Here is a 196,450-nt window from a genome sequence, read left to right as displayed (position 1 = left end):
TATAAGTTTAAGACAGTCAGTTTGACTGTCTTTTTTCATATGTAAAAAAGATTATTATCATTCAAAATGTTTTGTTATAATAGCTAGTTGATTTAAAATGTCTAAAATGATACTGTTTTTACAGAACATGTAGTAGACGATAAACATTTACAGAGATGAAATTTGTACAAAATATTAAAAATAAAAGGGAGAAGAACAAGTGAAGAATATTGTAGTGGTTGGAAGTTTGAACCTGGACACAGTTATAGAGGTTCCTCAAATGCCAAAAGCGGGGGAAACACTTGCCGGAACGAGTGTAACTCAGATCCCGGGAGGAAAAGGAGCGAATCAGGCGTACGCAGTTGGTAAGCTTCTTGGAAAAGTTAAAATGATTGGTGCAGTGGGAGATGACGCTCCAGGGAAAGTTCTTGTCAATAATCTGAAAAGTGTCGGAGTGGATGTTTCCGGTATATCAGAGATTAAAGGAGGGACAACAGGACAGGCATTTATAGCGGTAGAAGATAGTGGGGAGAATTCCATTATCATTATCGCAGGTACGAACGCAGATGTAACAAAAGAACTAATTCAGAAGAATGAGGATGTAATTCAAAAGGCAGATATTATTATTATGCAGTTGGAGATACCTCTGGAGACTGTGAGATATGTAAAAGAAATGGCAATAAAGCTTGGCAAGACGGTTATTTTGGATCCAGCTCCGGCAGTTCCTGATCTTCCGGATAGTTTCTGGAAAGGAATTGATTATATTAAGCCGAATGAAACAGAGCTTTCTATATTGGTAGGCAGGCCGCTTGAGGGGATAGAGGCAATTCAGGAAGGCGCCTGTTCTATGTTAAAAAAGGGTGTAAAAAATGTATTGGTTACACTTGGGAGCGAAGGGTGCTTGTTTGTGGCAGAAGGAACGGAAGAGTATTATCCGGCATGTAAGGTAGAGGCAGTAGATACAACTGCAGCAGGAGACTGTTTTACTGCAGCATTTGCTTTGGCGCTAAGTCAGGGAAAAACCTGTGGAGAGGCTATTGTGTTCGGACAAAAGGTGGCATCTATTGCAGTAACCAGAAAGGGAGCTCAGACTTCTATTCCATCACCAGAAGAAATTATGGAGTAAGAGAGAAAAAGGGTTACAGTATTTGGGAAAGCTATTACTAAATGCTGTGACCCTTTTTATGTTAATGTGTAAGAAATGTATTTTCATGACGCGTCAGTAATAAGTGAAATAATTAACGAAAAAATAAAATTTCTTACACATAATTTAAATTTAGCAATAATACATATTGACAATATGAAAAAATATTTTATAATATAATTAAAACAGCATAAAAAGTGGAAGAAAAATAAGGATAAATTAGCGAATATAGACATAAAAATCCATCCATATGTGATATTCGGAAATTTGCCTTAAAAATTTTTTTCACAAAATGCTGAAATAAAATTTCATTTAAAGGAGGAACTATTAATGAAAAAGAGAACAATCATGAAGAAAATGCTTTCAGTTGGTCTGGTTGGCGCAATGGTACTTTCATTAGCAGCTTGTGGATCTAGCAGCAGCGGAGATTCAGAAGAAGCTAGTGGAGACAGCGGAGATGGCGTTACACTTGAATTCCAACAGTGGTGGGGCGTAGAGCTTCCGGATGGAGCACTTCAGGAGATCTGTGATGACTTCACAGAGGAAACAGGAATCAACATTGAACTTCTGAGCAATCCTTATGCAGATACTAAGACTCAGATCGCGGCTGGTGCAGCAGCAGGAACAATGGCTGATGTAGTTGGTCTTGATGGATCTTGGGTATATGATTTTGCAAAACAGGAGTCTATCGCAAACTTGACAGATTTGATGACAGATGCAGGCTATGATGACAGCCAGTTATCAGATCAGATTCAGGTAGATGGAAGTACATACATGATTCCAGTTGTTAACTTTGCATATCCATTATATGTAAATATGGACATCCTTGAGGAAGCTGGGGTTTCTGAGGTTCCAACAACATGGTCAGAGTTCTTGGATGCATGTGATAAGATCGTATCTAATACAGATGCAACTGCATTTGCAATTCCATTATCTTCTGAAGCTCCTAACGGTATTCAGAATCAGTTCATGACATGGCTGTGGGCATCAGGCGGAGCTATGTTAGAAGATGGAAAACCGAACCTTGAAGGTAATGAAAATCTTGAGAAAGTTGTTGATTTCGTAAAAGAAATGAAAGACAACGGATACCTCTCTGATGGTGCTGAAGCTATGAAAGAGCAGGATATGGTTAACGAGTTCGAGAACGGACGTCTTGCATTCATGGTAGATGCAATTGCTCACTTGACACTGATCAAAGAAGAAAGTCCAGACCTTAACTTTGACTATGCTAAGATGCCTGTAATGGATGGTTATGAAGGCGAAAGCGGAATGGACGTTGCTAACTGGGGTATCGGTATTGCAGAAAACTGCGAGAACAAAGAAGAAGCATGGCAGTTTGTAGAATATCTTATGAGCCCAGAAGTAAATGCTAAATTAGCTCAGCTTGCAAACGCTTTCCCAGGAAATGCAACTGCAGAGCCTGATTATTCTGAAAACGATGAATTATTCCTGAAAGCATACGATAACTTCCAGACAGGTTATGCTATCAACGAATTCACAGGTGCTCCTACATCTGAAGATTTGATGAGAAGCTTCAATGAGCAGCTTGTATTATATCTGGATGGAGATATAGCATCTGCAGCAGATATGTTGAGTGCAGCACAGGAAAGCTGGGCACCTGCTTTTGAATAAAAATCGGACAGAACTATAAGGTAAAGAGTTAAAGAATATAGGCTGCGCGTATATTCGCGCAGCCTATATTTCTCAAAAAATGAAGGAGGTGGGATGATTGGCAAAGGGGAATAAAGTAATGACAAGGCCGGCAGGAAGCAAAAAGGATGTTTTGAGGAAACAGGCAACACCATATTTATATCTTTTACCAACAGTTGCATTAATGATTGTTCTGCTGGTTGTACCTATTATCATGGTTATCGGATATTCCTTCTTCGATAATGTGATTGTTAATAAGAATCCTGTTTTTGTTGGATTGCAGAACTATAAAGCAGTACTGACGGACCCAACATTCCTGGTCGCAATAAGGAATACGCTTTTCTTTGTTATCGTCAGCATTGTAGCACATCTTTTAATTGGTATGTTATTTGCAATGGTATTGAATACAAGATACCTTGGTGTTAGAGTAAAAGGTATTTTCCGAGTAATCTATGCTTTGCCATGGATGTTTACAGCATCTGTTATCGCAATTCTCTGGAGAATGATGTTAGATCCGAATGGTGTAATCAACTATCTTATTACATCTATGCACATAGTTGATAAAAACGTATCGTTCCTGGCAACGAGAGATATTGCGCTTAAAGCGGTTACAGTGATTAATATTTGGTCGGGATATCCTTTCTATATGATTAGTATTTTGGCAGGATTACAGGGAATTTCAGGAGATTTATATGAGGCATCCGCATTGGATGGCGCGAATGCTATTCAGACATTTTTCAGAATTACAATTCCTCAACTAAAACCAATTCTTGTCAGTCTTCTGATGTTAGATTTTGTTTGGACATTGCAGCAATTTGCTTTGATTTGGATGACTACAGGAGGCGGACCGGTCAATGCAACCGAGACAATTAGTACATATATATACAAACAGGGCTTTACGAAATATCAGTATTCAATGGCATCGTCTGCAGCCGTAATTCTTCTTATTGTATGTACGATTATTGGAATCTTCTATGTCAGACAACAAAGATCGGAGGATTAAAGTATGATAGGAAAGAAAAAAATTTCAGTTCAGATTTTAGTTATCATAGTATTGATCATTGGTACTTTGTGGGCGGTTTTTCCGATTGTCTGGATGTTCTTGAACTCATTTAAGCCTAATGCGGAGATTTTTGCGTGGCCGCCGACATGGATTTCTGAAAATTTTAGTTTGGATGCTTATAAAGCAATCTTTACAAACCCGGAACAGGTAAGGTTTTTTATTAATAGTTACATTATAGCTGGACTGGTAGTAGTGATTACTCTTATTATTGGAATTATGGCATCTTATGCATTTAGCCGTTTTGACTTTAGAGGAAAGGGTGTTATCAATACAGTTATTGTTGCTGTACAGGCTGTACCGCCGATTACTTTGCTGATTCCGTATTTGAGCTTGATCGTAAGTTTAAAATTATACAACACATATGCAGCACTTGTTCTGACATATTTGGTATTTACGCTTCCATATTGTATTTTAATGACAACAGGATATCTGAATACTCTTCCAAAAGAATTGGATGAAGCTGTTATGATCGATGGCGGTTCTCGTTGGAAGGCGTTATGGAAGATTTTGGTTCCTACAGCTGTTCCTGGTCTGGTATCAGTAGGAATGTATACGTTCATGCAGGCATGGAATGAATATTTGTTTGCTCTGGCATTGACAAAGACGAATGAAATGCGTACGGTTCCGGTAGGTATCAATTTATTGATGGGACAGCATTCATATGAATGGAATCAGATGATGGCAATGAGTGTACTTGGATCATTACCGATACTTGTATTATTCTTATTCTTCCAGAGATACTTTATCGCTGGTATGACGGCAGGATCAGTAAAGAGTTAAGACAGATGATATTAGGAGGATTTCAATAGTGATGAATGTATTACAGATTGAACAAAAATACAGGCAGGCATATGAGACAATGGATGAGACAGTGGAAAAGCGCGTGTCTGAGAAGCGTTATACAGCAATGGGCTATACCAGCAACTTAGATATTTTGTGCGATTTTCAGGTTGAAAGATTGAATGAATTGCTTGCAGAATACCTTCCAGATGGCGATCTTTCACAGATGGAGGTTCCGGAAAAGGTTCACACTATGGAAGAATTGCTCCAGACAATCGTGTATTATTGTACCCGAGGAATAGGCGGAGAAGCAGACATAGAGAATACAAAACTCTTGGAAGAGTGTTTTTCTGCACAGTATGGAATGGGCGGAACGGCAGTTCAGGCTGCTTTGGCACTTGCTCAGGTGGGGTGTCCGTCTGTTGTGCATCTTACAGATGACTCCAAAGAGGTATGTAAGTTGTTAGAGTCTCCATATGTTTATACAGTTTCTGAAACGGGAGAATTGGTACATACGGATGGAATTGTCCAGACTCAGGATCAGGAAATACACTGTATTATACAGTTTAAAAAAGGCGATATAATTTGTCTGGGCGATCAAGAAGCAGAGATTCCTTGCTCGAACCGATTGATTTTAACAAAGATTACGGTGAATGAATATGTTCCGTTTTATAAACCTTATTTTAAATGGGTTGAAGAAAATGCAGAACATGTAAGCAGTAATGTATTGTCCAGCTTTAATGCGCTTTTAGATCCGGAAGTTTTGAAGGAACATTTGGATTTTGCAGGACAGCATGTCATGAAATATCGAGAAAATAATCCGGAAGGCATAGTATTCTTTGAAGATGCACACTTCCATGATATTTCAGTGAGAAAGCTTTGTTTGGAGACGGTATGCTCTTGTGTGGATATTGTCAGCCTGAATGAAGAAGAACTGAAATATACATTAAAAGAAATGTATGATTTTGATGTAGATATTAGTGATATTATTTCCTGTGTTGAAGGTGCAAAATTTATTCGGGAAAAATTTGGTATTCGTAAGGGTATTATCATTCATACTAAAGATTATTCTATGTATGTAGGTGAAAAACTGAAAGCAGATATTGAGAAAGGGCTGATGTATGGAAATATGTTGGCTACTGCGAAGGCACAGAACGGAAGCTATGGTACGAAGGAACAGATTGGAGAAGTTCTTACCTTTGAACTGAGCCCGAAGGGGATCGAGAATTACAGTAAAGTCATAGAAAGCAAATATGCGGATGAAGTAACATTAGTACCGTCTAAATATATTGATAAACCTAAATATACCATTGGATTGGGTGATTCATTCTTAGGCGGTGTACAAATGTGTTTCTAAAAAATATTTTATAGAAAAAAGTGATAATGTATAGTATTATATTTCTAGAGGAGGACTAAATTATGTTAATGAATATGAAAGACATCTTGGCAGTAGCAAAAGAGAACAAATTTGCGATTCCGGCATTTAATATTTCCGATTACTCAATGTTTTTGGGAATTATGGATGTTTGCGAGGAAACTAATTCACCGGTTATCATTGAGATTCATCCAGATGAATTAAGCTTTACTGGACCAGAAATGGTTTTAGCTATTAAGGAAAGAGCATATAAGTCACCAGTGCCAGTATGTATTCATCTGGATCACTGCAGTGATTTTGGAACAATCATTTATGCGATCCAGTCAGGATTTACATCTGTAATGTTTGATGGTGCAGAGCTTCCTTTTGAAGAAAATATTGCAGGTGCTAAGAAAGTAGTAGAAGCAGCACATCCTGCAAATGTATCTGTTGAGGCAGAACTTGGAACTATCGGATCTACTGATCCGGCAGATTTCGAAGGCGGAACAGCAAAAATCATTTACACAAATCCAGACGATGCAGCAAAATTCGTTGCAGAGACAGGCGTAGATACACTTGCTGTTGCAATTGGAACATGTCATGGTTTATATCCAGCAGGAATGAAACCAGAACTTAAACTGGATATCTTGAAAGAAATTGAAGCAAAAGTGGATATTCCATTGGTTCTTCATGGTGGATCGAACAATCCGGACAAAGAAATTGGAGAATCTGTAACACTTGGAATCAATAAGATTAATATTTCTTCTGATATCAAGGTTGCATATTTCCAGAAAATGAGAGAAGTATTAAAAGATGAAGGGGTAAGAGAGCCAAATGTAATTGAGCCTCAATGTATGGAAGCTATGAAAGAGTGTGCAAAACATAAATTAGAACTCTTCCAGACAATTGGAAAAGCTTCTTTATACTAAGCCTTTTGGGCTCTCCCTTCAAGGAAAGGTGTCAAAGTGAAAAAAGAGAGTATGCTGAATAAGGGGGTTCTCGAGGTAATAAAAGAGAACTATAACTGCATTTTTTCAGCCGAAAAAAAAGTAGCGGATTTTGTCTTAAAAAATCCACAAAAGACGGTGGATTCTAATGTGTCTGAACTGGCAAAGCAAAGTGGTGTGAGTGATGCAACGGTTGTAAGGATGTGTCACCATATAGGATATACTGGATTTTATGAATTCCGTATTACGCTGGCGAAGGATCTGGGAAGACAGCAGTATGAGACGGTTAATCGCGTACAGACGCATGATGAAGTGGAAAAGCAATTTCGGGAATATGCGGAGAATATTATCGCAATAGGGCGAAGGATAGATGCCGATGTCATGTGGAATTGCGTGAATCTATTGAAGTCATGTAAGCAGGCGCATCTTCTGGCCGTAGGAAATACATGTCCATTAACTCAGTATATGGGATTCCGTCTTGGAAGATTAGGAATTAAAAGCACATATAATGTTGCCGCAGAATATTTTTTGAATAATGTAAATTTGGCTGATTCAGATGATATATTGGTTGCAATTTCTCAATCAGGTACATCCAAGCAAGTGATTCAGGGATTGGAGCTTGGAAAGGAAAAAGGATTAAAAGCGATTGCGATTACTGCTTATGCAAATTCACCAGTAGCGAATCTTGCAGATTACGTACTGATTTCGGCAGGAACAGAAGAACCTTTTAATTATTATAAAGGTTTTGCGCATTTGAATGAAACTGCAGTCATAGATGCTCTTTTGAACTTTGTCACAAATGCGGAACTAATTAAAAAGAAGCAGGCTGATAGGCCTGAGATTATATTATCAGAATACAAGGTGTAAAAGTGATAATGTAGAACAGCGGGGCTCTTTTGAATGCTTCATGCATGAAAGTGTCTTGCTGTTCGTTTTTTATAGTAAATTTTAAAAAGAATAAAATGTTTGGAGGAAATAATATGAAACGTTCAAGAATTAATCAGGTTATTAAAGACATGGAGCAGTTGATCAATGAGCACAGATTTGAGATCCCTCCATTTGCAAAGTGGACAGCAGAAGAATGGAACAGCATAGGACATGAATATGATGAGATCCGTGACAATAAACTGGGGTGGGACATTACCGATTATGGACTTGGCAAGTTCGATGAAGTTGGATTTGCGCTTCTTACGATTCGTAACGGCAATCAGAAGATGCCTGAGAAGTATCCGAAAACATACGCAGAGAAGCTTTTGATGTTATATGAAGGACAGACAGCGCCGTTGCATTATCATGTGTCCAAGATGGAGGACATCATCAATCGTGGTGGAAATGATATCTACATTACTGTATACAATGGAACACCGGAGATGGAAAAACTGGATACAGATGTTGAGATCTATAAAGATGGTAAAAAAGAAACTGTTCCTGCAGGAACAAAGGTACTTCTGAAACCAGGCGAGAGTATTACGATCACACCTTATCTGTTCCATGATTTTGTGGTTCCGCAGACCGGTGGATCCGTTCTTCTCGGTGAAGTATCTATGTGCAATGACGATGAGAATGATAACTTCTTCTATGAGAGAATGGGAAGATTTCCGACGATCGAAGAAGATGAGCCGGCATATCGTCTGCTGTGTACCGAATATCCGGATGCAGAATAGTGGGAGGAATGAACGTGAATTATGAGATTAGTAATCGATGCATGACGGTTAAGATAGCTGCTACCGGTGCAGAGATGCAGTCTGTCTCAAAAGATGGCGTTGAGTATCTCTGGAGTGGAGATCAGAAATACTGGCCGGAAAGAGCTCCGATTCTGTTCCCTTTTGTAGGAAGATTTACAGAAGGAAAGTACACTCTTAATGGAAAAGAATACTGCATGGGGATTCACGGATTCGCAAGAAGCCTTCCGTATCGGGTAGTAGAGCATGACCGAGAAAGAATCGTTATGGAACTGGAGGATACAGAAGAAACATATGAGTCCTATCCGTATCATTTTGTTTTGCGCGTGAGTTATGAACTAGATGAAAATCAGATTAAGATAGGATATCAGGTTCGGAACAATTCAGATAAGATGATGTATTTTGGAATCGGCGGACATCCCGGATTCAAGGTACCGCTGGAAGATGGCCTGGAATTTTCAGATTATTATCTGGAGTTTTCGGGAAAAGGTTGCCCGGACAGGGTTGGTCATACAGAAACTTGTTTCCTGAATGGAATCAATAAAGAATTTCCATTAGAAGATGGGCAGAAGATAAGAATGAGACATGATATGTTCGATGATGATGCTATTGTTCTTCAGAATATGCCGGGGGAAGTGACATTAAAATCGGACAAAGGAACAAGAAGTGTTACGGTATCTTATCCTAAGATGTCTTATCTAGGATTCTGGCATGCGCCGAAAACCGAAGCGCCCTATATTTGTATTGAACCATGGACTTCCCTTCCATCCAGACAAGATGTGGTAGAAGAGTTCAGCAATAAGAGTGATCTGGTACGTCTGGGAACTGGTGAGACTTATTGCAATCAGTGGAGTATAACAATCCGTTAATGATCTGCAGATATATTGATATGCCCTTTAAGTTGTCGTAGTGCTTAAAGGGCGTATCTCTCCAATTTTAGAGTTGAAATAAATATTTGTAAAAAATAAAAAAGCCCTTGCAAAATAGATTGCGGAGTGTTATAAAAGATATAGAGCACACGGCTGTTAACCATGGGGTTGTTGGTTCGAGCCCAACTCGGAGAGTTGGATATTGACCTATAGGTTTTTTGTTGTAAAGGATTATTTTAGGAGGTTTATTATGAGATTATTAGCAGATACAGCAAATATAAAGGAATTAGAAATTCTAAAAAATAAAAATCTTATCGAGGGAGTTACAACGAATCCTTCGATTATTTCAAAAGAAGGAAAAGATGGTATAAAAATACTTAAAGCGATCACAGAATTACTCCCTGATATGCCAGTATTTGGTCAGGTTGTTGGGGAAACAGTTGAAGATATGGTCGCAGATGGGAAGCGTATTAATTCTGCAGGAGATAATATGGTCGTAAAGATTCCTGCTAATTACCATGGAGTAGAAGCAATTGCAAGGTTAAGTGAGCTGGGAATTAAAACATGTGCAACTGCGATATTGACTGCCGCAGAAGCCGTTCTGTGTGCACAGGCCGGAGCCACATATGTTGCGCCATACACAGGACAAAATGATATCATAGGGTATAAAGGTGTCGATACACTTTCGCAAATATCAACGGTATATAAAAAATTAAATATAGATACAAAGATTTTAGCTGCATCTATAGAAAAATCACAGGAAATTGTCGACTACTTTATGGCAGGAGCAGATTGCCTTACACTTCCATATCATGTTTTTGAAGATACCTTTACTTCACCGAATCCATTAACAGAGCATTATATCAATAATTTTAAGCGAGACTGGATGAATGCAGAATGCTTTTTTGAATAATAATAGATAAAAATGACGGGCGCTTGGTGAGCGCCCGTATTCTCAAAAATATTGAAAATATGGTAATAAAAATTCTTGCAAAATAGATTGGGGAGAGTTATACTAGAAAAGTAGTAATCCTCGATAGCTCAATGGTAGAGCACACGGCTGTTAACCGTGGGGTTGTTGGTTCGAGCCCAACTCGGGGAGTTTTTTATAATCCGTAGGCAGATGCTTACGGATTTTTTGTATTACAAGGCGCAGAGATTTTTAGTACAATCTCTGCGCTTTTTTCGATATGCTGGTTTATTTGATATGAAATATTTAACTCAAATATTACAAAGATTTTTACAAAAGAGAAATAAGATTTTACATTGTTACAGTATATTTTTTCTGAATCTATTATTACAAGGAGGATGAAAAAGATAATGAGAAAAAAGAAAAGAATTGCCAGCGTATTGATTGCCCTGGCTCTTATTGTCACAGCAGGCTTATCCTTTCCGGGGCAATCTGGAGCTGTTCGTGCAGAAGAGGATACAGACAATATCACAATTGTAGATGCCAATACGCAGTGGCAGTACAGAGATGACAATCAGGCACCGGCTGATGGCTGGAAGACCAGCGAGACGGTGACGGAAACATGGAAGACGGCGGCAGGCAGTTTTGGTGCCAAGAATGGTGTGATTGCGGACTTTGGTGGCGGCTGTACTCCTAAGACTTTGTTAAACCAATACATTGAGGGAACTTCGAATGATATTCCAGTCTACTATTTCCGCAAAACATTTGATCTGGAAGATCCGACAATCGTACAGTCCGTCACGGGAAGTCTTCTTTATGATGATGCTGTAACCGTTTACATTAATGGAGTAAGGATTGCAGGATATGATGATGGTTCCTTTGATGAAAATGGATATGGAGGCTCAAATGCAAGTGCTCCGAAGACAGGAGAAATTAATTTCACAGAGATTGCGGCTTTGAATCTGAAAGGAACAGGAAATGTGGTGTCTGTAGAACTTCACAACGGAAGACCATCGAGTTCTGATGTTTATCTTGATTTTCAGTCTCTGACATTTGGTACAGCAGTGCCGGAGAAAGAAGTCAAATATATCTCTCTGAATATTGGAAGTGACGAAACACAGAGAAATATTACCTGGATGGCAAGCTCTGATAAAGAGGCATATGTGCAGGTGGCGACAAAACCAGAGGGATGGGTCGAAGGGAATGAATTCCCGGCAGATGCAGTAAGCTATACAGCTACACAAACTGATAGTGCAGTAAACGGTCTTAAGAGTTGCAAGGCTACCATGACAGATTTGAAAGAAAACACAACCTATCTGTATAGAGTAGGAAATGATGAAAAGTGGTCTGACACTTACTCATTTACCACACAGGCATTGGGACAGGATCAGGAATTCAGTTTCTTGTTTGCAGGAGATCCGCAGATCGGAGCAAGTGGCAATTCAGCAGCTGATACTACAAACTGGCAGAATACCATGAGCAGATCATTGCAGGCATTTCCGCAGACGAGTTTCCTGTTAAGTGCAGGAGATCAGGTGAATTCCAGAGATAGCGATACTGAATATGAAGGATTCCTCTCTCCGGATGCAATGCGCTTGATTCCACTGGCAACCAATGTGGGCAATCATGACAATGGTTCTGAGAGATATACATCTTATTACAATATACAGGATGGAAAAGCATTCAATCCGATGACGGGTGTCAGCGCACAGGACTATGAAGGAAATGATATTACAGAGCTTGTACATGTAACCGTTTATAATGCAGATACAGGTGAGCAAGTACAGTATGTAGACACATCCAAGACTGGAAATTATCGTATTGTATATGATGTGACAGATACATATGGAAAGACGGCTAGTGCGGAACAGCTTGTAGAAGTTGTTAAGAATACTGATGAAAATCCAGGTCAGAATCCAGATGAAAACCCAAGTGAAAATCCAGATGAGAACCCAGGACAGATTTCGGGTACGGGTTCAGGGAATGGACAGACAGACAACAATGGAAAGGGAAATGGTTTGGCAACGGCAGGAACCAGTCAGTCATCTAAGGAAACAACTGTGAAGACCGGCGACGAGGCACCGCTTGTGTTATTTGGCGTGTTTATGCTGTTAGCAGCAGGAGCAGCCGTAGTTGTTCTTCGCAGACGCAGTATTCGATAAAATACAAAGAAAGCAGGAAACAAGAAGTGAACGGGCAGAAGATATTACAGGGAAAGATACAGAATAAAAAAGCGGATCTATTGGTCATTACCATGATGACAGTTATTGTCATCATGACACTGGTGCTGAACCGATGGTTCCCAGTGGAATATATTATGTATACTTCTGAGTCTTCTACTTACGAACGAGGAGTTGTGACCCGGATTCTGGCAGAAGAGTTAAGTCAGGAGGAAGGAAGCAACAGGTATCGTGGTGTACAGACCTTAAAAGTTGTCATGAAGAGCGGAAGCCTTAAAGGACAGGAGATTGAAGTTAAGAATGAATTGAGCGCAACTCATAACATTGCCACAGGTGTGGGACAAAGATTGATTATCAAGGTGGATGCTTCAGAAGGTCTGGAACCATATTATACCGTATTTAATTATGACAGGACGGTGGGTATTTCCATGATATTGGTAATGTTTGCCGTGTTTATGATCTTGGTCGGAGGAAGAAAAGGAGTAAAGAGTATGATTGGTCTTTGCTTTGCACTTTTCCTGATTATTGATTTTCTGTTACCGGCTGTTTATCATGGATGGTCACCTATCGGGATGGGAATCATCTGTGCATTCTTAATTGCAGTATTTTCTATGTTATTGCTCAACGGATTTAGTGAGAAGACATTTACCGCAATTACAGCGACTATGGCAGGAGTTATATTAGCAGCTGTTTTCTATTATATATTTTCTGGGATTCTGCATCTGAGTGGATTTAATCTGGAGGAAGCAGAGGAATTGATTATTGTTCAGGGTGCAACGGGTCTTAAGGTTGGACAGACCTTATTTACCGGAATTCTGATTGCATCGTTGGGAGCGGTGATGGACATGACCATGTCAGTAGCTTCAGCTTTGTTTGAAATGAAGGAAATTCATCCGGAAATGTATATGACAGAAGTATTCCGTTCAGGAATTTCTATCGGACAGGATATGATAGGAACTATGTGTGAGACTTTAATTTTGGCATTTGCCGGAAGTAGCATTACGGCACTTCTGGTAATGATTGCATATGGAGCACAGTTTAATCAGATCTTAAGCTCTGATTATGTGGCGATTGAATTGATACACAGCTTAACGGGAAGTATGGCGGTTATCCTTTCGGTTCCGATCACAGCAGGTCTTTCTGCATTTTTTACTTGTAACAGGCAACACTGCAAGTAAATAAAAATTTTATTGCTAAATGGCAATTTTTGTGTTACATTTAATACACTCTTTGCACTGCATATAGATCTACAGTACAAACTGAGCAGACCGTGACAGGATGTCATGGAGTCGGGTCGCAGAAATTGCCGGGCATCTGAAGTAAGTTGCCACTGGCAGATTCCGTAAGCTGCCGGTGGCAGTTTTCGTAAGTGACAGTGGAAGTAACATCCACGGGACAGTAGTTGCTAATACTGATTCGTGGGTGTTGTTTATTCTTTTTTTGTGAAGCATATCATAAAAATCCCCACAATATATTTAGTGCCATAGAGCTATCTTACGTTTGGGAGGTAACTAATATGGAAGAAAACAGAATAACGAATGATGAATTCCAAAAGGTCGCAAACAGGGTCTCGATGGTGTCGATCGTAGGGAATATTGCGCTTGCGCTAGGAAAGCTTCTTGCAGGAATTATCGCTCATTCCAATGCGATGATCAGTGATGCGGTTCATTCGGCTTCGGATGTGTTCAGCACGATTGTTGTGATTATTGGAATTCGGCTTGCGTCGAAAGAATCCGATAAAAACCATCCTTATGGCCATGAACGGCTGGAATGTGTGGCGGCGATTGTCTTAGCGATGGTTCTCTTTATTACCGGACTTGGCATAGGGATGGAAGCATTGAAAAACATTTTGTCTGGTAACTATAATGAATTGCAGATTCCGGGAATGCTGGCGCTGATTGCGGCAATTGTATCCATTGTCAGTAAGGAAGCTATGTTCTGGTACACGAAGATTAATGCCAGAAGAATCGATTCCAGTGCACTGATGGCAGATGCATGGCATCACCGTTCGGATGCATTTTCTTCTGTTGGAGCATTGATCGGTATCGCAGGAGCAAGGCTGGGATTCCCAATCATGGATTCTATTGCCAGTCTGGTTATCTTTGTATTTATCATAAAAGCAGCATATGACATTTTCAGGGATGCAGTGGATAAGATGGTGGATCATTCTTGTGATGACGAGACGGAAAAGCAGATATCTGACTGCGTGATGGAGAATGAAGCAGTAGAAGGAATCGACTTGCTCCAGACACGTATATTTGGAAATAAAATATATGTGGATATTGAGATTGCGCTGGATGGTTCTTTGCCATTACAAAAGGCGCATGATATAGCGGAAGAAGTTCACCATGATATAGAACGAAAATTTCCGAAGATCAAGCATATCATGGTCCATGTTAATCCTATGAAAATCTGAGGTAGAAAGAAAAGAGGCGAAGAGATTTGTGCGGGAATATCTCTTCGCTTCTTTTACAGGGTATCATATATCCAGAGGAAACGACTGGTAGAAGCTTCCTCTGGCGGAGGGTAGACCTAAACTAAAACAGTCCGGCAAGAATCTCAGCGCATTTCTCGATGCCGAGGACGCCACTATCCAATGCAATGTGATAATTCTGCATAGCGCCCCACTTCTGATCTGTATAGAACTGATAGTAAGAAGCGCGTCGTTTATCCTTGTCTTTCAGACGTTTTTCAGGAGAAACTTCACGTTCGCCGTATTGCTCAACGATTCGTTCGGCACGTTTGGCAATGCTTGCGTGAATAAATACGTTCAGACAGTCGGCCTCGTCTCTTAAAATATAATCTGCACAACGTCCTACGATGACGCAAGGTCCCTCTTCTGCCAGTTTCAAAATGACTTTTCGCTGAATTGCCCACAAGTCATCTTGTGTGGAATGTCCGTAAAAATCTCGGTCAGAGAAAGCATTGGCAAACCAGCCACCGTGGGAAGAATATTCGCCGCGTTCTGCGATATATTCTTTTGCAAATCCACTTTCTTCGGCGATTTTTTCAATAAGTTCATGATCATAACAAGGGATTCCTAATTGTTCGGCTACTTTTCTTCCGATGGTTCTTCCGCCGCTGCCGAATTGACGGCTGATAGTAATGACTCTGTTTTTCATTTTACCGTCTCCTTTTCTTGTGCGATTTTCTTATTAAGTGTTTTATATGTGTATACAATTACAATCAGAGAAATGATGAATGTAAGGATATCGGATACCGGCATAGAATACAGGACTCCGTCCAGACCAAAGAAAAGCGGAAGTATTAATGCAAAACCTACACCGAATACAACTTCACGGACCAAAGACAGCATGGTGGAAGTCATAGCTTTTCCCATGGACTGCAGGTAGATGAAAGTTGCTTTGTTGACAGTGGCAAGGGTCATCATACAAAGGTAGGTTCGGAATGCTTTTACTGCAAAATCGGTATAGTAGATGCTTTCGTTGGATGCTCCGAAGATACCGATTAATTGTCTTGGGAAGCATATGACAATAACGGTAGCGACGGCACCAGCGATGGCTTCAGCAATCAGCAGATGAGAGAAAAGGCTCTTGGCACGGTCATCTCGTTTGGCGCCGATGTTGTAGCCTACGATAGGGATACAGCCGGCTGCCATACCTACTGCAATTGAGATAACGATCTGGAAGAATTTCATAACAATTCCTACAACTGCCATTGGAATCTGAGCATACTCAGCCTGACCGAAGATTTCGTCCATTGCCCCATATTTTTGAATCATATTGTTTACTGCAGCCATGGAAGCAACCAGCGAGATCTGAGATAAGAAACTACAGATTCCTAGTGGAAGATATTTTTTACAGAGTTTTCTGTGGATACGAAAACTGTTTTTCTTAAGTTGAATTGCTTTCATATGGCACAGATACCAGATGGCAAGAATAGCAGTCAGAATCTGCCCTGTGATGGTTGCCACTGCAGCACCCATCATTCCCCATTTGAAGATAAAGATGAATATTGGGTCCAGGATAATGTTGGCGCATGCACCTGCCAGTGTAGAAATCATAGCGAATTTGGGACTTCCATCGGAACGAATAATAGGATTCATGGCCTGACCGAACATATAGAACGGAATACCTACCGTAATCCAGAAGAAGTATTCCCTGGCCTGGCTGAAAGTTTCTTCATTGACACGTCCACCGAACATGGTCAGGATCGGTTCCCGAAAGATAAGATATACAGCAGTCAGGATGACACTACAGATGATACATAGGATAACGGCGCTGCCGATGCTTCTGTGGGCGTCCTCCTTTTTGCCGGCACCCAGACTGATACTGACGAAAGCACAGCATCCATCACCGATCATGACTGCAATAGCCAGAGACACGACCGTCAGTGGGAATACGACTGTATTTGCCGCATTACCATAAGATCCCAGATAGCTTGCATTGGCGATAAAAATCTGGTCGACAATGTTGTAAAGTGCTGCTACCAGCAGCGAGATAATACAGGGTACAGAATATTTGCGCATCAATACCCCGATTGGTTCTGTTTCCAAAAAACGATTTGATTTTTGGTCCATGATATTTTCCTCCTTCATATGTTAATTATTTTGTGAGAGACATCTCTGGAAAAATAAAAAGTGTGGCCAAAGAGCTGGATTTATGCCCAGGGCCACACGCTTCACATAAAAATAAAGAGCGTGTAGCATTCAACCGGATTTACGCAGTTTTGCTACACGCTGTACCATGTATCATAACAGTTTTTTTGGATGATGTCAAAGGGGTTTTTGGGGAATTTATGAAGTAGATCAAACTGTCAGATTGGTACATTTTTAGGGTTGAGACGGAAAAACCAGCGTGATACTATATTGATAGAAAAGATTGAAAAAATGATAAGACAAGGGTAAATTTACAATGTCAAAGTTTTCAGATGATAAGAATATAAGAATAAATGATCGTATAAAAACTAAGGTAATCATAAGCGGTATACTGATTGGAATTAGCATTATTTTGAGTCTGACTGCGAGAATGTGCCAAGACTTTGCCCAGTGGTACAGCACGCATATCTATCCAGTATGGGTGGAGACAGTTGGCCGTGCGATGGGGTATTTCCCATTTTCTGTATCGGAAGTACTACTTTATCTTATGATTCTTATTTTCCTGGTGTCTTGTACACAGCTTCTGATTCGAATAATTCGGAAGAAATTGAGAAAAGAAGAAGGATATAGATGGTTGTGTAATGTTTTCTTAGCGGTAGGAGTCTTGTTTTTCTTATATGTGGTGAATTGCGGAGTGAATTATCATAAGGATTCGTTTGCGGAAACTTCTGAGATTCAGGCAGATGAATATTCAATTGAAGAGTTGAAGGAAGTATGTGTATGGCTGACAGAACAAGTAAATCAATATAGCAATGCGGTAGAACGGAATCAAGAAGGAACCATGGAGCTGGAGGTGTCGACAGAGGAACAGGCAGTGACTGCTATGCAAAAATTAGGCGAGATATATCCAGAGTTAAAAGGATATTATCCAAAGCCAAAAGGATTGCTCAATTCTTGGATACTTTCTATACAGAACCTGAGCGGGGTATATTCTCCGTTTACCATAGAAGCCAATTACAATCAGGCAATGACTGATTATAACATTCCGTTTACCATCTGTCACGAACTGTCGCACTTACGAGGATTTATGCAAGAGCAAGAGGCCAACTTCATCGCATTTCTTGCCTGCCGCGAGTCTGAGGAAGCAACATTCCAATATAGCGGAAATATGCTGGGGTGGATTCATTGCATGAATGTATTGTATAAAGTTGACTACGATGCGTGGGAAGAAGTGCGCGGTGAGTTAAGCGCGGAGGCAGAGACAGATCTGCAGGCGAATCACGAATTCTGGGCAAGGTATGACGGGACAGTCGCAGAAGTATCTAATAAAGTGAACGATACATATTTAAAGGCAAACGGACAAAAAGATGGAGTGGAAAGTTATAATCGAATGGTAGATCTGATTGTGGCATATAAAAGGGACAGGGTAAATTAGGGACGGAGGTTTTTTTATTTTTCTCCGTCCCCAATTTTGCGTAGTGCCTCGGCGAAGGCGTTGTTGATGGGTTCGTCTTTTTGTTTTTTTAGATATTTTTGTACATCTTTTTTGGAGACACCGGCACCTTCTTTTTCTCTTCTGGCTTTGAATGCGGAGAGTTTTTCTTTGTATCCGCATTGGCATACGAAGGTTTCGTCTTCGCCTTTTTTTATTAGCTCCATCTTTTTGTGGCAGTTTGGGCAGCGGGCATTGCTTAGACGTGCAATGGTTTCGCGATAACCGCATTCTCGATCCTGGCATACCAGAAGGCGAGCGTTTTTGCCGTTGACTGCCAGCATTCGTTTGCCGCAGCGTGGGCATTTGGTATTGGTAAGGTTGTCGTGTCGGAAGGTTCCGTCAGCGTTTTTGATTTCTTGAATGAGTTCTTGTGTATAATCGATAATTTCACGAAGGAATATATCTGCTTTGTGATTCCCTTTGGAGATCTGTGAGAGTTCCATTTCCCATTGGGCAGTAAGCTCTGGCTTTTTTAGATCCTTTGGGACAAGTTCCAGAAGTTGTTTTCCTTTGGAGGTAATCAGAATCTCCGTTCCTTTTTTCTCGATATAGAAGGAGTGAAATAGTTTTTCGATAATATCAGCTCTTGTGGCGACGGTTCCCAGACCGCCGGTCTCCCCCAATGTTTTTCGTGCTTTTGCATCTTGGGAATCCATGTATTTTACTGGATTTTCCATAGCGCTTAGCAGGGTTGCTTCGGTAAATCTTGCTGGTGGTTTTGTCTTTCCGGTTGTAAGAGAAACCGTCACAATTGGAAACTTCATGCCTTTTTCCAGAGCAGGAAGCGGTTGTTCGGATACATATGTGGCGGCATCATTTTCCTCATCCGCGTCATCAATATTATCCGCTTCATAGATGGCTTTCCAGCCTGGAGATAGAACAATCTTTCCTTTTGCAATAAAATTTTGTCCGGCAGCAGAAGCTTTCATTGTGGTCTGCTCATACTCAAAGGCCGGGGATAGAACACTGATAAAGCGGCGCACAACTAGATCATAGATTTTGCGTTCTTCATTGCTCATGTGATCAAGCTGCACATATTCTTCCGTCGGTATAATTGCGTGATGATCACTGACCTTTTTGTCGTCTACAAAAGATTTACTGGTTCTAATCGGACCTCTCAGAAGTTCAGGAATGTATTTCTTATAAGGTCCAGTGTTACACGCTTTCAGCCGCTCTTTAATGGTCGGGACAATATCGGTTCCGATGTAGCGGGAATCGGTTCGAGGATAAGTGAGTACTTTGTGATGTTCATACAGACGCTGCATAATATTCAAGGTTTCTTTGGCAGAGAAACCAAAGCGTTTGTTAGCATCACGCTGTAATTCTGTCAGGTCATAGAGACCTGGGGAAAATGTTTTTTTAGCGGATTTTTGAACATCGGTGATGGTCAACATCTGTCTGGTCAGTCTGGCAGTGATATCAGTCATAACATCCTTTTGGAAAGAACGAAGACTTCCGGTCTTGGCGTTCTGCCAGGTCCATGTGACCGGGGAGTTGTACTGGCTGGAGTTGGTAGTACATTTTATCCCATAGTAGTCTTCGGGTTTGAAAGAACGAATCTCAGCTTCGCGGCGGGCAATAATCGCGAGGGTTGGAGTCTGAACGCGTCCGCAAGACAACTGTGCATTATATTTGCACGTAAGGGCGCGAGTAGCGTTAATTCCAACCAGCCAGTCTGCTTCAGCACGGCTTTTGGCAGCATAATACAGTGCATTATATTGACGGCCATCTTTTAAGTGGGCAAATCCCTCGCGGATAGCCTTATCAGTCACAGAAGAAATCCAGAGCCGTTTGATTGGTTTGTGACATCCTGCTTTATCAAGAATCCAACGTGCAACCAATTCCCCTTCGCGCCCGGCGTCAGTAGCGATGATAATCTCAGACACATCCTTTCGGAAAAGTTGAGATTTGACGTTGTGGTATTGCTTGGATGTCTGCTTGATCACAACCAGTTCCCATTTTTCTGGAAGCATTGGAAGGTAGGAAATATTCCATTCCTTGAATTTCTTATCGTATTCTTCTGGATCTGCCAATGTGACAAGATGCCCTAAAGCCCAGGTGACGATGTATTTCTCACCTTCAATTGCGCCGGCAATACTTTTCTTACAGTTCAAAACGCGGGCAATGTCACGGGCGACAGACGGCTTCTCAGCCAGAACTAATGATTTCATAAATGTTTGCTCCTTATATAAAAAGTAATAATAATCTTAGATACCTATTCAACATATCGGATTTAGACGGGTTTGTCAACGGATGGAAGGGCTCAAAACATGATGAAAAAAAGGCTCTCCGTGGAGAAAAATGTATAGGAAAAAGAAAATTAGAAAAAAAAGAAAAAATACTTGAAAAATATGAATAACTATGTTAATATAAACATCGATCGCGCTTGAGGAAAGCGTAATATGGCTCCGTGGTCAAGCGGTTAAGACATCGCCCTTTCACGGCGGTAACACGGGTTCGATTCCCGTCGGAGTCATTCGAGCGAAAGCTCATTCATATTATAGTGTATGGCGCCATAGCCAAGTGGTAAGGCAAAGGTCTGCAACACCTCTATCACCAGTTCAAATCTGGTTGGCGCCTTTCAAAAAACAATCCTTGAAAAAGGATTGTTTTTTTGTGCTTAATTTTTAATTTGGGACGGGGGTTTTTTCATTTTCCTCCGTCCCAAATTAAAATATCCCTGTCCCAAATTAAATTTGCCGTGTCCCTAATGCCTGGCTGATTCGTTCGCGAGCTTCTTTGGCTTCGTGATGATTTAATCCGCTGGTGCTGATCCCGGTAACAATATTGCCTTGCCGTACGATCCCGGGGAAGTAGAAGTCACAAGATTCTTTTTTATGTGCGGTATTTACCGGTATTTTTCGTGCTTTACAGTCTGCCGCGATCTGATCGTTACAAGAGCTGCTGTTTGTTGCGGCGAGTACAATGTCTGCGCCTTCTGTCAGATTGGTGTGATATACATCCTGGATCCATTGGATGCGCCGGCTCTCACTCAATATTCGCAGTTTGTCTGTGATTTCTGGTGCTACGACGCAGATGTCGGCAGCAAAATCAAGAAGTGTCTCGATTCTTCTCTGGGCAATCTTGCCGCCCCCTATCACGAGGATTCTTTTCTCGGACAGGTCTACAAAAAGTGGAAAATATAAAGGTGATGATTTCTCCATGGAAGGCATCCTTTCTGTATAAACATTTTCTTTCATCATATCATGGATAATGAGGGTGTGACAGAATTATTTTCTGGAGCTTTCGGCGATGACCGATGCAGACAAAAACCCCTTGAAGCATATCTGCTTCAAGGGGTTTTCCTTTTAAAAATCTAGAGATAAAGTCGAAACAACAAAAATCGGGGTTTTCATTTGTGTTCCAAAAACAATATATCACAAGAAAATATTTTTTTGTATAGTCTATAAATACATAATTATGACAAAAAATTGTGGCTTAAGCACAAATGCAATGGTATAATATCCATGCGAAGTGTAGAGGAGGAGGAAAATGGCTGTTGAATTAGAGAACTTATATGCAGAGATTGATCCGGAATATGGTGTTGCATTGCTTACGAAGAGTTGCTTTCATAAAATGATTGGCTGGATACATATGGTGGAAGATATGGATTTTGTACCTATGCTGCACGGCGATGAACTGGTCTTTAATTCAGGGCTGAATTATGTTTCGGAGGAATGGCTGAAGAGGTATATAGAAGCACTGAATAAAGAGTGCGCCGGCGGATTGATGATTGCGATTCGTGAGGGGAAAAAGATATCACAAAAGATTGTTGATTATTGCAATGAACTGGAATTCCCGTTGTTTTCGGCAACATGGGAGACTCCATATATTGATATCATGCGTATTTTTTCCGTAATTTTATTGAAGAACGAGCAGAGAGACACGAATTTAAGCACTGCATTGCGAAATGCAATCTTTTTCCCGGACAATGAAGAACTGTATGTAAATTATTTTGAGGGAAATGGATTCTATCGCAATTTGACCTATAATGTTATTGTGTTAAGCTGTAATGTGTACAATACAGAACGTGGCAATGAACGTTTGAATCAGATTAAGAAGGAATTACATTATACCTTGGAGAGAAGAATTATATATGAAGAGAATAATCGTCTTATTATTCTTGCGACGGGGTATTCTGAAAGGAAATTATTGGATATTTTTCAAAAAATATGCGAGAAAGATGATAATGTATATGTTGGCATAGGAACAATGGTAAATAGCATCAAAGAGATCCATAAGTCTTATGAACGAGCGAGAACAGCATATGAATTGACAAAGGCTCCGATTGACAAGAATATATTATGTTACAAAGAGCTTGGAATATATAAGATCCTTTCTGATATAAAAGAGGAAGAGATCTATCCTGAGTTTGTAAAAGAAACATTAGGGAAATTAATGGACTATGATGAAGAGAATGGCACGGATTATGTAGAGATTCTGGAAGCATATTTTAAGAACGAGTGTAATATTGTCGAGACATCAAAGGCGTTATATTGCCATAAGAATACCATGGCTTATAAGATCAACAAGATTAAAGAAGTATTGGGATATGATATTACTTCTAATGAAAACAGAATGAAAATTATGGTATCATTCTATATTATGAGATCCAGAATTGGATATCGGTAAGAATTATCAGATGAAATGAGGAATCACATGGAGATGAGTAAGGGAAAAGTATGGCTGGTCGGAGCAGGTCCTGGAGAGATTGGATTATTGACTCAGAAAGCCATAACGGTCATAGAACAGGCAGATTTTATTGCATATGATGCGCTGATTGGAGAGGAGATACTGTGTATGCTTCCAGAGGATGCAGAAAAGGTGTCCGTAGGGAAGCGTTCAGGCAAGCACTCGGTATCACAGGAAAAGACGAATCAGATCCTTCTGGAGGAAGCGTTAAAGGGAAAAAAGGTGGTCCGCTTAAAAGGCGGAGATCCGTTTGTGTTCGGACGGGGCGGAGAAGAGTTAGAGTTATTGGTGCAATATGGAATACCGTTTGAAGTGGTTCCGGGAGTGACTTCGGCGGTGGCAGTGCCTGCCTATGCAGGAATTCCGGTGACGCACCGCGATTATACTTCTTCTTTTCATGTGATTACGGGGCATCCGAGAAGAGATGGAAAGGATCGTATAGATTATGGTGCGCTGGTGCGTATGGATGCGACATTGGTATTTCTTATGAGCGTTGGCACGATGGGAATGATTATGGAGAATCTGGTAAAAGCAGGAATGGATCCAAAGATGCCGGCGGCAGTCCTGGAAAGAGGGACGCAATACCGACAGCGCAAGGTAATCTCAACGGTTGACTGCCTGGAGAGAGACTCCAAAGATGCCAATATTCAAGCTCCGGCAGTCATTGTCGTAGGGAGAGTATGTACATTATCGGAGCTGTTCGCATGGTACGAGAAGCGTGAACTTGCACAGATGCAGATTATTGTGACCAGATCCAGGAAAAAAGCAAGTAAGCTGACTGCACAATTAAGAGAATCGGGTGCAGAGGTGTTGGAACTGCCCATGATCGATACGACCGCTATTGCACTGGAACAGATTCGGTTGGATGAGTTGTTTGACGAACCGGCTGGAAGAGAATTGTGGCTTACATTTACAAGTCCAGTAGGAGTAGAAACTTTTTTCAGTGTTACGTTACCAAGTCTTGGGAAAGATATTCGAGGCGTGCTGCGAAAAGGAGCGGATGTAAGATTTGCTGCGGTTGGGGAAGCAACAGCAAAAGAATTGGAAAAATACGGATGGATGACGGATGTGGTGCCAGAAGTATATAATGGAAGGGAACTTGGCAAAGCACTTGTAAGAACTGCAAGAAAGGATGCGAAAGTCTATCTGCTTCACGCAAGGCAAGGTTCTGAGGAATTAAAAGAAGAATTGAAAAGAGCAGATCTTGCATATGAAGATATTGCGATTTATGAAACGATATGCAGACAGGACAGCCCTTGGGCCGATATGGTAAAGGATAAGATTAACCAGGGACTGATCGACTGGGTTACATTTACGAGTGCATCAACCGTCCGGGGGTTCGTTCAGACGATGGGTGGAATGGATTTTTGCAAAGTTCCTGCTCTGTGTATTGGAGAACAGACTGCGACAGAAGCACGAAAATACCATATGAAGATTGAGATATCGGACAGGGCAACCATTGCAAGTATGGTAGAAAAGTTGAAAGAACTTCGCGCGAAGCAGGAGGTATAGTTGATGAAGAGAATATTGGGAGTTCTGCTGTCTGCCACCATGATTCTGGTGATGGCAGCAGGATGCAAAGATCAAAGAGCGGAGAATGTCTCTGGCAAGAGCGGACAGGAGATCGTCGTCGGTACAAACAGTGAAAGCGGTGGCCTGGATCCGGCGGGGATGATTGCAGATACTTATCTGGCATATTCCGTATCTGCGTTGGACGAACTTTTGACGTATGATGAGAATGGAGAGATTGAATATCGTGCTGCAGAATCCTATGAGGTGAATGACGATAAGACAGAGTGGATTTTTCACTTGAGAGAAGATGCAAAATGGTCAGATGGAACACCGGTCACTTCGGCGGACTTTCGCAACACCATTGAACGTTCTCTGGATCCTGCCAGTGGAAATGGATATTCAAACTATCTGTTCCCGATTGAGAATGCCGAAGCAATCTATAATAGGGAAGCAGATATGAGTACACTCGGAGTAGAGACACCGGATGATACGACGTTGATCTTCCATCTGTCTACACCGTGCGTGTATTTCCTGGATTTACTGCGCCTTCCGGTATATACTCCGTCGTGTGTGGCTTATGCGGATGCAGTTGGAAGCGGGTGGGATACCGACCCGGCGACGAGTGTATCCAATGGACCGTTTTATCTGACAGAATATGTGTCACAACAGTATTTTGTGTTGGAGAAGAATCCATATTACTGGGATGCAGACAATATAGCATTGGATAAGATTACCTATAAGTTCTTCGATAATAAGCAGTCGATGGCAGCAGCTTACGCGACTGGAGAAGTGGATGTGGCGTTGTCATTACTGGGGACGGTGATGGATGAATATGAAGGACAAGATGATCTTGTGGTGACGGATGCAATTGCCACACGATATATATATATGAATATAGAGAAAGTAGAAGTGCTACAGGATGTTCGTGTGCGAGAGGCATTGAACCTTGGAATTGACCGACAAGAACTTTGCCAGGCGGTGGGAAAGGATACAGAGCCCACGGTAAATTTTGTCGCAAAATATATGGTAGATAAATCAACGGGAGAATATTTTGTAGATGGTGCGCAGGCTCCTTTTGAAGAGAATCTAAAGAGGGCAAAGGAGCTGCTTGCAGAAGCGGGTTATCCGAATGGAGAAGGGTTTCCTGTTCTTACTTATAATTATCCGACTCTGGAAATGGATATGGACACCGCACAGGTCCTGCAGCAGCAACTGAAAGAAAATCTGGGAATTACGATAGAATTGAATGCACAAGAACTTCAGGTGAATTATTCGGAACGAAGGGCAGGAAACTTCGAATTATGCCGTATGAATTGGACGGCTGATTTCGCTGATCCGAATACGTATTTATCTATGTTGCTTTCAAACAGCACTTATAATTGTAGTGGAATCAGGGATGAGGTATATGACGCGTTGGTAGAAGCATCTGACACAGAGACAGATCCGGCAAAGAGAAGCGAACTTATGCATGAAGCAGAACAGTATGCGATTGGGGAACAGTTCTATATTATTCCGCTCTATTCTATGCATCATGTGAATCTGATCCGGCCGAATATTACGGGAATCACACAGATCCCGGCAACGGGGACACTGGATCTTAGAGGTGCATCGGTTCAATAAAGGATGGGAGGAAAGAATGCGGTATGAAGAAAGCAATCTTGGTCGTCAGCTTTGGAACGAGTTATAAAGAGAATCTGGAGCGGACAATTGGAGGAATAGAGAATTATCTAAGAGGAGAGTTTAAAAATTATAGATTGTACAGAGCATTTACCAGCCAGAGGATTATCCGAAAACTATGGGAAGAGAACCAAATTGCAATTCCGACGCTGGAAGAGGCAATTACGCAGATGCGAGAAGATGGAATGGAACATATTGTTGTACAGCCGACGTATGTGGTCCATGGCTTGGAATATGAGAGACTAAAAAGTGCATTGGAAGGTTACCGGGATTTTTTTCAGACCTTAAAATTAGGAGAACCACTCTTAAATCAGGTAGAGGATTATAAGGCGTGTGTTCATTCTGTGATAGAAGATTGGCAGATGAATAAAGAAGAAGTAATCGTGCTTGCCGGTCATGGGACACAAGGACATGCACAGGCTGCTTATACTATGCTGGAATACGCTTTTCATTCTATGGGTTATTCCAATGTGCTGGTCGGAACCGTTGAAGGGTATCCGAGTGTATCTGACGTGATGCAGAAGCTTGGAATGTTGGAGCCAAGGCCGCTTCGGATCATACCATTTATGATTGTCAGTGGCGAACATGTTCATCATGATCTGGCAGGTGATGAGCATTCCTGGCTGGTCAGATTCCAGAATATGGGATTCCCGTCTCGAGTAGTAAAGAAAGGACTGGGAGAGCTGAAGGGGATACAGAGACTATTTGCAGAACATGTAAGAGAGGCGATGGAATCATGAAGAGAATCGTAAGGATTGGAAGCAGGGAAAGCAGACTTGCAGTGTGGCAGGCAGAATATGTTGCGCAATTGATCGAACATGCACATCCTGAGATTCAAGTACAGATTATTACAATGAAGACGACAGGAGATAAGATTCTGGATCGCAGTCTGGATCAGATTGGTGGGAAAGGCTTGTTTGTAAAAGAACTGGATCTTGCGCTTCTGGAAAAACGGACAGATCTATCCGTGCACAGTTTAAAAGACATGCCTGTTGAAATCCCGGAACAACTCCCGATTCTTGCTTTTTCCAGGCGAGAGGATCCGCGGGATGCGATTCTTTTTCGCAAAGGTGTGAAGCCAGAAGACATTACGGTAATCGGAACTTCCAGCCACCGAAGACGGATTCAGCTGGAACGCCTGTACCCAAAATGTGCATTTACCGGAATGCGGGGAAATGTACAGACCCGCGTGCGTAAGTTGGAAGAAGGACAGTGTGATGCAACCATACTTGCAATGGCTGGGCTAAAACGCCTTGGAATGGAATCTGTGGCGGGAAGAATACTTGCAACGGATGAGTTAATACCGGCAGCAGGGCAGGGAATTCTGGCGGTACAGGGAAGAGTTGGTGAAGATTATAGTTATCTGGATTGCGTGATGGATGAAAAAGCGAAAGTGGCTGCTCTTTCAGAAAGAGCATTTGTGTGTATGCTGGGTGGAGGCTGCAGCGCTCCAACAGCGGCTTATGCACAGATAGAAGGAGAAGAAGTTATTCTGAACGGTCTGTACTATGACGAAGAAGCGAAAGATTATATCACAGGGAAGAAGCGAGGGCCAGTGGAGGAAGCTGAGAATATCGCAAGAACTTTGGCGGCAGAACTGAAAGCGAGGTTTAGAGAACGTGGCTAAGTATGTGGCAAAACGGCTGGTGACAGGAGCGGCGGCATTATTGTTTCTTACATTTCTTACTTTTGTGATGGCGCATAAGATGCCGGGAAATCCTTTTGATACGGGAAATGTATCGGAGCAAGTTCTTCAGACGATAGAAGAGGAATATGGGCTTGGAGAGCCTCTGCAGGTGCAGTTTGCTTTCTATATGAAGAACCTGTTGCGAGGAGACCTTGGCATGTCCATCAAGAAACCAGGAGTAACGGTAAATTCTGTGATTGCAAGAAGTCTTCCTGTGACGGCGAAGGTAGGAATACTGGCTTTTCTGTCGAGTCTGATTCTTGGAACTCTCTTAGGAATCTGGCACCTGATGACCAAAAGAAAGCTTGTAAAAAAAGTGATTTTGTTTATCGAGAGTGTAGGGATTAGTGTGCCAAACTTTGTATATGCCTTATTATTCATGCTCATCTTTGGTGTATATTTGAAATGGTTTCCAATTGCCGGGATCACGACGCCAATGAATTATGTATTGCCGGTGGCCGCACTTGCCGTGTATCCAACATGTGTGATTTCGCGGATGTTCTACAGCGCAGTGCAAAAAGAATATACACAGGAATATGTTATGTTTTTGAAGGCAAAAGGACTGAAAGAATCAGCAATCCTGATGAGGCATATGTGGCGGCCGGCTCTTACACAGTTGTTGACTTATCTTGGACAATTGCTGGTGTATCTTGTGACGGGCTGTTTTGTGGTAGAGAGTATCTTCACTATTCCCGGTCTTGGAAGAGAATTCGTTATGTCTATCAATAACCGTGATTATACGGTGATTATGGGACTTACGGTTTTTGCAGGGGCGATTGTGATTCTTGCGCAACTTGTGCTGGATGTAGTACAGATGTATCTCGACCCTAGAATTCGGTTTGGAACGGAGCAGAACAGATGAAACAAGTAATGGCAAATAGAAAATTTATCATATATCTGGGAATCTTAGGTGTATTCGTGGCAGCAGCGATAGTTGTTCCTAGCCTTTCCCCGTATTCGTATGATGCACAGGACGTGGTGAGTCAAAATCTTGGTGTGTCGGCGGCACATTTATTCGGGACGGATAAGTTCGGAAGAGATCTTTTTACCCGTGTATGCTATGGGTTGCGGATTAGTCTTACGGTTGGATTCGTCAGTGCATGTGTCTGCTTTGTCATAGGTGTTGTGGTTGGTGCAGTGTCTGGACTTGCCAACTTGGTTGTTGACAGCATTTTGTTGGAACTGATGAATATCATCAGTGCAATTCCGTCTATGCTCTATGTGATTCTGATACTTCTGGTATTGGATGCAAGTATTGGAAGTGTGATACTGGGAATCTGTGTGGCAGGGTGGGTTGATCTTGCGAAAATGGTAAGAGTAGAGACAAGACGGCTTCGGCAGATGGATTACTGTCTGGCAGCGGAGATGATGGGAGTTCCGATGTGGAGAATCATTTTTAAATATATTTTGCCAAATGAGAGAGGGCTTTTGATTGTGCAGACGATATTGCTGATTCCCAAAGCGATATTTACAGAGGCATTTTTAAGCTTTCTTGGGATTGGAATTGCAGCGCCCAGAGCAAGTCTCGGAACACTGATTCAGGATGCAAGGTCGTTGATTACTCAATATCCGACTCAGATATTATTCCCGGTTCTGGTACTTGCGGCATTGATTGTATGTTTGCAAAGCATTGGTTATGCACTGGAGCAACAGGGAGTGAATGGTGCTCAAAGGATACCGGAAGAGATATAGGAGGATACCGCATGGGAAAATTGCTTGTGGTCGATCATCTGACCATAACATATACGCGAAGACAGCAAGAAGTGGTAAAAGATTGTTCTTTTGAGCTTGAAAGCCAGGAAATCCTGGGAATCGTGGGAGAATCTGGATCGGGAAAATCAACGATGGCAATGGCTATCCTCGGGTTTCTCAAGAAAGGAGCCGTTATTTCAAGCGGACAGATTCGGTATTGTGGAGAAGATATCACACCGCCTCTGACTGATGTGAAAAGAAGAAAACTACGCGGTGGTGAGATCGCGGTCATCATGCAAAATGCGATGTCATGCCTGGATCCATTGATGAAGATTGGCAGGCAGATTATGGAAAGTCTAAGACTACATACGGATTGTACCCGACAGGAGGCGAAAGAAAAAGCAGAAGAATTGTTGGATATGGTGGGAATCCGAGATGTAAGTGCATGTATGAATCGGTATCCGTTTGAATGTTCGGGAGGGATGCAACAGCGTATCTGTATTGCAATCGCTCTGGCTGGGAATCCGAAAGTATTGATTGCTGATGAGCCGACGACTGCGTTAGATGTGACGGTGCAGGCACAGATATTGAATTTGCTGAGAAGACTGTCAAAAGATCTGGGGATTGCCGTGATTATGATCAGCCATGATCTGGGAGTGGTCGGTGCTCTGTGTAATCGCTTGTTGGTCATGCGCGAAGGAAGCATCGTCGAACAAGGAAGGGTAAGTGATATACTCTATCACAGCAGTGAAACATATACAAAAATGCTGATTCAGACAAGAAAGAATCTTGAACAGATTCCACAGGCCGCATCCGAAGCAGATAAGAAGGATATTCTGTTACATGCAAAGAATGTATGTAAAGAATTTCGACAAAAGAAAGTACTGCATTCGATAACGATAGCAATACAAAAAAATCAGAGCTATGGCCTGGTAGGAGAGAGTGGTTGCGGGAAAAGTACATTTGCGCGTGTCCTGGCGGGATTGTACAGACCTGAACAAGGAGAGGTGTATTGGAAAGGTAGGGAAATGAACTGGAAGTCAAGAAAGCAGCGTATAGATTATCGAAAAAAGATTCAGATGATCTTCCAGAATCCGTACCAGGCCCTGAATCCGACAATGACCGTCTATGAGAATCTGCAAGAAGCATTGATGGCGGCAGGAATTTCTGATGAAAAAGAAATCGCAGAACAACTCAGGCGTATACTGGATGAAGTGGGATTGGAAGAACAAAGAAAACAGGATTATCCACAACAATTGTCGGGAGGGCAGCTTCAGAGAGTCATGATTGCAAGAGCACTTTTGATGAATCCGGAATTTTTAATCTGTGACGAACCATTTTCCGGTCTCGATATACAGACACAGGAACAATTGGTCCATCTACTATGTAAGATGAAAGAAAAAGAACAACTCTCGATGCTGTTTATTGGTCATGATCTGTCGATCGTCGGTCACATCAGCGATATGCTGGGCGTTATCTATGATGGATGGCTGGTAGAAGAAGGACCATCCGGCGAATTGATGGAAGAACCATGGCATCCATATACAAAGGCTCTGTTTATGGCCGCAGACAGAGTGAGGCTTAATGGAAGTGAAAAGAAAAGACCATTTGTAATAGAAGAAGTAACAGAGCAAGGCGGAAAGGCTGGATGTCCGTACGTGGGAACGTGCAAATATGCAAAGAAAAGATGCTTCGCCGAGAAACCAGAAATATACGAATATCAAGGACATAAGGTAAGATGCTTCCTCTATGCAGAAGAGATGAACCAAGTCCGTGATGCCGGGTACACCATGAGGACACAGATCTAATTGGGGACGGGGGTTTTTTCATTTTCCTCCGTCCCAGATTAAAATGACCGTGTCCCTTTTTCAATTTACCCTGTCCCTAACAAAGATTGGCGTGTTATAATAGACAATAAGTTTATGTAATATATAGGAGGCTGAGGCTATGGATATCAATCGTATAAAGCGGAATAAGATGTTGGGAGAAAAGATTATCAAGGGTTTAGAGTCTAGGAATATGGAAGGGTATTATGCCGAAAATGCAGAAGAGGCATTGGCGAAAGCTTTGGAATGGATCCCGGAGGGCAGCAGTGTTGCATGGGGCGGCTCTATGTCCATTGGGGAGATTGGGCTGAAGCAGGCAATCTGTGAAGGTAATTACCAGGCGTATAACAGAGATGCGGCGAAGTCACCGGAGGAGAAGAGAAAGATTGAGCTGATTACATACGATTGTGATTTCTTTCTTGCAAGCAGTAATGCGATTACAGAAGATGGTGTGTTGGTAAATGTAGACGGTATGGCCAACAGGGTATCTGCAATCGCCAACGGTCCAAGAAATGTTATTATGATCGTGGGAATGAATAAGGTGGTAAAGGATGTAGACAATGCGCTTTCCAGAGCAAGAAATGAAGCTGCACCTATTAATGCACAGAGATTTCAGCTGGATACACCGTGCGCTAAGACAGGGGCATGTTTTGACTGTAAATCTCCAGATACGATATGCTGTCAGATCTTGATTACCAGATATTCTAAGGTTCCAAAGAGGATTAAGGTTATCCTGGTTAATGATGAACTTGGATTTTAAAAATGTTTTGAAATAAATAATTGACTTACTTCTTGGCATTTGATATACTATATAAGTACCGAAAACAAGGCGCCATAGCCAAGTGGTAAGGCAAAGGTCTGCAACACCTCTATCACCAGTTCAAATCTGGTTGGCGCCTCTTAAAAAATAGAACCGCAATTCTTTAGTGATAAAGAATTGCGGTTTTTCTATTCCGCGATTAAGTTTTCTGCAATGTGCCGCGCCACATAGACGCCGCTGGCAGACGCGTGGGAGAGGGAATGTGTTACACCGCTTCCATCACCTATGATATATAAGCCTTTGTACTTGCTTTCCAGGTTTTCATCGATCTCTACTTCCATATTATAGAACTTCACTTCTACGCCGTAGAGCAGAGTGTCATCGTTGGCAGTACCGGGCGCAATCTTATCCAGCGCATAGATCATCTCGATGATACCATCCAGAATACGTTTGGGCAGCACGAGACTTAAGTCTCCCGGAGTGGCAGCAAGAGTAGGAGTTACCAGTCCTTCACGAATTCGTGTGACGGTACTTCTGCGGCCTCTGACCAGATCCCCAAAGCGTTGGACGATCACACCGCCGCCCAGCATGTTTGAGAGTCGGGCGATACTTTCTCCATATCCATTGCTGTCCTTGAATGGCTCGGAAAAATGCTTTGCAACCAGAAGTGCAAAGTTGGTGTTGTCGGTCTGGTGTTCCGGATCTTCGTAACTGTGACCGTTGACGGTTACGATACCGTTGGTATTTTCATTTACAACGATACCATAAGGATTCATACAGAAGGTACGGACATTGTCTTCGAATTTTTCCGTACGGTAGACGATCTTGCTCTCATAGAGTTCATCCGTCAGATGTGAGAAGATGACGGCCGGAAGTTCTACGCGGACTCCAATATCCACACGGTTAGAGTGGGTAGGAATGTCCAGCTCATTGCAGATATTTTCCATCCATTTGCTTCCACTTCTTCCTACCGAGATAATGCAGTTCTTGCAGGTGGCTGTTCCATCTTTGTAGGAAATGCGGTAACCATTGTCAAGGCATTCTACATGTTCGACCGGTGTGTGGAAATAAAAATCCACCTTGTCTTTTAATTCATTGTATAGATTCTCAAGAACAATATAGTTGATATCTGTCCCAAGGTGACGTACGGAAGCATCCAGAAGTTTTAGTTTGTTCTGAATACAGATCTTCTTAAAATTAGTTCCGGCAGTAGAATACATCTTCGTACCTTCTCCACCATGGGAAAGATTAATCTTGTCTACATACTCCATCAAGTCAAGAGCCTTCTCCTTGCCAAGATACTGATAGAGCGTTCCGCCGAAATCGTTCGTAATATTGTATTTTCCATCGGAAAATGCGCCGGCTCCGCCGAAACCATTCATAATGGCACAAGTCTTGCATTTGATGCAGGATTTTACCTTGTCACCGTCAATTGGGCAATGTCGTTCCTGAAGAGGAAAGCCGGCCTCGAAGACGGCAATCTTAAGATCTCCGGCTCTTTGGGTAAGCTCATAGGCAGAAAAAATTCCTCCAGGGCCTGCGCCGATAATGATTACGTCATAATTCATAGTTATCACTCCTTGTTGCTTATTATAAACATTTTTTGTGTGGTAATGTATGACGAAAAAAGAACTCGCTATTCTCTGGTGAAAGAATACGAGTTCTTATGCAGTCACTTCTCTTTTTTATTATATCGTTAAATGAAAAGGAATGTCAATGGGTATATATCATAGAGAATATCAATAAATGCTTTTTGAATATGATAAAAAGCAATTGGAATAAAAAAGAGGGACTGGCTATACTAAAAGTAGTGTATAAAAGGAGGTAATAAGAATGTCTATTACAGCGGAAACCGCGAAAGCGCATGCTAAGGATCCTGCAGTATTATGCTGTAGAGCAGAGGCAGGTATTACAATTGAGCCGGCGAACCTGGAAGATCCGGCAATCTTTGATGAATTAGTTGATTCAGGCTTACTGAACCTTGATGGATGCCTGACAATTGAACAGGTATTGGGGGCAAAACTGACTAAGACGAGTGATTCTTTATGTCCATTGACTGCAGATAATGTAGATGGGATTAAAGAAGTAACAGAAGAAGAGCCGGAGGAAGAAGCAGCAGAGGAAGCAGAGGAAGTTCCAGCTGTCGAAATGAATGTACAGGGAGCTGTGACTACGATTAAGAGCGGAAAAGTAATTATTTCTATCAAAGAAGGGAAAGACATCCATCTTGAACTTCCAATATAGGAAAGCTTGCAGGTAGAGATAAGGCAGAGGAGTTTTAATATTCCTCTGCCTTTATTTTTTTCAGCGTTTTGTCAACAAATACTTTTGCGTGTTCCAGGTCAAGACTGTCTGGGTGTGTCAGCGCTTCGTCAAAGTTACGGATATACAGGTCGATTTGTTTAGAATTATCAGCAGTCTGCATAGCTTCATATTTCTGGCGTACCTTCTGAGGCATCTTGCCCTGACAGATAAATGCGCCCAGATAATCATTGTCTGATTCAATCCAGGCATTGACACTGTGCTCAATGGCTTTGTAGTATTCGGGAGAATCTCCCATACCGCAGGTGGCAAAGAGAGCAATCTGCTTGCCACTTAAGTCGTTGAGAAAGTCGCTGATTGCCATGCTGCAGGTTCCCCGGTGTACACAGAAACCTACAAAATAGATGTTGGCCTCAGGAATCGTCTTATTCGTGTTAATGTCGATCAGGTCTTTGGAGTTGCCTGGAAGACGGGAAAATATGGAGGCCGCAATCTTCTTCGTGTTTCCAGACTCGCTTTCGTATAATACCAAATACTCTAACAAAATATCATTCCTTTCTTACATATAGCCGTGTGGCATTCCGCCGCCACCGCCACAACACAGCCCGCTACCGCCACAGCAAAGGTTACATACCAGATTGGCAATGCACAGTTTCATGCAGAAGCTGCTTCCGGTGTTAAATGTGGTCTGGTAAGGATCTTGTTGCTGTTGATACCAGCTTCCGCCGCTTTCGAAACGGTTGACCAGCATCTGGTATTGGAAATTATCGGGGTCCATTCGCAGGGCTTCTTTGGCGTGTTGCAGAGCAATTACATTGTTACCGACTCCTGAATTGGCCAGCGCGCTGTAATAATACCATTGAGCGTTACGTGATGAGATACCATTCAGAAGATTCAGAGCCTCTTGATAATGTCCACTGTTGATGAAATTCGCGGCAGCTTTCATATGAAGATCTTCTTCGCTGTTAGAAGACTGAGGGCCTGTCTGACGATATTGTCCACTGAATCCACGGAAAGGACCGTAGTCACCAAAGTCACCAAAGCCACCGCTATATCCGCCGTTATATCCTCCGGCAGATCCCGACCTGCCCGTGTAGGATGTATCAGAAGTTCCATACTCCCGTTCATGCATGATCTGCTGATAGGCTTGCTGAACCTCTTTGAATTTGGCTTCTGCCTGGTCTTTATTCGGGTTGTTGATATTGGCGTCGGGATGATATTTTCTGCTCAGGCTTCGATAAGCCTTTTTTATTTCTTCGTCAGAGGCGTCCCTTGATACGCCTAAGACTGCATAAGGATCGGTCATGTTTCTTAATCTCCTGTGTTCGAATTCTTAGTGTCAGGATGTCGGTTATCTTGTGTATTTTTACGCTTTTCTGTTACTTCTGTATAACGGCACCAAACGCCGGAATAGAGAATATTGCGTAGGATGTCAACATACAGAAGAATAGGTAATTTTTCAAATTCTCTGGAGCATTCTGCCATCATAAGAGTTAATAGTTTCTTACAATCTTCGGCAAAGTTACAATCAGACTGATAGGAAGAGATGAACGGATTATAGCAGCCGGACTTGATATCCTTTTCTACATCTTCATAAGCATCCATCAGATAGATGAACTTGCCAAGGAAGAAACCAATCTTGCGAAGAGAACCTTCCCATTCATCCTGCCGGACAGCAAAGAGTTCCGCCATAATATCTCCAAAAAGTCCTGCCATATGATCAATGTTCTGTTCGTTCTCCTCTTCCAGAAGTGATAACCGTCTTAGATTAGAAGCGATTCTTACTGCTTTTTCCGGATATTTTTTCTGAATCTTTTGCATGTCAGATGCCAACAGATGGGCACCGATAAATCCTTTTTTCTTGCGTTCGTCTTCCCAGTCATCCTTACATTTGTAGTAGGAAAGAATCAGATTGACGGCAGCAGCATACTCGGTAAATTCATTGGTCCTCGCGAGATGCTTTTCCAATGGGTGAGCAATGCAGTTGACGACTTCTTCTTTGGTCTTGGGCTCATAGAGCCCGGTAAGCAGAATAATAAGAAATGTCATGTCGTAAGATAAAGTCACCTGACCTTTTATACCATAGCATTCTTTTAGACATTTGCATAGCCCGCAATAGTAAGAGTGGTAGATATCATAGTCTTTAAATTTCATCTCTGCTTTATTAATTGCAATATATCCGAACATAAGAAATCCTCGTTAACTCTTTTTGATAAATCTAGTGTTGCATTTTGGACAGCGAATCTCGATTCGGCCTTTGCCTCTTGGAACGCGAATTTTCTGTCGGCAGGTAGGGCATTTATAGATATGGTGCGTCTTGCGTTGTAATAACAGATTTTTCTGACGGTAGAAAAAGGTACGAATCTTATAAGACTTGTTCAGATACCATTGGTTTTCGGAAGAACGTTTATAGATATTTCTGGAAAACATACGGAAATACAGATATATGATACCTATCCACGATAAATAAGACAGGATGAGACTATCGGTCCATCCTGCCAGAAGCATCACAATAATACTTATGGCCAGTACAAATTTTCCAAGTGAATCTACGCCATTGCGTCCATACATAAAGCGTATCAGTTTTTCTTTCAAATCAATCAACCTCCTAAATATATATTTATCATACGCGGTACGATAGTAAAGTCAATAAACTGCCGATTAAAAATATATAAAGTTTTTAGACTTGTAAGCCCTATTTGAGTGAGGTTGTGTTATACTGTTGGGGAAATGAATGGAAAATAGGGGGGTGTATCTATGAATGAATTAACCCAGTTGATTAAAGAAGATATGAAACCTGCACTTGGTGTTACGGAACCGGGGGCGATTGCTTTTGCAGTTGCATCGGCGAAGTCTTATGTACAGGGAGAAGTGAAGCGTGTTCATGTGGCATTGAATTCTGGAATGTATAAGAACGCATATACTTGTGGAATTCCTAATTCTAATAGATATGGCAATCTATATGCAGCAGCGTTAGGAGCTGTGGCAGCCGATGCGAAGAAAGGACTGGAATCGCTGGCGGATATCACACCGAAGGATGACGAGGCAGCTGCACAGATGGTAGCTGATGGCAAGGTCACGGTAGTGTTGGATCACATTGGTTCAGAGATTACCATTGATGCTACGGTAGAGACGGCGAAGGATTGCTGTACAGTTTACATCAAGGACAGCCACACGCATATTGTGCGGATCGAGAAGAATGGTGAGGTTATCTGCCTGGCAGAAGATACACAAGACGAGAATGATATAGTGAAAGAAAATGTACCAATGATTCATCAGTATTCATTAGAAGAGATTCTGGAATATATTCGTCAGGTGCCACAGGAAGAGATAGCTTTTATCCAAGAGGCATTTGCAATGAATCTGGAACTCCTGGAAGAAGGGATGCAGTCAGAACGAACTACGATTACACGACAGCTTCTGCGGGAAAATGGCAATCAAAAGATATCAACGGATGTACTTAAGACGGCGCAGCTTCTGTGTAACGGGGCTATTGAAGCCCGCGTGCTCGGACTTAGCCGGCCGGCCATGAGTATTACCGGAAGCGGTGCCCATGGAATTATTGCAACGATGCCGCTCTATGCTTATAAGGAGGTCTGCGGTCTGACCGAAGATGTCCTGCTTAGGGCGACGGCACTTAGTTATCTGATTACCATGTATATCAAAGAGTATTCTGGAAAATTGTCTGCGTTCTGTGGCTGTGGAATTGCGGCGGGAACGGGTATGGCCTGTGGACTTGCGTATATGCAGGGAGGAGATGAAGCGGTAATTACACGAGTGATCCAGAATATGGCGAGTGGACTTACCGGTATGATCTGTGATGGTGGTAATCATGGATGTGCCATGAAGGGAGTCGTTGCAGTAGATGCCGCATTTCGGGCTGTCTCTATGGCACTGCGGGGAGTATGTATTGAAAATATTCATGGCATCAATGGGAAGACACCTGAAGATACGATGCGCCATATGGGAATGATCGCATCCCCAGGAATGGTGCAGACGGAGAAGACTATTGTAGAGATTATGGAGCAAAAGTAATGAGTAGGAAGAAGTATCACAGAGGAAGAAAAAAGAGAAAGAAAAAGGGAAGTATTCTTTCTAATATTGTGCTGGTAATCGCCATTGTTGTATTGTGTGTGTCCGTATTCCAGCTGTTCAAGATTGGCAAGGGATATTATGACGGCAGAAGTGAGTATGATAAGATCAGAGACTTGGCAGTTGAGACAGGAAAAGGAGAGGATGAACAAGAGGAATTCAAAGTGAATTTTGATGAACTGCTTGCAATCAATCCAGATACCATAGGATGGATACGTTTTTCACCGGAGCCTTCCCAGATCAGTTATCCCATCGTACAGGGAGATGATAACAGCACGTATTTGAAGAAAACATTTTCTGCAAATGAGAATACCCTGGGCGCTATCTTTTTGAATGTAGATAATCAGGCGGATTTTTCGGACAGAAACTCGATCATCTATGGACATCGTATGAAGGATGGCTCAATGTTCCGACATCTGCAGGACTATGAAGAAAAGTCATTCTGGGAGGCGAATCCCTATTTTTACATCTATACACCGGATGGAAGAGAGATCACATATCACATCTATTCTGTTGGTGTGGTAGAAGATACATCGGATACTTATCTGACGGTGTTTAATACGGATGAGGAGTATCAGACATTCCTTACTATGACAAAGGAAGTGGCAGCATATGATACGGGAGTTGAAGTGACGACAGAAGATACAATCGTGACATTGTCAACCTGCACCAGTGCCAGTGACAATCATCGATTTGTGGTTCGTGGAGTAAAAGAAGAGGAGAGATCAGTAGAATGATGAATGACAGATATATATATGAAGTTGGGGATATTGTTACGATGAAAAAGCAGCATCCATGTGGCAGTAAAGAGTGGGAGATCCTCCGGGTAGGAGCAGATTTTCGACTGAAATGTATGGGATGTGGGCATCAGATTATGATTGCGCGAAAATTAGTAGAAAAAAATACAAAAGATTTGAAGAAAAAGGCTTGAAACAAGCACCGGAATATGGTATCATTGTAAACCGTGATACAATAAAACTGTCGACTGAAAGCGGCAGAAATCCTTGCTCCCACATAAGTTGAGCGGGGGCCAAAAGACCAGAAGGAGGTGCAAGACGACATGAACAAATATGAATTAGCTGTTGTTGTCAGTGCAAAAATCGAAGATGACGAGAGAGCACAGGTTATCGAAAAAGTAAAAGCATTAGTTGAACGTTTCGGTGGTCAGATCTCAGACGTCGATGAATGGGGTAAGAAGAGATTAGCTTACGAAATTCAGAAGATGAAAGAAGCATACTACTATTTCATCCACTTCGAATCTGATGCTACGACTCCAGGCGAAATCGAACAGAGAATTCGCATCATGGATAACGTTATCAGATATTTATGCGTTAGACAGGAAGCATAAGCAGGAAGTAGAGGTAATTATATGAATAAAGTAATTTTGATGGGACGCTTGACAAGAGATCCTGAAGTGAGATATTCACAGGGAGAGAATCCTTTAGCAATCGCAAGATATACACTGGCTGTTGATCGTAGATTCAGACGTGATGGAGAGGCGACCGCTGATTTCATCAATTGTGTTGCATTTGGAAGACAGGCAGAACATGCTGAGAGATATTACCGTCAGGGATTACGTGTTACAATCTGTGGACGTATTCAGACCGGAAGTTATACCAATAAAGATGGCGTGAAAGTCTACACAACAGAGGTTGTAGTAGAAGAGCAGGAATTTGCTGAGAGCAAGGCTGCAAGCGATGCGAATATCGGAAGTTTTCGTTCGGCTCCCACACCGGCACCAGCACCAGCATCTGATGCAGGCGACGGCTTCATGAATATTCCGGATGGAATAGACGAAGAATTACCGTTTAACTAGGCATTGAACACTTAGTGAGGCGAAGCTGGACTTAGTGTGAAAGCCGTTCTTTTTCTTTGGCAAAGTTCTGTCAAGCTTGGGAAAAAGAACTTCATTATGTAGTGTAAGGAGGAAACCAACATGGCTTACGATAAAGGAAATCGTCCAGAAGGCGGCTTCAAGAGAAGAGGCGGCGGACGCAGAAGAAAAAAAGTTTGTGTATTCTGTGGAAAAGAGAATAACGAGATCGATTACAAGGATGTAGCAAAATTAAGAAAGTACATCTCTGAAAGAGGAAAAATTCTTCCAAGAAGAATTACAGGAAACTGTGCGAAGCACCAGAGAGCTCTTACAGTGGCAATCAAGAGAGCACGTCACATTGCTTTGATGCCATACGTACAGGACTAATTTTGTTAGCGTAGTTGCATAATATGATAATAAGCCTTCAAGTACTGAAATTTAGTATTTGAAGGCTTTTTTTGTTGGAGAATTTTTATTTGTTATAATTCTTGAATGCAGGAATCTCGATGACTTTGCCGCCCTCCATTGCGGATTGGTGGGCGCAGATTCCAAGGCCGGTCCAATATGCGCCCAGAATATCATCTACGATTGGCTTGCGGTCTTCGATAATGGATCTGACGAATTCGTGAACCATATGTGGGTGGGAACCGCCATGCCCTCCGCCCTGTTTGAAAGAGAGGTGCATATTCTCATCATTATATATAGTTTCAGCCGTGAAACCAGCAATCTCTTTCGGAAGTCGATATCCATAATCTGGTACCTTAATCCGCTGCTCGATGATCTCGCTGCCGCGGTTGAATCTTTCCGGATCGGAATCCAGATCAATCATATCTTGCTGTAATTCACCGGTCCGGCTAAAGAGTACCGGATCTTCATTGGCCGTTTGCTGCCATTCGAAGCTCTTGTTCTCGCCATATACACGAAAGCATTCAGAATAGCTTCTGGCAACACCATATAAAAAGCGTTCCAGTTCAATCGTCACATCGCTGTCTTCCAGAGATACCATTGCGGATTCAAATGCAAACGGACATCCGTATCGTTCTTTCAGGATGTTTCTGACTCTGCCGGAACCTTTGGCATATACATGACTTGGATATTTTCTCAAAAGCATCAGGCACGGGCCGATGGCATGGGTCGGGTGCATAAGCGGCGGATATCCTTCCCAGTAGGATGGCCAGCCTTCCATGTCCTGATAATGTGCACAGCTCATATACTGGATTTTCCCCAACTCTCCCTTTTGGTACATATCCTGCACATAGAAGAATTCTCTTCCAAAGACGGTAGTCTCCAAGAACATATACTTTTTTCCGGATTTTTTTCTGGCTTCAATAACTGCATATAATTCATCCAGAGACATCCCCATTGGAATGGTACATCCGCAGTGCTTTCCTGCATTCAGAACACGAATGGATAATTCGGCATGTGTAGCGGGCGGTGTAACGATGTGGATGGCATCCACTTCTGGATCATCCAGCATAGGCTGGATATCGGTAAAGCATTCTTCTTCGCAAAAGCCGAATTTTTCCTGTGCAATTTTTAATAACCTTTCGTCTATATCCGCAATGACGACAGATTCTACATCGGGATGTTTCTTATAGATTGCGACAAATTCCATGCCGAAGCTTACGCCCACGACACCGATTTTTAATTTCTTTTTCATGACGATACTCCTTTTAGATTTTTTTAAATACTTCTGTTATTGTTTTATAATATCTGGCATCTGAGCCGGTGCTTTTTTTGAAAGGCCGCGGCGTCTGGCAAGTTCTTTCTGGACTTCGGGCATCCGCCTGTCTAACTTATAGAATTGCATTAGCACAATAATGGCAAGACATAATGCGATGGGAACCCAGATAAAACTTATCTGAATGCTCCTAAGAGCAGATGCTGTCTGTTTCTGGTTGGCAACGTATCCGCCGGCTTTGAGCAGATGCCCAAGAAGGGAGCTGCTGGCGCCCATGGCAATATTGGACAGGAAACCGGAGCAGGCAGTGATCATGCCTGCGATGCTCTGTCCGCTGGTGTATTCACAGTAATCAATGACATCTGGGCATATAGTGAAAAATGTAGCCTGAATCAGATACATGCCGCATCCTGTTGCCACAAGACCGCACATCAGAATTGGGGTAGTACTTTGAGCAAACCAGATAGTCAGAGTGCCAAGGATATAGATGACGGCCCCTGTGATGACAGCGTTGCGTTTCCCAATCTTTCCTGTGATATATGGAAGAAGTAGTAACACGGGCAGTCCGGAGAAAGTGCCCAGGATTCCAATTGTCGGAATCAATTCAATCTTCTCCAGGTTATAGGTAAAGTAATAGATGACAGAGGTACTTCGAATGTTAAACATGGAGAAGTACAAAAGTCCGAATAAAAACATGACCAGACACTGTGAGTTCAATGACTGGAAATCCTTCTTCACAGAGGACTTCTTCCCTTTGGCGGCAGGCTGAATCTTTTCTTCCGTATTTTTAAATGTAACAAAAAACAGAAAGACTGCAATTGTTGCATATATGGTAATAGTAGACAGATATCCTCGTCCCGGATCATCATTTCCCAAATGTCGGACTAACGGGGTGGTAAATGTTGTGATGATCGTAGCGGCAATCATGGAAAATATCATTCGTGTGGTAACCAGAACGGTGCGCTCTTTCGAATCTGATGTCAGAGTCGGTAGAATCGAAGAGAGAGGGATATTTACGATTGCATAGATAAAGCTTAGGATGACATAGGATACGAATGCATATACAATCTTCCAGTTTCCCTGAAGCGGGGGCGCATAGAAGACGGCAATCGTGATAAGCCCAAGCGGAATGGCGCCAAACAAGAAAAACGGGCGGTTCCGTCCCCATCGTGTGTTGGTGCGGTCCACGATCAGACCTGCCAGAATATCCATAAACCCTTCCGTAATTCTTGTAGCGAACATCATGGTTCCGGCAACAGCGGCACTGATGCCAGATACATCTGTGTAGAATATCATCAGATAAGACGCCACCATTGAGAAGATTAGAGTGCAGGCAAGGTCGGCCACTCCATAACCAATTCTTAATCTCCATTTTCCCATTCTATATACCTCCTGCTATTGAACTGTTATAATATACATGTCTGACTGATTCTATTGTATCAGACAGGTGCTGGAGTGTATTCCCCTATGTTGCTTAAAAGTTGTCAAATTTTGCTTTTGAAAATAAAAAAAGCCTCATAAAATTAACATTTATGGGCTTTTTGGTATTGCTTAGGTGTTATATGGTATATCTTTTTGAAGGATTCGATGAATGATTTTACGTTCGGAAAACCATTGTTAAAGGCGATTTCCGTGATGGTTTGATCGGTATTTAATAATTCATCTCTTGCCTTCTGGACCCGATGAAGAGTCAGGCATTCGTAGAAATTAATTCCGGTGAATTGTTTGAATTTCCTCGAAAAATACGCAGGTGACATATTTACGTGGTGAGCAATCTCTGCAAGCGAGATCTGACGGGAATAATTTTCTTCAATATATATAATGGATTCTTGTATCTGTTCAATCTTCCTGGCAAGGTCGTAATCCTGATAACAAGGATTGGTTTCCAGACAGTGCTCCAATAAAAGAGACCCGAGCTCCAACAGCAAGGCATATATCTTCATCTCGCAATAAGGAATTGTCGACTGGTGCAAGTCGGCGATTTTCAGAATTAGCTCTCGAAGCTTAGGCTTGATCCATTCGCGGTTATCCAGGGAGAATTGATATTGAGGAAAATCTGGGCAGTATCGGAGAAAGAAGTCGTAATCCCATTGGATCGTGATTAATTTTATAAAACCAGAATCCTCCAGAATATCACCGTAATGAATTTTTTTGCTGTTAATGATATTGATGTCGTTGGGTGATAGAATACTCTGTCTTCCATCTACGATAGAAATAGATGTCCCGGCCTGAACGAGATTCAATTCGATGTCTTTGTGCCAATGAGGAGGTACGCGGGATGTGTCGCCGGCCAGGGTCTGTAGTATAATTTTGGCGGGGAGATTGTCCTGGTGAACAATCTCCTCCATCTTAATGTTTTGAACCATAATGGGATAAACTCCCTTCGTGTGAATTCTTGTTTAACGCCACAGAATCTCACAAGGTTCGAGAGTGATGGTCTCGCAATTGCCCTCTCCATCATAAAACTTTGTAGTCTGTGTCTCGTTTGAATTATTAAGTATAGCATATTTTCCACTTTCTGGGTAGGCATTTACCTCACAATTCAGATTATCTGCATACCATACGTGGAAAGTATCTTCTTTATGAGCGGCATAATACATAGCGCGCATGAGAAGACGTGTGTTTTCGTAACTGTAAGGAAGTCCTGCAATATATACTCCGCGCCCCTTGCCGTAGGTGTTGGCCGCAAGGTGTACCTCATGATTGGAGTATTCGATAATCTCTGTGCGGTCAGACAATGCGTAGATATCATGCTTGCTTTCGCCAAAATCATAATCTGCAGTTCGGTCTTCAATGATGAAGTGATGATCTTGTGCCTGCGTAAAATATTTATCCGTAGACAGGGTGTATCCCAGTTCCTTGTCTACACCGAGAATGTCTGCAAGCTGGAAGTAACGTCCGCCGTGATGTACAGCAGTTGGATCGCCGATTCCGATAAAACCGCCGCCTTCATAGACCCATTTACGAATGGCGGTGACAAGCTTCTCATCCAGCCATTCTTCGCCGCCGGAGAATGCGGTCATAGCATCACCAGCGTTGATGATGACGTCTACGTCGGAAGGAACTCCATTTTCACGAATATCATCAAAGCTTAAGAAAACCACATCTACTGCGGCTCCGCTCAGGGATTCTAATACGCCAAAGTAAGAATAGGTCTGTTTGTACCAGAGGGCGTGGGCTACCATATAAGTCTGCCAGGAACGAAGCTTACCCCAGGAATTCAGGATAGCGACTTTCAGACCGCAATAAGGCGTCTTGCCCTTGACGTTGTCATAGATCAGACGAAATTCATCGGTAACTTTTTCGATATAATCTACAAATTTCGGGAACTTATATGCCAGGCTTAAGTAACCGCCGTAGCCGATGCGGTCTACCGGATTACGCATCAATGCACGTCTTGCACTGAGCCAGTTGTCGATGGCTTCGACACAAGGGTCATTTCCTTCATAGAAGGTATCCGGGAAGAAATAAGGAAGGAAACGTCCTTCTGTATATTTGACGCCTGGAATATCAGAAATCAGACGCAATGTTGCACCACCGCCGACACTGCCTACCACTGCATCCAAACCAATGTCCTCAAAATAAGGACCATAAGGTTCTGTTCCAATCCAGTTGTCACCAAGGAACATCATAGCCTCCCGGCCGGCTTCATGAGTGATGTCTACCAGTTCCTTTGCTTTTCTGGCAACAAAACGCTGGATGAAATCCATATAATCGCGGTAAGCTTTCGTTGGAACGCGGAATGTAGAGTTGTAGTAACCATTGTCCACGATATCTTCCGGTCTTAAAGCATAGCCATATTCCTGTTCGAATTCTTCCAGAGCCTTGATGGATACAGTCGCACCATAGCCGAACCAGTCTACAAACTTTTCTTTTGCCTGTGCGTTGAATACCAATGTAAAGTGATAGAAGAACGTAGTAAATCGCACGACATCGGTGTCCGGGTTGTCGATTAACCACTGCTTCAGATAATCCTTGGCAAAAGCTCCAGAATTGACCTGGCGTACATCAAATGGAATCTCATGCGGCTTATCCCCCCAGTTGTTGGTGATGTGGTTGTACATCTGCGTCGGATCCCAGATGGCATATACGAAAAAGGATACCGTATATTCATGGAATGGAATGGCATTGTTGATGGTGACCAGATCGTTTTTCTCATCAATGGTCCAGCAGTCTACAGGTACAACTTCTCCCGTAGTACGGTCAATGATCTCCCACCATTTCTTAGGATCGTGAATATAATCTGCGATTACTTGTTCGCGATAATAACCGTCCAGAAAATCAATCGTAACAGAAGAATCTGTTGCCAGATTGTGTTTCGACATCAGAAGCATCTGCTGGCATTCATCCATATGTTTTTCTGCAAATTCATTGTGTCCTCTTGCGACAAAATAAGTCGTATAGATCTTAGCATCCAAAGACTTGATCTCATCGTCAAGCTTTGTGCCGTCACTGTCACGGAGTGCATCGGCTCCCCAGCGTTCCAGCATCTCCTTCGTTTCGTTCAAAAAATTAGATTCACTTGGTAAAGTGACCCTTCCCTTTGTTTTAGACATAATACCCTCCTATTGGGGACAGGGTGATTTTAATTTGGGACGGGGGAAAATGAGTTTTCCCCCGTCCCCTCCCCATCCCTGCTGATATAAGATGAGTATATGAAATAACCCTTTAGTTTTCAATAGCACGATTGTTGACTTTTTTTGCACATTCGGGTCTTTGCATTTGCACAATCTTGTTTTCATATTCTTTTTTTGATAGATTAATTTTAGGAGTACAGCGTGTGGTGAGCAACAATATTTTATAAAAGGAGTGGCAAGGATATTGTCTATGGAGGTTAGTGTAATCAGAAGTGCCAAGGAACTGGAGCGGGTGGAACCTTTTCGTGTGGAATATCTTCTGTGGGGAACGAAGAAGATTCCTGATACGTACGGATATCTTGGATTTGTGCCAGGGGAAGGCTTTTATCTGAAGATGGTGTGTGAAGAGGTGGATCCGCTTCGTACTTATACGAATGCATTGGATCCTGTGTATCGGGACAGTGCGCTGGAAGCGTTCTTTGAATTTGAAGCGGCTAAGGAAAGAATGGTGCCACCGATTTACTTGAATTTTGAAGTGAATGCGAATGGCGCTTTGCTGGCAGCATACGGAACCAGGCGTACATACCGGACATACTTTGCGAAAGAAGAGATGGATTCTTTTGATTGCAAGGCGCAGATCGATGCAGATAAGTGGAGTATGAGTCTTCGTATTCCGATTGGAATATTGGAGAAGATCTATGGACCATTGGAATTGAAAGTAGGCAGCGAATTTACTTGCAACTTTTATAAGATATCAGAAGCGAAGGAAATGGAACACTATGCTTCGTGTTTTCCGATTCTGTCGGAGATTCCCAGTTTTCATATGCCGGAATTTTTTGGGACGGCAAAGATTGTGGATTCACGAAAAAGATAGGAATTGGGTAATAATTTAAGGGTAGAAATATGTTGAGGAGGAAAAGATTATGCAAATCTACAAAGCAACCGATTACAAGGATATGAGCAGAAAGGCAGCAAACATTATCTCTGCACAGGTAATCATGAAACCAAACTGTGTATTGGGACTGGCAACAGGTTCCACACCGATTGGGACCTACCAGCAGTTAATTGAGTGGTACAAAAAGGGCGATCTGGATTTCTCTGATGTGACAACAGTGAATCTGGACGAATATAAGGGACTTCCAAGAACGAATGACCAGAGCTATTATTACTTTATGCACCAGAATCTGTTTGATCAGGTCAATATCAATCCTGAGAATACACATCTTCCAAATGGAATGGAGCCAAACAGTGAAAAAGAGTGTGCCAGATATGAGAGTCTGATTCATTCTCTTGGTGGAGTGGATCTTCAGCTCCTTGGACTGGGACATAATGGACATATCGGATTCAATGAGCCGGGAGAGGCATTTGAGAAGGAGACTCATTGTGTTGATCTTCAGGAGAGAACCATCGAGGCAAACAAGCGCTTCTTTGCTTCTGCAGATGATGTTCCGAAGCAGGCTTATACTATGGGAATCAAAACGATCATGCAGGCAAAGAAGATCCTGGTAATTGTAAGCGGCGAGGATAAGGCAGATATCGTGGCAAAGGCATTCTTTGGACCGGTGACACCGGCTGTTCCGGCATCCATCCTTCAGATGCATAATGATGTGACTTTGGTGGGCGATGAGGTAGCGCTTTCTAAGATTCCGCGGTAGTGTACAGCTGAAATTCTAAAATAATATAGAATAAAAATGAGGACGATGGTGTCCTCATTTTTGTTCTAAAAGTAAATTTCTCTATGGTTCGAAACTTCCGTCGGCCATTGCTTTGATTGAAGAAGCATATTCGGAAGGTGTCATTCCCGTTACTTTTTTGAATTGTCTGGAAAAATAGTGTATCGAAGAATATCCAAGCTGCTCGGAGATCTGCGTAAAGTTCATCCGGTTAGTCCGGATCATTTCCTTGGCAGCATTGACCTTCATGAGAGAAAAATATTCTATAATACCGAGGTTACAGCGCTCTTTAAAGATCTTCTGGAGCTGGGAACGTCCGATAAGATTGTCCTTGCATATCTGTTCGATGGTAACCGGGGCGTTGATGTGATTCTCCAGATAATCAACTACACGATTGAAAATCTCGGTGTCACTCTTCTGCTTGGTGCTCTTAGGAGTCTCGATTCGTGCCGGCCGCTTCCTAAGGACAATCGGGTTAGAATACCTTCGGATCAGGTGAATCAGGAAATACTCCAGATACAGACAGATAAGTTGTTCTGCCCCGAACATTTCCGGTTCCTTTTGTGGCATATTCTGAAGATAAGGGTCATCCAGACGGCAGTCAAAACAGTGTCTTGCTTCGATAATAATGTCTGCAAGAAGATTGCGTTCCATCTCGTCGATTCGAAGAATCCGCTTTTTAAAGAAACGCATGGCTTCATCATCGCACTGGAAAGAGATGACTACAAGATTAGGCGCAATTGTTCCGGTTGCCTGTACATTGTGGAATTCGTTGGGCTGGTGAAAAGCAACATCTCCCTTCTTTAATATAGTAAATGTCTTGCCTGCAGTTACGCCGACTTCACCTTTGTCAACACAGATGAATTCCCAGAAGTTATGGGATTCTCCTTCAAAAGAAAAATCGCTCATGTACTCAAAATAGTGAATACTGTATATCTTGTTGATTGTAATAGAGTTTTTCAGAACCGTTCCTCTGTAGCCCAAGTGACCTCTCCCCCTTTTTGTCAATTTTGCTAATTCTAAAACAACGATTTTGTGTATTCTTAACAATATAATACCCCATTTTTTGTGAAAAATCAAAACAAAAATGCAGATAGTGCAAATTAAGAACAATATAGGATAAAGATATTTGTGCAATATTGTAATACAATACATACAAGCCAAAAAACAAACTTTATAGGAGGTAAAGTGTATGAAAAAGAAAATTGTAAGCATACTGTTGTGCGTGGCAATGGTAGCAACAATGGCTGTAGGCTGCGGAAGCAAATCAGATAGTGACAGCGGCGACAGCAAAGGTGGAGACAAACTTGTATACTGGTCTATGTGGAGCGAAGATGAACCACAGGCAAAAGTTATCAAAGATGCAATTGCCAAGTATACAGAAGACACAGGTGTTGAAGTTGATGTTCAGTTCAAGGGACGTACCGGACAGCGTGAAGGACTTCAGCCGGCACTGGATGCAAAACAGCAGATCGATGTATTTGATGAGGATGTTAACCGTGTAAATGGTTCTTGGGGAAAATACTTATTAGATCTGGAAGATCTGGCAGCAGATTACGAAGCAGAGCATGGCAATGAGACACTGTTCGCAATCGCACGTAACGCATATGGACAGACACATGATGGAGATGATACTTTACACTCTATCCCATATCAGCCATCAATCTTCGGTTTCTTCTACAACAAGACATTGTTCAACGAAGCTGGAATTGAAGCTGCACCTACAACATGGGAAGAACTGGATGCTGCTTGTGCAAAATTAAAAGATGCTGGTATCACACCAATCACTGCTGATGATGCATATATGACATCTTTCATCGGATATCATTTTGCAAGATACATCGGACAGGATGGAGTAAAATCTCTGGTTATGGGCGAAGAAGTGAATGGTGAAGCTGTAACATGGGATGATGACAGAGTTCTTGCAGCAGTAGAAAGCTTTGCTGATTTTGCAGACAAAGGATACTTCTCAGAGAATATCGCAACAAACAAATACCCAGCAGGACAGAATCAAGAATTTGCTCCTGGTGAAGCTGCAATCGTTATCTGCGGCTCCTGGCTTCCAAACGAAGCAAAAGCTTCTGTAGCAGAAGATCTTGAGTGGGGATACTTCAACTATCCATCCGTAGAAGGCGGAACAGACGACAATACAGCTAACAACATTGCAAATCAGGTATTCGCTATTAACAAAGATTCTAAGATGGCTGATCAGGCATTTGAACTGATTACATACATCACAACAGGTGATTTCGACAAGAAGATGACAGAAGAAGCTCTGTGTATCCCAACAGATAAGGCTAACAGTGATGCATGGCCGACAGAGCTTGCAGAAGTAAAAGGTGGCTTTGATGCTACAACAACATACTATGACTGGGCAGCTGGTGTTGAGAATAACAACGACCTTACACCTGTACTTCAGGAGAATACTCTGAAACTTGCTGGTGGAGAGATTGATGCAGCTGGATTTGTAAAAGCTATGAAAGAGGCAGCTGGTCAATAATATCTGGTAACTACCTTGCCAGATCAGGCGGGGATTTGAATATGGCGGCAGGGCGGTATACAACGCTGCCGCCATATTTTGTAAAGAAAAAGGAGGCATAATCAATGAAGAAGAATAAGAAAATGATCGTTGGTTTTCTTGCACCTGCAGTCATCATCTTCCTCGTTGTATTTCTGTATCCGATCATGCGTACGATTATGATGAGTCTGTACAAGATTGAATCTGTTACGGATGCTACAGAGTATTGGACGTTTGTAGGATTACAGAATTACCAAAAACTGTTCACGACAGCAATATTTAAAACAGCAATGTTTAACATCTTTAAGATCTGGGCAATCGGAGGAGCACTTGTGTTGGCGGTATCTCTGCTTTTCGCAGTAATCCTTACGAGTGGAATCCACGGAAAGAAGTTCTTCCGAGCTGTGATCTATCTTCCGAACATTGTCAGTGCAGTAGCACTTGCAACCATGTGGATTCAATATGTATACAGTTCTAAATTCGGTCTTTTGAAAACATTCCTGGATGCGATCGGCCTGCATAAACTGGCTAATACACCATGGCTGGATACCAATCATAAATTCTGGGCATTACTGTTCGCATATTGCTTTGGTATGATTGGATATCATATGTTGATCTGGATGAGTGGAATTGAAAGAATCAGTCCAGATCTGTATGAAGCGGCAACGATTGACGGAGCAAATAAGATTCATCAGTTCCGTTATATGACGGTTCCGTTATTAAAGGGAGTATTTAAAACAAATATTACTATGTGGTCTGTAAGTTCAGCAGCATTCTTCGTATGGTCACAGTTGTTCTCAACGGTTACTGCAGACAAAGCGACCATCGTTCCTGTTCAGTACATGTACATGCACACATTCGGAGCCGGAAATGCGGTAACTGAGCGTAATGCAGGCTATGGTGCGGCAATTGGTATCATCCTTTGTCTGTGCGTGGTAATCATATTTACAATCTGTAATAAACTGATCAAAGATGATGATCTGGAATTCTAGAAAGGAGGAGCAATTATGGCGAAAGCAAAAGAAAGAAAAGTAAGAGATAAAATAAATTGGAAAAAAGAATTGAAGCTGGCTCCTGGATATATTATCATCATCTTGTGGATCATCTTTACGTTTATGCTTTTGGGGTGGATTCTGGCAGCAAGCTTGTCTACAACATCTGATATATTTGCAGGTAATGCTTTGAAGTTCCCAACAGGACTGCATTTTGAAAACTATGTGCAGGCGTGGGGCTCTGGTGGTGTTGCAACATTCTTTATGAACTCGTTGTTATATTCCCTGGTATCCTGTGCGCTCTTGATTTTAATCTGTGCGCCGGCAGCATATGTACTGGCAAGATTTACGTTCTTGGGAAATAAAATCATTCAGACGAGTTTTGTATCTGCAATGGGAATCCCGATTACCATGATCGTATTGCCACTGTTTAGTGTAGTAGCCAACCTGGGAATTTTGAATAATGTTGCAGCTAGCAAGGTAACACTGATCTTCCTGTATATCGGAATTAATATCCCATATACTACGATTTTCCTGTTGACATTCTTTGCCAATCTGTCACGTACATATGAAGAGGCAGCGGCAATAGATGGATGTCCTCCGGCAAAGACCTTCTGGAAGATTATGTTCCCGATGGCTCAGTCTGGAATCGTGACCGTGACAATTTTCAACTTTATTAATATCTGGAATGAATACTTCTTGTCATTGATCTTCGCAAATAACGATGCGCTGCGTCCGGTAGCCGTAGGTCTGTACGGAATGCTGCAATCTATGCAGTACACAGGAAACTGGGCAGGTATGTTTGCGGCAGTTATCATAGTATTCCTTCCGACATTTATCTTATATATCTTCTTGTCAGAAAAGATCATCGGTGGTGTTACCGGAGGTATTAAAGGTTAGGCGTTTGATTGTTGAAGCACAAATAAATGATAGAACTTGGAGGGATAACGATGAACAAACCAGTATTAGTCATTATGGCGGCAGGAATGGGAAGCCGCTATGGCGGATTAAAGCAAATTGACCCAGTAGATGAAGAAGGACATATTATCATGGACTTTTCCATGTACGATGCAAAACAGGCAGGATTTGAGAAAGTAATCTTCATTATTAAGAGGGAAAATGAAGCAGACTTTAGAGAAGCGGTGGGGGACCGTATGTCAAAATACATGGAAGTTTCTTATGCATTCCAGGAACTTCAGAATATCCCGGAAGGGTATGAAGTGCCAGAAGGACGTGTGAAGCCGTGGGGAACTGCACACGCTGTACTTAGCTGTATTGATCAGATTGACGGACCATTTGCAGTAATCAATGCAGACGATTATTATGGGCAGGAAGCATTCCGATTGATTTATGATTATCTGGCTGCTCATCAGGATGATGACAAATATCGTTATACGATGGTAGGATATCAGCTTGGCAATACTGTGACTGACAATGGGCATGTTGCACGCGGCGTCTGTGATATGAATGAGAACGGAGAACTGGTCGCTATTCACGAAAGAACAAGAATCGAAAAGCGCGAAGGCGGCATTGCATATACAGAAGACGATGGGAAGACATGGACCGAAGTGCCGGCGGATACGACAGTATCTATGAATATGTGGGGATTTACTAAGAGTATATTGAAAGAAATCAAAGATGGATTCCCGGCATTTCTGGAGGAAGGCCTGAAGACTAATCCGATGAAATGTGAATATTTTCTGCCGACAGTCGTAAGTAATCTGCTGGAAGCAGATCAGGCAACGGTAGCAGTGCTGAAGTCAGCAGACAAATGGTATGGCGTTACGTATAAAGAGGATAAACCGGTCGTTGTTGCTGCAATTAAGAAGATGAAAGAAGATGGTCTCTATCCAGAGCATCTGTGGGAGGAAGCATAATGGCTTTGTTGACACAAAAGCAAAAAGATGAAGCAATCGCGAATTTCCAATTTGAGGGAATTTTGATAGAAGAAGGCCCCTATGGAAGTGGACATATCAATGATACATTTCTGCTGAAATTTGAGATAGCGGAGATGGGATGCATCAATGTCATTCTTCAGAGAATGAATAAAGATGTATTTTCGAATCCAGTAGAACTGATGGAAAACATCATGGGAGTCACATCGTATCTTCGTAAGAAGATTATTGAAAATGGAGGGGATCCTGAGCGTGAGACACTGAATGTGATTCCGGCGGTAGATGGAAAACCATATTATCTGGATTCGCAAGGGGATTACTGGCGCTCTTATAAATTTATTACAGATGCTACCAGTTATGACCAGGTAGAAAAACCAGAGCATTTTTATCAGAGTGCTGTAGCATTTGGTAATTTTCAAAGACTTTTGGCAGACTATCCGGCTGAGACACTTCATGAGACGATCAAAGGTTTTCATAATACCAAGGCCAGGTTTGCAGTGTTCAAAAAAGCGGTAGAAGAGGATGTAATGGGAAGAGCATCGCAGGTTCAAAAAGAGATTCAGTTCGTATTGGATCGGGAGAATATTGCGGATTATTTCACAGATCTTCTGGAAAAAGGAGAGCTTCCGCTTCGAGTTACGCATAACGATACAAAATTGAATAACATTATGATTGACAATAAGACGGGAAGAGGAATCTGTGTCATTGACCTGGATACAGTTATGCCGGGGCTGGCAATGAATGATTTTGGGGACTCTATCCGTTTTGGAGCAAGTACCGCAGCAGAAGATGAGCGGGATCTGGATAAAGTATCCTGCAGCATGGAGTTGTTTGATCTGTATGCGAAGGGATTTATCGAAGGCTGTGCGGGAAAACTGACTGCCAGAGAGATTGAACTGATGCCGATGGGCGCAAAGTCTATGACCTTTGAGTGTGGAATGCGTTTTCTTACGGATTATCTTCAGGGGGATAATTATTTTAAGATTCACCGCGAGGGACAGAATCTTGACCGATGCAGGACACAGTTCAAGCTGGTCGAAGATATGGAACAGAAATGGGATACCATGCAGGAAATTGTAAAAAAATATAGTAACTGCTAGGAGGCAAAAGCGATGGCAAAGATATTGATTACAGGCGGAGCGGGATATATTGGAAGTCATACGGCACTGGAACTTCTGAACGAAGGCTATGAGGTCGTGGTTTACGATAATCTCTGCAATTCTTCCAGAGAATCTTTGAGAAGAGTGGAAGAACTGACTGGAAAAGAAATCCGCTTTTATGAAGGTGATGTGCTGGATGCAAAAGCTCTGGAAGAGATGTTCGAAACAGAAAAGGTGGATGCGGTCATCCATTGTGCGGCATTGAAAGCGGTTGGGGAATCCGTCAGAAAGCCGTTGGAATACTACAATAATAATATTACGGGAACTTTGACCTTGATGGAGGTAATGGATAAAGTCGGTGTTAAAAATATTGTGTTTAGTTCATCTGCGACGGTCTATGGAAGTCCAGAGCAGATTCCGATTACAGAAGAATGTCCAAAGGGACAGTGTACCAATCCTTATGGATGGACAAAGTCTATGATGGAACAGATCATGACGGATCTTCAGAAAGCACATCCTGAGTGGAATGTCATCCTGTTACGCTATTTTAACCCGGTAGGTGCACACAAGAGTGGACGAATCGGAGAAGATCCGAAGGGAATACCGAATAACCTGATGCCATATATCTCACAGGTCGCAGTTGGAAAACTGGAAAAATTAGGAGTATTTGGAGATGATTACGATACACCGGACGGAACCGGAGTGCGTGATTATATTCATGTGGTAGATCTTGCAATCGGCCATGTCAAAGCAATCAAGTATATCTTTACGAATCCAGGGCTTGATATTATCAACCTGGGAACCGGAACGGGATACTCTGTATTGGATATGGTGAAGGCATTTGGTAAGGCCTGTGGAAAAGAGATACCGTATGAGATCAAACCAAGAAGAGAAGGCGATATTGCCATGTGTTATGCGGCACCAGATAAAGCGGCAAAAGTTCTGGGATGGAAGGCAGAACGCGGACTGGAAGAGATGTGCGAGGACACCTGGAGATGGCAGTCACAGAATCCAAATGGTTACAACAGTTAGGGAGACTGAGGAAAACAGAAGATAAAAGTGTATAGGGGACAGGTTCTGGAAAGAGCCTGTCCCTAACTAATGTCTTCCTTTTTATAAAAGAAAGTGGTATAATGTCTCCATACGTTGAGTTCTTGGTAATTATTGAGGAAATGGTTATGTTGGAAAAGAAAGAAAAAGAAAAAATTCAGTTAAAGGGGCAGTTGAAATTATATATTCAATGGCCTGCAATCATGGCGATTCTTTTGGTGATCATGAATATCTGGGTCGCAGTGATCGATCGACGTGTCGGGTTATTGATGTGCGCCTTTGTCCTGATCTATATTATCATGGTAGGAATCCTGTATATTTACAGCAAATCGATTATCATGAAGGATCTGGTTGAATTTGCTGCTCAATATGGAATCGTGCAGAACACACTTTTGAAGGAGCTTGCTGTGCCGTATGCCATTCTTTTGGATGATGGAAAGGCAATCTGGATGAATGATCAGTTTGAGAAAGTGCTGGGAGAGAAGCTGAAAGGTGAAGCGTATATCAGCCGCTATATGCCGGAGCTGAATAAGAGTATTTTCCCGAAAAAGGTCAACGACAAAGTGGAGATGGATGTCTATTACGGAGATCGTGAGTATAAAGCAGAACTTCGTAAGGTGTCTGTGGAGGGATTCAGCGATACCGAACAATTGCTGCAGATGCCAGAGGAGAAAGAATATTTTATTGCAGTATATCTGCAGGATGTTACGGAACTTAATGCATCAATCAAGGCGAATGAAGAGCAGCGTTTGATTGCCGGGCTGATCTACATTGATAATTATGATGAGGTCATTAACAGCGTGGAGGAAGTCAGACAGTCTCTGTTGATTGCATTGGTAGACAGGAAGATTAATCAGTATATTGCGAAGGTTAATGGAATCGTTCGCAAGATGGAGAATGATAAGTATTTTATCGTGATTCAGAAGCAATATTTTAAGCAGCTTGAGGCAGATAAGTTTTCGCTGTTGGAAGATGTCAAATCTGTCAATATCGGAAATGGAATACCGGCTACGCTGAGTATTGGTCTGGGGCTTAGCAAGGATTCCTATTCACAGAGTTACAACTATGCGCGTGTAGCGATCGATCTGGCACTTGCACGTGGCGGTGATCAGGCGGTCATCAAGGATTGCCATGGTATTACTTATTATGGAGGAAAGCGGGAGCAGACATCCAAGAATACACGGGTGAAAGCCAGAGTGAAGGCAGAGGCGCTTCGTGAATTTATGACGGTTAAGGATAAGATCTTTGTAATGGGACATAAGCTGACGGATGTGGATGCATTTGGGGCAGCTATGGGAATCTGTCGTGCGGCAGCAGCCTTGGAGAAGAAGGCGTATATCGTCATTAACGAAGTGTCTGCATCATTACGTCCATTGTATGAAAGCTATGAGAAAGATCCGAATTATCCGGATGATTTATTCTTGAAGTCTTCACAGGCGATTGATATGGCAGATGAGAATTCCATGGTCGTAGTTGTGGATACGAACCGTCCTCAGATGACAGAGTGTGAGGAACTGCTGAAAAAGACAAAGACCATTGTGGTACTTGACCATCACAGACAGAGCAGCGATAATATTGATAATGCATTGTTGTCATATATTGAGCCTTATGCTTCTTCTGCCTGTGAGATGGTATCAGAAGTATTGCAGTATATTGTGGATGATATTAAGATTCCAAAACTTGAGGCCAGCAGCCTTTATGCTGGAATTATGATTGATACCAATAATTTTGTGAATCGTACAGGTGTCCGGACATTTGAAGCGGCAGCATTCTTGAGAAGATGTGGTGCGGATATCACATTGGTTCGTAAGATGTTCCGGGATGATATGGAATCTTATCGTGCGAAAGCTGAGATTATCAGCAGTGCGAAGGTTTACCGTGAAAAATTCGCAATCGCAAGAGGGGAGAATCTTCATATTGAGAGTCCGACGATCATTGGGGCACAGGCGGCCAATGAACTGTTGGATATTAATGAGATTAAGGCTTCGTTTGTGCTGACAGAATACAATGGAAGAATTTATATCAGTGCACGTTCCATTGATGAAGTCAATGTCCAGATAATCATGGAACGTCTCGGCGGAGGCGGCCATATGAATGCGTCAGGCGCACAGTTCAATCACACAGATATGGATGAAGCGGTTGCTTGTCTGACGCAGGTGATTGATGAGATGATAGAAGGAGGAGATATCTAGAATGAAAGTAATATTGACAGAAGACGTAAAATCTCTTGGAAAAAAAGGTGAGATTGTTGAAGTGAGCGATGGATACGCAAGAAACTTTATCTTGAAGAAAAAGAAAGGCGTAGAGGCGAACAGCAAGAATCTGAATGATCTGAAGTTAAAGAAAGCAAATGAAGATAAGATTGCTCAGGAACAGTATGAAGCTGCCGTAGAATTAGGCAAGAAGATTGAAGCTGGTCAGATTGAAGTGTCTATCAAGACTGGCGAAGGCGGTAAGGCATTTGGTTCTATTGCGTCAAAAGAGATTGCAACAGAGGTGAAGGCTCAGATGGGACTGGATGTTGATAAGAAAAAAGTACAGTTAAAAGATGCAATTAAGACTTTGGGTACCCATACAGTGCCGGTGAAACTGCATCCGAAGGTTACTGTGGATCTGAAAGTAATCGTAACGGAAGAGGCTTAGGAGGAAGCAGGCATGGAAGAGGCTCTCATTAAAAGAGTGATGCCCCACAGTGTTGAAGCGGAACAATCGGTCGTAGGTGCGATGCTGATGGATCGGGATGCCATTACGACTGCGTCAGAGATTATCAGTGGAAATGATTTCTACCAAAGTGCATACGGAGTGATCTTTGATGCGATGGTGGAATTGTTTAATGAAGGAAAGCCCGTAGATCTGATTACGCTCCAGGAAAGGTTGAAGGAAAAGGATGTCCCGGCCGAGATTGCAAGTCTGGAGTTCGTAAGAGATCTGGTGACAGCGGTCCCTACTTCTGCGAATGTAAAATACTATGCACAGATTGTGGCTGATAAGTCTGTGATGAGAAAGCTGATCAAGCTGAATGAAGAGATTGCGAACATCTGTTATGCGGGGAAGGAATCTCTGGAAGAAGTGCTGGAAAAAACGGAGAAATCCGTGTTCGAATTATTGCAAAAGCGAAATACCAGTGATTTTGTGCCGATTAAGCAAGTGGTACTGAATGCGCTGGAACGAATTGAGAAGGCTTCGAAGACGAAAGGAACAGTAACTGGAATTCCGACAGGATTTATCGACCTGGATTATAAGCTGTCAGGATTGCAGCCATCCGATCTGATTCTGGTTGCGGCCCGTCCATCTATGGGTAAGACTGCATTTGTCTTGAATATTGCACAGTATATTGCATTTAAGAAAGATAAGAGTGTGGCAATCTTCAGTTTGGAGATGTCAAAAGAACAGTTGGTGAACCGACTGTTTTCGCTGGAATCGCAAGTGGATGCGCAGGCAATCCGAAGCGGTAATATGAAAGATTCTGATTGGGAGAAATTAATTGAAGGAGCCGGGATTATCGGACAGTCTCATCTGATTATTGATGATACCCCTGGAATCTCTATATCTGAATTGCGTTCTAAGTGTAGAAAATACAAATTAGAACAGGGGCTGGATGTAGTTATTATCGACTATCTGCAGTTGATGACCGGAAGTGTTGGAAAGAGTTCTGAGTCCAGACAACAGGAGATCTCGGAGATCTCACGTTCATTAAAAGGACTGGCGAGAGAGCTGAATGTTCCGGTAATTGCATTGTCGCAGCTTAGCCGTGCAGTAGAGAGCCGTCCGGATAAGCGACCGATGCTTTCGGATTTACGTGAGTCTGGTGCGATCGAACAGGATGCCGACGTGGTAATGTTCATTTATCGTGATGAGTACTATAATAAAGACTCCGAATTTAAGAAACAGGCTGAGATTATTATCGCAAAACAAAGAAACGGCCCGATAGGGACCGTTAATCTGGCTTGGCTCGGCGAATACACGAAGTTCGCGAACTTAAGCAGGAAGGAATAATTTCCTGAGTTTTTTTACGGGACCAGCTTCCGCCGCAGATTTCCGAAAGGATTGTTGCTGGCGGATCAGCTGGTCCAGTTTTTTGAATTCTTCTTCTTCCTGGCGTTCCTTGGCATCCAGAAGAAAAGACATTTCCTTACTGATCATAGACAGAAGAACTTCATTGTTATTCTCAAGCATCCTCTTGATCTGTAATTGCTCTCTTGTGCGGCGGATGTCTGGAATCAGTGCTTTCAGTTCAGAAAATGGAACACCCTGCTCATATAGTTCTTTGATACAGCCGTAGAGTTTGGCATCATCTTTCGTCTCCCTTTTTAATTGTTCTAACGCGTTACTACCCATAAGCTTATACCCCCTTATCATATTCTCCTTCTGGGCGACTATATCATAGCATGGATTATCTGCGAAACAAGTAAAAAGCTGTCATCTATGAAAAAAAGACATTGCATATATCAAAACATGCAATGCCTTTTTGAATTCTTGTTCTCATATGAATCCGGTGATTAGCCTTCAGAAATAGCTCCAACTGGACATTGAGCTGCACATGCGCCACAATCAACACAAGCGTCAGCATCGATTTCATAATGATCTGCTCCCTGAGCAATAGCTCCAACTGGACACTGAGCTTCGCAAGATCCACAGCTTACACATTCATCACTAATTACGTGTGCCATAATATGTACCTCCTTTTTTGATATAAATAGACATAAATCCAAATTTAGTCTACCCATATCATAATACAAAAGGGGAAAATATACAAGAGGGGACGGGGGTTTTTTCGTTTTCCTCCGTCCCAGATTCGATTTTCCCTGTCCCCAATTCAAATTACCCTGTCCCTTGTCAATTTTTTGTAAAAAATTAAGAAAATTTTCAACAATTTTTCACGTTTTTGGTGTATAGTGGTTTTTGTTAGACTGAACAGATGCTTTTTGAGTGAGTTTTGAATAATGATTAACAGGAGGGAATAGGTCATGAAAAAAAGTAGTAGTGTCTTAGCGGTTATGCTATGTGTGGCGATGCTGGCATGTGCATGTGCTGCTCCCGAGAGTAGTGAGAATAAGGAACCAGAATCTTCTGATAATAAGCAGCAGGTGGAAGAGAAGGAATACCAGGGGAAGCTGGATCAGATAGAGCCATCTGCATATGATAATGTGGAGGGACTTCATCTGGAAGCAGGTTCCTATATTTCAATTATCGGGAAAGCTGAGGAAGGGCAGTACTGGAACGAAGTAAAAAGAGGTGTTGACCAGGCAGCGGCTGATATCAATGACTATCTGGGTTATGAAGGCAAGGATAAAGTGAAGGTTACTTACAGCGCTCCGGAGACGGAAGATAATGTGGATGAACAGGTGAATATCCTTGATGAAGAGCTTGCAAGATATCCGATCGCGGTGGGAATCTCCATTACAGATGCAAATGCATGTGAGGTGCAGTTTGATCTGGCTGCTGAGAATGATATTCCGGTTGTGGCATATGATTCTGGAAGTGCTTATCAGGGACTGATGGCAACCGTATCTACGGATAATGCGGCGGCGGCTCGTGAAGCAGCAACGAAACTTGCGAAATTGATTGGTGATTCAGGAGAAATTATCCTGTTTGTAAATGATTCCAAATCCAAGACTTCGTTGGATCGTGAAAATGCATTTAGAGAAGAGATTCAGAATAATCATCCTAATATTACAATTGTAGAATCGTATCATCTGGATCAGTTAGAAGACATGCAGAAAATAGTTGCAGATGAAATCAATGCGGGAACATATCAGATAGACGAAGAGAGTGCGGAAGCGGAGTCGGATGTACAGATTGCGCCGGCGGATATCACAGAAGAAGATGTGATAGATTATGTTCTGGCAAAGCATCCAGACATCAAGGGCTGTTTTGCATCGAATGCGCCGACAGTGAAAAAGGCAATTGCCGGACTTGAACGAGCAGAAGCAGATGATGTCATGGTCGTTGGGTTTGATGCAGACGAAGAAGAGAAGAAAGCCTTGTCTGATGGAAGGATTGAAGGATTGATTGTCCAGAATCCATTTGGAATGGGATATGCTACTGTAGTGGCTGCGGCAAGAGCAGCACTGGATATGGGAAATGAAGCCTTTGTTAATACTGGATACACATGGGTGACCGCGGATAACTTAGAAGATGAAAGTATCCAGAAGATGTTATATTAAGATATATAAGAAATAAAATGACAGGCAGTGGAAAAACCATTGCCTGTCTTCTTTTTGCAAATCTTTCGATTCAGAGAATTATTATTTAATCGTTTTCTTTGTGGCTGTCGTCATTGGATGCCGGTTCCGGCAGATACAAGTGGACACTCTCGATTCGATTTTTATCCAGCGTCTCTACAACCATACGAATTCCTTCTTCTGTTGTAATGCTATCCCCCTTCTCGGGAAGGCGGTCCAGATATTCAATGATGAATCCTCCAAGAGAATCATATTCTTCAGAACTTAAGTTAAGATCCAGACGATCATTCAGGTCATCCAGATTGATAGAACCTTCTACGATATATTCGCGGTCGCTGATTTCCTGAATAAAATCCTCTTCGTTTTCATCGTATTCATCATGAATCTCACCGACAATCTCTTCTAATATGTCTTCCAGGGTAATAAGTCCGGCTGTTTCGCCATATTCATCCAATACAATTGCAATGTTGAATGAAGCCTGGCGCATCTCTACAAGAAGTTCTGAGATGCTTTTATATTCGTAAGTAAAATATGCTTCTCTAAGTATATCACGGATGTTGAATTCCTTTGTGTTGTCATATAACAACAAGTCCTTCATATTAATAGTACCAACAACATTATCTGTGGTGTCTTCAAAAATAGGAAGACGTGTAAATTTATCTTCACGGAAGATTTCAATCAGCTCCGTATAAGTACTGTTGATATCAGCAAATGTCACATGGACACGGGGAACCATAACGTCTTTTGCCCTGGCATCCCCCAGGTCGAATACGTTATTGATCATCTCCCTTTCATCGGATTCAATTACTCCGTCTTCATGGCTTACATCTACGATGGTCCGCAGTTCATTTTCTGTCATGGCGGTATTCTTTGCCTTCGGATCTATGCGGAGCAGTAATAAAACGCCGGTAGATAATCCGTTGATCACGAAAATCAAAGGCGTCATGATCTTCATAAAGAAATGGATGACCGGTGCATAGAGCAATGACATTTTCTCAGAATGAATGGTTGCCATGGTCTTCGGGGTTATCTCACCGAATAAAAGAATCAATACGGTTAATATTCCGCTGGCAATTGCTACCATGGAACCGCCAAAGCTGTAAGCAAGACTGGTGGTCAAGGACGCTGCTGACAGATTGACGATGTTGTTGCCAATTAATATGGCACTGAGCATCTTGCCGGAATCATCGGTAACTTTTAAGACCGATTTTGCACGTTTATTTCCTTCGTCAGCCAGACTGCGGATCCGGATCTTATTCACCGTTGTCAAGGCTGTTTCTGCCGATGAAAAGAAAGCAGATAATATCAATAAAATAATTAGAATAATGAGTTGTGTGACGTCACTCGAGTCCAATTGAAAAGTTCACTCCTTTTTGATTAAAATTAATATGGCAATAATATAACGCATTTATGAGGATTTTGCAAGTGTACGTTGAATTTATGGGTTATTTAGTGTATGATGTACGGAGAAATCAAGTAGTGTGTATGGAGAAGAATATGAATCAGATTTTATATAATGAATTGTTGAAAATAATGAGTGAAGAACAGGTTAAAACAGAAGAACCTATGAAGAATCATACGACATTCCGTGTGGGAGGACCGGCTGAATTTTTTGTGATGCCAAGGACAGCCGAAGAAGTAAAGAAAGTGATCGACTTGTGTCGGAGAGAATCATTTCCTTATTATATTATTGGAAATGGCAGCAATCTCCTGGTATCTGACCAGGGATATCGAGGTGTTGTTCTTCAGATTTATAAGGAGATGAGCTACATTGAGGTTGAGGAAAATGTTGTTGTGGCTCAGGCGGGAGCTTTGTTGTCTGCAATTGCGAATAAGGCCTTGGAAAATGGACTTACAGGATTCGAATTTGCAGCAGGGATCCCTGGAACTCTGGGCGGCGCCTGTGTAATGAATGCGGGAGCATATGGTGGCGAGATGAAGGATGTCCTGGAGGAAGTCACGGTCTTGACGGAAGAAGGAGAAGTGCTTACTATTCCAAAGGAGAATCTGGAATTAGGCTATCGTACCAGTATTATTGCCAGGAAGGGCTATACTGTGCTGGAGGCAAGAATACAGCTTCGGGGAGGCGAAAAAGAAGCAATTAAGTCCTTGATGGAAGAGCTGAAGGACAAGAGAGTCAGCAAGCAGCCGTTAGAATATCCAAGTGCCGGAAGTACATTTAAGCGTCCGGAAGGATATTTTGCAGGAAAGCTGATACAGGATGCAGGCCTTAGAGGTTTCTCTGTGGGCGGTGCACAAGTGTCGGAGAAGCATTGTGGATTTGTGATTAACAGAGAGAATGCAACAGCAGCTGATGTAGCAGAATTAATGCGACAGGTATCTGCCAGAGTGGAAGAAGAATTTGGAGTAAAATTAGAGCCGGAAGTGAAGAGACTAGGAGAATTCTAAGATGAGATGTGTAATTGTAACAGGAATGTCAGGAGCGGGAAAAAGTACAGCTCTTAAAATGTTGGAAGATGTAGGATATTTTTGCGTAGATAATCTGCCGGTACCTTTGATCCCGAAGATGGCAGATCTGTTACGAGTGCCTGGAACAGAGATCAATAAGGCGGCTCTGGGTGTGGATATCCGAAGTGGACAGAGCTTTGAAGAACTGGAAAAAGTACTGGAAGAATTGGATAGTACTGGAATGCAGTATGAGATTCTGTTCTTGGAATCCAGTGACGATGTCCTGATCAAACGATACAAAGAGACCAGGCGGTTCCATCCGTTGGCGGGAAATGAAGGGCGCGTTGATCAGGGAATCCGTATGGAGAGGCAGCGTATTCGATTTTTACGTAAGAGAGCGGATTATTTGATAGATACAAGCCATATGTTGACGAGAGAGTTAAAGGCAGAATTAAATAAGATATTTGTGCAAAATAAAGAATATAAGAATCTTTATATCTCTGTGCTCTCTTTTGGCTTCAAATATGGAATTCCGGCAGACGCAGATCTGGTGTTTGATGTGCGTTTCTTGCCGAACCCATATTATATAGAAGAATTACGTCCTAAGAGCGGAAATGACAAAGAAGTAAGAGATTATGTAATGCAGAATGAGAAGGCAAAGGTATTCCTGGAGAAGTTGTCAGATATGGTGGAATTCCTGATCCCGAATTATATTTTGGAAGGGAAAACGCAGCTGGTAATAGGGATTGGATGTACCGGAGGGAAGCATCGCTCGGTTACACTTGCCAATGAACTGTTTTGGGTATTAAGTAAGAATGAGAATTATGGAGTTCGTATTGAACATCGGGATATAGGAAAGGATGCAATTACCAAGGCAAGATAGGAGTAAGAGATGTCATTTTCAGGAAAGATAAGAGAAGAGCTGCTGCAGCATTATGCGAAGGCCAGACACTGTAATCTCGCGGAATTATCGGCAATTGTGCATATGACAGGAGCATTTTCACAAGACAAGAAAGGCATATGTGTCATGAAACTTCATACGGAAAATCTTGGAGTTGCAAGAAAATGCTTTACATTATTGGAAAAAACATTTAATATAAGAACTGATATCGCAATTCGTAGGAATATGAGCAAAGGAAGCTGTAATTATTATATTTTCGCCAAAGGTGAAGAATTGTTGGCTGTGAAGAATACGATCGTGCAGGCGGTATGCTGCAAGAGGGCATATATCCGTGGCGCGTTTATCGCGTCAGGTTCGATGAGCGATCCGAGTAAATCCTATCATTTCGAAATTGTCTGCAATACACAGGATCAGGCGGAACATCTGAAGAACATGATAAATAGTTTCGATATGGAAGCAAAGATCGTCAGCAGAAAGAAGACCTACGTTGTGTATCTAAAAGAAGGTTCGCAGATCGTTGATATTCTGAATGTTATGGAAGCGCATGTCGCATTGATGGAACTTGAGAATGTCCGGATTATGAAGGAAATGCGTAATTCTGTAAATCGTAAGGTGAACTGCGAGACAGCTAATATTAACAAAACCGTATCTGCCGCTGTCAGGCAGATAGAGGATATCAAATATATACAAGATACCGTTGGTTTTGAAAAGTTGCCCGAAGGGTTGAAAGACGTTGCCCTTACACGTCTTGCATATCGGGATGCAACTTTGAAGGAACTGGGGGAACTCCTGGAGACACCGTTAGGGAAATCCGGGGTAAATCACCGGCTCAGGAAATTAAGTGAAATAGCAGAAAAGTTAAGGGAACAATAGGGAGGAGCTTTTTTATGATCAAGAAACCTGTTACTATTCAAAACAATATGGATATGGAAGATCGTCCGATTGCACACTTGGTTCAGGAAGCAAGTCAATATGCAAGTCAGGTATACATTGAAATTGATAATAAAAAGATCAATGCCAAGAGTATCATGGGAATGATGAGCTTAAGACTGCAGAAGGGTGAGAATATTACGGTGGTAGCAGAGGGAAAAGACGAAGCAGAAGCCGCGGCAGGTGTAGAAAACTTTTTGGTTGCGAACAACTAAATAATACATAATCAGCAAAAGGCAGAGGGCATGGAATCAACATGTCCTTTTGTTTATCTTATGATAAAAGGAGGAGATATGTATGAAACGGTTATTATTTATTTATAATCCTCATGCAGGAAAGGAACTTTTAAAACCACAGTTGTCGGATATCATTGACATATTTGTAAAAGCGGGTTATGAAGTAACTGCATATCCAACCCAGTCATACCGGGATGCTTATAAAAAAGTACTGAAGTACAATGCGAAAGATTATGATCTGGTCGTGTGTAGCGGCGGTGACGGAACGATTGACGAAGTTGTGAGCGGAATGATGAAAAGGAAAGAGAGAACTCCGGTCGGATATATTCCGACCGGGACAACCAATGACTTCGCAAATAGTCTGCATATCCCGAAGGGACTCTTGAAGGCGGCAGACAATGCGGTAAACGGTGTTGTATTTCCCTGTGATGTGGGTCGGTTTAATGATGATACGTTTGTATACGTTGCGGCATTTGGAATTTTTACCAGTGTTTCCTACGAGACCAAGCAGGAGATGAAAAATATCCTGGGGCATCTGGCTTACGTTTTGGAAGGAACGAAACAGTTGTTCAATGTGCCTTCCTATCGGATCAAAGTGATACATGATGATGAGGTTATTGAAGATGAGTTTATCCTGGGTATGGTGACAAATTCCCGTTCGGTAGGAGGGTTCCGTAATATGATTGGCAGACAGATAGCGTTTGATGACGGCCTGTTTGAAGTGACCCTGATCAAACGCCCGAAGAATCCGATTGAATTGCAGGAGATTATAGCTGCACTTCTGATTGAACAGATAGATACCAAACATATGTATACATTTAAAACGGGACATATTACGTTTGAGTCTATTGAGGAAATCCCATGGACATTAGATGGAGAATTTGGCGGTGAGCATGATGAAGTTGTGATAGACAATCTGAATAAACAGCTTATGATAATGGTGCCGGAGACCCATGTCGAAGAATTGATGGAAGATCCGGAAGAAAAATAACATATTTTGAAAAAAGTGCTTGCCTATTTGGCAATTGTTTGCTATAATAGGCAAGTACGAAACAGAAAGATGTTCGAAATATGGCTCCGTGGTCAAGCGGTCAAGACGCTAGCCTCTCACGCTGGAATCAGGGGTTCGATTCCCCTCGGAGTCACTTAACCAATTCGCTGAATGCCTTGAAATACAGGCACTCAGCGGATTTTTTTGTATCATCATATAGAAAACATAACCAGAATGGTAATTGGAAGGAGAGATGACGATGAAATATTATGAGATTCCTCACACGAATATGCGACAATCAGCAGTCATACAAGGCTGCATGCGCTTTAAAGGAATGAGCAGTATGGAAGTTGAGCGAATAGTGAATCTTTGTCTGGAGAACGGAATCAACAGTTTTGATCATGCCGATGTGTATGGCACTGCTGGAATGCGCGGTGAATGTGAGCAATTGTTTGGACAAGTGCTTAAGGAGAATCCGGGACTACGTGATAAAGTATATATTCAGAGTAAATGTGGCATCTGTAAGAGCGAACAGGATTATTACGACTTTTCAAAGGAACACATTCTGGAGGCTGTGGATGGAATATTGGCAAGATTACAGACGGGATATCTGGATGTTCTGCTTCTCCATCGCCCGGATACTTTGATGGAACCAGAAGAAGTTGCGGATGCTTTTGAAACTCTACATAAGGCAGGCAAGGTTCGATACTTTGGAGTCTCGAATATGAATCCGGGACAGGTGGAACTCCTTGAACGTGCGGTGGATGCTCCACTGGTGTTTAATCAGCTCCAGCTGAGTATTGCTCACTGCCCGATGATAGATACCGGACTAAGTGTGAATAACCGGATTCCACAGGCTGTCGATTATGAAGGCGGCATCCTGGAATATTCCCGGCTGAAAGCAATGACGATTCAGGCGTGGTCGCCGTTCCAGAAAGGTCTGTTTGAAGGACCATTCCTCACAGACCGGGAGACTTATGGAGAATTAAATGCTTATATAGATCAGCTTGCTGAAAAATATAATGTGAAGAATACAGCGATTGCTGTGGCGTGGATTCTGAGACATCCGGCACATATGCAGGTGATTCTGGGAACAACGAACGAGAAAAGGATAGCAGATGCATGTCAGGGAGCAGATATTATACTTACAAGAGAAGAATGGTATACGCTGTATGCAAAAGCAGGAAAGAGAATTCTGTAATTGCCATAATCTGAGAGTGCATTACCTTTCTCCTTGTTTTTTTTCCTTTTATGAGATATAATGAAACAAGCGAATATAATTGCCATGCAGATGTAATGTTACATGGCCAAGGAATTGGAGGAATAATATATGTTAGTATCAGCAAAAGAGATGCTTGACAAAGCAGTAGCAGGCCACTATGCAGTGGGACAATTCAACATTAACAATCTTGAGTGGACAAAAGCAATCCTTCTTACAGCAGAAGAATGCAAGTCACCAGTTATCTTAGGTGTATCTGAAGGTGCAGGAAAATATATGACAGGCTTCAAGACTGTATCAGCTATGGTATCTGCAATGATCGAAGAACTTGGAATCACAGTTCCAGTTGCATTACACCTTGACCATGGTACTTATGACGGATGTTATAAATGTATCGAAGCAGGATTCTCTTCTATCATGTTTGATGGTTCTAAATACCCAATCGAAGAGAACGTTGCAAAGACAAAAGAGTTAATCGCAGTATGTAAAGAAAAGGGTCTGTCTCTGGAAGCTGAAGTAGGTGCGATTGGTGGAGAAGAAGATGGAGTGATCGGTCAGGGCGAATGTGCTGATCCTAATGAATGTAAGATGATCGCTGATCTTGGTGTAGACATGCTCGCAGCAGGAATCGGTAACATCCATGGAAAATATCCAGAGAACTGGGCTGGATTAAGCTTTGAAACTCTGGATGCAATCCAGAAGCTTACAGGAGATATGCCATTAGTACTTCACGGTGGTACAGGAATTCCAGAAGATATGATTAAGAAAGCTATCGACCTTGGAGTTGCTAAGATCAATGTTAATACAGAATGCCAGTTATCTTTCGCAGATGCTACACGTAAATATATCGAAGCAGGAAAAGATCTGGAAGGAAAGGGATATGACCCTCGTAAGTTATTAAAACCAGGTGTAGACGCAATCATGCAGACCGTAAAAGAGAAGATGGAATTATTTGGCTCCGTTGGTAAGGCTGAATAATTTGATAAAATTTTCACTTGCCTTTTTCGACCGATTGAGTTATACTAACAGGCATAGAAAGAACAAAGGCGTTCCAGAGTTATCTGGAGTGCCTTTTTTTCTGACTTTTATGCAAGAGAGTTTCTCTGGTACATAAAACCCCGCAGCATTAGCTTAAAATTAAAGATTAAGAAAGGAAACGCAAAGATATGAGTGAAGCAATTAATGTAGCTGATATTTTTGGCGAAGACGTATTCAATGACACTGTCATGCAGGAACGTTTGCCAAAAAAAGTTTACAAAGATCTGAAGAAAACAATTGAGGAAGGTAAAGAGTTAGACCTTGCAACAGCAGATGTCATTGCGCATGAGATGAAGGAATGGGCAATTGAAAAGGGTGCTACTCATTATACCCACTGGTTCCAGCCTCTTACAGGAGTAACTGCTGAGAAGCATGATTCATTTATCTCTGCACCTCTTCCGAGTGGAAAGGTATTGATGAGTTTCTCTGGAAAAGAATTGATCAAAGGAGAACCAGATGCATCTTCATTCCCATCAGGAGGTCTTCGTGCAACATTCGAAGCAAGAGGATATACAGCATGGGATTGTACATCACCAGCATTTGTAAGACATGACGCAGCCGGAGCTACGCTTTGCATTCCTACTGCATTCTGTTCATATAAAGGAGAAGCGCTGGATCAGAAGACACCACTGCTTCGTTCTATGCAGGCAATCAGTGAACAGTCTATCAGACTGCTTCGTCTCTTTGGAAATACAACCTCCAAGAAGGTGACACCTTCCGTTGGACCTGAGCAGGAATATTTCCTTGTAGATGCTGAGAAATTCCTTCAAAGAAAGGATTTGATCTACACAGGACGTACATTATTCGGTGCAATGCCACCAAAAGGTCAGGAATTGGATGATCACTATTTTGGAACCATTCGTCAGAGAATTGCAGGTTTCATGAAAGATGTCAATGAAGAACTGTGGAAAGTCGGTGTATCTGCTAAAACACAGCATAATGAAGTTGCTCCTGCACAGCATGAGTTAGCTCCAATCTATGCAGAAGCTAATGTAGCGGTTGACCATAACCATTTGGTAATGCAGACTCTTAAGAGAGTTGCATGCCAGCACGGTATGAAGTGTCTGCTTCATGAGAAACCATTCGCAGGTGTCAATGGTTCTGGTAAGCATAATAACTGGTCTCTTACAACGGATGACGGTAAGAACCTGTTGGATCCAGGAAAAACTCCTCACGAAAATATCCAGTTCTTACTTGTACTTACCTGTATCCTGAAAGCAGTTGATGAACATGCAGATCTGCTCCGTGAGTCAGCAGCCGATCCGGGTAATGATCACAGACTTGGAGCAAATGAGGCACCTCCGGCAATTATTTCAATCTTCCTTGGAGAGCAGTTAGAGGATGTATTGGAACAGCTGATCAGTACAGGCGCAGCTACACACAGTCTGAAAGGCGGCAAACTGGAGACAGGAGTAAGCACACTGCCAGATCTTGCCAAAGACGCTACAGACCGTAACAGAACGTCACCATTTGCGTTTACTGGAAATAAATTCGAATTCCGTATGGTAGGTTCCCGTGATTCTATCGCAGGACCAAACGTTGTACTGAATACAATTGTTGCAGAAGCATTTGCAGAGGCATGTGATGTGCTGGAGAATGCAGATGACTTCCAGACAGCAGTTCATGATCTGATCAAACAATATGCAACTGAGCATCAGCGTATTGTCTTCAATGGCAATGGTTACTCTGATGAGTGGGTTGCAGAAGCCGAGAGACGCGGACTTCCGAATATTAAGTCTATGGTAGAAGCTATTCCTGCTCTGACAGCAGAAAAATCTGTATCCATGTTCGAGAAGTTCAAGGTATTTACGAAAGCTGAATTGGAATCTCGTGCAGAAATCAAGTTTGAGAACTACTCAAAGGCAATCAATATTGAAGCGCGTACGATGATCGATATGGCAAGTAAGCAGATTGTTCCTGCAGTTATTAAGTATACAAAATCTCTGGCAGATACAGTTGTTGTAGTGAAGGAAGCTGGCGCAGATGCATCTGTTCAGGCTGAATTGCTGGGAGAAATCTCTGCATTACTTACAGAGACAAAGAAAGCATTAGAAGAGCTTATTGTAATCACTGATAAAGCAGCTGCAATGGAAGAAGGCGAAGAGCAGGCAAGATACTATCATTTCGATGTTGTTCCTGCTATGGAAGCGCTTCGTGCACCAGTTGATAAACTGGAGATGATCGTAGATAAAGAAGCATGGCCAATGCCATCTTACGGCGATCTTATGTTTGAAGTATAGGATTTTAATAAAGTCATAAGAAAAATTTTAGAACCTTGGACTTGGAATAGAAACAGGTATGTGATATTCTAAGTGCAAGGTTTTATTATTGAAAATATACCGTAAGGCACAGATATATGTAAGAATAGATGCAGGAGGCTTTCATGACAAAAAGTGAATTTTTGGAAAAATTAAGACATGCGTTGGCAAATGATCTGAGCGGTCCGATTGTGCAGGATAATGTCAGATATTACGATAGTTATATCAGTGATGAAGTAAGAAAAGGACGAAGGGAAGAAGACGTGATCGCGGAGTTGGGAGACCCGTGGGCGATTGCCAAGACAATTATTGAATCTGTTGAGATACAGGGTAATACACAGGATGAATATGGATATGAACCATATAATCAAAGATATGAACAGGAACAACAGAAGGCTGGCGGCCATGTACATGTATTTGGCTTTGATACCTGGTGGAAAAAATTGCTTCTGATATTGGGAATTGTAGGAATCATTATGGTAGTCGTTGCCGTGATCGGCGGTCTTATAAGCCTTCTTGCTCCGATTTTGATTCCGTTGTTGATCATTATGTTCGTGATAAGAGTGCTGGGGAATAGGCGACAATAGATATATAGGATAAATAAAAGACCGATGGGGGAGCCATCGGTCTTTTGAGGGGAGTATAAATAATTAATAAGGGGTTGTAGAAAGTATTCTTTCTACATTGTTAAGTATAATATAGGGTGGTTCAAAAAGCAAGTTAAAAATTAAAAAAAACTTAATATATTTGCAAGAGCATTTTTGTGAAAAAGATACATAAAATCTGAGAGCGTGGACATAATAACCTCGTAACCAAAAAGATTAGGAGGAATTAACATGGCTAAGAATTATAGTTCATCTAACAACAGTCAGAATACATCTGACAGAAATGCATCTGACAAGAACACATCTAACAGAAACGCATCTGATAAGAATGCATCTAACAGAAATGCATCTACACAGAGTACAACTTCAAAGAACAAGAATGCGAACAGCACAAACTTCGGTGATAAATACTAATCTGATCTGACAGAATAGAAACTGAAGAACGAAAGCACCGTCTGTGGAAAATGATTACCGCAGGCGGTGTTTTTTGTATAAAAATATTTCCGATTTTAACAGGATAACAGAAAGTTTTCGGTGTGAGTTGACAAGTGCTATAGAAAGAAAGTAAGATGGAAAAGTAAATAGACAGAATTGGAGAACAGAGAGATTATTATATGAAGAAAGTTGAATTGATCGCGCCCTGTCATTTTGGATTGGAAGCGGTATTAAAAAGAGAAATTCTTGATCTGGGATATGAGATCTCAGAAGTCGAAGACGGAAGGGTCACTTTCTATGGGGATGCGGACGCAGTCTGCCGTGCTAATATATTTTTGCGTACAGCGGAGAGAATATTGTGGAAAGTCGGGAGCTTCACGGCGGTGACGTTTGATGAGCTGTTCGAAAAGACGAAGAGTCTTCCCTGGGAAGATTATATTCCGAAAGATGGAAAGTTCTGGGTTGCGAAGGCTGCTTCTGTGAAGAGTAAGCTTTTCAGCCCTTCTGATATACAGTCGATTATGAAAAAGGCTATGGTAAGGCGGCTGCAGGAGCATTATCATATGGAATGGTTCCCGGAAGATGGGGCATCCTATCCGGTGAGGGTATTTTTGATGAAAGATGTGGTTACTATTGGAATTGACACATCAGGAATATCCCTCCATAAGCGTGGATATCGTGAAGTTTCAGGAAAAGCACCGATTACGGAGACGTTAGCAGCGGCATTGATCATGCTGACACCATGGAGGAAAGACCGGATTCTGGTAGATCCATTCTGCGGAAGCGGAACATTTCCGATTGAAGCGGCTATGATGGCGGCAAATATTGCGCCAGGAATGAACCGGTCTTTCACGGCGGAAGAATGGACGAATCTGATTCCGAGGAAGTTATGGTACGATGCAGTCAATGAGGCCAATGACTTGATTGATGACGAGGTTGATGTGGATATTCAGGGATATGATCTGGATGGTTCAGTTGTTAAGATAGCCAGAAGAAATGCAGAAGAAGCAGGCGTTGGACATCTGATTCATTTTCAGGAAAGAGACGTCAAAGACTTAAGCCATCCGAAGAAGTATGGATTTATCATTACGAATCCACCTTATGGAGAGCGTCTGGAAGACAAGAAAGACTTGCCGCAATTATACAGAGCATTTGGCGACAGTTTCAAACGACTGGATTCCTGGTCTGCATACATGATTACTTCTTATGAAGAAGCAGAGAGGTATTTTGGAAGAAAGGCGGATAAGAACCGTAAGATTTATAATGGCATGTTAAAAACATACTTTTACCAGTTCCTGGGGCCAAAACCGCCCAGACGGCCCAGAGAACAACAGGAGAAATAATAAAGGGGAGGAAACAGATGGAAAAGATTATATTTGCAACAGGCAATGCACATAAGATGATAGAGATTCGTATGATTCTCGAAGATCTGGGAATGGGGATTCTGTCCCAGAAGGAAGCGGGAATTACGGCAGATGTGGTAGAGGATGGAAAGACATTTGAGGAAAACGCCTTGATAAAAGCGACCAAAATAGCAGAAGCAGCGGCGAATATGCCGAAATACAAAAATGCGGTGGTTCTGGCAGATGATTCAGGCCTGGAAATTGATTATCTGAACAAAGAGCCGGGAATCTATTCAGCAAGATATATGGGAGAAGATACTTCTTACGATATCAAGAATCAGAACCTTATTGACCGATTAGATGGCGTGCCGGATGAAAAAAGAACTGCCAGATTCGTCTGTGCCATTGCGGCTGCGTTCCCGGATGGAAGCAGTGAAGTGGTCAGAGGAACGATGGAAGGAATCATCGGGTATGAGATTGCGGGGGAAAATGGGTTCGGATATGATCCGATATTCTATCTTCCGGAGTATGGATGTACCAGTGCGCAGCTTGCACCGGAGAAGAAGAATGAACTCAGTCACAGAGGAGAAGGCTTAAGAAAGATGAGAAAGATTCTGGAGAAAAAACTGGAATCCAGAGAAAGATAAGATTGCGAGGATACTTATGAAGGTAGTGATTGTAAGCGATACACACGGTTCGCACAGGAATCTGGAAAAGGTACTGGAGGAAGAAAAGCCAATGGATATGTTGATTCATCTCGGAGATGTCGAGGGTGGAGAAGATTATATCACAGCGTTGGCAGACTGCCCTACACATATTGTAAGAGGAAATAATGACTTCTTTTCCGATCTTCCGGGTGAAGAAGAGTTTATGATGGGTGGTTATCATATGTTTATTTCCCATGGACATTATTACTATGTCTCTATGGGAGAAGAACGATTAAAAGAAGAAGCAAGAGCACGAGGAGCGGATATTGTGATGTATGGTCATACACACAAACCGACATTGACTCGAGAAGAAGATCTTATTACATTGAATCCGGGAAGCATTGCGTATCCAAGGCAAGAAGGTCGCAGGCCCAGTTATATGGTGATGGAAATTGGGGGCGGAGACAGGATAGAATTCTCATTACGATATCTGTAAAAAGTGCGTTGTAAAAAGTACTGTAAAAAAGTGAAAAAAGTTGTTGACAAGCTGAGAGCCTTGCTATATAATAACTATTGTGTCACGGAGATGAAGACATAAATGACACGAAAATAAAATATCGGGGTGTGGCTCAGCTTGGCTAGAGCGCCTGGTTTGGGACCAGGAGGTCGCAGGTTCGAATCCTGTCACCCCGATAGACTTTGCGGGTGTAGTTCAATGGTAGAACACCAGCCTTCCAAGCTGGATACGTGGGTTCGATTCCCATCACCCGCTTTCTTAAAGCCATAAGGGATTTAAGAAGTATAGTTCTAAGGAGCTAGTCTTATGAGTCTGTAGCTCAGCTGGATAGAGCAACGGCCTTCTAAGCCGTAGGTCGAGGGTTCGAATCCCCCCAGGCTCGTTAGAACCACAAAAATTGAATAAGGTGGTACTTAGTTGGACATCAATAGTTCGATAAGTAATATATATGGTGGGTATGGTGCAGTTGGTTAGCGCGCCAGATTGTGGTTCTGGATATCAAGGGTTCGAGTCCCTTTACCCACCTTTTTTCTTTTTATTGGGCTATCGCCAAGCGGTAAGGCACAGGACTTTGACTCCTGCATTCGTTGGTTCGAATCCAACTAGCCCAGTTATTATGGGCGTGTAGCTCAGGTGGTAGAGCACTTGACTTTTAATCAAGTTGTCCGGGGTTCGAATCCCCGCACGCTCACTAAAAAAGGGATCAGAATGCTGGTCCCTTTTGATATCATTTATATGGATTATGCGGATGTGGCGGAACTGGCAGACGCGCTAGACTTAGGATCTAGTGGGAGACCGTGCAGGTTCGATTCCTGTCATCCGCAGTGAAAGTCTCAGCCTTTCGATTTCAGGGGGTTGGGGCTTTTTTTGTCCGTATAGACATCTTTTTACAGGGATAGTATTGACCTTCAAGGAACTTGATACTTTACAATTGCTATAAGAAATAAAGAAAGAGGAGGGATCGATATGAAATATGATAAAGAAATAGATGAGATTAGAAAGGCTATAGTGGAAGAAATAGACTTAGAATTTTATGATAGAAAAGATAGTGTCAATCAATTCTGCGTTTCGATAATTTCTGGCAATCCTGTTCCGGAAGATCATTTATTACTGGTTAGTTTTGACAAAAGGACCCTGGGCATACCTCCAATGTCAGGAACTTTCCGGTCAACAGGAGTAAGCCAGGAATATTATGGGAAAGTAACGGTTTATTATTGTAAGAAGAAGAGGGGATTATTTGGAAAAGAAACGATAAAAGTAGATAATTTCTATAAGAAGATATATAGTAAAGAAGATTGGAATTCTCATATAGAGAAAATACATTTGGCAGATATTGTGTGGAAATAAATTATTTCAGGAAATATATTGACCTTCAGGGAACTTGATACCCTACAATCGCATCATATAAGAACGAAAGGAAGGGATTCGTATGAAGATTAAGGAAGTAGAACAAAGGGTGGGGATTACCAGAGCGAACATCCGTTATTATGAAGAGGAAGGCCTTTTGAATCCAGTCAGAAATCGGGAGAACAATTACCGTGAGTATTCAGAAGAGGATGTAAAGAATCTGGAACGAATCAAAGTCTTGAGGGCGCTGGGAATTCCGATATCGGATGTTAAGATGTTGAATGCGGGGGCCCTTTCGCTGGATGAGGTTATGGAGAAGCGCCTGGAGCGGATCAGTGAGGAAGAGAAGAATCTGCGAGAGATTGAAAAGGTGTGCAGAACAATCCGACAGCTGGATATTTCCTTTGAAGAAGTGGATGAACAGATATTGGGTGAGGAAAAGGATATCTGGGAAGAGCAGTTTGAGAAGATCTGGAAAGAAGATATTACCAAGGAGATACTGACGCTGGGACAGCTGAACAAGAATCTGACATGGATGCTTGTGTGGGGATATTTCATGAATGCAGTTATTGCACTGTTATTTGGGGATTTCTTTTTGAGATATGAAGGAATGTCATGGAGTAAGAGAATTGCAGCGATAAAAAGTAATCCGGGAGAGATCTTGAATCGCCAGACCTTGTTCTTTGACCAGTGGAAATGGCTGATTCTGGCGGTAATTGTCTGTTTGATATGCTATATTGGTATGTATTTTACCGCAAATGTCAAAGCTCTGACGGTATTCTTCCACTTGGAGGCTTTGGTTCTGACACCGTTTATTGCGGGAATATCATTGGCTGTACGCAGTGTGTTTAGTACAGAAGAAGTGAAGAATCAGACCATAAGTGGAATGTATCTTGCGATTTTCTGGCTGGCGATGGTGCTATATGTACTTCTGCTCTTCCTGTTATCAGGGAAAAAACAAGCATTTTTCTCAAAAGCAAGATATGTTCTGGGGATGGCCGTTGTGTATGCAATCATCCTGACTGTGTTGGCAGGAATTCTAAGTGACCTGTGGATACCGGCAGCGGTGATGTCATTTATATTTACGATATATATTGGACTTAGCTGGTTCCATGTAATCGGAGATGCTCCGAAGAGCGGAGGAGGCCGGTATTATGCAATCGTAAGTGCAACGAAGATGATGAATATCGCCGGTGCGGCATTTACAATGCAGGGCAAGTCAAGAGGAACAACGATCTTAAGATAATCAGAGAATCTGGATAAAAGAGCTCGCGTGCGGGCTCTTTTTATTAAGGCTATTTTATGTGTGTCCGGAAAACCATATGTTGCAACAAAAGAAAAAACCGATTATAATGTGAAGTATGTGTATATTAATAATAGGAGAATATATTGGAAAATACAGTTGGAAAAGGAGCGTAAGCAGATATGCTGGAAGTAAAAAATCTGACATTCAAGGTGAATGAAAATGGAATAGAGAGAAGCATCGTCAAGGGTATCAGTTTTGATGTTAAAGATGGTGAGATGCTTGTCATTACTGGACCGAATGGTGGTGGAAAATCAACACTTGCCAAGGTGTTGATGGGAATTGAACAGGCAGATGAAGGCCAGATCATACTGGACGGAGAGGATATTACTTCTTATGATATTAATCATCGCGCCAATGCGGGAATTGGTTTCGCATTCCAGCAGCCGCCAAGATTCAAGGGTATGACGGTGGATAAGTTATTGTCTCTGGCGGCAGGACATAAGCTGTCAGAGCCGGAATGCTGTGCATTGCTAAGCAGTGTCGGGCTGTGTGCACAGGAATATCTGAAAAGAGAAGTAGATGCAACTCTTTCCGGCGGAGAGATGAAACGCCTGGAGATTGCGACTGTGCTTGCAAAGCAGCATAAGTTATGTATCTTTGATGAGCCGGAGGCGGGGATTGATCTCTGGAGTTTTTCTATGTTGATTCAGCAGTTTGAAAAGATTCACAGTAAAAAGGAAGAAAGCCTGATCCTTATCTCTCATCAGGAGCGTATTATCCAGATGGCAGACCGGATTATGGTAATTGAGGATGGCAATATTGGCGCAATCGGACCAAAAGATGAGATTCTTCCGACATTGTTGGATAAGGGTGACAGCTGCGCCTGCATGAACTGCTAAGAGAGAGGAGTGTTAGAGATGGCCACATTAGATGAGATTACAAAAAAGATATTAGAGCAGATCGATGGATCTGGTTTCCAGCAAAAAGGAGCTTTTAATTTGCGCCATAATGGAGTTGCTCTTTGTCACGGAGACAGCGAGCATATTAAGATTAAGAAAAAGGAAGAAAAGTCAGGAATTGACATCTATATTGACGGAGAGACTAGAGGAGAGCAGGTACATATCCCGGTCGTGGTAGATGCTTCCGGTATGACAGATGTAGTATATAATGATTTCTATGTTGCAGAAGGTGCGGATGTAACGATTGTAGCCGGCTGCGGAATTCACAACAGTGGCTGTAACGAAAGCCGTCATGATGGAATCCACTCTTTCCATGTGGGAAAGGGTGCGAATGTCCGTTATGAGGAGAAGCATTATGGGGAAGGGGAAGGCACAGGTGCCAGAGTGCTGAATCCAGTCACAAAGATTTATCTGGAAGAGGATGCTGTATTTACACTGGATACAGCACAGATTAAAGGTGTAGATTCTACAGTTCGTGAGACGGATGTTGAGATGGGAGCAAATTCCAAGTTATATGTGATTGAAAAATTAATGACGCATGACAGTCAGACTGCAGAATCCAATATGGAAGTGCAGATGAATGGAGAGGGAAGCTCCGCGCAGATTATCTCCAGATCTGTTGCAAAAGGCGAGTCTAAGCAGGTATTTCACCCGAAGGCGGTAGGGAATGCCAAGTGCCATGCTCATGTACAGTGTGATTCCATCATCATGGATCATGCAGAAGTAAGCTCCATTCCGGAGATCAATGCAAGACATCTGGATGCGGCAATTATCCATGAAGCGGCAATCGGAAGAATTAATGATGAACAACTTGTGAAACTGCGTACATTGGGTATGACGGAGGAGGAAGCAGAATCCATTATTATTGAAAATTTCCTGAATTAGGAGATGTGCAGAGAAAGGACATCAGATGAAGATTAAAAAAAGACTGAAAGTATGGAAAAAAGCAATGCATATGGAACTAAGAGAGCACAGAAGCTCATTTGTTGTGTATGTGGTTCTTCGTATGCTGGTAATATTGATGATGGTGCTTCAGATATTTAATAAGAATTATGAAAATGTATTCTTGTGTATTCTGACATTATTACTGCTTTTTGTTCCAAGCTTTATACAGATTAATCTGAAAATAGAACTGCCTACTGCATTGGAAATTACGATATTAATCTTTATATTTGCAGCAGAAATCCTTGGAGAGATCCAAGCTTATTATATCAGGTTTCCGTTCTGGGATACCGCGCTGCATACGATCAACGGATTCCTGGCAGCGGCAATTGGGTTCGCACTGGTAGATATCCTGAACCGAAGTAAAAAATTCTCAATACAATTATCGCCAGTGTTCGTGGCAATTGTAGCATTCTGCTTTTCCATGACGATCGGCGTGTTGTGGGAATTCTTTGAATGTAGTATGGATCTTTTCTTTGGATTGGACATGCAGAAAGATACGATCGTACATAGTATTCACTCTGTGATGTTGGATCCGGCGGGAGCAAACACCCCAGTTGAAATTGACAATATCACGGATGTGGTAGTCAATGGACAGAGTCTGGGCCTTGGCGGTTATCTGGATATCGGACTTCTGGATACTATGAAAGATCTGTTCGTTAACTTTATTGGCGCAGTTGTATTTTCCACGATTGGTTATTTTTATGTGAAGAATCGTGGAAAGGGCAGATTCGCGAAACGCTTCATCCCCCGGCTCAAGTCTCAGGATGCTGATTTCCTGAAGCAGGTAGAGACGGAAGACGAAGAGTATGAAAAAAATCGCTTATCGGATCAGGAATTTCCGAATCAGACAGCTGATAATGCCAGCGGCGCAAAGCGGAAGTAATGTTGTGTGTAAAGTACCATATACCGCAAGTGCGCCTTGCACTCCCTGGAGTGGATTCAGAGATGTCGGAACGAATCCGTGAAATAAGTAAGCCAGGTAAGAACCTACGAAGATAAATACAAAAGAGAACAGGCCTCGTCCTGTATCCTGACAGCGGCCCTTGCGGCCGCTTTTTTTACTGCCAAATAACACCATCAGAAAAGTGATAACCTCAAAAAGCAGTAAGAATAACGCAATCCCCGCATAAGCGCCTAAGATATAATTTTTGTCTGTAATAGCATGGAAAATATCTCCGTAGGCACTGTAATTATTCCAGAAATTTACAGTCAGTGTATATGTGATTATCGCGATTAAAATTAAAGTTGCTCCGCGAAGCAAAAGATTAACGGCTTTATAGATTATTTTTCCACCGGTTTTAGCAGCTTTTCCTGCAGGGGAGAGCAGATTCGGTACTCTGCGGCGCTTTTTGCGCTTCTTCTTATCTTCTTCAGAAGAGTTTTCCTCCTCATCTTCATATTTATCATAATCATAATTTTCTTCCAGATAGTCAATGTCATCATCGTCATCTAATTCTGAGAGATTCGACAGAACATCCCTGTAATCGTCATCTTCATCTTCAAAAAAGTTTAGGTCGGGGAAATCTTCCTGATATATGACTTCGAAATCATCACCAAAAAAATCCTCGGTATCTTTCCTTACTGTGTTACCATTTATACTCATATACTCAAACCCTCCTTAAACGATTTCTTATTGTAGTATGTTTAGTCAAAAGTCTCAAGGGATATCACAAAAAGTTCACGAAGACATAAGGTTTTCTTTAGAATTGTAGAAAAGAAAAAAACCGAAAACAGTGAAGTTTTCGGTTTTTTTATAAAAATAATAGATGCGGAGAAAGGGACTTGAACCCTCACAGGATTGCTCCCACTAGAACCTGAATCTAGCGCGTCTGCCATTCCGCCATCTCCGCTAACAAAAGATATTCTATCACATAAAACATCATTTGGCAAATACTTTTTGTGTTTTTTTGAAAAAAATTGGCAGAACTATTTTCGAACTTCAATTCCGTTGACTTCCAGGTGGTCATCGATTGCAATGACCAGGCACATCCGGCCATCAATCTCGCGGGTCTCTACCAGGTCGGAGCGCTCTGGATTGACTTTTACGACCACGTCGGGTGTCTCAATCTGGAAGGTCTTGACACTGGCGATGTTGGATGCGAGTAAGGTGTTCTTGTCACCGACCATCTCCTGGAATTCTTCGTCGAAGGATTCCAGCTTTTCTTCTGGAACACCGCTTCTGGTGAGCAGATTCTTAACATCTGGTTTGGACAGTTCCAGAGGATCTGGGTTTTCTTTGCTTCCTTCCAGCATCTCGTTGAGATTGTCGTGGATGTTGCGAACGACTTCATAATCGCATTCATCACCTAGTGTATCACTGATGATAGTCTGGAAGGTGGTCTTCTGATCGCCGGCGGTCAGAGGAATGGTGCTCCCCAGTACATTGCTGATCAGTTCTGGCTGGAGATCTTCTGGTTTCTTGGTATAATAAAGGATATTATGTACATCACTGGCACGATCCTGGAAGGCCGGGAACAGGAAGCCCTTAACTGGGGCTTCTACGATCCAGTCACGGATGCGGTCTTCGATATTATTGGTCAATGCGTTGTAGGTAAGACCTGCTTTTGTGAGGTTGACCGGACAGATGCTGCACAGAATATGTTCGTAGACTGTATCAGAGGCATCGAACATCTCGGAACCATCGGTGGATTTGCCGGGAACATCGTAGACTGCATGAATCAGAATGATGTAATAATTCTCAGCGTAGATATAATTTTCAATAATCTTATCATAGAATTCTTCTACCAGAAGGTCGTCTTCCAGCTTACTGTCACGCAGCTTAAGAAGGAATTCCTGTGTACCTCCGCCTAGCTCCTGCTCCAGTGGGAATTCCATATTAATGAGATTTTTCCCAAGGGTTCCGGACAAGGTATGTTTAAAAATATCAAAGTATTTGAAAGCTTCTTCTTCTGGAAGGGATAAGAAAGCTTTTTTTAGTTCGACTTTTTTCTCTTTCTCATGGTCCACATAGCAGCCACAGATTCGCGTGATTGCGCAGTTTTCCGGGGTGAATTGCTTGCGGATTTCCAGTACTTCTTTCTTATTCATAAGTTACACTCTCCCTTATATACAGACTGTACCCAATCTTAGCATATTCGAGGAAAATTTACAAGATTACGCGAGTGGGGAAATTGGTCGTTGTAAACCATAGAAATCCCAAGTATAATAAAAGTAGATATATGTCAAAATAAGAAAAAGAGAGGGAAAAGAAATGGGAAGTATATTTGACATTTTGGGACCGGTAATGGTAGGTCCGTCCAGTTCTCACACAGCAGGAGCAGCGAGGATTGGCCTGATTGCCAGACAGCTTTTCGGAAGGCAGCCCAAGAAGGCTACCGTATATCTGCATGGATCGTTTGCCGCTACGGGGAAAGGGCATGGAACGGACCGGGCACTGATTGCAGGCTTGTTGGGAATGAAGCCTGACGATATGAGGATTCCAAATAGCTTTGAGATTGCAAGAGAAGAAGGCATGGAATTTACCATCGAGAATAAGGATATTAAAGAAGCACATCCGAATACTGCTCAGATTATTATGGAAGCAGAAGGTGTGAATACCATGAAGATTCAGGCATATTCTATCGGTGGTGGAAGAATCCGTGTATGTAAGCTGGATGGAATCGATGTGAACTTCAGTGGAGAGAGTAATACGCTGATCATTCGCAATGTGGACGAGCCGGGACGAATTAAGGAAGTTGCATCGGCATTAAGCAATGCAGAGATTAATATCGCAACGATGCAGGTGTTCCGTGATAAGCGTGGTGGTTTTGCTGTTATGGTAGTTGAGACGGATCAGGTTGTACCAAAAGAGGCAATCGATGATCTGGAGAGCAAGCAGGGAATTATCCGTGTGAAGTTCCTGAATGCAAATGGAGAGACGGAATAGGGAAAGAAAGGATTAGAAAGCGTATGTCATATCAATCTATGGAAGAGGCGCGCGTTAGATGCGAAAAGGAAGGAATTGAATTCTGGAAAGCGGTTCAGTTAGAAGATGCAGAAGAAAGAGGCGTTACGGAAGAAGATTCCTGGAAACAAATGAAACACATGTGGCAGGCAATGCTGGATGGGCTGGATGCCTATGAACCGGATGAATTGTCCAGAAGCCGCATGGTTGGAAGAGAAGGTGGGCTTATGGATGCCTACCGTGAAAAAGGGGATACCCTGTGTGGCGATTACATGGCAAAGGTAATGTCCAATGCTTTGAAGATGGGTTGCAATAATGCATGTATGAAGCGAATCGTTGCAGCACCGACTGCAGGAGCCTGCGGTGTACTTCCGGCTGTTCTTGTTACTTATTATCGGGAATATGATGTTCCGGAAGAGAAGATGATCGAAGCTATGTATGTGGCAGCGGGTGTGGGACAGATTATTGCAAATCGAGCATATCTGGCAGGCGCTTCCGGAGGATGTCAGGCTGAGATTGGCTCTGGTTCGGGAATGGCCGCAGCGGCTATCTGTTATGTAAAAGGCGGCAACACAGAGCAACAGGGACATGCCTGTGCAATGGCGCTGAAGAACCTGATGGGTCTGGTATGTGATCCGGTAGGCGGTCTGGTAGAGGTTCCATGTGTGAAGAGAAATGTCGGCGGTGCGGTCAATGCCATGGCGGCAGCAGACATGGCTCTGGCAGGTATCGAGAGCCAGATTCCGGTGGATCAGGTCATTGACGCTATGAAAGAAGTAGGAGATAAGATGGATGTAAGTCTCCGCGAAACTGGAGTCGGCGGAGTCGCAGGAAGTCCGAAGGCAGTAGAAGTTGTGGAACGACTGAATATGTAGAGCCTGAGGAAATATACTGGGAAGAGAATATTTGACAGAAATTAGAGAAAGGCTCATGGACCTTTTGGGAACATGAGCATTTCTCGTCGTATTATTTGAATGAAGAGAAGCCTTCCGTAGTTTCTCTTCGGCACAGGATCGGAGTGATTACTTTATGGACTGGTTCGCCAATCGGTGCAGGTTTTCTTTTCTTTCTTTCTTTGATCTGCCCGTCTAATAGTTTCACTGCTTCAAAGGCGATCTTATCGATCTGCTGACCGACTGTACTGATTGGAATAATCGCCTCCCGGGAGATCGGAGAATTATCGAAGCCGACAAGGAGATAATCTTCCGGCAGAGTTCCGTATCTGCGAAAAAGAAGATTCAGAAAACCATTGGCGTGCGTATCATTGGAGATAAATACTCCTTTTTTCTTCCCGGCGTAGTCGCGCTCCAGTTCATCGATGATTTCCATGAGATATTGTTGGTCTTGTTCATATTGGTTGCCAAGATCCCTGATATAGATGCGGTGTTCCAGTCCTTTCTGTTCACAGATGTCAAGAAATCCCTGAATTCGTCGGTAAGCAGGGATCGACTCTGGAGTTGGAGAATTGACATGGATCAGGACATCACAATCATGCTTAGCCAGCAGACTGGTAGCCTGAATAGCCCCCATGTAGTTGTCCGTGTTAATACTGCTGATATATTGATTCTCACGCTCAATGGATACGAGTGGAATCTGTAAGTCGGCCAGTTCCTTAGAAGGAATGGTGTGGCTTAGGACAATTAGGCCCTCAATTTTGTAGGCGAGAAGCTCTTGGATATATTTTCGCTCGGCTTCTTCCGATTCGTTTCCAACAAAAACCAGAAACTTATAACCAAATGTTTCATAAGTAGACAGAATCTGATTGAGCATCTCTGAATAGTAGTTGAGATATAGGTTGGGAATAATGATACCAATGAACTCAGTATTCCCGTTTGCAAGAATCTTGGCTACTTTATTTTCCTTGTAATTTAATTTAACAAGCGCATCTGAGATAATCTGTTGATTTTCCAGAGTCAGAGAGTCTGGATTGTTGAAATATCTGGAGATGGTCGTCTTGGAAAAATGTGTGTATTTTGCAATGTCATCAAATGTTACATTCTTTTTTGGTGCCATAAAACCGCTTCCTGTCCTTTGAAAATCTAATAATATCAGTATAGCAAAATCGAAAAAAAAGAGCAATGAGTAAGCGGTAAAGTAACCGGTTATGTGAAGAGTGTACAATGAAAGAAGACAGGAATCGTGGATATTTAACAAAAATTTTAGAAAGATATTTTTCACCATTGACGACTCTATGGTGTGGTGTTATTATGAAACTACAAAGTAACCGGTTACTTTACCGGTTATTTATGCAAAGAAACTAAGAAATATAAGAATTCTAGGAGGAATAGTCATGAGAAAGAATCTTATTACAAGAGTCATTGCATTCGGGCTAGTGACAGCGTTGATGACAACAACACTGACCGGATGCAGATTCGGATTCGCCAGTGATCCGGATGACCCGAATGAGGTGGAGGAAGAAGAACCGATTGATATGTCGGTGGATACGTTTACGTATGATGCTTCTTTGGAAGGAACGGAGATTACGCTGTTGAATACGAAAGCCGAGATTCAGGAAGCATTAGAGAAGATGGGAGAAGTCTTCGAAGAAAAGTCTGGTGTGCATGTAGAAGTAATGCCGGTTACGGATGGAGATTCTCCGTATACGAAGGTGGTAAGCATGTATAATGCAGGAAGTGCTCCGACACTGGCAATTCTGGACACCACAGATGTAATTGCACTGGCGGAAGAGAAGGCGGCAGATCTGACGAACGAGCCGTGGGTCGCTGAAGCTGAAGATTATGTGACAAGAGTCAATGATAAGATCTATAGCTTCCCGTTGTGTATTGAGGGACGTGGATTGATCTACAACAAAGCAATCATAGAAGATGCACTGGGCGAGGCATTCGATCCAGATTCCATTACAACGCTGGACGAATTTGAGGAGTTGTTGGATAGACTGGTCGAGGGTGGAATTGAAAAGCCGGTATCTCTTGCAAAGGAAGACTGGTCGCTGGGTGCTCACCACCTGCAATATATCTATGAGACTTATGACGGAACCTCTGAGGGGGCGCAGGAATGTATTGAACAGATCAAGGATGGAGAGATCAATCTGACCAAATATGACCGCATGGCAGAATTCCTGGATATGTTCGATGTACTGAAGAAATACAATGTAGCAAAAGGTGATCCGCTGGGAGCAGATTACGATGAGATGGCAATCGATCTGGTGGATGGCAAGACGGCTATCTGGCTCAATGGAAACTGGGCATGGCCGAATATGGAAGAAGCAGGAGCAGAAGAAGACGACGAATATGGATTTCTTCCGTATTTTATGAACAATGATGAAGATGACTTTGTAAATCAGAAGATTCAGGCTTCTCCGTCAAAGCAGGTGATGGTGGATGGACAGCAGGCGTCTGAGACGGAGCAGGCTGCAGCTAAGGAATTCCTGAACTGGATTGTATACAGTGAGATCGGGCAGCAGATGCTGGTGAAGACCTGTAGTATTATTCCGGCATTCCAGAATAATCCGTATGAGCCAAGTGACCCGCTGGCACGTGATATCTATGAGAAGGTTCACAATGACAGAGCATTCAATGCAGCGGCAATCGTACCGAATGACCATTGGTCTGTGCTGGGAGCTGCAATGCAGAAATATCTGGCTGGCAGAAGTGACAGGGAAGAATTTATCGAGTCTGTTGAAGACTATTGGGATGAACAGGAATAGAAGAGAGGGATAAGAGATGAGATCAAAAAATAATGGAAAAGATTTCTGTATGTTTGCATTGCCGGGAATGTTCTGCTTCTTTGCAGTCGTAATGGTTCCGTTTATCTATGGTATCTATCTGACTTTGACGGACTGGAATGGCGTGTCAAGCGAAAAGCATTTTATCGGACTTAAGAACTTTGCAGGTGTTATGAAGGATACACAGTTCTGGACATCACTGCTTCTGACATTCAAGTATGTGATTCTGGTAGTTGTGCTGGTCAATGTGATCGCATTTGCAATTGCATATTTATTGACAAGAGGAATCAAAGGACAGAACTTCTTCCGTGCAGGATTCTTCACACCGAACTTGATTGGTGGTATTGTATTAGGTTACATATGGCAGTTCGTATTTTCCAGAGTATTCGTAAGTATCGGAGAGACCACAGGCTGGAAATTGTTCGAGGTATCCTGGCTGTCAGACCCAACGAAAGCATTTGCGGCACTGGTATTGGTATCGGTATGGCAGCTGTCCGGCTATATGATCCTGATCTATGTGGCTGGCTTTATGGGACTGAATGAAGATGTTATGGAAGCAGCAAGCATTGATGGAGCATCCGGATGGGTCAAGATGAAGAATATTGTTATGCCGCTGATGATGTCGTCTGTGACGATCTGCCTGTTCCTGACATTGTCCCGCGCATTCATGGTATATGATCTGAACTTATCATTAACTGCCGGTGCACCATACGGAACGACAGAGATGGCAGCGATGCATGTATATGAAAAGGCATTTACATCCAGACAGTTTGGTGTCGGCCAGGCAGAGGCATTGATCTTATTTATCATTGTAGCATGTATTAGTGGTATTCAGGTATATCTGACAAAGAAACAGGAGGTAGAAGCATAATGAGCCGTACAACAATTGGTGGAAATAAGAAAAGAGTAACCAACATTCTCGCAATGACAGGCCTGATCATTATCTTTATTGCTTATATGTTCCCCTTTCTTATGGTGGTGATCAATTCGCTGAAACAGAAGCGAGATATCATTAAGAGCCCATTTTCATGGCTTTTTACAATCAAGGGATTGTCTTTTGATAACTTTGTCAAAGCGTTTACACAGATGGATTTCCTGAATGCATTCAAGAATTCGCTGATCGTAACGGCTTCCGCAACGGTGCTGGTAACTCTGCTGGCAGCAATGCTTGCATATTATATTGTTCGACACAATAATGGAATCTCTAAGATTACATTTGCACTGATGGTGGCATCCATGATTATCCCATTCCAGGCATTGATGATTCCATTGGTAAGTATCTATGGAGGTACACTGAACGTTCTGAATCACAGAATTACTTTGATCTTCCTGCATACAGGATTCTCCATGGCGATGTCCGTGTTTATGTTCCATGGATTTATCAAAGGAAATGTTCCGATTGCACTGGAAGAAGCAGCCTATATCGATGGCTGTACACACTCTCAGACATTTTTTAAGATTGTGCTGCCGCTGTTGAAGCCGATCATCTCAACAATGGTAATCTTGAATTCACTGGCGTTCTGGAACGACTTCCTGCTTCCGTCACTGGTATTGACAGATAAGAAATTATTGACATTGCCGTTGTCTACTTATAGTTTCTATGGAACCTATTCTGCAGACTATGGTACAATTATGGCTGGATTGTTACTGTGCGTAATTCCGATTCTGATTCTGTATGTAGCGCTTCAGAAGCAGATTATCGGTGGTGTAGTTGCGGGTGCAGTAAAATAGAATTGACAGAATAAAGGACTGAATAAATATGACAAAACAAGAATTGCATTTAAGAGCTCCGGGTAACTGGATCAATGATCCGAATGGATTCATCTATTCTAAAGGCAGATATCATCTGTTCTATCAATTTTTTCCGTATGCTCCGGTATGGGGGACCATGCACTGGGGGCATGCGGTGAGCGATGACCTGATTCATTGGGAGCATCTGGGTGTAGCATTATTTCCGACGAAGGATTATGACCAGAATGGTGTCTTTTCGGGAAGCGCGCTTGAGAAAGACGGAGAGATGTACCTGTATTATTCGGCAGTAAAATATCTGGAATCAGACCGTGAGAATATTCATATGGCGAAGGATAACCGCTTTGAAACCAGCCAGGCGATGGTGATCTCGAAGGATGGGATACATTTTGACAACTGGAAAAATAAAAAGCAGATTATTCCGGTGAACCAGAATGAAGATCAGGCACATCCGACGCATACCAGAGACCCAAAGGTGTGGAAAGATGGCGATACCTATTACATGGTACTTGGAAGCACTTATCGGGAAGAGGTTGGAAGAGCAGTCTTTTATACGAGCCATGACGGCATCAACTGGAAGTTTAAAAATCAGGTTCAGGATAAACGCTTTGGCAGGATTCTGGAATGCCCGGATATATTCGAGGTAGATGGAGTGCATGTGTTTGAAGGATCTGCCATGTATATAGCAGATGGGTCCTGTGGTTATGAGAACCATGCAATCTGTGCTACGGCAGAATTCGACCGGGAACAGTGCAATCTTCGATTGACTGGAGAAGTACAGTATGTAGACTATGGAATGGATCTCTATGCACCACAGACGAATCTGGATCACGAAGGCCGAAGAGTCATGATTGCCTGGATGCGTATGCCGCAGCCGGTTACAGAGGCTGAAGGAATTAAATGGAATGGTATGATGTGTCTGCCACGTGTGGTTGAAGTGGAGAACGGGCATGTCTGTTACAGGGTGCACCCTGAAGTAAGGAAGTATTTTAACGAAGTGGCAGCATCTTCACAAGAGTGGAATCCGTTGGAGCCATTTTGCATAAAAGTATGTCTGGAAGAAGGAGAGAAGCTCAACATTGGTGGTTATCAGATTCAAAGGTGTGACAGGCGTATTCTGACGGATCGGAGTAAAGTCTTTGCAGATCTGAAAGAGTATGCATTGACAGCAAAGAGTCCAAAAGTTTCTGGTGAATGTAGGCTGGAGATCTTCGTGGATAGGAATCTGGTTGAAATATATATCAACGATGGGGAATATGTTATCAGCCAGGTAGTATATGGCCTGACAGACATTATAGAAGTAGAAACCGATAAAAATAATATTACATATCTGCGCCATAATTCTGACAGATAAGGAGTCACTATGGTGTTAGATATGATGGAACGAAATGTAAGCAGGAAATAAAATGGAAGATAAAGATTATAAACGAAGAATGCAGCTCCATGGACAGGAGCTATATGAAAAATACATGTCGTTGTACCAGGATGACCGTAGCTATGAAGAGTTGTTTCTATCGATGGAGTCATTTTTTAAAAACAGATCCCCAGAATTGAAGGAACTGGATAGCAAAAGAGAAAAGAATCCGTTTTGGTTCAGAGATAAAAATATGCTGGGAATGACCATGTATCCGAATCTATTTGCAGGTAATCTGAAGGGACTGATCCAGAACCTGGATTATCTGTCAGAGCAGAAGATTACATATCTGCATCTGATGCCGCTTTTGAAGATGCCACATCCGTATAACGACGGAGGATATGCAATAGAAGACTTTCGAACGGTTGACCCGGAGATTGGTACGAATGAGGACCTGGAAGAACTTACAAAAGCATTGCGGGAGAGGGGAATCAGTCTTTGTCTTGACTTTGTCATGAATCATACGGCGGATACACATGAGTGGGCAATGCGCGCCAAGGCAGGAGAATGGGAATATATGCAACGTTATCAGTGTTATGACAACTATGATATTCCATCAAGATTCGAGCAGACGATGCCTCAGGTATTTCCGACTACGGCACCGGGGAATTTTACCTGGTGTGAAGAGATGCGAAGATTTGTACTGACTACATTTTACCCATATCAGTGGGATCTGAATTACCACAATCCAAAAGTGTTTAATGAGATGGTGGGAAATATCCTGTATCTGGCGAATATGGGTGTGGAGATCTTTCGAATCGATGCAGTCCCGTATATCTGGAAAGAACTTGGAACAAACTGCAGGAATCTGCCACAGGTGCATACCATTGTGCGGATGATTCGAATGATTCTGGAGATTGTATGTCCGGGAGTTATCCTAAAAGGTGAGGTCGTTATGGCGCCGAAAGAGTTGCCGGTATACTTCGGTACGAAGGAAGAACCGGAATGCCATATGCTGTATGGAGTATCCAGTATGGTCAATCTGTGGGCGGCCCTGGCTACACAGGACACCAGACTTTTGAAACATCAGATGGATGTCATTCACAGTCTCCCTGATAATTGTTATTTCGTCAATTATCTGCGCTGTCATGATGATATCGGATGGGGACTGGATGAAGAACAGGAAAGAAATCTCCAGATTGATCCATTAAGACATAAGGAGTATCTGTACCGGTTCTTCGAAGGGACGTTCCCAGATAGTTTTGCAAGAGGTGAACTGTATAATTATGATCCGATTAGCCTAGATGCCAGAAGTTGTGGGACAACTGCAAGTCTGTGCGGAATCGAAAAGGGCGGATTCGAAGGGGATGACTGGCAGAAAGAGCAAGGCATTCAGAGGGTCTTGATGATGCATGCAGCATGTATGAGCCTGAAGGGATTTATGATGCTCTCATCCGGAGATGAGATTGGCCAGGTCAACGATTATGGATATAAGAATAATCCGGATGTTGCCGCAGACAGTCGTTATCTGCATAGAAGCCCTTTTAACTGGGAGAATGCAGAACTTCGCAGGAAAAAGGGAACTGTCCAGAATGAGATCTGGAGAGGGCTTAAGAAGATGGAGCAGATACGAAGACAGAATCCATGCTTTCGCAATGAAGCTAATGTGACAACGTGGGATACCTGTCAGATGTCGGTATTTGCCATACGGAGAACTTTCAAAGAAAAAGAACTGATCTGTATTGCCAATTTTTCAGGGGAAGGTAAGATGGCATGTCTTCCGACTCTTGATGCACAGTATGAAGACCTCTTTCGTAAAGAAAGAGTGAGCATGCAGTCAGTATGGATGGCACCTTACCAGTATCGCTGGTGTGTCAGAAAAAGTGAATAAAGGGAAGTAGCTATCTAGGTTTTTTTGTGCGTTCGTATTCTTTTAAAGCGTCAATTGCCTGGCGTGATAATGGAATCAATGCAATCATATTAAAGATGGTCATCATCCCGATTCCAACATCTCCCAGATCCCAGACGAAGGTGTATGCAGCCAGTCCGCCGATGAACAGCATGATCAGTGCAAGGACTTTATACAATGTCTGTGACAGCCAGTTATCGCCAAACAGGTAGGCAACATTTGATCTGGCATAGAACAGTACACCGATAAAAGTCGAGAAACTGAAGAGCCACAGAGTGGCAGCAATGAATATCACTCCGAATTCTCCAAGATGATAGCGCATTGCCTCCTGAAGAAGATCCATGCCCACAAGCCCTTCGGTGAGTGCGGATGGAGTCAGAAGCATGATCATTGCGGAACAGCTGCAGATAACGATGGTGTCGATAAAGACACCGAATGCCTGCAAGAGTCCTTCCTTGACAGGATGGTTGATATCAGCAGCGGCGGCCGCGCATGGCGCTGATCCAGAACCTGCTTCATTGGAGAACAGTCCGCGCTTTACACCGTTCATCAACACAGCACCGAAACCTCCGGCTGCGACTTGACGCAATCCGAATGCTTCTGAGAATATCTGCTGGAAAACGGAAGGAAGCAGGGTTATATTTTTTGCGATAATAAATATCGTAACGAAGAAATAGAGCCCTGCCATAATCGGTACGATAATATCCAGCACTTTTACGGTCGCGTTTTTGCGAAGTACAATAATTGCGGCAATAAGGACGAGTAGAATCGTCGTATAGAGTGGTGGAATATGAAAGGCATTTTCAAACGCCGAAGAAACGGAATTCCCAATGACCTGGCTGATGCCACACCAGCAGATCAGACCAGAGATTGCGAATAAAATGGCGATAACAGAATGCCTGCGGGTGCTGTCTTTTTTGATAAATAAATGGTGGATATAGTAGGCAGGACCACCGCGATATCCGCCATATAAGGGATCCTTTTCTTTGTAAAGCTGTGCCAGGGTCGCCTCAACGAATGCTGTAGAGGAACCCAGAAGAGCTGTCACCCACATCCAGAAGACGGCACCGGCGCCACCTGCGGATATTGCAGCTACCACACCGACCAGATTCCCCATACCGACACGGGTCGCAGTGGAGATAATCAATGCCTGCAGTCCAGAGATGGAATCCTTCTGAGAAGATGCCTTTTTTTCAATTGTAACTTTCATCATATCCGGGAAAAGGCGGACAGGAAGAAACCGGGTCCGGATGGTAAAGTAGATGCCGGATGGAATCAATATCAGTACTAACAGGGAAATCCCCACGGAACTGCCGCCGGGTAATGGAATGGTAATGAGATCGCCCCATAAAAGTTGATAGATGGAATGGAAGATGGTCATTGCCATAATAGGTCTCCTTTGTTAATAATATAATAAAATGTATAAGAAATAGTGCCCAGCTTATAGCTGGGCGCTATGATTATGAATCAAAATCTGATATCGCTGTTAAAGTCTTGCATTGTTCTCGCGCATAAATTTGTATTCTGCAACAGAACGATCAAAGCCTTCGATATGTACATAAAGCCATTCAACGACCTTTTCCTGAACCTTTGCTACAAAAGCTGGAGATGGACCTTCCTCTTCCTGAAGCATATCCTGAAGATCAGCGATCGTCTGCTTGAAAGCGTCATGCTGAGCTTTATGCTTATCGTAGCCTGGATATTCAATCTCTCTCTGAAGTGCTTCCTCTGCGGAGAAATGATATTCTGTATATTCTTCCAAGAAGTCCAGAGTCTTTACTGCGACTAATTTATCATTGCTCTGTTCGCAACTTTTCAGAACGTCATTAATCTTAGAGATCAGTTCTTTGTGCTGAGAATCGATCATCTCATTACCGGTTATTAGGTTGTCACTAAATTCTGCATACATAATGCACGCCTCCTGTCTAATCATTTGATAAAATTATAACATGATAAGGAACAATTAACAACGCTATCAGAAAGAAAAACCAAATTTATATTTTTATCAACATTTCATCCAGTGTTGTCCTCTGGTCAGAGGTGAAAGGATGTGCTAAGATAATACATAAGACGAAGGAGGAGAATTATGGATACTGTCAGATTAGGAAGAACGAATATTGTGGTAAATAAGAATGGATTTGGGGCGCTGCCGATTCAGCGGATCAGTAAGGAAGATGCAGCGAAGATTTTGCAAAAAGCGTATGAGAACGGAGTGCGGCTGTTTGACACCGCTCGGATGTATACCGACAGTGAAGAGAAGATTGGGTATGCACTGTCGGATGTGCGGAAAGATATCTTTATTACGACCAAAACAATGGCTAAGGATGCGGAAGGCTTCTGGAAGGATCTTGAGGAATCTTTGAAACAGCTGCAGACTGATTATATAGATGTATATCAGTTTCATAATCCGGCATTCTGTCCGAAACCGGGTGGAGAAGATGGGTTATATGATGCAATGCTGGAAGCGAAAAAGCAGGGAAAGATCCGATTCATCGGAATTACGAACCATCGTCTTGCGGTGGCCCAGGAAGCAATAGACAGTGGGCTCTATGACACATTGCAGTTTCCGTTCAGCTATCTGAGTTCAGAACAGGAACTGAATCTTGTAGAGCAGTGTAAAGAGAAGGATATGGGATTTCTGGCGATGAAAGCTCTGGCTGGAGGGCTGATCAATCATTCAGAGATGGCTTATGCATATATGAATCAATATGATAACGTCCTTCCAATCTGGGGAATCCAGAGAGAACGTGAATTGGATGAGTTCTTATCCTACCAGGACAATCCACCGAAGATGGAAGGAGAGATTGCAGAGAGGATTGCAAGAGATAAGCAGGAGCTGCAGGGGGAATTCTGCCGGGGCTGCGGATATTGTATGCCATGTCCGGCAGGAATCGAGATCAATAACTGTGCAAGAATGTCACTTCTTCTTCGGCGCGCGCCATCGGCTGCATATCTGGGAGAGGAGACACAGGAGAAGATGAAGAAGATTGAAGGGTGTCTGGAGTGTGGACAGTGCAAGTCCAAATGCCCGTATGGACTGAATACACCGGAACTTCTGAAGAAGAATTACAAAGATTATCAGGAGGTTCTGGCCGGAAAGGCAATCTAAAGTACGAAAGAGGTAGGCTATGAAAAAGGGAAGATCGGTTCTTATTGTGTGTGCTTTCCTTATGACTCTGATCAGCTTTTGCACCATGACAGGAAAGGCGGCTGAATCAAGTACATATTCGCATGCAGTTGGAGCCAGTGTGGTCTCATCGGCAATAGATATGGTTGTTCATGAACCGGAACCAAGATTAAAGAAGGAATTAGAAGATAAAACGGAGGCAATTGAAGCAGAAGGTTATAATGTCAGCTTCTGGATGTATGATCTGAACAGTGGTCAGGGTTTTAGTTATCGCGAGACAAAGACCTATTATTCTGCCAGCACCATCAAAGGGCCTTATATAGTCTGTCTGGCACAGGAAGTGCCGTCTTGCCTGGATGAGCAGCGCTCTGTGATAGAGGAGACCATTCATATATCCAGTAATGATGGATATAAAGTGCTGTGGAATACTTATGGAAAAGAAGTGTTTCAAAAATGGATGGAAAAAGCCGGGTGTAGTGATATAGAGTTCATCGATAAGTGGGCAGATATCACAGCGAGAGAATTGGGACTTTTGTGGGTGCAAATGTATGATTACTTTATGAGTGATACGGAAGATTCCCGGTGGCTTGCATCTGTTTTTACAGATACTTTGAATTCATGTATCTATGACACATTAGGAGATACGTATACGGTATATTCCAAGGCAGGCTGGATCAATTCCAGTGATTATTATATGGTACAGAATGATGCGGGAATTGTGATGGCAGATGAACATCCATATGTAATGGTCGTATTGAGTAATGCATGTGAGCGTATAGACTTGTTGGATCCATTGATCGATACATTGGATGATATACATACATATATGGTAAATGATTGAGGAGGTTATATGAGTATTCTGAATGTGGAACATTTATCGCACGGTTTTGGTAATCGTGCGATTTTTGAAGATGTCTCTTTCCGCTTGTTAAAGGGAGAGCACATCGGTCTGGTTGGAGCAAATGGCGAGGGGAAATCTACCTTTATGAACATTATCACCGGGAAGCTTATGCCGGATGAAGGCAAGATTGAATGGGCGAAGAACGTGAAGGTCGGGTATCTGGATCAGCACGCAGTCCTTACAGAAGGCATGACCATAGGATCCGTTCTCAGAAGTGCCTTTGATTCTTTGTTCGATATGGAAGCGCGGATGAATGAGATCTGTGATAAGATGGGAGATGCAGATGAACAGCAGATGGAAGCCTATATGGAGGAACTGGGAGTCATTCAGGATCTGCTCACTAATCGGGACTTCTATCTGATAGATTCGAAAGTAGAAGAAGTTGCAAGAGCGCTGGGACTTCTGGAACTCGGACTGGAGCGGGATGTAACTGATCTTTCAGGCGGGCAGCGAACCAAAGTTCTTCTGGGCAAATTACTTCTTGAAAAGCCAGATATCTTATTGTTGGATGAGCCCACCAATTATCTGGATGTGGAACATATCACCTGGTTGAAGCGATATCTGCAGGACTATGAGAACGCATTTATTCTGATATCTCATGATATTCCTTTTTTGAACAGCGTCATTAATCTCATCTACCATATGGATAATCTGCAGCTTACACGTTATGTAGGAGATTATGATAAATTTCAGGAAGTCTACGCAATGAAGAAAGCACAGCTTGAGGCAGCCTATAACCGTCAGCAGAAAGAGATTGCGGAGCTTAAAGACTTTGTGGCAAGAAATAAGGCACGTGTCGCGACCAGAAATATGGCAATGTCCCGTCAGAAAAAGCTGGATAAGATGGACATCATTGAACTTGCAGCCGAGAAGCCGAAACCAGAATTCAACTTTAAGGTCGCAAGGACGCCGGGCAGATATATCTTCACAACCAAAGACCTGGTGATTGGATATGATGATCCCCTGTCTTCACCTCTGAATCTGGAGATGGAAAGAGGAAGTAAGATTGTATTGACCGGTGCAAATGGAATCGGAAAGACCACGCTTCTTAAGAGTATTCTGGGACTGATCGATCCGCTTGAAGGTTCGGTAGAGCAGGGAGATTATCTGGAAATCGGATACTTCGAGCAGGAGATGCCGCCGGATATCGAGACTACTTGTCTGGAAGAGATCTGGAACGAATTCCCAGGATTCACCCAATACGAAGCACGTTCTGCCCTTGCAAAATGTGGTCTGACCACGAATCATATCGAAAGTAAAGTAAAGGTGCTTTCAGGAGGCGAACAGGCGAAGGTTCGGCTGTGTAGGCTGATCAACCGCCCGTCCAATATTCTGGTGTTGGATGAGCCGACGAATCATCTGGACGTAATGGCAAAAGATGAGCTGAAAAGAGCACTGATTGATTATAAAGGAAGTATTCTTATGGTGTGCCACGAACCAGAATTTTATGATGGAATTGCGACAGACGTATGGGATTGTACGAAATGGACCACGAGACTGGTATAAATATGTTCAAAACTTACGAGGAGGAAGAGAAGATGAAGTTAGGAACCATTGGATGTGGACTTATCGCAAATGCAATTCTTGGAGGAATTGTGAATAACAAATTGATTAATCCGGCTGAGATTCTGGTGTCGGATATCTATCTGCCAAGCCTTGAAAAGATCAAGGATACTTTGGGAGTTAATATTACACAGGATAATAAAGAAGCAGCAAAAGCAGATATTGTATTGATTGCAATTCATCCAAGATTCTGTCCGGATGTGTTCGATGAAATTGCCGAGACTGTCCAGGAAAATGGAACCATCGTATGGTCTGTGGCAGCAGGTGTTACACTGGATGAGATTCAGTCACACATCGGCGCTGATCAGAAGATTGTTCGTACTATGCCGAATACCTGTGCTACGGTTGGTGCAGCGGTAACCGCAGTAGCGCCGAACGATAACGTTACAGAAGAAGAGGTGGAAGAACTTACAAGATTGATCGGAGGATTCGGGGCAGCAGAACGGATGCCAGAGAGACTGCTGAATGGAATTATTCCGGTTACAGGTTCATCTCCGGCGATGATCTTTATGTTGATAGACGCAATGGCAAATGGAGCCGCAAGAGAAGGATTTCCATGGGATCAGGCAATCCGTCTGAGTGCACAGGCTGTAAAAGGAAGTGCGGAGATGGTCCTGAAGTCAGGAAAGCATCCGGCAGAGCTGCAGAATCAAGTATGTACCCCTGGAGGAATTACGATTGAGATGGTCAAGAAGTTGGAAGAATGCGGCTTCCGCAATGCAGTAATGGAGGCAATGGGAGCCTGCACAGAAAATCTGGATGATAGAAAAGGAGAATGAGAAATGAAGGTTGGAATATTAGGCGCAGGCGGTATTGCTCGCAAGATGGCACTTACATTGAACGGTATGGAAGGGGCTGATGCATATGCAGTTGCTTCCCGGAATCTGCAGAAGGCGCAAAGATTTGCAGAGGATGAGCATGTTGAGAAAGCCTATGGCTCTTATGAGGAGATGCTGGCTGATGAGAACGTAGATCTGGTTTATATCGCGACCCCACATTCTCATCATCTGGAACATGCAAAATTATGTATTACCTATGGAAAGCCGGTATTGTGTGAAAAAGCGTTTACTGCAAATGCGAAACAGGCAAGAGAGCTTCTTGATTATGCAAAAGAAAAGCACGTATTTATCACAGAGGCGATCTGGACCCGCTATATGCCGTCTCGAAAGATTATCACAGATATTCTGGAAGGTGGAGAACTTGGAGAACTACAAATGCTGAGTGCGAATCTGGGGTATGAACTGTCTGGAGTAGAACGTCTGATCAAGCCGGAACTTGCCGGCGGAGCACTGCTGGATGTGGGTGTATATCCAATCAATTTCGCCAGTATGTTCTTTGGAAATGATATCGAGAAAATCACTTCAACTTGTGTAAAAATAGATTCCGGCATGGATGCAGAAGATGCGATGATCTTCAGTTACAAAGATGGACGTATTGCAACATTGCACGCAGGAATGATGGCCGCAACAGAGCAGTACGGCATCATCTACGGCACCAAGGGCTATCTGATCGCATATAATATCAATAATATTGACAAGATCGAAGTGTTTACAAAGGACAGAACATTAGTCCGCACCATAGAAGTACCAAAGCAGATCACCGGATACGAGTATGAAGTCGAGGCCTGCAAGAGAGCGTTGGAAGCTGGACAATTGGAATGTGAAGAAATGCCACACAGCGAGACCGTGAAGATTATGGAACAGATGGATGCACTTCGAGAAGACTGGGGAGTACGGTATCCATTTGAGTAGAGAGGGCAATCAATGAATTATTATATTAGTGACCTGCATCTATTCTGCTGTAGTCAGATTGACAATGGCGGGAGAAATTACGATGGAAGGCCATATCAATCATTAGAGGAGATGCATATGGATTATGAACCAAGGAGTCTGAAGGAAATATTAGAGTGGGGCGAGTCTGAATAAAACTGCCATACTCTGTACTAAGTTACCAAAAGGTCAGAGACGGGAGGTAGAAAGATGGCATATGAAAAGCTGTTAAATGAGATATACGCAGCAGTTTCATTAAAGTATCTGTGGGCAGAATATAAGCCTGTCTTCATCAAAAGTGAATCTCCGGACTGGATCAATGAGACCATGGACTTTGGACTGGAAGTCAGTCAGGCACTCATGCCAGACGATGGAAAGACAGAATCCTTCATTGAACAATATCTGGGATGCCGGAAAGAAGAACTCCCAGAATCGGCAATCGAACGGTACGGAGATCGGCTGTACTTTTACAACGGAAGATTCTGGGCTGTGTTACCCGATCCGGAACTAGAGCAGGATTATCTGAAAAAAGCAGAGTATCGATTCGACAGGAAGTTGGAAAAACTAAATGCCAACTACAAGAACAAACGCTATAATGGATTGTATCTGTTCTTACATCCGACAGACGAGACAACGATTGATGCACAATCTCTATTCGAATACATGGAACAACGCCAGAAAAATGAAAAAGTACAATTCGACTGGGTATTCCTGAATTGCAGCAAAGTGATATATGTGTGCAATTATATCGCAGGTACATTGGAACCCATCGTACTGCCCGAGAATGCAGAGAATTTCCTGAATACAGAAGCAGAATATCTCAGGTATCTGAAGGAATGGGGCGAAGGAGTGGCGTTGGATGAAGCAGAGGAATAGATAACGCGATAGTTGAATTATAGTTGAAGGTAGAGAGATTGTAATGACCGGGGAGGGGATATTTATTGAATCATTATGAAATCGAAGTTAAACTGCCGGTTAATAATCTAGAAGAAATAAAAGAAAATGGTGGAACTGGGACTTTCTATGAAGGATACGGTGAGAACATCTTATCTGAGCATGTTGGCGGGAAGTCTTGATGAAGCTCTCGCTACGAGAGAAAATAAATGATTATAGGCAAATTGAAAAAGCAATAGGGAAATTGAGGTGACTCCAATGAATAAAATTAAGATTATAAAGAAAAATAATGATTATTCTTCGGAATACGACATTGGTGACATTTTTACTATCGAGGGTACCTGGTATGGCGGTGTTCATATCACAGGCAAAACCGGTGTTCCGGTCTCTCTTGACAAGGACGAATATGAGGAATTAGAGTCAGAACCGATTGCCTCAGAACCTGAAGAGGAACAGCCGGCAGAGGTAATGAACGGGGATATCCGTGTGGGTGATATCGTGCAGCATTTTAAGCGTGAGTGGGTATCTGCGGATACTTCGGAGTATCTGTATAAGGTGCTTGCGTTTGCGTCACATACAGAGACAGGCGAGAGACTAGTGATTTATCAGGCGTTGTATGCACCATTTAAGGTGTGTGCCAGACCGTATGCGATGTTCATGAGTGAAGTGGACAGACAGAAGTATCCAGATGTGAAGCAGAAGTATCGGTTTGAGAAGGTGGAAGATTAACGATGGATAAGAAGAGTGAGAAGATTGTGTGATGGTGAGAAAAGGAATCTGGAAGATTTGTTTGAACGTTTATCCCAGTCGAAGTTTCGCAGTGGGTTTCATCTAAAAGAAAAGGATAAGAAATATGTGCTTGATAAAGGCGGTGACAAGATTCGGGAGCATGCCAAGGACTTTGTCAGTCAGCGTCTGGCGCCAGCGGTGATTCCTAATGATGGTAAACAAACACCGATGAAAGGCCATCCGATTTTCATTGCGCAGCATGCTACGGCTTGCTGCTGCAGAGGCTGTCTGGAGAAATGGCATCATTTTCCCAGAGGAAAGGAACTTACCGAAGAGCAGCAGGATTATGTGGTAGATGTGCTGATGGAATGGGTCGGTCGTCAGATGGAGGGGTACGAAGTCTCTGAAATAGAGATGGAAGAAAAGTATGAACAGATGACACTGCCGTTTTTATAATTAGGAGGAAAAGAAAGATGTATAAGAACATTGAGAAGCAAGTAAAGTTAGCATTAAAGGATCAGGTAGAGTATTTGGAGGGGCAGGTTGTCAGCAAGACGCTTGTTCAGAACAATTCTGTCAGCATGACTTTATTTTCCTTTGACAAAGGGGAAGAGATTTCCACTCATTCTTCCGGTGGAGATGCAATGGTGACGGTGCTTGAAGGAAAAGGTCGCTTTACGGTGGCGGATGATGTGTTCTACCTTGAGGAGGGCGATACACTAATCATGCCAAAGGGAATCCCGCATGCGGTTTATGGAGAAGAACGATTTAAAATGCAATTAATCGTGTCATTTTAATTTGGGAATCTATCCTATTGATTGAACTAATGGGGCAGGCAATATGAAGTTAGAGTATACCGTGATCAGGAGCAATAGAAGAACGATAGGATTGGAAGTAAAACCAGATGGGCAGGTGATTGTCCGTGTACCCATAAGACTTCCTGATTCAGAAATTTGTAAGTTTGTGCATAAGCATGAAGAATGGATTCAGAAGCACCAGGAGATTGCCAGACAAAGATTAGAAGAACGACCGCCGGTTGAGAAGCTTACCATGCAAGAGATTCAGGAACTTGCGGATCAGGCAGTGAAAGTGATTCCACAGAGGGTGGCATATTATGCGCCAAAGATAGGTGTCGATTATGGGAGAATCACAATCCGTAATCAAAAGACCAGGTGGGGAAGCTGCAGCGCGAATGGGAATCTGAATTTCAACTGTCTTCTGATGCTGACGCCGTCGGAAGTCATTGATAGTGTTGTGGTTCATGAGCTTTGCCATCGAAAAGAGATGAATCATTCAGACAGATTCTATGCAGAGGTGCTTCGGGTATTCCCAGATTATTGGAAATGGAACAGGTGGCTGAAGGAGAATGGCGGTCAGCTGATGCAGAGATGCGTATGAAAATTGATATTACTGGAAAAGAAGTTTCACGTATAAATTTTGTTGATGGAAGGAGAATCCCTTTTTAATCTGATTGGTCGATTTTCAAGTATAGGTATCTCTACTTTATTTGCCGGAAAGCTTCCGAATGGATATGATAGGTTCAGTTTTATACAGCTGTTGACATACGGTGGCAGGCGGGGAGGATTGAGTATCGCTCTGTTCAGAAAATTGACAAGAAAATATCAACACTTTAAAGTGTTGAAGTTTTGGGGCGGTGGTGTTATACTAGATACAGTCTCCAGAGGAGATGATCATCAAAGGAGTTTGACTATATGATTCATGTATTATTCATCTGCCATGGAAACATATGCCGTTCCCCGATGGCGGAGTTCGTCTTTCGTGACATGGTAGAGAAACGTGGCTTGGGTGACCAGTTTCATATCGCCTCTGCTGCTACAAGTTCAGAAGAGCTTGGCAATCCGGTTCACTATGGAACGGTGAATAAATTAAAACAATATGGAATCAGTACCTCAGGGAAATATTCCGTGAAGCTTCAGAAGAAGGATTATCAGAAGTATGACTATCTGATTGGGATGGAATACCGTAATATTCGTAACATAGACAGGATCATTGGTTCCGACCCGGAGCACAAGGTATGCAAGCTTCTGGACTTCTCAGAGAATCCAAGAGATATCGCAGACCCCTGGTATACCGGGAATTTTGACCGGACATACGATGACATTGTAGAAGGATGCGAAGGTTTCCTGAATGATCTGATTGGAAAAGGACTTGTGTCAGAGCAGATAAGGTGAAAACAGGAGGAGATAGAGAGATGTCAATGAGATTGAACCATGAATTACCGCTGCCGGATGTGTTGAAGGCTCAGTACCCGGTACCGGAAGAGGTAACGAAGATTAAGAAGATACGAGATGATGAGATCCGTAAGATATTTACCGGAGAATCTGATAAGTTTGTTGTACTGGTAGGACCTTGTTCTGCAGACAATGAAGAGTCGGTGTGTGAATATGTCAATCGTCTAAAAAAGGTTGCAGATAAAGTATCCGATAAATTAATGATTATTCCGAGAGTATATACGAATAAACCGCGTACCACGGGAGATGGGTACAAAGGAATGCTGCACCAGCCTGACCCGGAGAAGGAGCCGGATCTGTTGGCTGGTATCGTGGCAATCCGCAAGATGCATATCCGTGTTATGGAAGAGACGGGGCTTTCTTCTGCAGATGAGATGCTGTATCCAGAGAATAGAAGTTACTTGGATGATGTATTGTCTTATGAGGCAGTCGGTGCCCGTTCCGTTGAGAATCAGCAGCACCGTCTGACAGCCAGCGGCATGGACATTCCGGTGGGAATGAAGAATCCGACCAGTGGAGACCTGGCAGTGATGTTGAATTCCGTAACTGCAGCACAGCATCCACATCGTTTTATTTATCGCGGAAATGATGTGACCACCAGCGGAAATGAACTGGCGCACACGATTTTAAGAGGCGGCGTTGACAAATACGGCACAACCATCCCGAATTATCACTATGAAGACCTTGCACGTCTGGCAGATATGTATGCAAAGAAGGATTTGAAAAATCCGGCGGTCATCGTAGATGTGAACCATTCAAACTCAGGGAAGAAGTTCAAGGAGCAGATCCGGATTACCAGTGAAGTCCTTCACAGCAGAAATTATAATCCGGAACTTAAGAAACTGGTCAAGGGGATTATGATTGAGAGCTATCTGGTGGAAGGCAGACAGGATATCTGTGACAATCTGACTTATGGGCAATCTATCACAGATCCGTGCCTTGGATGGGAAGATACGGAACGATTGATCTACGATATCGCGGAGAAATGCTAATCACAGAGGATAGAGAAGTGAAGTTGGCATATAAGAATAGAAGATAAGATATGACGTGTATAATATGAAAAGATATGTCAGAAATCGATAGCAAATGTTGATTTCTGACATATCTTTTTATAGAAAAATAATACTTTGAATATCAAAGTACTTGACAAATACGCTTACCAGATATATACTTTGAAAGTCAAAATAATTTAAAGTCAAAATAAATCAGAGGAATGCATATGACAGGAATAATATGTGGGACGGGGTCATACGCACCGTCGTATACAATGGATAACAACGATATTGCGAAGCTGGTGGAGACCAGTGATGAATGGATTCAGGAAAGAACGGGTGTGGTAAGAAGACACATCATTCAGGGAGAAACAACGGTTTCTATGGCCTGTGAAGCGGCGAAACGTGCGTTGGATAATGCAGAAGTAACGCCAGAAGAGATAGATCTGATTCTGGTATCGACCATCTCTTCGAATGTGATTCTTCCCTGTGTTGCATGTGAAGTGCAGAAGGAACTCGGGGCAATGAATGCCACCTGCTTTGACTTGAGTGCGGCGTGTACGGGGTTTGTGTTGGCTTATAATACCGCAGCAGCATATCTTGCCGGGGGAATATATAAGACGGCATTGATTATCGGAAGTGAGAGCCTTTCAAATCTGACCAATTGGAAGGACAGAGGAACCTGTATCTTATTTGGAGACGGTGCTGGAGCTGCAGTGTTGAAGGCAGAAGATCAGAAGTTTTATCTGCCAGTCACTCATTCCGATGGATTAAAGGGAGTGGCACTTACTTGTAAGAGCAGACATGACTGTAATGGTCTGACTTCAGAGATAGCTGCAGAGTCCCTGGTGGATGAAGCACATTTTATGCAAATGGATGGGCAGGCGGTCTTTAAGTTTGCGGTAAAAAAAGTACCGGAAGTCATTCGCGAAGCATTGAAAAGAAATGAGATGACTCAGAAAGAAATTGACTGGTATATCTTACATCAGGCGAACCGAAGGATTGTAGAAGCCGTGGCAAAGCGCCTGGAGGAACCAATCGAAAAGTTTCCGATGAATCTGCAGGAGTATGGCAATACTTCATCGGCAAGTATTCCGATTCTGTTGGATGAAATGAACCGTACCGGTAAGCTGAAGGCTGGACAGAAGATCATGATGGCAGGATTCGGTGCAGGACTTACCTGGGGATCGACGATCATTGAGTGGCATTCTTAGAAGAGGAATGGCATCATAGCGATGATAAAGCGGAGATAAACTGGCAAGTTCCAGTTTATATAGATATCATATTATAAGATGCAGAAAATGCCAGTGGCTACTTTTCTGCAAAGAACAAATCAAGAAAAGGAGATTAATTGTATGTTGGAAACAATCAAAAAATTAGTGGCAGAAAATCTGGGAGTAGACGAAGCTGATATTACAGAAGAGTCTTCATTTAAAGAAGATCTTGGAGCAGATTCTCTGGATCTGTTTGAATTGGTAATGGCTTTGGAGGATGAGTATGGAATTGAGATCCCAACAGAAGATCTGGAACAGATTGCAACTGTAGGGGATGTTATGGAATATATCAACGAACACAAAGAATAATAGAAGTGGGGTTTTAATATGCAGACAGAAGTAACCAGATTATTAGGAATCGAATATCCAATTATTCAGGGAGGTATGGCATGGGTCGCAGAATATCATCTGGCGGCAGCCGTATCGGAAGCAGGAGGACTTGGCTTAATTGGAGCTGCCAGTGCTCCGGCAGAATGGGTAAGAGAGCAGGTACAGGAAGCGAAGAAGTTAACGGATAAGCCTTTTGGCGTCAACATTATGCTTATGAGTCCTTATGCAGACGAAGTGGCACAGGTAATCGTAGAAGAGGGCGTTAAAGTTGTGACTACCGGAGCTGGTAATCCTGAGAAATATATGAAGATGTGGAAAGAGGCAGGAGTAAAGGTGATTCCTGTGGTTGCTTCTGTTGCGTTGGCAAAGCGTATGGAGCGTTGTGGTGCCGATGCGGTAGTGGCAGAAGGATGTGAGGCAGGAGGACATATCGGAGAGAATACGACTATGGTCCTGGTTCCGCAGATCGTGGATGCGGTAAATATTCCGGTCATTGCAGCTGGTGGTATCGCTGATGGAAGAGGAATCGCAGCAGCATTTATGCTGGGTGCGAAGGGAGTTCAGATGGGAACTCACTTTGTCGTGACAGATGAATCACAGGTTCACGAGAATTATAAAGAGAGGATTATCAAGGCGAAGGATATCGATTCCAGGGTAACTGGAAGAACCACAGGACATCCGGTCCGTGCCCTTCGCAACGACATGACGAAGAAGTATCTGGAATTGGAAAATAAAGGAGCAAGCTTTGAAGAACTGGAGCAGCTGACACTGGGCGGACTTCGAAGAGCTGTAGTAGATGGAGATGTGGAGAACGGAAGTGTCATGGCAGGACAGATTGCCGGTATGGTAAAAGAAAGAATGTCTTGTGAGGAATTGATTACTAAGTTGGTAAGCGAGACAGATGCAATGATAAAAGGAGCAGGTTTTTATGAGTAAGATTGCATTTATCTATCCAGGACAGGGTGCCCAGAAAGCTGGAATGGGTGCAGATTTTTATGAGAAGAGCGAGATTGCAAGAGAGATCTTTGATCAGGCAAGTGATGCGTTGAATCTGGATATGAAGGCACTTTGCTTTGAAGAAAATGAGAAGCTTGACATTACAGAATATACACAGGCAGCGCTGGTTACCACTTGCCTTGCGATGACCAGAGTTGTGGAAAAGAGAGGACTTACACCGGATTGCACCGCAGGCTTAAGCCTGGGAGAGTATTGTGCAATCGCTGTAGCAGGCGGGATGAAGGATCTGAATGCCATCCGCCTGGTGCGTAAGCGAGGAATCCTGATGCAGAATACTGTCCCTGCTGGGGTGGGAGCAATGTGTGCGGTCATGGCAATGGATGCAGAAGAGATTGAACGTGTCATTGAAGACATAGACGGAGTGACCATTGCCAATTATAACTGCCCGGGACAGATTGTAATTACAGGCAAGAAAGAAGCCGTTGAAGAAGCGGCAGAACGATTGAAAGAGGCAGGGGCGAAACGTACCGTCATGTTGAATGTCAGCGGTCCGTTTCATTCACCCCTTCTGGTTCCTGCAGGAGAAGAACTTGCAAAAGAACTGGAGCGCACAGAAGTGTATCCGCTGAAAGTGCCATATGTGACCAATGTGACTGCTTCCAGAGTAGAAGATATTACACTGACCAAAGCACTTTTGGCAGAGCAGGTAAGTTCTCCGGTACGCTGGATGCAGAGTATGGAGGCTATGATAGAAGATGGCGTCGATACATTTGTAGAGATTGGACCGGGAAGAACACTGGCAGGCTTTATGAAAAAGATTAACCGTAATGTGAAAGTTTACAATATCGCGTCCTGGGATGACGTTGAAAAAGTAGTAGGTGAATTATGTTAGAAAATGGATTGGAAAAGAAGGTTGCTGTTGTAACGGGCGCTTCCCGTGGAATTGGCAAGGCAATCGCAGAGAAGCTTGCATCTCTGGGAGCTATGGTCATCGTAAATTATAACGGTTCCAGAGAAAGGGCCGAAGAAGTGAAAGCCGAAATTGAGGCAGCACAGGGAAAGGCAGAAATCTGCCAGTGTGACGTGTCTGATTATGAGGCATGTGAGACATTTATCCAAAATGTGATCAAAGAATATGGTCATCTGGATATTCTGGTTAATAACGCAGGAATTACTCGTGATGGTCTCTTGATGAAGATGTCAGAAGAAGATTTTGATCAAGTGATAAATACGAATCTGAAAGGCGCATTTAACACCATTCGTTTTGCCAGCCGCCAGATGTTGAAGCAGAGAAGCGGACGAATTATCAATCTATCTTCGGTTGTCGGTGTGGCAGGAAATGCCGGTCAGGCAAATTATGCGGCATCTAAGGCCGGTGTGATCGGCCTTACAAAGGCAGCAGCAAAAGAGCTGGCATCTCGTGGAGTTACGGTCAATGCGATTGCTCCGGGATTTATTGAGACAGATATGACACAAGTATTGCCGGAAAAAGTGAAAGAAGCATCTGTTGCGCAGATTCCGTTAGGAAAGTTTGGAAAACCAGAACAGGTAGCGGCAGCAGCTGCATTTCTTGCATCAGAAGATGCGGCATATATCACCGGACAGGTGCTACACGTAGACGGTGGCATGGTAATGTAGCAGTCAACAGTTAGCTAGAATGTTGTGTTTCAGGATAGAAGGAGACAGAGAGTATGAAGAGAAGAGTTGTAGTGACTGGGCTTGGAGCTGTGACACCAATCGGAAATACGGTGGAAGAGTTCTGGACAGGTATCAAAGAAGGAAAAGTGGGAATTGGGGAGATTACCAAATTCGATACGACCGATTATAAAGTGAAACTGGCAGCAGAAGTCAAAGGATTTGTGGCAAAAGAGCGTATGGATTTCAAAGCTGCAAAGCGTATGGAATTATTCTCCCAGTATGCAGTCGCAGCCGCAAAGGAGGCTTATGAAGATTCCGGCCTGGAGATTGAGAAGGAAGACCCGTTTTGCGCGGGTGTGATCGTTGGTTCTGGTATCGGAAGCCTGCAGACGGTAGAGCGCGAGTATGAGAAGATATTGACTAAGGGACCGGGAAGAGTGAATCCTCTGATGGTGCCGTTGATGATATCCAACATGGCAGCCGGAAATATTTCTATTCAGTTAGGGTTCCGAGGAAAATGCACGAATGTCGTGACTGCATGTGCGTCTGGAACAAACTGTATCGGGGATGCATTCCGTGCCATTCAGTATGGGGATGCGGATGTGATGTTGGCAGGAGGAACAGAGAGTTGTATCTGCCCGACAGGAGTTGCTGGATTCACTAGCCTGACTGCATTATCAACCTCTCAGAATCCGATGCGCGCATCCATTCCATTTGACAAAGACAGAGATGGATTTGTCCTTGGTGAAGGTGCTGGCGTAGTCATGCTGGAAGAACTGGAACATGCGAAAGCAAGAGGGGCCAAGATCTATGCAGAAGTTGCCGGCTACGGTGCAACAGGAGATGCTTACCATATCACATCCCCTGCAGAAGACGGCAGCGGTGCAGCAAAAGCAATGATGTTGGCAATGGAAGAAGGCGGAATTGAACCATCTCAGGTGGATTACATCAATGCACACGGAACCAGTACGCACCACAACGACCTGTTCGAGACCAGAGCCATCAAAGTGGCGTTGGGAGATGCGGCAAAGGACGTAGTCATCAACTCTACCAAATCTATGATTGGGCATCTGCTCGGTGCAGCCGGCGGTGCCGAATTTATCACCTGTGTCAAATCCATCCAGGATGGATTCATTCACCAGACTGTAGGCACGGAAGTTGCTGACGAAGAATGCGACCTGAATTACGCAATCGGCGCTCCAGTCGAAAAAGACGTGAATTACGTGTTGACCAACTCCCTGGGATTTGGCGGGCATAATGCAACCCTTCTGCTGAAAAAATATGAGGGGTAACAAAGCTGACGAAGAGAATCATAGCTTGTGAAGCATAACATAGTAGGTCGATAGAATCCAAATTGGCGAAAAGCCATAGGTGGAGGGAAGCATAATTGAAGAAGAAAAGCATAGAAAGAGATAGAAAGGGCCTGAGATTTATGGAATTGGAAAACCTTATTCAACTCATAGAAGCTGTATCTGCGTCCGAATTAACCGGATTAAAATACGAAGAAAACGGAATGAAACTGCATATGACTAAGAAAAAAGATCAGGTACAGGTCATATCCGCGCCAATGACGATTCCGGCAGCAGCCATCAGTACGGGAGAAGCTGCAAACGTAACAACTACCATGATGGCAACCGATCCTGCAACCCTGGCAGCCACTATGACAGCAGTCGGTAATCCATCTGGTGTTTCCGAAGAAAACACTGGAAACACAACAGCTGCGACAGAGACAACACCACAAGGAAAAATTGTAGAATCTCCACTGGTAGGAACCTTCTATGCAGCACCGGCAGAAGACGCAGCACCATTCGTAGCTGTAGGAGACAGCGTCAAAAAAGGCCAGACATTGGCAATCATAGAAGCAATGAAATTAATGAACGAAATCGAAAGCGAATACGACGGAATCATAGAAGAAATCCTCGTCAAAAACGGCCAGCCAGTCGAATATGGCCAGCCAATTTTCAAAATTCGTTAATTTGGGTACAGGGCAAAAGTCAAATAGGTACACCACATTTTTTAATTAGGGACGTAGTATACTTCAATTTTACTACGTCCCCAGGAGGTAGTATGAAGCATTTGGATATTAATCAGATCAAGGAAATTATCCCGCATCGTCATCCGTTTTTATTATTGGATTATATTGAGGATTATGAGCCGGGGCAGTATGCGGTTGGTTATAAATGTGTATCTTACCGTGAGGAGTTTTTTGCGGGGCATTTTCCGCAGGAGCCGGTGATGCCGGGGGTTCTGACGGTGGAAGCATTGGCACAGGCTGGTGCGGTTGCAATCTTGAGTATGGAAGAGAACAAGGGCAAGATCGCGTATTTTGGCGGAATTAATAAGTGTAAGTTCAAAGGGAAGATTGTCCCTGGGGACAAGGTGCGTCTGGAGACGAGAATTATTAAGCAGAAGGGGCCCGTCGGTGTTGGTGAGGCGATTGCCAGTGTGGACGGCAAGATGGTTGTCAGTGCGGAACTGACATTTATGATTGGATAGTCGAGGTGGACAGCATGATCAAGAAAGTATTAATTGCTAACCGAGGTGAGATTGCAGTGCGCATTATCCGTGCCTGCAGAGAGATGGGAATCGAGACGGTGGCGGTGTATTCGGAGGCGGATAGAGAAGCCTTGCATACGAAACTGGCGGATGAGGCGGTCTGTATCGGGCCTGCTCCATCCAGCGAGAGTTATCTGAGCATGGATCGAATCTTAAGTGCTACGATCGTGACGGGGGCAGATGCCATCCACCCGGGCTTTGGTTTCTTATCAGAGAACAGCAAGTTCGCAGAATTGTGTGAACAGTGCAATATAACGTTTATCGGACCGGGTTCACAGGTCATCGCAAAACTTGGCAACAAGCAGGAAGCAAGAAATACCATGGTAGCAGCAGGTGTCCCAGTGATTCCGGGCAGTACAGAACCAATCTATGATGCCCAGACAGGAGCTCGAATCGCAGCTAAGATCGGCTATCCAGTCATCGTCAAAGCGGCTCTTGGCGGCGGTGGAAAAGGAATGCGAGTTGCGAATACACCGGAAGAATTCGAGCAGAGTTTCCAGACAGCACAGAAGGAAACGCAGATGGCCTTTGGCGATAACACCATGTATATCGAACATTTTGTACAGCATCCGAGGCATATTGAGTTCCAGATCCTGGCAGACAGTTATGGAAATGTGATTCATCTGGGTGAGCGTGACTGTTCGATTCAGCGTAATCATCAGAAGATGATCGAAGAATCACCATCCATAGCCCTGACCGAAGAATTACGGACCAGGATGGGCGAGGCGGCAGTAAAGGCGGCAAAAGCAGCTAATTATGTCAATGCGGGAACCATAGAATTCTTGCTGGAGAAGAATGGAAATTTTTACTTTATGGAAATGAATACACGAATTCAGGTAGAGCATCCGGTGACGGAATGGGTGACGGGAATTGATCTGATCAAAGAGCAGATCCGTATCGCGTCCGGCAAAAAATTATCTTATACACAGGATGAAGTCCACCTGAGCGGTCATGCGATTGAATGCCGAATTAATGCAGAGAATCCCGAGAAAGGATTTCGCCCTTCCCCAGGGACTATCACGGATATGTATCTGCCGGGAGGAAAGGGAATCCGTATTGATTCTGCTATATATAGCGGATACACCATTCCGCCGTATTATGATTCCATGGTAGCGAAGCTGATCGTATGGGCGAAGAATCGTAATGAAGCAATCCGCAAGATGCAGTGTGCATTAGGAGAAGTGATTATTGAAGGAATCGATACCAACGTGGATTATCAGTATGAGATATTGAATCATCCGGATTATCTTGCCGGCAATATAGATATTGAGTTTATCGAAAAGATGTAAAGGTGACGTTCTATGAAGTTAGATAACATGTTTAAGAAGACCAGATTACATTCAGGAAGGAAAAATTATATTGATCTGGGCGCATCAAGACCAGAAGTTCCAGAAGGACTTTTGCGTAAATGTAATAAATGTGGCGGAGCAATCATTACGGAAGATGTGAAAAACGGTTATTATATCTGTCCAAAATGTGGAGGATATTTCCGTGTACATGCATATCATAGGGTTGAAATGATTGCGGATGAGGGAACCTTTGAAGAATGGGATCAGGGACTTACCACTCGCAATCCGTTGAATTATAAAGGCTATGAAGAGAAGTTGGAAGGTCTGAAGGAAAAGACAGGGCTGGAAGAAGCTGTGGTTACAGGGAAAATAAGCATCAACGGAACAGAGACGGCTGTTGGTGTCTGTGATGGACGGTTTCTGATGGCCAGTATGGGTGAAGTTGTGGGCGAGAAGATTGCAAGAATGGTAGAGCGTGCCACCCAGGAGAAGCTACCGGTAATCTTATTCGCATGTTCTGGTGGTGCCAGAATGCAGGAAGGAATCGTATCCCTGATGCAGATGGCGAAGACTTCTGCAGCGTTAAAGCGTCACAGTGATGCCGGCCTTCTGTATATCAGTGTGCTGACGGATCCGACGACTGGTGGCGTGACCGCAAGTTTTGCGATGCTCGGAGATGTGATTCTGGCAGAGCCGAAAGCATTGATCGGATTTGCGGGTCCAAGAGTGATTGAACAGACAATTGGACAGAAGCTTCCGAAAGGATTTCAGCGTTCAGAATTTCTTCTGGAGCATGGATTTATTGATGCCATTGTGGAACGTCCACAGTTGAAGGAAACTTTGTCTCAGATTCTGAAGCTGCATGAAAAAGAGGATGCATCGAATCCTGAGAAGATGAAGTCGAATCTGGCAGAGAACAAATCGCAGGATATGAATGAAATTGGCAAAATGAAGACAGATGAGGATCTTCCGCTTCATAATCATCTGGCGGGAGCATGGGATCGTGTCTTACTCTCCCGAATGAATGATCGCCCGGTAGGAAGCGACTATATTCAGGCATTATTTACAGACTTTGTTGAATTTCACGGGGATCGTTATTATGGGGATGATAAGGCAATCATCGGTGGTGTGGCAAGATTCCATGGCATCCCGGTTACCGTGATTGCGCAGGCGAAAGGAACCAATACGAAGGAAAATATCGAGCGAAACTTCGGGATGCCTTCACCAGAAGGATATCGCAAAGCATTGAGACTGATGAAACAGGCTGAAAAGTTCCAACGTCCAGTTATCTGCTTTGTGGATACCCCGGGAGCTTTCTGTGGACTGGAGGCAGAAGAGCGGGGACAGGGAGAGGCTATTGCAAGAAATCTCTATGAAATGTCCAGCTTAAAGGTTCCAGTCTTGTCTATGATTATTGGAGAAGGTGGAAGCGGTGGCGCGTTAGCTATGGCTGTGGCAGATGAAGTATGGATGTTAGAGAATTCTATTTATTCTATTCTGTCGCCGGAAGGATTTGCAAGTATTCTGTGGAAAGACAGTACGAAAGCAAAAGAAGCGGCTGAGGTCATGCGCCTGACGGCAGAAGATCTGTATCACATGGGAATTGTAGAAAAGGTATTCCCAGAACCGCCACATTTTACCGTGCAGAATTTGAAGCAGATGACACAGATGTTAGCAAGAGAAATGGAACGATTCTTGCGAGATTACGGGGATTTGACTCAGGAAGAGTTATCTGCACATCGGTATAACAGATTTCGTAAGATGTAGGAGAATGCATATGAATATCAATTCATTGAGATTGGGACAAAAAGAAGTAAAAGTTCCGATTATACAAGGCGGCATGGGTGTAGGTATCAGTCTGGGAGGCCTTGCAGGAGCGGTTGCAAAGGCGGGCGGCATAGGAATCATCTCTGCCGCCCAGATTGGCTTTCAGGAACCAGATTTTGATACCAATACAAAGGCAGCGAATCTAAGAGCCATTAGAAAAGAATATCAGAAAGCAAGAGAGATTGCGTCGGAAGGAATCATAGGATTCAATATAATGGTGGCAATGCAGGACTATGAAGATTATGTCAGAGAAGCTATCGATGCGGGGGCAGACTTGATTGTCTCCGGGGCAGGTCTTCCAACGGATCTTCCGAAGATTGCAGATGGCACGGATGTGAAACTGGCACCTATCGTATCCACAGATAAGTCTGCGAAAGTGATATTGAAGTACTGGGATAAGAAATATCATCGTATGCCGGATCTTCTGGTAATTGAAGGACCGAAAGCCGGTGGTCATCTTGGGTTTACGAAAGATCAGCTGGAGGAATATCAGTCAGAGGCATATGATCAGGAGATACGGACAATTCTTGACACAGTTCGGTCATATGAAGCGAAGTATTCCCGCAAGATACCAGTCGCGTTAGCAGGAGGAATTGCAGACCGCAGGCAGGCAGAACATGCATTTTCACTTGGAGTAGATGCAATCCAGGTGGCGACCAGGTTTGTGACAACGGAAGAATGTGATGCAGATATCCGTTATAAAGAAGCATATCTAAAGGCAAAAGAAGAGGATATTGTGATTGTAAAAAGTCCGGTAGGAATGCCGGGACGTGCAATCCGAAATCCATTTATGGAAAAGGTCATGGCAGGTGAGCAGATTCCTCACAGTCCTTGTCACCACTGCCTTCACAGGTGTAGACCGAATGAGATTCCATACTGTATCACGGACGCATTGATTCATGCGGCCAAGGGAGAAGTAGAAGATGCGCTGTTATTCTGTGGTGCTTATGCATATCGGGCGGATTGTCTGGAAACGGTGCAAGAAGTTATTGATTCCCTGCTGCCGGAAATAGTATAATACATGATAAGGGATATAAGTCCCGAGTTGGAAAGAATAGCCGAGCGAAGGGGTAGCGGGTAATGGAAGATGCATATATGACAATTAATCATGTTCTGGTCAAGCTGATCAACGAGATCTGGGAATTGGAAGAAAAGGCCATTATAACCGATGAGTTCAAAGATCTTACGAATAATGATATGCATGTGATTGAGGCAATTGGACTGGGAGAAGGAAAAAATATGTCTTCCATTGCCAGACAGTTGAATATTACCGTGGGTTCTCTTACGACAGCGATGAATAGTCTTGTAAACAAGAAATATGTTGAGCGTCACAGAAGCGAAGAAGACCGCAGAGTCGTATTTGTGAAGCTGACGTCTAAGGGAATAAAAGCATACCATCATCATGAGGACTATCACCGACAGATGACGCAGGCAATTCTGGACAAATTAGATAAGAAGGAATTGCCGGTACTGATGAAGACTCTGGATGCATTGTCGGATTTCTTTGCCGGATACAGTGAGAAGAAGGAGCCATAATTTATGATAAAAGGTGTAATCTTTGATATGGATGGTCTGATGTTTGACACAGAGCGACTGTCCTTTCGATTCTGGAAACAGGCAGGAGAGAAGATTGGGTATGAGATTCCCGAAGAGATGGTGGAAGGATTTCGCGGAAGAAATCGTGCATCGATCGGGAAGGAGATTCTGGATATCTATGGTTCGGAATTTGACTTTGATCTTTTTGAAAAATATAAGACACAGGCGCAAATTCAATATATGGAAGAAAATGGAGTCCCGATAAAACCGGGACTTTTGGTGCTTTTGGAATATTTGAAAGAGAAGCAGATTAAGATGGCGGTAGCGACATCTACCAACCAGGAACTGGCAGATTGGATGCTGGAGATGGCACAGGTATCTGCTTATTTTGATACATTTGTTTACGGAAACAGAGTCGAAAGGAGCAAACCGAATCCAGATATTTTCTTGAAAGCGGCAGAAGAACTGCATCTTCCTATGGAAGAATGCCTGGTTCTGGAGGATAGTATTGCCGGGGTGGAGGCTGGAAAGAGAGCGGGTGGATATATCATCCACATTCCGGATATTATCGTTGTACCTGAAGAAGTGAAGGTAGGAATTACTGCTGAGATGGAGAGTCTGGAGGAAGTGATCTCTTGGATAGAACATGCAAACCAGTCAGTATAGGAGGAAGCGCAATGTATGAAGAGGAAGTAAGGAAACTGCAGGACATTATTGATGACAGCCAGAATATTGTATTTTTTGGCGGAGCGGGAGTATCTACAGAAAGTAATATTCCGGATTTTCGAAGTGCGGATGGATTGTATCAGCAACAATATAAATATTCGCCGGAACAGATCGTCAGCCATAGCTTTTTTGTGCGAAATACGGAAGCATTCTATGAATTCTACAAAAGTAAGATGATGTTCCTGGATGCGAAACCGAATCCGGCACACAAGAAGCTGGCGGAATTGGAAGCGGCGGGAAAGTTATCGGCAGTGATCACGCAGAATATTGACGGGCTTCATCAGGCGGCGGGAAGCAAGAATGTACTGGAACTTCATGGAAGTATCCATCGCAATTACTGTCAGCGGTGTCATCAGTTTTATGATGCGGATTATGTAAAGAATGCAGAAGGGATTCCGAAGTGTTCTTGTGGCGGTGTGATCAAGCCAGATGTGGTATTGTACGAAGAAGGATTGGATTCTTCCATTATTGAAAAGAGCATTCATGCGATCAGTATGGCGGATACACTGATCATTGGCGGAACTTCACTGGTGGTATATCCGGCTGCCGGATTCATCGATTATTTTCGCGGAAAACATCTGGTCGTGATTAATAAGAGTGCTACAGCCAGAGAGGTTGGAGCAGAGCTTACGATTGCTGCTCCGATCGGTCAGATTATGGTTCAGATTGTCTGCTAGGAGGATGAGCATGGTGTTATACGGGAAGGAAACGAAGAAGGCGTGTGAGAATTTTGCATTGGGGACAGAGCGAACCCGCCTTCCGTTAATCTATGCAATGCTGGATGTCAAAAAAGCTGCGGCCATGTCTCACAAGGAACTGGGACTGATGGAAGGATGGAAAGCAGATGCCATCATGGCGGCATGCGACAATCTGAAGCAGGAAAAGTATCAGGAAAATTTCTGCATTCATCCACTTCAGGGTGGTGCAGGAACTTCTACGAATATGAATGTGTGTGAGACGGTGGCAGGCTGTGCGCTGGTATCTCTGGGAAAGGATGCCACAGATTATGATGTGATTCATCCACTGGATGATGTGAATAAAGGACAATCTACCAATGATGTCTATCCAACCGCTCTTCGTATTGCAGCAATCCGGCTGGTGCGTAAGTTAAGCGATGAGGTCAGCCGACTGCAGGAGAGCCTGCAGAAGAAGGAACTGGAATACAAAGATATTCTGAAACTGGGACGGACGGAGCTTATGGATGCCCTGCCGCTTACCATGGGAGAAGAATTCGGCGCATATGCCCAGGCCATTGGAAGAGATCGCTGGCGCATCTATAAAGTCGAAGAGAGACTTCGACAGGTCAATCTCGGTGGAACAGCCATCGGACTTGGGGATAACGCGGATCGGAAATATATGTATCTGGTGATTGAACATCTACGTGAAATGACGGGAATCGGGCTTGCGAAAGCAGAATATCCTGTAGATCTGACCCAGAATAACGATGTCTTTGTGGAAGTCTCGGGCTTACTGAAGGCACTTGCTGTGAACCTTATGAAGATTGCCGGAGATCTGCGCTGGATGAATTCTGGTCCTAAGGGAGGTCTGGGAGAGTTGATTCTGGAAGAAGTGCAGGCAGGGAGTACTATCATGCCGGGCAAAGTGAATCCAGTCATCCCAGAGATGGTGACCCAGGTAGCCATGAAGGTCATGGCAAATGATCAGGCGATTGCATATGCCGCTGCAAATGGCAACTTTGAGCTGAATGCATTTCTGCCATTGATCGCAGATAGCCTGTTGGAAAGTCTGGAACTTTTGATTCGAGCATCGGAGATCCTCCGCAAGAAATGTATTGATACGCTGCGGGTCAATAAAGAAGGGTGTAGAAAGCATCTGGAAGGATCGCTGGCAGATGTGACGCATATGTCTGTGAAAATCGGATACGATCAGGCGGCGGAGATTGCAAAGTCCCAGGAATTCCATGAGAATGCAGAGAGATAAGTACAGGAATGGAAAAGGTTCCATAGAATAAGCAGTAAAATAAAAACAGACAGGGATATATGAAAAAAGATGTATCCGCTGTCTGTTTTGATTTTATAGAAAGGATTCAGATGTTATGAGATCTATAAAAAGGGAAAAATCTCGATGCTTCGTTCCAGGATGCCTTGCATGTATGCGATGGCGGTTCCATAGTTGGTCATAGGAATTCCGGCATCTTCCGCACATTTGATACGATATTTCATCTCTCGCTCATTCAGTGTACAGCCGCCGCAATGCACGATGAGTTTATATTTGCCAAGTTCCAATGGAAATTCGGTACCGCTGGTAAATTCAAAGTTCAGATGCTTCCCTGTGTGATTCTGAATCCACCGCGGTAATTTGACGGTGCCGATGTCGTCGCACTGGCGATGATGGGTGCATCCCTCAGATATCAGAATCGTGTCGCCATCTTCTAGGGTATCCAAAGTTCTGGCTCCATTTACGACAGTCTTCAGATTGCCCTTGTATCTGGCAAATAAGATGGAAAAGGAAGTTAACGGAATATCGCGGGGAGTATCGGCGGATACCTTGGCGAACACCTGGCTGTCCGTAATGACAAGTGAGGGCTTTTTGCCCAGAGAGTCAAGAGTTTCCCGCAATTCATGTTCTTTTACTACAATAGCGGTAGCGTCAGCTTCCAGAATATCACGGATTGTCTGCTGCTGAGGCAGGATAAGACGACCCTTTGGAGCCGCTTTATCAATCGGAACCACCAGGACAACAAAGTCTGAAGGATGAATCAAGTCTCCCACAATCCGTAACTTATTGTCTTCTGTCGGTGCAAGAGCAGCAATCAGTTCTTTTAATTCATGGATATTCGTTTTATCAGCTGCACTCACCCAGATTACATGATCTGACGATAACGAAGCAGGAATATTTTGAGCAGAGAAAGTTCTGTCCTCTATAAGATCCGCCTTATTCATAACCACTACATAAGGAATCTGCTTGTCCTTGATTCGATCAAGAATAGCACAATCCTCACCGGTCATACCAATCGTACCGTCCACGACCAATACAGCAATATCCGTCTTATTCAATACCTGATAAGCCTTCTGAATACGAAGTGCACCAAGCTCACCCTCATCATCAAGCCCCGGTGTATCAATCATAACCACCGGACCCAGAGGAAGAAGCTCCATCGCCTTTAATACAGGGTCCGTAGTAGTACCCTTCACATCCGATACAATCGCAAGACTTTGCCCCGTCAGTGCATTGATCACACTAGATTTACCCGCATTCCTTCGGCCAAAAATACCGATATGAACACGCTCCGCAGATGGTGTATTATTCAAACTCATATATAAACCTCCTTAGGTGGGGACGGGGGTTTTTTCAATTTCCTCCGTCCCAGATTAAAATATCCCTGTCCCAAATTCATTTTACCGTGTCCCTAATTGTTCAACGAGTCGCCTCTGGAGGTGACGACGTGGTATCCGATGGATTCCATGCGTCGTTCCATGCAGTGGCGGCATTCGGCGGCTTCGTCTCCGGTACAGATTTTATTGTCGTACAGTAGATAATCTTTGCGGACGCTGGTTGGTGAGAGATTAGGCATGACGACATTTGCGCCTGCCTGGATTCCCATCTCGCGGCCTCGGGGATGGATGGTTCCTAATGCGGTGGTGGCTGGCAGCAGTACTTTAGGGATCATCAGTCGGATCAGGCCCAGCATGAATAAGGTCAGTTCCAGTGTTCCGGCCGGTTCGTTGGCAAATGTTGTGTCATGGTGTGGAATAAATGGACCGATTCCGACCATATGTGGGTTCAGATCATGGATAAACAGCATATCTTCTGCAAGGTGTTCGGAGGTCTGATATGGTGACCCCACCATGAAGCCGGTTCCTACCTGGTAGCCGATTTCCTTCAGATCCCACAGGCATTGTTGCCTTGCCTTAGCGCTTAAACATGCGGGATGAAGCCGGGAATAGTGCTCTTCGTTATAGGTTTCATGTCTTAGGAGATATCGGTCTGCGCCCGCATCGAAGAAACGCTGATAGCTTTCGCGAGATTTTTCACCAATCGAGAGTGTAATCGCGCAATCTGGATAAAGGGTCTTTATCTTGCGAATGAGATGAACCATCTTATCATCGGTATAAAATCCATCTTCACCACCCTGCAGGACAAATGTTCGAAATCCCAGAGAATATCCAGACTGACAACAGGATAGAATCTCTTCTTCTGTCAGACGATAACGGTTTGCGTTGAGATTGCTCTTACGGATGCCGCAGTACAGGCAGTCATTGCGGCAATAGTTAGTAAATTCAATCAGCCCGCGGACATAGACATCATGCCCATAGTATTGATGCCGTTCTTCGCGGGCAAGTGAAAATAAGTATTCCGCAAGTTCTGGTGTTCGTCCGGCAATCAGAGTAGTCCATTCTGCATGGGACAGGTTGCGTTCGCGATGTAATTTGTCAATCAATTGTTGCAATTCTTTGTCTTCTTTCATAAATTTTTCACTCTTAACCTCTTTATTTTCAAAGAAAAAACCTGACACCTCAGGCGTCAGGTTCTAAAGGACAGCATAGTGTACTGTCCATATGTTTTTCTTGAATCTGTGCGCCTTCTCACGCAGAGTAATTCTTTGTGATTAGTACGTGTTAATGAAATTATAACACACTGGCAAATGTCAGACAATAAAAGATAATGTTTTCACGAACGGAAAGTGTGTTATACTGGAACTATGCGAAAATGAATCGATGTATTGAGGAGAATGAAATTAAAATGGAAATAGAACAGGTGACGCATGATTTTGCTCCGGTTTTTGATGAACATTCCAGAATTCTCATGCTGGGGACCATGCCGTCTCCCAAATCCCGGGAGATAGGCTTCTACTATGGACATCCCAGGAATCGTTTCTGGAAGGTCGTATCTGATGTGTGCGAAGAACCGCTGCCGGAGACGAAAGAAGAAAAGATTGCATTTGCACTGAGAAATAAGATCGCAGTTTGGGACGTGCTGGCGGGATGTGAGATCCGTGGCGCGGAAGACAGCAGCATCCGCAATCCGGTCCCTAATGATATGAATAAAGTAATAAAGCAGGCAAAGATTCAGGCCATCTTCACGACCGGAACAAAGGCAGCGCAGTTGTATCGGCGGTATTGCTATCCGAGCACCAAAATGGAGGCAATCGCACTTCCGTCTACAAGCCCGGCAAATTGCCGGATGTCTTACGAAGAACTATACGAAGCATATGCGGTGATCCGAAAATATATTTTGTAAAAGATGTATGATTAAAGATCATGCAGATGAATGGGAGGTAATGCAGGCTATGATGACAAGAGAAGAAAGAGTCAGCCATCTGATTGAATATTTGAAAGGTGAAAATCAAGGATATGCATCTTTGCAGGAGCCTGTTAATTATGAAGGAAAGAGGCGGCTGTTGAGAAGCCTTATGAATGTGCGCTTTCCAGGAGAAGCCGGTGACGATTTTCTTGTGCTGCAGGACGAATTGCTGCAAGAAGAGAATCAGGAAAAAGGGATTGTAACAATAGAAGAGATCCCTGCAATTCAAAGTGTTTATCCTTGTACTGACATGAAAAATGCAGAGAAGATCTCACTCTGGAAGGGCGATATCACAAGACTTGCCGCAGATGCCGTTGTAAATGCAGCCAACAGCCAGATGCTTGGCTGCTTCGTGCCATGCCACGGGTGCATCGATAATGCGATACACTCAGCAGCAGGAATTCAACTTCGTAACGAATGCGCAGAACTTATGGAAGCACAAGGGCACGAAGAAGCGACCGGCAAAGCCAAGATTACAGGCGGATACAATCTGCCCGCCAGATACGTCATTCATACTGTCGGACCAATCGTAGGTATGGAAGTGACGGAAAAGCAAAAAGAAGAATTAAAATCCTGCTACTTAAGCTGCCTGAAACTGGCAGAAAAGGAAGGACTAACATCCATTGCATTCTGCTGCATCTCGACAGGAGAATTCCATTTCCCCAACAAACTTGCGGCCCAGATTGCCGTCGAGACCGTAGACAGATACCTTACCAAGTCCAGGATAGAACGCGTAATATTCAACGTATTTAAAGAGGAAGATTTTAATATATATAAGAAACTATTTCGTTAAGGGGGACGGGGGTTTTTTCAATTTACCCCGTCCCAACCTGTTCAGAAAGGACTCAAGATGGAGAATTTGATCTTTAGTTTAAATGCAACGGTTCCGGTATTCTTGATGATGGTACTGGGATTGATTTTTAAGAAAATTGGTTGGATTGATGATGTGTTTGCTGCGAAGATGAATAAGTTTGTCTTTACTGTGCCATTGCCGGTGCTGGTGTTCAGTGATCTGGCAACGGTGGATTTTAGTCAGGTGTGGGATGTGAAGTTTGTGCTGTTCTGCTTTGTTGTGACGCTTCTTAGTATTGCAATTTCGGCGCTGATTTCATTCCTGTGGAAGGATCGTTCCATCCAGGGTGAGTTCATCCAGGCATCCTATCGCAGCAGTGCAGCGCTTCTTGGAATTGCTTTTATTCAAAATATCTATGGAACATCTGGGATGGCACCGCTGATGATCATTGGCAGTGTGCCGCTGTATAATATCATGGCAGTGGTAGTGTTGTCTGTATTCCGCCCAGGACAGAATGGTATGGACAGAAGAGTGATAAAAAAGACGCTGAAAGGTATCGTGACCAACCCGATTATTATAGGAATTGCGGCGGGACTTTTGTGGTCTGCTCTTCAGATTCCAATACCACATATTATGGAAAAGACGGTGACAAGTATTGCCGGAGTAGCAACGCCGATGGGTCTGATGGCAATGGGTGCGACTTTCGATATTAAAAAAGCCTTTGCAAAGGTAAAACCTACTGCTATAGCTGCATTGATTAAACTGGTAGGATTTTGCGCAATCTTCCTGCCACTTGCAGTACAATTCGGTTTTCGGCAGGAAGAATTGGTGGCGATTCTCGTGATGCTGGGGTCCGCGACAACGGTAAGCAGCTTTGTCATGGCCAAGAATATGGGGCACGAAGGAGTACTGTCCTCCAGCGTAGTAATGCTGACCACATTATTCAGTGCATTTACATTGACAGGATGGCTGTACGTATTGAGGAGCATGTCGTTAATTTAGGGACGTAGTAAAGTGAAAGAATACCCCGGGGTAAAGTGCAACTTTACCCCGGGGTATTCTTTCACTTTACTACGTCCCTATTTGACAAAAATTCAATAAACTTATCCGCAGCCGGTGCTGATTATCGCAAGTTACGATGAAAATGGTGTTCCGGATGCGATGAATGCGGCGTGGGGAGGTATCAGTGAATCGAATGAGATATCGATGTGTTTATCAGTGGGACATAAAACGGTTAAGAATATCTTGTCTCGACAGGCATTTACCGTAAGTATGGCAGATGCTGCCCATGTTGTGGAATGTGATTATGTTGGAATTGAATCTGGCAATCAAGTGGCAAATAAGATGGAAAAAGCAGGGTTTACCGTTGAAAAAAGTGAACGAGTGGATGCGCCGATTATTAATGAACTGGCTGTTTGCCTGGAGTGTAAGCTTAAAAGCTATGATCCGGAAACTTGCCGTATGGTTGGGGAAATCATCAATGTGAGTGTGGATGAATCTGTGATGACAGACGGGAAAGTAGATGTAGACAAAGTTGCACCGATTACCTTTGACCCATTTAATAATGCGTACCATGTTCTGGGAGTAAAAGTTGGCAATGCTTTTGCGGATGGAGCGAAGCTTAAGTAACAATTAAGAGGGTTCCGACACTCTTAAGGATTTCTGAAAATTTTTTAAACTTCTTGACAAACGTTACTTTGATGGCTATGATAGTCATTAGTTCAATTTAAGAAATAAAGGCATTGAAGAAGAGGAGTATGCATGATTGCCCTGACAGAGAGAGCAGCCCACTGGTTGAGAGGCGCTTAAGGAAGTAGGATGCAGAAGGTAGCTTTGGAGCCGGATGGCTGAACTATTGCGACAATGACCGCGGATATTCGTGAGAGTGATCACAGGATCAAGTGAGGATCAGGTAGAATATTAGGCCATCCCGGAGTCGTTCCCGTTATAGAATATGATGAGATATATAGAAGGTATTTCTACTATATAAATAAAGGTGGTACCGCGATGACAGTCGCCCTTTACGTTTTGTAGAGGGCGTTTTTTTTCGCCCTTAAATGTGAAAATAATGTGAACTTATTTATGAGGTGAGGAGGAAATTATGAGCCAGAAGCTTGAGACGACTTACAATCCGAAAGAGATTGAGCCAAAATTGTATGAAAAATGGTGTGAGAACAAGTATTTTCACGCTGAAGTAGACAGAAGCCGTAAACCATTTACAACTGTTATGCCGCCGCCGAATATCACCGGTAAGCTGCACATGGGCCATGCGCTCGACAATACTTTACAGGATATCCTGATTCGTTATAAGAGAATGCAGGGCTACAACACATTGTGGGTGCCGGGAACTGACCATGCCGCAATCTCTACAGAGGTTAAGGTAACGAACCAGTTGAAAGAAGAAGGTATTGATAAGAAAGAACTGGGACGTGAGAAGTTCTTGGAGAGAACCTGGCAGTGGAAGGAAGAATACGCAGGAACCATCGAAGGACAGCTGAAGAAGCTGGGTGTCTCCTGTGATTGGGACAGAGAGCGTTTCACGATGGACGAAGGATGTTCCAAGGCGGTAGAAGAAGTATTTATTAAGTTATATGAAGAAGGATATATCTACAGAGGATCCAGAATCATCAACTGGTGTCCAGTATGTAAGACCTCCCTTTCTGATGCGGAAGTGGAACATGAAGAACAGGATGGATTCTTCTGGCATATTAAGTACCCAATCGTTGGTACCGATGATTTCCTGGAGATTGCTACTACACGTCCTGAGACCATGCTTGGTGATACTGCGATCGCAGTACATCCGGATGATGAGAGATATAAAGATATCGTTGGCAAGAAAGCCATACTTCCGCTGGTGAATCGTGAGATTCCAATCGTTGCGGATTATTATGTTGATAAAGAATTCGGAACAGGTGCAGTTAAGATTACACCGGCACACGACCCGAACGACTTTGAAGTTGGAAAACGCCACAATCTGGAAGAGATCAATGTTCTGAATGATGATGCTACAATTAACGAAAAAGGCGGCAAGTATGCCGGAATGGATCGTTATGAGGCAAGAAAAGCTATGGTAAAAGATCTGGAAGAGCAGGGATATCTGGTAAAGGTTGTTCCACATTCTCATAATGTAGGAACTCACGACAGATGTCACACAACCGTTGAGCCAATGGTAAAACAGCAGTGGTTCGTAAGAATGGAAGAGTTGGCAAAACCAGCTATCGAAGCTGTAAAGAACGGTGACCTGAAGTTTGTACCAGAGCGTTTTGATAAAATATATCTGCACTGGCTGGAGAATATCCGCGATTGGTGTATATCCAGACAGATCTGGTGGGGACACAGAATTCCTGCATATTACTGTGACGAGTGTGGTGAGATCGTAGTTTCCAGGGGCATGCCGGAAAAATGTCCGAAGTGCGGATGTACACATTTCACACAGGATGAAGATACACTGGATACCTGGTTCAGTTCTGCATTATGGCCGTTCTCTACTCTGGGATGGCCGGATCAGACGGAAGACCTGGATTATTTCTATCCGACAGATGTTCTGGTAACTGGATACGATATTATCTTCTTCTGGGTAATCCGTATGGTGTTCTCTGGATATGCACACACTGGAAAATCACCATTCCATACCGTATTCATCCACGGTCTGGTAAGAGACTCTCAGGGACGTAAGATGAGTAAATCTCTTGGAAATGGTATTGACCCACTGGAGATTATTGATCAGTACGGTGCTGATGCATTGCGTATGACATTGATCACGGGAAATGCACCTGGTAATGATATGCGTTTTTATAATGAAAGGGTGGAAGCCAGCCGTAATTTTGCGAATAAGGTATGGAATGCGTCTCGTTTTATCCTGATGAATATTGAAGGCAAAGAGATCACTGAGCCGGTAGATATCACACTTCGTCCAGCTGACTGCTGGATTCTGTCCAGATGTAATAATCTGGTAAAAGATGTAACGGAGAATATGGATAAGTTCGAGCTTGGAATCGCACTTCAGAAAGTATATGATTTCATCTGGGATGAGTTCTGTGACTGGTACATTGAGCTGGCAAAATACCGTATTTATCATGCGGATGAAGATGCACAGAGTGCAAATGATGCAATGTGGACATTACGGGAAGTACTGAAGAAGTCATTGAAACTGCTGCATCCGTTCATGCCTTTCGTGACAGAGGAAATATATGGAAAGGTTTGTCCGGAAGAAGAGTCACTGATGTTATCCGACTGGCCGGTATATGATGAAAAGCTTAATTTTGCAGATGCAGAGAATATTGCGGAACATCTCAAAGCAATCGTCAAAGGTGTCCGTAATGTTCGTGCAGAGATGAATGTACCGAATTCCAGAAAAACAAAAGTATATATTGTATGTGAGGACGAGATGCTCTGTAAGGGACTTGAGTCCCTGAAACAGTCTGCGGTTATGATGGTAGCAGCAAATGATTTTGTTATTCAGCACGATAAGACTGGAATTGCAGAGGATGCAGTATCCATCGTAGTACCAGATGCAACCGCATATGTACCGTTAGAAGAGTTGATTGATTTCGAACAGGAAATCGAGCGTCTGACGAAGGAAGAGGCACGTCTGACGAAAGAAATCGCTCGTGCGTCTGGAATGTTGAATAATGAAAAATTCGTAAGCAAAGCACCAGCGGCAAAGGTGCAGGAAGAAAGAGACAAACTTGAGACATACAAACAGATGATGGAACAAGTAAAAGAACGGCTGGAAGGATTAAAAGCAAAACAGTCATAAGGGGATATTATGAAGAAAATTCATTTTAAGAAGCCTGATGTGAAAGGGGCAATTCATAAACTGAAGAATCTGAAAAAGGAAGATGTGAGGGAATATTGGAAAGCAAAAAAGGAGCGGCGTGCACGTATTATAGAGGAGCGGCGCAACAGTGCTTTTGCTAAAAAAATGAAGCCAGTCTATCGTTTTATGAATCGATTTTCACTGGTATTTCACGCATTACTTGCGTGCATCATTAATTTCGCGATCGAAGCGATTTCCAGACATTCTGCCGCGGAAGCGTGGGGATATATGACAGGGACACCGGTGGTGTTCCTGTACAATGCATTTATGATATTTATAACATTTTCTGTGGTATATCTGTTCAAACGCCGGGTGTTTGTACGTATTATCATCAGTGTCCTGTGGATGGTGCTGGGAATTGCCAACGGATATATGCTTATGAAGCGAGTTACGCCTTTTAATGCACAGGATCTTAAAATGGCAAAGGATGCGACTGCGCTGATCAATAATTATTTCAATGGGTTTGAATTGATTATTCTGGCTGTCGGAATTGTGGCAGTCATTATCTGGATCATATCCATGTGGAAACGCGGCGGACAGTATGAAGGCAAGCTTCACCGTGTATGGGCGCTGATTGGGATCATTATCTGCGCAGTATCTTATGGAGTCATCTCAGATCTGGCTGTGGAAAAGAGGGTAGTATCAACTTATTTTGGAAACATCGCCTTTGCGTATGAAGATTACGGTCTTCCATACTGCTTTATGGCCAGTCTGTTCAATACAGGAATTAATGAGCCAAATGATTATAACGAAGAGACCATTGCAGAGATCAGCAATAACGGCGAGATTACAAAGAGTGAGACAGGATTGTCGGATGAAGAAAAGCCGAATATTATCTTTATTCAGTTAGAGTCGTATTTTGATGTGGATGAGGCAGAATTCTTTACAACATCTCAGGATCCATGCCCGAATCTGCATGAGATGTATAATAATTATTCATCTGGTTATTTCAAAGTACCTTCTGTAGGTGCCGGTACGGCGAATACGGAGTTTGAAGTGCTGACGGGTATGAATATGAGATATTTTGGACCAGGTGAATACCCATATAAGACGGTATTAAAGAATCAGACATGTGAGAGTGCCGCGACAGCATTGGCGGCATTAGGCTATGGAACTCACGGACTTCATAATAATGGAGGAAACTTCTATAGCCGTGCGAAGGTGTATAATAATATCGGGTTTGATACATTTACCAGTAAGGAATTTATGAATATCTTACAGACTACGGAAAATGGATGGGCTAAGGATGATATTCTGATTCAACATATTCTGGAAGCGATGGATACCACTGAGCAGCAGGATTTTGTGTTTGGTGTCAGTGTACAGGGACATGGGGATTATCCAGAAGAGAAGGTCCTGGAGAATCCGACGATTACCATAGAAGGAATTGAAGATGAAGGCCTGAAAAATAAATGGGAATACTATGTAAATCAGGTCTATGAGATGGATCAGTTTGCAGGCAATCTGGTCAAAGCAATCGAAGAGCGTGGAGAACCGACGGTTATTGTATTCTATGGAGATCATCTTCCGACGATGGGATTAAAAGCTGAAGATCTAAAAGGACGTTACCTGTATAACACGAATTATGTGATCTGGGATAATATTGGTCTGGAGAAAGTGGATCGTAACATTGCGTCTTACCAGATTATGGCGGATGTATTTGAGCGTCTGGATATTCATTCCGGTACCGTGTTCAATTATCATCAGGAAAGAAGACAGACCAAGAATTATCTGGCAGATCTGGAACTTCTGCAATATGATATCTTATATGGCAATCAGTACGTGTATGACGGAGAAGAACCGATTACAAAAGGACATATGGTCATGGGTGTCCGGGATGTGACGCTGACGAATATTGTGCCACATCTAAAGAGCGGTTACAGCCTGTACGGCGAGAACTTTACAAAGTCAAGTAAGGTATATGTCAATGGAGAAAAGCAGAAGAGTTCATTCTTGAACAATACGCGAATTGATATCTCAGATATTGAATTGCAAGACGGCGATGTGATCGTAGTTCAGCAGATGGGATCAAGCAATACATTGTTCCGCAAGTCGGATGAATATATTTATCAAGATGGTGAATTAAAGGTTCAGGAAGGAACTGCGACCGATAAGACAAGATCCTGGGTTGAGCAGGCAGAAGAGGAAGAAGAGTAAGATGATAAAAGAGTCATTCACATATGAGGAAGCGACTGCTTATATCGAAGAAATACCAAAATTTACGCAAAAGCACACGCAGGAACATACCAGAGAATTCTTGCGAAGACTTGGTGATCCGGGTATGGACCGGAAGATTATTCATGTGGCAGGGACCAACGGGAAAGGTTCTGTGTGTGCGTATTTGCAGGCAATCTTAATGGCAGAGGGGAAAAGAACAGGATTCTTTACTTCCCCTCATCTTGTATCTGTCAACGAGCGGATACAAGTAGACCATACACAGATAGATAATGAGACGTTTCTTCGGGTATTTCTGCAGGTGCTGGAAGTCGTAAGACAGATGGAAGAAGAGGGAATTGCACATCCCTCTTATTTTGAATTTTTACTGGGGATGGGTATGAAAGCATTTGCCGGTACGGATGTGGAATACATTATTTTGGAGACTGGTCTGGGTGGCAGGCTGGATGCGACGAATTCCATCCCACAGCCTGCACTTTCTATTATTACGTCGATCAGTCTTGATCACACGGCAATTCTGGGAGATACGATTGAAGAAATTGCAGCTGAAAAGGCTGGAATTATCAAGCGTGGAGTCCCGATCTTCTATGACGGGAGCAATCCAAAAGCTACTGAGGTCATCCGTCAGACAGCCCGTAAGCAGGGGGCTCCTTGTAGAGAAATATCGAAAAATGCGTTCGAAATCCAAGAAGTTACCCGGAAACATATTGCATTTTCACGGGCGAATGCGTATGATAAAGATGTTATCTATCAGGTGCCGATCTGTGGATGCTATCAGGCAATGAATGCAGAGATTGCACTGGAAGCAGCGGAATATCTGTTGCAAGGAGAAGTTATCCATGAAGACCGGTGGCAGAAGGCACTTGCTTCGATTCACTGGGAAGGCAGAATGGAGCAGGCGGCACCGCATCTTGTGATTGATGGTGCCCACAATCCCGGAGCAATCGAGGCATTTGTAGAGAGTATGAAAGCACTTGGCGCGGATGAAGGAGAAGGTCCGGTGATTCTGTTCTCTGCAGTGAGTGACAAGAAGTATGAGCAGATGATTGCTTATCTGTGTGAGAATCTCAATGCGAAAGCCTATGTGATTACGGAGATTGAAGACGCGAGAAAGGTCCCAGCAGAAGAACTGGGACAGGTGTTTAGGAGATATACGACGAAGCCGGTTATCTGTGAAGTGGATATAGTGGATGCACTTAAGGCGGCAGAGAAGCAGAGGGGTGAACACGGTGATGTCTATTGCCTGGGTTCCCTGTACCTTGCGGGAATGGTAAAGAAGCTGTTGGAAGGAGGCGGTTACCATGCTAAATTTTGAAGAAGAGTTAAAGAAGTTCCAGCCGAGTCTGGAAGTAGAGGATATAGAGGACGCTGTCTATCAGGAAGATCTGACAGACATGACGGATATTTTACGAGAGATGATTGAACAAACCAAGTAGTTGAAGGGGTACGAGGGTAGTATATGGATTATACAACAAAATTGTCTTACCAGTCCATGTACTGGTATAATGATGGATTGAAGAAAGCGAAGATTCGAGATTTGTCCGGTGCAATTGCATCTTTGAAGAAGAGTTTACAGTATAATAGAGGGAATATTGCATCCAGGAATCTGCTGGGGCTTGTGTATTATGGGCGAGGAGATATTGTAGAAGCGTTGGTAGAGTGGGTCTTGAGTAAGAATTTTCAGTCTCATGAGAACATTGCTAATTACTATATTCAGAAAGTCCGGGAGTCTCAGGAAGAACTGGAGATGATCAACCAGGCGATCCGTAGATATAATCAGGCTTTGCTCTACTGTCAGCAGAATGGTGAGGACCTGGCGATCATTCAGCTGAAAAAGGCTGTGGCTGCCCATCCGACGTTCGTAAAAGCGCATCAGCTTCTGGCGTTGCTCTATATCAAGACGGAACAATATGGAGAAGCAAGGCAATCCATCCGTGCCGCTCATAAGCTGGATACGACGAATGAGATTACCCTGCGATACATGCATGAATTGAATCAGATCCGTAAGGCAAGGACGGTGAAGATCAAGGAAAAAGACAAGAAGGAAAAGCATACTGTTACCTACAATATTGGTAATGAGACTATTATTCAACCGGTATCTTCCAGTTATAAGGATAATGCCGGGCTGCACAGTGTTGCGAATATTGCACTGGGTGTATTGGTAGGCGTGGCTGTGATGTGGTTTTTAATCATGCCGGCGATGAACGCTTCCCGGCAGGAAAAGGTGAATCAGCAGACGGTGGAATTCAGTGATAAGATTGCCACTCAGGAGGCGCAGATCAGCGCACTGAAAAAAGAACTGGAAGAATACCGCTCTACCAGTGAAGAGACGCAGAACGCGCAGGCCACGGCAGAATCCACGCAGAGCAGTTATGAGATTGTGATGTCGATTGCAGCCCATTACCGGGCAGGGGATATGAGTGATGCCGCTATGCTGGAGGAGCTTCTGAAGGTGAATGCAGATTCGCTGGGGACAGTTGGAAGGGATAAGTTTGAAGAGATTACATCGGAGTTATATCCAAGAATGTGTTCGAATCTATTTGCAACATCCCAGCAGAATTATGAAGTTGCCAATTATGATACGGCAATTACCAATCTGGAACAGGTCATGCAGATGGATGCAGGCTATAATGACGGGGCAGCAATGCTTTTGTTGGCACAGTCCTATGAGAAGAAGGGTGACCAGGATCAGGCGAATATGAAGTATCAGAAGATTATCGAAGATTATCCGGATACAGATGCGGCAAGGGCGGCTCAGGAAGCTCTGGATGCGCAGAATTCCGGTGGTAATGCAGACGGTACAGAAGAATAGGGAGTTTTATATACAAAAGAAAAGGATATGCATAATAATATGTGCATGTCCTTTTTTCTGTTCTTTTTTACGTATAGAACAGCTTTGAGGAAGGAGACGAATATGAAGTATCAGGTACAGGAGAATTGTCTGACGGTGTTCCTGCCCCGAGAATTGGATCACCACAATGCCGAAGAGATCAGGAAGGAATCCGATCACTTAATTGAACACAATCATATCCGGTATGTCATCTTTGATTTTGCGGAGACGAATTTTATGGACAGTTCCGGAATCGGTGTGATCATGGGGCGTTATAAACGAATCTATATGCTGGGAGGAGAGGTGTGTGCAGTGCATGCCAATGAAAGAATGAAGAAGATATTGACGATGTCAGGAGTAACCAAAATTATGCAGATATATGAGGAGGATAAGTAGATGGAACATACCAATGAGATGCAGTTAATCTTTGACAGCCGCTCATCCAACGAATCATTTGCCAGAGTGGCAGTGGCGGCATTTATGACAGCGCTGAATCCGACGGTGGAAGAAGTATCCGATGTGAAGACGGCGGTCTCTGAGGCAGTGACCAATGCAATCATTCATGGATATGAAAATGAGGTACATAACATCTGTATCCGTTGCCGTACTGAGGATAAGACGCTTTATCTGGAGATATCGGATGAAGGAAAAGGAATTGAGGATGTGCAGCAGGCGATGGAGCCGATGTTCACAACAAAACCAGAGCTGGATCGTTCTGGAATGGGGTTCTCTTTTATGGAGGCCTTCATGGATCATCTGGAAGTCGTATCTGCTCCTGGGAAGGGGACGACGGTCAAGATGGAAAAAACAATTGGAAAAGGACGGAGATTATGGACCACACAATCGCTTTGATTCAGAGATCTCACGAAGGGGATGAAGAAGCAAGAGCACGATTAGTGGAGGAAAATGCAGGTCTTGTCTGGTGTATTGTGAAGCGGTTCTATAATCGGGGTGTCGAGGCAGAGGATCTCTTCCAGGTGGGGAATATCGGACTTTTAAAAGCAATTGATAAGTTTGATCTGACTTACGATGTTAAGTTCTCCACCTATGCGGTGCCAATGATCTCGGGGGAGATCAAACGATTCTTAAGGGATGACGGTATGATCAAGGTCAGTCGCTCTCTGAAGGAACTGGCGTACAAGGCATATATTTGTCAGGAAAAACTGCAGGAACAATGGGGGAGGGATCCGACGGTCACAGAGATTGCAGAGCAGCTTGGCGTGGAGAGAGAAGAACTTACCATGGCGCTGGATGCCAACAGCGATATTGAATCCCTGCACAAACCGATTTTCCAGAAAGAAGGGCAGGAGATCCGTCTAATGGACAAGCTGCCTGAAAAAGAAGGGAACGAAGACCGGATTCTGGATCACATGCTGTTACAACAGCTGCTGGCCTATCTGGACAAAGAAGAACGACAACTGATCTATCTGCGCTATTTTGCCAATCAGACGCAATCCCAGGTCGGAAAGACATTGGGAATCTCGCAGGTTCAGGTGTCGCGAATGGAAAAGAAAATATTGAAAAATCTGCGGGAACGAATATAACAGGCATACCATGTATATTTTTTTCTGAAATCATCCATACTAATCTGCAAAAAGAATGAAGAGGTGGATCGTATGGATGAGGCAAGGAAAAAGCTCAGGGTATGCCTGATCTGCGTTGTGGCAGTGGCAGTCATTGTTGGGTGCATCTATTATTTTGGAAGTGTAAGAGAACAGAATAATGTCAGTGAAGGGACGCTGGTCCGTCTGGAGGAAGAGATTGTGGAGGACGGAAGATAGAGATGGCGGGCAGTAATGAGACAGTATACATTAAGGCAGACCGGGATGTGGAGGTGAGCAACCCAGATGTTACGTTGGGAGATGTGCTGACCATGGAATGTTCGAATCCACATATTGTACCCAAACTAAACACTATAAAATTGCTAAAATTTCATCACACGGATAACAAGAATCAGAATCGGGTTGCAGTCTCTGTCTTAAAGGTGATTGAGTGTATCCACAAGGAATATCCCAATATCAATGTGGAGAATATGGGAGAGACTGATTTTATTGTTACCTATGAAGTGCAAAAAGATTCTGGAGGTATCTGGCATTATGCGAAGATTACGGCAGTGGTGATCATTAGCTTTATTGGGGCGGCATTTTCTATTATGGCATTTAACAATGATGTAGACACCACCAAGATGTTCGCACAGATCTACCAATTACTGACGGGTAAGACTTCTGATGGATTTACGATACTCGAGCTTACTTATTGTATCGGACTGATTATAGGAATATTGACGTTCTTCAATCATTTTGGGAAGAAAAAGTTTACCGTTGATCCAACACCTATGGAAGTAGAGATGCGGCTATACGAAAACGATATTCAGACCACCCTGATTGAGAATTACTCCAGAAAGGAGAAAGAACTGGATGTGGGCAGCACAGATCATACTGGCCGTCATCGGTCTTAGCTCCGGGTTAGTGGTGGCAGGAGGACTCTTCTCATTTATCAGTGGTCTCGGCGTCATCTCTGACTTTGCCGACCGGACACACACCGGAGAACACATTCTTCTCTACGAGACCAGCGTAGCTCTTGGCGGAATCCTGGGGAATATCTTCTTCATATACCATATCGCCATCCCACATGGAGAATGGATGGTGCCAGTCTTCGGTCTGTTTGGCGGAATCTTCGTGGGGTGCTGGGCCATGGCATTGGCAGAAATCCTCAACGTATTCCCCATCTTTATCCGACGAGTCAGGCTGGTCAGAGGAATACAATACCTTATACTGGGGATGGCAATTGGCAAAGGAATCGGGGCGTTCGTATTCTTCGCAGAAAGATGGTAGGTGGGGACGGGGGTATTTTCATTTTCCCCCGTCCCAGATGAAAATATCCCTGTCCCTTTTTGGGTTTGCCCTGTCCCCATTTAAATAGATGAAAATATGATAGTGAAATGATATGGAGGTAAGTAATTGTGGACAAGAAAAAGCAGCAACAAGCATATGAAAATTATGTAAAGCAAAAGACGCCGGTGCACAATCTCCCTGCAAATATGGCAAAAGCATTTGTGGTAGGAGGTGTTATCTGTGTAATTGGACAGGCGATCTTAAATTATTGTGAGAAGATGGGACTTGGCAAGGATATCAGCGGTGGCTGGACTTCTATGATTCTGGTACTGCTCAGTGTGGTTTTGACGGGATTTAATATTTACCCAAGTATCGCAAAATGGGGTGGCGCCGGTGCTTTGGTTCCGATTACTGGATTCGCCAACTCAGTGGCAGCTCCGGCTATTGAGTATAAAAAAGAAGGACAGGTCATGGGAGTCGGCTGTAAAATATTTACCATTGCAGGACCAGTTATCTTGTATGGAATCTTTACAAGTTGGCTTTTGGGACTGGGATATTGGATATTGAAAATCAGTGGTATTGTATAGCCTGACTTGGAAAAATGGATAGATTGTCAATAAGAAAGTGAGAATAATGTATGGAAAAGGGATTACAAAGTATTGCATTTGAGCAGTCGCCGTTTCTTATTACCAGTGCATCTGTGGTAGGGAAGAAGGAAGGCGAAGGGCCTCTGGGAAATATGTTTGATCTGATAGAGACAGAGGATTTATTTGGAGAAGATAATTGGGAATCGGCAGAAAGTGCTATGCAGAAGGAGGCTTGTCTTTTGGCACTTGAAAAAGCACATTTGCTGCCAGAAGACATCCGGTATCTTTTCGGGGGAGATCTTTTGAGGCAGGGAGTAGCGACTTCGATGGGTGTGGAAGAATTGGAGATTCCAATGTTCGGACTTTTCGGAGCATGTTCGACTTCGGGAGAAGCACTGGCGTTGGCGTCTATGAGTGTGGCAGCAGGATATGGAGAATATATGATGGCAGTGACATCCAGCCACTTCGCCAGTGCAGAGAAGGAGTTCCGTTTCCCATTAGGATATGCAAGCCAAAGACCACTGTCCGCGCAATGGACTGTGACGGGAAGCGGTGCATTTATCGTAGGAAAAAGAAGAAGTCATGTCAGGATTACCGGAGTCACCATAGGAAAAATCATTGATTATGGGTTGAAAGATTCCCAGAATATGGGAGCGTGTATGGCACCGGCTGCCTGCGATACTATTATAAGAAATCTTGAAGATTTTGAGCGTACACCAGAAGATTACAGCCGTATCATAACCGGAGATCTCGGATACGTCGGCCAGAGTATTCTTTTCGATCTTATGCGGGGAAAAGGATATGATATTAAAGCCAATCATATGGACTGTGGCATGACAATCTTCAATCAACAGTTACAAGATACCCATGCAGGAGGAAGTGGATGTGGATGCGCTGCGACCACATTGTCCGCATATATTCTGCCCAAAATAGAAAAAGGCGAATGGAAAAGAGTATTATTTGTCCCGACTGGGGCACTAATGTCCACCGTCAGCTACAACGAAGGAGCCAGCGTCCCGGGGATTGCACATGGGATTGTACTCGAACATTGCTGATGGGGACACGGCAAATTGAAAAAGGGACACGGAGATTTTCATCTGGGACGGAGGAAAATGAAAAAACCCCCGTCCCCACTTTAGGAGGTTAACATGGATTATATAAATGCATTTTGGGTCGGCGGCTTGATATGTGCCGTCGTACAGATTTTATTAGACAGGACGAAGTTGATGCCGGGGCGTGTCATGGTGCTTTTGGTCTGTACCGGGGCGGTACTTGGAGCATTGCAGATCTACCAGCCTTTTCAGGAGTTTGCCGGAGCCGGAGCGAGCGTACCGCTTACCGGATTTGGCAATCTGTTATGGAAAGGTGTGAAGGAAGCAGTGGATCAGGAGGGATTTATCGGTATCTTTATGGGAGGTTTCAAAGCCAGTGCGGTGGGAATATCGGCGGCATTGATTTTCGGCTATTTGGCATCCTTGATTTTCGAACCGAAGATGAAGAAGTAAAAGGTCGAAAAAAGTAAAAGAATTGTTAAGAAAATCGAAAAATTTGTTGTTTTCTCTATTTATAGATGTTATTGTAAAAAAGGTGGGTTTAACACATGTGCATATATTAGTAGGAGGAAACCAATGAATTACTTAGACATTATCATACCATTTGTCGGTGGATTGGGAATGTTCATCTATGGTATGCAGATTATGGCTCAGGGCCTGGAAAATGCAGCAGGAAATAAGATGAAGACTTTGCTGGAGGTCCTGACCAAGAATAAATTGATGGGTGTTCTTCTGGGAGCGGCAATTACAGCTGTGATTCAGAGCTCATCCGCAACGACCGTCATGGTTGTCGGTTTTGTAAATGCCGGAATCATGAACCTGACACAGGCAATGGGCGTCATCATGGGTGCCAATGTCGGTACGACGGTAACCGGATGGCTGGTATCAGCAGTAGAATGGGCAAAGTTTTTAAGTCCGGCAAAACTGGCGCCAATCGCAGTGATACTTGGTGTTGTTATCATGCTGACAGGAAAGAGACGTTCCTCGAAGGAAATATCTAGTATCATTATCGGATTTGGTCTACTCTTTATCGGAATTACAACCATGTCTTCTGCGGTAGAGCCTTTGCAGGAATCAGAAGCATTCTGTGGAATACTGGTAACATTAGGAAATAATCCGATTATGGGAATCCTGACAGGTGCGTTGGTAACTGCGGTGATTCAGAGCTCCTCAGCTTCGGTCGGTATCCTGCAGAGCCTTGCAGCGGCAGGACTGGTTCCGTTCAGCGCAGCAGTCTACATCATCATGGGTCAGAATATTGGTACTTGTGTGACAGCAATCTTATCAAGTCTTGGAGCTAAGAAAAATGCGAAGACAGCTGCTTTGATGCATCTGTTGTTTAATATTATTGGATCTGTTATTTTTAGTGTTTTTGCAATTGTATTTTTCGAGATTATCAATCCGACGATGGGAGCAGGAATGATCAGTCAGACACAGATCAGTATGGTGCATACGGCATTCAATATTGGAACGACAGTGCTTCTCTTCCCAGTATCTGGCTGGATTATTACACTGGCGAAGAAGATTGGCCGTGTGGATGAAGATGGACAGGATCAGAGTGTTGTTCTTCTGGATGACCGTATCTTAGAGACTCCTGGAATCGCTTTGCAGTCAACGGTAAAAGAAGTTGCGCGTATGGCCAAGATTGTGGAAGAGTCTTTAGAAGTAGCAAAAGAGGTACTCTTTACACTAAAAGAAGAAGATATCCAATTTCTGAAGGAAGAAGAAGATACCGTAGATAAATTAAGTGCAGGCATCACAAATTACGCAATCAAGCTGAGTTCTTTGCAGATTAGCGAGAAGGAACATCAGGATGTCGCTCATCTGCTCCAGATGATTTCCGATATTGAGCGTATCAGTGACTACTGCGAAAATATTTCCGAATTTGCGGAGACCTTGTATGAGAAGAAAGTGTCCTTCTCTGAGGTGGGGACTGCACAGTTGAAAGAAATGCTGGATGTATGTGCGGATAGTTATAAATATGCATATGAAGCATTTACAGAAAGAAGCCGGGAGAAGGCTCTGAAAGTTATTGAAAAAGAGACGCAGGCAGATGATCTTGAGATTACGCTTAGAAGTAAGCACATCAAGCGTCTTGCGAATAACCAGTGCAACACAGAGGCAGGTGTTGTGTTCCTGGATGCTCTGGTATGTCTGGAACGTATTTCCGACCATGCACGAAATATCGCAGAAGAAGTGCTGGAACAGCAGGCATAGTAAGGGAAAGTATTTATAATAAATATAGTGGCGCAGGATAATCTGAGACATTTTCAGAGCTCCTGCGCCACTTTTATGCTTCAAGGACGATCTTCATTTTGTCCTTGTCAATCTGTTCCCAATGTGTCCGTTGTTCATCAAAACGTTGATTGATCCAGACAATTGCTTCGTCTAATCCTTCCTGGGTAAATGCAAATCCTTTCCGTTCTTTCTGCTCATCGGGTGTAACCTCAAAGCTCCAGGGCTCCGGGTAGACCCAGGTGTTCAAAGTATCTTCAGAAGCTGACAGATAAAAACGCATTCCATGATAGGAACCTGAAAAAGGTTCTTTTTTTAATGCTTTTATATTTAATCCAATCGTTGAAATCATACAAGTCCCTCTTTTCATATTATGGATCTGTTGTCACAACATTAGTATACCAGCAAACATAGATTTTTCAATGGAAAAGTCTCCTTTTGCGATTTTAGGCAGAATATTCGGTACCCACGCGAAATAAGCTGTGGGAGATTTTGTTAGATACTTCATGCAAGATGGGCAGGTATTTGAGGAGATCGTCTGTGTCCTCCACTCCTATAAACCCGCTGAAGGAGATTGCAGCAATCACGGTTCCCTCACGGTCATAGACAGGAACGGCAATGCAGCTTCCGTTTTCTGTTGATTCTTTGTGATCAAAAGCATAACCTTGCGTGGCTGTCTGCCTTAATTCTTGCCAGAATCGTTCCGTGTCTGTGATGGTATCTTCGGTAAGCTTTGTCAGTTCGCAGGCGTTGATGATCCGTTCTGCGTAGTTGATTGGAAGAGAGGACAAAAGAATCTTTCCTCCTGCGCAGGCGTGGATTGGGAGATCAGTATGCATTGGCGGCACATAGTCTACAAATCGATTTGTACGGGATTGTTGGATGATTACGCAATGTTTGCCGTTTCGTACCATCAGATTCATTGCCTGTCCATATTGGTCGGTATAGTCTTGCATGATAAAAAGTGCAACATCCTGAAGAGCAAGATAGAGATTGTTCTTCTCTGTAATAAAGCTAAGTTTTTCACCACTGATATATCGGTCATCACTCAACTGAAATACCCATCCCGATTTTTCTAGGGTTTTTAAAATGCGGAAGGTTGTTGAAGGGTTCAAATCACACTTTTTGGCGATTTCATTTACACCAAAACGACTGTTAGGGGCCCTTAACAAATCCAAAACTTGTAATGCACGTTCTACCATTTTTATTGTTTCGTTATTTTTAGGGGTCTGTATGTTCATAAAGAACCTCCCTTCTGTACTGTATTGTGTTGTTTAGGTCAATATGAAAGAGTATGGAATATATATTTCGGTATATATAATATAATACATGTTGTGCAAATATGTCAAATATTTATCTATATAATAATTATTAATGTGCAATAGCGACAAAAATAAGAAAAACTTATTGTGTAAAATACCAGTTTTTTAGAAAAATAAATATTTTTATTGTGTTTTCTGATATGTTGTGGTAAGTTGAACTTGGAACAAGTATTCCGAAAATAAAAATCCAACCCAAAAACAAAAATCAAAAAGAAAAGGAGAGATTATCATGCAGAAAGAAAAACTTAATGGAATTTACATCCCAGTCATCACACCGTTTAACAAGGATGAATCAATTAATTTCAGTGCCATCAAAGAACTGACCAAATTCTTGGCTGATAATGGTGTAACTGGTATCATTCCATCTGGAAGTACAGGAGAAATCACTGCTTTGACAACAGATGAACAGATCGCAATTAATAAAGCATACATAGAAGCTGCTCATGATAACAACATTAAAGTAATTGCATCTACAGGTGCTTACCGTACAACGGATGTTATCAAGATGTCTCAGGCAGCAGAATCAGATGGAGCAGACGGAATCATGGCTGTTACTCCTTGGTATATGGCTCCAAACGAGAAGGAATTAGTTGCTCACTACAAAGCAATCCATGATTCAATCAATATTCCTGTAATGTTATATCACAACCCATACTATTCTACATGCTTACTGAGTGATAAATTCATGGCTAAGCTGTACAACGAAGGATGCATCGATGCAGTAAAAGAGCGTCAGGCAGATGTATTCCGTCAGCAGAACCTTCGTCATCTGACCGATGATGGATTCGCTATCTTCTACGGATATGATGTATACTCTTGTCTTTTCAGATAAAAGTAAGAGTATGTCATTTAAGACAAGCACTTGTAATCCTGATAATCCAATGCGTAAGAACATGGAACATATTGTTGGAGAAGTAGGATTGGATTTCATACTGAATGTAGTCTTGAATAATAAGATGGAAGTTGCAGATGCATATGCAGGGCATTTTATCAAAGCACACAGAGAAGCCTGTGCAAGTGCAGCAAAATTACTGAAAACAGAATTGGTTCCAGATGCAGATATTTCAGTGCTTTCGGCGTTCCCGAAAGATACGGAGTATTCACAGATTGGAACATGTTTTGCAGTATTGGGGCATCATAAAGAAGCGTGTGTACGCAAGGATGGAACGATCGTTGCAATGACAGCAGCCAGCGAAGGTCCGGGATTTCACTCTTTGTTTGGCCCGGGAATGAGATTGTTCTCTCCGCATGATGATAATATTCCTCCGCAAGAGTTAAGAGGAATTCAGACAATGATCTATTCAGACGGAGTCTCTCGGATAGATATCCGCCAGTTTTATAAAGGAAAAGTGCCGGAAGTCTATCCAGACTGGGACACAATTTTAGAGCAGCTAATGGAAAAGTACAAAGGTAAAGATCCGGTTGTCGCAATCTATCCAATGGGAGCGATACAGATCGGTTATCTGGATGAAGAAAAAGAGGTTTGATTATGGATGGAAGATTTGATGTCGCCATTATCGGCGGTGGAGTAGTAGGAAATGCCGTTGCCAGAGAACTTTCACGATATCAGCTTAAGATTTGTGTGTTGGAGAAAGAATTAGATGTTTGCAACGGTGTCAGCGGACACAATACTGGTCTGCTGCATTCAGGAATTCTGCATAAACGAGGAACCTTACGTACGGAATGCTGTATGGAAGGAAATGCAGAATTTGAACAGGTAGCAAAAGAGTTGGATGTACCGTTCAAACGATGCGGGAAATTCATTGTTGGTTCTGGAGAAGAGGAACGGAAGCGTCTGATGGCTTTGTATGATCGTGGATTAGACAATGGAATTCCGGGAATTCGTATGTTGGATGAATCCGAATTGAAAGAGATGGAACCAAATGCGCAGGGAGAATTTGCTATTTTTGTACCTTCTGCCGGAATTCTCTGTCCGTTCTCCTATACGATTGCATTAGCAGAAAATGCAGCAATGAACGGAGTAAAACATTTCTTTGATCATGAGGTGACAGGTATCACAAAGAGTGCAGATGGTTACGAAATTGCAACAACACAAGAAACAGTTTCGGCACGTTGGATCGTAAACTGTGCAGGACTTTATTCTTATAAGATTGCAGAGATGCTGGGATATGATTCTTATAAACCGAGCAGAGTAAAAGGAGAATATATTATTCTGGACAAACGTGTTGGTGATAAACTGTCCCGTCCAATCTATCCGACACCGAATGAAGCAGGTGCATTTGATGTTCATGTAACACCAACGATTGATGGAAATATTCTGGTAGGACCTACCATTGAGACGATTGGAAAAAATGTGAACTACGATGCAACACAGGGAATGATCCAGCATCTTGGCAAGATGGGCGCGGAATTGTTCCCATATGTAAGGAAAGAATATTACATCCGAAACTATGCAGGTGTATTCCCGACACTTGAGAATCCGGATTCTGATGAAGAACTGGATTTCCAGATTCAGACGAAGGAAGAAGTTCCTTGTACCGTCAATGTTGTTGGTATTACGTCACCTGGTCTTACAAGTGCTCTTCCGCTTGCAAGACGTGTCGTGGAAAAGATTAAGAATTCAGAAAAACTTACATCAAATCCTGATTTTAATCCTGTTCGTAAAGGAATTGTTCGTTTTGCAGAACAGAGTAAAGAGGTTCAGGATCAACTGATTAAAAAGAATCCTGATTATGGTGAGATCTTCTGTCGGTGTGAATGCGTTACAAAAGCCGAGATCAAGCAGGCAATTCATAATATTCTTGGAGTTAGCACAGTCAGTGGAATTAAGTATCGTACTCGTGCAACCATGGGACGCTGTCAGGGCGGATATTGTGAAACCAGAATCACGGCACAGATTCAGCAGGAATTGAATAAAGACAAGACAGAGATACTTTTAAATAAGAAGAATGCCTATATGTTCGTAGGGGAGGTGAGACCAGATGAAGAAGCATGATGTTGTAATTATCGGAGGTGGTCCTGCAGGACTTGCAGCAGCGGTGAAATTAAAACAGCAGGGAATTGATGATATCCTGATCATTGAAAGAGAAAAGCAATTAGGTGGAATTCTGCGTCAGTGTATTCATGATGGCTTTGGTCTGACACGTTTTGGTGAGACATTGAGCGGACCGGAATATTCACAGCGTTTTATTGATATGGTAGAGGAATTGGAGATCCCTTATATTACCAATGCTACAGTAATAGATCTGTCAGGAGATAAGATCGTGACGGCAGCTACTCAGGATGGTCTGCTTCAAGTCCAGGCCAAAGCAGTGATCTTAACGATGGGATGTCGGGAACGTACAAGAGGTGCGCTGGCAATTCCAGGCTCACGTCCATCTGGGATCTATAATGCAGGTGTTGCCCAGAGTTACATTAATCTGTTTAACACAATGGTTGGTAAAGAGGTCATTATTATGGGTTCCGGTGATATCGGAATGATCATGGCAAGACGTATGACTCTCGAAGGAGCGCACGTAAAAGCTGTGTTTGAAGTACTGCCATATCCAAGCGGTCTTCCGCGTAATATTGAGCAGTGCCTGAATGATTATGATATTCCGTTATATCTGAGTCATTCCGTAGTCAATATTAAAGGCGATACACGTATTGAGGGAGTGACCGTTGTACAGGTGGATGAGAACATGCGCCCAATCCCAGGAACGGAGAAAGACTTCTCCTGTGATACGCTGGTATTGTCGGTAGGCCTGATCCCGGAAAATGAATTGTCTATAGAAGCCGGAGTTCTTCTGGATAACAGGACCAAAGGTGCAGTTGTCGATGAAAATTATCAGACAGGTGTACCGGGAATCTTTGCGGCAGGAAATGTTCTTCATGTTCATGATCTGGTAGATTTCGTTTCTCAGGAAGCAGAACGTCTGGCAGATGGTGTTGCTGCATATCTGAAAGATGGGGAATTGCCGAAATGCGATATTACGGTAGAACCAGATGCTGCCATTGGTCATGTGATTCCACAGAAAGTCAGTGGACAGCAAGACTTTGGCTTGTCTATGCGTGTGCGCAAACCATTGAAAAAATGTTGTGTGACAGTGAAGCAGGGAGATGTGGAATTAAAGACAGTAAAACTTCCAAAGGCAAACCCTGCGGAAATGATTCAGTTTGTAGTTCCGGCAGAAAAAATAAAGGCTGACGAGAAAATAGAGGTGTCTGTATATGAAAGATGAGAAAAGAACCTTTACATGTATTATATGTCCAAATGGCTGTGTGATTGAGACTTAGAAAAAAGGAGAAGAGATCATTGTCTCCGGTAATCTATGTAAGCGAGGAGAAGAGTACGTTAATCAGGAATTGAAAGATCCGAGAAGAACAATCGCCACAACTGTTTCTATTTCAGGGGCTGAGCTGCCGCTGTGCAGTGTGCGCCTGACGAAAGCAATACCGAAAAAAGAGATTTTTAATGTTATGAAGGAAATCCAAAAAGTACGTTTGACAGCACCGGTACGGATCAATCAGGTCGTTATCTCCAATGTCTGTGGACTCGACAGTGATGTGATTGTTACCAAGAATATGGATGCTGTTTCAAAATAATCTGGCCTCATAATAGGAAACGAAAAGGAGGAAAAAAGATGCAGAATACATTAGTCCTTTTGCCACTTGATGAAGAGTATCGAAAGAGAATTATGGCAGCATCGCAGGGAAAAAGCGATGTAGTCTTTTGTGATTCCTCCTGGACGCGCGATGAATATATTTCTGCTCTGCAGTGTGCGGATGTATTGCTCGGTGACCCTGAGCCGGAAGACTTGAATGCTTGTCAGAACCTTAGATGGATGCAGACCACGTGGTCTGGGGTTCGACAGTATGTGACGTGTGAAGTGTTCCGGCAAGGGGCCGTGCTGTGCAATATGACGGGCGCTTATGGGCCTGCCATTGCAGAGCATGAGATGGCGATGATTCTGGCATTGTGTAAAAGGCTGCCTCAATATCAGAACCACCAGTCCAGGGGGTTGTGGAAAATGGCTGGTTTTGATAAGACACTGGAAGGAAGTACCGTTTTGATTCTTGGTGCGGGAGATATTGGATGCGAGCTTGCTAAACGTTTGCGTCCTTTTGTCAAGAAAATCATAGGCATCCGCAGAAGAGAGCGGGAGTATCCCGATTATTTTGATGAGATGATTACGCTGAATGATCTAGATCAATGTCTTCCGCTGGCTGATGTTGTTTCCTGCAGTCTTCCGGATACTTTGGAGACACGACATCTGTTGGATAAAAGGCGACTCCATCTGATGAAAAAGGATGCGATCTTAATCAATGTAGGGCGCGGCAATCTGATTGTTACGGAAGATCTTCTGGAAGTGCTGAAAGAAGGAATGCTGTGGGGAGTTGGGTTGGATGTCACAGATCCGGAACCGTTGCCGCAATATCATTCGCTGTGGAAGCAGCCGAGGGTCATGATTACGCCGCATGTATCCGGCAATGTACATGAGCAAGACAGCCCAAGTATCTGTAGAATCCTGGATTTTGTTGTTCAGAATTATGAGAAGTACATGCAGGGGAAAGATTATGAAAATATCGTGGATATTGATGTGGGATATCGGAAGGGATAAGGTATATTGTTATGAATATGATACCGATTATCTCTCAAATGGCAATCCTGTTTTTAACGGTAGGACTTGGTTTCATCGGTGCAAAGACAGGATGCATGAATGAAGATTCCAATGGACTTCTTTCGAAAATCGTATTGAATCTGACGATGCCATGTTCAATCTTGTATTCCGTTTTTAAGAGCAGTAGGGTCTTGAGTAATGGGCAGGTTGTCCTCCTCCTTATCATGGCAGGTTTTGCTGCGTTGATAATGATTATTCTGTCGAAAATTCTGACCTGCCTGTTCCAGATTCCTGATATCCAGAAAGGAATCTGTGAATTCATGATATTGTTCAGTAATTCTGCTTTTATCGGTTATCCGGTCATTCGGATTATATTTGATGAAAATGCGATCTTTTATGCGGCTGTGGTCAATATGGTATTTACAACACTTTCCTATACGTATGGTGTCACATTATTCGTAAAAAAAGATGAAAATCATCCGCTGGATGTAAAAGTGTTCCTGACGCCAATGGTAATCAGTTCCGTTGCCGCCTGTGTCTTTTATATGGTAAATATCCAGATTCCGGATTTTTTAAAAGATTTTCTGGGATTTGTAGATCAGGTAACAAGTCCTCTAAGTATGGTTTCCATTGGCTGTGCGCTGGCATTCACATCTGGGCGCTACATGACCCGGATGTGGCGGGTGTATCTGGCAGTAGTTTTGCGGATGATGGCAGCACCGATATTCATCGCGCTGATTATGAGGCTGTTTATTTCCAATCAACTTATGATTGGGATTGTGGCAATTATTGTTGCTATGCCGGCAGCGGCCAGTACGACCATGTTTGCCGCAAAATACCATGGCGATCAGGCATTGGCATCCGCCTGTGTCTTCACCAGTACCCTTGCATCAGTGGTTACTATTCCGCTTGTAAGCGCAATCCTGTTTGCCTTTATATTATAGAATGGAGAGATAGATTTAGAAAGTGTTGACACGTTTTTGGAAAATGCATATAATATATTTAACGAGAGAGCCGTTGGTCAGATGAAGAATGACCGCCGGAAAATAAGTGTTATTTAGAATAGCGCCTTATCTTACCAGGACAGGGGCGCTATTTTTTTCGCCTGAAAATAGTTATGACAAGAGTCATAACGGTACAAAGCATAATTACAAATGTAAATAAATCATTGTATGTAACCATAGCATCAACCTCCTTTCTTGTGTTCGGCGGCTGACATAGCACCTCAACGGCTCCCTGGGCAAATATATTATTTTAAATTGGGATTTTTAAGAAAATAGAATTTTAAATAGAATCGAATGGTATATACATAAAAGCAGACAAATAATTTAAAGCAGATAACGGGAGTCGAACCCGCCTTTCCAGCTTGGGAAGCTAGCGTTCTACCGATGAACCATATCTGCTTATATCAATGAATATCTATGAGTGACATTTCTGTCAACACGTCTATTATATTACTTTCCACCATAAATTGCAATATTAAGAAATCTTTCAGAATTTCTATCGAAAGAATTTGTTTTTATACCGTATACTGTAGGCAGAATCAAGAGAGGAGGAGCCTATGGATAAGGTAATCGAAGTAAAAAACCTTTATAAGTTGTACCGGGTAGGTGATGAAGTTGTTCGGGCTCTGGATGGTGTGGACTTTGAAATCTACGAAGGAGAATTTTGCGCAATTGTTGGTACTTCCGGGTCAGGTAAATCTACGCTTCTGAACATGCTTGCGGGACTGGAAAAGCCCACCAAAGGGGAAGTGATCATCAGCCATCATCATATAGAGAAACTGAATGAAGAGCAACTGGTGCGGTTCCGGCGGGAGAATGTCGGGTTCATCTTTCAGTCGTTTCATCTTCTCGGTACCATGAATGCGCTGGAGAATGTCGCATTGCCTTTGAGCTTTCGCGGGGTGCCAAGAGAAGTTCGTATGAAAGAAGCAGATAAGATGCTGAATCTGGTAAATCTGAAGAAACATAAAAACCATCTGCCGAATCAGATGTCTGGAGGACAGCAGCAAAGAGTCGGTGTGGCAAGAGCGTTGGTGGTGAATCCGAAGATCATATTTGCCGATGAGCCGACCGGTAATCTGGACTCTCACACATCCGAGGAAGTAATGGAATTGATGCAGCGGGTGGTGCAAGAACAGAAGAAGACGCTCGTTATGGTAACCCATGATGCACATCTGGCAACTTATGCGGATCGGGTTTTTCATATACGGGATGGAAAAATATTAAAGATAGAGGATAACCGTACCAATCAAGAGAGGGAGGATTGAACATGAGACTATTAAAGAAAGTATTAGCAGGATTCTGCATGGCAGCATTGGTGGTAACGATGGTGAAACCAGCTGAGATACAGGCAGCTTCGCCGGAAATCATCACTATTAAAGCAAAAGATAACAAAGTACCAGTGTTTCAGGCTGGACAGTCACAGACATGGACAATTACCGTGACCAACAGCACATCACAACCATTAAGTCAGGTCGCTCTGGCACCAGAATTAGGAGATAGCGGCGAGTCCTGGCCATTTAAAACAGAATATCAGGATTATAAGCAGTCTGTGGATGTCATTCCGGCAGGGGAATCCTGTGACTTTACATTTGAATTTGTGCAAAGAGAAGATGTACCATCTGCAAGATATACGCTTCAGTTCGTATTAACGGCAGAGAATGAGGTGAAAGCATCTCAGAAGTTTTATGTGAATACAACGGCAAAACCGGAAGATACGAAGTCGAGCCAGGAGGAAGGACAGGAAGCAGATGCAGGTGGATTCAGTAATGGTGGTGTGTCATACAGCGGCGGCGGATCTGCGGGCTCAGGTTCGGTTCCGAGAGTAATTGTTACAGGATTTACCACGGATCCGGCAGAAGTACGGGCGGGCAGCAACTTTACATTAACGATTCATTTGAAAAATACTTCAAAGTCTACAAGAGTCAGCAATATGCTATTTGACCTGAGTGCACCGACAGAAGGAAGTGATGAACAGACAGCAGCACCTGCATTTCTTCCGGCGTCAGGATCAAGTTCTATCTATCTGGAAGGAATCGCAGCTAATGGAACAGCGGATATTTCCATCCAGCTCAATGCAAAAGCCGACCTTCTTCAGAAGCCTTACAGTATCGATATGAGTATGAAGTATGAGGATTCCAGTGCGACTCAGATTGAAGCAACGTCCAGTATATCGATTCCGGTCAAGCAGGATGCGAGATTCGAATTCAGTGAATTTGAGATTAGCCCGGAGAGCATTGCAGTGGGCGAGGAAGCCAACGTGATGTGTAATCTATACAATCTTGGAAAGATTAAATTGTATAATGTAAAGGCTACTTTTGAAGGAAGCTGTATTGACAAAGAAGAGGTATTTGTAGGCAATGTAGAATCTGGCGCAAGCGCTTCTATAGATGCAATGGTAGAAGGAAAGAAAGCGACAAAAGGACCTGCCAAGATTACGATGACATTGAGCTATGAGGATGAAGCCGGTGAGATCAAGACGATGACTAAGGACTTTCAGTTGGAAGTTACAGAAGCCAGTGAGTCGGATCTGGCAGCCATGGATATGGAGGCGGAAGATAAGGGAGGAATCCCGGTCATTCCAATCTTGATTCTTGTTGCTGCATTAGCAGTCATTGCGGCAGCAGTGATCATCATTCGAAAAAAGAAGAAAAAACAGACATTAGTAGAAGAGGAGGCGTTGCTGGATGAACTGGATGGACCTTCTGAGGATGAGCAGCAGTAATTTAAAACGGCGTAAATTAAGAACATTTCTGACAGTTCTAGGGGTATTGATCGGTACAGCATCCATTGTTGTTATGATCTCGCTGGGGCTTGGCATGCAGCAGTCTCTCTATCGGGAAGTAGAACAGTCTGGCGGCCTGACTACTATAAAAGTAACGGGAGCGCAGGCCGGGGAATCTATGATGTATCATTCGTCTGATGAAGAAGAATCTACGAAATATATCAATGACAAATCGGTTGCTCAGTTGGCGGATCTGGAGCATGTGGCCATGGCATCTCCAGTATATGAACTTTCAGTTATCTTATTAAAGGGAAAATATGAAGGCTGGGGGCAGTTGGTCGCTATGACTCCTGGAGCTCTGAAAGCAAAGAACATACCACTGGCTGAAGGTACACTCCCGAATGTGAATAGTGGACACTTGGAGCTGGTATATGGAAATGGGATCCCGACGATGTTTTATGAAAAAGGGACAGATCAGGGGTATTATGAGACTGGTGAATTACCGGATATTGATTTCGCAAAAGACTCTTTATTCATGATTCTAGATCAGGATGCTTATTATAACAGTCAGAATAATGAATCTGGAAGCAATGGAGCAACTGCTGGAACAGTGGATGGAACCGACGGGCAGCAGGTGGTTGTACAATCGGTACAAAAGCATGTCGTAAAAGCTTGTGGAATTGTAGAAGGAAGTCCGGAAGAATATAATGCCAATTACTACAATATATACTGTGAGCTGGATACGTTAAAACAGATACTGAAAAAAGAATTCTCAGGAAGAGTCATCCCTGGGCAGCCTACTACAAAGTCAGGAAAACCATACAAAGACTTTTGTTATTCTTATGCACAGATCAAGGTAGATGATATTGAGAATGTGGATGCGGTGGCTTCCGTTATCCGTGAAATGGGCTATAATGTGGAGACCAATGCAGAATATCTGGATAGCATGAAGAGTCAGTTCGCTATTGTTCAAGCTGTTTTGGGTGGAATCGGAGCAGTATCTCTTCTGGTAGCCGCCATAGGAATTGCCAACACAATGATGATGTCCATCTATGAGCGGACCAAAGAGATTGGTGTGATCAAAGTGTTGGGATGCAGCCTTAAAAATATAAAGCAGATGTTTTTGCTGGAAGCAGCATTCATTGGCCTGATTGGAGGTATTGCTGGCAATATCCTAAGCTTCCTGATGTCGGGCGTGATTAACTTCCTGACTGGTCATGGAGCAGCCATGGGAATCGATGGAAACATATCCTATATACCATGGTGGCTGGTATTATTGTCCATGGGATTTGCCATGCTGGTCGGAGTAGCTGCCGGATACTTCCCGGCACTTCGTGCCATGAACTTAAGCCCATTGGCTGCAATACGAAATGAATAGAGGATTGTATTATTCTTCTATCACATGGATTTCCAGGTAGTCAAAATCAATGGAATCCACAAAATTATCCTGTGTAAACCGCGCTTTGTCATGACGTTTGAATTCCGCAATCGTAGAATCCAGCCAGATAGGTTTGCTCAGATCAAATTCATAACATATGGCATCAAGCGCGTGAAAAATCTTATGGGTCCGGGTATCGTCCGAATCATCACAGATGACGGTATCCCGGATCATTCTATTGTCCTTAAATTCTTTTCCCCATAATCGAAACATAAAAGTATACCTCGCTTTTCCCTATGAATACATAAAAGTATATATTTTTTTGAAAAAACTGTAAAGGGGATGGCTTGATTTCCACTTTATACTATGCTAGACTTGTCAAGTGACAAGACAGCTGTAAAAGTACATAGACTATGAGGAGAAGGGTATGGAAAGGTTTAAAAAGGCATTAGATAAGATTTTTATTGATGGATTGAGTGCGATGGCGCAAGGCTTGTTCGCCACGTTGATTATCGGTACAATCATTCAACAGGTCGGCACACTGATGGGTGGTACAGTCGGTGATATGATTTTTGTAATTGGTAAGGTAGCAGCTTCGCTGACTGGTGCGGGTATCGGTGTGGCAGTGGCTTATAGATTCAAGGAATCCTCATTGGTAGTGGTTTCGGCAGCAACGGCTGGAATGATCGGTGCATTCGCGAGCAAGCTGTTGGCTGGAACGGTTCTGGTTGATGGAGCAATGGTTTACGCCGGACCAGGAGAACCTCTGGGAGCATTTATTGCAGCATATGTAGGTATTTTCTTTGGACATATGGTGGCTGGAAAGACGAAAGTAGATATCTTGGTAACACCAATCGTTTCGATTGGAACGGGTGCGACTGTGGGATTGATTCTTGGGCCGCCAATCTCTGGATTTATGGCATGGCTTGGTTCGCTGATTAACTGGGGAACAGAGCAACAGCCATTTTTGATGGGTATCGTGGTATCCGTATTGATGGGAATGATCCTGACACTTCCGATCAGTTCGGCGGCATTGGGGATTATTCTGAATTTGTCCGGTCTTGCGGCAGGTGCTGCAACGGTAGGATGTTGCTGTAATATGGTAGGGTTTGCAGTGGCAAGCTATCGGGAGAATAAGATCGGAGGTCTATTAGCCCAGGGAATTGGAACGTCTATGCTTCAGGTTCCGAATATTGTGAAGAAACCGGTGATCTGGCTGCCGGTCATCTTATCCAGTGCGATTTTAGGTCCAGTAGGAACGGTAGTATTGCATATGACCAGCAATGCGACAGGTTCTGGTATGGGAACAGCGGGTCTCGTGGGACAGATCATGACGTGGCAGACGATGATCACGACAGAACCAGCATCAGTAGTTCTGATAAAGATTCTGGTCATCCAGATTATTCTGCCGGCAATCGTGACTCTGGGTATCTCTGAATTCATGCGGAAAAAAGGCTGGATTCAGTTTGGAGATATGAAGCTGGATATGTAGTAGAAAGACAACAAAATAAAATCTCTGCTATACAATTTTGCAATAGAATACTATAATGAGAGTAACGTTGATGATTTCAAAATGGACGAAAGCGGGGATACGATTATGACAGGCACAGGAAGAATACACATATACTATGGAGATGGTAAAGGCAAGACGACCGCTGCTATGGGACAGGCAGTAAGGGCTGCCGGGTGTGGGCTTCAGGTGCTTGTTTTTCAATTTTTGAAAGATAATTCCTCGAATGAACGTAAGATTCTGGAGTCCATCTCGAATATTACCTGCCTTCCTGGAAGAGAACCTGTGAAGTTCGTAAGCAGAATGAATGGAGATGAGAAGGCAGAACTGCGTCATTATAATAATAAAGCACTGGACGAGATCGTGAAGTTCTGTCCACCGTTTGATGTGTTGTTATTGGATGAAGCTCTGTGTGCAGTACAGCTGCAAGTTCTCAGTGAAGAAAAGCTTATCAGTTTCCTTCAGCATAAGCCTCGCGGATTGGAGATTATATTGACGGGACATGAGGTATCCAATGACTTTTTAGAAATCGCAGATTATGTCACAAAGATGGTTAAGGTAAAGCATCCTTATGATCTGGGAAAGATGGCGAGAGAAGGAATTGAGTATTAGAATTTTGCATAGAAGTGTAAATATAATCTCTTTCTTAAATAATTGTGAAATCCATGACATCCCATGGTTCATATGTTATACTTAACATAGTACAGAATTAGCTCTTCCCGATGAGAGGAGAGATGCTACATGGAGAATGCAATCAAGAATTATGAAGATGTAGACAGCTGGAAGACGATTATGTTTCTTTATAGCGCCGCGATAAAAGAAGTAGGAACCAAGCTGGATATATTGAATGACGAATTTCAGCATGTACATCAATACAATCCGATCGAACATATCAAGACAAGGGTAAAGTCACCGGAAAGTATTGTAAAAAAATTAAGAAGAAATGGATACGAGATATCAATTGAAAACATGGTAAAGTATGTTAACGATATCGCTGGGGTCAGGCTGATCTGTTCCTTCACATCTGATATTTACAGACTTGCAGAGATGATTGGAAATCAGAGCGACCTGAAAGTACTTTCCATTAAGGATTACATTAAGAATCCCAAGGAAAGTGGATATAAGAGTTATCATATGCTGGTATCCGTGCCGATATTTTTGTCGGACAGTGTAGTCGATACCAAAGTAGAGATACAGATCCGGACCATCGCCATGGATTTTTGGGCAAGCCTGGAACATAAGATTTATTATAAATTTGAAGGGAATGCGCCAGAGTATATCAGTCGGGATCTGAGAGAGTGTGCCGAGATGGTGTCTACACTGGATGAAAAGATGTTGTCATTAAATGAAGCAATTCAGGAATATATAGAAAAGCAGGAAGAGTTAAAAGCAAGTACGAACAGGAAAGAAATAGGGAAGCCTAATCAGCAAGAGCTACAGGGTCTGAGTTGATCTCAGACCTATTTCTTTTGGATAATATATTGATAATATCTATATATAGCCATCAAATATAAAAAAACTCTATTTGAAGCCGAGGCCAAGGATTTATATAATATATAGTGAGAAGGGATACTAAGGTGGCGAAGGAGAATAGGGTATGTTTATAGACACACATATGCATGAAATGACATATTCAAAAGATAGTTTTCTAACATTAGATCAGATGGTACAGATTGCGAAAGAAAAAGGCCTGGGAGCCATTTGCATTACAGACCATGATGATATGGGACTGAAGGATTATGCGGCAGAATATTCGGCAAGAACAGGATTCCCGATATTTGTAGGAATTGAATTCTTTTCATTGCAAGGAGATATTGTAGCGTTTGGAATAGAGGATTATCCCAGAGAGAGAATCCCGGCGCAGGATTTCATTGATCTGGTGAAAGCGCAAGGTGGAGTGTGTTTTGCGGCGCATCCGTTTCGGAATAATAACCGGGGTCTGGAAGAGAACCTTCGCACGGTAAGGGGATTGGATGGACTGGAGGTTCTGAATGGGAGTACTTCGGTAGAGGCCTGCCAGAAAGCGGCAAGATACGCGATGGAACTGGGGTGTTTTACATTGGGATCCAGTGACTGCCACGTACCTGAGAAGGTTGGAGTGTGTGCGACCTATTTCCCAGAAGAAGTTCATACATTACAAGAATTTCTTGCGGTATTTAAGAAAGGGCAGATGAAGCCTGCGTATTATGCCGATGGAGCATATCGTGTGATTGATATAAAAGAATACGAAAGAGGGCGGGGCTATAGTACCTGTGGATTCTAGCCTTTTTCGGAAACTTTTACATATTATTACAAAAAAGTCATTTACCTTTTATGCGAACGATGATAGAATATGTCTATAAGTGTTGAGGGTAAAAAGACTGCAAAGAAAGGTGGAAGCGTCATGATTACAGTCAACGCAATGGGAGATAATTGCCCGATCCCGGTTATTAAGACCAAAAAGGCAATGCAGGCACTTACAGGTTCAGAGACAATTGAAGTCCTGGTAGACAATGAGATTGCTGTGCAGAATGTAACAAAGATGGCAGCAAGTGCCGGAGGACAAGTTTCTTCTGAAAAAGTAGGGGATGCCGAATTTAAAGTTACGATTCAGATGGAAGGTGCTCCAAAGGCAGAGGAACAGGAAGAAGAGACCTGTATGCCGGACGCAAGAAGCAACACTGTTGTAGTCATTTCTTCTGACCGTATGGGAAGTGGTAATGATGAGCTGGGGAAAGTCCTGATCAAAGGATTTATCTTTGCAGTAACTCAGCTTGATACATTGCCAAAGACCATGCTGTTCTATAATGGAGGAGCTACTTTGACAACAGAAGGATCTGACTCTTTGGCAGATCTGAAATCTCTTGAGGCACAAGGCGTCGAGATTATGACTTGCGGAACTTGCCTGGATTATTATGGATTAAAAGAAAAACTGGCTGTTGGTTCTGTGACCAATATGTACAGCATTGTTGAGACGATGGCAAAAGCAGGAAAGATTATTAAACCATAATGTAAGGTGTATAGTAAGACGGCCAGACTCCTGTGACAGCAGGAGCTGGCTTTTTTCATTGCATAGTAAGCTATGCAGGGCAAAAATATTTTTAGGAGGAACAAAAGTATGAAGTCTGATGTCAGATTAACGCAATTATCAAAAACGGCTGGGTGAGCGGCCAAGATAGGTCCGGAGACCCTTGCTCAGGTTCTGAGTAAGCTGCCCCAGTTCCATGATGATAATTTAATAGTAGGTATTGAAACGTCCGATGACGCAGCTATTTACAAAGTGACAGATGAGATTGCAATGATTCAGACAGTAGATTTCTTTACTCCGATTGTAGATGATCCTTATATGTTTGGACAGATTGCGGCTGCAAACTCCCTGAGTGATGTATGGGCCATGGGAGGAGAACCGGCAGTGGCACTTAACATAGTCGGATTTCCGAATTGTCTGGATCCGGCGATCTTGGGCGACATCCTGGCGGGTGGCGCGGATAAAGTGAAAGAAGCAGGTGCGGTACTGGTAGGAGGACACTCTGTACAAGATGATGAACCTAAGTATGGATTATGTGTGTCCGGTTTTGTACACCCTGATAAGATATTTAAAAATTATGGCTGCAGAGCTGGAGACATTCTCGTGCTTACCAAACAGATTGGAAGTGGTGTGGTGAATACTGCCATTAAGGCAGAGATGGCTTCGGCATCCGCCATCAAAGAAGCGCAGACAGTTATGGCGTCTCTGAATAAGAAAGGAAAGCAGGTTGTAGAGAAATACGATGTTTCTGCGTGTACAGATATTACTGGTTTTGGCCTTCTGGGGCATTGTGTAGAGATGGCTTCTGCCAGTGATGTAACATTTGAAATAAATGTAAAAGATATTGCTTATTTTGCAGATGCGATCGATTATGCCAAGATGGGCCTTGTTCCGGCAGGTGCATATAAGAACCGCGGATATTCTATCGGTAAGGTAGAAGCAGGCTCGGTGGAAGAGCATTATCTTGATCTTCTTTATGACCCGCAGACTTCCGGTGGTCTGCTGATCAGCGTATCCCCTGAATATCTTCAGGACATGCTGCGTGATTTTGACAATGCAGGTATGGATACGACGGTTTCGATTATCGGAAAAGTAGCAGAAAAAAGTGACAAATTAATCCGTCTGTTTTAAAACGAATAGAATGTAGAGGAAAAGACGATGAACAAGAAGGAATTATATCGCAGTATTCCAAAGGTAGATGTTCTGCTGGAGGATGAAGAGATTCAGGAGTTAATTGCTCATTACAGCAGAGATACGGTCATGGAAGCGATCCATGTAGAGATGGATAAGCTTCGAAAATATATCGGTCAATGCGATGAGGAAGATAAAGCCAAGACTCAGATTGATCTTTTGAAAGAGCATATTGAGAGAACAGTAGCAGCTATGCATACTCCGAATATGCGTATGGTCATTAATGGGACTGGGACGATTCTCCACACGAATCTGGGACGAGCTCCTATCAGCCAGGAGCATATGAAACGAGTTGCAGCAATTGCAACCGGATATTCCAATCTGGAATATAATCTGGAAGAAGGTCGCAGAGGAGAGCGCTATTCTCATTTTGAAAAATTATTATGTAAAATTACCGGAGCAGAAGCTGCCATGGCAGTAAATAATAATGCGGCAGCGGTGATGCTGATCCTAAGTTCACTGGCAAAAGGCGGAGAAGTAGTTGTATCCCGTGGTGAGCTGGTAGAGATTGGTGGTAAGTTCCGTATTCCGGATGTAATGGAGCAGAGTGGTGCCACACTTGTAGAAGTTGGTACTACGAATAAGACACATTATGATGATTATGAAAATGCAATCACTGAAGAGACAAAAGCACTCTTGAAGGTGCATACGAGTAATTACCGTATCGTGGGATTTACAGATACCGTAGGTATTGATGAATTGATACCGCTTGCCAAAGAGCATGATCTTCCGGTTGTTGAAGACTTGGGAAGTGGTGTGCTGATTGACCTTAGCAAGTATGGGATTACTTACGAACCGACGGTACAGGAGTCAATCGCCAAAGGTGCTGATGTAGTATGTTTCAGCGGAGATAAGTTGTTGGGTGGACCACAGGCCGGAATCATCATCGGAAAGAAAAAATATATCGATATGATGAAAAAGAACCAGCTGACCCGTGCTCTTCGAATTGATAAATTTACAGCGGCAACATTGGAATTGGTGCTGCAGGAGTATCTGTCTGAAGAGAAAGCAATTCAGAATATACCGGTACTTCGTATGATTACCAGACCATTGGAAGAGATCAGGAATGATGCCAGAAGTTTTAGCCGCATGTTAAAACGTGCGGGACTTCCGGCCAGAATAGATGTGCAGCCATGTGAATCACAGATTGGTGGAGGATCACTTCCGCTGGAACGGATTCCGAGTATGGCAGTGACGATTCATCCAGACAAGATCAGTGTACCGGAGTTGGAAGAACGGATGAGACATCTTCCGGTTCCGATTATCCCAAGGACGGTCAATGACACCATTCTTTTGGATGTCCGTACTTTGGATAAGACGACATTTAAATTAATCATCAGCCAGTTAAAAGAACTGGATATATTGGAGGAGACCAGCCTGTTATGAAGAATATAATTATTGGTACTGCAGGTCACATCGACCATGGGAAGACAACATTGATCAAGGCATTGACAGGAAGAAATACAGACCGTTGGGAAGAAGAACAGAGGAGAGGAATTACGATTGACCTTGGTTTTACGTATTTTGATCTTCCAAGCGGAGATCGTGCCGGAATTATTGATGTTCCCGGACATGAAAGATTTATTAACAACATGGTTGCCGGTGTGGTAGGTATGGATCTTGTTCTGTTGGTAATTGCCGCAGACGAAGGGATTATGCCGCAGACCAGAGAACATATGGATATTCTGAATCTTCTGGGGATCGAAAAGAGCATTATCGTACTGAATAAATGTGATCTGGTAGATGAAGAATGGCTGGAATTAGTGGAAGAAGAAGTAAAAGAAGAGCTGCACGGAACGTTTTTGGAACATGCACCGGTGGTAAAAGTATCAGCGGCGACAGGAGAAGGATTGGATTCGCTGATAGATACGATTGTGCATATGACCAGTGACGAAGTAGTATCAAAAGACGTGCAGACAATTCCAAGACTTCCGATTGACCGTGCATTTACACTGTCAGGATTTGGAACGATTATTACTGGTACGTTGGTATCGGGGACCATAACGAAAGAAGATACACTGGAGATGTATCCGATTGGAAAGGAATGTAAGATTCGCAGTATTCAGGTACATGGACAAGATAAGAATGAATGCTATGCCGGACAGCGTGTGGCAATCAATCTGTCTAATGTAAAGAAAAAGGAGATCAAACGAGGTTGTGTGTTGGCGCCGCCAAACAGTATGAAGAATACGGATCTTCTGGATGTAAAACTTCAGATCCTGGATTCATCTATGAGAATACTGACGAACCATACAAGACTGCATTTCTTCACGGGAACCAGTGAGATATTATGTCGTGCAGTCTTGCTTGATAAGGAAGAGATTGGACCGGGCGAGAGTGGCTATGTGCAGCTGCGGCTGGAGGAAGAGATTGCGGTAAGACGAGGTGATAAGTTCGTTGTCCGTTTTTATTCACCGATGGAAACGATTGGAGGAGGCGTGATTCTGGAACCGAATCCAGGAGTGAAGCGACGATTCCGTGAGGAGGTCATCGAAGAATTGAAACGCAAGGAATCTGGTTCTACAGCAGATGTCATTGAACTTCATGTAAAAGAACACAAAGATACATTGATCACAATGACAGAACTGGCAAAATTAACCGCGCTTTCTGTTGAAGAAGTACAGGAAGATGTCAAAGAACTGGAGGAACAAGGGTTAGTCTGCGTATTTCCGATGCGTAAGGACACCTATGTATGGCATACCGACAGCAAAAGAGCGGCTGGCCAGCTCTTGAATCAGGCACTAAAGAATTATGAAGATAAGTATCCGTATCGTTATGGCATGAAAAAAGCGGAAGTTCAGGTTACACATTTCCCAAAGATCAAACCGAATGTGTTTGACAAGATCATTGAAAAACTCATTGATGAGGGACATTTGAAACGAGTGGAAGAATTTTTGTGTACACCGGAATATGAAGTAAGAAAAGATGAGATATATGGCAAAGTATCTAAGATATTGATAGATACATTTGCAAAAGCAAAGTATGATTTCGTGCGTTATTCCGAGATTGATTTCAAAGGAATATCCAGAGATATAGTAGATGATATTTTGAATATTCTCCTGGAAGAACAGAAGATTGTTAAGGTTACAGACGATATGTATACTTTAAGTGAATATATGCAGCATGCGAAGGAGCTGATCCAAGAGAAACTTCAGGAGAATCCTGTGATCACGATTGCGCAGGTAAGAGATATTTTTGAGACTAGTAGAAAAAGTGCGAAACCTATACTTGAATATATGGATGGAATCAAGGTAACCAAGAAAACAGGAGCAGAGAGTGAAAGGGTAGCGTACTAATGAATTTAAAGCAATTAGAAGCCTTTGTCCAGGTGGCAGAAGGAGGAAGTTTTTCGAAAGCGGCAAAAAAGTTATATCTGACACAGCCGACGATCAGTGCACATGTTGCAGCTTTGGAGAAGGAACTCAATGTAAGGCTGTTCGTTAGAAATACAAAAGAAGTCAGTTTGTCTGAAGATGGAAAAGATCTGTATAAATATGCAAGACAAATGGTAGATCTGGAAAAGAAGATTGATGAACGATTTGGAACCAGAGAAGAAGGCGGAAAGCATTGTATAACGATTGCAGCTTCTACCATACCGGCACAGTATCTTCTTCCGAAAGTGCTGATGCGATTCAATGAAAAATATCCGGAAGAGCAGCTGAAGATTATGGAGACGGACAGCGCGAAAGTTGTAACACAGATTGTAGAGCATATGGTTGATGTGGGATTTACAGGAACTGTGTTGGAGAAGAAGCATTGTAAATACATGCCATTCTATAAAGATGAACTGGTTATTATTACACCGAATACAGAGAAATACCAGAAATTGAAGGACCACATGACGGATGATATCAGCTGGCTTTTAGAAGAACATGTGATTTTAAGAGAAGAAGGTTCCGGCACCCGAAAAGAAGCGGAAAAGCAATTGAAACAGGCAGGGGTTGATTTGTCGGATCTGGATATTATTGCAAGTATCGAGAATCAGGAGACGATTAAGAAATCTGTCCGTCAGGGAATGGGAATCTCTATATTATCCAAACTGGCAACAGCTGATGAGGCGGAAGCAGGATATGTGCTTGCATTTCCGATTCCAAAGGCCGATAAGGGAAGGGATATTAATCTTGTATACAACAAGAATTATCAGTTGTCTCGGTCAGCAGAAAGATTTATCAAAGTTGTGAAAGAAGTATATCCGGTAGAAAAATAATTAAACAGCGCCAGTTATAGACGTGATCTATAACTGGCGCTGTTTATAAGGTATTTCAATTAGACGGAACAGGGAATTCAGCATATACTTATAGGTATACGGTTGGGAGTTTCTGAAGAGGAAAGGACGGACAATAATTATGATATATTTAGATAACGCAGCAACTACCATGCATAAACCACAGGAAGTAATTGATGCAGTAGTGGCCGCTATGAGTTCAATGGGGAACGCGGGAAGAGGCGTCAATGACGCCTCTTTAAGTGCTTCCAGAATTATATATGATACCAGAGAAAAACTATGTCATCTTTTTCATGGTACCAATGCAAGGCAGATAGCATTTACGAATAATTCTACAGAAAGTTTGAATATAGCAATCAAAGGGATCCTTAATCCTGGGGATCATGTGATTACCACAATGTTGGAACATAATTCGGTGTTGAGACCGTTGTATGAGATGGAAGCCCGGGGTGTGAAGCTGACAATTGTGAAGAGTAATGAGCAGGGTACGCTAAACATTCAGGATATTGAGGACGCGATTACAGAAGAGACCAAGTTGATTATCTGTACGAATGGTTCTAACCTTACGGGAAATTATATCGATTTAAAGCCGATTGGCGAGATGGCACATAAGCATGGTGTCCTGTTTGCGGTAGATGCGTCACAGACTGCAGGTGTATTTCCGATAGATGTGCAGGACATGCAGATTGATATACTTTGTTTTACGGGACATAAGGGGTTGCTTGGTCCACAGGGAACAGGTGGAATCTATGTCCGGGAAGGACTGTCAGTTCGTCCGTTGAAGTCTGGAGGCAGTGGAGTGCAGACTTATAGTAAGATACATCCGGCAGAAATGCCTACAGCGTTAGAAGCAGGCACACTGAACGGTCATGGAATTGCAGGACTTCATGCCGCATTGGAATATTTGGAAAAGACAGGAATTGATTCAATACGGAATCGGGAACAGGATTTGATGTGGAGATTCTATGAAGGTGTAAAAGATATCCCAAATGTGAAAATATATGGGGATTTCAGCACGAAGAATCGCTGCGCGGTCGTGACATTGAATATAGGTGATTATGATTCTTCCGAAGTGAGTGATGCACTTCTTACAGAATATAATATTTCTACAAGATCAGGGGGACACTGTGCACCGCTTATGCATGAAGCACTTGGTACGGTAGAACAGGGGGCTGTAAGGTTCAGCTTTTCTCATTACAATACGGAAGAAGAGGTGGATACGGCAATAAAAGCGATCCGCGAATTATCACAAGACTAGAATGGGACAACCATTTTTTGTGTCTGGTGAAAGAGAGAGGAATTTAAAGGAGGAGTAAACATGAATTTATCAGATTCAAAGAAAAAATTAGCGCTGGCCGGCGTTATCTGTGGACTTGTAGCGGCATGTCTGGCAGCATTGGGCAATCCGGCCAATATGGCATTCTGTATTGCCTGCTTCATTCGTGATACGGCAGGTGCATTGGGGCTGCATCAGGCAGAAGTGGTACAGTATGCAAGACCAGAGATTATTGGACTCGTATTAGGAGCTTTTATTATCTCAGTAGCAACGAAAGAATATCGTTCTACAGCAGGCTCATCTCCTATGATCCGTTTTATCTTAGGAATGATCATTGTCATTGGTTCATTGGTATTCCTGGGCTGTCCTCTGCGTATGGTGATTCGTATGTCAGCAGGAGATCTGAATGCATGGGTAGCGTTCATTGGATTTATACTGGGAGTTGGAACAGGTGTTATTGCACTTAAAAAGGGATTCAGCCTTGGAAGAGCACACCTGGTGAATAAAGAAAGCGGAGTTGTTCTTCCGGTACTTATGCTTGGAATTTTGATTCTTGCACTGTGTACATCTCTTCTGAAGGCAAGTGAAGCAGGACCAGGAAGTATGCATGCTCCAATTATTGCATCTTTGATTGGCGGTCTGATTTTCGGAGCTTTTGCTCAGAAGTCCAGAATGTGCTTCGCTGGAAGTATCAGAGATATTATCTTGATGAAGAATTTTGATTTATTTAGTGTAATTGCAGGATTGTTTGCTGTAATGTTGGTGTTTAATGTGGCAACAGGACGTTTTGTCCTTGGATTCAATACACCTGGTATCATCGCACATTCTGAGCATCTGTGGAACATTCTTGGTATGTATACAGTTGGATTTGCAGCTGTTCTGGCAGGTGGATGCCCGCTTCGTCAGTTGATTCTGGCAGGGCAGGGCTCTTCTGATTCAGCGATGACTGTAATTGGAATGTTTGTGGGAGCAGCGTTATGCCACAATTTTGGTCTTGCTGCAAGCGGAACCGCATTAAATGCTGAAACACAGGAAGTTGTTGCAGGAGCAGTACCGATGAATGGTAAGATTGCATGCATTATCTGTATTGTTGTATGTTTCATCATTGCGTTTACTAATAAGAGAGATGAAGCAAAATAATATTGAAATATTAGCCAATACATAGTATTCTAGGAAAGAAGGTAATAAATATGAAGGAAGTAGATGCAAGAGGTCTTTCTTGTCCAGAACCGCTTATGCTGACAGCAGAAGCGTTAAAAGGAGCTTCTGAGCCGGTGAAAGTACTGGTTACAGAACCGCATCAGAAGATGAATGTAGAAAAATATGCGAAAGATCATGGTAAAAAACCAGTTTCTACGGAGAAAGACGGATACTTCGAAGTGGTGATTGAGTAGACATGAGAAAAAAAGAACTAAAATTAGTTGTGACGTTCCATACAACTGCAGATGCAATGGCAATGGAAAAGGCATGCAAAGAGCAGAATGTACCGGGACGTATCATTCCGGTCCCGAGAGCAATATCAGCGGGCTGTGGGCTTTCTTGGTGCGCAGATCTTGAAGACAGAGAACAGATTGTATCCATGATGAAAGAGACTGGAATTGAAGAAGAGGCTATGCATGAATGCATGGTATAAAAAAGAAAGTCGAAGTTCAGATGAGCTTCGACTTTTTATATATAAATTTATACTCCTGTTACAAAAGAATCTAACACATGTGGGAGCAATTTGTCACTATATTCGCTCAGAGAATATTTCCCTTTGAAAAGTGCCCAGTCATATAGCATGGCACGTTCATACATGGCGTAAATATTCATAAGCTCTTCGGCGGAACTTGTATTCTTGAATTCTCCGTGTTCCAGCCCTTCTTTCAGAATCTCAGTTATCCATTGGAAATAAAAACGTTTGTGGTCTGACAAAGACTTCTTGTCCTTTGTGATCAATTGTGATGAATAGAGGGAAGCGAGCAAATGGATGTCTACGCTTGTCTCTATCATATAAAACAATTCATGGTTCAAAAACAAAAGCTTATCGTAAGCCGATAAGTTAGGGTCGATGACAGCGGCCAGTTCCTCATATTTTTCGTCAAATAGATAGGATAAAGAATTTAACAGAGCTTCTTTGCCCTTGAAATAATGATAGAAGGTGCCTTTTGATGTCTTAGACGCCGCAATGATATCTTCCACAGTAGTCTTATCGTAGCCTTTTTTGTAAAATAAATTCCATGCGGCTTTTACAATACGGCTTTTGGTGGATTGGCGCTTACGTGGCATCGGCACTCATTCCTTTCTCTTGGTGAATGTATAAAAATAAATGATATCATGATATAAGCAGAAGCGGATTAAATATAATCCGCTTCTGTCCTATACTGTATGCTAATAAAACCCCGATTGTATTTAGCCTACCTGGAAACCATATTTCAATGGATCTGTTGGATCAATCAAGTATGTAGCAACACCTGTCAGATAGCAGCTTCCTGTGATCATTGGGATAACAGCGTCATAATCTGCAACCTTAGTTGTCTCTTTGATTACGCCCTTGAACAGTGATCCAATAAAGCTTTCGTAGATGAATTCTTCGCCTACGCCGATTTCTCCCCAGTGATGAAGAGTAGCAAGTTTAGCGCTTGTTCCTGTTCCACATGGTGAACGGTCTGCCATAGCATCTCCAAAGATTACTACGTTTCTCATAGAAGCTTTGTCTGGATTTGGTGTTGGTCCGTAGAACTCAACCAGGTCAACAGTATCAATGTCAAGCAATGGATGCTTTACAGGGATCTCTTTGTTGATAACATCCAGCATCTTCATACCTAATTTAGTGTATTCTGGAACAGTCTTAGGATTGATCTCTCCAATATCCAGTTTTGTAGTATCAACCAATGCGAAGAAGCTTCCACCGAAAGAAATTGTGAATTCGATTTCTTTTCCGTCGATAGTTACTTTCTGGTTTTCTTTGTAAACAAAAGCAGGTACATTTGTTAATGTTACGCTTTCAACTTTGCCGTCTTTTACGATAGCTTTTGTACGGATAAGTCCAGCTGGTGCATCTAATACAACCTCGTTCTCTCCTTCGTGAGATTCAACAAGACCAGCCTCGATTGCAACCGTTACAGCACCGATTGTACAGTGACCGCACATGTTCAGGTATCCGCCTGTATCCATGAACATTACTCCGAAATCTGCTTCTGGGTGAACCGGTTTGCAAAGGAATGCACCGAACATATCGTGGTGTCCTCTTGGTTCAAACATAAGCGCTGTACGAACCTGGTCGTAATTCTTCTCCATCCATTTTTTCTTTTCGATCATTGTGTTTCCTTCTGGCTCTGGAAAACCACCGATAACGATTCGGCAGAACTCTCCAACAGTGTGAGAATCAACTACCTGCAATGCAGCCTCGAAACGATCGAAATTAACATTTGCCTGTAAAGCCATATCTCTTTACCTCCTTGTTTTTAATTGGACCCATAGATAATATCTATAAGCCGTTTATAAAAACACCTAGAAAACCCCCTTGTTTTCTTAGTGCCTTTTTACATATTGCATAAAACTAATTTTTCTAAAACGACAGATTTTTAACAAATAGACTGCGTTCTAGTATCGCGTTCAATTTCTAATTTCATTATGTAGGATAAACCTTGAAAAGTCAATGCTTTTTTGCTATTATAAAAATAAATAAAAACGGTTGAAATATATGGGAAAGTGTGTTATTGTTAATTCGCATGAAATAATATATCTATGGGGGTAGTTGGGTGACTGGTGTGCCCCCTAGTCTTCAAAACTAGTGTTGGGCGTTAAGAGCGTCCTGGGTGGGTTCGATTCCCACATGCCCTCGCCAAAAAAGAAGCAAATGCTGTTAAAAAAATGGCAAATACTCATAGATAAAACTTATAAATAGAAAAATACAAAAATATATGATTGGGGAATAAGTAAACGAAATGGAGAGTTTCGTTTTTGCTTATATTTAAAAAAGAAAAGGAGAATGTGACATGGGAAATGTACAGATTTTATTGCGTCAGCACGTGGGTGCTCCGTGCGCACCGTGCGTTGAGGTAGGGGCAGACGTAAAAAAAGGTACTCTGATTGCTACACCTACAGGACTTGGAGCAAATATTTTCTCAAGTGTTTATGGAAAAGTAGCTGAGATCACAGATGATCGTATTATTATTGAACCAGCTGCTGAACAGCCGGACGAGTTCGTGCCAATTGATGAATCAGTTGGATTGCCGGAAAATGCTACAAAGCTTGATATGGTTAAAGCAGCCGGAGTTGTAGGTCTGGGAGGCGCTGGATTCCCGACAGGAGTTAAACTTAACATCAACCTTGCTGAGACACCTCTTGGAGAAATGAATCCGGAGATTAATCCGGAAATCGATGATGTAGAAGAGCCGGGTAAATACAGCTACATCTTAGTAAATGCAGCAGAGTGTGAGCCGGGACTTGAACACAACATCAGACAGCTTGAAGAACAGTGTGATAAATGCCTTCGTGGTGTAAAATACAGTATGGAGATCACACAGGCTGATAAAGCAATCTTCGCAATTAAAAAGAAAAATAAAAAAGCTGTGAAAACATTGATGGCAGCAATTGAAAATGAAGAGAATATTTCATTGCATCTGCTTCCGGATATTTACCCGATGGGAGAAGAGCGTGCAGTTGTTCGTGAGTGCCTTGGATTAAACCTTGATACAACACAGCTTCCTTCAGCGGCAAGAGCCGTTGTTGTTAACCTTGAGACCGCAGCAAGAATTGCTGAGGCAATTGATGAGAAGAGACCATGTATCAGCAAAAACATGACAGTTCGCGGTAACATCAAAGGTGGAAATGCAGCTCATGTATTTATGGATGTACCGATCGGTGTTTCTGTTGGTGAGATGATCGAAAAAGCCGGCGGACTGGATAAACCGGATGAAGTTGGTGAAATCATCATGGGTGGAGCGTTCACAGGACATGCAGTAGAGCTTGATGAGCCAACGACAAAGACAACAGGTGGTATCCTTACAACATACAAAATGCCAGACCTTACAGGTAAGAAAGTGGGACTTCTTGTCTGTGCATGTGGCGGTAATGAAGCACGTATGCGTGTGATCGCAGAGAAAATGCATGGTGAAGTTGTGTCTGTATGCAGATGTAAACAGGCAATTGAGAATAAACCGGGTGCACCACTTAAGTGCCTTCGTCCTGGAAACTGTCCTGGACAGGTTAAAAACAATATGCAGTTTAAGAAAGATGGCTGCGAATATATTATCATTGGTAACTGTTCAGACTGTACAAACACAGTTATGGCATCTGCTCCTCAGATGGGACTTAAAGTATTCCATCAGACAGATCATGTTATGAGAGCGGTTGGTCACGCACAGTATCGTCAGCTTACAGTATCTAAATGGGTTGACCAGGATATTGATGTAGAAGACTAGTTATGGTATAAATTGCAGAAGTAAGGAGTGATTCCCCGATATGACTCTTTACGAAGCAATTATATATATGTTAATTATCACAATTAGCGAAGTAATTAAAAGGAGGGAACAATATGTCTATTACAGCTGAAACAGCGAAACAACATGCAAATGATCCTGCAGTGTTATGCTGTAGAGCAGAGGCTGGAATCATTATTGAGCCAGCAAATCTTGAAGATCCAGCAATTTTTGATGAGTTAGTTGACTCTGGATTATTGAATCTTGATGGATGCTTAAAAATTGGACAAATTTTAGGAGCAAAACTTACAAAAACTCTTGATTCTCTTTCACCGCTGACAGCAGATGTTGTTGAGGGAGCAAAAGATTCTGTAGAGGAAGAAGCAGAGGAAGCAGCAGAGGAAGCGGCTCCAGCAGTAGCAGCTCCAGCAGCAGCTCCGGTAGCAGCAGCTCCAGCAGCAACAGCAGTTGCAGGCGGAGTTCTTAAAATCCACATTGGTGAAGGAAAAGATATTGATCTTTCTATTCCGGTTGGTGCACTTGGCGGAGGCGCTGAGGTAGTAGAAGTAGCTCCGGCAGCAGCTCCAGCAGCAGCTCCGACAGCTGAAGAAGTAGCAAAAGAAGGAAAGGTTGTAAGAAGCCTTACAAGAAAACATTTTGCTATCACAGAAGTTAAGAGAGGACCAGAGACAAAGATCGAAGGAACAGTTCTTACAATCCGTGAAGGTATTGAAGCAGATGTAATTGCTAATTCTGATCTTGTTAAAGATTTCCATCTTGAAATCGTTACACCAAAGGAGTATCACACATATTCTGAGACAATCATGGATGTTCAGCCAATCGCAACAAAAGAAGGCGATGCTAAGATCGGACAGGGCGTTACAAGAGTAATCGATGGCGCTATCATGATGCTTTCAGGAACAGACGAAGGTGGAGTTCAGATCGGTGAGTTCGGTTCTTCCGAAGGATATATGGATGAAAACATTATGTGGGGACGTCCGGGATGTCCAGATAAGGGAGAAATCTTTATCAAAGGTAATATCGTAGTTCAGGAAAAGACAAACATGGAACGTCGTGGACCTATGGCTGCACATACAGCATTTGATATTATCACACAGGAAATCCGTGAAGCATTGAAGAAACTTGAAGAAGACCTTGTAGTAGATACAGAGGAATTCGTTCAGGTTCGTCACCCAGGTCAGAAGAAAGTAGTTATTTGTAAAGAAATCATGGGACAGGGAGCTATGCATGATAACTTCATCCTTCCGGTAGAACCATGTGGAATTCTTGGAGCAAGAGCTAACGTTGACCTTGGTAACCTTCCAGTATGTATGAGCCCATTGGAAGTTCTTGATGGATGTATCCACGCTCTTACATGTATCGGACCTGCATCTAAAGAGATGACAAGACATTACTGGAGAGAGCCACTTGTACTTGAGGCACTTGCTGATCCAGAAATTGACCTTTGTGGTGTAATCTTTGTTGGATCTCCACAGATCAACGCTGAGAAGTTCTATGTATCTGAAAGACTTGGTCAGACAGTAGAAATGATGGACGTTGACGGTGCATTTATTACAACAGAAGGTTTCGGAAACAACCATATCGACTTTGCAAGTCATCATGAGCAGATTGGTATGAGAGGAGTTCCTGTAGTAGGACTTTCATACTGTGCAGTTCAGGGAGCGCTCGTAGTTGGTAACAAGTACATGACAGCAATGGTAGATAACAACAAATCTGAAGGCGGTATTGAGAACGAAATCCTTGGAAACAATACACTTTGCCACGAAGATGCAATTCGTGCTCTTGAGATGCTCAAAGTTCAGATGGCAGGTGAAGTAATTAAACCAGCAGAAAAGAAATGGAATCCGAACGTTAAGGCTACGAACATTGAAGTGATCGAAGATGCTATCGGATCAAAGATTGATCTTGTAGAAAATGAGCAGGCACTTCCACTTAGCCAGAAACGTATTGATAAAGGATACAACTAAGAATAAGGTGTTTTAAATGAATGACGAACGATTGAAATATGGTGACAGAATCATATACATGGAGGGAATCTGTGTTGATGTTGATGATTGCAGCATCAGTGTGGATTTAAAAGGACGATTGGGATTTTTCAAAGCTCCGAAGAGAATGTTTATCTGTGATACTGAACCAAAGATTGGTCAGGAATTTGGATGGCATATGAGTTTTCCGGAGCAGCTTGGTCCTGAAATCCATGAAAAGTACGTCAGTAATTTAGAAAAAGAGCGTCGTAAACAAGCAGAAATGAGCACTCGTTTAAAGAAAGAGGAGGAATAAAAATGAGTTTAACGGTTGTTAAAGGATTACAATCAGAAATCTTCGTTCCAATTACTCCACCGATGGTATGGACACCAGTAGAGAAAGAGTTGAAGGATATGACAGTTGCTCTTGCTACAGCAGCAGGTGTACATCAGGTAGATCAGGAAAGATTTAACCTTGCAGGTGACTTTACTTGGAGAAAGATCGATGATAAATGCCCATCTGATAAATTGATGGTATCTCATGGTGGATATGATAACAGTGATGTTAATAAAGATATCAACTGTATGTTCCCTATCGATAGACTTCATGAATTAGTAGAAGAAGGATTTATTAAGGCTACAGCTCCGTTCCATGCTGGATTCATGGGTGGTGGCGGAAACCAGGAAAAATTCAAACATGAGACAGGTCCTGCAGTAGCAGCAATGCTGAAAGAGGAAGGCGTAGATGCAGCTATCCTCACAGCTGGATGAGGTACCTGTCACCGCTCTGCAGTATTGGTGCAGAGAGCGATTGAAGAGGCTGGAATTCCTACAATTATTATTGCAGCTCTTCCACCAGTTGTACGTCAGACTGGTACTCCACGTGCGGTTGCTCCGTTGGTACCTATGGGTGCTAATGCAGGTGGTCCTCACAATGTGGAACAGCAGACAGCTATCGTAAAAGCTACTCTTGAGCAGTTGGTTGAGATCCAGACACCTGGAAAGATCGTTCCATTGCCATTCGAGTATGTTGCTAAAATCTAATATACAACAAACATCAGGAGGGAAATGGCTTGTCCATTTCCCTTTTTAGATTCTTTCATTGATTATAGAAAGAGTAATAAAAAAGGATTGATTTTGTATACTGGTATGATAAAATAAAGACAAGTGAGTTTACGTAGCAAAAAATGCTAAAGGAGGATATAGAAAATATGACAGTTGAGGAACAGAAATTACGTCGCCTAACCATTAAAGCATATCATATGGATACGGTTGTTGAGGGTGATCGTAATGATATTACAACAGGCGGAAAGATGACTGTTTGTAAAGATATTATCCCGGAATTATTAAAGGATGCAAAGTATATTACAGATATTGATATTCAGGTAATCCAGCCGGGAGATCATGATCGTTGGACCAACACGATCATGGACATTATTCCGATTTCTACAAAAGTGCTCGGAGTATTGGGAGAAGGAATCACACATACAATTACCGGTGTATACGTGATGCTTACCGGTGTAGATGTGAATGGAAAGCAGTGTCATGAATTTGGATCATCAGAAGGTAACTTAAAAGAGCAGCTCGTGCTTAATAAGGCGGGTACTCCGGGAGATAATGATGTGATTATTTCCTTCGATGTTACACTTGCAGCAGGTATGGGACAGGAAAGACCGGGTCCGACGGAAGCACATTTGCTTTGTGATAAATTCATTAATATTTTCAGAGAAAAACTGAAAAAATTTAATGGAAATCAGTGTACGGAGAAGCATGTATATCATGATATAGTACGCCCCGGTAAGAAACGTGTTTTGATTATCAAACAGGTCGCAGGGCAGGGGGCGATGTATGATACTCATATGTTCTCGAAAGAGCCATCTTGCTCGATTGGATCAAAATCCATCATTGATATGGGCAATATGCCGGTAATAGTTACACCGAATGAATATAGAGACGGAATTATCCGTTCCATGCAGTAAGAAGGGAGAAGAATATTATGGGAATTGGTCCTTCAACAAAAGAAACATCATTACATCACTTCAGAGACCCGCTTCTTGAGGTAGTTGCAGAAGATACAGACCTTGATCTGCTGGGAATCATGCTTGTCGGTTCTCCGGATGGTAACGAAGACAAGATGCTTGTTGGTACGAGAGCGGCTGTAGCAGCAGAATGTATGCGTGCAGACGGTGTTATCTTGTCCTGTGATGGCTGGGGAAACAGCCATGTCGATTACACAAATACGATTGAACAGATCGGTGAGCGTGGCATTCCTGTTACGGGAATTACCTTTAATGGTACGGTTGCACAATTTGTAGTTGTGAATGATTATCTGGATGCGATCGTAGATATCAATAAGAGCGCGACAGGTGAAGAGACAAATGTTGTCGGTGAGAACAATATGGATCGTATTGACTGTCTGAAAGCGAAAGCGTTATTGAAGCTTAAGATGAGAAAGAAAGATCAGGAAAACAAATAAATAGAAATAACAGATGATAAAGAAAAGGCACGACCTGTATGTCGTGCCCTTTCTTTTTGGTATGTCATTGAGAGGTTTTCCTCGTTGCATTGCAGTTTTGTATATACAAAGCTGGGGAATGCTCCTCATAAAGAGGATGTATATATTTAATTGGAGTTCACCGATGCAAGAACGTTCTTGGGGAAAACGATCGGCAACGGATCAACTGCAATAACAACCAAAATTGTTGTTGACTTAATGCATATGATTTTTCAAAAAAGGCAGTTTCCCTGTCAGGAAAACCGCCATTGGTTATCTTGCATTTAAGTTGTTTTAAATATAGCATTTTTATTTTTGAGTGTCAATAGAAAAAACTATTTTTATGCAACATGGTGAATATATATCAAAATATGCTAAGCTTTTGATGCATCTTTAAAGAAGATACAAGCACATACAACCATAACGACTGTAACGACCCATGTTAAAACAGTAAGTGGAAGTGATGTGATTACAAAGCATGCAATCAATACACCAATGACACCAGTAATAGTAAGTACTAAAGAACTTGCACGATTATATTTTCCTTCTTTTACAAATTTAATACCAGCTGAAGGCATCAGGAAAGCACAAGAACCCATCATAATTGGGAAAGCAATATCTGCACTTAATCCAAGAAGCAGACATAATGCCATACAAGGTGCATACAGACCAAGACCAACGATCATTAAAGCTCCGAGAACAAAGTTTACAAGTACGCCAATTACAAGCTTGACACCTGTCAATCCACTTGCAGTTCCGATGATACCAAAAGGTCCTACTCCAAGAAGCTTGCAGACCATTACAATAGCCAGTGCAATCAATGCGCATCCTAAAGCAATACGTACTTTCTTAAGATCCCATTTTGATACAATTGACGCTCCGATAACTGCTCCCAAGATAGATGCTCCAATCATCAAAACAAGTGTCAAAGGATCAACTGTTACCTTCTGGATAAAAACAGTAGCTTCCACAACAACTGGTATAGCATATGCAACATTTAAAGTACCAGGGATAAGATCGTCAGGACAACTCTTTGTAAACTTGAAAGCTGTTGTTGAAGTTGCATAACTCCCGATACCAAGAGTATCGAAGAAGTTAGCTAACACACCAATAATAATAGTTGGTACGTATTTAACCTCCTTGAAATCTTCTTTGTGTTTAAATATGTCTTTTACATAATAAACACCAAAACCAATTGTCAGTATCCAAAGAACTAAGATTAAAATATGTGCTACACTCATATCTCTCATCCTCCTTAAAATAATATATGAATTGCAGAAACAAAAAAGACCGGTATCCTGATTGGAAACCGGCCTTGGTCATCTCTTATTAGTAGTTTACATGAAAATATAAATAATGTCAATAATATAACGAACATTTGTATAATATAATGGAATGGGGATAAAATAAAAAGGCGGTTCCATATAAGGAATACCGCCTTTGGTTGTCAATATGTAATTTTCAATATAGATTAAGCCTCTGTCTTGTTGGCATCTCTAAAGAACATAATAGATGTGTAAATCATAACTACACAAATGATGTATGTTAATGTCTTCAGTGAGAAGAAGCAAGCTACTTTGTAAGCGATAAATACACCAACACATCCGAACAATGCAAGGCAAAGAGCTGCTTTTCTATCATACTTACCTTCTTTGATGAACTTGAAGCATGCAGCATTCATAAGGAATGCACAAGATCCCATCATGATTGGGAAAGCAGTTCCGATATTCATTCCGAGTGCTGCACAAAGAGCCATACAAGGAGCATACAAACCAACACCGATCATCATAAGTGCTCCCAGGAAGAAGTTAACAACAACACCAATTACTAACTTAATACCTGTAAGACCAAGAGCTTCACCACTTACACCGAATGGTCCAATTCCTGCATTCTTACAAGCAAGAACGATTGCAAGGATAAGAAGACCAACACCAAGACCTAAACGAACCATCTTAAGATTCCATTTACATACGATACCAGCTCCAACTAAAGCACCAACAACAGATGCAGCAAGCATAAGTACCAGAGTAAGAGGATCAATATCTACAAAGCTGAAGAACAGAAGTGCTTCCAATGTAACAGGGAAAGTATCACCAACATTCAGCGTACCTGGAATTGTTTCGTCTGGGCTGGACTTTGTGAATTTGAAACCAGCCTGTGTAGTTGCATAAGAACCAATTCCCCATGTGTCAAGTAAGTTTGTGATGCATCCGATGATTGCCAATGGAACCCAGTGTCCACCTTGGAAATCTTCCTTGTGTGCAAGCAAATCTTTGATAAAATATGCGCCAGATGCGATAACAAAGATAATCAGCACGATACGTAAAATCATAATAACATCCATTTTTTCATCCCTCCAGATTGTTTAAAAGTAAAAAAATAGAAACAGAAATCTTAGTATATAATATGAAATATAAGCACCCCGATATGAAAATATTTGTTAAATTATATACCATCTGTTCATGCTATAATTCTACCAATTTTTATGCAAAAAGTCAATGAAATACATAAAAATTGCATAAGGAAAGGACATAATTACATGAATGCAAGTGGAATGTAAAGGAGGAAAGCAGAAAAATGCATATGTGACTGCCGGCTGGTTTGACAAAAAAATAATTTTATCCTATTATAATAAGGAAGTTTTGCGCTGATAAGTATATTGCAGATGAATTAAAGAGCCAGAAGAACCAATAAGATGAATTGTATTAAAAAAAATACAATAAATCCAAGAAAAGGCTTGCAAAATATGGATTCATTCGATATACTAAGAGAGCTGTGACATGATAGCTGTGAAGCGTGAGGTTGCTGCCTGATATGGCAGGTTTTCCGTGGAGCGAATGTCAAGTTAGGAAACTGGCGACAAGTCACTGTACGAAACTATAACAGCCACTGAGATGTGGTAACAACGTGTGAGGTTCTCACGACACACACGGGAGAGTGTACAGTCACCGCTTGTCGTACTGAAGTTAAAAGTACGAAAAGGAGGCGACTTTTTTTATGGCAAGTCAAGTAATGAGAATCACTTTGAAAGCGTATGATCATCAGTTGGTAGATGCATCCGCAAAAAAAATCATCGAAACTGTAAAAAAGAATGGATCACAGGTGAGTGGACCGGTACCACTTCCAACTAAGAAAGAAGTAGTTACAATCTTAAGAGCGGTTCACAAATACAAAGATTCCAGAGAACAGTTCGAACAGAGAACTCATAAGAGACTTATCGATATCATTGCACCAACACAGAAGACTGTTGACGCATTGTCTAGATTAGAGATGCCAGCTGGTGTTTACATTGATATCAAAATGAAAAATAAGTAGAACGCAGTAATTCCTAAAATTTAGGATGAACGTCCAAGCGGCGTTCCGCTGTAAATCACAGGAGGTAATTATAATGAAGAAAGCTATCTTAGCTACAAAAGTCGGAATGACTCAGATCTTCAACGAAGACGGAACATTAACACCGGTAACTGTACTTCAGGCTGGTCCTTGTGTTGTAACACAGATCAAAACTGTTGAAAATGATGGTTACGATGCGGTTCAGGTTGGATTCGTTGACAAGAAAGACAAAATTGTTAACAAAGACAAGAGCAGTAAGAAAGAAATCGTTCATCGTCACGGTGTGACAAAAGCTGAACAGGGACATTTTGCAAAAGCTGGTGTTTCTGGTAAGAGATTCGTGAGAGAATTTAAATTTGAAAATGCTTCTGAATATGAACTGGCTCAGGAAATCAAGGTTGATATTTTTGAGGCGGGAGATAAGATTGATGCTACTGCAATTTCTAAAGGAAAAGGATTCCAGGGCGCAATCAAGAGACATAATCAGCATAGAGGACCAATGACACACGGTTCTAAGTTCCATCGTCATGCAGGTTCTAACGGAGCTGCTTCTGATCCGAGTAAAGTATTCAAGGGCAAAAAGATGCCGGGACACATGGGAAGTAAGAAGATTACGATCCAGAATCTTGAAGTCGTACGCGTAGATGCTGAGAATAACTTGCTTTTGGTTAAGGGTTCTGTACCAGGACCAAAGAAATCTTTAGTAACTATCAAAGAAGCAGTAAAGGCTAACTAAGCTTTGGCGAAGGAAGGAGGAAGACTTAAGATGGCAAACGTATCCGTTTATAATATCGAAGGTAAAGAAGTTGGAACAATCGATTTAAGCGATGCTGTATTCGGTGTTGAAGTAAATGAACATCTGGTACACATGGCTGTTGTTAACCAGCTTGCAAATAAACGTCAGGGAACACAGAAAGCAAAAACACGTTCTGAAGTTTCTGGTGGCGGAAGAAAACCATGGAGACAAAAAGGAACAGGTCATGCTAGACAGGGTTCTACAAGAGCTCCGCAGTGGACAGGCGGTGGAGTAGTGTTTGCTCCGGTACCGAGAGATTATTCATTCAAGATGAATAAGAAAGAGAAAAGAGCGGCTCTTAAATCAGCTCTTACAGCAAAAGTAGAAGAAAACAAATTCATCGTTGTTGACGAAATCAAATTTGATGAGATCAAGACAAAGAATTTCGCAAACATTCTGAAGAACTTAGATGTATCTAAAGCATTAGTAGTATTAGAAGATGGCAATACAAATGCAGAGATCTCTGCAAGAAACATTGCTGATGTTAAGACTGCAAAGACTAATACGATCAATGTGTACGATATCTTAAAATACAACACAGTAATCGCAACGAAAGCTGCTGTTGCTAATATCGAGGAGGTGTACGCATAATGGCAAACGTTCAGTATTATGATGTAATCCTTAAACCAGTTGTAACAGAAAAGAGTATGGAACTTATGGGAGAAAAGAAATATACTTTCTTGGTACACCCAGAAGCAACAAAGTCTCAGGTAAAAGAAGCTGTTGAAAAGATGTTCAACGGTACAAAAGTGAAAAGTGTTAACACAATGAACTGTGAAGGTAAGAAAAAAAGAGTTCGTGGAACTATGCAGTTTGGAAAGACAGCCAATACAAAGAAGGCTATCGTTCAGTTAACAGAAGACAGCGCAGATATCGAGATCTTCGAGGGATTATAAGACTTGCTGAAGCTTAGTCGGATCCCGTTCGGTGGGTTTGGCGAGGTTTTTTTGAACCTTGCGAAGCGAATACATCCGAACAATCATACGGTGCAAATCCGTGATATTAATAATTAGAATTTGAAAGGAGAAGCAATCATGGGAATTAAAACATATCGCCCATATACGCCTTCCAGAAGACAGATGACTGGATCTGATTTCTCAGAAATCACAAAGACAACTCCAGAAAAATCTCTGTTAGCTCCAAAGAGCAGACAGGCAGGACGTAATAATCAAGGTAAAATTACAGTTAGACACCGCGGAGGCGGAGCTAAGAAGAAATATAGAGTAATCGACTTCAAGAGAAGAAAAGACGGAATTGCTGCTACAGTTCTTGGCATCGAGTACGATCCAAACAGAACAGCTAATATCGCTCTTATCTGCTATGAAGATGGTGAAAAAGCATATATCCTTGCACCAGCAGGGTTACAGGTAGGCTGGAAAGTTATGAATGGACCAGAAGCAGAAGTATTGATCGGTAACTGTCTTCCACTTTCTGAGATTCCTGTAGGTACTCAGGTACACAACATTGAGCTTCATCCTGGAAAGGGCGGACAGCTGGTTCGTTCAGCAGGTAACAGCGCACAGTTAATGGCAAAAGAAGGAAAATATGCAACACTTCGACTTCCATCAGGAGAGATGAGAATGGTACCAATCGAGTGCCGTGCATCTGTTGGAGTTGTAGGAAATGGGGATCACAACCTGATCAACATTGGTAAAGCAGGACGTAAACGTCACATGGGTATCAGACCTACAGTTCGTGGTTCTGTTATGAACCCGAATGACCATCCGCATGGTGGTGGTGAAGGTAAGACAGGAATCGGTCGTCCGGGTCCGTGTACACCTTGGGGTAAACCAGCACTTGGTCTTAAGACAAGAAAGAAAAATAAAGCTTCTAACAAGATGATTGTAAGAAGAAGAGATGGTAAAGCTATTAAATAATTAAGGAGGTTATAACCTATGGCACGTTCAATTAAAAAAGGACCATTCGCAGACGCAAGCCTGCTCAAGAAGGTTGATGCTATGAACGCTTCTGGAGACAAGTCCGTAATTAAGACATGGTCTCGTCGTTCTACAATCTTCCCAAGCATGGTTGGACATACAATTGCCGTTCATGACGGAAGAAAACATGTACCTGTATATGTAACAGAAGATATGGTTGGACACAAACTCGGAGAGTTCGTGGCAACCAGAACATACAGAGGACATGGAAAAGACGAAAAGAAATCAAAAGTTAGATAATTACATTGTGAAAGGAGGGTTCATCCATGGCAAAAGGACATAGATCCCAAATCAAGAGAGAGAGAAATGCTAACAAAGATACAAGACCTTCTGCTAAGTTATCTTATGCAAGAGTTTCTGTTCAGAAAGCATGCTACGTATTAGATGCCATCAGAGGTAAGGATGTAACAACAGCACTTGGTATTTTAACTTACAATCCAAGATATGCTTCTAGTTTAATAAAGAAATTATTGGAGTCAGCAATTGCAAATGCTGAAAACAACAACGGTATGAATGTTGAGAATCTTTATATTGCAGAGGCTTATGCAAACAAAGGACCAACAATGAAGAGAATCAGACCTAGAGCACAGGGAAGAGCTTACAGAATCGAGAAGAGAATGAGCCACATTACACTTGTGCTTGATGAAAGATAAGGAGGGCAATCATGGGACAGAAAGTTAATCCTCATGGCTTAAGAGTCGGTGTTATCAAAGACTGGGACTCTAGATGGTATGCAGAAAAAGATTTTGCAGACTACTTAGTAGAAGACCATGAAATCAGAACGTATCTTAAGAAGAGATTATACAGCGCCGGTGTTTCTAAGATTGAGATCGAAAGAGCATCTGACCGCGTAAAAATCATTATTTATACAGCAAAACCTGGTGTAGTAATCGGTAAAGGTGGAGCAGAAATCGAAAAAGTAAAAGGTGAATTAGCACAGTTTACTAATAAGAAATTAATCGTTGATATTAAGGAAATCAAGAGACCGGATAAAGATGCTCAGTTAGTAGCAGAAAACATCGCATTACAGCTTGAGAACCGTATCTCTTTCAGACGTGCAATGAAATCTTGTATGTCAAGAACAATGAAAGCCGGAGCACTTGGTGTTAAGACATCTGTGTCAGGACGTCTTGGCGGAGCAGATATGGCTCGTACAGAGTTCTACAGTGAAGGAACAATTCCTCTTCAGACACTGAGAGCAGATATCGACTACGGATTCGCTGAAGCTGACACAACTTATGGAAAAGTTGGTGTTAAGGTATGGATTTACAAGGGCGAAGTTCTTCCGGAAAAAGCAGCAAAGGAAGGAGATAGATAATCATGTTAATGCCAAAAAGAGTAAAACGTCGTAAACAATTCCGTGGTTCCATGAAGGGTAAAGCACTTCGCGGAAACAAGATTACAAATGGTGAATATGGTATCGTTGCAATGGAACCTTGCTGGATCCGTTCAAACCAGATCGAAGCTGCCCGTATCGCTATGACACGTTATATCAAACGTGGTGGTAAAGTTTGGATCAAAATATTCCCAGATAAACCTGTAACTACGAAACCAGCTGAAACACGTATGGGTTCTGGAAAAGGAACCTTAGAATACTGGGTAGCAGTTGTTAAGCCGGGTCGCGTAATGTTCGAGATCGCTGGCGTATCAGAAGAAGTTGCAAGAGAAGCACTTCGTCTGGCAACACACAAGCTGCCATGTAAATGTAAAGTAGTTTCTCGCGCAGACTTAGAAGGCGGTGATAACAGTGAAAATTAATGCATTTGTAGAAGATTTAAAGACAAAATCAGCTGCAGAGCTGAACGAAGAATTAGTAGCTGCTAAAAAGGAACTTTTTAACTTAAGATTCCAGAACGCAACAAATCAGTTAGATAATACAAGCAGAATCAAAGAAGTAAGAAGAAATATTGCCAGAATCCAGACAGTGATTACGGAAAAAAGTGGCAAATAGAACTTCATTTCATGCTGAAAGGAGTATAGACTGTGGAAAGAAATCTTAGAAAAACCCGTGTGGGTAAGGTTATCAGTAATAAAATGGATAAGACCATAGTTGTTGCAGTTGAAGATCATGTAAAGCATCCACTTTACAAAAAAATCGTAAAGAGAACTTACAAGTTGAAAGCACATGATGAGAATAACGAGTGCAACATCGGCGACAAAGTAAAAGTTATGGAAACAAGACCACTCTCTAAGGATAAGAGATGGAGACTTGTTGAAGTTATGGAAAAAGTGAAATAGTATAAGGAGGGAAACCTGCATGATACAGCAAGAAAGCAGACTGAAAGTAGCAGACAACACAGGTGCAAAAGAATTACTGTGTATTCGTGTTATGGGCGGTTCAACAAGAAGATATGCAAGTATCGGTGATGTGATCATTGCGACTGTTAAAGATGCAACACCAGGCGGCGTTGTTAAAAAAGGCGATGTAGTAAAAGCTGTAGTTGTTCGTACTGTAAATAGTACTCGTCGTAAAGATGGTTCTTATATCCGTTTCGACGAAAATGCTGCTGTAATTATAAAAGATGATAAGACACCAAGAGGAACCCGTATTTTTGGACCAGTAGCAAGAGAGCTCCGTGACAAACAGTTCATGAGAATTGTTTCCCTGGCTCCGGAAGTACTATAAGGAGGTGCGCAAGATGTCAATGTTAAAAATCAAAAAAGGCGACACTGTTAAGGTTATCGCTGGTAAAGATAAAGACAAAGAAGGCAAAGTTATTGCTGTAAACCAGAAAGCTGGTAAGGTTGTTGTTGAAGGTGTCAACATGTTGACAAAGCACACAAAACCAAGTATGAATAACCAGAATGGTGGAATCGTTCATCAGGAAGGACCTATCGATGCTTCTAATGTAATGTATGTTCACAAGGGAAAAGCAACAAGAGTGGGCATCAAAATGGACGGAGATAAGAAGGTTCGTTACGCTAAATCAACAGGCGAAGTTATTGATTAATCTGAGGAAGGAGGGCCATAAGCTTTGAGTAGACTGAAAGAACAATACCAGAACGAAATCATTGATGCAATGAATAAGAAGTTCGGTTATAAAAATATTATGGAAGTGCCAAAACTCGATAAAGTTGTAATCAACATGGGTGTTGGCGAAGCAAAAGATAACGCAAAACTTTTAGATTCAGCAGTAGCTGATCTTGAGAAGATCACAGGACAGAAAGCTGTTATCTGTAGAGCAAAAAAATCAGTTGCTAACTTCAAGATCAGAGAAGGAATGGCAATTGGATGTAAAGTTACCTTAAGAGGAGAAAAGATGTATGAGTTCGTTGATCGTCTGATCAACCTTGCACTTCCTCGTGTACGTGACTTTAGAGGTGTAAACCCTAACGCATTTGACGGAAGAGGAAACTATGCTCTTGGAATCAAAGAGCAGTTGATCTTCCCTGAGATCGAATATGATAAGGTTGATAAGGTAAGAGGTATGGATATCATCTTCGTTACAACCGCTAAAACAGATGAAGAGGCGCGTGAATTGTTGAAACAGTTCAACATGCCATTTACAAAATAAGGAGGTAAATTATGGCTAAGACAGCAATGAAAGTTAAACAGCAGCGTAACCAGAAATTCTCTACCAGAGAATACAATCGCTGCAGAATCTGTGGACGTCCACATGCATATTTGAGAAAATATGGTATCTGCCGTGTTTGCTTCCGCGAATTGGCATATAAAGGACAGATCCCTGGAGTTAAAAAATCTAGTTGGTAGGCCCTGAACACTTAGAAAAGGAGGAAAACAATTCATGACTATGAGCGATCCAATCGCAGATATGCTTACAAGAATTCGTAATGCAAATACTGCTAAACATGATACAGTAGATGTACCATCTTCTAAGATGAAGCTTGCTATTGCTAATATCTTATTGGATGAAGGATATATCGAGAAATATGACATCATTGAAGATGGAGTATTTAAAACAATCCATATTACATTAAAATATGGCGCAGACAAGAATGAAAAAGTTATTACAGGTCTTAAGAGAATCTCTAAACCTGGACTTCGTGTATACGCTAGTAGCGCTAATGTACCAAAGGTATTTGGCGGACTTGGAACAGCAATCATTTCCACAAACCAAGGCGTAATCACAGACAAAGAAGCAAGAAAACTTGGCGTAGGTGGAGAAGTTCTTTGCTATATTTGGTAACAAATGACTAAGGAAACACCATCGACACTAGGTTCAAGAGAACCTCACCAAGTGGACGAGGTGTACTTTCGCACTAGGTTCGAGAATACCTCACCAAGTGCTCAATGTAACTGAAAACAGAGTGGGTGTGACCCATTCCGAAAATTTAAGTTAAGGAGGATAAGGCAATGTCACGTATAGGAAGACTGCCAGTAGCAATCCCAGCAGGCGTAACTGTTGAAATTGCAGAGAATAATGTAGTGACTGTAAAAGGTCCAAAGGGAACACTCGTAAGAGAACTTCCTACAGAGATGGAAATCAAAGTAGAAGGTGAAGAAGTAGTTGTAACAAGACCAAACGATTTAAAGAAAATGAAATCCTTACATGGTCTTACAAGAACACTGATCAACAACATGGTTGTTGGTGTAACGAACGGATATGAAAAAGTTCTGGAAGTTAACGGTGTTGGATATAGAGCAGCAAAGTCTGGAAACAAACTGACACTGAACCTTGGATATTCTCATCCAGTAGAAATGGTTGATCCAGAAGGTCTTGAGACTGTTGTAGAAGGACAGAACAAGATTATCGTAAAAGGTATCAGCAAAGAAAAAGTAGGTCAGTATGCAGCTGAGATCAGAGATAAGAGAAGACCTGAGCCATATAAGGGCAAAGGTATTAAGTATGCTGATGAAGTAATCAGACGTAAAGTCGGCAAGACAGGTAAGAAATAAGAAAGGAGAGTGTAAAAATGGTTAGCAAAAAATCAAGAAGTGTCGTTCGTGTTAACAAACACAGAAAATTACGTAACCGTTTGAGCGGTACTGCTGAGTGCCCACGTCTAGCGGTATTTAGAAGTAACAATCATATGTATGCTCAGATCATTGATGATACAGCTCACAATACCCTGGTTTCCGCATCCACTCTTCAGAAAGATGTGAAAGCAAACTTAGAGAAAACAAACAACGTTGAAGCAGCAGCATATCTTGGTAAAGTAATTGCTGAGAAAGCGTTGGAAAAAGGTATTAAAGACGTTGTCTTCGATAGAGGCGGATTTATTTACCAGGGCAAGATTCAGGCATTAGCAGACGCAGCTAGAGAAGCTGGGTTGAATTTCTAGAAGGAGGAGCACACATGAAACAAGAACGTATTGATGCTAGTCAGTTAGAATTAAATGAAAAAGTAGTATCAATTAAACGTGTAACCAAAGTTGTTAAAGGTGGCCGTAATATGAGATTCACAGCTTTAGTAGTTGTTGGCGACGGAAATGGCCATGTTGGTGCAGGTTTAGGAAAAGCTACAGAAATTCCGGAAGCAATCCGCAAAGGAAAAGAAGATGCAGCTAAAAACCTCATCTCTGTAGCATTAGATGAAAATGAAAGTATTACACATGATTTTATCGGTAAATTCGGAGGAGCTTCCGTATTACTTAAGAAAGCTCCAGAAGGTACTGGAGTTATCGCCGGTGGTCCGGCACGTGCCGTAATCGAGATGGCAGGAATCAAGAATATCCGTACAAAATCTCTTGGTTCTAACAACAAACAGAATGTTGTTCTGGCTACGATCGATGGATTACGTCAGGTAAAGACTCCGGAAGAGGTTGCTAAGCTTCGCGGTAAATCTGTTGAAGAGATCTTAGGCTAAGGAGGTAGATGAAGATGGCAAACTTAAAAGTTACATTAGTAAAATCTACAATTGGTGCTGTACCAAAGCATAAGAAGACTGTTGAAGCATTAGGCTTAAGAAAAGTAAACAAGACAGTTGAACTGCCGGATAATGCAGCAACAAGAGGTATGATTAAGCAGGTTCAACACCTGGTAAAAGTAGAAGAAGCATAAGTAATAATTCGGATAAGGAGGTGTCACAATGGATTTATCAAACTTAAGACCTGCTGATGGAGCAAAACAGAGTGATAATTTCAGAAGAGGACGTGGACACGGTTCTGGAAATGGTAAGACAGCTGGTAAGGGACACAAAGGTCAGAAAGCTCGTTCTGGAGCAACAAGACCAGGTTTCGAAGGTGGTCAGATGCCATTATATAGAAGAATACCAAAGAGAGGTTTCACGAACAGAAACTCTAAGACAATCGTTGGTATTAATGTAAGCGCTCTTGAGGTATTTGATAATGATGCTGTTGTTTCTGTAGAGACTCTGATCGAACAGGGTATCGTTAAGAATCCAAGAGATGGTGTTAAGATTCTTGGAAATGGCGAACTTACAAAGAAACTTACAGTACAGGCAAATGCATTTAGTGCAGGCGCAGTAGAAAAGATTGAGGCTTTAGGTGGAAAAGCAGAGGTGATCTAATGTTAGAAACATTCCGAAAGGCATTTCAAATTAAGGATATTCGCAAGAAAATCGGATATACGTTTTTAATGTTAATCGTGATAAGAATCGGATCACAGTTGCCGACACCGGGCGTGAATGCCGATTATATTAAGGAATTTTTTGCACAGAACACTGGTGAAGCGTTTAATTTGTTTAACGCTTTCACCGGTGGCTCTTTTGAGCAGATGTCTATATTTGCTCTGAGTATTACGCCGTACATTACATCTTCCATTATCATGCAGCTTCTTACAATTGCAATTCCAAAACTTGAAGAAATGCAAAAAGAAGGAGAAGATGGAAGAAAGAAGATTGTAGCTATCACTCGTTATCTGACAGTAGGACTTGCTCTGTTTGAGTCTACTGCCATGGCAGTCGGATTCGGACGTCAGGGATTATTGAAAGAATACAATTTTGTAAATGCTGCAATTGTAGTTCTGACACTTACAGCAGGATCTGCATTCTTGATGTGGATCGGTGAGAGAATTACAGAAAAGGGCGTAGGAAATGGTATTTCCATCGTGCTTGTAATTAATATTATCTCACGTATACCTAGTGATATGAATTCACTGTTTGAGCAATTCGTTAAGGAAAAACCGATTGCATCTGCAGGACTTGCAGTCCTTGTTATCGTTGCAATCATCGTAGCTCTTGTCGTATTTGTCGTTATTCTTCAGGATGGTGAAAGAAGGATTGCGGTACAGTATTCTCAGAAAGTTGTTGGTAGAAAAACTTATGGTGGACAGTCCAGCAACATTCCTTTGAAAGTAAATACTGCTGGTGTAATTCCTATTATCTTTGCATCCTCATTAATGCAGTTCCCGATCGTAATTGCTTCATTCATGGGCAAAGGAAATGGGACTGGAATTGGCAGCGAGATTTTACGAGGAATGAATCAGGGCAACTGGTGTAATCCAGAGCATTTGAGATATACTTGGGGATTAATTGTATACATTATTCTGACTGTTTTTTTTGCATATTTCTATACGTCCATTACATTTAATCCGTTAGAGATTGCAAATAATATGAAGAAAAATGGCGGCTTTATTCCAGGTATTCGTCCGGGAAAACCAACGGTTGAATATCTGACCAAGATATTGAATTATATTATATTTATTGGAGCATGTGGTCTTGTAGTTATACAGATTATCCCGATTTTCTTCAATGGATGGCTGGGAGCAAGTGTATCGTTCGGAGGTACATCGTTGATCATTATTGTCAGTGTTATTCTGGAAACTATGAAACAAATCGAATCACAGACACTTGTTCGCAATTATAAAGGATTTTTGAATAGTTAATGAACGAATGATTTTGACTCGCGGAATTTTTTTCGCGGGTTAAAATACTATAAAGGAGGAACACCCATATGAAAATTATTATGTTAGGTGCCCCTGGTGCGGGCAAGGGAACTCAGGCAAAGAAAATTGCAGCAAAGTACGACATTCCTCACATTTCAACTGGTGACATCTTTAGAGCGAACATTAAAAATGGTACTGAGTTGGGGAAAAAGGCAAAAACTTACATGGATCAGGGACTTTTAGTTCCAGATGAACTGGTTGTAGATCTGGTCGTAGATCGTGTGAATCAGGAAGATTGTAAGAATGGATATGTTCTTGACGGATTTCCGAGAACAATCCCACAGGCAGAAGCACTTGATAAAGCGCTCACTGAACTGGGACAGAAAGTTGATTATGCAATTGATGTAGATGTTCCAGATGAGAATATTGTCCGTCGCATGGGCGGAAGACGTGCTTGTGTTGGATGTGGAGCTACATATCATTTGGAATATGCACCAACAAAAGTAGAAGGAGTCTGTGATGTCTGTGGCAAAGAGCTGATTCTCAGAGATGATGATAAACCAGAGACTGTAAAAAAACGTCTTGGAGTATATCATGAGCAGACACAGCCATTGATTGATTACTATACAAATGCCGGAATTTTGAAAACTGTTGATGGAACGATTGATATTAATGATGTATTCCAGGCAATTGTAGATATTTTAGGAGAATAAGAACATGCCAATCACAATCAAATCGTCCAGAGAAATTGAATTAATGACTGAAGCCGGACGTATATTGGAAATTGTTCATAACGAATTAGGAAAGGCTCTGCGACCAGGAATGAGTACCAAGGATATCGATCGTCTGGGTGAAGAAATCATCCGCAGTTACGGTTGTATTCCATCATTTCTTAATTATAATGGATATCCAGCATCTATCTGTGTATCTGTGAATGAGGAAGTGGTTCATGGAATTCCTGACAAGCATCGAATTATTCGTGAAGGTGATATTGTCAGCCTGGATGCCGGAGTCATTTACAAAGGATATCATTCCGATGCCGCGAGAACTCACGGCATCGGAACAATCAGCAAGGAAGCAGAAGATCTGATTAGAATAACCAGAGAATGCTTCTTTGAAGGTATAAAATACGCAAAAGAAGGCAATTATTTATTTGACATTTCGGCAGCAATTGGCAATTATGCGCAGGAGCGTGGTTATGGAGTCGTTCGTGATCTGTGCGGACATGGAATTGGGACTGCGTTGCATGAAGCTCCTGAAATACCGAATTATAAGATGAACAGAAAAGGTGTAAAGCTGAAAGCCGGAATGACTTTGGCAATTGAACCGATGATTAACATAGGAACCTGGGAGGTTGACTGGTTAGATGACGACTGGACTGTTGTATCCAGAGACCGCTCACTTTCAGCGCATTATGAAAACACGGTATTAATTACCAAAGATGAACCGATACTTTTAACCTTGACCCAAGACAGCTAGGAGACGCAGTTATGGACAGATATCAGACAGGAATGCTTGCAAAATCAAAAGCGGGTCATGACACCGGTAAGGTTTATGTTATAATGGACATTGACGACACATATGTATATTTAGCGGATGGCAGAATTAGAACATTAGATAAGTTAAAAAGAAAAAAGAAAAAACATGTTCAGATTATTTGCAAAAAATATGATGTCACCGCAATTGATGACGTAGCAATCAAACGGATACTTAAGGAATGGAATAAAGAAGGAAAAAATCAGGAGGAATAAAACATGTCAAAAGCTGACGTTATTGAAATTGAAGGAACTGTAGTAGAAAAATTACCGAACGCAATGTTCCAGGTTGAGTTAGAGAATGGCCATCAGGTACTTGCACATATCAGTGGAAAGCTGAGAATGAACTTTATCAAAATCTTACCTGGCGATAAGGTAACATTGGAATTATCTCCATATGACCTCTCAAAGGGAAGAATTATCTGGAGAGATAAATAATATAAAATTATCTATTGACTTTGTTTGACAACAAGTGTTATACTATATAAGCACGTTTTTGGGTGCTTTAATATTGATGCGTATTTTTAAGCATTCAGGATGTGAGAGAACTATAGACATAGCAATGGATGAAAGGAGGATCCCCCGTGAAGGTTAGATCATCAGTAAAACCAATTTGCGAAAAATGTAAAGTTATTAAAAGAAAAGGAAGCATTCGCATTATCTGCGAAAATCCGAAGCATAAACAAAGACAGGGATAGGCACTGAACACTCAGTGAGAAGGCCGTTCGATGAGCAGAGCAAATCGAACATTCTTATGTTTATGAACAAATTAGGCGGCTGATAGTAGACACGCCAGGAGGTGTGTAGACTATTTGATATACAAGGAACACCTGTAGCCGGTGCTTTTCCTCGTATATTGCTTCTAATGCCGGCCCGTCATTACCGTTCATACGGTGGCCGGAAAGGGCATGGATACCGAACATGCCTGGGTAATGCTAAGGCAGAACCCCTATTAAAGTCGATGTAAAAAAATCAAAAAGAAAATGGAGGAAATTCACATGGCTCGTATAGCAGGTGTAGATTTACCAAGAGACAAACGTGTTGAGATCGGATTAACTTATATCTACGGAATCGGTAGACCGAGTGCAACCCGTATTTTAGCACAGGCAGGAGTTGATCCTGATATTCGCTGTAGAGATCTTACAGACGAAGATGTAAAGAAAATTAGTGCAGTAATTGATGAGACTCAGGTAGTAGAAGGTGATCTTCGTAGAGAGATCGCTCTGAACATCAAGAGATTGCAGGAGATCGGATGCTATAGAGGAATCCGTCACAGAAAAGGACTTCCGGTTCGTGGTCAGAAGACTAAGACAAATGCAAGAACAAGAAAAGGTCCTAAGAGAACAGTAGCAAATAAGAAGAAATAGGCTGAAAGCAACTTAGTGAGAGCAAGTTAAAAATGCAGCTCGAATTTAGTGCGAGGCCGTTCGCGAATCTTAGCGAATGCATAGCATGAGCTTAGCTGAGCGAACATACCAAAAAAAAGAAAGTGTAGGTTAGTTTTATTATGGCAAAGAAAGTTACAAAGAAAGTGACAAAGAAACGTGTCAAGAAAAACGTTGAACACGGACAGGCTCACATCCAGTCATCTTTTAATAACACAATCGTTACTTTAACAGATGCACAGGGAAATGCTCTTTCATGGGCAAGTGCAGGCGGTCTGGGATTTAGAGGTTCAAGGAAATCTACCCCTTATGCAGCTCAGATGGCAGCTGAGACAGCAGCTAAAGCAGCATTGGTACATGGTTTGAAATCAGTTGACGTAATGGTTAAAGGACCAGGTTCAGGTAGAGAAGCAGCAATCCGTGCCCTTCAGGCATGTGGAATCGATGTAACAAGCATTAAGGATGTTACTCCAGTACCACACAATGGTTGCCGTCCACCGAAACGCAGAAGAGTCTAATTATCAATTAATAGTTCACGTTGACGGATTGATTTATCCGAATTTAAATAGGAGGAAAACAAAAACATGGCAGTAAATAGAGTTCCGGTTCTTAAAAGATGCAGATCCCTTGGTATGGATCCGGTATATTTAGGAATTGATAAAAAGTCTAACAGACAGTTGAAAAGATCAAATAGAAAAATGAGCGAGTATGGTCTTCAGTTACGTGAAAAACAGAAAGCTAAATTTATCTATGGTGTATTAGAGAAACCTTTCAGAAACTACTTTGAGAAAGCTCAGCGTATGAGTGGTATGACAGGTGATAACCTGATGAAAATGCTGGAATCCAGATTAGATAACGTAGTATTCCGTCTGGGTCTTGCAAGAACAAGACGTGAAGCTAGACAGATCGTTGATCACAAGCATGTTCTTGTAAATGGAAAGCAGATCAACATTCCATCTTACCTGATCAAAGCAGGCGATGTAATTGAAATCAAAGAATCTAAGAAGAGCTCACCAAGATATAAAGAAATCGTTGAGGTTACAGGCGGACGTCTGGTTCCAGAATGGTTAGAAGCTGATCTTGAGAACCTGAAAGGAACAGTAAAAGAACTTCCAAGACGTGAAGAAATTGATGTTCCTGTAGATGAGATGTTAATCGTCGAATTATATTCTAAATAATAACCCGTAACACCACAGGAGGTGGACTTAGTGTTTGATTTTAATAAACCCAACATTGAAATAACTGAGATTTCAGAAGATAAAAAGTATGGAAGATTTGTTGTAGAACCGCTGGAAAGAGGTTATGGTACAACATTAGGAAACTCTCTTAGAAGAATTATGCTTTCATCTTTGCCAGGAGCTGCAATCAGCCAGGTAAAGATTGATGGTGTTCTTCATGAGTTCAGTTCTATTCCGGGTGTTAAGGAAGATGTTACTGAGATTATCATGAACTTGAAATCTTTGGCTATCAAGAATACATCTGAGACAGATGAACCGAAGACAGCTTATATTGAATTCGAAGGAGAAGGCGTTGTTACGGCAGCGGACATCCAGGTGGATCAGGATATCGAGATCATGAATCCAGAGACCGTTATTGCAACATTAAACGGCGGGGCAGACAGCAAATTATACATGGAACTCACCATTACAAAGGGCAGAGGGTATGTAAGTTCTGATAAAAATAAAAACGATGAATTACCAATTGCAGTAATTCCAATCGATTCTATTTACACCCCGGTGGAACGTGTGAACCTCACTGTTGAAAACACACGTGTTGGACAGATTACAGACTTTGATAAGTTGACATTAGATGTGTACACTAATGGTACACTGCTTCCGGATGAAGCAGTCAGCCTGGCTGCAAAAGTGTTAAGCGAACATCTGAAACTCTTTATCGACCTGTCTGAAGTGGCTCAGGCTGCTGAAGTAATGATTGAAAAAGAAGATGATGAAAAAGAAAAAGTTCTTGAAATGAGTATTGACGAATTAGAATTATCTGTTCGTTCTTACAACTGCCTGAAGAGAGCAGGAATTAATACTGTAGAAGAACTTACGAACAGAACACCGGAAGATATGATGAAAGTACGTAACCTTGGACGTAAGTCTTTGGAAGAAGTACTTGCAAAATTAGATGAATTAGGATTAAGCTTAAGCAGAGGCGAAGAGTAGAACACTTAACGAATGCAAGCTGTAAGCGAAGCATGAGTTTAGTGTGAACTCTGTCCTTCGGAACTTAATGAGCGCGAGTGTAAGCGAAGTGCGATTTAGTAAGAAGGACTTCCATCAAAATGATTTTCACCAGTAAGCCCGAAGTGCGTGGTGAAGCATTTGGCTAGTAAGCCCGAAGAAGCATAACCAAGTGTTATTAATGGAGGATTTGAAAAATGGCAAAATATAGAAAACTTGGCAGAACATCAAGCCAGAGAAAAGCATTATTGAGAAACCAGGTAACAGCATTGCTTAACAACGGCAAGATCGTTACTACAGAAGCTAAGGCAAAAGAGATCCGCAAGATCGCTGAAGGCCTTATTGCAATGGCAGTAAAAGAAAAAGACAACTTTGAAGAAGTTACTGTAAAAGCTAAAGTTGCCCGCAAGGACAAAGATGGCAAGAGAGTAAAAGAGGTTGTAGACGGTAAGAAAGTTACTGTATATGACGAAGTTGAGAAGAAGATCAAGAAAGATATGCCAAGCAGACTTCACGCTCGTCGTGAGATGTTGAAAGTTCTTTACCCAGTAAAAGAAGTTCCGACAACTCCAGCTGGAAGAAAGAAAAATACAAAAGAAGTTGATCTTGTTGCAAAACTCTTTGACGAAATTGCACCAAAATACGAGAACCGTAACGGTGGTTACACAAGAATCGTAAAGATCGGTCAGCGTAAAGGTGATGCAGCAATGGAAGTTCTGATTGAACTTGTATAATATTATGGGCTAAAAAGGAATTCTAGATAATTAGGATTCCTTTTTGTTGAATTTGTATTTCATTTGTGATATTATAAAAGAGTATCTTATTAATATTTAACATATGGGGATAAAGAGTATGAAAAAGAGTATGAGAAAGAAAATTATGAGCATTATCACTGTAATGTTGCTTGCAGTTATGTTAGTGCCAGGAGAAGTATTTGCGGAAGGAAGCGAAGAATATACACCAGTAGATGGTCTGGCATATACATCGGTGGATGGATCTTGCCATATTAATATATATGCAACAGAAGGTGGTACGGTAAATAAGATTGGTGAAAATGATGATAAAACGTTTAGCCAACTATTGGGATATAAACAGTACCAAGCGGTAGCTGATGAGGGGTATAGATTTGTTGGATTTAGTTATGAATTGACGTGTGAAATGTGGTTGGCTGGAAATGGAGTAGCTCCAAATGATTCCCAGCGCACAAGCTTTAGAGGAAGTCGACTCGGAACGTTTTACAGAGTAAGTTCATGTAGCTCAGATGGAACGGTTGTAGACAATGCGAAGACAGCATATGTTTCAAGTCCTGATAATGACATGATTCAGCTCAATCGTCTTTTATCTGTAGGAGAATCAGTTTTATACCCTTTGACATATAATGTGTATGCAAAATTTGAAAAAATACCTACTTATACTGTAACATATACGGATGGCGTGGACGATGAAGAAGTGTTTGCAGATCAGACATATACAGAATATGAAGATGCAGACACACCAGCATTTAGTGGAAGTACGACCCGTGAGGGATACATATTTACTGGCTGGGATCCGGATGTAGAAGAAAAGGTAACAAAAGATGCTACATATGCTGCAACATGGGCAGAGGATAAAAATGGCAATGGCATAGACGATGCGCAGGAACCTAAATATACAGTAACCTATACAGATGGCGTAGAAGACGAAGAAATATTCGCTGATCAGAAAACAGAAGTATTAAGTGGGTTAGCAACACCGGAATTTAACGGTACACCTACTCGTAAAGGTTATACATTTAAGGGATGGAATCCAAAAGTTGAACTGACAGTAACCGACAATGCAGTGTATACAGCAGTATGGGAAAAAGATACGGTTATTGATAAAGAAGATGGCAATAGCGGAAATAAAGATAATACCAACACAAATGGAAACACAACAAAAAATTCCAATGATAAAGCCAATACTTCTAAAACGGTACAAACAGGCGATAATTCAAATATCGGAATCTGGGCAATTTTGATGATGTTATGTGCAGCAGTTGTTGTTACATTAACAGTTAGAAAAAAAGTAAGATAGATATAGTTGATTTATAAAGCGAAGAAATTTAGGTTTCTTCGCTTTTTTCTATACAAAAACAAATAAAAAGGAACACTGCAATTTTAATCTGGGACGGAGGAAAATGAAAATCCCACGTCCCCATTATCGTTAAATAATCTACTTATCGAAAAACTAAATACAAACCGAAAATATAGTGATATAATAAATAAACTGTGTATTAAACCAGAAAAAAGAAAGAAGGGATGTTGTTAATGAGTAGGTTAGAGATCGCTTCGCCTAAGAGAGCCAGAATTGTAATGGAAGGATTGTATAAAGACTTAGAGCGAAGAATTGAATCCAGCCCACCGGGATTATGCCCGGTAGACATGTCACGTGCATTTTTGGAATTATGCCATGCGCAGACATGTGGAAAATGTGTTCCGTGTCGTATAGGGCTGGGACAGTTAAACCATTTTATCAAGGATGTTCTTGATGGAAAAGCAACTATGGAGACATTGGATGTTATGGAGCAGACCGCCTTGTCTATCATGGAGTCAGCCGATTGTGCCATTGGGTATGAAGCTGCAAATATGGTATATAAGGGACTGATCGGATACCGTGATGATTATGTGGAGCATATTAAAAATGGAAGATGTACCTGTACATATAATCAGCCGGTACCGTGTGTATCTTTGTGTCCGGCACATGTAGATATTCCGGGTTACATAGCGCTTGTAGGAGAAGGCAGATATGCAGATGCTATCCGTTTAATCCGAAAAGATAATCCATTTCCAACAACTTGCGGTTTTATCTGTGAGCATCCGTGTGAAGCACGCTGCAGAAGAAATATGGTGGATGATTCCATCAACATTCGTGGTCTCAAGAGGGTGGCTGCTGATTTTGCTGGTGAGGTAGAGCCACCGACATGTGCACCAAGTACAGGAAAGAGAATTGCTGTACTCGGCGGAGGTCCAGGAGGATTAAGTGCAGCTTACTATCTGCAACTGATGGGTCATCAGGCTACGGTATATGAGATGCTTCCAAAACTTGGGGGAATGCTTCGTTATGGAATTCCGAATTATCGTCTGCCTAAGGAAAGATTAGACGAAGATATCAATGCTATTTTAAAGACTGGCGTAGAGGTAAAACATGGTCTTAAGATTGGACAGGATATCACAATTCAAGAACTGAGAGCACAATACGATGCTGTGCTGATTACGATTGGGGCAAGCACAGATAAAAAACTGGGACTGGAAGGGGAAGATGCAGATGGAGTATTATCTGCTGTTCAGTTCCTGAGAAATGTAGGCAAGAACGAGATTATGGATCTGACCGGCAAGGAAGTTGCTGTCATCGGGGGCGGCAATGTTTCTATGGATGCGGTTCGTACGGCAAAACGTCTCGGTGCTAAGAAAGTAAGTATTGTGTACAGAAGAAGAGTTGCAGATATGACAGCTCTTCCAGGAGAAATTGACGGCGCTGTTGCTGAAGGAATCGAACTTCAGACATTAAAAGCACCTGCGTCACTGGATATTGATGAAAATAATCATATCAAAGGTATTTATGTGACTCCGCAGATGGTAAGTGCAATCAAGGATGGACGAGCAAGTATCAAACCGACTGGCGAAGAGGATATTTATATTCCATGCGATGTATTGGTTGTTGCAATCGGTCAGAATATTGAGACACGCCATTTTGAGGAAGCTGGTATTCCGGTAGAACGTGGTAAGATTGTTACAAAGAGCACAGGAACCTTTGAAAATATGCCAGGAGTATTTGCAGGAGGAGACTGCGCAAGCGGCCCTGCTTCTGTAATAAAGGCAATTGCTGCAGCGAAGGTTGTAGCGGCTAATATTGATGAATATCTCGGCTATCACCATGAAATTTCCTGTGACGTAGAGATTCCAGAGGCACATCTGGATGACCGTACACCTTGTGGACGTGTGAATCTTACAGAACGAGAAGCTTGTGAAAGAGTCTGTGATTTTGAGGGTGTAGAGAACTGCATGACCGAAAAAGAAGCAAAACAGGAAGCAAGCAGATGTCTGCGGTGTGATCATTTTGGATATGGCATATTTAAGGGAGGCAGAGAGACATTATGGTAAATCTTGTAATTGATGGAAAACAAATATCCGTAAAAGAAAATACCACGATTATGGAGGCTGCCGCTCAAAATGGGATTCATATTCCTAAATTGTGTTATCTGAAAGGAATTAACGAGATCGCAGCCTGTCGTGTATGTGTAGTTGAATTAGAGGGAAAGGATAAACTGATTACCTCATGTAATAATGTTGCTGAGGAAGGTATGGTAATCCATACAAACAGTCCAAAAGTACGCAGGGACAGAAAAACCAATGTAGAGTTGATCTTATCTCAGCATAATTGTCAGTGTGTGGCATGTTCAAGAAGTGGCAACTGTAGCCTTCAGTCAGTTGCCAATGACTTGAATATTATCGATATTCCATACAAGATGGAGATCGAGAAACAGCCTTGGAATAAGAATTTTCCACTGATCCGTGATTCCTCCAAATGTATTAAGTGTATGCGGTGTATTCAGGTC

Annotated in this window: 209 protein-coding genes, 15 tRNA genes, 1 pseudogene, 1 riboswitch and 1 other annotated feature (1 of these 227 running past the window's edge); of the genes and pseudogenes, 192 read left to right on the top strand and 33 right to left on the bottom strand. The window is 42.5% G+C overall.

All coding sequences use genetic code 11. The annotated features are described in order from the left end of the window. Positions 1-199 precede the first annotated feature (199 nt). From rbsK to ACQRD1_RS01335, 14 genes are all read left to right on the top strand, one after another. Positions 200-1,105, top strand: coding sequence for a ribokinase (gene rbsK / locus ACQRD1_RS01400; RefSeq protein ID WP_235234328.1), 906 nt, complete (start codon positions 200-202; stop codon positions 1,103-1,105). Between the two features lie 348 nt (positions 1,106-1,453). Then, positions 1,454-2,755 (top strand): ABC transporter substrate-binding protein, encoded by a 1,302-nt coding sequence (locus ACQRD1_RS01395; protein WP_427786810.1) that lies wholly within the window; start codon positions 1,454-1,456, stop codon positions 2,753-2,755. A gap of 97 nt (positions 2,756-2,852) precedes the next feature. Continuing rightward, the gene (locus tag ACQRD1_RS01390) at positions 2,853-3,776 is read left to right on the top strand and encodes a carbohydrate ABC transporter permease (RefSeq protein WP_427786809.1); all 924 of its coding nucleotides are present in this window, start codon (positions 2,853-2,855) and stop codon (positions 3,774-3,776) included. 3 nt (positions 3,777-3,779) lie between these two features. Continuing rightward, the gene (locus ACQRD1_RS01385) at positions 3,780-4,616 is read left to right on the top strand and encodes a carbohydrate ABC transporter permease (protein WP_427786808.1); all 837 of its coding nucleotides are present in this window, start codon (positions 3,780-3,782) and stop codon (positions 4,614-4,616) included. 31 nt (positions 4,617-4,647) lie between these two features. Next, on the top strand, positions 4,648-5,973 hold the full coding sequence (locus tag ACQRD1_RS01380; RefSeq protein ID WP_427786814.1) for an ADP-dependent glucokinase/phosphofructokinase: 1,326 nt from the start codon (positions 4,648-4,650) through the stop codon (positions 5,971-5,973). Between the two features lie 62 nt (positions 5,974-6,035). Further along, complete coding sequence (locus tag ACQRD1_RS01375; protein WP_235232982.1) at positions 6,036-6,899, top strand: ketose-bisphosphate aldolase; 864 nt, start codon at positions 6,036-6,038, stop codon at positions 6,897-6,899. 36 nt (positions 6,900-6,935) lie between these two features. Next, positions 6,936-7,784, top strand: coding sequence for a MurR/RpiR family transcriptional regulator (locus ACQRD1_RS01370; protein WP_427786807.1), 849 nt, complete (start codon positions 6,936-6,938; stop codon positions 7,782-7,784). Between the two features lie 113 nt (positions 7,785-7,897). Then, complete coding sequence (locus ACQRD1_RS01365) at positions 7,898-8,581, top strand: D-lyxose/D-mannose family sugar isomerase (protein WP_427786806.1); 684 nt, start codon at positions 7,898-7,900, stop codon at positions 8,579-8,581. A gap of 14 nt (positions 8,582-8,595) precedes the next feature. Further along, the gene (locus ACQRD1_RS01360) at positions 8,596-9,468 is read left to right on the top strand and encodes an aldose 1-epimerase family protein (protein WP_173901360.1); all 873 of its coding nucleotides are present in this window, start codon (positions 8,596-8,598) and stop codon (positions 9,466-9,468) included. A gap of 250 nt (positions 9,469-9,718) precedes the next feature. Continuing rightward, complete coding sequence (locus ACQRD1_RS01355; protein WP_427786805.1) at positions 9,719-10,381, top strand: transaldolase family protein; 663 nt, start codon at positions 9,719-9,721, stop codon at positions 10,379-10,381. 117 nt (positions 10,382-10,498) lie between these two features. Next, positions 10,499-10,570: transfer RNA gene (locus tag ACQRD1_RS01350), tRNA-Asn, on the top strand. Positions 10,571-10,788: 218 nt separating this feature from the next. After that, positions 10,789-12,540, top strand: coding sequence for a fibronectin type III domain-containing protein (locus ACQRD1_RS01345; protein WP_427786804.1), 1,752 nt, complete (start codon positions 10,789-10,791; stop codon positions 12,538-12,540). Positions 12,541-12,566: 26 nt separating this feature from the next. After that, positions 12,567-13,736 (top strand): YibE/F family protein, encoded by a 1,170-nt coding sequence (locus tag ACQRD1_RS01340; RefSeq protein WP_427786803.1) that lies wholly within the window; start codon positions 12,567-12,569, stop codon positions 13,734-13,736. 71 nt (positions 13,737-13,807) lie between these two features. After that, a riboswitch (NiCo riboswitch) is annotated at positions 13,808-13,959 on the top strand. A 115-nt stretch (positions 13,960-14,074) separates the two neighbouring features. Beyond that, positions 14,075-14,974, top strand: coding sequence for a cation diffusion facilitator family transporter (locus ACQRD1_RS01335; protein ID WP_235232975.1), 900 nt, complete (start codon positions 14,075-14,077; stop codon positions 14,972-14,974). A 121-nt stretch (positions 14,975-15,095) separates the two neighbouring features. Here the strand turns inward: ACQRD1_RS01335 and ACQRD1_RS01330 are convergent, their stop codons facing one another. Then, positions 15,096-15,680, bottom strand: coding sequence for an AAA family ATPase (locus ACQRD1_RS01330; RefSeq protein ID WP_235232974.1), 585 nt, complete (start codon positions 15,678-15,680; stop codon positions 15,096-15,098). Continuing rightward, complete coding sequence (locus tag ACQRD1_RS01325) at positions 15,677-17,098, bottom strand: MATE family efflux transporter (RefSeq protein WP_427786802.1); 1,422 nt, start codon at positions 17,096-17,098, stop codon at positions 15,677-15,679. Before ACQRD1_RS01325 ends, ACQRD1_RS01330 begins: the two co-directional genes overlap by 4 nt. A 334-nt stretch (positions 17,099-17,432) precedes the next feature. Between ACQRD1_RS01325 and ACQRD1_RS01320 the strand changes: the two genes are divergently transcribed. Continuing rightward, positions 17,433-18,551 (top strand): DUF3810 domain-containing protein, encoded by a 1,119-nt coding sequence (locus tag ACQRD1_RS01320; RefSeq protein ID WP_427786801.1) that lies wholly within the window; start codon positions 17,433-17,435, stop codon positions 18,549-18,551. A gap of 14 nt (positions 18,552-18,565) precedes the next feature. On the opposite strand, the gene ACQRD1_RS01315 is transcribed toward ACQRD1_RS01320, so the two are convergent. Continuing rightward, entirely contained in the window at positions 18,566-20,782 is a 2,217-nt protein-coding gene (locus ACQRD1_RS01315) for a DNA topoisomerase III (RefSeq protein WP_235232971.1), read from the bottom strand. A 233-nt stretch (positions 20,783-21,015) separates the two neighbouring features. On the opposite strand from ACQRD1_RS01315, the gene ACQRD1_RS01310 reads away from it, so the two are divergent. Continuing rightward, positions 21,016-21,087: transfer RNA gene (locus ACQRD1_RS01310), tRNA-Glu, on the top strand. Between the two features lie 33 nt (positions 21,088-21,120). Beyond that, positions 21,121-21,191, top strand: a tRNA-Cys gene (locus tag ACQRD1_RS01305). Between the two features lie 110 nt (positions 21,192-21,301). Here the strand turns inward: ACQRD1_RS01305 and ACQRD1_RS01300 are convergent. Further along, positions 21,302-21,775 (bottom strand): precorrin-2 dehydrogenase/sirohydrochlorin ferrochelatase family protein, encoded by a 474-nt coding sequence (locus ACQRD1_RS01300; RefSeq protein WP_235232970.1) that lies wholly within the window; start codon positions 21,773-21,775, stop codon positions 21,302-21,304. Positions 21,776-22,103: 328 nt separating this feature from the next. Here ACQRD1_RS01300 and ACQRD1_RS01295 point away from each other — a divergent pair, with 328 nt between their 5' ends. The 10 genes from ACQRD1_RS01295 to ACQRD1_RS01250 all read left to right on the top strand — a co-directional run bounded on the left by ACQRD1_RS01295 (position 22,104) and on the right by ACQRD1_RS01250 (position 32,596). Continuing rightward, on the top strand, positions 22,104-23,243 hold the full coding sequence (locus ACQRD1_RS01295) for a PucR family transcriptional regulator (RefSeq protein WP_235232969.1): 1,140 nt from the start codon (positions 22,104-22,106) through the stop codon (positions 23,241-23,243). A gap of 27 nt (positions 23,244-23,270) precedes the next feature. Further along, positions 23,271-24,815 carry a uroporphyrinogen-III C-methyltransferase gene (gene cobA / locus ACQRD1_RS01290; RefSeq protein WP_427786800.1) on the top strand — a complete coding sequence of 515 codons (1,545 nt, stop codon included), beginning with the start codon at positions 23,271-23,273 and terminating at the stop codon, positions 24,813-24,815. A gap of 3 nt (positions 24,816-24,818) precedes the next feature. After that, a complete protein-coding gene (locus ACQRD1_RS01285; RefSeq protein ID WP_427786799.1) occupies positions 24,819-26,435 on the top strand; it encodes a peptide ABC transporter substrate-binding protein in 1,617 nt (538 codons plus the stop codon). Positions 26,436-26,458: 23 nt separating this feature from the next. Continuing rightward, the gene (locus ACQRD1_RS01280; protein WP_427786798.1) at positions 26,459-27,232 is read left to right on the top strand and encodes a sirohydrochlorin cobaltochelatase; all 774 of its coding nucleotides are present in this window, start codon (positions 26,459-26,461) and stop codon (positions 27,230-27,232) included. Continuing rightward, positions 27,229-28,119 (top strand): hydroxymethylbilane synthase, encoded by an 891-nt coding sequence (gene hemC / locus ACQRD1_RS01275; protein WP_427786797.1) that lies wholly within the window; start codon positions 27,229-27,231, stop codon positions 28,117-28,119. Before ACQRD1_RS01280 ends, hemC begins: the two co-directional genes overlap by 4 nt. After that, entirely contained in the window at positions 28,112-29,041 is a 930-nt protein-coding gene (locus tag ACQRD1_RS01270; protein WP_427786796.1) for an ABC transporter permease, read from the top strand. Before hemC ends, ACQRD1_RS01270 begins: the two co-directional genes overlap by 8 nt. Continuing rightward, positions 29,038-29,871 (top strand): ABC transporter permease, encoded by an 834-nt coding sequence (locus ACQRD1_RS01265; protein WP_427786795.1) that lies wholly within the window; start codon positions 29,038-29,040, stop codon positions 29,869-29,871. Before ACQRD1_RS01270 ends, ACQRD1_RS01265 begins: the two co-directional genes overlap by 4 nt. Before the next feature lie 11 nt (positions 29,872-29,882). Then, complete coding sequence (locus ACQRD1_RS01260; protein WP_427786794.1) at positions 29,883-31,679, top strand: ABC transporter ATP-binding protein; 1,797 nt, start codon at positions 29,883-29,885, stop codon at positions 31,677-31,679. 139 nt (positions 31,680-31,818) lie between these two features. Continuing rightward, entirely contained in the window at positions 31,819-32,457 is a 639-nt protein-coding gene (locus ACQRD1_RS01255; protein WP_235232961.1) for a lactate utilization protein, read from the top strand. 68 nt (positions 32,458-32,525) lie between these two features. Next, positions 32,526-32,596, top strand: a tRNA-Cys gene (locus ACQRD1_RS01250). 49 nt (positions 32,597-32,645) lie between these two features. Here the strand turns inward: ACQRD1_RS01250 and ACQRD1_RS01245 are convergent. Beyond that, positions 32,646-34,025: an NAD(P)/FAD-dependent oxidoreductase gene (locus ACQRD1_RS01245; protein WP_235232960.1), complete on the bottom strand. Its 1,380-nt coding sequence runs from the start codon at positions 34,023-34,025 to the stop codon at positions 32,646-32,648. A 265-nt stretch (positions 34,026-34,290) separates the two neighbouring features. Here ACQRD1_RS01245 and ACQRD1_RS01240 point away from each other — a divergent pair. After that, a pseudogene (locus ACQRD1_RS01240) lies at positions 34,291-34,698 on the top strand (sugar transporter); the annotation flags it as partial. Between the two features lie 37 nt (positions 34,699-34,735). Here the strand turns inward: ACQRD1_RS01240 and bilS are convergent. From bilS to ACQRD1_RS01220, 4 genes are read right to left on the bottom strand one after another with little or no spacing between them, the layout of a single operon-like run. After that, positions 34,736-35,263, bottom strand: coding sequence for a flavodoxin family protein BilS (gene bilS / locus ACQRD1_RS01235; protein WP_347376578.1), 528 nt, complete (start codon positions 35,261-35,263; stop codon positions 34,736-34,738). Between the two features lie 15 nt (positions 35,264-35,278). Beyond that, complete coding sequence (locus ACQRD1_RS01230) at positions 35,279-36,025, bottom strand: J domain-containing protein (protein WP_347376577.1); 747 nt, start codon at positions 36,023-36,025, stop codon at positions 35,279-35,281. A 5-nt stretch (positions 36,026-36,030) separates the two neighbouring features. Further along, positions 36,031-36,906, bottom strand: coding sequence for a DUF5685 family protein (locus ACQRD1_RS01225; protein WP_427786793.1), 876 nt, complete (start codon positions 36,904-36,906; stop codon positions 36,031-36,033). 12 nt (positions 36,907-36,918) lie between these two features. Continuing rightward, positions 36,919-37,314, bottom strand: coding sequence for a zinc-ribbon domain-containing protein (locus ACQRD1_RS01220; protein WP_235232956.1), 396 nt, complete (start codon positions 37,312-37,314; stop codon positions 36,919-36,921). A gap of 162 nt (positions 37,315-37,476) precedes the next feature. Here ACQRD1_RS01220 and ACQRD1_RS01215 point away from each other — a divergent pair, with 162 nt between their 5' ends. From ACQRD1_RS01215 to rpsR, 6 genes are all read left to right on the top strand, one after another. After that, positions 37,477-38,754 carry a serine dehydratase subunit alpha family protein gene (locus ACQRD1_RS01215; RefSeq protein WP_235232955.1) on the top strand — a complete coding sequence of 426 codons (1,278 nt, stop codon included), beginning with the start codon at positions 37,477-37,479 and terminating at the stop codon, positions 38,752-38,754. Continuing rightward, entirely contained in the window at positions 38,754-39,548 is a 795-nt protein-coding gene (gene srtB, locus ACQRD1_RS01210; protein WP_427786792.1) for a class B sortase, read from the top strand. The genes ACQRD1_RS01215 and srtB overlap by 1 nt, the downstream gene beginning before the upstream one ends. Then, complete coding sequence (locus tag ACQRD1_RS01205) at positions 39,548-39,742, top strand: DUF951 domain-containing protein (protein ID WP_235232986.1); 195 nt, start codon at positions 39,548-39,550, stop codon at positions 39,740-39,742. Before srtB ends, ACQRD1_RS01205 begins: the two co-directional genes overlap by 1 nt. 129 nt (positions 39,743-39,871) lie before the next feature. After that, a complete protein-coding gene (rpsF, locus tag ACQRD1_RS01200) occupies positions 39,872-40,159 on the top strand; it encodes a 30S ribosomal protein S6 (RefSeq protein ID WP_235232985.1) in 288 nt (95 codons plus the stop codon). 21 nt (positions 40,160-40,180) lie between these two features. Next, positions 40,181-40,627 (top strand): single-stranded DNA-binding protein, encoded by a 447-nt coding sequence (locus tag ACQRD1_RS01195; RefSeq protein ID WP_235232953.1) that lies wholly within the window; start codon positions 40,181-40,183, stop codon positions 40,625-40,627. Positions 40,628-40,747: 120 nt separating this feature from the next. Beyond that, positions 40,748-41,014, top strand: coding sequence for a 30S ribosomal protein S18 (gene rpsR / locus ACQRD1_RS01190; RefSeq protein ID WP_101695879.1), 267 nt, complete (start codon positions 40,748-40,750; stop codon positions 41,012-41,014). Positions 41,015-41,099: 85 nt separating this feature from the next. Here rpsR and ACQRD1_RS01185 read toward each other — a convergent pair whose 3' ends face one another. The 4 genes from ACQRD1_RS01185 to gnpA all read right to left on the bottom strand — a co-directional run bounded on the left by ACQRD1_RS01185 (position 41,100) and on the right by gnpA (position 46,864). Next, entirely contained in the window at positions 41,100-42,287 is a 1,188-nt protein-coding gene (locus ACQRD1_RS01185; RefSeq protein ID WP_427786791.1) for a Gfo/Idh/MocA family protein, read from the bottom strand. Positions 42,288-42,323: 36 nt separating this feature from the next. Beyond that, entirely contained in the window at positions 42,324-43,688 is a 1,365-nt protein-coding gene (locus ACQRD1_RS01180) for a glycoside-pentoside-hexuronide (GPH):cation symporter (protein WP_427786790.1), read from the bottom strand. A gap of 143 nt (positions 43,689-43,831) precedes the next feature. Beyond that, positions 43,832-44,674: an AraC family transcriptional regulator gene (locus tag ACQRD1_RS01175; protein WP_427786789.1), complete on the bottom strand. Its 843-nt coding sequence runs from the start codon at positions 44,672-44,674 to the stop codon at positions 43,832-43,834. Between the two features lie 33 nt (positions 44,675-44,707). Beyond that, the gene (gene gnpA / locus ACQRD1_RS01170; RefSeq protein ID WP_427786788.1) at positions 44,708-46,864 is read right to left on the bottom strand and encodes a 1,3-beta-galactosyl-N-acetylhexosamine phosphorylase; all 2,157 of its coding nucleotides are present in this window, start codon (positions 46,862-46,864) and stop codon (positions 44,708-44,710) included. Positions 46,865-47,135: 271 nt separating this feature from the next. On the opposite strand from gnpA, the gene ACQRD1_RS01165 reads away from it, so the two are divergent. Both ACQRD1_RS01165 and nagB read left to right on the top strand, forming a co-directional pair. Continuing rightward, on the top strand, positions 47,136-47,759 hold the full coding sequence (locus tag ACQRD1_RS01165) for a carbohydrate-binding family 9-like protein (protein WP_347376571.1): 624 nt from the start codon (positions 47,136-47,138) through the stop codon (positions 47,757-47,759). A 49-nt stretch (positions 47,760-47,808) separates the two neighbouring features. Next, positions 47,809-48,540, top strand: a complete 732-nt coding sequence (gene nagB / locus ACQRD1_RS01160; RefSeq protein ID WP_427786787.1) for a glucosamine-6-phosphate deaminase — start codon at positions 47,809-47,811, stop codon at positions 48,538-48,540. Between the two features lie 81 nt (positions 48,541-48,621). Here nagB and ACQRD1_RS01155 read toward each other — a convergent pair whose 3' ends face one another. After that, a complete protein-coding gene (locus ACQRD1_RS01155; RefSeq protein ID WP_347375675.1) occupies positions 48,622-49,542 on the bottom strand; it encodes an AraC family transcriptional regulator in 921 nt (306 codons plus the stop codon). A gap of 208 nt (positions 49,543-49,750) precedes the next feature. Here ACQRD1_RS01155 and ACQRD1_RS01150 point away from each other — a divergent pair, with 208 nt between their 5' ends. The 9 genes from ACQRD1_RS01150 (at position 49,751) to dnaB (ending at position 60,109) form a co-directional block, all read left to right on the top strand. Beyond that, positions 49,751-51,058, top strand: a complete 1,308-nt coding sequence (locus ACQRD1_RS01150; RefSeq protein ID WP_427786786.1) for an ABC transporter substrate-binding protein — start codon at positions 49,751-49,753, stop codon at positions 51,056-51,058. Positions 51,059-51,162: 104 nt separating this feature from the next. Then, complete coding sequence (locus tag ACQRD1_RS01145; protein WP_347375677.1) at positions 51,163-52,068, top strand: sugar ABC transporter permease; 906 nt, start codon at positions 51,163-51,165, stop codon at positions 52,066-52,068. Between the two features lie 15 nt (positions 52,069-52,083). After that, positions 52,084-52,968, top strand: a complete 885-nt coding sequence (locus ACQRD1_RS01140; RefSeq protein ID WP_235232943.1) for a carbohydrate ABC transporter permease — start codon at positions 52,084-52,086, stop codon at positions 52,966-52,968. A 50-nt stretch (positions 52,969-53,018) separates the two neighbouring features. Beyond that, a complete protein-coding gene (locus tag ACQRD1_RS01135; RefSeq protein ID WP_427786785.1) occupies positions 53,019-53,945 on the top strand; it encodes a nucleotidyltransferase family protein in 927 nt (308 codons plus the stop codon). After that, complete coding sequence (locus tag ACQRD1_RS01130) at positions 53,945-55,063, top strand: phosphotransferase enzyme family protein (RefSeq protein WP_235232941.1); 1,119 nt, start codon at positions 53,945-53,947, stop codon at positions 55,061-55,063. The genes ACQRD1_RS01135 and ACQRD1_RS01130 overlap by 1 nt, the downstream gene beginning before the upstream one ends. A 12-nt stretch (positions 55,064-55,075) precedes the next feature. Then, positions 55,076-56,095, top strand: a complete 1,020-nt coding sequence (galE, locus tag ACQRD1_RS01125; protein WP_235232940.1) for a UDP-glucose 4-epimerase GalE — start codon at positions 55,076-55,078, stop codon at positions 56,093-56,095. A 146-nt stretch (positions 56,096-56,241) separates the two neighbouring features. Beyond that, positions 56,242-58,305 carry a DHH family phosphoesterase gene (locus ACQRD1_RS01120; RefSeq protein WP_347375680.1) on the top strand — a complete coding sequence of 688 codons (2,064 nt, stop codon included), beginning with the start codon at positions 56,242-56,244 and terminating at the stop codon, positions 58,303-58,305. Position 58,306: 1 nt separating this feature from the next. Beyond that, positions 58,307-58,756 (top strand): 50S ribosomal protein L9, encoded by a 450-nt coding sequence (gene rplI, locus ACQRD1_RS01115; protein ID WP_347375681.1) that lies wholly within the window; start codon positions 58,307-58,309, stop codon positions 58,754-58,756. 12 nt (positions 58,757-58,768) lie between these two features. Continuing rightward, positions 58,769-60,109 (top strand): replicative DNA helicase, encoded by a 1,341-nt coding sequence (gene dnaB, locus ACQRD1_RS01110; RefSeq protein ID WP_235232937.1) that lies wholly within the window; start codon positions 58,769-58,771, stop codon positions 60,107-60,109. On the opposite strand, the gene ACQRD1_RS01105 is transcribed toward dnaB, so the two are convergent. Beyond that, positions 60,092-60,451: a hypothetical protein gene (locus tag ACQRD1_RS01105; RefSeq protein WP_235232936.1), complete on the bottom strand. Its 360-nt coding sequence runs from the start codon at positions 60,449-60,451 to the stop codon at positions 60,092-60,094. The two genes, dnaB and ACQRD1_RS01105, sit on opposite strands and share 18 nt — an antisense overlap. A 161-nt stretch (positions 60,452-60,612) precedes the next feature. Next, entirely contained in the window at positions 60,613-60,783 is a 171-nt protein-coding gene (locus ACQRD1_RS01100; RefSeq protein ID WP_235232935.1) for a DUF362 domain-containing protein, read from the bottom strand. 297 nt (positions 60,784-61,080) lie between these two features. Between ACQRD1_RS01100 and ACQRD1_RS01095 the strand changes: the two genes are divergently transcribed. Beyond that, complete coding sequence (locus tag ACQRD1_RS01095; protein WP_427786784.1) at positions 61,081-62,280, top strand: substrate-binding domain-containing protein; 1,200 nt, start codon at positions 61,081-61,083, stop codon at positions 62,278-62,280. 85 nt (positions 62,281-62,365) lie between these two features. On the opposite strand, the gene ACQRD1_RS01090 is transcribed toward ACQRD1_RS01095, so the two are convergent. Then, on the bottom strand, positions 62,366-63,652 hold the full coding sequence (locus tag ACQRD1_RS01090) for a hemolysin family protein (protein ID WP_347375683.1): 1,287 nt from the start codon (positions 63,650-63,652) through the stop codon (positions 62,366-62,368). Positions 63,653-63,795: 143 nt separating this feature from the next. On the opposite strand from ACQRD1_RS01090, the gene murB reads away from it, so the two are divergent. From murB to ACQRD1_RS00960, 26 genes are all read left to right on the top strand, one after another. Continuing rightward, entirely contained in the window at positions 63,796-64,707 is a 912-nt protein-coding gene (gene murB / locus ACQRD1_RS01085; protein WP_347375684.1) for a UDP-N-acetylmuramate dehydrogenase, read from the top strand. 1 nt (position 64,708) lies between these two features. Further along, entirely contained in the window at positions 64,709-65,590 is an 882-nt protein-coding gene (gene rapZ, locus ACQRD1_RS01080) for an RNase adapter RapZ (protein WP_347375685.1), read from the top strand. Between the two features lie 9 nt (positions 65,591-65,599). After that, a complete protein-coding gene (gene whiA / locus ACQRD1_RS01075) occupies positions 65,600-66,481 on the top strand; it encodes a DNA-binding protein WhiA (protein WP_427786783.1) in 882 nt (293 codons plus the stop codon). 14 nt (positions 66,482-66,495) lie between these two features. Next, entirely contained in the window at positions 66,496-66,753 is a 258-nt protein-coding gene (locus ACQRD1_RS01070) for an HPr family phosphocarrier protein (RefSeq protein WP_235232929.1), read from the top strand. 82 nt (positions 66,754-66,835) lie between these two features. After that, positions 66,836-67,765, top strand: a complete 930-nt coding sequence (locus tag ACQRD1_RS01065) for a diacylglycerol/lipid kinase family protein (RefSeq protein WP_427786782.1) — start codon at positions 66,836-66,838, stop codon at positions 67,763-67,765. Positions 67,766-67,847: 82 nt separating this feature from the next. Next, positions 67,848-67,919 (top strand) — tRNA-Glu (locus ACQRD1_RS01060). Positions 67,920-68,024: 105 nt separating this feature from the next. Beyond that, positions 68,025-68,966 (top strand): aldo/keto reductase, encoded by a 942-nt coding sequence (locus ACQRD1_RS01055; RefSeq protein WP_235232927.1) that lies wholly within the window; start codon positions 68,025-68,027, stop codon positions 68,964-68,966. Positions 68,967-69,095: 129 nt separating this feature from the next. Further along, on the top strand, positions 69,096-69,962 hold the full coding sequence (gene fba / locus ACQRD1_RS01050) for a class II fructose-1,6-bisphosphate aldolase (protein ID WP_235232926.1): 867 nt from the start codon (positions 69,096-69,098) through the stop codon (positions 69,960-69,962). 188 nt (positions 69,963-70,150) lie between these two features. Beyond that, positions 70,151-72,262, top strand: coding sequence for a glutamine synthetase III (locus ACQRD1_RS01045; RefSeq protein WP_235232925.1), 2,112 nt, complete (start codon positions 70,151-70,153; stop codon positions 72,260-72,262). Between the two features lie 143 nt (positions 72,263-72,405). After that, on the top strand, positions 72,406-72,867 hold the full coding sequence (locus ACQRD1_RS01040; RefSeq protein ID WP_235232924.1) for a DUF1700 domain-containing protein: 462 nt from the start codon (positions 72,406-72,408) through the stop codon (positions 72,865-72,867). Between the two features lie 249 nt (positions 72,868-73,116). Next, positions 73,117-73,299, top strand: a complete 183-nt coding sequence (locus ACQRD1_RS01035; protein WP_235232328.1) for a hypothetical protein — start codon at positions 73,117-73,119, stop codon at positions 73,297-73,299. 200 nt (positions 73,300-73,499) lie between these two features. Continuing rightward, positions 73,500-74,663, top strand: a complete 1,164-nt coding sequence (locus ACQRD1_RS01030) for a THUMP domain-containing class I SAM-dependent RNA methyltransferase (RefSeq protein WP_427743005.1) — start codon at positions 73,500-73,502, stop codon at positions 74,661-74,663. 17 nt (positions 74,664-74,680) lie between these two features. Continuing rightward, positions 74,681-75,310 (top strand): RdgB/HAM1 family non-canonical purine NTP pyrophosphatase, encoded by a 630-nt coding sequence (rdgB, locus tag ACQRD1_RS01025; protein ID WP_235232326.1) that lies wholly within the window; start codon positions 74,681-74,683, stop codon positions 75,308-75,310. 16 nt (positions 75,311-75,326) lie between these two features. Further along, the gene (locus ACQRD1_RS01020; protein ID WP_235232325.1) at positions 75,327-75,806 is read left to right on the top strand and encodes a metallophosphoesterase family protein; all 480 of its coding nucleotides are present in this window, start codon (positions 75,327-75,329) and stop codon (positions 75,804-75,806) included. A gap of 122 nt (positions 75,807-75,928) precedes the next feature. Continuing rightward, positions 75,929-76,003: transfer RNA gene (locus ACQRD1_RS01015), tRNA-Pro, on the top strand. An 8-nt stretch (positions 76,004-76,011) separates the two neighbouring features. Next, positions 76,012-76,082: transfer RNA gene (locus ACQRD1_RS01010), tRNA-Gly, on the top strand. Positions 76,083-76,135: 53 nt separating this feature from the next. Then, positions 76,136-76,209 (top strand) — tRNA-Arg (locus tag ACQRD1_RS01005). Between the two features lie 69 nt (positions 76,210-76,278). Then, a tRNA-His gene (locus ACQRD1_RS01000) sits at positions 76,279-76,352 on the top strand. Positions 76,353-76,366: 14 nt separating this feature from the next. After that, positions 76,367-76,438 (top strand) — tRNA-Gln (locus ACQRD1_RS00995). Between the two features lie 7 nt (positions 76,439-76,445). Further along, positions 76,446-76,518, top strand: a tRNA-Lys gene (locus tag ACQRD1_RS00990). Positions 76,519-76,571: 53 nt separating this feature from the next. Beyond that, positions 76,572-76,651: transfer RNA gene (locus ACQRD1_RS00985), tRNA-Leu, on the top strand. 142 nt (positions 76,652-76,793) lie between these two features. After that, positions 76,794-77,174, top strand: coding sequence for a hypothetical protein (locus ACQRD1_RS00980; RefSeq protein ID WP_235232324.1), 381 nt, complete (start codon positions 76,794-76,796; stop codon positions 77,172-77,174). 82 nt (positions 77,175-77,256) lie between these two features. Then, complete coding sequence (locus ACQRD1_RS00975) at positions 77,257-78,420, top strand: MerR family transcriptional regulator (protein WP_235232323.1); 1,164 nt, start codon at positions 77,257-77,259, stop codon at positions 78,418-78,420. A gap of 179 nt (positions 78,421-78,599) precedes the next feature. Beyond that, positions 78,600-79,319 (top strand): ABC transporter ATP-binding protein, encoded by a 720-nt coding sequence (locus tag ACQRD1_RS00970; protein WP_235232322.1) that lies wholly within the window; start codon positions 78,600-78,602, stop codon positions 79,317-79,319. 18 nt (positions 79,320-79,337) lie between these two features. Then, the gene (locus ACQRD1_RS00965; protein WP_235232321.1) at positions 79,338-80,264 is read left to right on the top strand and encodes a SufB/SufD family protein; all 927 of its coding nucleotides are present in this window, start codon (positions 79,338-79,340) and stop codon (positions 80,262-80,264) included. Between the two features lie 25 nt (positions 80,265-80,289). After that, positions 80,290-81,207, top strand: a complete 918-nt coding sequence (locus tag ACQRD1_RS00960) for a hypothetical protein (RefSeq protein WP_235232320.1) — start codon at positions 80,290-80,292, stop codon at positions 81,205-81,207. Here the strand turns inward: ACQRD1_RS00960 and ACQRD1_RS00955 are convergent. The 3 genes from ACQRD1_RS00955 to ACQRD1_RS00945 all read right to left on the bottom strand — a co-directional run bounded on the left by ACQRD1_RS00955 (position 81,145) and on the right by ACQRD1_RS00945 (position 83,372). Next, on the bottom strand, positions 81,145-81,927 hold the full coding sequence (locus ACQRD1_RS00955) for a hypothetical protein (RefSeq protein ID WP_235232319.1): 783 nt from the start codon (positions 81,925-81,927) through the stop codon (positions 81,145-81,147). The genes ACQRD1_RS00960 and ACQRD1_RS00955 overlap by 63 nt on opposite strands. A 164-nt stretch (positions 81,928-82,091) precedes the next feature. After that, a tRNA-Leu gene (locus ACQRD1_RS00950) sits at positions 82,092-82,174 on the bottom strand. A gap of 76 nt (positions 82,175-82,250) precedes the next feature. After that, on the bottom strand, positions 82,251-83,372 hold the full coding sequence (locus ACQRD1_RS00945; RefSeq protein WP_235232318.1) for a DUF4317 domain-containing protein: 1,122 nt from the start codon (positions 83,370-83,372) through the stop codon (positions 82,251-82,253). A 163-nt stretch (positions 83,373-83,535) separates the two neighbouring features. Here ACQRD1_RS00945 and sdaAB point away from each other — a divergent pair, with 163 nt between their 5' ends. Next, on the top strand, positions 83,536-84,210 hold the full coding sequence (gene sdaAB, locus ACQRD1_RS00940) for an L-serine ammonia-lyase, iron-sulfur-dependent subunit beta (protein ID WP_235232317.1): 675 nt from the start codon (positions 83,536-83,538) through the stop codon (positions 84,208-84,210). A gap of 23 nt (positions 84,211-84,233) precedes the next feature. Further along, the gene (gene sdaAA / locus ACQRD1_RS00935; protein WP_235232316.1) at positions 84,234-85,103 is read left to right on the top strand and encodes an L-serine ammonia-lyase, iron-sulfur-dependent, subunit alpha; all 870 of its coding nucleotides are present in this window, start codon (positions 84,234-84,236) and stop codon (positions 85,101-85,103) included. A 91-nt stretch (positions 85,104-85,194) separates the two neighbouring features. Here sdaAA and ACQRD1_RS00930 read toward each other — a convergent pair whose 3' ends face one another. Next, positions 85,195-86,241 (bottom strand): LacI family DNA-binding transcriptional regulator, encoded by a 1,047-nt coding sequence (locus tag ACQRD1_RS00930; protein ID WP_235232315.1) that lies wholly within the window; start codon positions 86,239-86,241, stop codon positions 85,195-85,197. A gap of 277 nt (positions 86,242-86,518) precedes the next feature. Here ACQRD1_RS00930 and ACQRD1_RS00925 point away from each other — a divergent pair, with 277 nt between their 5' ends. From ACQRD1_RS00925 to ACQRD1_RS00905, 5 genes are read left to right on the top strand one after another with little or no spacing between them, the layout of a single operon-like run. After that, positions 86,519-87,895: an ABC transporter substrate-binding protein gene (locus ACQRD1_RS00925; protein WP_235232314.1), complete on the top strand. Its 1,377-nt coding sequence runs from the start codon at positions 86,519-86,521 to the stop codon at positions 87,893-87,895. Between the two features lie 16 nt (positions 87,896-87,911). After that, positions 87,912-88,784 (top strand): carbohydrate ABC transporter permease, encoded by an 873-nt coding sequence (locus tag ACQRD1_RS00920; RefSeq protein WP_235232313.1) that lies wholly within the window; start codon positions 87,912-87,914, stop codon positions 88,782-88,784. Next, positions 88,784-89,644, top strand: coding sequence for a carbohydrate ABC transporter permease (locus ACQRD1_RS00915; RefSeq protein WP_235232312.1), 861 nt, complete (start codon positions 88,784-88,786; stop codon positions 89,642-89,644). The genes ACQRD1_RS00920 and ACQRD1_RS00915 overlap by 1 nt, the downstream gene beginning before the upstream one ends. Before the next feature lie 28 nt (positions 89,645-89,672). After that, positions 89,673-91,016 carry a glycoside hydrolase family 32 protein gene (locus ACQRD1_RS00910; RefSeq protein WP_235232311.1) on the top strand — a complete coding sequence of 448 codons (1,344 nt, stop codon included), beginning with the start codon at positions 89,673-89,675 and terminating at the stop codon, positions 91,014-91,016. Between the two features lie 52 nt (positions 91,017-91,068). Continuing rightward, the gene (locus ACQRD1_RS00905; RefSeq protein ID WP_235232310.1) at positions 91,069-92,907 is read left to right on the top strand and encodes an alpha-amylase family protein; all 1,839 of its coding nucleotides are present in this window, start codon (positions 91,069-91,071) and stop codon (positions 92,905-92,907) included. Positions 92,908-92,917: 10 nt separating this feature from the next. Here the strand turns inward: ACQRD1_RS00905 and ACQRD1_RS00900 are convergent, their stop codons facing one another. After that, entirely contained in the window at positions 92,918-94,312 is a 1,395-nt protein-coding gene (locus ACQRD1_RS00900; RefSeq protein WP_235232309.1) for an alanine/glycine:cation symporter family protein, read from the bottom strand. Between the two features lie 99 nt (positions 94,313-94,411). After that, on the bottom strand, positions 94,412-94,834 hold the full coding sequence (locus ACQRD1_RS00895; RefSeq protein ID WP_235232308.1) for a bacteriohemerythrin: 423 nt from the start codon (positions 94,832-94,834) through the stop codon (positions 94,412-94,414). Positions 94,835-95,011: 177 nt separating this feature from the next. Between ACQRD1_RS00895 and ACQRD1_RS00890 the strand changes: the two genes are divergently transcribed. The 29 genes from ACQRD1_RS00890 (at position 95,012) to ACQRD1_RS00750 (ending at position 119,226) form a co-directional block, all read left to right on the top strand. Further along, a complete protein-coding gene (locus tag ACQRD1_RS00890; protein ID WP_235232307.1) occupies positions 95,012-96,034 on the top strand; it encodes an aldo/keto reductase in 1,023 nt (340 codons plus the stop codon). Positions 96,035-96,053: 19 nt separating this feature from the next. After that, positions 96,054-96,893, top strand: a complete 840-nt coding sequence (locus ACQRD1_RS00885; RefSeq protein WP_235232306.1) for a serine hydrolase — start codon at positions 96,054-96,056, stop codon at positions 96,891-96,893. Positions 96,894-96,902: 9 nt separating this feature from the next. After that, on the top strand, positions 96,903-98,459 hold the full coding sequence (locus ACQRD1_RS00880) for an ABC-F family ATP-binding cassette domain-containing protein (protein WP_235232305.1): 1,557 nt from the start codon (positions 96,903-96,905) through the stop codon (positions 98,457-98,459). A gap of 32 nt (positions 98,460-98,491) precedes the next feature. Next, positions 98,492-99,295 (top strand): pyrroline-5-carboxylate reductase, encoded by an 804-nt coding sequence (gene proC, locus ACQRD1_RS00875; RefSeq protein ID WP_235232304.1) that lies wholly within the window; start codon positions 98,492-98,494, stop codon positions 99,293-99,295. Positions 99,296-99,298: 3 nt separating this feature from the next. Continuing rightward, positions 99,299-100,267, top strand: coding sequence for a Gfo/Idh/MocA family protein (locus tag ACQRD1_RS00870; RefSeq protein WP_235232303.1), 969 nt, complete (start codon positions 99,299-99,301; stop codon positions 100,265-100,267). A gap of 12 nt (positions 100,268-100,279) precedes the next feature. Next, positions 100,280-100,441 carry a hypothetical protein gene (locus ACQRD1_RS00865; RefSeq protein ID WP_235232302.1) on the top strand — a complete coding sequence of 54 codons (162 nt, stop codon included), beginning with the start codon at positions 100,280-100,282 and terminating at the stop codon, positions 100,439-100,441. Between the two features lie 54 nt (positions 100,442-100,495). Beyond that, on the top strand, positions 100,496-101,161 hold the full coding sequence (locus ACQRD1_RS00860) for a hypothetical protein (RefSeq protein WP_235232301.1): 666 nt from the start codon (positions 100,496-100,498) through the stop codon (positions 101,159-101,161). Positions 101,162-101,226: 65 nt separating this feature from the next. Continuing rightward, positions 101,227-101,361, top strand: a complete 135-nt coding sequence (locus tag ACQRD1_RS00855; protein WP_268826442.1) for a hypothetical protein — start codon at positions 101,227-101,229, stop codon at positions 101,359-101,361. 76 nt (positions 101,362-101,437) lie between these two features. After that, entirely contained in the window at positions 101,438-101,908 is a 471-nt protein-coding gene (locus tag ACQRD1_RS00850; RefSeq protein WP_235232300.1) for a DUF1653 domain-containing protein, read from the top strand. Positions 101,909-101,923: 15 nt separating this feature from the next. Next, positions 101,924-102,364, top strand: a complete 441-nt coding sequence (locus tag ACQRD1_RS00845) for a DUF4186 domain-containing protein (protein WP_235232299.1) — start codon at positions 101,924-101,926, stop codon at positions 102,362-102,364. Between the two features lie 17 nt (positions 102,365-102,381). Next, positions 102,382-102,705 carry a cupin domain-containing protein gene (locus ACQRD1_RS00840; protein WP_235232298.1) on the top strand — a complete coding sequence of 108 codons (324 nt, stop codon included), beginning with the start codon at positions 102,382-102,384 and terminating at the stop codon, positions 102,703-102,705. Positions 102,706-102,748: 43 nt separating this feature from the next. Then, on the top strand, positions 102,749-103,306 hold the full coding sequence (locus ACQRD1_RS00835; RefSeq protein ID WP_235232297.1) for a M48 family metallopeptidase: 558 nt from the start codon (positions 102,749-102,751) through the stop codon (positions 103,304-103,306). A gap of 314 nt (positions 103,307-103,620) precedes the next feature. Continuing rightward, entirely contained in the window at positions 103,621-104,100 is a 480-nt protein-coding gene (locus tag ACQRD1_RS00830; RefSeq protein WP_235232296.1) for a low molecular weight protein-tyrosine-phosphatase, read from the top strand. Between the two features lie 20 nt (positions 104,101-104,120). After that, positions 104,121-105,152: a 3-deoxy-7-phosphoheptulonate synthase gene (locus ACQRD1_RS00825; protein WP_235232295.1), complete on the top strand. Its 1,032-nt coding sequence runs from the start codon at positions 104,121-104,123 to the stop codon at positions 105,150-105,152. A gap of 227 nt (positions 105,153-105,379) precedes the next feature. Beyond that, entirely contained in the window at positions 105,380-106,366 is a 987-nt protein-coding gene (locus tag ACQRD1_RS00820; protein WP_235232294.1) for a beta-ketoacyl-ACP synthase III, read from the top strand. A 141-nt stretch (positions 106,367-106,507) separates the two neighbouring features. Beyond that, positions 106,508-106,735, top strand: a complete 228-nt coding sequence (acpP, locus tag ACQRD1_RS00815; RefSeq protein ID WP_268826441.1) for an acyl carrier protein — start codon at positions 106,508-106,510, stop codon at positions 106,733-106,735. Between the two features lie 18 nt (positions 106,736-106,753). Then, a complete protein-coding gene (gene fabK / locus ACQRD1_RS00810; RefSeq protein WP_235232293.1) occupies positions 106,754-107,692 on the top strand; it encodes an enoyl-[acyl-carrier-protein] reductase FabK in 939 nt (312 codons plus the stop codon). Next, complete coding sequence (fabD, locus tag ACQRD1_RS00805) at positions 107,685-108,605, top strand: ACP S-malonyltransferase (RefSeq protein WP_235232292.1); 921 nt, start codon at positions 107,685-107,687, stop codon at positions 108,603-108,605. Before fabK ends, fabD begins: the two co-directional genes overlap by 8 nt. Next, on the top strand, positions 108,599-109,351 hold the full coding sequence (gene fabG, locus ACQRD1_RS00800) for a 3-oxoacyl-[acyl-carrier-protein] reductase (protein WP_235232291.1): 753 nt from the start codon (positions 108,599-108,601) through the stop codon (positions 109,349-109,351). Before fabD ends, fabG begins: the two co-directional genes overlap by 7 nt. Positions 109,352-109,404: 53 nt before the next feature. Further along, complete coding sequence (fabF, locus tag ACQRD1_RS00795; protein WP_235232290.1) at positions 109,405-110,643, top strand: beta-ketoacyl-ACP synthase II; 1,239 nt, start codon at positions 109,405-109,407, stop codon at positions 110,641-110,643. 140 nt (positions 110,644-110,783) lie between these two features. Further along, on the top strand, positions 110,784-111,326 hold the full coding sequence (gene accB / locus ACQRD1_RS00790) for an acetyl-CoA carboxylase biotin carboxyl carrier protein (protein WP_235232331.1): 543 nt from the start codon (positions 110,784-110,786) through the stop codon (positions 111,324-111,326). A 92-nt stretch (positions 111,327-111,418) separates the two neighbouring features. Then, complete coding sequence (gene fabZ, locus ACQRD1_RS00785; protein WP_235232289.1) at positions 111,419-111,847, top strand: 3-hydroxyacyl-ACP dehydratase FabZ; 429 nt, start codon at positions 111,419-111,421, stop codon at positions 111,845-111,847. A gap of 14 nt (positions 111,848-111,861) precedes the next feature. After that, the gene (locus ACQRD1_RS00780) at positions 111,862-113,196 is read left to right on the top strand and encodes an acetyl-CoA carboxylase biotin carboxylase subunit (protein ID WP_235232288.1); all 1,335 of its coding nucleotides are present in this window, start codon (positions 111,862-111,864) and stop codon (positions 113,194-113,196) included. Between the two features lie 12 nt (positions 113,197-113,208). Next, positions 113,209-114,963 (top strand): acetyl-CoA carboxylase carboxyltransferase subunit alpha, encoded by a 1,755-nt coding sequence (locus tag ACQRD1_RS00775; protein WP_235232287.1) that lies wholly within the window; start codon positions 113,209-113,211, stop codon positions 114,961-114,963. Between the two features lie 4 nt (positions 114,964-114,967). Then, the gene (locus ACQRD1_RS00770; protein ID WP_420370567.1) at positions 114,968-116,041 is read left to right on the top strand and encodes an NAD(P)H-dependent flavin oxidoreductase; all 1,074 of its coding nucleotides are present in this window, start codon (positions 114,968-114,970) and stop codon (positions 116,039-116,041) included. A gap of 62 nt (positions 116,042-116,103) precedes the next feature. After that, positions 116,104-116,559 carry a MarR family winged helix-turn-helix transcriptional regulator gene (locus ACQRD1_RS00765; protein WP_235232285.1) on the top strand — a complete coding sequence of 152 codons (456 nt, stop codon included), beginning with the start codon at positions 116,104-116,106 and terminating at the stop codon, positions 116,557-116,559. A 3-nt stretch (positions 116,560-116,562) separates the two neighbouring features. Then, positions 116,563-117,225 carry an HAD family hydrolase gene (locus ACQRD1_RS00760; RefSeq protein WP_427786781.1) on the top strand — a complete coding sequence of 221 codons (663 nt, stop codon included), beginning with the start codon at positions 116,563-116,565 and terminating at the stop codon, positions 117,223-117,225. A gap of 11 nt (positions 117,226-117,236) precedes the next feature. After that, positions 117,237-117,962 carry an NAD-dependent protein deacylase gene (locus ACQRD1_RS00755; protein ID WP_427786780.1) on the top strand — a complete coding sequence of 242 codons (726 nt, stop codon included), beginning with the start codon at positions 117,237-117,239 and terminating at the stop codon, positions 117,960-117,962. 10 nt (positions 117,963-117,972) lie between these two features. Continuing rightward, complete coding sequence (locus tag ACQRD1_RS00750) at positions 117,973-119,226, top strand: aspartate ammonia-lyase (protein ID WP_427786779.1); 1,254 nt, start codon at positions 117,973-117,975, stop codon at positions 119,224-119,226. 122 nt (positions 119,227-119,348) lie between these two features. Here the strand turns inward: ACQRD1_RS00750 and hydF are convergent, their stop codons facing one another. Continuing rightward, positions 119,349-120,563, bottom strand: coding sequence for a [FeFe] hydrogenase H-cluster maturation GTPase HydF (gene hydF / locus ACQRD1_RS00745; RefSeq protein WP_235232281.1), 1,215 nt, complete (start codon positions 120,561-120,563; stop codon positions 119,349-119,351). Between the two features lie 92 nt (positions 120,564-120,655). Then, positions 120,656-121,714, bottom strand: a complete 1,059-nt coding sequence (hydE, locus tag ACQRD1_RS00740; RefSeq protein ID WP_427786778.1) for a [FeFe] hydrogenase H-cluster radical SAM maturase HydE — start codon at positions 121,712-121,714, stop codon at positions 120,656-120,658. Positions 121,715-121,989: 275 nt separating this feature from the next. Here hydE and ACQRD1_RS00735 point away from each other — a divergent pair, with 275 nt between their 5' ends. The 19 genes from ACQRD1_RS00735 (at position 121,990) to ACQRD1_RS00645 (ending at position 139,857) form a co-directional block, all read left to right on the top strand. Next, on the top strand, positions 121,990-122,487 hold the full coding sequence (locus ACQRD1_RS00735) for a DNA-deoxyinosine glycosylase (RefSeq protein WP_235232279.1): 498 nt from the start codon (positions 121,990-121,992) through the stop codon (positions 122,485-122,487). Positions 122,488-122,539: 52 nt separating this feature from the next. Next, positions 122,540-123,343, top strand: coding sequence for a protein-ADP-ribose hydrolase (locus ACQRD1_RS00730; RefSeq protein ID WP_347375805.1), 804 nt, complete (start codon positions 122,540-122,542; stop codon positions 123,341-123,343). Between the two features lie 57 nt (positions 123,344-123,400). After that, positions 123,401-124,345 carry an AEC family transporter gene (locus ACQRD1_RS00725; RefSeq protein ID WP_427786777.1) on the top strand — a complete coding sequence of 315 codons (945 nt, stop codon included), beginning with the start codon at positions 123,401-123,403 and terminating at the stop codon, positions 124,343-124,345. 114 nt (positions 124,346-124,459) lie between these two features. After that, positions 124,460-124,972 (top strand): flavin reductase family protein, encoded by a 513-nt coding sequence (locus ACQRD1_RS00720; protein WP_328282590.1) that lies wholly within the window; start codon positions 124,460-124,462, stop codon positions 124,970-124,972. A 104-nt stretch (positions 124,973-125,076) separates the two neighbouring features. Then, positions 125,077-125,368, top strand: a binding site (T-box leader). A 76-nt stretch (positions 125,369-125,444) separates the two neighbouring features. Beyond that, entirely contained in the window at positions 125,445-128,102 is a 2,658-nt protein-coding gene (locus tag ACQRD1_RS00715; protein WP_427786776.1) for a valine--tRNA ligase, read from the top strand. A gap of 9 nt (positions 128,103-128,111) precedes the next feature. Beyond that, positions 128,112-130,319: an LTA synthase family protein gene (locus tag ACQRD1_RS00710; RefSeq protein WP_235232276.1), complete on the top strand. Its 2,208-nt coding sequence runs from the start codon at positions 128,112-128,114 to the stop codon at positions 130,317-130,319. 1 nt (position 130,320) lies between these two features. Beyond that, complete coding sequence (locus ACQRD1_RS00705; protein ID WP_427786775.1) at positions 130,321-131,652, top strand: bifunctional folylpolyglutamate synthase/dihydrofolate synthase; 1,332 nt, start codon at positions 130,321-130,323, stop codon at positions 131,650-131,652. Continuing rightward, on the top strand, positions 131,639-131,773 hold the full coding sequence (locus tag ACQRD1_RS00700) for a hypothetical protein (RefSeq protein ID WP_004607343.1): 135 nt from the start codon (positions 131,639-131,641) through the stop codon (positions 131,771-131,773). The genes ACQRD1_RS00705 and ACQRD1_RS00700 overlap by 14 nt, the downstream gene beginning before the upstream one ends. Before the next feature lie 23 nt (positions 131,774-131,796). Beyond that, entirely contained in the window at positions 131,797-133,149 is a 1,353-nt protein-coding gene (locus ACQRD1_RS00695) for a tetratricopeptide repeat protein (protein WP_427786774.1), read from the top strand. A 102-nt stretch (positions 133,150-133,251) separates the two neighbouring features. Then, a complete protein-coding gene (locus ACQRD1_RS00690) occupies positions 133,252-133,563 on the top strand; it encodes an STAS domain-containing protein (protein ID WP_235232273.1) in 312 nt (103 codons plus the stop codon). Next, entirely contained in the window at positions 133,564-134,019 is a 456-nt protein-coding gene (spoIIAB, locus tag ACQRD1_RS00685) for an anti-sigma F factor (protein ID WP_235232272.1), read from the top strand. Further along, positions 133,998-134,711 (top strand): SigF/SigG family RNA polymerase sporulation sigma factor, encoded by a 714-nt coding sequence (locus tag ACQRD1_RS00680; RefSeq protein ID WP_235232271.1) that lies wholly within the window; start codon positions 133,998-134,000, stop codon positions 134,709-134,711. Before spoIIAB ends, ACQRD1_RS00680 begins: the two co-directional genes overlap by 22 nt. 72 nt (positions 134,712-134,783) lie before the next feature. After that, the gene (locus ACQRD1_RS00675; protein WP_235232270.1) at positions 134,784-134,948 is read left to right on the top strand and encodes a hypothetical protein; all 165 of its coding nucleotides are present in this window, start codon (positions 134,784-134,786) and stop codon (positions 134,946-134,948) included. 2 nt (positions 134,949-134,950) lie between these two features. After that, positions 134,951-135,625 carry a stage V sporulation protein AA gene (locus tag ACQRD1_RS00670; protein WP_235232269.1) on the top strand — a complete coding sequence of 225 codons (675 nt, stop codon included), beginning with the start codon at positions 134,951-134,953 and terminating at the stop codon, positions 135,623-135,625. Continuing rightward, positions 135,585-136,001 (top strand): stage V sporulation protein AB, encoded by a 417-nt coding sequence (locus tag ACQRD1_RS00665; protein WP_235232268.1) that lies wholly within the window; start codon positions 135,585-135,587, stop codon positions 135,999-136,001. Before ACQRD1_RS00670 ends, ACQRD1_RS00665 begins: the two co-directional genes overlap by 41 nt. Before the next feature lie 128 nt (positions 136,002-136,129). Continuing rightward, positions 136,130-136,588 (top strand): SpoVA/SpoVAEb family sporulation membrane protein, encoded by a 459-nt coding sequence (locus ACQRD1_RS00660; RefSeq protein ID WP_235232267.1) that lies wholly within the window; start codon positions 136,130-136,132, stop codon positions 136,586-136,588. Positions 136,589-136,638: 50 nt separating this feature from the next. Beyond that, positions 136,639-137,643 carry a stage V sporulation protein AD gene (locus ACQRD1_RS00655; RefSeq protein ID WP_235232266.1) on the top strand — a complete coding sequence of 335 codons (1,005 nt, stop codon included), beginning with the start codon at positions 136,639-136,641 and terminating at the stop codon, positions 137,641-137,643. Between the two features lie 93 nt (positions 137,644-137,736). Continuing rightward, positions 137,737-138,093, top strand: a complete 357-nt coding sequence (gene spoVAE, locus ACQRD1_RS00650) for a stage V sporulation protein AE (RefSeq protein ID WP_235232265.1) — start codon at positions 137,737-137,739, stop codon at positions 138,091-138,093. 123 nt (positions 138,094-138,216) lie between these two features. Beyond that, on the top strand, positions 138,217-139,857 hold the full coding sequence (locus ACQRD1_RS00645; RefSeq protein ID WP_235232264.1) for a Na/Pi cotransporter family protein: 1,641 nt from the start codon (positions 138,217-138,219) through the stop codon (positions 139,855-139,857). 73 nt (positions 139,858-139,930) lie between these two features. Here ACQRD1_RS00645 and ACQRD1_RS00640 read toward each other — a convergent pair whose 3' ends face one another. Together ACQRD1_RS00640 and ACQRD1_RS00635 are read right to left on the bottom strand one after the other, a co-directional pair. Further along, the gene (locus ACQRD1_RS00640) at positions 139,931-140,227 is read right to left on the bottom strand and encodes a GNAT family acetyltransferase (protein WP_427786773.1); all 297 of its coding nucleotides are present in this window, start codon (positions 140,225-140,227) and stop codon (positions 139,931-139,933) included. A gap of 94 nt (positions 140,228-140,321) precedes the next feature. After that, positions 140,322-141,116: an IclR family transcriptional regulator gene (locus ACQRD1_RS00635; protein WP_235232262.1), complete on the bottom strand. Its 795-nt coding sequence runs from the start codon at positions 141,114-141,116 to the stop codon at positions 140,322-140,324. Between the two features lie 310 nt (positions 141,117-141,426). On the opposite strand from ACQRD1_RS00635, the gene ACQRD1_RS00630 reads away from it, so the two are divergent. From ACQRD1_RS00630 to ACQRD1_RS00600, 7 genes are all read left to right on the top strand, one after another. Beyond that, positions 141,427-142,029 (top strand): dihydrodipicolinate synthase family protein, encoded by a 603-nt coding sequence (locus ACQRD1_RS00630; RefSeq protein ID WP_235232261.1) that lies wholly within the window; start codon positions 141,427-141,429, stop codon positions 142,027-142,029. A 10-nt stretch (positions 142,030-142,039) separates the two neighbouring features. Beyond that, complete coding sequence (locus tag ACQRD1_RS00625) at positions 142,040-142,684, top strand: hypothetical protein (protein ID WP_235232260.1); 645 nt, start codon at positions 142,040-142,042, stop codon at positions 142,682-142,684. A gap of 2 nt (positions 142,685-142,686) precedes the next feature. Beyond that, positions 142,687-144,153 carry an NAD(P)/FAD-dependent oxidoreductase gene (locus tag ACQRD1_RS00620; protein WP_235232259.1) on the top strand — a complete coding sequence of 489 codons (1,467 nt, stop codon included), beginning with the start codon at positions 142,687-142,689 and terminating at the stop codon, positions 144,151-144,153. Continuing rightward, positions 144,140-145,378: an NAD(P)/FAD-dependent oxidoreductase gene (locus tag ACQRD1_RS00615; RefSeq protein WP_427760801.1), complete on the top strand. Its 1,239-nt coding sequence runs from the start codon at positions 144,140-144,142 to the stop codon at positions 145,376-145,378. Before ACQRD1_RS00620 ends, ACQRD1_RS00615 begins: the two co-directional genes overlap by 14 nt. Positions 145,379-145,448: 70 nt before the next feature. Further along, positions 145,449-145,742, top strand: a complete 294-nt coding sequence (locus ACQRD1_RS00610; RefSeq protein WP_427786813.1) for a DUF1667 domain-containing protein — start codon at positions 145,449-145,451, stop codon at positions 145,740-145,742. A gap of 38 nt (positions 145,743-145,780) precedes the next feature. Continuing rightward, the gene (locus ACQRD1_RS00605) at positions 145,781-146,758 is read left to right on the top strand and encodes a D-2-hydroxyacid dehydrogenase (protein WP_235232255.1); all 978 of its coding nucleotides are present in this window, start codon (positions 145,781-145,783) and stop codon (positions 146,756-146,758) included. Between the two features lie 11 nt (positions 146,759-146,769). Next, the gene (locus ACQRD1_RS00600) at positions 146,770-147,702 is read left to right on the top strand and encodes an AEC family transporter (protein WP_427744738.1); all 933 of its coding nucleotides are present in this window, start codon (positions 146,770-146,772) and stop codon (positions 147,700-147,702) included. A 388-nt stretch (positions 147,703-148,090) separates the two neighbouring features. Here ACQRD1_RS00600 and ACQRD1_RS00595 read toward each other — a convergent pair. Further along, positions 148,091-148,161: transfer RNA gene (locus tag ACQRD1_RS00595), tRNA-Gly, on the bottom strand. 158 nt (positions 148,162-148,319) lie between these two features. Between ACQRD1_RS00595 and ACQRD1_RS00590 the strand changes: the two genes are divergently transcribed. Genes ACQRD1_RS00590 through ACQRD1_RS00580 form a run of 3 tightly spaced genes read left to right on the top strand, consistent with a single transcriptional unit; the run spans position 148,320 to position 151,865 of the window. After that, the gene (locus tag ACQRD1_RS00590; protein WP_427744737.1) at positions 148,320-149,030 is read left to right on the top strand and encodes an ABC transporter ATP-binding protein; all 711 of its coding nucleotides are present in this window, start codon (positions 148,320-148,322) and stop codon (positions 149,028-149,030) included. 2 nt (positions 149,031-149,032) lie between these two features. Next, complete coding sequence (locus tag ACQRD1_RS00585) at positions 149,033-150,487, top strand: COG1361 S-layer family protein (protein ID WP_427786772.1); 1,455 nt, start codon at positions 149,033-149,035, stop codon at positions 150,485-150,487. Then, complete coding sequence (locus ACQRD1_RS00580) at positions 150,450-151,865, top strand: ABC transporter permease (RefSeq protein ID WP_427786771.1); 1,416 nt, start codon at positions 150,450-150,452, stop codon at positions 151,863-151,865. The genes ACQRD1_RS00585 and ACQRD1_RS00580 overlap by 38 nt, the downstream gene beginning before the upstream one ends. Before the next feature lie 9 nt (positions 151,866-151,874). Here the strand turns inward: ACQRD1_RS00580 and ACQRD1_RS00575 are convergent, their stop codons facing one another. Further along, complete coding sequence (locus ACQRD1_RS00575; protein WP_235232250.1) at positions 151,875-152,138, bottom strand: hypothetical protein; 264 nt, start codon at positions 152,136-152,138, stop codon at positions 151,875-151,877. Between the two features lie 154 nt (positions 152,139-152,292). Between ACQRD1_RS00575 and ACQRD1_RS00570 the strand changes: the two genes are divergently transcribed. From ACQRD1_RS00570 to ACQRD1_RS00510, 13 genes are all read left to right on the top strand, one after another. Then, complete coding sequence (locus tag ACQRD1_RS00570) at positions 152,293-153,357, top strand: PTS sugar transporter subunit IIC (RefSeq protein WP_347375737.1); 1,065 nt, start codon at positions 152,293-152,295, stop codon at positions 153,355-153,357. Positions 153,358-153,438: 81 nt separating this feature from the next. After that, entirely contained in the window at positions 153,439-153,987 is a 549-nt protein-coding gene (locus ACQRD1_RS00565) for a cob(I)yrinic acid a,c-diamide adenosyltransferase (protein ID WP_235232248.1), read from the top strand. A gap of 129 nt (positions 153,988-154,116) precedes the next feature. After that, positions 154,117-154,827, top strand: a complete 711-nt coding sequence (locus ACQRD1_RS00560) for a GTP pyrophosphokinase (protein ID WP_235232247.1) — start codon at positions 154,117-154,119, stop codon at positions 154,825-154,827. A gap of 145 nt (positions 154,828-154,972) precedes the next feature. Beyond that, positions 154,973-155,638, top strand: coding sequence for a PHP domain-containing protein (locus ACQRD1_RS00555; RefSeq protein WP_235232246.1), 666 nt, complete (start codon positions 154,973-154,975; stop codon positions 155,636-155,638). Between the two features lie 120 nt (positions 155,639-155,758). Then, positions 155,759-156,364 (top strand): sulfurtransferase-like selenium metabolism protein YedF, encoded by a 606-nt coding sequence (gene yedF / locus ACQRD1_RS00550; RefSeq protein WP_427786812.1) that lies wholly within the window; start codon positions 155,759-155,761, stop codon positions 156,362-156,364. Between the two features lie 108 nt (positions 156,365-156,472). Further along, on the top strand, positions 156,473-157,513 hold the full coding sequence (gene selD, locus ACQRD1_RS00545; RefSeq protein WP_235232244.1) for a selenide, water dikinase SelD: 1,041 nt from the start codon (positions 156,473-156,475) through the stop codon (positions 157,511-157,513). 27 nt (positions 157,514-157,540) lie between these two features. Further along, positions 157,541-158,959, top strand: a complete 1,419-nt coding sequence (selA, locus tag ACQRD1_RS00540; protein WP_235232243.1) for an L-seryl-tRNA(Sec) selenium transferase — start codon at positions 157,541-157,543, stop codon at positions 158,957-158,959. Next, positions 158,956-160,869: a selenocysteine-specific translation elongation factor gene (gene selB, locus ACQRD1_RS00535; protein ID WP_347375738.1), complete on the top strand. Its 1,914-nt coding sequence runs from the start codon at positions 158,956-158,958 to the stop codon at positions 160,867-160,869. The genes selA and selB overlap by 4 nt, the downstream gene beginning before the upstream one ends. After that, on the top strand, positions 160,869-161,780 hold the full coding sequence (locus tag ACQRD1_RS00530; protein ID WP_235232241.1) for a selenium metabolism-associated LysR family transcriptional regulator: 912 nt from the start codon (positions 160,869-160,871) through the stop codon (positions 161,778-161,780). The genes selB and ACQRD1_RS00530 overlap by 1 nt, the downstream gene beginning before the upstream one ends. Positions 161,781-161,919: 139 nt before the next feature. Next, the gene (locus ACQRD1_RS00525) at positions 161,920-163,056 is read left to right on the top strand and encodes an aminotransferase class V-fold PLP-dependent enzyme (RefSeq protein ID WP_235232240.1); all 1,137 of its coding nucleotides are present in this window, start codon (positions 161,920-161,922) and stop codon (positions 163,054-163,056) included. A 60-nt stretch (positions 163,057-163,116) separates the two neighbouring features. Then, positions 163,117-164,214 (top strand): YedE family putative selenium transporter, encoded by a 1,098-nt coding sequence (gene yedE / locus ACQRD1_RS00520; RefSeq protein WP_235232239.1) that lies wholly within the window; start codon positions 163,117-163,119, stop codon positions 164,212-164,214. 50 nt (positions 164,215-164,264) lie between these two features. Continuing rightward, positions 164,265-164,468 carry a sulfurtransferase TusA family protein gene (locus ACQRD1_RS00515; protein WP_235232238.1) on the top strand — a complete coding sequence of 68 codons (204 nt, stop codon included), beginning with the start codon at positions 164,265-164,267 and terminating at the stop codon, positions 164,466-164,468. Positions 164,469-164,470: 2 nt separating this feature from the next. Next, positions 164,471-164,707: a DUF3343 domain-containing protein gene (locus tag ACQRD1_RS00510; RefSeq protein ID WP_235232237.1), complete on the top strand. Its 237-nt coding sequence runs from the start codon at positions 164,471-164,473 to the stop codon at positions 164,705-164,707. Between the two features lie 47 nt (positions 164,708-164,754). Here ACQRD1_RS00510 and ACQRD1_RS00505 read toward each other — a convergent pair whose 3' ends face one another. Together ACQRD1_RS00505 and ACQRD1_RS00500 are read right to left on the bottom strand one after the other, a co-directional pair. Further along, the gene (locus ACQRD1_RS00505) at positions 164,755-165,342 is read right to left on the bottom strand and encodes a TetR/AcrR family transcriptional regulator (RefSeq protein WP_235232236.1); all 588 of its coding nucleotides are present in this window, start codon (positions 165,340-165,342) and stop codon (positions 164,755-164,757) included. Positions 165,343-165,465: 123 nt separating this feature from the next. After that, positions 165,466-166,500 (bottom strand): proline racemase family protein, encoded by a 1,035-nt coding sequence (locus tag ACQRD1_RS00500; RefSeq protein ID WP_235232235.1) that lies wholly within the window; start codon positions 166,498-166,500, stop codon positions 165,466-165,468. Positions 166,501-166,805: 305 nt separating this feature from the next. On the opposite strand from ACQRD1_RS00500, the gene ACQRD1_RS00495 reads away from it, so the two are divergent. The 7 genes from ACQRD1_RS00495 to ACQRD1_RS00465 all read left to right on the top strand — a co-directional run bounded on the left by ACQRD1_RS00495 (position 166,806) and on the right by ACQRD1_RS00465 (position 172,940). Further along, positions 166,806-166,903 (top strand) — tRNA-Sec (locus ACQRD1_RS00495). A gap of 151 nt (positions 166,904-167,054) precedes the next feature. Next, entirely contained in the window at positions 167,055-168,482 is a 1,428-nt protein-coding gene (locus ACQRD1_RS00490) for a proline reductase-associated electron transfer protein PrdC (protein ID WP_427786770.1), read from the top strand. A 113-nt stretch (positions 168,483-168,595) separates the two neighbouring features. Then, positions 168,596-170,467 (top strand): D-proline reductase (dithiol) proprotein PrdA, encoded by a 1,872-nt coding sequence (prdA, locus tag ACQRD1_RS00485; RefSeq protein ID WP_427786769.1) that lies wholly within the window; start codon positions 168,596-168,598, stop codon positions 170,465-170,467. 16 nt (positions 170,468-170,483) lie between these two features. Next, positions 170,484-170,780 (top strand): CBO2463/CBO2479 domain-containing protein, encoded by a 297-nt coding sequence (locus ACQRD1_RS00480; protein ID WP_235232232.1) that lies wholly within the window; start codon positions 170,484-170,486, stop codon positions 170,778-170,780. Positions 170,781-170,782: 2 nt separating this feature from the next. Continuing rightward, positions 170,783-171,508, top strand: a complete 726-nt coding sequence (prdB, locus tag ACQRD1_RS00475) for a D-proline reductase (dithiol) protein PrdB (protein WP_235232231.1) — start codon at positions 170,783-170,785, stop codon at positions 171,506-171,508. A gap of 167 nt (positions 171,509-171,675) precedes the next feature. Continuing rightward, entirely contained in the window at positions 171,676-172,443 is a 768-nt protein-coding gene (prdD, locus tag ACQRD1_RS00470; protein WP_235232230.1) for a proline reductase cluster protein PrdD, read from the top strand. 17 nt (positions 172,444-172,460) lie between these two features. Continuing rightward, entirely contained in the window at positions 172,461-172,940 is a 480-nt protein-coding gene (locus tag ACQRD1_RS00465) for a glycine/sarcosine/betaine reductase component B subunit (RefSeq protein WP_235232229.1), read from the top strand. Positions 172,941-173,332: 392 nt separating this feature from the next. On the opposite strand, the gene ACQRD1_RS00460 is transcribed toward ACQRD1_RS00465, so the two are convergent. Together ACQRD1_RS00460 and ACQRD1_RS00455 are read right to left on the bottom strand one after the other, a co-directional pair. Then, a complete protein-coding gene (locus tag ACQRD1_RS00460) occupies positions 173,333-174,199 on the bottom strand; it encodes a TSUP family transporter (protein ID WP_235232228.1) in 867 nt (288 codons plus the stop codon). Positions 174,200-174,429: 230 nt separating this feature from the next. Beyond that, the gene (locus ACQRD1_RS00455; RefSeq protein WP_235233690.1) at positions 174,430-175,302 is read right to left on the bottom strand and encodes a permease; all 873 of its coding nucleotides are present in this window, start codon (positions 175,300-175,302) and stop codon (positions 174,430-174,432) included. A 653-nt stretch (positions 175,303-175,955) separates the two neighbouring features. Here ACQRD1_RS00455 and rpsJ point away from each other — a divergent pair. The 35 genes from rpsJ to ACQRD1_RS00280 all read left to right on the top strand — a co-directional run. Beyond that, the gene (rpsJ, locus tag ACQRD1_RS00450) at positions 175,956-176,273 is read left to right on the top strand and encodes a 30S ribosomal protein S10 (protein WP_117603130.1); all 318 of its coding nucleotides are present in this window, start codon (positions 175,956-175,958) and stop codon (positions 176,271-176,273) included. A 73-nt stretch (positions 176,274-176,346) separates the two neighbouring features. Continuing rightward, a complete protein-coding gene (gene rplC, locus ACQRD1_RS00445; RefSeq protein WP_427786768.1) occupies positions 176,347-177,027 on the top strand; it encodes a 50S ribosomal protein L3 in 681 nt (226 codons plus the stop codon). A gap of 30 nt (positions 177,028-177,057) precedes the next feature. After that, positions 177,058-177,678 (top strand): 50S ribosomal protein L4, encoded by a 621-nt coding sequence (gene rplD, locus ACQRD1_RS00440; RefSeq protein WP_235233692.1) that lies wholly within the window; start codon positions 177,058-177,060, stop codon positions 177,676-177,678. Continuing rightward, positions 177,678-177,983 (top strand): 50S ribosomal protein L23, encoded by a 306-nt coding sequence (gene rplW, locus ACQRD1_RS00435; protein ID WP_235233693.1) that lies wholly within the window; start codon positions 177,678-177,680, stop codon positions 177,981-177,983. Before rplD ends, rplW begins: the two co-directional genes overlap by 1 nt. 138 nt (positions 177,984-178,121) lie before the next feature. Then, on the top strand, positions 178,122-178,964 hold the full coding sequence (gene rplB, locus ACQRD1_RS00430; RefSeq protein WP_235233694.1) for a 50S ribosomal protein L2: 843 nt from the start codon (positions 178,122-178,124) through the stop codon (positions 178,962-178,964). Positions 178,965-178,982: 18 nt separating this feature from the next. Next, positions 178,983-179,264 (top strand): 30S ribosomal protein S19, encoded by a 282-nt coding sequence (gene rpsS / locus ACQRD1_RS00425; protein WP_004607295.1) that lies wholly within the window; start codon positions 178,983-178,985, stop codon positions 179,262-179,264. 26 nt (positions 179,265-179,290) lie between these two features. After that, positions 179,291-179,677, top strand: a complete 387-nt coding sequence (rplV, locus tag ACQRD1_RS00420; RefSeq protein ID WP_235233696.1) for a 50S ribosomal protein L22 — start codon at positions 179,291-179,293, stop codon at positions 179,675-179,677. Between the two features lie 11 nt (positions 179,678-179,688). Then, entirely contained in the window at positions 179,689-180,342 is a 654-nt protein-coding gene (gene rpsC / locus ACQRD1_RS00415; protein ID WP_235233698.1) for a 30S ribosomal protein S3, read from the top strand. A gap of 2 nt (positions 180,343-180,344) precedes the next feature. Continuing rightward, a complete protein-coding gene (rplP, locus tag ACQRD1_RS00410; RefSeq protein WP_006445002.1) occupies positions 180,345-180,782 on the top strand; it encodes a 50S ribosomal protein L16 in 438 nt (145 codons plus the stop codon). Further along, positions 180,772-180,975, top strand: coding sequence for a 50S ribosomal protein L29 (gene rpmC / locus ACQRD1_RS00405; RefSeq protein ID WP_235233699.1), 204 nt, complete (start codon positions 180,772-180,774; stop codon positions 180,973-180,975). Before rplP ends, rpmC begins: the two co-directional genes overlap by 11 nt. 32 nt (positions 180,976-181,007) lie before the next feature. After that, positions 181,008-181,262 carry a 30S ribosomal protein S17 gene (gene rpsQ, locus ACQRD1_RS00400; protein ID WP_328282620.1) on the top strand — a complete coding sequence of 85 codons (255 nt, stop codon included), beginning with the start codon at positions 181,008-181,010 and terminating at the stop codon, positions 181,260-181,262. Between the two features lie 19 nt (positions 181,263-181,281). Continuing rightward, positions 181,282-181,650 (top strand): 50S ribosomal protein L14, encoded by a 369-nt coding sequence (gene rplN / locus ACQRD1_RS00395; protein WP_235233701.1) that lies wholly within the window; start codon positions 181,282-181,284, stop codon positions 181,648-181,650. Between the two features lie 13 nt (positions 181,651-181,663). Then, entirely contained in the window at positions 181,664-181,975 is a 312-nt protein-coding gene (rplX, locus tag ACQRD1_RS00390; protein WP_235233703.1) for a 50S ribosomal protein L24, read from the top strand. A gap of 24 nt (positions 181,976-181,999) precedes the next feature. Then, a complete protein-coding gene (gene rplE / locus ACQRD1_RS00385; RefSeq protein WP_235233704.1) occupies positions 182,000-182,539 on the top strand; it encodes a 50S ribosomal protein L5 in 540 nt (179 codons plus the stop codon). Positions 182,540-182,550: 11 nt separating this feature from the next. After that, positions 182,551-182,736, top strand: coding sequence for a type Z 30S ribosomal protein S14 (locus ACQRD1_RS00380; RefSeq protein WP_235233705.1), 186 nt, complete (start codon positions 182,551-182,553; stop codon positions 182,734-182,736). 34 nt (positions 182,737-182,770) lie between these two features. Next, positions 182,771-183,172 carry a 30S ribosomal protein S8 gene (gene rpsH, locus ACQRD1_RS00375; RefSeq protein ID WP_235233706.1) on the top strand — a complete coding sequence of 134 codons (402 nt, stop codon included), beginning with the start codon at positions 182,771-182,773 and terminating at the stop codon, positions 183,170-183,172. Between the two features lie 167 nt (positions 183,173-183,339). Next, on the top strand, positions 183,340-183,882 hold the full coding sequence (rplF, locus tag ACQRD1_RS00370) for a 50S ribosomal protein L6 (RefSeq protein WP_235233707.1): 543 nt from the start codon (positions 183,340-183,342) through the stop codon (positions 183,880-183,882). A gap of 17 nt (positions 183,883-183,899) precedes the next feature. Then, positions 183,900-184,268 carry a 50S ribosomal protein L18 gene (gene rplR, locus ACQRD1_RS00365; RefSeq protein ID WP_235233708.1) on the top strand — a complete coding sequence of 123 codons (369 nt, stop codon included), beginning with the start codon at positions 183,900-183,902 and terminating at the stop codon, positions 184,266-184,268. A gap of 14 nt (positions 184,269-184,282) precedes the next feature. Then, positions 184,283-184,792 carry a 30S ribosomal protein S5 gene (gene rpsE / locus ACQRD1_RS00360; protein WP_235233710.1) on the top strand — a complete coding sequence of 170 codons (510 nt, stop codon included), beginning with the start codon at positions 184,283-184,285 and terminating at the stop codon, positions 184,790-184,792. Positions 184,793-184,806: 14 nt separating this feature from the next. Continuing rightward, positions 184,807-184,986, top strand: a complete 180-nt coding sequence (gene rpmD / locus ACQRD1_RS00355) for a 50S ribosomal protein L30 (RefSeq protein ID WP_235233711.1) — start codon at positions 184,807-184,809, stop codon at positions 184,984-184,986. A gap of 28 nt (positions 184,987-185,014) precedes the next feature. Continuing rightward, positions 185,015-185,455, top strand: coding sequence for a 50S ribosomal protein L15 (rplO, locus tag ACQRD1_RS00350; RefSeq protein WP_235233713.1), 441 nt, complete (start codon positions 185,015-185,017; stop codon positions 185,453-185,455). Then, positions 185,455-186,771, top strand: a complete 1,317-nt coding sequence (gene secY, locus ACQRD1_RS00345) for a preprotein translocase subunit SecY (protein ID WP_427786767.1) — start codon at positions 185,455-185,457, stop codon at positions 186,769-186,771. The genes rplO and secY overlap by 1 nt, the downstream gene beginning before the upstream one ends. Before the next feature lie 68 nt (positions 186,772-186,839). After that, the gene (locus ACQRD1_RS00340; RefSeq protein WP_235233719.1) at positions 186,840-187,484 is read left to right on the top strand and encodes an adenylate kinase; all 645 of its coding nucleotides are present in this window, start codon (positions 186,840-186,842) and stop codon (positions 187,482-187,484) included. Between the two features lie 4 nt (positions 187,485-187,488). Further along, positions 187,489-188,250 (top strand): type I methionyl aminopeptidase, encoded by a 762-nt coding sequence (map, locus tag ACQRD1_RS00335; protein WP_235233720.1) that lies wholly within the window; start codon positions 187,489-187,491, stop codon positions 188,248-188,250. A gap of 11 nt (positions 188,251-188,261) precedes the next feature. Then, the gene (locus tag ACQRD1_RS00330) at positions 188,262-188,522 is read left to right on the top strand and encodes a KOW domain-containing RNA-binding protein (protein ID WP_235233721.1); all 261 of its coding nucleotides are present in this window, start codon (positions 188,262-188,264) and stop codon (positions 188,520-188,522) included. Positions 188,523-188,525: 3 nt separating this feature from the next. Then, positions 188,526-188,744 carry a translation initiation factor IF-1 gene (gene infA / locus ACQRD1_RS00325; RefSeq protein WP_004607275.1) on the top strand — a complete coding sequence of 73 codons (219 nt, stop codon included), beginning with the start codon at positions 188,526-188,528 and terminating at the stop codon, positions 188,742-188,744. A gap of 146 nt (positions 188,745-188,890) precedes the next feature. Further along, a complete protein-coding gene (gene rpmJ, locus ACQRD1_RS00320) occupies positions 188,891-189,004 on the top strand; it encodes a 50S ribosomal protein L36 (RefSeq protein WP_003022746.1) in 114 nt (37 codons plus the stop codon). A 300-nt stretch (positions 189,005-189,304) separates the two neighbouring features. Then, complete coding sequence (gene rpsM / locus ACQRD1_RS00315; RefSeq protein WP_235233722.1) at positions 189,305-189,673, top strand: 30S ribosomal protein S13; 369 nt, start codon at positions 189,305-189,307, stop codon at positions 189,671-189,673. A 140-nt stretch (positions 189,674-189,813) separates the two neighbouring features. Next, positions 189,814-190,209: a 30S ribosomal protein S11 gene (gene rpsK, locus ACQRD1_RS00310; protein WP_049729986.1), complete on the top strand. Its 396-nt coding sequence runs from the start codon at positions 189,814-189,816 to the stop codon at positions 190,207-190,209. Between the two features lie 66 nt (positions 190,210-190,275). Beyond that, on the top strand, positions 190,276-190,869 hold the full coding sequence (gene rpsD, locus ACQRD1_RS00305) for a 30S ribosomal protein S4 (protein WP_347375744.1): 594 nt from the start codon (positions 190,276-190,278) through the stop codon (positions 190,867-190,869). 30 nt (positions 190,870-190,899) lie between these two features. Beyond that, positions 190,900-191,859 carry a DNA-directed RNA polymerase subunit alpha gene (locus ACQRD1_RS00300; protein WP_235233727.1) on the top strand — a complete coding sequence of 320 codons (960 nt, stop codon included), beginning with the start codon at positions 190,900-190,902 and terminating at the stop codon, positions 191,857-191,859. Positions 191,860-192,074: 215 nt separating this feature from the next. Beyond that, a complete protein-coding gene (locus ACQRD1_RS00295; RefSeq protein ID WP_235233728.1) occupies positions 192,075-192,611 on the top strand; it encodes a bL17 family ribosomal protein in 537 nt (178 codons plus the stop codon). A gap of 118 nt (positions 192,612-192,729) precedes the next feature. Next, the gene (locus ACQRD1_RS00290; protein ID WP_427786766.1) at positions 192,730-193,929 is read left to right on the top strand and encodes an InlB B-repeat-containing protein; all 1,200 of its coding nucleotides are present in this window, start codon (positions 192,730-192,732) and stop codon (positions 193,927-193,929) included. 233 nt (positions 193,930-194,162) lie between these two features. Next, positions 194,163-195,995: an NAD(P)-binding protein gene (locus ACQRD1_RS00285; RefSeq protein WP_427742611.1), complete on the top strand. Its 1,833-nt coding sequence runs from the start codon at positions 194,163-194,165 to the stop codon at positions 195,993-195,995. Beyond that, positions 195,989-196,450: the 5' end (the start) of a [FeFe] hydrogenase, group A gene (locus tag ACQRD1_RS00280; protein ID WP_235233731.1), read on the top strand. 1,293 nt of this gene lie beyond the right edge of the window; the window shows 462 of its 1,755 coding nt (coding positions 1-462); its start codon is at positions 195,989-195,991; its stop codon lies off the right edge, out of view. Before ACQRD1_RS00285 ends, ACQRD1_RS00280 begins: the two co-directional genes overlap by 7 nt.

The organism is Bariatricus sp. SGI.019, from assembly GCF_050315235.1.
Lineage (GTDB): Bacteria > Bacillota > Clostridia > Lachnospirales > Lachnospiraceae > JAFBIX01.
This window is presented reverse-complemented; position numbering and strand designations above follow the sequence as displayed.

Excerpts from the sequence above, each read along its gene's own strand:
- ACQRD1_RS01395 (WP_427786810.1), top strand. The coding sequence starts at position 1,454 with ATGAAAAAGAGAACAATCATGAAGAAAATGCTTTCAGTTGGTCTGGTT.
- ACQRD1_RS01385 (WP_427786808.1), top strand. The coding sequence starts at position 3,780 with ATGATAGGAAAGAAAAAAATTTCAGTTCAGATTTTAGTTATCATAGTA.
- ACQRD1_RS01380 (WP_427786814.1), top strand. The coding sequence starts at position 4,648 with ATGAATGTATTACAGATTGAACAAAAATACAGGCAGGCATATGAGACA.
- ACQRD1_RS01375 (WP_235232982.1), top strand. The coding sequence starts at position 6,036 with ATGTTAATGAATATGAAAGACATCTTGGCAGTAGCAAAAGAGAACAAA.
- ACQRD1_RS01365 (WP_427786806.1), top strand. The coding sequence starts at position 7,898 with ATGAAACGTTCAAGAATTAATCAGGTTATTAAAGACATGGAGCAGTTG.
- ACQRD1_RS01355 (WP_427786805.1), top strand. The coding sequence starts at position 9,719 with ATGAGATTATTAGCAGATACAGCAAATATAAAGGAATTAGAAATTCTA.
- ACQRD1_RS01345 (WP_427786804.1), top strand. The coding sequence starts at position 10,789 with ATGAGAAAAAAGAAAAGAATTGCCAGCGTATTGATTGCCCTGGCTCTT.
- ACQRD1_RS01335 (WP_235232975.1), top strand. The coding sequence starts at position 14,075 with ATGGAAGAAAACAGAATAACGAATGATGAATTCCAAAAGGTCGCAAAC.
- ACQRD1_RS01330 (WP_235232974.1), bottom strand. The coding sequence starts at position 15,680 with ATGAAAAACAGAGTCATTACTATCAGCCGTCAATTCGGCAGCGGCGGA.
- ACQRD1_RS01325 (WP_427786802.1), bottom strand. The coding sequence starts at position 17,098 with ATGGACCAAAAATCAAATCGTTTTTTGGAAACAGAACCAATCGGGGTA.
- ACQRD1_RS01320 (WP_427786801.1), top strand. The coding sequence starts at position 17,433 with ATGTCAAAGTTTTCAGATGATAAGAATATAAGAATAAATGATCGTATA.
- ACQRD1_RS01315 (WP_235232971.1), bottom strand. The coding sequence starts at position 20,782 with ATGAAATCATTAGTTCTGGCTGAGAAGCCGTCTGTCGCCCGTGACATT.
- ACQRD1_RS01300 (WP_235232970.1), bottom strand. The coding sequence starts at position 21,775 with ATGGAGAAATCATCACCTTTATATTTTCCACTTTTTGTAGACCTGTCC.
- ACQRD1_RS01295 (WP_235232969.1), top strand. The coding sequence starts at position 22,104 with ATGGCTGTTGAATTAGAGAACTTATATGCAGAGATTGATCCGGAATAT.
- cobA (WP_427786800.1), top strand. The coding sequence starts at position 23,271 with ATGGAGATGAGTAAGGGAAAAGTATGGCTGGTCGGAGCAGGTCCTGGA.
- ACQRD1_RS01285 (WP_427786799.1), top strand. The coding sequence starts at position 24,819 with ATGAAGAGAATATTGGGAGTTCTGCTGTCTGCCACCATGATTCTGGTG.
- ACQRD1_RS01280 (WP_427786798.1), top strand. The coding sequence starts at position 26,459 with ATGAAGAAAGCAATCTTGGTCGTCAGCTTTGGAACGAGTTATAAAGAG.
- hemC (WP_427786797.1), top strand. The coding sequence starts at position 27,229 with ATGAAGAGAATCGTAAGGATTGGAAGCAGGGAAAGCAGACTTGCAGTG.
- ACQRD1_RS01265 (WP_427786795.1), top strand. The coding sequence starts at position 29,038 with ATGAAACAAGTAATGGCAAATAGAAAATTTATCATATATCTGGGAATC.
- ACQRD1_RS01260 (WP_427786794.1), top strand. The coding sequence starts at position 29,883 with ATGGGAAAATTGCTTGTGGTCGATCATCTGACCATAACATATACGCGA.
- ACQRD1_RS01255 (WP_235232961.1), top strand. The coding sequence starts at position 31,819 with ATGGATATCAATCGTATAAAGCGGAATAAGATGTTGGGAGAAAAGATT.
- ACQRD1_RS01245 (WP_235232960.1), bottom strand. The coding sequence starts at position 34,025 with ATGAATTATGACGTAATCATTATCGGCGCAGGCCCTGGAGGAATTTTT.
- ACQRD1_RS01230 (WP_347376577.1), bottom strand. The coding sequence starts at position 36,025 with ATGACCGATCCTTATGCAGTCTTAGGCGTATCAAGGGACGCCTCTGAC.
- ACQRD1_RS01225 (WP_427786793.1), bottom strand. The coding sequence starts at position 36,906 with ATGTTCGGATATATTGCAATTAATAAAGCAGAGATGAAATTTAAAGAC.
- ACQRD1_RS01215 (WP_235232955.1), top strand. The coding sequence starts at position 37,477 with ATGAATGAATTAACCCAGTTGATTAAAGAAGATATGAAACCTGCACTT.
- srtB (WP_427786792.1), top strand. The coding sequence starts at position 38,754 with ATGAGTAGGAAGAAGTATCACAGAGGAAGAAAAAAGAGAAAGAAAAAG.
- ACQRD1_RS01205 (WP_235232986.1), top strand. The coding sequence starts at position 39,548 with ATGAATGACAGATATATATATGAAGTTGGGGATATTGTTACGATGAAA.
- rpsF (WP_235232985.1), top strand. The coding sequence starts at position 39,872 with ATGAACAAATATGAATTAGCTGTTGTTGTCAGTGCAAAAATCGAAGAT.
- ACQRD1_RS01195 (WP_235232953.1), top strand. The coding sequence starts at position 40,181 with ATGAATAAAGTAATTTTGATGGGACGCTTGACAAGAGATCCTGAAGTG.
- rpsR (WP_101695879.1), top strand. The coding sequence starts at position 40,748 with ATGGCTTACGATAAAGGAAATCGTCCAGAAGGCGGCTTCAAGAGAAGA.
- ACQRD1_RS01185 (WP_427786791.1), bottom strand. The coding sequence starts at position 42,287 with ATGAAAAAGAAATTAAAAATCGGTGTCGTGGGCGTAAGCTTCGGCATG.
- ACQRD1_RS01180 (WP_427786790.1), bottom strand. The coding sequence starts at position 43,688 with ATGGGAAAATGGAGATTAAGAATTGGTTATGGAGTGGCCGACCTTGCC.
- ACQRD1_RS01175 (WP_427786789.1), bottom strand. The coding sequence starts at position 44,674 with ATGGTTCAAAACATTAAGATGGAGGAGATTGTTCACCAGGACAATCTC.
- gnpA (WP_427786788.1), bottom strand. The coding sequence starts at position 46,864 with ATGTCTAAAACAAAGGGAAGGGTCACTTTACCAAGTGAATCTAATTTT.
- ACQRD1_RS01165 (WP_347376571.1), top strand. The coding sequence starts at position 47,136 with ATGGAGGTTAGTGTAATCAGAAGTGCCAAGGAACTGGAGCGGGTGGAA.
- nagB (WP_427786787.1), top strand. The coding sequence starts at position 47,809 with ATGCAAATCTACAAAGCAACCGATTACAAGGATATGAGCAGAAAGGCA.
- ACQRD1_RS01150 (WP_427786786.1), top strand. The coding sequence starts at position 49,751 with ATGAAAAAGAAAATTGTAAGCATACTGTTGTGCGTGGCAATGGTAGCA.
- ACQRD1_RS01145 (WP_347375677.1), top strand. The coding sequence starts at position 51,163 with ATGAAGAAGAATAAGAAAATGATCGTTGGTTTTCTTGCACCTGCAGTC.
- ACQRD1_RS01140 (WP_235232943.1), top strand. The coding sequence starts at position 52,084 with ATGGCGAAAGCAAAAGAAAGAAAAGTAAGAGATAAAATAAATTGGAAA.
- ACQRD1_RS01135 (WP_427786785.1), top strand. The coding sequence starts at position 53,019 with ATGAACAAACCAGTATTAGTCATTATGGCGGCAGGAATGGGAAGCCGC.
- ACQRD1_RS01130 (WP_235232941.1), top strand. The coding sequence starts at position 53,945 with ATGGCTTTGTTGACACAAAAGCAAAAAGATGAAGCAATCGCGAATTTC.
- galE (WP_235232940.1), top strand. The coding sequence starts at position 55,076 with ATGGCAAAGATATTGATTACAGGCGGAGCGGGATATATTGGAAGTCAT.
- ACQRD1_RS01120 (WP_347375680.1), top strand. The coding sequence starts at position 56,242 with ATGTTGGAAAAGAAAGAAAAAGAAAAAATTCAGTTAAAGGGGCAGTTG.
- rplI (WP_347375681.1), top strand. The coding sequence starts at position 58,307 with ATGAAAGTAATATTGACAGAAGACGTAAAATCTCTTGGAAAAAAAGGT.
- dnaB (WP_235232937.1), top strand. The coding sequence starts at position 58,769 with ATGGAAGAGGCTCTCATTAAAAGAGTGATGCCCCACAGTGTTGAAGCG.
- ACQRD1_RS01105 (WP_235232936.1), bottom strand. The coding sequence starts at position 60,451 with ATGGGTAGTAACGCGTTAGAACAATTAAAAAGGGAGACGAAAGATGAT.
- ACQRD1_RS01100 (WP_235232935.1), bottom strand. The coding sequence starts at position 60,783 with ATGGCACACGTAATTAGTGATGAATGTGTAAGCTGTGGATCTTGCGAA.
- ACQRD1_RS01095 (WP_427786784.1), top strand. The coding sequence starts at position 61,081 with ATGAAAAAAAGTAGTAGTGTCTTAGCGGTTATGCTATGTGTGGCGATG.
- murB (WP_347375684.1), top strand. The coding sequence starts at position 63,796 with ATGAATCAGATTTTATATAATGAATTGTTGAAAATAATGAGTGAAGAA.
- rapZ (WP_347375685.1), top strand. The coding sequence starts at position 64,709 with ATGAGATGTGTAATTGTAACAGGAATGTCAGGAGCGGGAAAAAGTACA.
- whiA (WP_427786783.1), top strand. The coding sequence starts at position 65,600 with ATGTCATTTTCAGGAAAGATAAGAGAAGAGCTGCTGCAGCATTATGCG.
- ACQRD1_RS01070 (WP_235232929.1), top strand. The coding sequence starts at position 66,496 with ATGATCAAGAAACCTGTTACTATTCAAAACAATATGGATATGGAAGAT.
- ACQRD1_RS01065 (WP_427786782.1), top strand. The coding sequence starts at position 66,836 with ATGAAACGGTTATTATTTATTTATAATCCTCATGCAGGAAAGGAACTT.
- ACQRD1_RS01055 (WP_235232927.1), top strand. The coding sequence starts at position 68,025 with ATGAAATATTATGAGATTCCTCACACGAATATGCGACAATCAGCAGTC.
- fba (WP_235232926.1), top strand. The coding sequence starts at position 69,096 with ATGTTAGTATCAGCAAAAGAGATGCTTGACAAAGCAGTAGCAGGCCAC.
- ACQRD1_RS01045 (WP_235232925.1), top strand. The coding sequence starts at position 70,151 with ATGAGTGAAGCAATTAATGTAGCTGATATTTTTGGCGAAGACGTATTC.
- ACQRD1_RS01040 (WP_235232924.1), top strand. The coding sequence starts at position 72,406 with ATGACAAAAAGTGAATTTTTGGAAAAATTAAGACATGCGTTGGCAAAT.
- ACQRD1_RS01035 (WP_235232328.1), top strand. The coding sequence starts at position 73,117 with ATGGCTAAGAATTATAGTTCATCTAACAACAGTCAGAATACATCTGAC.
- ACQRD1_RS01030 (WP_427743005.1), top strand. The coding sequence starts at position 73,500 with ATGAAGAAAGTTGAATTGATCGCGCCCTGTCATTTTGGATTGGAAGCG.
- rdgB (WP_235232326.1), top strand. The coding sequence starts at position 74,681 with ATGGAAAAGATTATATTTGCAACAGGCAATGCACATAAGATGATAGAG.
- ACQRD1_RS01020 (WP_235232325.1), top strand. The coding sequence starts at position 75,327 with ATGAAGGTAGTGATTGTAAGCGATACACACGGTTCGCACAGGAATCTG.
- ACQRD1_RS00980 (WP_235232324.1), top strand. The coding sequence starts at position 76,794 with ATGAAATATGATAAAGAAATAGATGAGATTAGAAAGGCTATAGTGGAA.
- ACQRD1_RS00975 (WP_235232323.1), top strand. The coding sequence starts at position 77,257 with ATGAAGATTAAGGAAGTAGAACAAAGGGTGGGGATTACCAGAGCGAAC.
- ACQRD1_RS00970 (WP_235232322.1), top strand. The coding sequence starts at position 78,600 with ATGCTGGAAGTAAAAAATCTGACATTCAAGGTGAATGAAAATGGAATA.
- ACQRD1_RS00965 (WP_235232321.1), top strand. The coding sequence starts at position 79,338 with ATGGCCACATTAGATGAGATTACAAAAAAGATATTAGAGCAGATCGAT.
- ACQRD1_RS00960 (WP_235232320.1), top strand. The coding sequence starts at position 80,290 with ATGAAGATTAAAAAAAGACTGAAAGTATGGAAAAAAGCAATGCATATG.
- ACQRD1_RS00955 (WP_235232319.1), bottom strand. The coding sequence starts at position 81,927 with ATGAGTATAAATGGTAACACAGTAAGGAAAGATACCGAGGATTTTTTT.
- ACQRD1_RS00945 (WP_235232318.1), bottom strand. The coding sequence starts at position 83,372 with ATGAATAAGAAAGAAGTACTGGAAATCCGCAAGCAATTCACCCCGGAA.
- sdaAB (WP_235232317.1), top strand. The coding sequence starts at position 83,536 with ATGGGAAGTATATTTGACATTTTGGGACCGGTAATGGTAGGTCCGTCC.
- sdaAA (WP_235232316.1), top strand. The coding sequence starts at position 84,234 with ATGTCATATCAATCTATGGAAGAGGCGCGCGTTAGATGCGAAAAGGAA.
- ACQRD1_RS00930 (WP_235232315.1), bottom strand. The coding sequence starts at position 86,241 with ATGGCACCAAAAAAGAATGTAACATTTGATGACATTGCAAAATACACA.
- ACQRD1_RS00925 (WP_235232314.1), top strand. The coding sequence starts at position 86,519 with ATGAGAAAGAATCTTATTACAAGAGTCATTGCATTCGGGCTAGTGACA.
- ACQRD1_RS00920 (WP_235232313.1), top strand. The coding sequence starts at position 87,912 with ATGAGATCAAAAAATAATGGAAAAGATTTCTGTATGTTTGCATTGCCG.
- ACQRD1_RS00915 (WP_235232312.1), top strand. The coding sequence starts at position 88,784 with ATGAGCCGTACAACAATTGGTGGAAATAAGAAAAGAGTAACCAACATT.
- ACQRD1_RS00910 (WP_235232311.1), top strand. The coding sequence starts at position 89,673 with ATGACAAAACAAGAATTGCATTTAAGAGCTCCGGGTAACTGGATCAAT.
- ACQRD1_RS00905 (WP_235232310.1), top strand. The coding sequence starts at position 91,069 with ATGGAAGATAAAGATTATAAACGAAGAATGCAGCTCCATGGACAGGAG.
- ACQRD1_RS00900 (WP_235232309.1), bottom strand. The coding sequence starts at position 94,312 with ATGGCAATGACCATCTTCCATTCCATCTATCAACTTTTATGGGGCGAT.
- ACQRD1_RS00895 (WP_235232308.1), bottom strand. The coding sequence starts at position 94,834 with ATGTATGCAGAATTTAGTGACAACCTAATAACCGGTAATGAGATGATC.
- ACQRD1_RS00890 (WP_235232307.1), top strand. The coding sequence starts at position 95,012 with ATGGATACTGTCAGATTAGGAAGAACGAATATTGTGGTAAATAAGAAT.
- ACQRD1_RS00885 (WP_235232306.1), top strand. The coding sequence starts at position 96,054 with ATGAAAAAGGGAAGATCGGTTCTTATTGTGTGTGCTTTCCTTATGACT.
- ACQRD1_RS00880 (WP_235232305.1), top strand. The coding sequence starts at position 96,903 with ATGAGTATTCTGAATGTGGAACATTTATCGCACGGTTTTGGTAATCGT.
- proC (WP_235232304.1), top strand. The coding sequence starts at position 98,492 with ATGAAGTTAGGAACCATTGGATGTGGACTTATCGCAAATGCAATTCTT.
- ACQRD1_RS00870 (WP_235232303.1), top strand. The coding sequence starts at position 99,299 with ATGAAGGTTGGAATATTAGGCGCAGGCGGTATTGCTCGCAAGATGGCA.
- ACQRD1_RS00865 (WP_235232302.1), top strand. The coding sequence starts at position 100,280 with ATGAATTATTATATTAGTGACCTGCATCTATTCTGCTGTAGTCAGATT.
- ACQRD1_RS00860 (WP_235232301.1), top strand. The coding sequence starts at position 100,496 with ATGGCATATGAAAAGCTGTTAAATGAGATATACGCAGCAGTTTCATTA.
- ACQRD1_RS00850 (WP_235232300.1), top strand. The coding sequence starts at position 101,438 with ATGAATAAAATTAAGATTATAAAGAAAAATAATGATTATTCTTCGGAA.
- ACQRD1_RS00840 (WP_235232298.1), top strand. The coding sequence starts at position 102,382 with ATGTATAAGAACATTGAGAAGCAAGTAAAGTTAGCATTAAAGGATCAG.
- ACQRD1_RS00835 (WP_235232297.1), top strand. The coding sequence starts at position 102,749 with ATGAAGTTAGAGTATACCGTGATCAGGAGCAATAGAAGAACGATAGGA.
- ACQRD1_RS00830 (WP_235232296.1), top strand. The coding sequence starts at position 103,621 with ATGATTCATGTATTATTCATCTGCCATGGAAACATATGCCGTTCCCCG.
- ACQRD1_RS00825 (WP_235232295.1), top strand. The coding sequence starts at position 104,121 with ATGTCAATGAGATTGAACCATGAATTACCGCTGCCGGATGTGTTGAAG.
- ACQRD1_RS00820 (WP_235232294.1), top strand. The coding sequence starts at position 105,380 with ATGACAGGAATAATATGTGGGACGGGGTCATACGCACCGTCGTATACA.
- acpP (WP_268826441.1), top strand. The coding sequence starts at position 106,508 with ATGTTGGAAACAATCAAAAAATTAGTGGCAGAAAATCTGGGAGTAGAC.
- fabK (WP_235232293.1), top strand. The coding sequence starts at position 106,754 with ATGCAGACAGAAGTAACCAGATTATTAGGAATCGAATATCCAATTATT.
- fabD (WP_235232292.1), top strand. The coding sequence starts at position 107,685 with ATGAGTAAGATTGCATTTATCTATCCAGGACAGGGTGCCCAGAAAGCT.
- fabG (WP_235232291.1), top strand. The coding sequence starts at position 108,599 with ATGTTAGAAAATGGATTGGAAAAGAAGGTTGCTGTTGTAACGGGCGCT.
- fabF (WP_235232290.1), top strand. The coding sequence starts at position 109,405 with ATGAAGAGAAGAGTTGTAGTGACTGGGCTTGGAGCTGTGACACCAATC.
- accB (WP_235232331.1), top strand. The coding sequence starts at position 110,784 with ATGGAATTGGAAAACCTTATTCAACTCATAGAAGCTGTATCTGCGTCC.
- fabZ (WP_235232289.1), top strand. The coding sequence starts at position 111,419 with ATGAAGCATTTGGATATTAATCAGATCAAGGAAATTATCCCGCATCGT.
- ACQRD1_RS00780 (WP_235232288.1), top strand. The coding sequence starts at position 111,862 with ATGATCAAGAAAGTATTAATTGCTAACCGAGGTGAGATTGCAGTGCGC.
- ACQRD1_RS00775 (WP_235232287.1), top strand. The coding sequence starts at position 113,209 with ATGAAGTTAGATAACATGTTTAAGAAGACCAGATTACATTCAGGAAGG.
- ACQRD1_RS00770 (WP_420370567.1), top strand. The coding sequence starts at position 114,968 with ATGCATATGAATATCAATTCATTGAGATTGGGACAAAAAGAAGTAAAA.
- ACQRD1_RS00765 (WP_235232285.1), top strand. The coding sequence starts at position 116,104 with ATGGAAGATGCATATATGACAATTAATCATGTTCTGGTCAAGCTGATC.
- ACQRD1_RS00760 (WP_427786781.1), top strand. The coding sequence starts at position 116,563 with ATGATAAAAGGTGTAATCTTTGATATGGATGGTCTGATGTTTGACACA.
- ACQRD1_RS00755 (WP_427786780.1), top strand. The coding sequence starts at position 117,237 with ATGTATGAAGAGGAAGTAAGGAAACTGCAGGACATTATTGATGACAGC.
- ACQRD1_RS00750 (WP_427786779.1), top strand. The coding sequence starts at position 117,973 with ATGGTGTTATACGGGAAGGAAACGAAGAAGGCGTGTGAGAATTTTGCA.
- hydF (WP_235232281.1), bottom strand. The coding sequence starts at position 120,563 with ATGAGTTTGAATAATACACCATCTGCGGAGCGTGTTCATATCGGTATT.
- hydE (WP_427786778.1), bottom strand. The coding sequence starts at position 121,714 with ATGAAAGAAGACAAAGAATTGCAACAATTGATTGACAAATTACATCGC.
- ACQRD1_RS00735 (WP_235232279.1), top strand. The coding sequence starts at position 121,990 with ATGGAAATAGAACAGGTGACGCATGATTTTGCTCCGGTTTTTGATGAA.
- ACQRD1_RS00730 (WP_347375805.1), top strand. The coding sequence starts at position 122,540 with ATGACAAGAGAAGAAAGAGTCAGCCATCTGATTGAATATTTGAAAGGT.
- ACQRD1_RS00725 (WP_427786777.1), top strand. The coding sequence starts at position 123,401 with ATGGAGAATTTGATCTTTAGTTTAAATGCAACGGTTCCGGTATTCTTG.
- ACQRD1_RS00715 (WP_427786776.1), top strand. The coding sequence starts at position 125,445 with ATGAGCCAGAAGCTTGAGACGACTTACAATCCGAAAGAGATTGAGCCA.
- ACQRD1_RS00710 (WP_235232276.1), top strand. The coding sequence starts at position 128,112 with ATGAAGAAAATTCATTTTAAGAAGCCTGATGTGAAAGGGGCAATTCAT.
- ACQRD1_RS00705 (WP_427786775.1), top strand. The coding sequence starts at position 130,321 with ATGATAAAAGAGTCATTCACATATGAGGAAGCGACTGCTTATATCGAA.
- ACQRD1_RS00700 (WP_004607343.1), top strand. The coding sequence starts at position 131,639 with ATGCTAAATTTTGAAGAAGAGTTAAAGAAGTTCCAGCCGAGTCTGGAA.
- ACQRD1_RS00695 (WP_427786774.1), top strand. The coding sequence starts at position 131,797 with ATGGATTATACAACAAAATTGTCTTACCAGTCCATGTACTGGTATAAT.
- ACQRD1_RS00690 (WP_235232273.1), top strand. The coding sequence starts at position 133,252 with ATGAAGTATCAGGTACAGGAGAATTGTCTGACGGTGTTCCTGCCCCGA.
- spoIIAB (WP_235232272.1), top strand. The coding sequence starts at position 133,564 with ATGGAACATACCAATGAGATGCAGTTAATCTTTGACAGCCGCTCATCC.
- ACQRD1_RS00680 (WP_235232271.1), top strand. The coding sequence starts at position 133,998 with ATGGACCACACAATCGCTTTGATTCAGAGATCTCACGAAGGGGATGAA.
- ACQRD1_RS00675 (WP_235232270.1), top strand. The coding sequence starts at position 134,784 with ATGGATGAGGCAAGGAAAAAGCTCAGGGTATGCCTGATCTGCGTTGTG.
- ACQRD1_RS00670 (WP_235232269.1), top strand. The coding sequence starts at position 134,951 with ATGGCGGGCAGTAATGAGACAGTATACATTAAGGCAGACCGGGATGTG.
- ACQRD1_RS00665 (WP_235232268.1), top strand. The coding sequence starts at position 135,585 with ATGTGGGCAGCACAGATCATACTGGCCGTCATCGGTCTTAGCTCCGGG.
- ACQRD1_RS00655 (WP_235232266.1), top strand. The coding sequence starts at position 136,639 with ATGGAAAAGGGATTACAAAGTATTGCATTTGAGCAGTCGCCGTTTCTT.
- spoVAE (WP_235232265.1), top strand. The coding sequence starts at position 137,737 with ATGGATTATATAAATGCATTTTGGGTCGGCGGCTTGATATGTGCCGTC.
- ACQRD1_RS00645 (WP_235232264.1), top strand. The coding sequence starts at position 138,217 with ATGAATTACTTAGACATTATCATACCATTTGTCGGTGGATTGGGAATG.
- ACQRD1_RS00640 (WP_427786773.1), bottom strand. The coding sequence starts at position 140,227 with ATGATTTCAACGATTGGATTAAATATAAAAGCATTAAAAAAAGAACCT.
- ACQRD1_RS00635 (WP_235232262.1), bottom strand. The coding sequence starts at position 141,116 with ATGAACATACAGACCCCTAAAAATAACGAAACAATAAAAATGGTAGAA.
- ACQRD1_RS00630 (WP_235232261.1), top strand. The coding sequence starts at position 141,427 with ATGCAGAAAGAAAAACTTAATGGAATTTACATCCCAGTCATCACACCG.
- ACQRD1_RS00625 (WP_235232260.1), top strand. The coding sequence starts at position 142,040 with ATGTCATTTAAGACAAGCACTTGTAATCCTGATAATCCAATGCGTAAG.
- ACQRD1_RS00620 (WP_235232259.1), top strand. The coding sequence starts at position 142,687 with ATGGATGGAAGATTTGATGTCGCCATTATCGGCGGTGGAGTAGTAGGA.
- ACQRD1_RS00615 (WP_427760801.1), top strand. The coding sequence starts at position 144,140 with ATGAAGAAGCATGATGTTGTAATTATCGGAGGTGGTCCTGCAGGACTT.
- ACQRD1_RS00605 (WP_235232255.1), top strand. The coding sequence starts at position 145,781 with ATGCAGAATACATTAGTCCTTTTGCCACTTGATGAAGAGTATCGAAAG.
- ACQRD1_RS00600 (WP_427744738.1), top strand. The coding sequence starts at position 146,770 with ATGAATATGATACCGATTATCTCTCAAATGGCAATCCTGTTTTTAACG.
- ACQRD1_RS00590 (WP_427744737.1), top strand. The coding sequence starts at position 148,320 with ATGGATAAGGTAATCGAAGTAAAAAACCTTTATAAGTTGTACCGGGTA.
- ACQRD1_RS00585 (WP_427786772.1), top strand. The coding sequence starts at position 149,033 with ATGAGACTATTAAAGAAAGTATTAGCAGGATTCTGCATGGCAGCATTG.
- ACQRD1_RS00580 (WP_427786771.1), top strand. The coding sequence starts at position 150,450 with ATGAACTGGATGGACCTTCTGAGGATGAGCAGCAGTAATTTAAAACGG.
- ACQRD1_RS00575 (WP_235232250.1), bottom strand. The coding sequence starts at position 152,138 with ATGTTTCGATTATGGGGAAAAGAATTTAAGGACAATAGAATGATCCGG.
- ACQRD1_RS00570 (WP_347375737.1), top strand. The coding sequence starts at position 152,293 with ATGGAAAGGTTTAAAAAGGCATTAGATAAGATTTTTATTGATGGATTG.
- ACQRD1_RS00565 (WP_235232248.1), top strand. The coding sequence starts at position 153,439 with ATGGACGAAAGCGGGGATACGATTATGACAGGCACAGGAAGAATACAC.
- ACQRD1_RS00560 (WP_235232247.1), top strand. The coding sequence starts at position 154,117 with ATGGAGAATGCAATCAAGAATTATGAAGATGTAGACAGCTGGAAGACG.
- ACQRD1_RS00555 (WP_235232246.1), top strand. The coding sequence starts at position 154,973 with ATGTTTATAGACACACATATGCATGAAATGACATATTCAAAAGATAGT.
- yedF (WP_427786812.1), top strand. The coding sequence starts at position 155,759 with ATGATTACAGTCAACGCAATGGGAGATAATTGCCCGATCCCGGTTATT.
- selA (WP_235232243.1), top strand. The coding sequence starts at position 157,541 with ATGAACAAGAAGGAATTATATCGCAGTATTCCAAAGGTAGATGTTCTG.
- selB (WP_347375738.1), top strand. The coding sequence starts at position 158,956 with ATGAAGAATATAATTATTGGTACTGCAGGTCACATCGACCATGGGAAG.
- ACQRD1_RS00530 (WP_235232241.1), top strand. The coding sequence starts at position 160,869 with ATGAATTTAAAGCAATTAGAAGCCTTTGTCCAGGTGGCAGAAGGAGGA.
- ACQRD1_RS00525 (WP_235232240.1), top strand. The coding sequence starts at position 161,920 with ATGATATATTTAGATAACGCAGCAACTACCATGCATAAACCACAGGAA.
- yedE (WP_235232239.1), top strand. The coding sequence starts at position 163,117 with ATGAATTTATCAGATTCAAAGAAAAAATTAGCGCTGGCCGGCGTTATC.
- ACQRD1_RS00515 (WP_235232238.1), top strand. The coding sequence starts at position 164,265 with ATGAAGGAAGTAGATGCAAGAGGTCTTTCTTGTCCAGAACCGCTTATG.
- ACQRD1_RS00510 (WP_235232237.1), top strand. The coding sequence starts at position 164,471 with ATGAGAAAAAAAGAACTAAAATTAGTTGTGACGTTCCATACAACTGCA.
- ACQRD1_RS00505 (WP_235232236.1), bottom strand. The coding sequence starts at position 165,342 with ATGCCACGTAAGCGCCAATCCACCAAAAGCCGTATTGTAAAAGCCGCA.
- ACQRD1_RS00500 (WP_235232235.1), bottom strand. The coding sequence starts at position 166,500 with ATGGCTTTACAGGCAAATGTTAATTTCGATCGTTTCGAGGCTGCATTG.
- ACQRD1_RS00490 (WP_427786770.1), top strand. The coding sequence starts at position 167,055 with ATGGGAAATGTACAGATTTTATTGCGTCAGCACGTGGGTGCTCCGTGC.
- prdA (WP_427786769.1), top strand. The coding sequence starts at position 168,596 with ATGTCTATTACAGCTGAAACAGCGAAACAACATGCAAATGATCCTGCA.
- ACQRD1_RS00480 (WP_235232232.1), top strand. The coding sequence starts at position 170,484 with ATGAATGACGAACGATTGAAATATGGTGACAGAATCATATACATGGAG.
- prdD (WP_235232230.1), top strand. The coding sequence starts at position 171,676 with ATGACAGTTGAGGAACAGAAATTACGTCGCCTAACCATTAAAGCATAT.
- ACQRD1_RS00465 (WP_235232229.1), top strand. The coding sequence starts at position 172,461 with ATGGGAATTGGTCCTTCAACAAAAGAAACATCATTACATCACTTCAGA.
- ACQRD1_RS00460 (WP_235232228.1), bottom strand. The coding sequence starts at position 174,199 with ATGAGTGTAGCACATATTTTAATCTTAGTTCTTTGGATACTGACAATT.
- ACQRD1_RS00455 (WP_235233690.1), bottom strand. The coding sequence starts at position 175,302 with ATGGATGTTATTATGATTTTACGTATCGTGCTGATTATCTTTGTTATC.
- rpsJ (WP_117603130.1), top strand. The coding sequence starts at position 175,956 with ATGGCAAGTCAAGTAATGAGAATCACTTTGAAAGCGTATGATCATCAG.
- rplC (WP_427786768.1), top strand. The coding sequence starts at position 176,347 with ATGAAGAAAGCTATCTTAGCTACAAAAGTCGGAATGACTCAGATCTTC.
- rplD (WP_235233692.1), top strand. The coding sequence starts at position 177,058 with ATGGCAAACGTATCCGTTTATAATATCGAAGGTAAAGAAGTTGGAACA.
- rplW (WP_235233693.1), top strand. The coding sequence starts at position 177,678 with ATGGCAAACGTTCAGTATTATGATGTAATCCTTAAACCAGTTGTAACA.
- rplB (WP_235233694.1), top strand. The coding sequence starts at position 178,122 with ATGGGAATTAAAACATATCGCCCATATACGCCTTCCAGAAGACAGATG.
- rpsS (WP_004607295.1), top strand. The coding sequence starts at position 178,983 with ATGGCACGTTCAATTAAAAAAGGACCATTCGCAGACGCAAGCCTGCTC.
- rplV (WP_235233696.1), top strand. The coding sequence starts at position 179,291 with ATGGCAAAAGGACATAGATCCCAAATCAAGAGAGAGAGAAATGCTAAC.
- rpsC (WP_235233698.1), top strand. The coding sequence starts at position 179,689 with ATGGGACAGAAAGTTAATCCTCATGGCTTAAGAGTCGGTGTTATCAAA.
- rplP (WP_006445002.1), top strand. The coding sequence starts at position 180,345 with ATGTTAATGCCAAAAAGAGTAAAACGTCGTAAACAATTCCGTGGTTCC.
- rplN (WP_235233701.1), top strand. The coding sequence starts at position 181,282 with ATGATACAGCAAGAAAGCAGACTGAAAGTAGCAGACAACACAGGTGCA.
- rplX (WP_235233703.1), top strand. The coding sequence starts at position 181,664 with ATGTCAATGTTAAAAATCAAAAAAGGCGACACTGTTAAGGTTATCGCT.
- ACQRD1_RS00380 (WP_235233705.1), top strand. The coding sequence starts at position 182,551 with ATGGCTAAGACAGCAATGAAAGTTAAACAGCAGCGTAACCAGAAATTC.
- rpsH (WP_235233706.1), top strand. The coding sequence starts at position 182,771 with ATGACTATGAGCGATCCAATCGCAGATATGCTTACAAGAATTCGTAAT.
- rplF (WP_235233707.1), top strand. The coding sequence starts at position 183,340 with ATGTCACGTATAGGAAGACTGCCAGTAGCAATCCCAGCAGGCGTAACT.
- rplR (WP_235233708.1), top strand. The coding sequence starts at position 183,900 with ATGGTTAGCAAAAAATCAAGAAGTGTCGTTCGTGTTAACAAACACAGA.
- rpsE (WP_235233710.1), top strand. The coding sequence starts at position 184,283 with ATGAAACAAGAACGTATTGATGCTAGTCAGTTAGAATTAAATGAAAAA.
- rpmD (WP_235233711.1), top strand. The coding sequence starts at position 184,807 with ATGGCAAACTTAAAAGTTACATTAGTAAAATCTACAATTGGTGCTGTA.
- rplO (WP_235233713.1), top strand. The coding sequence starts at position 185,015 with ATGGATTTATCAAACTTAAGACCTGCTGATGGAGCAAAACAGAGTGAT.
- secY (WP_427786767.1), top strand. The coding sequence starts at position 185,455 with ATGTTAGAAACATTCCGAAAGGCATTTCAAATTAAGGATATTCGCAAG.
- ACQRD1_RS00340 (WP_235233719.1), top strand. The coding sequence starts at position 186,840 with ATGAAAATTATTATGTTAGGTGCCCCTGGTGCGGGCAAGGGAACTCAG.
- map (WP_235233720.1), top strand. The coding sequence starts at position 187,489 with ATGCCAATCACAATCAAATCGTCCAGAGAAATTGAATTAATGACTGAA.
- ACQRD1_RS00330 (WP_235233721.1), top strand. The coding sequence starts at position 188,262 with ATGGACAGATATCAGACAGGAATGCTTGCAAAATCAAAAGCGGGTCAT.
- infA (WP_004607275.1), top strand. The coding sequence starts at position 188,526 with ATGTCAAAAGCTGACGTTATTGAAATTGAAGGAACTGTAGTAGAAAAA.
- rpsM (WP_235233722.1), top strand. The coding sequence starts at position 189,305 with ATGGCTCGTATAGCAGGTGTAGATTTACCAAGAGACAAACGTGTTGAG.
- rpsK (WP_049729986.1), top strand. The coding sequence starts at position 189,814 with ATGGCAAAGAAAGTTACAAAGAAAGTGACAAAGAAACGTGTCAAGAAA.
- rpsD (WP_347375744.1), top strand. The coding sequence starts at position 190,276 with ATGGCAGTAAATAGAGTTCCGGTTCTTAAAAGATGCAGATCCCTTGGT.
- ACQRD1_RS00295 (WP_235233728.1), top strand. The coding sequence starts at position 192,075 with ATGGCAAAATATAGAAAACTTGGCAGAACATCAAGCCAGAGAAAAGCA.
- ACQRD1_RS00290 (WP_427786766.1), top strand. The coding sequence starts at position 192,730 with ATGAAAAAGAGTATGAGAAAGAAAATTATGAGCATTATCACTGTAATG.
- ACQRD1_RS00285 (WP_427742611.1), top strand. The coding sequence starts at position 194,163 with ATGAGTAGGTTAGAGATCGCTTCGCCTAAGAGAGCCAGAATTGTAATG.